Annotated in this window: 228 protein-coding genes, 6 tRNA genes and 13 pseudogenes (2 of these 247 cut by a window edge); 108 read left to right on the top strand and 139 right to left on the bottom strand. The window is 38.5% G+C overall.

Annotation, left to right across the window (positions count from 1 at the left end):
• The 15 genes and pseudogenes from LNM86_RS06060 to LNM86_RS05990 all read right to left on the bottom strand — a co-directional run.
• Positions 1-452, bottom strand: partial view of a hypothetical protein gene (locus LNM86_RS06060; protein ID WP_241438495.1) — the 5' portion only. The gene continues 817 nt to the left of window position 1, outside the view; 452 of the gene's 1269 nt are visible here — the first part of the coding sequence; it begins with the start codon at positions 450-452; its stop codon lies beyond the left edge, outside the window.
• A 192-nt stretch (positions 453-644) separates the two neighbouring features.
• On the bottom strand, positions 645-1568 hold the full coding sequence (gene bgtD, locus LNM86_RS06055) for a BaGTA-type gene transfer agent maturation protease BgtD (protein WP_241438494.1): 924 nt from the start codon (positions 1566-1568) through the stop codon (positions 645-647).
• Positions 1558-1995 (bottom strand): hypothetical protein, encoded by a 438-nt coding sequence (locus tag LNM86_RS06050; protein ID WP_241438493.1) that lies wholly within the window; start codon positions 1993-1995, stop codon positions 1558-1560. Before LNM86_RS06050 ends, bgtD begins: the two co-directional genes overlap by 11 nt.
• Positions 1995-3452, bottom strand: a complete 1458-nt coding sequence (gene bgtE / locus LNM86_RS06045) for a gene transfer agent protein BgtE (protein WP_241438492.1) — start codon at positions 3450-3452, stop codon at positions 1995-1997. Before bgtE ends, LNM86_RS06050 begins: the two co-directional genes overlap by 1 nt.
• 1 nt (position 3453) lies before the next feature.
• A pseudogene (locus LNM86_RS06040) lies at positions 3454-3999 on the bottom strand (phage adaptor protein); the annotation flags it as partial.
• An 882-nt stretch (positions 4000-4881) separates the two neighbouring features.
• Positions 4882-5622, bottom strand: coding sequence for a hypothetical protein (locus tag LNM86_RS06035; protein WP_241438906.1), 741 nt, complete (start codon positions 5620-5622; stop codon positions 4882-4884).
• A 114-nt stretch (positions 5623-5736) separates the two neighbouring features.
• Positions 5737-6234 (bottom strand): hypothetical protein, encoded by a 498-nt coding sequence (locus tag LNM86_RS06030; protein ID WP_241438491.1) that lies wholly within the window; start codon positions 6232-6234, stop codon positions 5737-5739.
• Between the two features lie 72 nt (positions 6235-6306).
• A complete protein-coding gene (locus tag LNM86_RS06025; protein ID WP_241438814.1) occupies positions 6307-6990 on the bottom strand; it encodes an LbetaH domain-containing protein in 684 nt (227 codons plus the stop codon).
• A gap of 84 nt (positions 6991-7074) precedes the next feature.
• Positions 7075-7791, bottom strand: coding sequence for a nucleotidyltransferase family protein (locus LNM86_RS06020; RefSeq protein ID WP_241438813.1), 717 nt, complete (start codon positions 7789-7791; stop codon positions 7075-7077).
• A gap of 1367 nt (positions 7792-9158) precedes the next feature.
• Complete coding sequence (locus tag LNM86_RS06015) at positions 9159-14144, bottom strand: DEAD/DEAH box helicase (protein ID WP_241438812.1); 4986 nt, start codon at positions 14142-14144, stop codon at positions 9159-9161.
• A 572-nt stretch (positions 14145-14716) separates the two neighbouring features.
• Complete coding sequence (locus LNM86_RS06010; RefSeq protein WP_241437662.1) at positions 14717-16333, bottom strand: YfjI family protein; 1617 nt, start codon at positions 16331-16333, stop codon at positions 14717-14719.
• A 67-nt stretch (positions 16334-16400) separates the two neighbouring features.
• Positions 16401-16743: pseudogene (locus LNM86_RS06005) on the bottom strand (DUF7146 domain-containing protein); the annotation flags it as partial.
• A 99-nt stretch (positions 16744-16842) separates the two neighbouring features.
• Positions 16843-17049 (bottom strand): helix-turn-helix transcriptional regulator, encoded by a 207-nt coding sequence (locus LNM86_RS06000; RefSeq protein WP_241437891.1) that lies wholly within the window; start codon positions 17047-17049, stop codon positions 16843-16845.
• Positions 17050-17267: 218 nt separating this feature from the next.
• A complete protein-coding gene (locus LNM86_RS05995; RefSeq protein ID WP_241437300.1) occupies positions 17268-18434 on the bottom strand; it encodes a tyrosine-type recombinase/integrase in 1167 nt (388 codons plus the stop codon).
• Between the two features lie 166 nt (positions 18435-18600).
• Positions 18601-18795 (bottom strand): annotated as a pseudogene (locus LNM86_RS05990) (hypothetical protein); the annotation flags it as partial.
• A gap of 63 nt (positions 18796-18858) precedes the next feature.
• Here LNM86_RS05990 and LNM86_RS05985 point away from each other — a divergent pair.
• On the top strand, positions 18859-19170 hold the full coding sequence (locus LNM86_RS05985) for a type II toxin-antitoxin system RelE/ParE family toxin (protein ID WP_241438487.1): 312 nt from the start codon (positions 18859-18861) through the stop codon (positions 19168-19170).
• Positions 19151-19432 (top strand): addiction module antidote protein, encoded by a 282-nt coding sequence (locus LNM86_RS05980; protein WP_241438486.1) that lies wholly within the window; start codon positions 19151-19153, stop codon positions 19430-19432. The genes LNM86_RS05985 and LNM86_RS05980 overlap by 20 nt, the downstream gene beginning before the upstream one ends.
• A gap of 35 nt (positions 19433-19467) precedes the next feature.
• Here LNM86_RS05980 and LNM86_RS05975 read toward each other — a convergent pair whose 3' ends face one another.
• The 7 genes from LNM86_RS05975 to LNM86_RS05945 form a co-directional block, all read right to left on the bottom strand.
• Positions 19468-19848: a hypothetical protein gene (locus tag LNM86_RS05975; protein ID WP_241438485.1), complete on the bottom strand. Its 381-nt coding sequence runs from the start codon at positions 19846-19848 to the stop codon at positions 19468-19470.
• 12 nt (positions 19849-19860) lie between these two features.
• Positions 19861-20241, bottom strand: coding sequence for a hypothetical protein (locus LNM86_RS05970; RefSeq protein ID WP_241438484.1), 381 nt, complete (start codon positions 20239-20241; stop codon positions 19861-19863).
• A 17-nt stretch (positions 20242-20258) separates the two neighbouring features.
• Positions 20259-21389, bottom strand: coding sequence for a BaGTA-type gene transfer agent major capsid protein (gene bgtG / locus LNM86_RS05965; protein WP_241438483.1), 1131 nt, complete (start codon positions 21387-21389; stop codon positions 20259-20261).
• A gap of 93 nt (positions 21390-21482) precedes the next feature.
• On the bottom strand, positions 21483-22382 hold the full coding sequence (locus LNM86_RS05960) for a hypothetical protein (RefSeq protein WP_241438482.1): 900 nt from the start codon (positions 22380-22382) through the stop codon (positions 21483-21485).
• Positions 22383-22394: 12 nt separating this feature from the next.
• Positions 22395-24419 (bottom strand): BaGTA-type gene transfer agent portal protein BgtI, encoded by a 2025-nt coding sequence (gene bgtI, locus LNM86_RS05955; protein WP_241438811.1) that lies wholly within the window; start codon positions 24417-24419, stop codon positions 22395-22397.
• Entirely contained in the window at positions 24404-25732 is a 1329-nt protein-coding gene (locus tag LNM86_RS05950; RefSeq protein ID WP_241438810.1) for a PBSX family phage terminase large subunit, read from the bottom strand. Before LNM86_RS05950 ends, bgtI begins: the two co-directional genes overlap by 16 nt.
• A complete protein-coding gene (locus tag LNM86_RS05945; protein ID WP_241438468.1) occupies positions 25713-26045 on the bottom strand; it encodes a hypothetical protein in 333 nt (110 codons plus the stop codon). Before LNM86_RS05945 ends, LNM86_RS05950 begins: the two co-directional genes overlap by 20 nt.
• A 214-nt stretch (positions 26046-26259) precedes the next feature.
• Here LNM86_RS05945 and LNM86_RS05940 point away from each other — a divergent pair.
• Positions 26260-26496, top strand: a pseudogene (locus tag LNM86_RS05940) (DnaJ domain-containing protein); the annotation flags it as partial.
• Between the two features lie 62 nt (positions 26497-26558).
• Here the strand turns inward: LNM86_RS05940 and LNM86_RS05935 are convergent.
• The 14 genes from LNM86_RS05935 to LNM86_RS05870 form a co-directional block, all read right to left on the bottom strand.
• The gene (locus LNM86_RS05935; RefSeq protein WP_241438809.1) at positions 26559-27131 is read right to left on the bottom strand and encodes a hypothetical protein; all 573 of its coding nucleotides are present in this window, start codon (positions 27129-27131) and stop codon (positions 26559-26561) included.
• A 15-nt stretch (positions 27132-27146) separates the two neighbouring features.
• A complete protein-coding gene (gene ssb / locus LNM86_RS05930; protein WP_241438808.1) occupies positions 27147-27590 on the bottom strand; it encodes a single-stranded DNA-binding protein in 444 nt (147 codons plus the stop codon).
• 971 nt (positions 27591-28561) lie between these two features.
• Positions 28562-29329 (bottom strand): hypothetical protein, encoded by a 768-nt coding sequence (locus tag LNM86_RS05925; RefSeq protein ID WP_241438807.1) that lies wholly within the window; start codon positions 29327-29329, stop codon positions 28562-28564.
• 80 nt (positions 29330-29409) lie between these two features.
• Complete coding sequence (locus tag LNM86_RS05920; protein ID WP_241438806.1) at positions 29410-29925, bottom strand: Rha family transcriptional regulator; 516 nt, start codon at positions 29923-29925, stop codon at positions 29410-29412.
• Positions 29926-30256: 331 nt separating this feature from the next.
• Positions 30257-30691 (bottom strand): hypothetical protein, encoded by a 435-nt coding sequence (locus LNM86_RS05915; protein WP_241438805.1) that lies wholly within the window; start codon positions 30689-30691, stop codon positions 30257-30259.
• Between the two features lie 169 nt (positions 30692-30860).
• Positions 30861-31364 (bottom strand): hypothetical protein, encoded by a 504-nt coding sequence (locus LNM86_RS05910; RefSeq protein ID WP_241438804.1) that lies wholly within the window; start codon positions 31362-31364, stop codon positions 30861-30863.
• Positions 31282-32400 (bottom strand): DUF1376 domain-containing protein, encoded by a 1119-nt coding sequence (locus LNM86_RS05905; RefSeq protein WP_241438456.1) that lies wholly within the window; start codon positions 32398-32400, stop codon positions 31282-31284. The genes LNM86_RS05910 and LNM86_RS05905 overlap by 83 nt, the downstream gene beginning before the upstream one ends.
• Positions 32390-32740: a DUF1376 domain-containing protein gene (locus LNM86_RS05900; RefSeq protein WP_241438455.1), complete on the bottom strand. Its 351-nt coding sequence runs from the start codon at positions 32738-32740 to the stop codon at positions 32390-32392. The genes LNM86_RS05905 and LNM86_RS05900 overlap by 11 nt, the downstream gene beginning before the upstream one ends.
• Positions 32730-33077, bottom strand: coding sequence for a DUF1376 domain-containing protein (locus LNM86_RS05895; RefSeq protein WP_241438454.1), 348 nt, complete (start codon positions 33075-33077; stop codon positions 32730-32732). The genes LNM86_RS05900 and LNM86_RS05895 overlap by 11 nt, the downstream gene beginning before the upstream one ends.
• Positions 33067-33432 carry a DUF1376 domain-containing protein gene (locus tag LNM86_RS05890; protein WP_241438453.1) on the bottom strand — a complete coding sequence of 122 codons (366 nt, stop codon included), beginning with the start codon at positions 33430-33432 and terminating at the stop codon, positions 33067-33069. Before LNM86_RS05890 ends, LNM86_RS05895 begins: the two co-directional genes overlap by 11 nt.
• Positions 33422-33895, bottom strand: a complete 474-nt coding sequence (locus tag LNM86_RS05885; protein WP_241438452.1) for a crossover junction endodeoxyribonuclease RuvC — start codon at positions 33893-33895, stop codon at positions 33422-33424. Before LNM86_RS05885 ends, LNM86_RS05890 begins: the two co-directional genes overlap by 11 nt.
• A gap of 110 nt (positions 33896-34005) precedes the next feature.
• Positions 34006-34275 carry a hypothetical protein gene (locus tag LNM86_RS05880; RefSeq protein WP_241438451.1) on the bottom strand — a complete coding sequence of 90 codons (270 nt, stop codon included), beginning with the start codon at positions 34273-34275 and terminating at the stop codon, positions 34006-34008.
• A gap of 10 nt (positions 34276-34285) precedes the next feature.
• Positions 34286-34690: a dATP/dGTP diphosphohydrolase domain-containing protein gene (locus tag LNM86_RS12855; RefSeq protein WP_308219238.1), complete on the bottom strand. Its 405-nt coding sequence runs from the start codon at positions 34688-34690 to the stop codon at positions 34286-34288.
• A gap of 334 nt (positions 34691-35024) precedes the next feature.
• On the bottom strand, positions 35025-35270 hold the full coding sequence (locus tag LNM86_RS05870; protein ID WP_241438801.1) for a helix-turn-helix domain-containing protein: 246 nt from the start codon (positions 35268-35270) through the stop codon (positions 35025-35027).
• Between the two features lie 88 nt (positions 35271-35358).
• On the opposite strand from LNM86_RS05870, the gene LNM86_RS05865 reads away from it, so the two are divergent.
• The 5 genes from LNM86_RS05865 (at position 35359) to LNM86_RS05845 (ending at position 38220) form a co-directional block, all read left to right on the top strand.
• A complete protein-coding gene (locus LNM86_RS05865; protein WP_241438800.1) occupies positions 35359-35712 on the top strand; it encodes an XRE family transcriptional regulator in 354 nt (117 codons plus the stop codon).
• 254 nt (positions 35713-35966) lie between these two features.
• A complete protein-coding gene (locus tag LNM86_RS05860) occupies positions 35967-36347 on the top strand; it encodes a hypothetical protein (protein WP_241438447.1) in 381 nt (126 codons plus the stop codon).
• Positions 36348-36428: 81 nt separating this feature from the next.
• Positions 36429-37244: a phage recombination protein Bet gene (gene bet, locus LNM86_RS05855; protein WP_241438446.1), complete on the top strand. Its 816-nt coding sequence runs from the start codon at positions 36429-36431 to the stop codon at positions 37242-37244.
• Position 37245: 1 nt separating this feature from the next.
• Positions 37246-37869, top strand: coding sequence for a lambda exonuclease family protein (locus tag LNM86_RS05850; protein WP_241438445.1), 624 nt, complete (start codon positions 37246-37248; stop codon positions 37867-37869).
• A 75-nt stretch (positions 37870-37944) separates the two neighbouring features.
• Entirely contained in the window at positions 37945-38220 is a 276-nt protein-coding gene (locus tag LNM86_RS05845) for a helix-turn-helix transcriptional regulator (protein WP_241438799.1), read from the top strand.
• 3 nt (positions 38221-38223) lie between these two features.
• On the opposite strand, the gene LNM86_RS05840 is transcribed toward LNM86_RS05845, so the two are convergent.
• The 3 genes from LNM86_RS05840 to folE form a co-directional block, all read right to left on the bottom strand.
• A complete protein-coding gene (locus LNM86_RS05840) occupies positions 38224-39396 on the bottom strand; it encodes a tyrosine-type recombinase/integrase (protein ID WP_241438798.1) in 1173 nt (390 codons plus the stop codon).
• A 150-nt stretch (positions 39397-39546) separates the two neighbouring features.
• Positions 39547-39631 (bottom strand) — tRNA-Leu (locus LNM86_RS05835).
• 127 nt (positions 39632-39758) lie between these two features.
• Complete coding sequence (gene folE, locus LNM86_RS05830; protein WP_241438797.1) at positions 39759-40376, bottom strand: GTP cyclohydrolase I FolE; 618 nt, start codon at positions 40374-40376, stop codon at positions 39759-39761.
• A gap of 128 nt (positions 40377-40504) precedes the next feature.
• On the opposite strand from folE, the gene LNM86_RS05825 reads away from it, so the two are divergent.
• From LNM86_RS05825 to thrS, 3 genes are all read left to right on the top strand, one after another.
• Positions 40505-40933 carry an iron-sulfur cluster assembly scaffold protein gene (locus LNM86_RS05825; RefSeq protein ID WP_241438796.1) on the top strand — a complete coding sequence of 143 codons (429 nt, stop codon included), beginning with the start codon at positions 40505-40507 and terminating at the stop codon, positions 40931-40933.
• The gene (gene yidD, locus LNM86_RS05820) at positions 40934-41287 is read left to right on the top strand and encodes a membrane protein insertion efficiency factor YidD (protein WP_241438795.1); all 354 of its coding nucleotides are present in this window, start codon (positions 40934-40936) and stop codon (positions 41285-41287) included. It begins immediately after the preceding gene.
• Between the two features lie 118 nt (positions 41288-41405).
• Positions 41406-43382, top strand: a complete 1977-nt coding sequence (gene thrS / locus LNM86_RS05815) for a threonine--tRNA ligase (RefSeq protein ID WP_241438794.1) — start codon at positions 41406-41408, stop codon at positions 43380-43382.
• Positions 43383-43413: 31 nt separating this feature from the next.
• On the opposite strand, the gene LNM86_RS05810 is transcribed toward thrS, so the two are convergent.
• From LNM86_RS05810 to LNM86_RS05790, 5 genes are all read right to left on the bottom strand, one after another.
• Positions 43414-43917 carry a MerR family transcriptional regulator gene (locus tag LNM86_RS05810; protein WP_241438793.1) on the bottom strand — a complete coding sequence of 168 codons (504 nt, stop codon included), beginning with the start codon at positions 43915-43917 and terminating at the stop codon, positions 43414-43416.
• Positions 43918-44109: 192 nt separating this feature from the next.
• Positions 44110-44424 carry an integration host factor subunit alpha gene (locus LNM86_RS05805; protein ID WP_241438792.1) on the bottom strand — a complete coding sequence of 105 codons (315 nt, stop codon included), beginning with the start codon at positions 44422-44424 and terminating at the stop codon, positions 44110-44112.
• 77 nt (positions 44425-44501) lie between these two features.
• Positions 44502-45476, bottom strand: coding sequence for a beta-ketoacyl-ACP synthase III (locus LNM86_RS05800; RefSeq protein ID WP_241438791.1), 975 nt, complete (start codon positions 45474-45476; stop codon positions 44502-44504).
• Positions 45477-45526: 50 nt separating this feature from the next.
• Complete coding sequence (plsX, locus tag LNM86_RS05795) at positions 45527-46597, bottom strand: phosphate acyltransferase PlsX (protein ID WP_241438790.1); 1071 nt, start codon at positions 46595-46597, stop codon at positions 45527-45529.
• A gap of 158 nt (positions 46598-46755) precedes the next feature.
• Positions 46756-47313: a DUF177 domain-containing protein gene (locus LNM86_RS05790; protein WP_241438789.1), complete on the bottom strand. Its 558-nt coding sequence runs from the start codon at positions 47311-47313 to the stop codon at positions 46756-46758.
• 215 nt (positions 47314-47528) lie between these two features.
• On the opposite strand from LNM86_RS05790, the gene LNM86_RS05785 reads away from it, so the two are divergent.
• On the top strand, positions 47529-48008 hold the full coding sequence (locus LNM86_RS05785) for an outer membrane protein assembly factor BamE (protein ID WP_241438935.1): 480 nt from the start codon (positions 47529-47531) through the stop codon (positions 48006-48008).
• 83 nt (positions 48009-48091) lie between these two features.
• Here LNM86_RS05785 and nusB read toward each other — a convergent pair whose 3' ends face one another.
• The 6 genes from nusB to glyA form a co-directional block, all read right to left on the bottom strand.
• Positions 48092-48562: a transcription antitermination factor NusB gene (gene nusB, locus LNM86_RS05780; protein ID WP_241438788.1), complete on the bottom strand. Its 471-nt coding sequence runs from the start codon at positions 48560-48562 to the stop codon at positions 48092-48094.
• Positions 48563-48564: 2 nt separating this feature from the next.
• Positions 48565-49023: a 6,7-dimethyl-8-ribityllumazine synthase gene (locus LNM86_RS05775; RefSeq protein WP_241438787.1), complete on the bottom strand. Its 459-nt coding sequence runs from the start codon at positions 49021-49023 to the stop codon at positions 48565-48567.
• A gap of 82 nt (positions 49024-49105) precedes the next feature.
• Positions 49106-49723, bottom strand: a complete 618-nt coding sequence (locus LNM86_RS05770; protein WP_241438786.1) for a riboflavin synthase — start codon at positions 49721-49723, stop codon at positions 49106-49108.
• Positions 49705-50832: a bifunctional diaminohydroxyphosphoribosylaminopyrimidine deaminase/5-amino-6-(5-phosphoribosylamino)uracil reductase RibD gene (gene ribD / locus LNM86_RS05765; protein WP_241438785.1), complete on the bottom strand. Its 1128-nt coding sequence runs from the start codon at positions 50830-50832 to the stop codon at positions 49705-49707. Before ribD ends, LNM86_RS05770 begins: the two co-directional genes overlap by 19 nt.
• Positions 50825-51307, bottom strand: a complete 483-nt coding sequence (gene nrdR / locus LNM86_RS05760) for a transcriptional regulator NrdR (protein WP_241438784.1) — start codon at positions 51305-51307, stop codon at positions 50825-50827. The genes ribD and nrdR overlap by 8 nt, the downstream gene beginning before the upstream one ends.
• Positions 51308-51320: 13 nt before the next feature.
• Positions 51321-52634 (bottom strand): serine hydroxymethyltransferase, encoded by a 1314-nt coding sequence (glyA, locus tag LNM86_RS05755; protein ID WP_241438783.1) that lies wholly within the window; start codon positions 52632-52634, stop codon positions 51321-51323.
• Positions 52635-52972: 338 nt separating this feature from the next.
• On the opposite strand from glyA, the gene argC reads away from it, so the two are divergent.
• A complete protein-coding gene (gene argC / locus LNM86_RS05750; RefSeq protein ID WP_241438782.1) occupies positions 52973-53908 on the top strand; it encodes an N-acetyl-gamma-glutamyl-phosphate reductase in 936 nt (311 codons plus the stop codon).
• Positions 53909-53928: 20 nt separating this feature from the next.
• Here the strand turns inward: argC and LNM86_RS05745 are convergent, their stop codons facing one another.
• The 4 genes from LNM86_RS05745 to hfq all read right to left on the bottom strand — a co-directional run bounded on the left by LNM86_RS05745 (position 53929) and on the right by hfq (position 58705).
• Positions 53929-55020, bottom strand: coding sequence for a COX15/CtaA family protein (locus tag LNM86_RS05745; RefSeq protein WP_241438781.1), 1092 nt, complete (start codon positions 55018-55020; stop codon positions 53929-53931).
• 128 nt (positions 55021-55148) lie between these two features.
• Positions 55149-56927, bottom strand: coding sequence for a hypothetical protein (locus LNM86_RS05740; protein WP_241438780.1), 1779 nt, complete (start codon positions 56925-56927; stop codon positions 55149-55151).
• 140 nt (positions 56928-57067) lie between these two features.
• Positions 57068-58408 (bottom strand): GTPase HflX, encoded by a 1341-nt coding sequence (gene hflX / locus LNM86_RS05735; RefSeq protein WP_241438779.1) that lies wholly within the window; start codon positions 58406-58408, stop codon positions 57068-57070.
• A gap of 57 nt (positions 58409-58465) precedes the next feature.
• A complete protein-coding gene (gene hfq / locus LNM86_RS05730) occupies positions 58466-58705 on the bottom strand; it encodes an RNA chaperone Hfq (RefSeq protein ID WP_010705211.1) in 240 nt (79 codons plus the stop codon).
• 689 nt (positions 58706-59394) lie between these two features.
• On the opposite strand from hfq, the gene LNM86_RS05725 reads away from it, so the two are divergent.
• The 8 genes from LNM86_RS05725 to mazG all read left to right on the top strand — a co-directional run bounded on the left by LNM86_RS05725 (position 59395) and on the right by mazG (position 72898).
• Positions 59395-63957, top strand: a complete 4563-nt coding sequence (locus LNM86_RS05725) for a hypothetical protein (protein WP_241438778.1) — start codon at positions 59395-59397, stop codon at positions 63955-63957.
• A gap of 780 nt (positions 63958-64737) precedes the next feature.
• Positions 64738-67056 (top strand): NADP-dependent malic enzyme, encoded by a 2319-nt coding sequence (locus tag LNM86_RS05720; RefSeq protein WP_241438777.1) that lies wholly within the window; start codon positions 64738-64740, stop codon positions 67054-67056.
• A 201-nt stretch (positions 67057-67257) separates the two neighbouring features.
• On the top strand, positions 67258-67542 hold the full coding sequence (locus LNM86_RS05715; protein ID WP_241438776.1) for an acyl carrier protein: 285 nt from the start codon (positions 67258-67260) through the stop codon (positions 67540-67542).
• Between the two features lie 10 nt (positions 67543-67552).
• Positions 67553-68728: a beta-ketoacyl-ACP synthase gene (locus LNM86_RS05710; RefSeq protein ID WP_241438775.1), complete on the top strand. Its 1176-nt coding sequence runs from the start codon at positions 67553-67555 to the stop codon at positions 68726-68728.
• Positions 68729-68742: 14 nt separating this feature from the next.
• The gene (locus LNM86_RS05705; RefSeq protein WP_241438774.1) at positions 68743-70017 is read left to right on the top strand and encodes a beta-ketoacyl-ACP synthase; all 1275 of its coding nucleotides are present in this window, start codon (positions 68743-68745) and stop codon (positions 70015-70017) included.
• A gap of 65 nt (positions 70018-70082) precedes the next feature.
• The gene (locus tag LNM86_RS05700; RefSeq protein ID WP_241438773.1) at positions 70083-71111 is read left to right on the top strand and encodes a zinc-binding dehydrogenase; all 1029 of its coding nucleotides are present in this window, start codon (positions 70083-70085) and stop codon (positions 71109-71111) included.
• Positions 71112-71117: 6 nt separating this feature from the next.
• Entirely contained in the window at positions 71118-72047 is a 930-nt protein-coding gene (locus LNM86_RS05695; protein ID WP_241438934.1) for a lipid A biosynthesis lauroyl acyltransferase, read from the top strand.
• A gap of 29 nt (positions 72048-72076) precedes the next feature.
• Positions 72077-72898, top strand: coding sequence for a nucleoside triphosphate pyrophosphohydrolase (gene mazG / locus LNM86_RS05690; RefSeq protein ID WP_241438772.1), 822 nt, complete (start codon positions 72077-72079; stop codon positions 72896-72898).
• Positions 72899-72991: 93 nt separating this feature from the next.
• Here mazG and LNM86_RS05685 read toward each other — a convergent pair whose 3' ends face one another.
• On the bottom strand, positions 72992-73345 hold the full coding sequence (locus tag LNM86_RS05685) for an iron-sulfur cluster assembly accessory protein (protein WP_241438933.1): 354 nt from the start codon (positions 73343-73345) through the stop codon (positions 72992-72994).
• 639 nt (positions 73346-73984) lie between these two features.
• Here LNM86_RS05685 and LNM86_RS05680 point away from each other — a divergent pair.
• Positions 73985-74061: transfer RNA gene (locus LNM86_RS05680), tRNA-Pro, on the top strand.
• A gap of 2205 nt (positions 74062-76266) precedes the next feature.
• Here the strand turns inward: LNM86_RS05680 and LNM86_RS12745 are convergent.
• From LNM86_RS12745 to LNM86_RS05670, 3 genes are all read right to left on the bottom strand, one after another.
• Entirely contained in the window at positions 76267-76623 is a 357-nt protein-coding gene (locus LNM86_RS12745; RefSeq protein WP_256460920.1) for an NADPH-dependent FMN reductase, read from the bottom strand.
• Positions 76623-76847, bottom strand: coding sequence for an NADPH-dependent FMN reductase (locus LNM86_RS12740; protein ID WP_256460919.1), 225 nt, complete (start codon positions 76845-76847; stop codon positions 76623-76625). The genes LNM86_RS12745 and LNM86_RS12740 overlap by 1 nt, the downstream gene beginning before the upstream one ends.
• 876 nt (positions 76848-77723) lie before the next feature.
• The gene (locus tag LNM86_RS05670; protein ID WP_241438932.1) at positions 77724-78218 is read right to left on the bottom strand and encodes an Hsp20 family protein; all 495 of its coding nucleotides are present in this window, start codon (positions 78216-78218) and stop codon (positions 77724-77726) included.
• Positions 78219-78490: 272 nt separating this feature from the next.
• On the opposite strand from LNM86_RS05670, the gene LNM86_RS05665 reads away from it, so the two are divergent.
• The 3 genes from LNM86_RS05665 to LNM86_RS05655 all read left to right on the top strand — a co-directional run bounded on the left by LNM86_RS05665 (position 78491) and on the right by LNM86_RS05655 (position 80623).
• A complete protein-coding gene (locus LNM86_RS05665; protein WP_241438771.1) occupies positions 78491-79402 on the top strand; it encodes a serine aminopeptidase domain-containing protein in 912 nt (303 codons plus the stop codon).
• 683 nt (positions 79403-80085) lie between these two features.
• Complete coding sequence (gene cpdR, locus LNM86_RS05660) at positions 80086-80448, top strand: cell cycle two-component system response regulator CpdR (RefSeq protein ID WP_004858948.1); 363 nt, start codon at positions 80086-80088, stop codon at positions 80446-80448.
• Between the two features lie 100 nt (positions 80449-80548).
• A tRNA-Val gene (locus LNM86_RS05655) sits at positions 80549-80623 on the top strand.
• Positions 80624-80874: 251 nt separating this feature from the next.
• Here the strand turns inward: LNM86_RS05655 and LNM86_RS12965 are convergent.
• Positions 80875-80956, bottom strand: a pseudogene (locus LNM86_RS12965) (DUF4102 domain-containing protein); the annotation flags it as partial.
• Between the two features lie 717 nt (positions 80957-81673).
• Positions 81674-82064, bottom strand: a pseudogene (locus tag LNM86_RS12960) (integrase); the annotation flags it as partial.
• A gap of 621 nt (positions 82065-82685) precedes the next feature.
• On the opposite strand from LNM86_RS12960, the pseudogene LNM86_RS05645 reads away from it, so the two are divergent.
• Positions 82686-82923 (top strand): annotated as a pseudogene (locus LNM86_RS05645) (tyrosine-type recombinase/integrase); the annotation flags it as partial.
• Between the two features lie 176 nt (positions 82924-83099).
• Here LNM86_RS05645 and LNM86_RS05640 read toward each other — a convergent pair.
• From LNM86_RS05640 to LNM86_RS05610, 7 genes and pseudogenes are all read right to left on the bottom strand, one after another.
• Positions 83100-84143, bottom strand: a complete 1044-nt coding sequence (locus LNM86_RS05640) for a tyrosine-type recombinase/integrase (RefSeq protein WP_241438769.1) — start codon at positions 84141-84143, stop codon at positions 83100-83102.
• Positions 84144-84145: 2 nt separating this feature from the next.
• A complete protein-coding gene (locus LNM86_RS05635; protein ID WP_241438768.1) occupies positions 84146-84388 on the bottom strand; it encodes a hypothetical protein in 243 nt (80 codons plus the stop codon).
• A 111-nt stretch (positions 84389-84499) separates the two neighbouring features.
• Positions 84500-85123, bottom strand: coding sequence for a lambda exonuclease family protein (locus LNM86_RS05630; RefSeq protein ID WP_241438399.1), 624 nt, complete (start codon positions 85121-85123; stop codon positions 84500-84502).
• A gap of 1 nt (position 85124) precedes the next feature.
• A complete protein-coding gene (locus tag LNM86_RS05625) occupies positions 85125-85880 on the bottom strand; it encodes an ERF family protein (protein ID WP_241438047.1) in 756 nt (251 codons plus the stop codon).
• Positions 85881-85952: 72 nt separating this feature from the next.
• Positions 85953-86432 carry a hypothetical protein gene (locus LNM86_RS05620; RefSeq protein ID WP_241438046.1) on the bottom strand — a complete coding sequence of 160 codons (480 nt, stop codon included), beginning with the start codon at positions 86430-86432 and terminating at the stop codon, positions 85953-85955.
• Positions 86429-87100, bottom strand: coding sequence for a hypothetical protein (locus tag LNM86_RS05615; RefSeq protein ID WP_241438767.1), 672 nt, complete (start codon positions 87098-87100; stop codon positions 86429-86431). Before LNM86_RS05615 ends, LNM86_RS05620 begins: the two co-directional genes overlap by 4 nt.
• 132 nt (positions 87101-87232) lie before the next feature.
• Positions 87233-87427 (bottom strand): annotated as a pseudogene (locus LNM86_RS05610) (phage antirepressor Ant); the annotation flags it as partial.
• A gap of 176 nt (positions 87428-87603) precedes the next feature.
• Here LNM86_RS05610 and LNM86_RS05605 point away from each other — a divergent pair.
• A pseudogene (locus LNM86_RS05605) lies at positions 87604-87849 on the top strand (Arm DNA-binding domain-containing protein); the annotation flags it as partial.
• On the opposite strand, the pseudogene LNM86_RS05600 reads toward LNM86_RS05605, so the two are convergent.
• The 4 genes and pseudogenes from LNM86_RS05600 to LNM86_RS05585 all read right to left on the bottom strand — a co-directional run.
• Positions 87847-88185: pseudogene (locus LNM86_RS05600) on the bottom strand (antA/AntB antirepressor family protein); the annotation flags it as partial. The pseudogenes LNM86_RS05605 and LNM86_RS05600 sit on opposite strands and share 3 nt — an antisense overlap.
• A 357-nt stretch (positions 88186-88542) precedes the next feature.
• The gene (locus LNM86_RS05595; protein ID WP_241438766.1) at positions 88543-89271 is read right to left on the bottom strand and encodes a Rha family transcriptional regulator; all 729 of its coding nucleotides are present in this window, start codon (positions 89269-89271) and stop codon (positions 88543-88545) included.
• 70 nt (positions 89272-89341) lie between these two features.
• Positions 89342-89713, bottom strand: coding sequence for a hypothetical protein (locus LNM86_RS05590; protein WP_241438765.1), 372 nt, complete (start codon positions 89711-89713; stop codon positions 89342-89344).
• A 215-nt stretch (positions 89714-89928) separates the two neighbouring features.
• The gene (locus tag LNM86_RS05585; RefSeq protein WP_241438931.1) at positions 89929-90546 is read right to left on the bottom strand and encodes a S24 family peptidase; all 618 of its coding nucleotides are present in this window, start codon (positions 90544-90546) and stop codon (positions 89929-89931) included.
• Between the two features lie 83 nt (positions 90547-90629).
• On the opposite strand from LNM86_RS05585, the gene LNM86_RS05580 reads away from it, so the two are divergent.
• Together LNM86_RS05580 and LNM86_RS05575 are read left to right on the top strand one after the other, a co-directional pair.
• Positions 90630-91004, top strand: coding sequence for a hypothetical protein (locus tag LNM86_RS05580; RefSeq protein WP_241438764.1), 375 nt, complete (start codon positions 90630-90632; stop codon positions 91002-91004).
• A gap of 17 nt (positions 91005-91021) precedes the next feature.
• Positions 91022-91438 (top strand): hypothetical protein, encoded by a 417-nt coding sequence (locus tag LNM86_RS05575; RefSeq protein WP_241438763.1) that lies wholly within the window; start codon positions 91022-91024, stop codon positions 91436-91438.
• 19 nt (positions 91439-91457) lie between these two features.
• Here LNM86_RS05575 and LNM86_RS05570 read toward each other — a convergent pair whose 3' ends face one another.
• Positions 91458-92234, bottom strand: a complete 777-nt coding sequence (locus LNM86_RS05570) for a hypothetical protein (RefSeq protein WP_241438762.1) — start codon at positions 92232-92234, stop codon at positions 91458-91460.
• Positions 92235-92363: 129 nt separating this feature from the next.
• Here LNM86_RS05570 and LNM86_RS05565 point away from each other — a divergent pair, with 129 nt between their 5' ends.
• The 8 genes from LNM86_RS05565 (at position 92364) to LNM86_RS05530 (ending at position 97089) form a co-directional block, all read left to right on the top strand.
• A complete protein-coding gene (locus tag LNM86_RS05565) occupies positions 92364-92840 on the top strand; it encodes a crossover junction endodeoxyribonuclease RuvC (protein WP_241438761.1) in 477 nt (158 codons plus the stop codon).
• Complete coding sequence (locus LNM86_RS05560) at positions 92833-94011, top strand: YdaU family protein (protein WP_241438760.1); 1179 nt, start codon at positions 92833-92835, stop codon at positions 94009-94011. The genes LNM86_RS05565 and LNM86_RS05560 overlap by 8 nt, the downstream gene beginning before the upstream one ends.
• Positions 93926-94432 carry a hypothetical protein gene (locus LNM86_RS05555; RefSeq protein WP_241438759.1) on the top strand — a complete coding sequence of 169 codons (507 nt, stop codon included), beginning with the start codon at positions 93926-93928 and terminating at the stop codon, positions 94430-94432. The genes LNM86_RS05560 and LNM86_RS05555 overlap by 86 nt, the downstream gene beginning before the upstream one ends.
• Positions 94433-94543: 111 nt before the next feature.
• Positions 94544-94888 (top strand): hypothetical protein, encoded by a 345-nt coding sequence (locus LNM86_RS05550; RefSeq protein ID WP_241438758.1) that lies wholly within the window; start codon positions 94544-94546, stop codon positions 94886-94888.
• Positions 94875-95390, top strand: a complete 516-nt coding sequence (locus LNM86_RS05545) for a hypothetical protein (protein WP_241438757.1) — start codon at positions 94875-94877, stop codon at positions 95388-95390. The genes LNM86_RS05550 and LNM86_RS05545 overlap by 14 nt, the downstream gene beginning before the upstream one ends.
• Before the next feature lie 204 nt (positions 95391-95594).
• Complete coding sequence (locus LNM86_RS05540; RefSeq protein WP_241438034.1) at positions 95595-95861, top strand: hypothetical protein; 267 nt, start codon at positions 95595-95597, stop codon at positions 95859-95861.
• Positions 95862-96084: 223 nt separating this feature from the next.
• The gene (gene ssb, locus LNM86_RS05535) at positions 96085-96537 is read left to right on the top strand and encodes a single-stranded DNA-binding protein (protein WP_241438033.1); all 453 of its coding nucleotides are present in this window, start codon (positions 96085-96087) and stop codon (positions 96535-96537) included.
• A gap of 9 nt (positions 96538-96546) precedes the next feature.
• Positions 96547-97089, top strand: coding sequence for a hypothetical protein (locus tag LNM86_RS05530; RefSeq protein WP_241438032.1), 543 nt, complete (start codon positions 96547-96549; stop codon positions 97087-97089).
• A 3-nt stretch (positions 97090-97092) separates the two neighbouring features.
• On the opposite strand, the gene LNM86_RS05525 is transcribed toward LNM86_RS05530, so the two are convergent.
• The gene (locus LNM86_RS05525; protein WP_241438031.1) at positions 97093-97515 is read right to left on the bottom strand and encodes a type II toxin-antitoxin system HicB family antitoxin; all 423 of its coding nucleotides are present in this window, start codon (positions 97513-97515) and stop codon (positions 97093-97095) included.
• Positions 97516-97535: 20 nt separating this feature from the next.
• A complete protein-coding gene (locus LNM86_RS05520; RefSeq protein ID WP_241438030.1) occupies positions 97536-97718 on the bottom strand; it encodes a type II toxin-antitoxin system HicA family toxin in 183 nt (60 codons plus the stop codon).
• Positions 97719-98067: 349 nt separating this feature from the next.
• Here LNM86_RS05520 and LNM86_RS05515 point away from each other — a divergent pair, with 349 nt between their 5' ends.
• The 6 genes from LNM86_RS05515 to LNM86_RS05490 all read left to right on the top strand — a co-directional run bounded on the left by LNM86_RS05515 (position 98068) and on the right by LNM86_RS05490 (position 101884).
• A complete protein-coding gene (locus LNM86_RS05515) occupies positions 98068-98388 on the top strand; it encodes a hypothetical protein (protein WP_241438930.1) in 321 nt (106 codons plus the stop codon).
• A 42-nt stretch (positions 98389-98430) separates the two neighbouring features.
• Complete coding sequence (locus tag LNM86_RS05510) at positions 98431-98973, top strand: hypothetical protein (protein ID WP_241438929.1); 543 nt, start codon at positions 98431-98433, stop codon at positions 98971-98973.
• Positions 98974-99295: 322 nt separating this feature from the next.
• Positions 99296-100039 carry an antA/AntB antirepressor family protein gene (locus LNM86_RS05505; protein ID WP_241438756.1) on the top strand — a complete coding sequence of 248 codons (744 nt, stop codon included), beginning with the start codon at positions 99296-99298 and terminating at the stop codon, positions 100037-100039.
• Positions 100036-100314: a hypothetical protein gene (locus LNM86_RS05500; RefSeq protein WP_241438755.1), complete on the top strand. Its 279-nt coding sequence runs from the start codon at positions 100036-100038 to the stop codon at positions 100312-100314. Before LNM86_RS05505 ends, LNM86_RS05500 begins: the two co-directional genes overlap by 4 nt.
• Before the next feature lie 563 nt (positions 100315-100877).
• Positions 100878-101609: an antA/AntB antirepressor family protein gene (locus tag LNM86_RS05495; protein ID WP_241438754.1), complete on the top strand. Its 732-nt coding sequence runs from the start codon at positions 100878-100880 to the stop codon at positions 101607-101609.
• Positions 101606-101884 carry a hypothetical protein gene (locus LNM86_RS05490; protein ID WP_241438753.1) on the top strand — a complete coding sequence of 93 codons (279 nt, stop codon included), beginning with the start codon at positions 101606-101608 and terminating at the stop codon, positions 101882-101884. The genes LNM86_RS05495 and LNM86_RS05490 overlap by 4 nt, the downstream gene beginning before the upstream one ends.
• 51 nt (positions 101885-101935) lie before the next feature.
• Here the strand turns inward: LNM86_RS05490 and LNM86_RS05485 are convergent, their stop codons facing one another.
• Both LNM86_RS05485 and LNM86_RS05480 read right to left on the bottom strand, forming a co-directional pair.
• Positions 101936-102217, bottom strand: a complete 282-nt coding sequence (locus LNM86_RS05485) for a type II toxin-antitoxin system YafQ family toxin (RefSeq protein ID WP_241438928.1) — start codon at positions 102215-102217, stop codon at positions 101936-101938.
• Positions 102204-102467 carry a type II toxin-antitoxin system RelB/DinJ family antitoxin gene (locus LNM86_RS05480; protein ID WP_241438752.1) on the bottom strand — a complete coding sequence of 88 codons (264 nt, stop codon included), beginning with the start codon at positions 102465-102467 and terminating at the stop codon, positions 102204-102206. The genes LNM86_RS05485 and LNM86_RS05480 overlap by 14 nt, the downstream gene beginning before the upstream one ends.
• 132 nt (positions 102468-102599) lie before the next feature.
• Here LNM86_RS05480 and LNM86_RS05475 point away from each other — a divergent pair, with 132 nt between their 5' ends.
• The 11 genes from LNM86_RS05475 to LNM86_RS05425 all read left to right on the top strand — a co-directional run bounded on the left by LNM86_RS05475 (position 102600) and on the right by LNM86_RS05425 (position 111327).
• Positions 102600-103160: a hypothetical protein gene (locus tag LNM86_RS05475; RefSeq protein ID WP_241438751.1), complete on the top strand. Its 561-nt coding sequence runs from the start codon at positions 102600-102602 to the stop codon at positions 103158-103160.
• Positions 103153-105081, top strand: a complete 1929-nt coding sequence (locus tag LNM86_RS05470) for a phage terminase large subunit family protein (RefSeq protein ID WP_241438186.1) — start codon at positions 103153-103155, stop codon at positions 105079-105081. The genes LNM86_RS05475 and LNM86_RS05470 overlap by 8 nt, the downstream gene beginning before the upstream one ends.
• Positions 105082-105084: 3 nt before the next feature.
• Entirely contained in the window at positions 105085-105333 is a 249-nt protein-coding gene (locus LNM86_RS05465; protein ID WP_241438023.1) for a phage head-tail joining protein, read from the top strand.
• Positions 105333-106874, top strand: a complete 1542-nt coding sequence (locus LNM86_RS05460; protein WP_241438185.1) for a phage portal protein — start codon at positions 105333-105335, stop codon at positions 106872-106874. Before LNM86_RS05465 ends, LNM86_RS05460 begins: the two co-directional genes overlap by 1 nt.
• Positions 106867-107934, top strand: coding sequence for a S49 family peptidase (locus tag LNM86_RS05455; protein ID WP_241438750.1), 1068 nt, complete (start codon positions 106867-106869; stop codon positions 107932-107934). The genes LNM86_RS05460 and LNM86_RS05455 overlap by 8 nt, the downstream gene beginning before the upstream one ends.
• Positions 107817-108197 (top strand): hypothetical protein, encoded by a 381-nt coding sequence (locus LNM86_RS05450; RefSeq protein WP_241438927.1) that lies wholly within the window; start codon positions 107817-107819, stop codon positions 108195-108197. Before LNM86_RS05455 ends, LNM86_RS05450 begins: the two co-directional genes overlap by 118 nt.
• Positions 108194-108562, top strand: coding sequence for a head decoration protein (locus LNM86_RS05445; protein WP_241438183.1), 369 nt, complete (start codon positions 108194-108196; stop codon positions 108560-108562). Before LNM86_RS05450 ends, LNM86_RS05445 begins: the two co-directional genes overlap by 4 nt.
• A 12-nt stretch (positions 108563-108574) precedes the next feature.
• Positions 108575-109651 carry a major capsid protein gene (locus tag LNM86_RS05440; RefSeq protein WP_241438020.1) on the top strand — a complete coding sequence of 359 codons (1077 nt, stop codon included), beginning with the start codon at positions 108575-108577 and terminating at the stop codon, positions 109649-109651.
• A gap of 1 nt (position 109652) precedes the next feature.
• Positions 109653-110003: a head-tail joining protein gene (locus LNM86_RS05435; RefSeq protein WP_241438749.1), complete on the top strand. Its 351-nt coding sequence runs from the start codon at positions 109653-109655 to the stop codon at positions 110001-110003.
• 317 nt (positions 110004-110320) lie between these two features.
• Positions 110321-111052: an antA/AntB antirepressor family protein gene (locus LNM86_RS05430; protein WP_241438748.1), complete on the top strand. Its 732-nt coding sequence runs from the start codon at positions 110321-110323 to the stop codon at positions 111050-111052.
• Positions 111049-111327 carry a hypothetical protein gene (locus LNM86_RS05425; RefSeq protein WP_241438747.1) on the top strand — a complete coding sequence of 93 codons (279 nt, stop codon included), beginning with the start codon at positions 111049-111051 and terminating at the stop codon, positions 111325-111327. Before LNM86_RS05430 ends, LNM86_RS05425 begins: the two co-directional genes overlap by 4 nt.
• A 40-nt stretch (positions 111328-111367) precedes the next feature.
• Here LNM86_RS05425 and LNM86_RS05420 read toward each other — a convergent pair whose 3' ends face one another.
• A complete protein-coding gene (locus LNM86_RS05420) occupies positions 111368-111664 on the bottom strand; it encodes a HigA family addiction module antitoxin (protein ID WP_241438746.1) in 297 nt (98 codons plus the stop codon).
• Positions 111665-111680: 16 nt separating this feature from the next.
• A complete protein-coding gene (locus LNM86_RS05415; RefSeq protein WP_241438745.1) occupies positions 111681-111995 on the bottom strand; it encodes a type II toxin-antitoxin system RelE/ParE family toxin in 315 nt (104 codons plus the stop codon).
• 52 nt (positions 111996-112047) lie between these two features.
• Here LNM86_RS05415 and LNM86_RS05410 point away from each other — a divergent pair, with 52 nt between their 5' ends.
• From LNM86_RS05410 to LNM86_RS05365, 10 genes are all read left to right on the top strand, one after another.
• Complete coding sequence (locus tag LNM86_RS05410) at positions 112048-112584, top strand: hypothetical protein (protein WP_241438743.1); 537 nt, start codon at positions 112048-112050, stop codon at positions 112582-112584.
• On the top strand, positions 112577-113266 hold the full coding sequence (locus LNM86_RS05405) for a phage baseplate assembly protein V (protein WP_241438926.1): 690 nt from the start codon (positions 112577-112579) through the stop codon (positions 113264-113266). The genes LNM86_RS05410 and LNM86_RS05405 overlap by 8 nt, the downstream gene beginning before the upstream one ends.
• Positions 113263-113604: a GPW/gp25 family protein gene (locus LNM86_RS05400; RefSeq protein ID WP_241438012.1), complete on the top strand. Its 342-nt coding sequence runs from the start codon at positions 113263-113265 to the stop codon at positions 113602-113604. Before LNM86_RS05405 ends, LNM86_RS05400 begins: the two co-directional genes overlap by 4 nt.
• Positions 113601-114428, top strand: a complete 828-nt coding sequence (locus LNM86_RS05395; RefSeq protein ID WP_241438011.1) for a baseplate J/gp47 family protein — start codon at positions 113601-113603, stop codon at positions 114426-114428. Before LNM86_RS05400 ends, LNM86_RS05395 begins: the two co-directional genes overlap by 4 nt.
• Entirely contained in the window at positions 114428-115534 is a 1107-nt protein-coding gene (locus LNM86_RS05390) for a phage tail protein (protein WP_241438741.1), read from the top strand. Before LNM86_RS05395 ends, LNM86_RS05390 begins: the two co-directional genes overlap by 1 nt.
• A 1-nt stretch (position 115535) precedes the next feature.
• Positions 115536-118679, top strand: a complete 3144-nt coding sequence (locus LNM86_RS05385) for a DUF4815 domain-containing protein (RefSeq protein ID WP_241438740.1) — start codon at positions 115536-115538, stop codon at positions 118677-118679.
• A 58-nt stretch (positions 118680-118737) separates the two neighbouring features.
• On the top strand, positions 118738-120126 hold the full coding sequence (locus LNM86_RS05380) for a Bgr_08870 family protein (protein ID WP_241438739.1): 1389 nt from the start codon (positions 118738-118740) through the stop codon (positions 120124-120126).
• An 8-nt stretch (positions 120127-120134) separates the two neighbouring features.
• Positions 120135-120377, top strand: a complete 243-nt coding sequence (locus LNM86_RS05375) for a hypothetical protein (protein WP_241438738.1) — start codon at positions 120135-120137, stop codon at positions 120375-120377.
• A 217-nt stretch (positions 120378-120594) separates the two neighbouring features.
• Positions 120595-120870, top strand: a complete 276-nt coding sequence (locus tag LNM86_RS05370; RefSeq protein ID WP_241438737.1) for a type II toxin-antitoxin system RelE/ParE family toxin — start codon at positions 120595-120597, stop codon at positions 120868-120870.
• A gap of 33 nt (positions 120871-120903) precedes the next feature.
• Positions 120904-121233 (top strand): HigA family addiction module antitoxin, encoded by a 330-nt coding sequence (locus tag LNM86_RS05365; RefSeq protein ID WP_241438736.1) that lies wholly within the window; start codon positions 120904-120906, stop codon positions 121231-121233.
• Positions 121234-121300: 67 nt separating this feature from the next.
• Here LNM86_RS05365 and LNM86_RS05360 read toward each other — a convergent pair whose 3' ends face one another.
• Both LNM86_RS05360 and LNM86_RS05355 read right to left on the bottom strand, forming a co-directional pair.
• Positions 121301-121579, bottom strand: a complete 279-nt coding sequence (locus tag LNM86_RS05360; RefSeq protein WP_241438735.1) for a hypothetical protein — start codon at positions 121577-121579, stop codon at positions 121301-121303.
• Positions 121576-122319, bottom strand: coding sequence for an antA/AntB antirepressor family protein (locus LNM86_RS05355; protein ID WP_241438733.1), 744 nt, complete (start codon positions 122317-122319; stop codon positions 121576-121578). The genes LNM86_RS05360 and LNM86_RS05355 overlap by 4 nt, the downstream gene beginning before the upstream one ends.
• Positions 122320-122672: 353 nt before the next feature.
• Between LNM86_RS05355 and LNM86_RS05350 the strand changes: the two genes are divergently transcribed.
• From LNM86_RS05350 to LNM86_RS05315, 8 genes are read left to right on the top strand one after another with little or no spacing between them, the layout of a single operon-like run.
• Positions 122673-124064 carry a phage tail sheath subtilisin-like domain-containing protein gene (locus tag LNM86_RS05350; RefSeq protein WP_241438731.1) on the top strand — a complete coding sequence of 464 codons (1392 nt, stop codon included), beginning with the start codon at positions 122673-122675 and terminating at the stop codon, positions 124062-124064.
• Entirely contained in the window at positions 124064-124570 is a 507-nt protein-coding gene (locus tag LNM86_RS05345) for a phage major tail tube protein (protein WP_241438730.1), read from the top strand. Before LNM86_RS05350 ends, LNM86_RS05345 begins: the two co-directional genes overlap by 1 nt.
• A 2-nt stretch (positions 124571-124572) precedes the next feature.
• A complete protein-coding gene (locus LNM86_RS05340) occupies positions 124573-124857 on the top strand; it encodes a phage tail assembly protein (protein WP_241438169.1) in 285 nt (94 codons plus the stop codon).
• A complete protein-coding gene (locus LNM86_RS12955; RefSeq protein WP_372712451.1) occupies positions 124782-124970 on the top strand; it encodes a GpE family phage tail protein in 189 nt (62 codons plus the stop codon). Before LNM86_RS05340 ends, LNM86_RS12955 begins: the two co-directional genes overlap by 76 nt.
• A complete protein-coding gene (locus LNM86_RS05330) occupies positions 124967-127102 on the top strand; it encodes a phage tail tape measure protein (RefSeq protein WP_241438729.1) in 2136 nt (711 codons plus the stop codon). The genes LNM86_RS12955 and LNM86_RS05330 overlap by 4 nt, the downstream gene beginning before the upstream one ends.
• A gap of 5 nt (positions 127103-127107) precedes the next feature.
• The gene (locus LNM86_RS05325) at positions 127108-127488 is read left to right on the top strand and encodes a phage tail protein (protein WP_241438167.1); all 381 of its coding nucleotides are present in this window, start codon (positions 127108-127110) and stop codon (positions 127486-127488) included.
• Positions 127485-127709 carry a tail protein X gene (locus tag LNM86_RS05320; protein WP_241438166.1) on the top strand — a complete coding sequence of 75 codons (225 nt, stop codon included), beginning with the start codon at positions 127485-127487 and terminating at the stop codon, positions 127707-127709. The genes LNM86_RS05325 and LNM86_RS05320 overlap by 4 nt, the downstream gene beginning before the upstream one ends.
• Complete coding sequence (locus LNM86_RS05315; protein WP_241438165.1) at positions 127706-129016, top strand: contractile injection system protein, VgrG/Pvc8 family; 1311 nt, start codon at positions 127706-127708, stop codon at positions 129014-129016. The genes LNM86_RS05320 and LNM86_RS05315 overlap by 4 nt, the downstream gene beginning before the upstream one ends.
• Before the next feature lie 68 nt (positions 129017-129084).
• Here LNM86_RS05315 and LNM86_RS05310 read toward each other — a convergent pair whose 3' ends face one another.
• Both LNM86_RS05310 and LNM86_RS05305 read right to left on the bottom strand, forming a co-directional pair.
• Complete coding sequence (locus tag LNM86_RS05310) at positions 129085-129396, bottom strand: helix-turn-helix domain-containing transcriptional regulator (protein ID WP_241437610.1); 312 nt, start codon at positions 129394-129396, stop codon at positions 129085-129087.
• 12 nt (positions 129397-129408) lie between these two features.
• Positions 129409-129731: pseudogene (locus LNM86_RS05305) on the bottom strand (type II toxin-antitoxin system RelE/ParE family toxin).
• A 180-nt stretch (positions 129732-129911) separates the two neighbouring features.
• Between LNM86_RS05305 and bgtA the strand changes: the two are divergent.
• The 5 genes from bgtA (at position 129912) to LNM86_RS05280 (ending at position 131666) form a co-directional block, all read left to right on the top strand.
• Positions 129912-130574 carry a gene transfer agent endolysin BgtA gene (gene bgtA, locus LNM86_RS05300; protein WP_241438583.1) on the top strand — a complete coding sequence of 221 codons (663 nt, stop codon included), beginning with the start codon at positions 129912-129914 and terminating at the stop codon, positions 130572-130574.
• Positions 130571-130798 carry a hypothetical protein gene (locus LNM86_RS05295; RefSeq protein ID WP_241438581.1) on the top strand — a complete coding sequence of 76 codons (228 nt, stop codon included), beginning with the start codon at positions 130571-130573 and terminating at the stop codon, positions 130796-130798. Before bgtA ends, LNM86_RS05295 begins: the two co-directional genes overlap by 4 nt.
• The gene (locus LNM86_RS05290; RefSeq protein ID WP_241438579.1) at positions 130731-130937 is read left to right on the top strand and encodes a hypothetical protein; all 207 of its coding nucleotides are present in this window, start codon (positions 130731-130733) and stop codon (positions 130935-130937) included. The genes LNM86_RS05295 and LNM86_RS05290 overlap by 68 nt, the downstream gene beginning before the upstream one ends.
• Complete coding sequence (locus tag LNM86_RS05285; protein WP_241438395.1) at positions 130930-131148, top strand: hypothetical protein; 219 nt, start codon at positions 130930-130932, stop codon at positions 131146-131148. The genes LNM86_RS05290 and LNM86_RS05285 overlap by 8 nt, the downstream gene beginning before the upstream one ends.
• A 125-nt stretch (positions 131149-131273) precedes the next feature.
• A complete protein-coding gene (locus LNM86_RS05280) occupies positions 131274-131666 on the top strand; it encodes a helix-turn-helix domain-containing protein (protein WP_241438577.1) in 393 nt (130 codons plus the stop codon).
• 90 nt (positions 131667-131756) lie between these two features.
• Here LNM86_RS05280 and LNM86_RS05275 read toward each other — a convergent pair.
• The 3 genes from LNM86_RS05275 to LNM86_RS05265 all read right to left on the bottom strand — a co-directional run bounded on the left by LNM86_RS05275 (position 131757) and on the right by LNM86_RS05265 (position 132340).
• Positions 131757-131833: transfer RNA gene (locus tag LNM86_RS05275), tRNA-Arg, on the bottom strand.
• Positions 131834-131866: 33 nt separating this feature from the next.
• A complete protein-coding gene (locus LNM86_RS05270; protein ID WP_241438728.1) occupies positions 131867-132172 on the bottom strand; it encodes an ETC complex I subunit in 306 nt (101 codons plus the stop codon).
• Positions 132173-132263: 91 nt separating this feature from the next.
• Positions 132264-132340 (bottom strand) — tRNA-Pro (locus LNM86_RS05265).
• Between the two features lie 418 nt (positions 132341-132758).
• On the opposite strand from LNM86_RS05265, the pseudogene LNM86_RS05260 reads away from it, so the two are divergent.
• Positions 132759-133034, top strand: a pseudogene (locus tag LNM86_RS05260) (Arm DNA-binding domain-containing protein); the annotation flags it as partial.
• 141 nt (positions 133035-133175) lie between these two features.
• Here the strand turns inward: LNM86_RS05260 and hdaA are convergent.
• Together hdaA and LNM86_RS05250 are read right to left on the bottom strand one after the other, a co-directional pair.
• Positions 133176-133865, bottom strand: a complete 690-nt coding sequence (gene hdaA / locus LNM86_RS05255) for a DnaA regulatory inactivator HdaA (RefSeq protein ID WP_241438727.1) — start codon at positions 133863-133865, stop codon at positions 133176-133178.
• Positions 133862-135073 carry an AI-2E family transporter gene (locus LNM86_RS05250; protein WP_241438726.1) on the bottom strand — a complete coding sequence of 404 codons (1212 nt, stop codon included), beginning with the start codon at positions 135071-135073 and terminating at the stop codon, positions 133862-133864. Before LNM86_RS05250 ends, hdaA begins: the two co-directional genes overlap by 4 nt.
• Positions 135074-135266: 193 nt before the next feature.
• On the opposite strand from LNM86_RS05250, the gene purM reads away from it, so the two are divergent.
• Both purM and purN read left to right on the top strand, forming a co-directional pair.
• Positions 135267-136370, top strand: coding sequence for a phosphoribosylformylglycinamidine cyclo-ligase (gene purM / locus LNM86_RS05245; protein ID WP_241438725.1), 1104 nt, complete (start codon positions 135267-135269; stop codon positions 136368-136370).
• Positions 136367-136978 carry a phosphoribosylglycinamide formyltransferase gene (gene purN, locus LNM86_RS05240; RefSeq protein WP_241438723.1) on the top strand — a complete coding sequence of 204 codons (612 nt, stop codon included), beginning with the start codon at positions 136367-136369 and terminating at the stop codon, positions 136976-136978. Before purM ends, purN begins: the two co-directional genes overlap by 4 nt.
• Before the next feature lie 271 nt (positions 136979-137249).
• Here purN and LNM86_RS05235 read toward each other — a convergent pair whose 3' ends face one another.
• Positions 137250-139796 carry an ATP-binding protein gene (locus LNM86_RS05235; RefSeq protein ID WP_241438925.1) on the bottom strand — a complete coding sequence of 849 codons (2547 nt, stop codon included), beginning with the start codon at positions 139794-139796 and terminating at the stop codon, positions 137250-137252.
• 208 nt (positions 139797-140004) lie between these two features.
• Between LNM86_RS05235 and LNM86_RS05230 the strand changes: the two genes are divergently transcribed.
• Entirely contained in the window at positions 140005-140523 is a 519-nt protein-coding gene (locus LNM86_RS05230; protein WP_241438722.1) for a flagellar biosynthetic protein FliO, read from the top strand.
• A 53-nt stretch (positions 140524-140576) separates the two neighbouring features.
• Here LNM86_RS05230 and dksA read toward each other — a convergent pair whose 3' ends face one another.
• A complete protein-coding gene (gene dksA, locus LNM86_RS05225; protein ID WP_241438721.1) occupies positions 140577-140993 on the bottom strand; it encodes an RNA polymerase-binding protein DksA in 417 nt (138 codons plus the stop codon).
• Positions 140994-141321: 328 nt separating this feature from the next.
• Entirely contained in the window at positions 141322-141855 is a 534-nt protein-coding gene (locus tag LNM86_RS05220; protein WP_241438720.1) for a flavin reductase, read from the bottom strand.
• A gap of 145 nt (positions 141856-142000) precedes the next feature.
• Between LNM86_RS05220 and rpe the strand changes: the two genes are divergently transcribed.
• The 10 genes from rpe to LNM86_RS05170 all read left to right on the top strand — a co-directional run bounded on the left by rpe (position 142001) and on the right by LNM86_RS05170 (position 151159).
• Positions 142001-142675, top strand: coding sequence for a ribulose-phosphate 3-epimerase (gene rpe / locus LNM86_RS05215; protein WP_241438719.1), 675 nt, complete (start codon positions 142001-142003; stop codon positions 142673-142675).
• 10 nt (positions 142676-142685) lie between these two features.
• Entirely contained in the window at positions 142686-143990 is a 1305-nt protein-coding gene (purB, locus tag LNM86_RS05210) for an adenylosuccinate lyase (RefSeq protein ID WP_241438718.1), read from the top strand.
• A 76-nt stretch (positions 143991-144066) separates the two neighbouring features.
• Positions 144067-144615: an RBBP9/YdeN family alpha/beta hydrolase gene (locus tag LNM86_RS05205; RefSeq protein ID WP_241438717.1), complete on the top strand. Its 549-nt coding sequence runs from the start codon at positions 144067-144069 to the stop codon at positions 144613-144615.
• A 182-nt stretch (positions 144616-144797) separates the two neighbouring features.
• On the top strand, positions 144798-145562 hold the full coding sequence (gene purC / locus LNM86_RS05200) for a phosphoribosylaminoimidazolesuccinocarboxamide synthase (protein ID WP_241438716.1): 765 nt from the start codon (positions 144798-144800) through the stop codon (positions 145560-145562).
• An 87-nt stretch (positions 145563-145649) separates the two neighbouring features.
• Positions 145650-145889, top strand: coding sequence for a phosphoribosylformylglycinamidine synthase subunit PurS (purS, locus tag LNM86_RS05195; protein ID WP_241438715.1), 240 nt, complete (start codon positions 145650-145652; stop codon positions 145887-145889).
• Positions 145890-145901: 12 nt separating this feature from the next.
• Positions 145902-146573: a phosphoribosylformylglycinamidine synthase subunit PurQ gene (purQ, locus tag LNM86_RS05190; RefSeq protein ID WP_241438714.1), complete on the top strand. Its 672-nt coding sequence runs from the start codon at positions 145902-145904 to the stop codon at positions 146571-146573.
• A gap of 300 nt (positions 146574-146873) precedes the next feature.
• On the top strand, positions 146874-149084 hold the full coding sequence (purL, locus tag LNM86_RS05185; RefSeq protein ID WP_241438713.1) for a phosphoribosylformylglycinamidine synthase subunit PurL: 2211 nt from the start codon (positions 146874-146876) through the stop codon (positions 149082-149084).
• Between the two features lie 61 nt (positions 149085-149145).
• Entirely contained in the window at positions 149146-149379 is a 234-nt protein-coding gene (locus tag LNM86_RS05180) for a BolA/IbaG family iron-sulfur metabolism protein (protein WP_241438712.1), read from the top strand.
• Between the two features lie 98 nt (positions 149380-149477).
• Positions 149478-149810, top strand: a complete 333-nt coding sequence (grxD, locus tag LNM86_RS05175) for a Grx4 family monothiol glutaredoxin (protein ID WP_241438711.1) — start codon at positions 149478-149480, stop codon at positions 149808-149810.
• 92 nt (positions 149811-149902) lie between these two features.
• Complete coding sequence (locus tag LNM86_RS05170; RefSeq protein WP_241438710.1) at positions 149903-151159, top strand: multidrug effflux MFS transporter; 1257 nt, start codon at positions 149903-149905, stop codon at positions 151157-151159.
• A gap of 73 nt (positions 151160-151232) precedes the next feature.
• Here the strand turns inward: LNM86_RS05170 and parC are convergent, their stop codons facing one another.
• Together parC and aspS are read right to left on the bottom strand one after the other, a co-directional pair.
• On the bottom strand, positions 151233-153482 hold the full coding sequence (gene parC, locus LNM86_RS05165; RefSeq protein WP_241438708.1) for a DNA topoisomerase IV subunit A: 2250 nt from the start codon (positions 153480-153482) through the stop codon (positions 151233-151235).
• A gap of 841 nt (positions 153483-154323) precedes the next feature.
• Complete coding sequence (aspS, locus tag LNM86_RS05160) at positions 154324-156117, bottom strand: aspartate--tRNA ligase (protein WP_241438707.1); 1794 nt, start codon at positions 156115-156117, stop codon at positions 154324-154326.
• Between the two features lie 134 nt (positions 156118-156251).
• On the opposite strand from aspS, the gene rnd reads away from it, so the two are divergent.
• Complete coding sequence (gene rnd, locus LNM86_RS05155) at positions 156252-157406, top strand: ribonuclease D (RefSeq protein ID WP_241438706.1); 1155 nt, start codon at positions 156252-156254, stop codon at positions 157404-157406.
• A gap of 494 nt (positions 157407-157900) precedes the next feature.
• Here the strand turns inward: rnd and ppx are convergent, their stop codons facing one another.
• Together ppx and LNM86_RS05145 are read right to left on the bottom strand one after the other, a co-directional pair.
• Complete coding sequence (gene ppx, locus LNM86_RS05150; RefSeq protein ID WP_241438705.1) at positions 157901-159412, bottom strand: exopolyphosphatase; 1512 nt, start codon at positions 159410-159412, stop codon at positions 157901-157903.
• A gap of 6 nt (positions 159413-159418) precedes the next feature.
• Entirely contained in the window at positions 159419-161599 is a 2181-nt protein-coding gene (locus LNM86_RS05145; protein WP_241438704.1) for an RNA degradosome polyphosphate kinase, read from the bottom strand.
• 327 nt (positions 161600-161926) lie between these two features.
• Between LNM86_RS05145 and LNM86_RS05140 the strand changes: the two genes are divergently transcribed.
• Together LNM86_RS05140 and LNM86_RS05135 are read left to right on the top strand one after the other, a co-directional pair.
• A complete protein-coding gene (locus LNM86_RS05140) occupies positions 161927-162175 on the top strand; it encodes a zinc-finger domain-containing protein (RefSeq protein ID WP_241438703.1) in 249 nt (82 codons plus the stop codon).
• Between the two features lie 35 nt (positions 162176-162210).
• On the top strand, positions 162211-163461 hold the full coding sequence (locus LNM86_RS05135) for an FAD-binding protein (RefSeq protein ID WP_241438702.1): 1251 nt from the start codon (positions 162211-162213) through the stop codon (positions 163459-163461).
• Between the two features lie 486 nt (positions 163462-163947).
• Here the strand turns inward: LNM86_RS05135 and dnaE are convergent, their stop codons facing one another.
• A complete protein-coding gene (gene dnaE, locus LNM86_RS05130; RefSeq protein ID WP_241438701.1) occupies positions 163948-167436 on the bottom strand; it encodes a DNA polymerase III subunit alpha in 3489 nt (1162 codons plus the stop codon).
• 394 nt (positions 167437-167830) lie between these two features.
• Between dnaE and recG the strand changes: the two genes are divergently transcribed.
• Positions 167831-169939: an ATP-dependent DNA helicase RecG gene (recG, locus tag LNM86_RS05125; RefSeq protein WP_241438700.1), complete on the top strand. Its 2109-nt coding sequence runs from the start codon at positions 167831-167833 to the stop codon at positions 169937-169939.
• 405 nt (positions 169940-170344) lie between these two features.
• Here the strand turns inward: recG and glmS are convergent, their stop codons facing one another.
• The 5 genes and pseudogenes from glmS to erpA form a co-directional block, all read right to left on the bottom strand.
• A complete protein-coding gene (gene glmS / locus LNM86_RS05120) occupies positions 170345-172168 on the bottom strand; it encodes a glutamine--fructose-6-phosphate transaminase (isomerizing) (RefSeq protein ID WP_241438699.1) in 1824 nt (607 codons plus the stop codon).
• Between the two features lie 157 nt (positions 172169-172325).
• On the bottom strand, positions 172326-173675 hold the full coding sequence (gene glmU, locus LNM86_RS05115; RefSeq protein WP_241438698.1) for a bifunctional UDP-N-acetylglucosamine diphosphorylase/glucosamine-1-phosphate N-acetyltransferase GlmU: 1350 nt from the start codon (positions 173673-173675) through the stop codon (positions 172326-172328).
• Between the two features lie 14 nt (positions 173676-173689).
• A pseudogene (locus LNM86_RS05110) lies at positions 173690-174477 on the bottom strand (cytochrome c biogenesis CcdA family protein).
• A gap of 45 nt (positions 174478-174522) precedes the next feature.
• Positions 174523-175491 carry an RgsD C-terminal domain-containing protein gene (locus LNM86_RS05105; protein ID WP_241438697.1) on the bottom strand — a complete coding sequence of 323 codons (969 nt, stop codon included), beginning with the start codon at positions 175489-175491 and terminating at the stop codon, positions 174523-174525.
• 61 nt (positions 175492-175552) lie between these two features.
• On the bottom strand, positions 175553-175876 hold the full coding sequence (gene erpA / locus LNM86_RS05100) for an iron-sulfur cluster insertion protein ErpA (protein WP_241438696.1): 324 nt from the start codon (positions 175874-175876) through the stop codon (positions 175553-175555).
• A gap of 107 nt (positions 175877-175983) precedes the next feature.
• Here erpA and LNM86_RS05095 point away from each other — a divergent pair, with 107 nt between their 5' ends.
• The 3 genes from LNM86_RS05095 to LNM86_RS05085 all read left to right on the top strand — a co-directional run bounded on the left by LNM86_RS05095 (position 175984) and on the right by LNM86_RS05085 (position 181659).
• Positions 175984-177186 (top strand): deoxyguanosinetriphosphate triphosphohydrolase, encoded by a 1203-nt coding sequence (locus LNM86_RS05095; protein WP_241438695.1) that lies wholly within the window; start codon positions 175984-175986, stop codon positions 177184-177186.
• 30 nt (positions 177187-177216) lie between these two features.
• Positions 177217-178974, top strand: a complete 1758-nt coding sequence (gene argS / locus LNM86_RS05090) for an arginine--tRNA ligase (RefSeq protein WP_241438694.1) — start codon at positions 177217-177219, stop codon at positions 178972-178974.
• A 153-nt stretch (positions 178975-179127) separates the two neighbouring features.
• Positions 179128-181659, top strand: coding sequence for an SPOR domain-containing protein (locus tag LNM86_RS05085; RefSeq protein ID WP_241438693.1), 2532 nt, complete (start codon positions 179128-179130; stop codon positions 181657-181659).
• 178 nt (positions 181660-181837) lie between these two features.
• On the opposite strand, the gene LNM86_RS05080 is transcribed toward LNM86_RS05085, so the two are convergent.
• Positions 181838-182131: a hypothetical protein gene (locus LNM86_RS05080; protein ID WP_241438692.1), complete on the bottom strand. Its 294-nt coding sequence runs from the start codon at positions 182129-182131 to the stop codon at positions 181838-181840.
• 303 nt (positions 182132-182434) lie between these two features.
• Here LNM86_RS05080 and LNM86_RS05075 point away from each other — a divergent pair, with 303 nt between their 5' ends.
• Positions 182435-183541, top strand: coding sequence for a branched-chain amino acid aminotransferase (locus tag LNM86_RS05075; RefSeq protein WP_241438691.1), 1107 nt, complete (start codon positions 182435-182437; stop codon positions 183539-183541).
• 114 nt (positions 183542-183655) lie between these two features.
• Here the strand turns inward: LNM86_RS05075 and glpX are convergent, their stop codons facing one another.
• Positions 183656-184645 carry a class II fructose-bisphosphatase gene (glpX, locus tag LNM86_RS05070; protein ID WP_241438690.1) on the bottom strand — a complete coding sequence of 330 codons (990 nt, stop codon included), beginning with the start codon at positions 184643-184645 and terminating at the stop codon, positions 183656-183658.
• Between the two features lie 148 nt (positions 184646-184793).
• Positions 184794-186104, bottom strand: coding sequence for a homoserine dehydrogenase (locus LNM86_RS05065; protein ID WP_241438689.1), 1311 nt, complete (start codon positions 186102-186104; stop codon positions 184794-184796).
• Between the two features lie 1546 nt (positions 186105-187650).
• Here LNM86_RS05065 and LNM86_RS05060 point away from each other — a divergent pair.
• The 4 genes from LNM86_RS05060 (at position 187651) to LNM86_RS05045 (ending at position 191628) form a co-directional block, all read left to right on the top strand.
• Positions 187651-187725: transfer RNA gene (locus LNM86_RS05060), tRNA-Glu, on the top strand.
• Positions 187726-188324: 599 nt separating this feature from the next.
• Entirely contained in the window at positions 188325-188510 is a 186-nt protein-coding gene (locus LNM86_RS05055) for a DUF4102 domain-containing protein (protein WP_372712450.1), read from the top strand.
• Positions 188511-188867: 357 nt separating this feature from the next.
• Positions 188868-190082, top strand: coding sequence for an NADP-dependent isocitrate dehydrogenase (locus LNM86_RS05050; protein ID WP_241438688.1), 1215 nt, complete (start codon positions 188868-188870; stop codon positions 190080-190082).
• A gap of 121 nt (positions 190083-190203) precedes the next feature.
• Positions 190204-191628 carry an MFS transporter gene (locus LNM86_RS05045; RefSeq protein ID WP_241438687.1) on the top strand — a complete coding sequence of 475 codons (1425 nt, stop codon included), beginning with the start codon at positions 190204-190206 and terminating at the stop codon, positions 191626-191628.
• A gap of 39 nt (positions 191629-191667) precedes the next feature.
• Here LNM86_RS05045 and LNM86_RS05040 read toward each other — a convergent pair whose 3' ends face one another.
• The 7 genes from LNM86_RS05040 to ssb (LNM86_RS05010) form a co-directional block, all read right to left on the bottom strand.
• Entirely contained in the window at positions 191668-192876 is a 1209-nt protein-coding gene (locus tag LNM86_RS05040; RefSeq protein ID WP_241438686.1) for an MFS transporter, read from the bottom strand.
• Positions 192877-193585: 709 nt separating this feature from the next.
• On the bottom strand, positions 193586-194704 hold the full coding sequence (tgt, locus tag LNM86_RS05035) for a tRNA guanosine(34) transglycosylase Tgt (protein ID WP_241438685.1): 1119 nt from the start codon (positions 194702-194704) through the stop codon (positions 193586-193588).
• A gap of 855 nt (positions 194705-195559) precedes the next feature.
• Positions 195560-196072 (bottom strand): peptidylprolyl isomerase, encoded by a 513-nt coding sequence (locus tag LNM86_RS05030; RefSeq protein WP_241438684.1) that lies wholly within the window; start codon positions 196070-196072, stop codon positions 195560-195562.
• 19 nt (positions 196073-196091) lie between these two features.
• On the bottom strand, positions 196092-196685 hold the full coding sequence (locus tag LNM86_RS05025) for a peptidylprolyl isomerase (RefSeq protein ID WP_241438924.1): 594 nt from the start codon (positions 196683-196685) through the stop codon (positions 196092-196094).
• A complete protein-coding gene (coaD, locus tag LNM86_RS05020; protein ID WP_241438683.1) occupies positions 196675-197193 on the bottom strand; it encodes a pantetheine-phosphate adenylyltransferase in 519 nt (172 codons plus the stop codon). Before coaD ends, LNM86_RS05025 begins: the two co-directional genes overlap by 11 nt.
• Positions 197194-197217: 24 nt before the next feature.
• Positions 197218-199998, bottom strand: a complete 2781-nt coding sequence (gene gyrA, locus LNM86_RS05015) for a DNA gyrase subunit A (protein ID WP_241438682.1) — start codon at positions 199996-199998, stop codon at positions 197218-197220.
• 216 nt (positions 199999-200214) lie between these two features.
• Positions 200215-200733 carry a single-stranded DNA-binding protein gene (gene ssb, locus LNM86_RS05010; RefSeq protein WP_241438681.1) on the bottom strand — a complete coding sequence of 173 codons (519 nt, stop codon included), beginning with the start codon at positions 200731-200733 and terminating at the stop codon, positions 200215-200217.
• Positions 200734-201062: 329 nt separating this feature from the next.
• Here ssb (LNM86_RS05010) and uvrA point away from each other — a divergent pair, with 329 nt between their 5' ends.
• From uvrA to LNM86_RS04990, 4 genes are all read left to right on the top strand, one after another.
• Complete coding sequence (gene uvrA / locus LNM86_RS05005; RefSeq protein ID WP_241438680.1) at positions 201063-203963, top strand: excinuclease ABC subunit UvrA; 2901 nt, start codon at positions 201063-201065, stop codon at positions 203961-203963.
• 285 nt (positions 203964-204248) lie between these two features.
• Complete coding sequence (locus LNM86_RS05000) at positions 204249-204587, top strand: P-II family nitrogen regulator (RefSeq protein WP_241438679.1); 339 nt, start codon at positions 204249-204251, stop codon at positions 204585-204587.
• Between the two features lie 58 nt (positions 204588-204645).
• A complete protein-coding gene (glnA, locus tag LNM86_RS04995) occupies positions 204646-206055 on the top strand; it encodes a type I glutamate--ammonia ligase (RefSeq protein WP_241438678.1) in 1410 nt (469 codons plus the stop codon).
• A gap of 155 nt (positions 206056-206210) precedes the next feature.
• Positions 206211-206759, top strand: coding sequence for a hypothetical protein (locus LNM86_RS04990; protein ID WP_241438677.1), 549 nt, complete (start codon positions 206211-206213; stop codon positions 206757-206759).
• Between the two features lie 35 nt (positions 206760-206794).
• On the opposite strand, the gene LNM86_RS04985 is transcribed toward LNM86_RS04990, so the two are convergent.
• Together LNM86_RS04985 and LNM86_RS04980 are read right to left on the bottom strand one after the other, a co-directional pair.
• Entirely contained in the window at positions 206795-207577 is a 783-nt protein-coding gene (locus LNM86_RS04985) for an ATP12 family chaperone protein (protein WP_241438676.1), read from the bottom strand.
• Positions 207578-208214: 637 nt separating this feature from the next.
• Entirely contained in the window at positions 208215-209204 is a 990-nt protein-coding gene (locus LNM86_RS04980; protein WP_241438675.1) for an RluA family pseudouridine synthase, read from the bottom strand.
• Between the two features lie 204 nt (positions 209205-209408).
• Between LNM86_RS04980 and LNM86_RS04975 the strand changes: the two genes are divergently transcribed.
• Positions 209409-211193, top strand: coding sequence for a glucan ABC transporter ATP-binding protein/ permease (locus LNM86_RS04975; protein WP_241438674.1), 1785 nt, complete (start codon positions 209409-209411; stop codon positions 211191-211193).
• 99 nt (positions 211194-211292) lie between these two features.
• On the opposite strand, the gene alaS is transcribed toward LNM86_RS04975, so the two are convergent.
• From alaS to rplB, 27 genes are all read right to left on the bottom strand, one after another.
• On the bottom strand, positions 211293-213956 hold the full coding sequence (gene alaS / locus LNM86_RS04970; protein WP_241438673.1) for an alanine--tRNA ligase: 2664 nt from the start codon (positions 213954-213956) through the stop codon (positions 211293-211295).
• A 207-nt stretch (positions 213957-214163) separates the two neighbouring features.
• Positions 214164-215207 (bottom strand): recombinase RecA, encoded by a 1044-nt coding sequence (recA, locus tag LNM86_RS04965; protein WP_241438672.1) that lies wholly within the window; start codon positions 215205-215207, stop codon positions 214164-214166.
• 609 nt (positions 215208-215816) lie between these two features.
• Positions 215817-217136, bottom strand: coding sequence for a replication-associated recombination protein A (locus tag LNM86_RS04960; RefSeq protein WP_241438671.1), 1320 nt, complete (start codon positions 217134-217136; stop codon positions 215817-215819).
• Between the two features lie 7 nt (positions 217137-217143).
• A complete protein-coding gene (locus tag LNM86_RS04955) occupies positions 217144-218538 on the bottom strand; it encodes a DegQ family serine endoprotease (protein WP_241438670.1) in 1395 nt (464 codons plus the stop codon).
• Positions 218539-218802: 264 nt separating this feature from the next.
• Positions 218803-219231, bottom strand: a complete 429-nt coding sequence (rplQ, locus tag LNM86_RS04950; protein WP_241438669.1) for a 50S ribosomal protein L17 — start codon at positions 219229-219231, stop codon at positions 218803-218805.
• 25 nt (positions 219232-219256) lie between these two features.
• The gene (locus LNM86_RS04945) at positions 219257-220270 is read right to left on the bottom strand and encodes a DNA-directed RNA polymerase subunit alpha (RefSeq protein WP_241438668.1); all 1014 of its coding nucleotides are present in this window, start codon (positions 220268-220270) and stop codon (positions 219257-219259) included.
• A 94-nt stretch (positions 220271-220364) separates the two neighbouring features.
• Complete coding sequence (gene rpsK / locus LNM86_RS04940) at positions 220365-220754, bottom strand: 30S ribosomal protein S11 (RefSeq protein WP_241438667.1); 390 nt, start codon at positions 220752-220754, stop codon at positions 220365-220367.
• Positions 220755-220880: 126 nt separating this feature from the next.
• Positions 220881-221249, bottom strand: a complete 369-nt coding sequence (gene rpsM, locus LNM86_RS04935) for a 30S ribosomal protein S13 (RefSeq protein WP_241438666.1) — start codon at positions 221247-221249, stop codon at positions 220881-220883.
• Between the two features lie 178 nt (positions 221250-221427).
• A complete protein-coding gene (locus LNM86_RS04930; RefSeq protein WP_241438665.1) occupies positions 221428-222006 on the bottom strand; it encodes an adenylate kinase in 579 nt (192 codons plus the stop codon).
• On the bottom strand, positions 222003-223349 hold the full coding sequence (gene secY / locus LNM86_RS04925; RefSeq protein WP_241438664.1) for a preprotein translocase subunit SecY: 1347 nt from the start codon (positions 223347-223349) through the stop codon (positions 222003-222005). Before secY ends, LNM86_RS04930 begins: the two co-directional genes overlap by 4 nt.
• A 153-nt stretch (positions 223350-223502) precedes the next feature.
• Positions 223503-223982 (bottom strand): 50S ribosomal protein L15, encoded by a 480-nt coding sequence (gene rplO, locus LNM86_RS04920; RefSeq protein ID WP_241438663.1) that lies wholly within the window; start codon positions 223980-223982, stop codon positions 223503-223505.
• Between the two features lie 20 nt (positions 223983-224002).
• Complete coding sequence (rpmD, locus tag LNM86_RS04915) at positions 224003-224209, bottom strand: 50S ribosomal protein L30 (protein WP_241438662.1); 207 nt, start codon at positions 224207-224209, stop codon at positions 224003-224005.
• Positions 224210-224240: 31 nt separating this feature from the next.
• The gene (gene rpsE / locus LNM86_RS04910; protein ID WP_241438661.1) at positions 224241-224780 is read right to left on the bottom strand and encodes a 30S ribosomal protein S5; all 540 of its coding nucleotides are present in this window, start codon (positions 224778-224780) and stop codon (positions 224241-224243) included.
• Positions 224781-224894: 114 nt separating this feature from the next.
• A complete protein-coding gene (gene rplR / locus LNM86_RS04905) occupies positions 224895-225257 on the bottom strand; it encodes a 50S ribosomal protein L18 (protein ID WP_241438660.1) in 363 nt (120 codons plus the stop codon).
• Between the two features lie 12 nt (positions 225258-225269).
• Positions 225270-225803: a 50S ribosomal protein L6 gene (gene rplF / locus LNM86_RS04900; RefSeq protein ID WP_241438659.1), complete on the bottom strand. Its 534-nt coding sequence runs from the start codon at positions 225801-225803 to the stop codon at positions 225270-225272.
• Between the two features lie 37 nt (positions 225804-225840).
• Positions 225841-226239 (bottom strand): 30S ribosomal protein S8, encoded by a 399-nt coding sequence (rpsH, locus tag LNM86_RS04895; protein ID WP_241438658.1) that lies wholly within the window; start codon positions 226237-226239, stop codon positions 225841-225843.
• Positions 226240-226253: 14 nt separating this feature from the next.
• Positions 226254-226559, bottom strand: a complete 306-nt coding sequence (gene rpsN / locus LNM86_RS04890) for a 30S ribosomal protein S14 (RefSeq protein WP_241438657.1) — start codon at positions 226557-226559, stop codon at positions 226254-226256.
• A 24-nt stretch (positions 226560-226583) separates the two neighbouring features.
• A complete protein-coding gene (gene rplE / locus LNM86_RS04885; RefSeq protein WP_241438656.1) occupies positions 226584-227141 on the bottom strand; it encodes a 50S ribosomal protein L5 in 558 nt (185 codons plus the stop codon).
• On the bottom strand, positions 227134-227448 hold the full coding sequence (gene rplX / locus LNM86_RS04880; protein WP_241438655.1) for a 50S ribosomal protein L24: 315 nt from the start codon (positions 227446-227448) through the stop codon (positions 227134-227136). Before rplX ends, rplE begins: the two co-directional genes overlap by 8 nt.
• Before the next feature lie 12 nt (positions 227449-227460).
• Positions 227461-227829, bottom strand: coding sequence for a 50S ribosomal protein L14 (rplN, locus tag LNM86_RS04875; RefSeq protein ID WP_241438654.1), 369 nt, complete (start codon positions 227827-227829; stop codon positions 227461-227463).
• 146 nt (positions 227830-227975) lie between these two features.
• Positions 227976-228215 carry a 30S ribosomal protein S17 gene (gene rpsQ / locus LNM86_RS04870; RefSeq protein ID WP_241438653.1) on the bottom strand — a complete coding sequence of 80 codons (240 nt, stop codon included), beginning with the start codon at positions 228213-228215 and terminating at the stop codon, positions 227976-227978.
• Between the two features lie 11 nt (positions 228216-228226).
• A complete protein-coding gene (rpmC, locus tag LNM86_RS04865) occupies positions 228227-228427 on the bottom strand; it encodes a 50S ribosomal protein L29 (RefSeq protein ID WP_241438650.1) in 201 nt (66 codons plus the stop codon).
• Between the two features lie 12 nt (positions 228428-228439).
• Positions 228440-228853: a 50S ribosomal protein L16 gene (gene rplP, locus LNM86_RS04860; RefSeq protein ID WP_004859191.1), complete on the bottom strand. Its 414-nt coding sequence runs from the start codon at positions 228851-228853 to the stop codon at positions 228440-228442.
• Between the two features lie 36 nt (positions 228854-228889).
• Positions 228890-229600, bottom strand: a complete 711-nt coding sequence (gene rpsC, locus LNM86_RS04855; RefSeq protein ID WP_241438649.1) for a 30S ribosomal protein S3 — start codon at positions 229598-229600, stop codon at positions 228890-228892.
• Positions 229600-229989: a 50S ribosomal protein L22 gene (gene rplV / locus LNM86_RS04850; protein ID WP_241438648.1), complete on the bottom strand. Its 390-nt coding sequence runs from the start codon at positions 229987-229989 to the stop codon at positions 229600-229602. Before rplV ends, rpsC begins: the two co-directional genes overlap by 1 nt.
• A 2-nt stretch (positions 229990-229991) precedes the next feature.
• Positions 229992-230270 (bottom strand): 30S ribosomal protein S19, encoded by a 279-nt coding sequence (rpsS, locus tag LNM86_RS04845; protein ID WP_004855734.1) that lies wholly within the window; start codon positions 230268-230270, stop codon positions 229992-229994.
• 15 nt (positions 230271-230285) lie between these two features.
• Positions 230286-230686, bottom strand: the final stretch of a protein-coding gene (rplB, locus tag LNM86_RS04840; RefSeq protein WP_241438647.1) for a 50S ribosomal protein L2. 433 nt of this gene lie beyond the right edge of the window; the window shows 401 of its 834 coding nt (coding positions 434-834); its start codon lies beyond the right edge, outside the window — the gene reads right to left on this strand; its stop codon occupies positions 230286-230288.

Below are 230686 nucleotides of genomic sequence, written 5' to 3'. Positions count from 1 at the left end.
TCAACCCCACTTGCAAGCGCATCCCATCCCGAACCACCTGATGGTGCCGCTGCCATACCAGCAAAAAGATCTTGAAGCTTCTGATAAGGATCTGACTGAAAAAACTTATAAGTATCGGACTGTAAAAATTTATCTAAATCTGTCGGTTCTGGAGGCGGTGTTGGAGATGTAATTTCTGATAATCCGTTTTGGCTTGCATCATCAACCTTAGGCGTGAGCATTTGTTGATCAAGCATTAACGCATTCGGTAAAGGAGGATGATTTCCATGTGGTATTCCTGTGTAAGGATCAATATAGGCTCTACCGTCTCCCGGTATCGGCATTAAATTTTTTGCATAAATTTCTCTCTCCTGCCAAGATGGAATGACCATCTTAGCTTCTGGTTTCATCTCTGGATCAACTTGACCATATTGATACAATCCAGCCCCTAATCCACTAGCCGTAGACCACATGGGATACTTTTTTATTAATCTTGGAGCACGATCTATTAATTGTCCCAATCTTTTCGCTCCTTTCAGCGTTCCTCTAGTTATTGGAGGGAAAATATATCTCATAAATAAATTATTTATGTGTGGCAAAGCGATTCTCCCCGCCGCTGCTGCCCCTGATATTAGTGGTCCATACATCACACTCTCCTTGAATTATTATCCTTTGTTCTTCATTGCATTTTGAAATGCAAATGATGCCGATCCAGCTGCTGCTGCTCCTGCTGGACCACCAGCCATATAACCAAAAACCATCGGCGCTGCCTGAAGTGCAAGAGAACCAACAGTCCCTGCATTTTTCCAAGGATTGTTACCTTCAAACTTAGAAACTGTGCTATTATTCGTCGTTGTGCCATAGTTTCTTGCAAAGCCATGCCCTGCATTCATCAACATGTTCAACCTACTCCAACCTCTATTGTCTTGCTCCATCCAGCGTTCTCGATTGGCATCAACAAGGCGTTGATTGTAATCATCAAGCACCCCTCCGCCTTGTAACGCATTGCTATACGCATTGCCGTAACCCTGTAAGAAATTACTTGATGCTCCCAACTGATTTTGATTGGCTTGATCAATCATCGCATTGGCTTGCATCATATGCTGTAAGTCTCTATCACGCCGATCATACACAATACGGGCAAGCGCATCATTGAGCCCTTTATTTAATTCATTCTTATGCGCACTAGAACCATAGAGACCACTACCTAAAAACTGTCTATTAATACTATTCCTTATCTCACTTAAACCCTCTTTAAGAACCTCACCAAAATACGGGTCTTGCCCCATCAGACCACCAGATGCAACAAATCCAAGGTTGCTTGCTGCCGACGTTGGATTGTAGATTGTATTCATCAAAGAGCGATTTTGATAATGATGAGGCATACTCCCAAGACCGCCAATTGCTTGGTTGGTTTGAGCACTCAAAGGCGCAACGCGTGGTCCCATATAAGTATTACCACCAGCACCTAAGTTATAAAGATTATATGCATCCGCACCTCCCCGTTTAAAAACATTCTCCATCCATGAAGGAGGCGCTGTGGTTTGTACCTGATTTGTTTTCGTTTCTTCCGGTCGTTTACTCCCCATCTTTCAAGTCCTTCCTAAAATATATCATATCTATTCCATAGCCTTTCTTGGTAAGTGCCGGTTTCCAACCTAAACGACCCAAAATTTCCATTTCAAAAGCACCATTCTCACGCGCCCAATCTTCTATAACGCCTAGGTGATCAACAAGCTCTAATGCGCCACGACCGCAACAATCACAAATCAGAGCGCGCTTCTTGCCCAAAACCGTGTGCTGTATTTGCGTCGTCCCTGCTAATAAAAACTGGTCGTCATCATCAAGCACCAACCATAATTGTTTCTTGCCGCTGCAAATCTCTTCGATAAGCTGTTGCAAAGTAATCTCGTCCTTAAAACGCTCTACATATTGACCAAAGGCTGCAATAATCTCCTCAAGATAAGGGGCTATCCGCTCCTGATCCCAACAAGAGGTAAGAAACACTTTTGCCATTAGCGTCTGCCTAAAGGTCGTAAATCCACGTTAAAACCCGTGATATGCTTCCAACGTACACCCTCTGGAATACGTAACTTAAAGCGGTGATAGCGATTGCGTGAACGCCCATGATAGGCACCAGTAACAAAAGAACATATTCTTTCCTTATGCCATGTAATCGGCGTGTGAGGGTTGCGAACGCTACGTTCCCCTACACTTAAAAGTCCCTCTAACGTATCAACCTCGGCAAACATCTTCGTGAAAAAGCTAAAGCTACCATCAGGCGCACCCATCTCTTGCGATACAACAACCGCCTCCATTGGAGACCCTGTAAACACGACAAGCCTGTTTTGCGCATCAAAACCACCAAGAACCGGTGCACCACTTTGCCAAATGGAACTATCAAGAGAAGCTGGTAAGCTTTCAAGACTTGTCGAAACCTCATCAAGCTGCTCCAAAGTGTAGCCTGTTGTAAAAACAGGAAACAAAGTTACAGGCTCTCCTTGAATTGTTGACCATTTCTGCAAACCCCAATCATAAACAAAGGTGGTTTGTTGGTTATTTCCACGTTTTAAAGACCAATAAACACGATTATAAATAGGGTCGACTACTCCTTGCATATCATCAAGAGCAAGCTTATCAAAAGTTGTAAACACCGTTCGGTCAACCTTTTCAAAGCCTATCGGTAAAAGCTGTCCATCGGCACTCACTTGATAAAAGCCACCATCACCAGCAAAAAAAGCATTATCACCACAACAAGCAATAGCTTGTGTACTTCTCGCTCCACGCTTGTCTTGTATCTTCTGAAAAGTAAAAGGACTCTTAGAACCTAAAGTAAGAGCCCCTGCATAAACAGCAGAACGCAAGAAAACCAAGGGACTGGTCGATTCTGTTGCCCCTTGAACATATTCTCCATCTAGAAAATCCATATAACCACTAACGTTATATTGGGTCTCCCAAATAGTTTCGTCACCTTCTCCTGACCAATGGACACGATTTGGATTATCGGTCAATTGCATTAAACAAACGAAGGGTCCCCAAACCTTGACCAAACCAGCTTTGGGGGGATTGCCTCCTAAATCTTCAAACCGTTGTGAACTCTTGGCTTTGAAAACCTGTGGTTTATCATTTTTGTTGACCGCAATAATCATATCTTTAAAAAGAGCAAAGGACCATTTGTTCTCTTCATGCGCTTGATAGGTTACACCAGTTTGACTGATATCTTTCCAACCGCGCGTTTGACTATCATAAGCATAGAGCTTTTTGGCTCCTCCTACGATTATCTTAACCCCATCACCTGATCTAAAGGCTATCGAACCTAACGGCTTTTCCTCCAAAGGAGCAGAAATAACCGTTGCACTGGGCATGGGAATGTAAGAACCGTCCGCCGGTAAAACATTCACAAGCATATCGGTAAAACTGCTGTTAACAACCGAAACATCCGGTCTGTAATCGGCAATGGGGAAATAAACCATGTTAGAAATCCGTTGGAATTATTCTTGTAACGTTATGACGTTTAGAGGTCTCAGCACGCAATTCCCGCAATTGTTCTTCGAAATCACTGTAAGCTGCTACCGCACAATCGGGTTCTTTGAGAATATTTTTATACAACTCATATTTCGCACGGGCTTTGAGAAGATCAAAACCATGCACAAACCACGGGTGTTCTTGATTAACTGTCTCAAGATCTGCTAAACGCATGGGTGAGAGAATGAGTTGAACCTGATAGGCTCTATCTGGTATGGGATAGAGATACAATTTCCTATCAAAATAACTGTAACAAACCGGCGTTCCTTGATGCCCTGAGGACAATGAAGTCTCTAAGGAAAGATGATCTCTCTTCTCCAATTCGGACTTATTATGCCCTACGTTAAGAAAAACATTTTTGATTTGCACTGCCGTTTCAATATGGGGACTATCAGACGCATCATAGCCCCCCTTACCTGCCTGTGTGGTGAAAGTAACATCACGGCTTTCATTAAAGTAAAATGTTTCCCGTTCACAGAAACGTGTTGTTAAGAAAAATACAATGAAATCAATATATTAAGTGCATTTATTTTATATGAATCCACTTATGAATCCATACTTTTATGCACGATTCAATTGATCATTTTTTACAAACAATAGCTATCTATAAACAGAGCATAAAAAGCAAATCATGATACCAATGTTATAACACATGAGAGCATTCAAATGAAATGCAAAGCAGCTATCATTCATAACAGGTCATAAATTGTACAAGACGTTTTTATCATAATAAATCGCATTGTTAAAACGCAATTGAATATGAGGGCTTGTTTAAATGCAAATATTTGAAACTTTTTTTTGAAAGGGGTTAATTCAAATTTGGATTGAGTGATTTTAGTTACCTCAAAAATGAGGGCACCTCTTTAAGATAGTTAGAGAGAAGTTAGAAAGATACTTCCCCCAAAATTGGGGTGAGTAATTTTAACCAGCCCAAACCAGCCCAAATTTGGACCGGTTGATTTTAAAAGAGCTGTTTTTTATTTTATTAAGAGATTGCTTTCAAAACCAACGCTTGCTTTTGATTGACTTGATATAGCTTTCAAAGCGTTTTGAGAACGTGCTTTCTTTCAATTAACCGCTTTAAAAATGAAGGCATTGTATAAATAGGTTTTAAATCATCATAGAGCTAATAGTTTTTTTCATTCAAACGTAATGATCTAAAAGAACGCTTTCATAACCATTCCTTTATATTATTTGGGATAAGTTTTTATAAAGCGAATACAAAGCTTGCAATATAATACATTTTGTATATATGTACTTATAACTCCATTGAGAGTTGAGACATGAAAGCCGCGTCACGTAAAAATGGCACGGCTTTCTTTTTTGCACTCTTGTCTTTTGAAATGGCATGAAACCAACGCCCCCCGCATTTATTGTTTATTCTTCAGTATCAATAATCTCTATAAGAATATCGCTCTTATTAACCTCCTTATTTTTGGGAACCTCTCTTATCTCACTTTTTCGATTCAGTTTTGCACGCCCACAAGCACGCCCAAAGACCTTGATCGTATGAGAAACCTGAGCTTTTCCATAAACAGAGCCATAAATTTGCGCACAGCCACTCACTTTTGCATAGTCATAAACCTTGCCATAAATCTTTGCACGGCTCTTAACAACAGCATAGCCATAAACATGCGCAGTGCTAAAAAGACAAGCAGAGCCTAACACTCTAGCGTTGCCATAAAGCCTTGCATATTCAAAAAGATAACTATTATGAAAAAGATGCGCATTGCCATAAACATGGGCTTCAATTGAAACGCGACTATTGCCATAGACACGAGCCTTGCCATAAACATAGCCAGCCACATGCGCACTATCATAAACAAATGCATTGTCATAAATTTTTGCATATTGAGAAATAAACACCTTATCATGCACCTGAGCATTGCCATAGACAAGACCACAAATTTGCGCATTGCCTCGTATTTTTGCATTCTCATAAACACGGGCATGTTTATAAACCAATGCATTATCATAAACCCAGCAAAGACCGTTATGAGAAAGATTTTCTTCCTTTTCAATAAAACCGCCCAGTTGACCAGCCTTGACATCAGAAAAGCTTTTTAAAGCCTGAATGCGATAAAGCGTTGTAATTTTTTGTGTAATTTTATCTTTCAGTTGTTTTGTTTCATTAGTTAGTTTGTATTTTTGGACATCATAAGACCCCTCACAATCTCTCTTGTGAAAAAAGTTGCATGGAAAATGTTGGAAAAAGGGAATGACCGCCGCGCTTTAAAGATTTAAAAAGGCTTTATTACGCAGCCAGATGATTTTTATTTCATTATTGGAAAGCAATTCGATATAAGACCTTGTTTCAATATCATCACGTGTCTTTTCTAAAATCATAACAATGCCGTGACTATGAGCATTTTCATAAATATGAACATAATTGACGACACGGGCGTGATCATAAATTTGTGCATTACCATAGACATGAGCATGGTCATAAATGATCGATTTACCAAGAACGATAGCATTTCCATAGACATAACCAGCGATAATAGCGTTATGATAGACCCTAGCATTTTCAGAAACCCGACCTGAGTTTAAAACCAGAGCATTACCATAAACCCAGCAATTGCCATCATGAGAGAGGTTATTTTCATTTTCGATAAAACCACCGAGTTGACCAGCCTTGACATCAGAAAAGCTTTTTAAAGCCTGAATGCGATACAATATGCGATTACCAAAGAGACGCGTTTCATTTGTAAGTGCAAATTTCTTTTGCATAGGAACAATCCTTATAGAACATGAGATTTTAAATGAAAGAATTTGGAAAGCAGGCGCCCCCCGCGCCGTTATTTATGCTGCTTTATTTATGATTTGATCACAAATTTTGATATTACCATTCAATTTTTTTGTATCTATATATGAATTACCAAAAACACTCACTTTATTGCAAATGTATGTACCACCTGTAATTTTAGCATTGTCATAAATACAAGCATCATCACAAACCACAGCAAAAAACCAAACTTGTGCGTTACCAAAAATCTTTGCATTCCCATAAGCTTGCGCATAGCCAGTTAGTAAAGCGTTCTCATAAATTTTTGCATTGCCTTTTATAACAGCCCTGTCAGAAACTTCAGAATTATTCAAAACACAGGCATGATTGTAAACAAAAGCCCTTCCCAAAACCCTAGCATTATCAGCAATTTTTGCATTGTCATAAATTTTTGCACAATCACAAACCTTTGCATCATCACAAACCGTTGCATTATCGAAAACGCTAGCATAATTGAAAATTTGCGCATTATCAGATACGACGCCATTGTCAGCAACCCACGCATCATCATAAACCCAGCAGTTACCATCATGAGAGAGATTATTTTCATTCTCAATAAAGCCCCCCAATTGACCAGCCTTGACATCAGCAAAATCTCTTAATGCACGAATGCGATAAAGGGTACGATTACCAACGACATGCGTTTCATTTGTTAATTCATATTTTTTGGATACAATTTTAGATACAGTTTTAGTGGTCATAGGGAGCTCCCAATCTAAATAATGGATAAAATTTGAATGAAATGTTCTTAAGAAGGGGCGCCCCCGCCGCGCCCACGGTGTTATTTACGCAGCTTGATTTGCATTTTCAAAATTGTAATCATAACTATAATCATCATAATATTCGTGACGATAATAATCTTCCTCACTACCAAACCTTGGAATTGCCTCATCATGAAGTTGATCATCAGGATTTAAAGAGGCGGCGCTATGAACACAAGAATCCCCTGAGACAAGAGAGCCACAAACCACGGCATCATCAACGACATAGGAATAATCACATATATAAGCACCATCACTTATTTTTGCATTGCCCCCGACATGGGCATTATCGCAAATGACGGTCATATCAGAAATATGGGCATGCCCAGTTACAGAGGCGTTATCATAAATTTTAACATTGCCTTCGATTACAGCAGCATTTTGCACATGGGCATTGCCATAGACCTCACAATAATCATTTATAGACATGCCTTCAAAAATCGCATTTCCATAAATTTTTGCATCCCCATAGACATCAACAAAATAACCTTTTATTTTAGCATTCTCAAAGACCCGAGCATTTTGGAAAACACGAGCATGATCATAAACCCAGCAATTGCCATCATGAGAGAGGTTATCTTCCTTTTCAATAAAGCCACCAAAGTCACCTTTTTTGACATCAGCAAAGTCTTTTAAAGCACGTATACGGTATAATAAGTGACCATCTATGCATTGCATATCATCAGTTAATTCATATTTTTTGGATGAGATAACGGGGGTGTTTTTAACTGTAGATTTCATTTTTAAATCCTTAACGTAAAATGTTTGTTATTGACGCTCCATAAGAGCGCCGGGCGCTAACAAACACGGCGTTAAGTCCGTTGCTTACACTTTTCCTTAGAAAGGTGTTGTATGGTGTAAGCACACCCGACAGAATCTTAATATACTAACAAGAGCATAAAAGACAGTCAGTATTTTAAAAGCATGGGAGAGGCTGTTTCGTAACCTACCCGCTTAACGAAAGTGTTTGTTAATCACTTGAGTATTTATATAACAAATTACGTATTTATTGTCAATCATATTTTATTCTTTTTTGTGTTTTTTTATAATTATTTTTTATACCATTGTGTATAAATACGCATCATATGCTTATGAATATTTTCTGTTTTATTGACTCTATTTGACTCTATATTACGCAATTGCGTTATTTTTCTCTTTTAAACATCATAATAACTAAAAACGCTCTCATAATGCCTATTTTTAACTTTATAACGCATCATTATTTTTATGAGATGCCTTGTGAATATTTTTGTGAATTTTTTATAAGAGGTTTGTAATTTAAGAAGCTTTATAGAGACCGCGTCTTTATAATCAGCGCTTTTGATTCAAATCTATTGTTTTGATTCATTCTCTATAGCCACCGCATCATTCTCATAAAAGGATAATATGATCATGCGGTTTTGATTTGCTATGAAAACATTTTGAATTCTTATATCCTTATCAAAATACCTTTTAAGGGGCTTTTGTCTCTTGTCAGTTATTAGCAGTCATTTACCCCCCTCATTTTAAAAAACATCTTTTAAATAAAAGTAAAAAATATTATATTTCAATATGTTATTGTGTTTTAAGAAATATTCAATGCTAATAAGATGATCTGTATAGAGAATTAATGATATCAATTGAATAAAACCTGTCAGTATCTGTCTAAAAATTTAACTGACACCATTTATGATTTTAATGAATGTTTAAATCATGTTTTATGAGAGGGCATATGGCTCTTTAAATGCCTTTCAAAAGATAAGAGATGGTTATGAGGCATGTTATAAATTATAAAGAGTAACTTATCAATTTGAAGGGGGTTTTGAGTTTTGAAACTTTGTGTTTTAAAGAAAAAAATACTAAAAAGACAAAAAACAATCTCTCTTGATAAATACAATCTATTAATACGCATAATTCTCTTTAAAGAGAGCTTATGAAAGATATGAAAGGCATCATTTGAGATTGCGATATAATCTTTTAAAAGCAATGTAAAAAATCTTATCATCTTTTTTTAGAATAGCGCATGGTAAATCATTCCTTTTAAGATTGTACATAAGCAACCTAATAAGAGAGTATAGATGATGGTTATAAGATCTATACCCCTTATGAGATTGGCATGATTCATAAATCTATTCAGTTTCTCTTAATTCTAGATTTGGTAAGTTCTTAACAATCTTCATTGTTTCTAAACTTACAGTAATAACCCTTTGGAACAATTCCAATGGATAAGCAGCGTTGCCAATGGTTTCAATAGCATAGCGATTGGCATCATTAACAATACCACTCTTTTTATCAGTCTTTACACATTGACGCCCCATAACCCATTCAAGAGCGGGTTTACCATTTACGATATACTCATAAGCTTCCTTGGGTATATCTGTTATTATGATATTGCTATTGTAAATAACAGTGCTTTTATCCTTTTCCTTACTATCTTTGATTTTTGCGAATTTCATTTCTGTAACGTAATAAAATTTCTCAGGATTAGGGATATCGGTAAGTTTTGGATTGCCTTTTTTAAAGGTCACGGGATAAGACTCTACCGTTTCATAATTAACGTGTAAATTGCCTAATTCACGACCCGCATTAACGAATGCCCAGAAATCTTCAGTGCTCTTTACGCAAGGGATGCGAGGGAGTTCTTTAGAGAGGTTATCAGCGTAGCGAGCACGGTAATCTTCTGAATGCAAGAGACCGTAAACATAATAGAAGATATCATCTTTGGTAATTTTCTCATTAGGATAAGCTGTTTTAAAATGTGCTAGTCCCTCATCAGTAATGGCATCATGGCGTTGTAAACCGGTGGTTTCGCTTTCTTCTGTAGAATTTGTAAATAAATGAGATTGTTTTTCGTTGTTATCTTTTGGAACCTCAATATCTTCGTAAATATAGCGTGGAAAGCATTGACCAGCACTCATTACACCTAAATCAGATAAATTATTAGTCATAAGTACAGAAAAATCAGTGATTGTTCCTATACCTGTAATTTGTATTACTCTATTATCAACTGCTTGCCCCATAGGGAATATACGCGGCATTTGATAAACTCTATCATTGAAAGTCCGATTGTAATAAAGCCATTCTTGTGTAAAGGGACGATATGCACTTTGCGTGAGACATGCCTCTTCAAATTCATAAACTTTTCCTTTTATCAATTCTTGCTTAACATTATGGCTCCAACTGATTTTTTTAGCATCTGAATTGACAAAATTATCTACAGCCTTTGTGCGTGTTTTACGGGCAGTATGTGGATGGGTGTTGTTAAAACGTTCTACTTCGCTATTATAGAACGCAATCATATTACGCATATTATTTTCTAAGACCTTCCGGCTAGAATTATATGCCCACGTATCACGATTGGTTTTTATACCACAGGAGAATGTTTCAAATAGCTTTTTACCATGACCTTTCTTATCCTTATCACCTATGGCTAAAAATGCTTTAAAACTGTCATCCCTTTGACCAAGCCAATCACCATGTTTGTCTGGTGTAATGATTTTCCAACTGTGTTCACTCTGTGTAATACCATCAATGCTACCAAATTCCTTAATTGTCTTAAGTTTTTTTTCTCTTGTGAGATAATCTCCAATATCATAGAAATATATTTTACCGCGCTGTTGTGCATTTGGATTTTTTACGAGAATAGAGATGGCAATAGGTGCTCGTGATCCAGAACCAAAAATCTTTCCACCTTCTTTTCGGGAAAGCTCCCCAGAGGTGCGTTGATTACCACGTAAATGGAAAATATAAAGACTGCTAAATTCTTCAACAAGGCATTTACGTAAACCTGTCATAGAATATCCATTAACAAAACCGGCATTTGTAACAAAACCAATAACACCACGGTCCTTTATACGGTCACTTGCCCAACGAATAGCACGGATATAGCTATCATATAATGCTTGCACACAAGTTGCTTTTGATTGAGTAGCATAGGTTTCACTGATACGTTTATCTAAGAGTGGATAAGGAGTGTTCTTGGCATTATCATTCTCATTCTTTTGCCCCACGGAATAAGGGGGATTGCCAAAGATAACCTCAATATTCAGCTTTTTCTGAAGTTCCAAATAGGCACTGTTTTCTTCTAATAAACCTTTCATCAGATCTTGCTTTTCAACCATCTGAAACGTATCGGTTAATCCGATATGTTTGAAGGGGATATAATTACTTTTCGTAAGACCATGATAGGTTGCTTCAATATTGATGGCAGCAATGTAATAAGCTAAAAGAACAATCTCATTGGCATGGATATCGTAACGGTATTTATATTCCATATCTTCCGGTTTTATCAGATTAGAATGTAAAAGCCGCGTGATAAAGGTACCTGTTCCTGTAAAGGGGTCAAGAATAGAAACACCACGGGAGCCTAAGCTCTTGCCAAATTCCTTGCGTAAAACATCATCAACAGAATGAATAATAAAATCCACAATTTCAATAGGGGTGTAAACAATGCCTAATTTTTCTACCGTACGTGGAAAAGCATAACGGAAAAATTCATTATAAAGCTCTACAATTAAGTTTTGTTGTGCTTCAAGACTCGTAATTCCTCGTGTGTAAACTTGTACACTCCTAGAGAGGGTTCTGTAATCTTGAGATTCTTCGTTAAGAGTAACTTTATCAAGGATATTGAGTACACGTTGTAAAGCGCAAGAAACGGGATTTTCTTGAACAAACTGATGCCCCTCAAACAAAGCATCAAAGACAGGACGCGTTGCAAGGTGTTGTGCAAGCATTTCAATCGCATTTTCTTCGGAGATGGTTGCGTTTAAATTGCTACGCAATTCTGTCATAAAATCATTAAACACCCGCCGCGTTTCCGTTTCTGATTGCGTCAAAACTTCAGTTAAGCGTGTGATATGATTTTGAGCAAGATCAGCAACATTCGTTGCCCATCTTTTCCAATAGCTAGGGTCGTAACCTCTCTTAACAATAGCCGCTCTAATGAGCTCCGCACATTGAGAGAATAAGTCAAGTTCTTCTTCTGGTTTATAGGCGTGAAAGGATTCATAAGTTGGTGACCCAATATCCAGTCCTGAATATTCTGCTTTTGAGTGTATCGGTAAGTCATCAATAACCACAGTTGTATCTTCTGAGGTAGCCTTTTGAGAAGGAACAACAATGTCAAGAGCATAGCTTACGTCCTGTTTTATGGACATATGATGAATGATTTTATTAAAACCATCATCATGGGCACGCAAAGCATTGATGACTTGCCAGATGACATCATATTTCGGATTATTTTCCAAGGCTTTTACTGGTGGAATGCCAGCCGGTATTCCAACGGGTAAAATGATGTAGCCTCTTTTTTTACCCTCTGCTCGACGCATAACGCGTCCTATTGCTTGAATGATCTCGATTTGACTTTTGCGCGGGTGTAAAAACAGTATCGCATCAAGAGCGGGAACATCCACACCTTCAGAAAGACAACGAACATTGCTTAACACACGGCAGGTATTTTCCCCAGTGTCTTCCTTTAACCAATCAAGCAATTTATTACGGTCCTTAGCACTAACAGTTCCGTCAATATGGGCAAATGTACAGTCAAGAGGAGGCGTTTCTTTATGGCTTTCATGAAGAGCAAGCAAATTTTCTTTCATTTTTTTAGAATTGAATCTTTTACAGATGCGTTTAGAGGTCTTGATATCTTTACAAAAAGCCAAAGCGCGACGCATAGGGTTGGGGTCATCGCCAAGATCAATTTTTAGATCCATTTTGGTCAGGGCTCGATAACAACCATGGATTTTGGTTCTATAATCAAGAATGAGTTCATAATTTTTATCTGTAATAAGACGTTGAATAGATTTGCTTACTTCTGTTTCGTTGACAACTAATATGATCACTTTACAAGGTGATAACAGTTTATGTTCTAGAGCTTCTGCAAATGTGTAATGATAGAGTTGTTTCCCATAAAGTGTTTCATCATCCATAGAGGCAAGAACAGTATCAGATAAGTCAGCTTTCCTTTTTAACCTATCCGTAAAGATTTTTGGGGTTGCGGTCATATAGAGACGTTTTTTACCCTGTATAATGCTGTTATCATGCACTTTGACAAACTCAGATTCACTTTTATCTGATCCCAACACAGCACCCGTTGTACGGTGAGCTTCATCACAAATGATCAGATCAAATTCGGGTAAACCATGATCTTTTTGTGCATCCGATATCACTTGTATCGAATGATAAGTCGAAAACACCACCGTCATTGCATCTGCTTGGTTTTCACGAGCTTCTTTGGCAAGTGCTTGTGCATCCGTTGTAGCAGGCAATGCAAGATCGGATGTTTCCATTCCAAGAATATCCTCTTGATTTTTACGACGCTTGCCAACTTTTGTATCCGAACAAACAGCAAAGGAATGCAATGGAATTTGTGCATCCGCTGTCCATTCCCTTATGGTTTGTGAGACTAATGCAAGAGAAGGCACTAAAAACAAAACACGCTTGCCTTGACCAGCAAGAGTTTCTGCTATCTTAAGACTTGTAAATGTTTTACCTGTTCCACAAGCCATAATCAGCTTGCCACGGTTAGCTTCTTTTAAACCATCACAGACTTTCTGAATTGCTTCTATCTGATGAGGGCGTGGTTCTTTTGTCGATTTAAGGACAACTTCTTCTTTTGTTGCAAAGATTTGCCAGTCTATACGACTGTTTTCCATATGACGAAGGTCAATGCGATAAACCGGTATCGCTTGTCCTTTAATCATTGCATTCACATTGTCACTTAAATTCACTTCAGTGCTATCAACCAGAAGGCGATATTTGAAGATATCTTTCCCAGAGGCAGCAATAAAGCTATCAATATCCTTTTTACTGATCTGATGGTCTGCTTCATAAAATTTGCATTGAATAGCAACATACCCATCTCGATTACGCAGTTTAGCAACCAAATCAATGCCGATATCATTTTTATTCCAACCTTCACGCTCTTTAGCCCACTCGTAATAGCTTTGAACCTTTTCATATCGCCCATAATGAAGAGGGTCATGCATAAGGTATTTAGTAACAAAACTTTCAAAGATTTTTCCTTTTTTTGCATTTGAGGTTGCCTGTTGGCGATAAGACTGTAAGAGAGCGCGTAAAGAGGATTGTTTGTTATCAGAATTGATGGTTTGAGACATTATTCAATAAACTCCATTGCCTTATGAGACTCAAAAAATCACAATGGCGTTTCATAAATACATTTAGAACAAATATCGAGTACCCAATAAACCAAAATGGCGCGAAAACCTATCAAATGCGTCAAAAAAATTTACAAGATGCAATTATAAACAGCCTATAAACAGCAAAGTAGTAAAATTTACTATTCGTTTTTGTGTTAATAAAAACAAATTCGAACCGTGTTTTAAGAGATCAAAATGATTGTTTTGAAGTGTTTTATGATCTCAAAATATCATCACTAAAATCATAAATGGTGTCAGTTCAATTTTTAGACAAATACAGACAAGTTTTGATCAATTGTTCCCATTAATTCTCTATACAGATCATCTTATTGGGATGGATTTTTTGTAAAAATACATTAACGCATTGAAATATAATGTTTTTTATTTTTATCGAAAAGTTTTTTTAAAAATGAGGGGGTAAATCAACCGACAACGACTGACAAGAATATGACCTGAGTTATGACTATCCATTCAGATCATATCTTTCTCTTTTGCCAGCACTCTTTAAAATCATCTTCTGTTCATTCGCTTTATTGCCTTGCATTCTCGTTTTTTACCAAAGGATGCCATTCATAATAGGTACTCGATTTACTTGTCTGATGGGTTATGAACTTTTTGCGAATGTGGTTTGTATGGCATAAAAGCTCTAAAGCTTGTTTGACCGCTTCCTTGTCCTTTAAATGCGTCCAGCAGCGTCTGTAGATATCACGAGCAGTAAAAACCTCAGGTAAGCATTCACAGCGCTCTATAATCAAATTTGCACGCTCTTTTATCAGTATATCCGCAGCAGCATAAAGCCTTTTTACATGACTTAACAGATAGTTTTCCCAACGCAAAGCCATGGAAAGAGAAGGGAGAGTGATTTCAAAACGACCCCCTTCAACAAGTTCAAAAATCAGGGCAAGGCTTGGTATGGTCTTGTCCATTTTTGCTAAATGCGCTTGTAAGGGTTCAGAGAGATCATCCCTTCTGATCTCTTTCTGATGATTTTCCCACCATTCACTAAACATCTCTTGTGCATCGGGAGAAAAACGCATCACAATCGGGTGTTCAGGTGATCCCAAGGGTTTATCGCGAAAAGAACGAAACACCTCTTCATAGTCTTTATAGGCATCTTTTAAGGGGTCTCTATCAATCCATGTACATTTTTTTATCTTATCGGGCCATACCATCATTTGAAACCGTTGCAATAAACCATCATCTGCTTTTCCAGAAAGCATTGCCTGAATGATAGGAATAATCCGAGAAGGTTGTATTCCCCCAATAATGGAAAGGGTTGCATTGGGAATATGAATCGTTCCACGCCCAATACGGTCATAGGTATAGAGTTGATCCCCATTAAAAACTTGTAAATAAAACCCACGGTCTGTTTGATATTCCTTAAGTTCCAAGTTTGCTAAAAAACCAGAAAGTTCATCACGAACCATCAATAATCCCCGCGGGTTTTCATTGAGTAATTCCCCAAGCTTTTCAACCGTTACATCATTGACAATAAAGCGAGAGAGGCAATCATCTTTTTCATTGTCTTTAGAAAGGGTTTCCGACAAAAGAGCATTGGCAGCCTCAGAATCTCCTTTTTTAAGAGCTTTAGAAGCTTGTTTTCTCTTTTCTTTCTGATTGAGCTCCTCAAGAATTTCTTTAATTTTTGCACGTTTTTTTTGTTTTTTCCATTCTTGATACCATTCTTTTTGCAGGTGAGCGATAGGTGTTAAAGCGGCTTGCATGGCAGGTGTTTTTCGTGCAGAAGGTTGACCAATAATCATCCCCCATAGATTAGGAACAATCTTCCAATTATTACTATGCTGTTTTGGAGCGATACGAACCCCATTGCCAATCACGGTTGCTAAAGCACAGATAGCAGAGACAGCCACAAAATCGACAGGGGATTGTTGATGGTTAGCAATATCATAAATATACCTTCCCAAGACCAATGGAACTTGTGTAGCATGAAAAGGCTCGACCGGTAAAAGAGCGGTGTTAATCGGTTTTAATTCACCCCAGCCCATTTGTTGCAAAGCCTGTTCATAAGGGATGGCTTGTAAACAGGGATGCTCCTTTAAAGAGACAGGGGTGTTATCGTTATCAGTATCATTTAAAGAAGTATTGCCATTGTTATTGGTTAAATCAGTTTTATTTTTGTGGTCCATAAGATATTCCTTTCAAAGGGTAAAAAATCATTAAAATCAGCTCCTTCGGGAGCTTGCATCATCAAGACATTGAAGCCTTGGCGATAAGCACGGGCAGCAAGCATCCATTGTCTTGTAAAAAGGTTCTATGGATTGCAAAGGAGCCACCACCCTCAACAAGAGCAACCAACGCGGGGATGGTTTTGCCAGAGGGATGGGGGCATTTGCTATGAAAGCGTAAACTAGGGGGGCAAGTTACAAGTGATACCACGCTTGCGTAAATGAAGCTCTGCTATGGTCTCTTTAAAAGAACATAGAGATAAACTAGGCACTTGATCATCATGGGCAGGGCAGCGGGCAAGTCCATAAGCACCATACCAGACACCCCGCAAGGCATTTGTAATGCCCCGAGCATTTATAAAATGATACATTTTTCGCATCCTTAGACGTTGCGTCACAGGACGGTTTTTGCTATTTTCTTATCGGTTCATAAGAGAAAGCCTTGTCCGTCCTTACGTGACAAGGTTTTTTTATGCCACATCACTGAGATGTTGACGTTGCGTTTTGGCTTTTTCAATCACATTCATCAGATCCGATTTTAACCAACGCGATAAAGAACCAAATTTTAAAGGTTTTGGTAAAGCTCCATTGGTCACATGGCGACGGAATGTTGAAACGCTTATATGCAATAATTTTGCACTTTCGCGGTCTGTAAGAAGAACATCATTTTCAGTCATAACTAAATCCTTTCAATCTAAAAATAGTAACAAATCATAAGTATTTATTAACCATATTTTATTGAGATTTGAAAGTAAGTTTAATCATAAAAAACAGTACTTTATGATGTATTTTCTCATTTGATAATTTATGAATCTTATTGAGCAAAAATGAGTAAACGAAGAGAGAAAGTTATCCACAGATAATGAAGTAAAAATGGGGTACAAGACCCCATATTTTAAGATTGCCCCGTAACATAGGCAGCCCATTTATCCATATAAACACGGCGCTGTTCTAAATAATCAGTACGACGGTAAGCACGCTCTACTTGTCCACCGACCACATGACCTAGAATGGTTTCTGCTACCTCAAAAGGGGCATCGGTTGTTTCTGCTAACCAATCGCGTAAACTAGACCGAAAACCATGCGGGCAGGCTTCAAGTCCAATTTTTTTCATATATTGTGACATACAAGTATCAGCAAGAGGACCACGACCAGTTGCAGAAAAAAAGAAATCATTACGAGAGAGAGGACGCGCTTGTTTCAAAATTTCTAATGCTTCATTTGATAAAGGCACACGAAACTCTGTTGTAGCATCACGTTTTCCTTTCATATTTTCAGCAGGGATGGTCCATATATCATCTTCAACTTGATCTTTATGGATATGACGCAAAGGATAGGTACGAACACCTGTCAAAATAAGCAAACGCAAAGCCAGTTGTGTTAGAGTTGGTGTTTTGCAAAGTATTTTATAAAAAGCCGGTATATCTTTCCAATCCATTGCTGGTCTATTTTTGATTTTATGACGTTGTTTGCCTAAAAGAGCCTTTGCTTTTTCTGTAGCCTGTAAATCAACATCCAATCCCATTGCAGCAGCATGTTTGAGACAAATATTAAGACGAATGAGAGCTTTCTCTGCTGTTCCAGCTTTTGTATGCCAGATGGGAGCGAGGACATTGCGTATATCGGTTTGAGTAATTTCTGAAACCGGCATACAACCTAACTTAGGGAGAATATGAAGTTGTAAAGGTGAAAACCAACGCCCATCTTTAGCATCATTTTTTAATTCTGCTTTACGAGTTTCAAAAGTATCTAAAGCGATATCTTTTAGATAATGCAGATTACGCATTGCCTCACGCTTTTGTTTGTCACGTTCTTTAATGGGGTCACGACCATCACGAAGAACAAAACGCCATTGGGTTGCCAATTCACGAGCTTGTTTTAAAGAAACATCTCTTAAGGCACCCAATCCCATTTCACGACGCCGCCCGTGAATGGTATAGCGTAAAAGCCATTGAGCACCCCCATCTTTACGCTTATGAAGTACCAAGCCGGCACCATCATTATATTTGCCAGCCCCCAATGTTGCGACAGCCCTTGCATTAAGACGATTCATTAAAGGCATTTTTGTTCCTTTCTAAACTGTTTTTTACCCACACACCAACCCCACTTATGACGTGCAAATAAGTGACTTTAATTGATTGAACATAAGATGATTTGAATTGAGAGAATCTTACAATATTCGGGGGTCTCATTCAATATGCAAAACAGTAAATTATCATTATAAATCAATACGTTGTACGTTCACAAAACCGAATGGCGGCAAAAATACTTTCTTGTATTTGAGGAATATACTCATCCGCGATATCATCAATCTCATCCTGAATGACCGACACCAGTCTTGCAAATGTTCCCCTATGGCGAACAATATTTTGCCGATCTTGTATCGGTCCACCCGTCCTTATCGTGATATAATGACGTGACATCATTAAACCTTTCAGTAGAAATTTATTCTTGACGTATTATCATCTGTGTACTATAGTAATCAAATGGTAGCGATAATAAAAACAACAGATGAATTTGATGAATGGTTAGAAAAGCTTAAAGACAGAAAAGCTGCCGATATAATTCTTGCAAGACTTCATAAAATTCGTTCAGGGCTTTTAGGTGATGTTAAATTTTTTCATGGTATAGGTGAATTACGTATCCACTATGGCGCGGGTTACAGGATTTATTTCACTCAAAAAGGTAATAAAATCATTATATTGCTTTGTGGTGGTGACAAATCCACACAATCCAAAGATATTCAAAAAGCCTTATCTCTCTTGGAGGACCTTAAAAATGAAATTGAAAACCTTTAACTTTGAAAAACACCTCACAACACCAGAATCTCAAGAAGTCTTTTTAAACGAAGCCTTCAAAACTGGTGATGCTGCGCATATCGCAGATGCTCTTGGTATCGTTGCCCGCGCTCAAAATATGAGTGCATTAGCAAAGGAAACAAACCGTGAACGCAGTGGTTTATATCGCTCCCTTAGCAAAACGGGTGACCCTAGACTTTCTACTTTAGTTGCTGTGCTCTCTGCCCTTAATTTGCAATTAAGCGTACAATCTACTCCATAAATCCGTGAGGGAAACGGACGTCTCCCATCACAACTTTAACGATTGGTCACGAATTCAACGACTATACTTGCTTGACCAGCTTGTACTGTCTTGTCGGCTTTAGCATAAAGCGTGACCTCTTCATCATAAGAGACAAACTCTTTTTGATTGGTAGGCTTAACTTCTTTAACTGCCTGTTGTTTGATTTCCGCTTCACCAAACTCATTGCCACCAGCAGTGCTCCCTATTTTTACCTTAGCATCCGAAAACGCTGTCTTGACGAATACTTTAATTGACGTAATTAAAGCGCCTCGAGGTAAAGTTCCTATTTTCAATGCGTTTTCTTTATCTTCATAGCTAAAATTAAGACGTAAAAAGCTTACTTGCTGGGTATGAAGATCTCTCCCTTGCAAAGGTTTTGATAAACAATCTACCATGTCCTGTCCCTCTCAACGATTAGTCACGAATTGTACAACCACAACACACTCACCAGCGGCTGTTGTTTTGTCTCGTGTTGCATAAAGGGTCATCTCATTATCATCTGCTACAAAAGATTTTTGATCTGTTGGTGTAAAATCTTGCGACCCTTGGGCTTTTATATCCTTTTCGCTAAACTCATTACCGCCATAGGTGCTGCCAATCTTTAATTTCGCATCCGAAAACGCTGTCTTCACAAATGCTTTAATCGAAAGTATCATCGCACCACGAGGCAAAGTTCCAATCTTACGCGTCAAATCCTTATCTTTATGCGTGATGTTTAAACGCAAAAAACTCACCTGATGCGTATGAAGATCTCTGCCGTGTAAATGACCTTTTACTCCATCGACCATATCTTATTCCTTTCTCATTAATTCGCGTCAACTTCACCGGTGTAGGTGGGAATGACAATCGTGCCAAAATCTTGTGCGCCTTGGGCTCTTCCGGGCATTTGGAAACAGGTTTTCTTCATGCCTATAATCGTATGAACACCAAAACCATATTCACGTTTGTAATCGAAAGTTTCTTCTTCAATCTTATAGCGTGTATCGCCATAACCCTTGCCGAAAGCCATAACAACGCTCTGGGCTCCAAGAAGAACAGCACGACGAACCCCTGCAACGCGAGTACTATCCGTTGATTTGACACCATTGGTCACATGTTCAGATTCCCGTAAAATCACACCGTTATACATGCCCAAAGAACCATCAAAAATTGGGTTTTTAGCACGTGAACCGGTATAAGCTGCTTTCTGAATATCAAGCCACTGACCCGTTTCTGTATTTGTACGCAATTGCGTTACTTGGATGGGATGCAAATATAAAACATAGACACTTTCGCCATTCACACGAACCGGTCTAATCTTAGGGTTTGCAAGTTTTGCACATTGAACCGCTTCATCGATCAATTTAAGATTAAAGCTATGTTTGGCTTTCTCTGTAAGGTCTTCATCCTTGGTTTTGCTATCTGGACGCACAATGCGCTTACTACTTGGGGCAATCGGCGTATTAAACCCATAGTAAAGTGGGTCAAGATCAATCAAATCCCCTTCAAAATGAAGCCTATTGGCTGTGTAGCCACAAGCATGAATGAAAAACATCAAACTCAAACGGTCAGCATACCAATCCGATAAACTGTTTTTGGCTTCTTCGCGCAAATTAAACAAAGTGCGTTGCGTATCAATCGTCCCTTCATTGGGAATGCGCGTGCCATGATAGAGTTCATTGATATACAATTTATCATGGAGGAATTGGAGCGCTTCTTCGTTTCCTTCAAGCGTTTCGCCCTCACTCACACCACGACCTGCTAATTGCGCACGAAGGCTAAAGGTTATACAATCTCCTTTGCCTTTCTGTGTCTCTGTTTTGACCTGAATAATGCTATTGGAGCCCTTGCCCATTAATGGAGCAATCGGGGTTGCCTTTGATACCTCCGCATCCAGCATTCTTGCCCATGTTTTTAATGCATGGGGTTCATTAATCCCTATATTGGTTGTTGCCATTTATTTCACCTTTCTTTGCTATAAAAAAACCGGCTTAAAAGCCGGAGGAAAACCCGCATCAAAAGCGGCTTCTTCTCTAAAAAAGTCGTTCACTTAATCCTCATCATCCGCACCACTCAATTTGCGAATAAGCGCTTGGTTCTTTGGATTGCTGTACCATGCTTGAAACTCTTTATCGGACATTGCACTAATCGTCTCAAATGAAAGAGGTCCTGTACTGCCTCCTCCTCCGGATGCTGTTAAAGTCCTCGCAGAATTCTGACGGCTTTGAAGCGCTGCAACCTGATTATTAGCTTGGATCGCTTGGTTCTGATAACCAAGGTTTTGCGCTATCCCATAAAGCTCGTCGGCTGGATTTGTACCCTTTTGTGCACACGTCGCTACTATAGTACGCAATTCATTGCCTATAATCGCATCAATCGTACTCTTTTGTGCGTACTCTGGATAAACTTTGGACCAAGCCGATAACTGCTTCGCACGTGTCTCATAAAGATAATCCGCTGCTGCATCAAAATCACTATACTTACTCTTGGTTGCTGCAACAGAATTTTCTAAAAACTGATTTAAATGCGCATCATGATATTGTTGTTCATAAGCCTGCCTTTGCGCATCCTGTTGCGCTTGAATAAACCTATCCTGCTCTTCAAGCCGTTTGCCCATCCATGCCATATAGCCGATAATATCCTGACTCATATCAGGGGGCATATTGTCTCCTTCAACAACTGGAGTTTCCTGTGGTTGAGGATTATAAAACTTCATCAACGCTTCACGGGCTTGACGCGCTTGCTCTTCTGCACGTTGCTGCTCTAAAGTAGAGATTTCAGAGGGTTCATGAACAGGCTGTGAAACCGTCTCTTGAGAACTCACATCATCACTGGTAACGGTTTCACTCTCATTGCTAACATTAAAATGCCCATCATCATCAAAAACTTGATTATCCAATGGGTAAGCTTCATTCATTCCATTACTCTCTTCAGTCATTTGTGCATTCATTCTTTCACCTTTCTAAATGCTGCGTGCTCTATATGCTTCTGTTCTGGACCGCATAATCTGATTGTGCATTTGCTCATTCAAAATGCGTTGCCGCTCCAATTCATGCTTCTCTTTCATTAATTCTGCTTCTAATTTCGCTCTTTCCTGACGCATATACAGATCTATCTGCTTGCCTTGTAAATCCATCTGTTGCATTTGCGCTTTTGTCGCAATGTCTTGCTGCTTTTCTTGCAAATTCATTTCCTGTTCTGGATTCATTTGCTGCTGCTGTTGTGCCATCTGTTGTTGCTGTTGGAATCTTTCACTCACGCGATTGAGTAACGACGCAGGTAGAGGCGAATAACGCAACAAATCAAGCATGATATCTGGTGTAATGGCATTTTGAAGCAACGGTAACAGCTGGGTGATAATACCGAAGGTACGTTCTTTCTCATTCGGGCTGGTCGGTGCATCATCAACAACAATATCATAATCTACACTCATCACTGCTTCACGGGTTAAGGGAATATATTGTGCATTCTCTTCCCCTGATATCCTCACCAAACGACCATCTGACAAATAATTCTGAATCAAATGGAGGATAATCTTTCCTTGCCGCTTACGATACAAACGTAAGCCATCAAACAAACAAGCAAGCAGATTGAGACTTGATTGACGCCTTTGTGCTTCAAGAATACCTGCTTGTGTCACTTCCCTTGTGCCAATAAATTCAGGTGATAAACCCGTAACCTGATTGATTGCCTCCTTTGCTTCATTAAACAGCTGGAAAAAACCTGCTGGAAACTGTGCTACAGGTTTGGGTTGGATTTTACCTTGTGCCAATGCGTTAGGTTTAGTCCATGTAAGACTGTCTGCTCTTGCAAGACTTCTTGCCGCCTCTGCCTCATTCTCAAAAGCCCCCCGCTCTGCCATGATACCACCCTTGGATTGGCTATTGAGAATATACATAATCTGACTAAAGTACTTATTTGCCCAACGTTGCGGGTCTTTTGTCGGTCGCACAACACCATAAAACTGCCGGTTGATCTTATCAAAATAACCGGTAATACACTCCCAACCCAATTGACCAGCAGGAACGAGCGGTTGATCAGGCTCTAACAAAAGCTTCCTGCCCAAAAAGGCGCGTTTCACAACCTTTTTATTGAACTGAACCCCTTGAATATCCGGCATCATACAACAAAGCTGTTCAAATTCCTCCTTGCTATAATCACGAAGTTCTCCTGTCTCTAAATCAGGTGCCTTGTAAGCGGTTTCGTGTTCAAACCAACGGCATTCAACAAGCGTGACCATTCGTCGACCGTTCTCAACATCAACGCTTTTCTCATCACTGTAATATTCAAGATCATTATGGTGCACCCCTTCATAACCAACACCATCTCGTGCCCAATCTGCATTCAGTTCTGTCCAATGGGATTTTGGAAACATTTGCCTTGCAACTTCCAAAGGCTTGCGGTCAACATACCACATCCGTTGCGCATCGGTTAAATTTGGTTGAACAGAGGCACTGTCCCAAACCATTTTCAACGGGTCTAAACGCGTGATAACCGGCTCCCCATCAGGATTATTCTCATAATCAAGCCGTGTATCGGTCCACCCCATTCCACAAATGACAGCATCCTGAAAAGCATCGGAATCGGCATATTCTGCGTGTGCCATATCACGAAACCATTCCGCTGCTCCGGTAAGCAGTTCACTTGGCAACGCCTTGCCTATTTGTCTCGGAATAAACTGCACTTCTCGTTTGTTATTGCGTTCAGAGCCTACAACTGCATTCACAAGCGGGGCAATCCGGTTAAAGGTCATAACAGGGCGGCGTTGCTCTTTTAAAACCGATAAGTCCTTCTCATTCCACTGATCACCATTGTAGAAAGCAAAATCTTCACGCGCATGTTCACGCCATTTATTCACATGCTCTAAATCTTCTTTGTACCAACTGACAAGCTTGCGAAACAAACAGTCACTGGACAGATCAGAAGCCTTGCCGTCTTCCTGCTTTAAACGCTCGTCATCTTGATCTTGCATCATTCTGCCATCCATGAGGTGCTCTCATATTCTCTTTTACTACTATAGGCTGCTCGTTTCTGCCTTTCTGGTGGTGGTTCATAAGCAACACACATTAAGCCAAAGGCATCTGCCCCATGACTTGCCCAATCATGCTCTGCGCCCAAACCAATATTGCGCTTCTCATCCCATTTCTCGTGATACCAATTCAGTGCTTTGCGCCCTGCTACGGTCGTCTCTTCGTTAAACCAAATTGACGGTAATATCCGTCGCACTGCCTCTATACGCATCTTTACAGCACCGGCTCCCTGATTGGGAATAACCTGCGTTTCAAAACCCGCATCATTCAAGGCGCTCTCAAAACTCACATTGTGCACACGGTCTCTGGTCGCACCATCATGGGGTAACACCATCAACGCCTTCTCATAGCCATTTTGACGCAACCAGCCTATGTGCTCCGATAACGGTTGCCCCTGTGCTTCGTAATAATCAAGGACCCTGATTTCGCGACCTACAAACTGTGCTATCCAGATTGCCGTCGCATCTGCCTTGGCGCCCGTGCCCCCAATATCCCAAAAGGCTCGTATCTGCATCAAAGGGTCACGAGAAACACGCCCTATCCGCCCCTCCTGCTCGGCTGCCAACATCTCTTGTTGATAATAAGCACCCTGAACAGCGGTTAAATACCCCCCTTCCCAAATATGCTTATAGCTCTCTGGACGGTTCCTCAGATCATCCAAACGTGCTTCATTTAAGATCTTTGGGAACTTCGGATTATCTGACCAGTTGATCTCAACACGCTTAATCGCCTCATTATCGGAAAAGCGAAACCGCTTCTCAACCGGCGCATTCTCACGCAATGGGTTCCACGTCACCCATAATTCTGCACGCCATCCCTCACCTTCCTCACGTAAAGTCGGTATTAGCGTTTGCCAAGCTGTCTCAGTGACCGGTTCCGCCTCATCAACCCAACAAAGCAAAATACGCCCCATCGACTTAATGCTTGCTATATTACGGTCTAGACCTGAAAACTGAAAGGCGATACGACCATCACGAGACTTAATTGAAGACTCCCCAACCTTATAATAGTCCTTTAAGAAATCATGGGCTTCAATAGCGCGTTTGATCTCCTCCAAAGAACTTTCTGCGAGCGAATTCTGAAATTGACGTGCACAAAGGATAGTCCCCGATATCCCTCCCATACCAAATTGATAGCCCTTTAAAGCCGCCATCAAGGCAAATGATCTTGTCTTGCCTGAACCCCGCCCTCCCCAAGCCGCACGCACTGCTGCCGTGCCTGAAAAGATTGGTATCAGTTTTGGTACTATCTTAATCTGTCTTATCGTCATCGATTAAAGGAGCGATTTCAACACGCCCTATGATCTTTACTGCTCCGCCGTCCTCACCAGTAACCTGTAAAGGCAACACCTTACCAAGCAGTGCTAAATAAGCAGCGGGGCAATCCATTGCTTGCTTTTCCAAATAAGAGATTAAACCCTCATTGCCTATTTTATTGCCGGCATTTTCAGCAGCCCTCACCACTGCCTCTTTTAAAATGCGGGTCATTTTATTGGGAACGCCTTTAACACGCCCTATCCCAGCTCTAGGTGGTATCCATTTTCTTTTGACTGCTGGAGTTGGCTCTGTATTTTCTGATGTCATAAAATACTCCCTCCCGATAATAAAAAACCCCGCATTTGAGGGGATTTCCTCATTGCACTGCCCCTCGTCTAGATACAATACGACCAAGTACAGTGCTGTCATTAAATACGATTTGCAACACATTGTCAACATCAAAATAACACATATTGATATATTCGAAGGGAATCAGTTAGACAATGGTATAGAGATAACAATAATACAGAAGTAATATGTAATGATAGTAAATGAAGATGATTACTATAGAATTCTTGGTGTAAGCTACGAATGCAATGATAAGCAGCTAAAATCTGCTTTTCGTAAGTTAGCTATGCAATATCATCCTGATCATAATCCTAATAATAAGGAAACTGAACAAAAGTTCAGAAAAATTTGCGAAGCCTATGAAACTCTTAAAGATCCTCAAAAAAGAGCTACTTATAATCAGTTTTATCATGGAACTCTTAAAAATGATCATACAACTTTTGAAAATAATAAAAGCGAAGAGAATGTAGATCTTATATTAAGAACGCCTTTTCAAAAAATAGCTTCCTTTGCTATACAGTTCGTGATTGGATTCATAATAGCGATTATAATATTCTGAAGTGCATTAAGAGCGACACGCAACGAACTCACAAGATGCGGTAGAGTTTGATCTTCTATAACAAGATACTGTATTGCTGCGTAGAGATTGTACTGTCTGTAGAGGCATTGTGCTTCTTTTAGTGCCTCTTGCATGTTTAAAAACTGCTCTGTAGCAAATTCTACCCATTTGTCTCTTGCCTTATCATCAGAAGAGGATGGCATTTCGTCGTAAATAGCGTTTGGCAAGCCTTTTGCACAAAGATAGTTGTTTCTTATCTGTAGATATTGTTGCGCAGCGTCATACTGATCTTGAGTAAGCACGCCTTGCAAACAAAGCCGCCCGATATAGCTACCAGCAAGTGGATTTTTTGCCTCTTGTAGCGTTAAACCAAATCGCTTAGCACGTGTTGTTAGTGCCAAGTGATCAACGGGTTCACGTGGTGTTTTTGCTCTTGAAATGCGTCCATTTGGCTCTCTTAACTGCCCTATAACCTTAGGGCGTCCCCTTTTTTTAGTTCTTTTCACAACACCGCCTTCTCACTAAAAAGGAACTTGATCATTTAAAGCATTTCTAGGCATATCAAGAGGGCGTTGATAGCTTCTATCGTACGGTGATGATACGCGCTCTTGATCATCATCATGTTTGCTGTCTAAAAGCTTTAAGTCACCTTTGTACTGAGGCAAGACAATTTCGGTTGTATAACGTTCAATACCATTTTTATCTTGCCATTTTCGGGTTTGTATCTGCCCTTCAATATAGACTTTACTGCCTTTATTGAGATACTGAAGCGCAATCTTTGCTAAGTGTTGATTAAAAACCACAACTGAATGCCATTCTGTTTTCTCTACTTTTTTGTTAGTGCTTTTGTCTGTATAGCTTTCGCATGTTGCGATACGAAAATTAACCACCTCAGTACCATTCTGCATTGTTTTGCTTTCGGGATCGGCACCAAGATAGCCAATTAAAATTGCCTTATTAAGCATTTGCTTGATATCCTTATATGAAAATAAAACCTTACACAACACAACGAACATTACGCTTGTGTTACAATAGCACATTATGGGTTGTATTTACAAATGAAATAACGATAACTCACTGAATCTAAAGAGTGAATCCCATTTTTTATTTTTTAAACGGCTTGCATTTTTATACAGAATGTGCCATATTATGGTCGATTATTTACGGATCAACAAAGATAGGATAGAACCGTGTCAAAATTAATTGGCACGGTTTTATTTTATGCAATTGCACAATAAAAAAGGCAACGTTATAAAAACGCCGCCTAAATAGAGCCTTGCCTTATCAAACAGACAAAATCATTTTGAGTTTCGCAATTTTTAAATAGCATCATTTTAATCAAAACACAACATCATAATGATGAGATACAAAAAAGCCCTGTCATGTAAAAACATAACAAGGCTAGTCAATTTCTTAATGTTTTTACGATATCATACTCTTTTTAAAAGTACAATATGATAAGAATAAACTTGTTTTTTATCCACAATTTAGTTATATAAGCAGGGAACCAACATGTATTGCAAAAGAAAGCCGTGTCAAAACTAATTGGCACGGCTTCATTCTTAAAGGGGATAGTATTTTAACCTAAAGAGCGGCTAAAAATGCAACGCTATAAACGTTGCGAATTAACAGTAGCATAATTCATTTTGAGATACAAATTGATAAAAACAATATTGCGTTTTTACACAAAATATGTAATTTGTTTGTGGTCATTGTTATTTTTCTTGTGTAAAATGGTTTTTGCAGAAATGCCGTATCAATTCATTTTGGTACGGTTTTTTTTGTTCTAGACTCTTGAATCTTTTATGCATTTTGTGTACAAACTGATTATAGTTTTTTCTCTTTTTTTATACCTCCTTTTTCTTAAACTTAAAGCCGCGTCGTTATATGACACGGCTTTTTTTTGCACTAAGAAAGGCGCCCCCCGCGCCGTGATTTATGCTGCTTTATCATTAACACAAATATCTTCACATATTATTTGATTGCCATTAACCACGGCATTGCCATAAACTTTAACATCCTTTTCAATAACCGCCTTTGCATAAACCCTTGCATTATCAAAAATATGAGCACCATCACATATAAAAGCAGACCCTGAGACTTTAGCATTGCCATAAACAGAGCCATAAACACGTGCACTATTCCAAACCTTGGCATTGTCATAAATTTTTGCATCTATAGTAATAAAGGCTTTTCCATAAACCACGGCATTATCACAAACTTGACCACAAATTTTTGCATCACCATAAACCTTTGCATTGCCATTAATTACGCATTTTCCATTAACCCAGCCTTTACCATGAATAAACATTATACCAGCAACGCTAGCATTTCCATAAACCTTTGCATTGCCATACACATGGGTATCATGATTAAAAACTTTAGCATCATCACTAATGACAGCATTTCCATAAGCTTTAGCATGTTTAGCAACAACGGCTTCATTACGAAGTTTTGCATTTTCAGACACGACGCCATTGTCAGCAACCCACGCATCATCATAAACCCAGCAATTACCATCATGCGAAAGGTTGCTTTCATCTTCAATAAAACCGCCTAAATCACCAGCCTTTACATCATCAAAATCTCTTAAAGCTTTAATGCGATAAAGTTTTCTAGGCACAACTTTACCATCCTTATTTTGGTAAACTTCTTTAATTTCATCAGTAAGTTCATATTTTTTAGACACATCTGTAGTGGTCATAGGGAGCTCCTAATCTAATAGTCGATAAAATTTTGAATGAAAATTTGAGAGAGGCGCCCCCGCCGCGCCCGCCGTTTTAATTAAGCAGATTGCGCAATATCATTTGTTAAAAGGCGCTTTGCTTCATTTGTAACAAATTTGTAATGATAAAGCTCTGTTTCCAATTCATTTGCATGCAATAAACGCCTCATTATCAATCCTAATATTTTACCAATTCCCTCAGATGTTCTTAAAGTTTCATAAGAGATAACCTTATCTCTAAAAAACAAATCATGTTCTATTGCTTGGTTTTTTAATTCATAAAAAGCTTTAACGAGTGCTTTTTTGAAAGCGCGCACCGTGTCATTATTGCGCATATATGTCATGAGAAGAGTTGCTTGTGATTCATTGAGAATAGCGATTTCTCTCTTTTGCCACCCACCGTTTGTTTTAAAGGGTAGGATTTCAAATCCAACCCTTCCAAACTCTTCAAAATCTTTACGATTATTGCGTACTAACTGTATAACTGTTTTATGCGTATTACCCACGCCCTCTGCAATTTTGAGAGAAGTTGTAACTGCAATACCATCATCGTTGATTGTAACTAGATTTTGCATGGTATAAAACCTTTCTTGTAAAATACGTTTCTTATTAAAACCCCTATAAAGGGCATCGGGTGCTAAGAAACACGGTCACAAGTCCGTCGTTACACCTTTCCTTAGAAAAGGTATTGTATAGTGTAACCACACCCGATGTAACCAATATATGCTAATAATAGCATAAAAGACAATCAGTATTTTAACGGCAGGGGAATAATCTTATCGTGATTAACCCGCTTGTGATTTTCGTGTTTCTTAGGCACTTGTGATTCGTTTAACATAAGGATTTATTAGTGTCAATATGAATTTTTAAAATTATTACATATTGTTGTTTTGAAAGGGTCGCATTTCAAATTCTATCCTCTGTTGATCTCAATGCTTTCACGGCTTTTTCTATTTCCCTGTCCATATCATCATCTTGTGAATAACTTACCTCACCATCATCTGTAATTTTACAAACCAATGGTTCATAACCTTGCTTCGGTATCGTTTTGTTTATTTCGTCTATCAATGCTTCGTAATTCAATACTGATGTTGGTATGTTACCACCGTATAGCCATGCTTTCACTTGCGCTTTGGTACTGTAATCTGCATTTTGAGGTATCTCGTGATATTGTCCACCTTGCAATTCCTCATATTCTCTAGAGCCATCCTCATACTCGTAAAGATTGTAAAAACATTCACTAACTCCTAATCCCCATGGGGCATGCCCTCTTGCCGTTGCAATAAACTTTTTCTGCGGTTTTTTACGTTTTGTTAAGAACAGATCTCTAAAAATTGCCATGCTTTTAGTCCATAATTTTACCTATTGGTCTATTTGCCTCAAAAATGACTGTACAAAGCGTTTTTAAATTTTTATGTGGTTTGTATCAAAAAATCTTTAAATCGCTTTGTACGGTCTCTTTTTGTCGATTTAAACACATATCAAATTGCAAAATGATCAGCATTTTTCACTATTTTGCTATCTCGTCTTCAAGACCCTTTAAAACTTCACTCAGCTCTTTTTGAAGCTTTTCTAAGCGCTCTGGTGCTAAAGGTGTCTCCTTTCCTTTGTCCTGTCTCTCAGGTTTTTCAAGGCTCCTAACGATGTAATCGATATTCTCGCGTATGTTGCTTTCAAGCTTTTCACAGTAACGATAAAAATCGGCTGTTGATGGCATAAAAGTTGCGTTTAAACCTTCTGCTTTGCCTCTCAAAGCGTCCTTTGTTGCCGTTTGCAATGCCCAGCTGCTTATACCGTCAAGGGTATAAAAATACGCAAGTGCTGTTGCTTTTTCATCATATTCTGATGGGCTTTTGAGACCATTTGATAACACAAGATACGTTGTTTGGATTTCCTCTTCAGTTGCTTTGTTCTCAAGTTCTTTCAACGCATCATTGGCTAGTGAGGTAATTCGCTCCGCTTCTGCAATCGAGGGTTTTTGTCCCTGTAACCAAAGGAATGGTGGTTCTTTCATCGTCCTCGAATAAAAACTTGTACGCACTGTCTGAATTTTTGATATCGGACATGTATTGTGCAACTCGATAAGATTTGCCACGCTGTTGTTCTGTTTGTGCAATATTGGGTTTTCCATAATTTCTTCCTTTCGTTAAATCATCAATAGCCCTTCGCACCCAATTGCGCCATGTTGCTTGCCAATTGGTTTTGGTTGCATTGGCTCCGGTTTTTGAACACCAGTAATCTCGGAATTTTGCGATTTCGACTTTCACACGTTCTGGAGGCAATCCCTCTGCAATTGCGAAATCGTAATCCGGTTCAAAATCGTCCGGTAATCGACAGCCGCGGTCAGTTCTAGACGGCTTGGCTTTTTTGGGAATGTTTTCTTGCTCGTGAATAGCAGGTTGATCCTCTGCTACCGTTTCGATTGCATCTGCTAGCTTTTCGCAATCATGATCTTCTGATGGTTCATAAGCCTCATCAACAAATTCGCTATTTTCAAAATCGCAATCGTTTTCTTTTTTTGATAACACGATAGTGTTATTTTTTTTATTATATATGTTAATGTTATTGTTATGTGCATCGCCAAGCATAAAATTTTCTGCACGAGCATCATTTTTTGATGCATATGCATCATTCGATTGTGCACATGCATTTTTTGATGTGTGATTTTTATGCTCATGCATTTTTTGTGTGTTATTTTTCTCCTCATCCCATCTTGCTTTTGCTGCTTTTGCTGCTTTTACTGAGGCCTTGCTTAAATTTTCATTGGAATTATTGAGTTCTTCTTCAACTTCTAAACTCCACAAACGTCCATCTTCTAAACGTATGATTTTTTTAGTACAGAGCAAAGCAGTAAGTGCTTTATTGAAAGCCTTTTCTGAACAGCCAACATAACGAGATAATAAGAAAGTATCCTCGTCAAGAGGTTCATGTGTTTTGCGCATAAATAAACTGAGAGTAAGATAAACAGCTTTTTCCATCGGTTTCATACAAGAAACATCGATTATCCATTGATCAGTATTAAGTCTTGTCCAAGCCAACTTAGTTGACATATTTCACCTCCATTTCTTCATTATTATTAAAGGCAAAACTGTCTAACTCTTCACTGAGGCTATTCAGTTCCTCTTCAACTTGTAAACTCCATAATCGACCATCTTCTAAACGTATTAGCCTCTCATCACTTAATAAAAAATCTAGCGCTTTATTAAAGGCTTTTACTGAGCAACCAGAAATACGTGCTAATACAGAGACATTCTCACGAATTGGCTCTTTCTTCTTATACATAAGTAACACCAACATCATATAAGTTGATATTTGATGTGACGTCATTCCACTAGCATCAGATATCCAATCTGAAGGAAAACAACGAACCCAAGCTAACTTAGTTGACATACTTTCCCCCCTTGGCTCCAATATTAAGGGAATACTTACCTAGCTCTTCACTAAGCGATTCAAGTTCCTCTCCAACTTTAAAACTCCACAAATGACCATCATCTTGAAGAATGAGGTGTCCAGTTTCCAATAAATACTCTAGCGCCTTTTCAAATCTTTTTACGGAACAACCAGTAAAATGAGACAATGCTCGTGTATCATTCAAAATAGGTTCACCAACATAAAGCATTTGCAACCGCAATTTGAGATAAATAGCGCATTCAATCGCTGGTAAACAAGCAATATCAAGAAGCCATTTATCTGCAAAAAGACGCGTCCATGGAAATTTAGTTAACATGCATTTCTCCTGTTTTATGCTTATGCCATCTCGCTATCGCTGCTTTCGAAGCGCGCTCGGTAAATCTATTATAACCATGTTCAAAAGAGGCGGACCCATGCCATAAATCGCCATTCTCTAAACAAGCGATATGATCCGTGCTTATTAAAACATCTAATGCCTTTTTAAACGTTCTTACTGAACACCCACACCAGCCTGCTAAATAAGACGCATTATTTACAAGAGGCGCTTGCTTTTCTGTCATAAGCAACACTAATGTTGTGTAAACGCCTTTCTCCGTTGCTTGTAAACCTGTAAGCTCTTTTAAAAACTGATTGGAATAAAATCTTACGCAAGGAACTCTACTAATAGACATTACCGTCCTCCTTTCCTTTCACTAAATATAAAATTGCTAAAGCATCCGCTTCATTATCATCCTTAGGCTCGTGTCCTTTGATACACATTGCCTTAATCATCTCTTCTTTTGAGGCATTCCCCTTTCCCGTCGTTGCCTTCTTTATCGTACTAACAGGGATGCCTTCATAAGCTATCTGATGATGCTCGCACCATGTTGCTAATGTTGCTAACAAACCACCGTAAACATGCGCCGCATCTGTACCAACATGACGCCTCACCTCTTCAAAATACACGGCATCAATATCACCAGCTGTTGATTTCATTTCTGTAAGCCATTGCTTAAAGCGCAAATAACGCATCCCACCGCCTTCAAAACGGCGTGATTGAAAATTGACCGTGCCACTAAAGATGTGACCATCCACACCACGTATTGCCCACCCCGTTTTGGTACCTAGATCAAGACAAAGAATTGTGTTATTCATCACCGATATTCAATCAAAATGTATTTTATGAAATTATTTTTCAAAAAACGAAGAAAGAGATAAAATTAACTTCAATGAGCTAAAGACATAGAAAAATCTTTTTGGAACTTCTAATTAAATAGTCTGTATTGCTGTTCAAGCCCTTCTAATTTTTTATGTAAAATTGTAAGCTGCTCTTCCATTAAAGTTTTCTGTTTATCTATTAATTTCTCTTGATCTTTAATTATTGTATCCTTGGCATTAATCATTTCATCATTGTGCTCTATCTGTTCTTGTAGATCAGAAGCTTTAAAACGATAGTATACAGCCAACATTGTAACCACAATAATTGGAATGTTTCTTATGATATGACCTATAATAAATGATGCTATATCTTCCATCTCTACCTCCTCACTTTTTCTTCTTATGGGATGGCGCTTTAATTGCTTTATCTTTTGAATTTCGTACTTCACTCTTAAGACGGTCATCATGCCCTATCTGTTTTGCTTCGCATTCCATTAAGAAAACAAGACAACACACCGCATGTGCCAAGTGTGATAAATCACTCTCGCCATCCTTCGTTTCTCCACCAAACCATGCGAATAAATGACGCAAAGCAGCGCCGTAAAACCGGCTCCAATCCATGCCATTACGCCAATTGTTTGCTCCGTATTTCTTTGCTCCGAATTCTAAAACTTTACCGATTTCAATCAGTGTTGACGGGGGGATAAGGTCTAAACGTGCCTTGCCATCATCTGCCTTATGCGCTTCGTTTGTGCTCTGTAAAACAAGATTACTTGCTGCATCATTATAAATCCGCGCTTTGTTAAAAATCCACGCATCATAAAGAACCGTATTGTTAAAAACCTTAGCGTTCTCCATAATCCAAGCATTACCGTAAACCTTAGCATTGCCATAAACCTTGGCATTATCTTTAACCACTGCATCGTCATAAACCTGAGCATCATCGTAAATCCAACAGTTGCCATAATGAGAGAGGTTTCCTTCATACTTTACAAAACCACCTAAGTCCCCGACTTTAACATCATCAAAATCTCTTAATGCTTTAATACGATGAAGGGTTTGACCAGAAACTTTGATTGTTTCATCAGTGAGTTCATATTTCTTTCTTACAGTCATCATTCTCTCCTTAAGACTGCAAAGCGTCGCCATGTTCACGAGTGCCATTAGCACTGGAACTTTTTACAAATTCAGTCATTGGGGGGGGTTGTTTATTCCATAAAGATTCCAAAAGGTAAGCAACCGTTCCTCTTGAAGGAACACCATACTTCTCCCAACGCCATACTGTTGATTTACTAACACTCAATAACGCTGCCATTTCATCCAACGTAAGATTAAGGTGTTTTCTTATTTTTTTTGCATCTATCTTATTCATAAAAAATAATATGCGTTATGAGTATATTATTGTCAAGTCGAAATGCATACCAATTTCATGCAATATGAGTACACATAGGAATTTTAAAATGCTTGATAAAATAACAGATCAATCATCTAGATTAATGAAAGCACGTTTAATACGTGGTTTTAGGAGTGCAAAAGCAGCAGCCGAGTATTTTGGATGGAACTATTCTAGTTATATACAGCATGAACAAGGACTCCGTGGTATATCACGCGCATCTAAAAAATATGCAACAGCATTTAGAGTTAGTGAAGGATGGTTATTAACTGGAGAAGGAGATGGCCCCTCCGTTCCAGCTCCTGATTTTGCACAAACTATTGATGCAAAAATCATTGATCTGCTACAAACAACAAGTCATCCAGATAAAGAAGCAATTCTTCACCTTTTAAACCGCTTAAATTCTGAAGAAAAAAAATAAAAGCTTTTTTCCTTTCATAACTAAAAGCAGAAACCAGCTGCATTATTTCATTATCTAATTCCATAATTCATTTCCTCTCTCCTTTATCAAAAGCATTTTTTTACACCGTTTAAAAAATATTCATAATGTATATTTTTTTGATTGACATATATGCATTATGCGTATAAAAAACACCATACCAGAAAAAAAAATGCCCTTGTCAACAGGCATTTTATCCAAAATGTTCTTTTCCAACTTTTTTCATGGAGGCTGTTGTGAACAAACCAGTTTTTATAAATCCAGACGAAATCCTCTTAGTGATGAGTTCTGATGATAGAGATAACATTGCGCAATCCGGTCCTTTTTACGAAGAAACCGATATCATAAAATTTATCGATAATTCTTATAATGCCGTGAAAATCTTGAGAGTAGAACCAGCAACTAATCGTTGCGAAGATATCTCTGAAGATATCGCAGAGTTCTACATTAAAGAACGTGAACAACAATGCTTTGATGGCGTCATAAATCACGACTTTATTAAAAACAGCGCTGCATACGGTTTTTTTTTAGACGATATCAAACAGCTTGAATATGAAGATAAAATGTACGGGTCTTATGAAAAACAGCACCGTTTGCGCTTTTGTGATGTTCTTTAAAACTATGAGGGGCGTTTTTAAGACGCCCCCTTTCATAAAAATCATAACAAAAGACAAAGCATGCATTAAAAGGATTTCAATATGAATAATTCCCCCTTAACAACAATGGCAAATAAATACGGTTTCTCTCATGATGAATTTCGAAAAACTATCGTCAAAACTTGTATCAGTTACAATTTCTCTGATGAAGAATTCGCTGCCTTTATTTCTGTTGCTAACACTTATGGTCTCAATCCTTTAACTAAGGAAATCTACGCTCTCCCTAAAAGAGGTGGTGGCATTATTCCCGTGGTTTCTATCGACGGGTGGATTAAGATCATTAAATCTAATCCAAAATTTGATGGTATGACCTTTCAAGATCAACTTGATAAAGATGGTAATCTCATTGCTATCAAATGTGCTATTCGTCTCAAAGGCATTAAAGACCCTATAGAGGTCACTGAATATCTAGCAGAATGCAAACAAAAATCAGACACTTGGCAAAAATATCCAGCTCGCATGTTGCGTCATAAAGCTACCATACAATGTGCTCGCTATGCTTTCGGATTTTCAGGCATTTATGAAGAAGATGAAGCTGCTCGTATGAATAACACCATACAAGCTCCTTTGGTATCTCACGAGATGCTTATGCAAATCAGACAATTAATGGAACAAACTCTAACAGAAGAAAAAAAAGTGCTCTCTTTTGTAAAAGCAAACAGCCTTGCCGATATGTCTGAAGAACAAGCGCAAACAGTTTTAAACGGTTTGAAGAAAAAACAGAACTTACAAATCATTGAAACGCAGAAATTACCATCTCAAGAACAAAACGACGTTCCTATTCAAGATGCAGAATATATTCATATCCAAGATATCGAATATGCACAAACCAACCAAGAACAGACAGCGGCGGTGTGAGATGGAACAAAGATCTGCACAATGGTTTCAAGCACGATTAGGAAAAGTTACCGCTTCTAATGTGTACAACATCCTCAGTAAAACAGCTAAAGGATTACCAACAAGCAAATATGAAGATTACAAAATCAAACTCATTACAGAGCGTTTAACAGGTGAAATAAGCCCCCATTATGAAACAGAAGATATGAGATGGGGCATTGAACATGAGGATGATGCCTTGCAAGAATATGGCTTCATTTATGATGCCAATATCATAAAATGCGGCTTTATACCTCATCCTAGCATAGAAATGGCGGGGGCTAGTCCTGATGGGCTTATTGGAGAAGATGGTCTAATCGAAATCAAATGCCCACGTTCCGCAACCCATATGCGCTTTTGTATTGATGAAGAAATCAAACCTGAATATCTCGCACAAATGCAATTCCAAATGGCTTGTACAGGGCGACAATGGTGTGATTTTGTAAGCTATGACCCACGCTTTACACATCAATCATCTCACCTGCGTATGAAAGTCAAACGTGTCCACCGTGATGATGAACAAATTAACAGCATTAACCAAGCTGTTGAAGCCTTTTTAACTCAGATAGAGCAAGAGATACAAAAGATCTCGACAAAAGCTGCTTAACCTTATGGGGGTGCTTCTCTACAGCCTCCAAGCACCCCCACCCTCTCATAATTATAATAAGAAGGATTGCTTTAAATGAATGAAGAAAAATTAAAAGCCTCAATAGAAAAAGTAAGTTTATTCGAACAAGCTTTACTATCAATGCGCTTGCAAAGGCTCGTCAATATACAAGACCTCTCAATTTATCTTGGAATGTCTATGACCTATATTAGAGAGCTTGTAAAAGCTGGTGCTTTCCCTAAACCAATACAAGAAGGGCGATACTTAAAATGGGATATCGTTGAAGTTGATCACTATATTGAAAGCAAAAAGGCAGAAAGAGACTCTATAGAATTACCATCACTATCGTAACAATCAACACCCAGTCACAAAAGACGCCCACTGTTCTAAAAGAACACGGCGCTGTTCTAAAAAATCAGTTCTCATATAGGCTTTTGTGACTGAATTTCCCACTGAATGAGACAAAGTAAATTCCGCAATTTCAAATGGTGTTGATGTTGTCTCTGCTATCCAATCACGAAGACTAGATCTGAAGCCGTGAGGGCGATAAGCAATCCCTCTATCTCTCATAAATTTAGAAAGCGTCATATCAGATATAGGCTTTCCAGAATTTCCAACAAACAAAAATCCATTTTTTTCGATTCTTTTTGCTTTTTCAATGATAGCAATCGCTTCATCTGTAAGCGGTACACGAAAATCAAAAACCTTTCCAACTATCCCCTTCATATTTTCTTTTGGAATTGTCCATATTGATTGGTTAATCTCCTCCAGCCGTATATGCCTAATTGGCATTGAACGAACCCCCGTTAAAATTAAAAGCTTTAAGGCTAAATTTGATACAATATTATCATCTAACGATTGATAAAAAGCCGGAACTTCTTTCCATGGCATAGCCGGAATATTTTGAACATTTTGAATAAATTTTCCCAATAAGGCTTTTGCTTTTGGTACCAATTGCATATCCACATCTATACCACGTGCTGCGGCATGTTTTATCGCAATATTCAAACGCGATAAAGCTTTGCTTGCTGTTTCGTTTTTGGTTTTCCAAATAGGGGATAAGCACTCTTTTATATCAATCTGCGTCAATTCAGTAATTGCTATATCTCCAAGCTTAGGAAAAACATGCAATGTAAGAGGTGTTAACCACCTTGCTGCTGTTCCTTCATTCTTCAATTCACTTTTCTTGGCTTCAAAAGCGCTTAAAACAATTTCTCTTAAAGAAATACTATCAATCGCCCGCCGTAATTGTTCATTTTTCCTTTTACGAATCGGGTCAATACCTTGGTTTAAAAGATCACGGCAAGCTGTAGCCTTAAGCCTTGCTTCTTTTAAAGATACAACGCTACAAGAGCCTAATCCCATTTCACGACGTTTTTTATTGAAATCGAATCGAAAAACCCAACGTCCTTGATTCTGCGTTGTTTTAATAAGCCATAGTCCAGCTCCATCCGCATATTTACCTTTAGGTAAATTTTTTACAGATAAGGCGGATAATCTATCACGTGTTCTTGTTCTCCTAATCACTTTTTAAACCACCTTTTGAACCACCTTTTGAATTGCGCTTTTGACAGATTCATCAGATATCAAGGTCGTATATAAAAGACAATTAAGTAAATAAAAACAATAAAATAAGATAAAAAACAACATCACGTGATATTGTAGAAAATCCATAACTGGTGCGGTCGAGAAGACTCGAACTTCCACGGGTTGCCCCACAGCGACCTCAACGCTGCGCGTCTACCAATTCCGCCACGACCGCACGGAGTAAAAAAGCATATTAATTTCTGGCTTTAACAAATCATAAAGCTAGGTACAAGCCTATTTTTTCTTTCCTATGATTTATTTTTCCTAAATGATAATAGCGCAATGAAACATACGCTGGTTAATTATAATCTTTGCACCATCTTCATAAAGTTATCCTGTACACCTTGGTCTTCCTCATAACAACCACGAAAGCTTGTTGTAATTGTTGTCGTACCTTGCTTTTGAATTCCTCTCATAGCCATGCACATGTGTTCAGCCTCAATCAACACCGCAACACCACGTGGCTGTAAATGCACTGTCAAAGCATCTGTTATTTGAGCGGTCATAGCCTCTTGTGTTTGTAAACGACGAGAAAAAATATCTACAACACGGGCAATTTTTGAAAGGCCAACAACTTTTGTATCAGGAAAATACCCAATATGAGCTCTTCCAACGATGGGGATCATATGGTGCTCACAATGTGAATAAAAAGGAATATTTTTCATGATTATTGCATCATTGTATCCTGAAACTTCTTCAAAAACTGTATCTAAGATTTCTTCAACTGATTTGCTATAACCAATAAAAAGCTCGCGATACGCTTTAGCTACACGTCTTGGAGTGTCGACAAGTCCTTCTCGATTTGGATTTTCTCCCATCCATAACAACAATGTACGAATCGCTTCTTCTACCTCTCCAAAACTAGGACGCTTTCCAGATAAAAATGGATCTACCGAACCTCCTTTAACAACATCTTGCATTTAAAAACTCCAATTTTACCCTCTAGCAAAGGATTTGCTTCATATCTATTATCAATTTTGTATAATCTCTATATAAGCGAATGAAAAGGTTAAGCAATAAAAACTCTTAAAATTTCAGGTAAGAGCTCATGATTGACAATCTCTATAGTAATAAAATACTTGAACATGCCGCCCATATAAGCAAAATTGGACGTCTTAATAATCCGGATGCAACATCAAAAAAACACGCACAGCTTTGCGGTTCAACAATTACTATAGATCTAAAAATAAAAAACAATATCGTTATAGATTTTGCACACGAAGGACATGTATGTGTACTAGGACAAGCTTCAACTTCCCTTTTAGCATCTCATATTATAGGACAAACAACACAAGATCTTAAAATGTTACGTAAAATTATTTATCATATGCTAACGAAAGATGGTCCACCTCCTCAAGCTCCTTTTGAAGCATTTTCTTGTTTGCAACCGATTAAAAATTATCAAGCACGTCATACATCAGTCATGCTTCCCTTTGATGCCGTCATAGATTGTATTGAACAAATTGAGGAAAAATAAATGCTCACATTACAGTCCCGACAAAAAAACAGAAAAACGCGAAATTATAAGGGGTCTTGGCGAAAAACACCTGGACGATTATTGGGTATTTTCTTGATCCGTTTTTATCAAATAACACTTTCCAGCCTTATAGGAAACCAATGTCGTCATGCACCGACCTGTTCAGAATATATTTATGAAGCAATCGCACGCCACGGACTATGGGCTGGTGCATGGATGGGATTTTTTCGTATCCTACGTTGTGGTCCATTTGGAACATATGGATTTGATCCAGTCCCGCCCTCTCTCGAAAAGAGTTGTTGTTTTTATAAACCTTGGCGTTACTGGAAAATTTCTACAAAACACGATAAATAATTCTTTTCTTTTTCCATGCCTATTGATAAAAAAAGTCTATAAGCTTTAAATTAAATATAATTTAGTTTTCAGGAAACCATCCGCAACCGTTAGCGGAATTGGAGTAAAAGGGTGTTTTATGTCTTGTTCTGTTTCTCTTTCTTTTCCTGATGGTTCAAAACGTGATTATCCTAGCAAAATGACTGGCTTAGAATTGGCTGAAACCATTTCTAAATCACTTGTAAAAAAAGCAGTCGCCTATAGCCTTAACGGAATCACTCGAGATCTATCAGATCCATTAGAACAATCTGGTCAAATAGAAATCATTACCCGAGAAGATCCACGTGCTCTTGAACTCATCCGTCATGATTGTGCACATGTGTTAGCTGAAGCAGTACAAGAACTCTTTCCTGACACACAAGTGACAATTGGTCCTGTTATTGAAAATGGTTTTTATTACGATTTTGCACGCCAACAACCTTTTACATTGGATGATCTCACGGTTATTGAAAAAAAAATGCGTGAAATTATTCAACGCAACAAACCTTTCAAAAAAGAAATCTGGTCTCGTAAAAAAGCAAGAGAGGTTTTTTCTGAAAAGGGCGAACTTTATAAGGTAGAGCTTATTGATAGCATTCCTGAAAACCAAGATTTAAAAATTTATTATCAAGGTGATTGGTTTGATCTTTGCCGTGGCCCACACATGCAATCTACTGGGCAAATAGGCAATGCTTTTAAACTGATGAAAGTCGCAGGAGCTTATTGGCGTGGTGATTCCAATAACCCAATGCTCACAAGAATTTATGGCACGGCATTTGCCAATGAAAATGACTTAAAAGCTTACCTACACATACTAGAAGAAGCTGAAAAACGTGATCATCGCCGCTTAGGACGTGAAATGGATTTATTTCATTTCCAAGAAGAGGGGCCAGGAATGATTTTCTGGCATAAAAAAGGCTGGAAAATGTTCCAAAATTTGCTCAACTATATGCGTAGGCGTCTAGATGATCATCAATATGCTGAAGTGAATGCACCACAAGTTCTCGATAGATCACTTTGGGAAATATCTGGGCATTGGGGATGGTATAAGGAGAATATGTTCAAAACAATTCCAGCTGCTGAGGATTGGGATAATGAAACTGTTTATGCTCTTAAGCCAATGAATTGCCCTGGTCACGTACAAATTTTTAAACATGGTTTAAAATCTTACCGTGATTTGCCTATGAGGCTTGCTGAATTTGGTCTTGTCCATCGTTATGAACCTTCGGGGGCTCTTCATGGTCTTATGCGCGCACGCGGCTTTACACAAGATGATGCACATATTTTCTGTACAGATGAACAGTTAGAAGATGAATGCCTCAATATTAATGATTTAATTTTATCAACTTATGCTGATTTTGGTTTTAAAGAAATCAGCCTTAAGCTTTCAACACGTCCAGAAAAGCGAGTCGGATCTGATGCGTTATGGGATCATGCAGAAAATATCATGAAATCCGTTCTCAAAACTATTGAAACAAAATTTGCCGGACAAATCAAAACCAGTATTCTCCCAGGTGAAGGTGCATTTTATGGTCCAAAATTTGAATATACATTAAAAGATGCTATCGGTCGCGAATGGCAATGTGGAACAACACAAATAGACTTTAATCTCCCTGAACGTTTTGGCGCATTTTATATTGATAAAGATTCAGAAAAACGCCAACCTGTTATGATCCATCGCGCTATTTTTGGATCAATGGAGCGTTTTCTTGGTATATTAATCGAAAATTTTTCTGGACATATGCCACTTTGGCTTGCCCCTGAACAAATCATCGTAGCAACAATTACATCCGAAGCAAATGAATATGCAAAAAAAATAACAGCAAAACTTAAAGCTGCTGGGCTTTCCGCAACATTAGATCTTCGTAATGAAAAAATTAACTATAAAATACGTGAACACTCTTTACAAAAAGTTCCGATAATTTTGGTATGCGGCAAACGTGAATCTGAGACGAATAGCGTAAATATGCGCCGCTTAGGAAGCACAGATCAAATTCCCTTGTCTACAGAAGAAGCAGTTAAGCAACTCACGAAGGAAGCGACACCGCCAGATTTGCAGCGATTAATAAATACCTAAAAAACACGCAAAAAAATAAAAAGGATTATTGTTATCGTACCCTGTCAAGGGTGCGTTTACATTCAATTAATTCAAACAGTGTTTCCTGCAACAATGCTTTATCGGTTTTGTCTTTATGTGTATTAACAGACCCAACAGATGATTCTTCCTCATTCCTCATAAAACTCAAAAGCCCAAAAGAAGATTTTTTAGGTTTATTATGAGAATTTTCAAAAGATTGTCCGACCTGTTTCTTCTCTATTACAACATTCATAGCATCAAGATCACCATTACCAAATGCAGTAACAAAAGCAATACCATTTTCCTTCAAAAGGCGCTGCACACCTTTTATGGTATACCCCTGATCGTATAACAACTGCTTAATACCATTGAGCAAATCAATATCCGTCGGACGATAATAGCGCCTGCCTCCACCACGTTTCATTGGTTTTATCTGCCGAAAACGCGTCTCCCAGAATCGCAAGACATGCTGCGGAATCTCCAACAACTCGGCGACTTCGCTAATTGTGCGAAAGGCATCAGAGCTCTTATCCATTTTGCAACACCTTATCTAAAACAATACGAATGTTTCCACAATGTCTCATCAATTTTTAATTTCTCAACAAGATGAGCCAAAAATAGGGCTATACTCTAAAAATAAAAAGCCTTTTGTATAAAACAGAATATAAAAGCCAATCTACTCAATTTTTTTTACAAATATCAAAGATTATAACAGCATTTATTGATGTTATGTTTTTTGTCTCACACGATGCGAATCCAAAACTCTTTGTTTAAGGACATTAGCAGCCTTAAATGTTACAACACGTCGTGGCGGGATAGGCGCTTCAATACCGGTTTTTGGATTGCGTCCAACACGTTCATTTTTACTACGAACTTGAAAGGTTGCAAAAGAAGAAAGTTTAACGGCCTCACCTCTCACAAGGGAATTGCAAATTTCATCCAAAACCAACTCTACCAAGGCTGCTGATTCAGTATGTGACAAGCCTACCCTTCTACAAACTACGCTCGCTAAATCTGCACGCGTTACTGTTTTACTTGTCATTATAACCACCTATTTAAAAATTAAAAATTACAAAATGACTTATACGTTTTATTCAAATATGGTCAAGCGACTACAATCTACCAACGAATAAGAGTTGCTCCCCATGTAAATCCACCACCCATAGCTTCTAACATAACGAGATCTCCTTTTTTAATTTTTTCATCATGAACAGCCATTGTTAGTGCCAAAGGCACTGATGCCGCAGATGTATTACCATGTTGATCAACAGTAATCACAACTTTATCGATAGCAATTCCTAATTTTTTAGCCGATGCTTCAATAATACGTTTATTGGCTTGGTGAGGCACAAACCAATTTAATTGTAAAGCATCTATACCAGCAGCAGCAAAACAATCATCAACAACATCGGTTATCATACCAACTGCGTATTTAAAAACTTCTCGTCCTTCCATACGTAAATAACCCGTTGTTTGTGTTGTCGAAGGCCCACCATCAACATAGAGCTTATCTCTATACGCACCATTAGAGCGCAATTTTGTAGCCAATATACCACGATCAAGCGCTATATCACTCTTATTTTCTCGTGCTTCTAAAATAGCAGCGCCTGCACCATCACCAAATAAAACACATGTGGTGCGATCTTTCCAATCTACAATTCGAGAAAAAGTATCAGATCCGATAACTAAAACTCTTTTAACTGCTCCGCAGCGTAAATAAGCATCTCCTGTTGCTAAAGCAAAAATAAAACCAGAGCAAACAGCCTGAATATCAAAAGCAAATCCATGACTCATTCCCAAAGCATGCTGAATTTCAACAGCAGAAGCAGGAAAAGTACGGTTTGGTGTTGAGGTTGCTAAAAGAATACAATCAATATCTTTTACTGTTAGACCGGCATTGATAAGTGCTGCTTGCGCAGCCTCAATTCCTAAAGAAACAGTTGTCTCATTTTCATTGGCAATATAGCGTTGATGTATACCTGTACGCTGCACAATCCATGAATGTGATGTTTCAACAAATTTCGCAATCTCATCATTAGATAAGCTTTTTTTTGGCAAGGCACTTCCTACACCACGCACAACCGATCGAATCATTTATCCCCACCTTTTTTTGTTACATTTTGTACTTATATTACAAAATCTTATCATAATCTCTTCTCATTTATTATTTCTTCACCTTCTTGATCAAAAAGTGTTTCTTTATTCTCGTGGAACCGTCGCAAATCAGCCGTTATTTTTTTTAAAAGTCCATTATGAACCATCTCATAACCAACGCGGATAGCAGAAGCAAAACCTTTAGAATTTGCACTCCCATGACTTTTGATCACAACACCATTTAATCCCAATAATACCCCACCATTTACCCTATCTGGATCCATTTTGTGTTTCAGCGTACGAAAAGCACTCCGCGATAAAAAATAACCGAGAGATGAAAAAAAAGAACTACGCATAGCGGAGTTTAAAATCTCCGCTATCTGTCGCGCAGTCCCTTCTGCGGTTTTTAAAGCAATATTACCAGAAAACCCTTCTGTTACAACAACATCTACCGTTCCCTTACCAATGTCGTTACCCTCAACAAATCCCTTATATTCTAGTCCTTCTAAATGCACTTCGCGTAATATCATTCCGGCCTTTTTAATTTCATAAAGACCTTTAACCTCTTCAACACCCACATTTAAGAGACCAACACTTGGCCTTTCAGTATGATAGAGAGCACGAAACATACCTGCCCCCATAACTGCCAAATCAACCAACTGATTAGCAGAGGCACCAATCGTTGCTCCAATATCTAAAACAATACTTTCACTGCGAAGTGTTGGCCAAATACCAGCAATTCCAGGACGTTCAGCCTCTGCCATCATTTTTAAACAAAAATAAGACATTGCCATAAGTGCACCTGTATTTCCCGCAGAAACACAAGCATCAGCATCGCCATTTTTCACAGCTTCAATTGCATACCACATTGATGATTTACCACGTCCATTTCTCAGTGCTTGGCTTGGCTTTTCATCCATACGCGTATAACTTTCTGTAGGATAAAAATGAGAAACAGAAGCTAAAGAAGGGTATTTTTTTAAAACCGGTATAACAACTTCCTCTACCCCATAAAACAGAAAATAAATATTTGGCAAATATTTTTGTACAATTGCTGCTCCTGCAATAGTCGCTTCCGGACCATAATCACCGCCCATTACATCCACAGAAATTCTAATCACGCTTGCATATCCTACATTTTTTTATTTGCGCTTTTAAACGCATATTATGATTTCTTGCTATTGAACAACCACAAAAAACATACCACGCAAAAAGAACTCTGCAGAAAATACTGTTTTTATAATGCTATACAATAGATAATTTTTTTATGTTTTTATAATCACTTCCAACTTTTTAAAACAGAAAATGGTGATAACTTTTGTTCAATTTTTTCTAAATTTGCAATCCTATGCATCTCTACCCCCTCTTTGCGTGGATAATGATTAATAGACAACTCAAAAAATTCTTCCATAACGGTACCAATATCAATCTTATCACCGTAAAAGACTTCTGGTGGATCTAGCCCCTCCGCATCTAAAAACAACTCTCCTGTATCCTCTGGTACTTTTGGCTTCATCAAATTTGAATTTTCAGGAAGCAAAACAATCTCAATATTTTCACGAAGAATATTTTCTAATGGCTCTAATGTGACAACACATAACTGTATTATACGAGCCCGCAATAGCCCCTTTATACGTACCCCGCGCTTTTTCCACGGAAAAATATGAAATTTTCCCTCACAAGATTTTACTTCAACCAAATCGTGATTCTTAGCCAAATGAGTGCACTCTTGCTGGTTTGCACAAATAGAAACCCTTATACCCTTAGCAGGCAAAGAACGGACTGATATTGGATATGCCAAAGCAAATGTCATTTGAGGAATATTTTGAACATTCATTAAGGTCTCCCGAATAGAGGGTGGCATGTACAGCAATTTTATTGAGCCAATGTACATTCCATTCATTTTTTTCTTTTCTAAAGCAGCTCTGTATGGCATAATTTACTTTATAACAGGGAAGCTCAATGTAAGCTAGGCAGATTAAGCTAAAATGAGGAAAAACTTGAGGTTGCCTTTTTTCGTAATCTAAGTGATAGGAGATATCATTGTTTCAAATGTCCCACATAGCGGTCTTGGTCAAGCGTAAATTATTAATGAGTCTGTCAATAGCAAGCATAATAGCAGTTTCGGGTTGTAGTATTCTTAACTCTTCAGGGACAAGCCAGACGTATCAAGAAGGTTACGTCCTTGATAAAGATGCTCTTAGTTCTGTTTCCGTTGGTTCAAGTCAAGAGCAAGTTATTTTAAGTTTAGGAACGCCTTCTCTAAAAACAAAATATGATAATGAGGTCTTCTATTATATCTCACAAACGCGCTATCGTGCGATGCAATTTATGAAAACAAAAATTATTGACCGTAAAGTTTTGGCTATTTATTTCAATAAGAATAACCAAGTTTCTAAAATAGCACATTATGGTCTACAAAATGGACAGGTGTTTGATTTTATCACACAAACAACCCCAACCGCCACAAAAGAGCAGCCTTTCTTGATACAAATTATTAAAGGTCCTGCAAATTTGCCAACGCATAATTAGGTTATAACGAGACTATATGCAATTCTATCACTCTCAGAGCTAATCGTTACCAGTTCTGAGAGTGCTGGGCTTGCGGAAATTTTTTAGCAGCGAATTTTTTTGGCCATGCTATCAAGAACCGCATTAACCAGTTTTGGCTCATCGCCTTCAAAAAACGCTTTTGCTATATCAACATATTCACTCATAACAACAGCAACAGGCACATCTTGACGGTTGATCAACTCCCATAAGCCTGCACGCAAAATTGCACGGAGTATAGAATCAAGACGTGAAAGTGACCATTCAGCAGAAAGCTGTTGATGAAGCATCGGATCAAGTTGTTTTTGATCTTTTACAACGCCCGTTATAATAGCCAAAAACCATTGAAAATCGGCATCAAGATACTGATCTCCATCAATATTTTTTCCTAAACGATAAGCCTTATATTCAGCTGCCGTTTCCATAACTCCAGAACCAACGATATCCATTTGATAAAGCGCTTGAACTGCAGCGAGTCTTGCTGCTCCACGTTTATTGGCTGCACGCGAAGAATATTGGTCTTTTGTCTCAGTCATATTTAATGACTCTCTCCAAATTTCTTTTTCAGAGCGATCATACATAAAGCAGCTTTAGCGGCAAAACCACCTTTATTTTTTTCATCCTGTTTGGCACGCACCCATGCTTGTTTTTCATCTTCAACAGTTAAGATGCCATTTCCAATAGCCAAGTGTTTATGAACAGTTAAATCCATTAATGCACGACAAGAATCATTCGCAACAATTTCAAAATGATACGTTTCACCGCGAATAACACAGCCAAGAGCGACATAACCATCATAAGATACCTTACTATTTTTTTCAGCAAAGACTATTGCTGCTGGTATTTCTAATGCTCCTGGAACTGTTACAATATCATAACTTGCTTCAGCTTTTTGCAAAGCATTTACTGCACCTGCAAGAAGCGCATCAGAAATCCCTTCATAAAAACGCGCCTCAACAATCAATAGATGCATTTTTTTACGTGCCTCTTTCATCATAACAAAATTCCATAAGAAAAATTAATCAAAAAATCTAGACTTCTACAGTGCAAAATTTTAAGAGCTGCAACAAACTTTTAACTTACACATCTATCCCTTTAAAACCAGAAAACTTTGCAATATAACGAGCCAATGGATCGATTTCTAAATTGACATGATCGCCAATTTTAGCTTGCCCCCAAGTTGTCATTTCAAATGTATGACGAATAATAAGGACATCAAAAATACAATCCTCAACACTATTAACAGTTAAAGAGACGCCATTGAGTGCAATAGAACCTTTAGTTACAATAAAAGGGACAAATTGTTTTTGAACTTGTAGAAAAAAACGAACGGCATCCCCTTCATTTTTTTGGTCAATGATTTCAGCCAAGCCGTCAACATGACCAGAAACCAAATGCCCCCCCATTTCATCGCCTAATCGAAGGGAACGCTCTAAGTTAATGTAAGTTCCTTTTGTCCACTGTGCAAGATTCGTCAAACGCAAAGCCTCTTCCCAGGCTTCCACAACAAACCAGCGCGTATTCGCGTCTTTTGATCCTCTCTCAACGAGAGTCAAACAAATTCCTGAACAAGCAATTGATGCACCAATTTTTAAACTCTTCAGTGCATAATGCGTAGAAATATTTAAACGGACCCCTTTTTTTAAAGAGTGGATATCTTCAACATAACCGATATCCGTTATAATCCCTGTGAACATAATGTCTTACGCCTCCATTTATAAAAACGGTCATTTCCAAACATTCTTGTTTCAACCTTATGGAATTGCGAGAGATAATTTCCAAAATGAGGAGCTTCAATACGATTTTTTCCCAAAATAACGGGAGCATAAAAGCATACCAAATGATCCACACAGCCAGAATTTAAAAATTTTTCCCCTGTCTTTACGCCTCCCTCAAGTAAAACACTATTGATTCCACGTTGATAAAGCATCTGTAAAAGAGCAACAGGTTGCATACAACCATCATCCATTGTTACCGAATACACAGAAACACCATACTGTTCCAATAATGTTTTTTTGCTTTTCTGTGCAAGGTTTTTATCACAAATAATCCATGTAGGAATTTTTGTTGCTGTTTGAACAACTTTTGCATCAAGAGGGATACATAAATCTGCATCCAAAATAATACGTATGGGCGAACGCATTTCCATCCCTGGCAAACGACAATTCAATTGAGGATCATCCGCTAGTATAGTACCAATACCAACGAGAATAGCATTATTCTGAGCACGTAAAATATGCGTATGGGTATGAGAAATCATTCCACTAATTTTGATTCCTCCCTGCCCCTTTTTTCCTACACCATTATCAGCAGAAATTGCCATTTTCAAAGTAACAGCACAGCGTTGTAACCTCCTTATACACCAATGTGTACATAACGCTTCAAAAGCTTCTTCAGCTAAAACGCCTTCAACCACTTCAATACCAGCCGCACGTAAAAGAGCAATCCCACGACCATCAACGCGCTTATCTAGATCAGTCAAAGCAATAACAACCCGTGAAATACCTGCATCAATAAGAGCATTTACACAGGGTGAAGTTTTACCATAATGCGAACAAGGCTCTAAAGTCACATAAGCAGTAGCACCGTAGGCTAAAGCCCCAGCCATGCGCAAAGCTTGCACCTCAGCATGAGGCCTTCCATCAATGGCTGTTACACCATAGCCCACAATGGACGCCCCTGCACCATCCTCGTTTCGCACAATTAACGTACCAACCGAAGGGTTCTCACCTGTAAGACCAACATGACGTTCTGCTAAACGGATAGCAGCGGCCATAAACCGCTCATCTTGTAATTTTTTATTCATCAAAACGAGATTCTGTATCCGTTACACCCTTTGACAACTCGTCTATAATATCGTGAAAATCGCTTGCATTACGAAAATCTCGATAGACAGAAGCAAAACGAATATAAGCAATATCATCAATGCTTTTTAATGCTTCCATCACAAGACAGCCAATTTTTTCTGAAGCAATCTCTGGTTCTCCTAAACTCTCGAGTTGACGGACAATACCAGAAACGGCTCGTTCAATATAGTCTGGATCAATGTTGCGTTTACGCACAGCTATCTCAACTGATCGCATTAATTTATCACGATCAAAGAGCTCACACCGCCCACTTTTTTTAGAAACCAAGAGCTCACGCAACTGAACACGTTCAAAAGTTGTAAAGCGACCACCACAAACAGAACAGACTCGGCGGCGGCGAATAACCGCCCCCTCTTCTGCAGGACGAGAATCCCTCACCTGTGTATCTTCACATTGGCAGTAAGGACAACGCATCCTTTTTGTATCCTTAACAAGCAGTAAGATAAGAATAAAGAGGAAATTTATTGGTTATGTCTCTTACCTTTTCCTTAACAGCCATTTCAACTGCATGATTTTCTTCATCACCTTTTGATCCTTTAAGACCATCAAGAACTTCTGAAATAAGTTCGCCAACTTGAATAAACTCTTTTTCTGAAAAACCACGTGTCGTCGCAGCAGGTGACCCCAAACGAATTCCTGATGTTATAGAGGGAGTTTCAGGATCAAAAGGAACACCATTTTTATTACAAGTAATATGCGCCCTTCCCAAAGCCAATTCAGCACGTTTTCCTGTCACATTCTTGGAGCGTAAATCAACCAACAGTAAATGGTTGTCTGTCCCACCAGAAACAATATCAAAACCATTGCTCTGTAATGTTTTTGCTAAAGCTTTTGCATTGGCAACAACATGAGCGCTGTAACTTTTAAAAGAAGGATGCAAAGCCTCTTCAAATGCAACCGCCTTAGCCGCAATCACATGCATTAAAGGACCACCTTGAAGACCTGGAAAAATCGCTGAATTCATTTTTTTGGCTAAAGACTCATCATTTGTTAATATCAATCCCCCACGCGGACCTCGTAGCGATTTATGTGTTGTCGTCGTTACAATATGCGCATGCGGAACAGGAGAAGGATGAACACCACCAGCAACCAAACCAGCAATATGAGACATATCAACGAGGAAATAAGCACCGATTTCATCTGCAATTTCACGGAATTTTTTCCAATCCCATAGACGAGGATAAGATGAACCACCTGCGATAATAAGCTTTGGTTTGCGTTCTTTTGCAAGTCGTTCAACTTCCTCCATATCAAGAATTTGATCTTCTGGACGCACGCCATAGGAAACAACATCAAACCATTTTCCTGACATATTGACCGGTGAACCATGTGTGAGGTGACCACCAGCATTTAAATCCAACCCCATAAATGTATCACCCGGCTGGAGTAAAGCTAAAAAGACGGCTTGATTCATCTGACTACCAGAATTAGGCTGAACATTCGCAAAAGCAGCACCGAAAAGCTGTTTTGCGCGTTCAATTGCTAAGTCTTCAACAACATCAACAAACTGACAACCACCGTAATAGCGCTTTCTTGGATAACCTTCCGCATATTTATTGGTTAAGACTGACCCTTGTGCTTCAAGAACCGCTCTTGAAACAATATTTTCTGAAGCAATCAACTCAATCTCATGTTGTTGACGCTCAAATTCTCCCCTAATTGCCTCAAAGATTGCACCATCAGCAATCTGTAATTTATCATTAAAAAAGCGCTTTTGTGTGTCGTTTTCTTGTTGAATCATAAAACACATTCCTAACATTAAAAAATAAAGTATTTAAACGATAACACAGCAAACCGTGCAAACCAAATATTTTCATCCACTTTCATCTAAAAATGATGCAAACATTTACTTTATTTCTTTGATCTATAAACAAAAAGACATCTTCCCCACAAAAAGAAGCAAAACAGAGACAAGTTTTTTCTTCCCTCTCATATTTTTATAAACAAAAAGATCTATAATCTTAGGAAATTCAATAATTTAATGACTATCATTTAAATTGGTAATAATTTAAAACAATTGATAATAGGAGAAGAAGAATACGACAAAAAAAATTAATTCAAGGAAAATAGGCAAAGAGAATGGTAACGAAAGTTTTTATTGATGGTGAACATGGAACCACCGGATTACAAATACAAAAACGATTAGCCGAGCGTGTAGATTTTCAGTTACTCTCTCTTGATCATACACAGCGACATAACATTAATATTCGGCGAGACTGTCTTGATCAAACTGACATTGCTATCTTATGTCTTCCAGATGATGCCGCACGCGAGACAGTTCATTGGCTTAAAAATAATAAAAAAATTAGAATTATTGATAGCTCAACAGCCCACCGTGTTGCACCAAATTGGGTCTACGGTTTCCCTGAAATGACTGCAGGACAAAAAGAACGTATCCAAGCCGCTCATTATGTAAGCAATCCTGGCTGTTATCCTACCGGCGCAATTAGCTTGATTCGGCCACTCCGTGAAGCAGGCCTGCTCGATGCTTATTATCCTATATCAATTAACGCAATATCCGGCTATACGGGTGGTGGAAAACAATTAATTGCACAAATGGAAAACCAATCTCATCAAAATGAAGTTTTGGACAATTATTTTATCTATGGTCTCAATCTTGAACACAAACATGTGCCAGAAATTAAAACCTATGGACAAATCAATCACACCCCCATTTTTTTACCAAGTGTTGGTCGTTTTCCTCAAGGAATGATTGTAAATATTCCACTTCATCGCCATCTATTGACAAAATCAGTAAATTGTTCTGATTTACGTGAGATTCTTGAAAACCATTACAGTGGACAAAACATTATATCTGTTGCCTCACAAGAGGAAACAGAGGCTCTTACTAAACTCAATCCTGAATGTTTAGCACATAAAGATGGAATGAAACTATTTGTGTTTGGCAATGAACATGAAGGAATTTTCAACCTCTGTGCTCTGTTAGATAATTTAGGAAAAGGTGCGGCTGCAGCTGCGGTTCAAAATCTCAACCTCATGCTTTCAGAGTATTAAAACTTCTCTGGAGACAAATTTCATTCAACAACAGGATATGCCCCTTTTGTTGCACGCCAATGTGCAACTGAAAAACACAATACACCTAAGGCAACACTTTGGTGAACAAGCCCTAAGCTTATGGGGACTTCATGTAATAATGTGAGAACACCCAACATTGCTTGAATGGTTATCATAATACATAGAACAAACGCACGACGAGAATGGGTTGAATGAGGAACATTCCTTTGCACATATAAAGTATGAATAACTGCTGTAATAAATAAAAAATAAGCAAAAAAACGGTGAATAAATTGAACAGTCAAAGGATTTTCAAAGAAATTGATCCAAACAGGATTATGCTGCAATAATCCATCAGGAACGATCTGACCATCCATAAGGGGCCATGTGTTATAAACTTTTCCAGCATGGAGCCCTGCTACCAAAGCACCCAGATAAATCTCAATTAAAATGAGGATAACAAGCCAACCAGCAAAAGACTGAACCTTTTGATTTGCTGGTTTTTCTGAATAATGCGCGAGTCCTCGTGCTAAATAAGTAACAAAAATAATAACAAAACACGCTGTTATAAGATGAAATGCCAAACGATATTGGCTGACACTTGTCAAATTACTCTGACCAATGCCTGAAGCCACCATCCACCAACCAATAAAGCCTTGAAGAGCAATAAGAATTGGTACAACGGCAAGCTGAAACAAAATATTTTTTTCAATACGTTTTGTCACCCAAAACCAAATAAGACCGAATAAAGCCACAAGACCAACTAGACGCCCAAGAACACGATGAGCCCATTCCCACCAGAAAATGGTCTTAAAAGCACTCAATGTCATATCGCGATTAAGGAGCTTATATTGCGCTATCTGTTGATATTTTAAAAATTCCTCCTGCCATTGTTCTACACCAATCGGTGGAATGACACCATGAATTGGCTTCCACTCTGTTATAGATAGCCCTGATCCTGTCAAACGGGTAGCCCCGCCCACTAAAACAATAGCCAAACACAACAACAAAATAGAATAAAGCCACACCTGAATTTGTTTTCGATTTTTCTTTTGCAATGATGTTAAAATACTATCGTTCAATTTTTTTACTGTCATCTCTAATTGCCCCACGTTTCTCTCCAACCACACAATTCATTTCAAAATCTAAACATTATCAATCTTAGTATTTTTAATATGTACTACAACTTTATGAGAAGACAAGCACAGCATTAAAACGTGTCATTCGTAGCTTACGACATTTACGACGCAACCACACGATAAACAGTTTTTGGAAACTTATCCACCATTTGCATCATCCAATCCTGTTCGTTAAGAGCAAGACTACAAATATAATAGTCTGTGAGCTCCGCAAATTGATCAAATCCATATTTGGGTTCACTCGCCATTTCTAAAATAATAAAATCATACTCTTTTTTAAATTCTTGTAAGAGATGAGGAATCTCATTTGAAAAATTTTGTGCACAAACAGCACTTGTTAACCCTTGAGGAAGAATATCAACGCCGGTATCATAATCGCGATAAATAACATCATGCAACTGGGCATTTTTCGTTAAAATATCACTCATTCCGCGATGGGGACCAATAACTTTCTCTATTTGTTGACCAGAAATATCTACCAATAAAATTGTTTTGCGTTCTTTTATAAGATGTAAAGACAGTTTTGCTGCCGTTCTTGCCGCTTCTGTTCCAATTATGGAAATAACTGTTGAAGTACGACGTTGCAAAAAATCGGACAATCCTTCTATTGTAATAAAAGATTCAAAATTTTTTATTTTCTTAGAGATTAAAGCGCCTTCATTATTTTTAAGATGATCTTCTTCTGGTTGATCTTTTTTTATTTCAGATTTTATTTCAGAGCGTCGATAAAAAAACAACATTCCGCCTAACAAAGTAATTAAGCTCGCAAAGAGGCTAATAATAACACTTTTTCCATAAAGCTCCATAAAAGAAAGAGGAACAACTGTTGTTGGTGCAACGACGTGAATCTTTATATTCTGCAACAAAGAAGAGGTTTTGTTCATCCCTTTATTTTGCGCATCCATAACTGTTGTTATTTTATTTTCAAGCTCATCAAACATTTGTTTCAAAGATTGAGACTGATCTTTTACAAAAAAGCTCATTCTTTTTTTGAGCTGTTTTTCAAATTCCGTTGCAATAACCTCATCTGAATGAACTTGATGAATAATCTGTAAAATTTTATTCTCTAACTGATGAGAAATCACCTCTAATTCTGCCGTCATTGCCTTAATTTGAGGATGTGTCCACCCTAATTGCGCAACCATATGCGCTCTTTGTGTTTCCAAAAGGTCACGCTTAGATTCTAGTGCAGAAACCATCGCATTATCTGTAATAAAGGATAAAGACAATAAAGACTGTCCATTTTCGCGCATCATATTAATAGTTGAATTTAAACTTGTTAAATGAATACGTTTTAAAGCGGCTTGTGTTAATTGTATAGAAAGATCATGAAGCTCTTTTTTCCTTACATTGTCATAAATAAAAGAATCAACAGATGCGTAAAATTCCTGCACGATATGAGATATCTCAGTCTTACCATATTGTTGACCAACCTGCTGTTGCATGAGCAATGATTTTTTTTTCTGTTCTATAATTGCTTGTGAAAATGCAGAAAACCAAGTTTCCAATCCATGCTGGGCAGCTTGAGAAGTTTCCGCTTCAAAAGCAAGATTGATAAAATCGCCATTACGAGATAAACGAATATTGTCATGAAAACCTTGCTGCTGAGCAGAATCTGAAGAAAAACTCTGTAAGCTTGAATTCCTTAGAAACATAGGCTGTGAAAAGAGCAAGGCAAGGATATTGTTTTGTTTATCCGTTGGTAATGGCTTTCCTACAGAATCAGAGAATGAAAAAGTCAAGCTTGCTCGATATATCCGTGGCTGAATGAAGTAATACATCCAAATGGAAAATGTACACAACGCCGCTAACAGCAAAACGACAAAAATATTGCGTATGACCGTGTGTACAAACAGTCTTTTCTTACCTTTAAGACTCATTTTTATTTCAACCAGTAAAATACTTCATATTTTTTTATTAAGAGAAAGTAGTAACTATCCTCTTAATTTTACGTCATATTATTCTGCGATAAGAAAAACGTAACAATTAATAAAAAAGAGAGAAAAATATCTCAAAAAATTTAATTCATACTTTGCTTGATAGAATCTAGCTGTTTTTTTGCTTCAGAGGTAATAACTGCTCTAATGGTCACTGACCCATCCTCATGCCCTTCTTGCCTTATTTCACCAGAATTTGCATAAAACCAATCAATCAGTGACATTTCGTGAGGTCGTAAAAGACATTCAACATTTTGCAGTTTTCCAAAAATTCGCTTTTCAATTGCCGTTAATAATTGATCAAGTCCATCACTCATGAGCGCCGATACCATGACTGCAGGATTTAATCGCGTTTTCATGCTTGTTTGCAAAACCCTCAATGCATGTTCATCCAATAAATCAATTTTATTCCAAACTTCTAGGATATGCTCTGTATCATCAATATCGATACCAAGACTTGAAAGCACGTCTAAAACATCTTGAGCGTGCGCACGATGATCAAGATCTGACATATCTCTCACATGAAGAATGAGATCAGCTTCAACCACTTCTTCAAGGGTTGCTCTAAAAGCTGCAATCAAGTGCGTTGGTAAGTTAGAGATAAAACCTACAGTATCAGATAAAAGGATAGCTTTTCCATGAGGAAGAATAACCTTACGCAAAGTGGGATCAAGCGTTGCAAACAACATATCCTTTGCTAGGACATTTGCACCGCTTAAATGATTAAAAAGAGTTGATTTTCCTGCATTGGTATACCCTACTAATGCAACAACAGGATGAGATGTTTTTTTTCTCTTTTCTCTATGAAGAGCCCGTGTTTTTATCACTGTTTCTAATTCGCGTTTGATACGAATAATCTTTTCTTGCAAAACACGCCTATCCGCTTCAATTTGCGTTTCACCAGGACCACCTAAAAAACCACCTCCACCACGTTGTCTTTCCAAGTGTGTCCAACTACGCACGAGCCTGCTTTTCTGATAAGACAAATGCGCCAATTCGACTTGCAAAACCCCTTCTTTTGTCCGTGCACGATCTCCAAAAATTTCAAGAATCAAAGCCGTCCTATCAATAACTTTACAATTCCATAATTTTTCTAAATTACGTTGCTGCACTGGTGTTAAAAAATAATCTACAACTGTAAGCGCAATATCCTCTTCACTTATATAATGGGTAAGTTCATCTACTTTACCCTTTCCAAATAATGTTGCCGGACGGAGCGTAAAGATATGCACGACTTCATAATGAACAACTTTCAACCTTATAGCACACGCTAACCCCAATGCCTCTTCGACTCGAGAAGAGACTGATCGAATCCTTGCATCATTCTCACTGTTTTTTCGAAAAACTGGCACCAGAACAAGCGCGCGCACTTGTTTTTCAATCTGTGAAGAAAACCCTCCTAATCTCTCATTTTCATTTATCATGATGATCTCAGCACTTTATAAAATGGGATCAGAGGTCTAAAATTTAAAGTGATTTGTTTATTCCGAACTTTCACCTTCAAACATTTGTACAGGCTGTCCGGGCATAATTGTAGAAATAGCATGCTTATAAACCAATTGTGCATGTCCATCACGACGCAAAAGAACACAAAAACTATCAAACGAGGTTACAATACCCGTTAATTTAACGCCATTTACAAGAAAAATTGTAAGAGAAATTTTTTGCTTGCGCACTGTATTTAAAAATACATCTTGCAGGTGTTGTGATCGTTCTGCCATTTTTCTTACACCTTTATCTTGAATTGCATAAAATACTCGTGCACGCATATCGACTGAAAAATATCCAATTGTCAACGTAGGAGCTTCAAAATTTAGCAAAAGATAACTTAATATTCAACAAACATGATTCAAGACAACTGAAATATAATAGTTTACGAATACCTCTCAGTACATACGAAATTATTGCACTCTTTCCCTTATAAAAAAGGACATTTTTTGCATACTAAGATTTTGCCAATATCTTTTAAATGCACAACGTACAGTGTTGAAATAATAGAGGCTTATTCCTCTTCATTGAGACTCAATAGAAATGGTCAGGGGAGCAGACTCAATGCAATGATCACTTTATAAAATATGATAAGAGACCTCTACACACCGCAGATTTCTTTCCATATTGTGCATAACTCTCATTAAATTGCCCTTACTCCAATACAAAATCCCCATGATGCTTCCAATAAACGAAAGTTGTAAACAGCATTTTTATTTTTATTATGATAATAATAATATGTTGTTTTTATTATGTTTTATATCATATTAGAATGGGTTAAAGAAACCGCATTAACTTTATCTTGATAAGTTTTTAAAATTTTGCCTAAGGCATATTCCTTTCTAAATAATTAATGGTTAGTATGTAGGCATTTCTGGAGGAGAATGTATCCCTTTTCCATCTGTAAGAGTACGAGGCGAGTATGGCACGCAGAACCAAGTTACAAACATTTGACATTGAAGTTGAAGAAGCTCTCTCAAAAGCTATGAACTTTGATTTTGATGACTCTGCAATTGAAGGAATATCATCTGACAATTCTGAAAATGTCGTTAATGTAGATGAATTAATTCAAAAAATCGCAATGGCAGAAGAAGAAATTTTTGCTGAAAATGGTACTTCAACTCTTGTCTCCAATATTCATGATAACGCTGTGATTGATGAATCCGTCGTTGAACAGCTTTTTGCCTCGCAACCTAAACCTGATATTTTAGGTGGAACTGATCATAAGACATTACTGTCCACAAAACTTTTTCCTGCTAACGATGATATAACAGCCCCTGCAAATTTTAACTTATTAAAACAGCGCTCTACCTCCAGAATTTATTGGTGTACAACAGCGCTCAGTGCTCTATGGGCAACAGGAGGTGCTTTTGTTGCTCATAAACTAGCCCCTGCTGGGCTCAATTCCTTATCGAATATCACTACCTTTATAACATCTCCAGTAGGACTAGCAGTCGCAGCCGGAACAGCGATCCCTATTCTTATCTCTTGGGGGATTGCTCAATTAACAAAACGCTCAAATGAATTGCATAATATCGCTCTTCTTATGACAAACGCAGCACAGCGCCTTAGTGAGCCACAACATATCTCTGAAAAACAAGCTCTTGCTATAGGGCAAACCATCCGTGAAGAAGTAGCTGCCATGAATGAGGGAATCGAACGAACCCTTGGGCGTGCTGTTGAACTTGAAGCAATTATACAAGGAGAAGTCCATAATCTAGAACAAGCCTATGCTGAGAATGAATCACGCATTCACACATTGATTAAAGAATTGAGCAATGAACGTATAGCCATTTTGAATCATGCTGACCGCGTACAATCAACAATTAAAGGAACACAAGAACAACTGAGTGATGAATTTGGCTTAGTGACCTCTAAAATTGTCACCAATGTTGAAAAACTTGCGCAAACTCTTTCCCAGACTTTACAAAAACAGGGAGAAGATCTTGTTGCAAAACTCTCCTATGCAGGTGATGGCGTAACACATCAACTCGTTGAAAAATTTAACGAAACCACAACGCAAATCCAGCAAAAAAACACGGCGCTCTTTCACGAATTAGAAAAGAACTTTGATGGTTTTTCAGAACGTTTTGATAACAATGAAAAACAAATAGAAAAAACTTTTAATGAAACAGCAGTTAAAGCTGAAAGGCATATCGCTAACATTGCAGCGCATATACAAACTGCAACAGAGCAGACTTTCCAAAATGTTGGTGAAAAATTTAAAACGCTCGATGAATCCATTATTAATCGTAATAATCAATTTTTGCAAAATTTTGATGAAAAAATCATACAACTCGATGAGAAGGCATACAATCTCTCTTCTAAATTTGATAACATCACTTCAGAAGCAATTCGAGCTTTTGAAAACCGTTTAGCAACTGTTGATCTTTCTCTTAAAGAACACAGTGATTCTATCATCGAATCCTTTATTTCTCGTAGTCAAATACTCGAAGATAATGCTGAAAAACTTGGTCATTTCTTAGAGTCCCATGTCTTGCAAATTAATGAAAATCTTCAAGAAAAAACCACTGATATTACCGAAGCATTTACAAACGGACATGAAATTATTCTTTCTGCAATCGACAAAAGCAAAGAAAGACTAAGAGAGGAAATTCAACATGTCGATAGTGCTATTGTTGGTATCATACAAGAGCGCTCAAAAGACTTCAAATTACAGCTTTCTGATCAAAGAGAGCTGATGGCAGACATGCTTGATAAAGAAAAAAATAAAATTGCTGATACACTAAAAAATCAAATTGATATCTTAACTCAAAACACTTCAAGCCTTGGACAAGTTTTGGTTGACAATATGCAAATCGTTGATCAGCATGCTGAAAATCATGTTGCGAATATAGTTCAAAGCACAGAAAAACTACAAGAAGTCATTGTACAAAGCTGTAATACAACAAAAGAAGCTTTAGAAGCACAAGCGCGGAATATAGATATACGAGCTGATGCTCTACGTGATTCTTTAGCTATTAATAGTTTTTCTCTCAACGAAGTTCTTGCGGATCAAGCGCGTACACTAGAACAACGGATGGAAACGATCCATAATCTCATCGAAAAAAGTGATATACGTGTTGATGTTGCATTAAAGAAACAGATAGATTTGGTTGAAAATGCAATTACTACCAACAACAAGACTATTACTGAAACTGTTCAAAGCCATATTAAAAACTTAGAAAACCATGGCGAAATTTTAAGAAATACGCTCTCTCAATCGAGTGGTACATTCTTTGAAACCCTTGATACACGCATAGAATCATTTGATACTAATCTAGAAATTCGTGCACATAAGATTTTTGAACATGCAACCACGCTAGAAGAAACCTTATCGGAAAAACTTGGCCAAGTTTGTGAAACAATCGCAATGCAAACATCGGCTCTTGAAGAACGTTCTGACACATTAAAAACATCTATCATGCTCAATAATGAACACAGTCAGATAATTCAACAAGCGTTAGAAACAAACATTGATAAGATGCGGCTCACGTTAGAGGATTCTGTTAATAACATCACAGATAATTTACATAATAAAATTACAAAAGCCTCTGATATTCTTTCTTCTACAGGTGAACAAATCATTTCGTCTGTTACCGATGTCGCTTTAAAAGCAGAAAATGTTTTCTTAGAGTCTGGTAATCGCATTGTATCAAATGTTAAACAAACAGTTTATGATACCAGTGAAAAAGTTCTGTCTGTTTTATCTGAGCAAACAGCGCATACCGTCGAAGCGTTTACAACTGCTAGTCAGAACGCACAAGCATTGTTAAATGAAACAATTCATACTTCAACAACCGCAATTGAGCAAGTTCTCAGTGAACGCTGCAATGTTCTTCATCATTCTATGCAGAATCTTAAAAACAATTTAGGATACCAACTTTCTGATGTAAGCAATCGTTTAGAAGAAGTAGAAAATCAAACAGCTACTCAGATTTCAGGACATGTGGAAAAAATCACTGAATTGACAAATCATTTAAATCAAGCAGCACAAAGTACAACGGAGTCAATTGGCTACTTAACAGAGCATATTGGTGAAAAACTTTCCCTCTCAACACAAGATGTTGAACAAAGAATTTATGCACACAGCGAATCTTTAGTGAATAGCTTAACACAAACCAATTCTGAAACACTTCAAGCAGTAACTGCTGTAAAGGAGGATCTCGTCAATAATGTTTCATCTCTCCTAAAACAATTGAATCAATCCGTTTACAGCTTTCACGAAAATAGCAATGTTTTATTATCGGCCGTTCAAAATATTGATGGTCAATTTAACGAGACTGCAAATAATTTCTTCCACAACACTCAACAAGTAACAGAGCATTTATCCGCATCAAATCAAGCACTCAATAATAATGTTGAGATTCTACAAGGACTTTCGCAAAATACATTTGAACAAATTGGTCATATAACAAGCAGTTTTGGTGAACATGCTAAAACACTCTCTGAAACTGTTCACGTTCTTGAACAATCCGAAAAATCATTAAACATAACACTTGAAGAAAAACATAATACACTCTCTGCATTAAGCGATGCGCTTGTTGCAAAGTCTAATGAAATCAATCAACTCATTGCACATTATGAAGATGTTCTAAGCTTAGCCCTTGAACGTACTGACAAAAATGCACGTAATTCCACACATTCACTCCAACAGTCCCTTAATCAAATGATTAATGAAGCTTCAACACGCTTTTCAGGAGCAGCAGAGGATATACGTCGTTCAGCTGATGAGATTCGTTTAGAGCTTTCACAAATTAATAATGACATTCATGAAAGTGTCCAAAAAATACCGGCAACAACAAAAGAAACAACGCAAACAATCCGTGCTGCTCTCAATGAACAAATTATAGTATTAAAGGACTTAGCAAATATTGTACAAAAAGCTGATCTAAAGAATACCAATGAGCGACTCATATCAGCACTCCCTACATCATCAACACTGCAGAGAAATGGCAGTATTACTCCTGATGCCATCAAAAAGATTGTGCCCCCTAAACCTATTTTACAACAAGAGCAAAGCAAGAAAAAGCAAAATAAATGGGTATCAAATCTTCTAGAAAGAGCTTCGCGTGAAGAAACTTGGCATGATGAATACCCTGATGATGCTGTTTTTACAGCCGTACAAACAAAACCACGCCCTGCAAATGTGTCTCTTAATTCATTGGCAACAGGGATATTACAAGCGATTAACCACGATGCTGTCGTTGATCTATGGAATCATTATCAGCGTGGACAAAAAAATATCATCACAGAACGTCTTTATACTGTTAACGGAAGAAACATGTTTGAAATGATTAAGAAAAAATATATGAATGATGTTGATTTTAAACGTTCAGTTAATCAGTATATTGCGGATTTTGAGAAACTCTTACGTGAGGTCTCCCACGGTTCTGGTTTTTCTCACTCCGTTCGAAAATATCTGATATCGGATACTGGAAAAGTCTATACTATGCTTGCTCATGCCAGTGGTCGCATCCAATAGAAACCAACAGAGGTGGAAAAAATATTTTTCCACCTCTTTTTAGTTATATAAGTTTATCATCATATAATGCGCGTTTTTTATGTAGTCTTGTGTATATTAAAATTTAAGAGGATGATTTATATGCAGTTTTCTGTAATATTTTAAACAACACGCCTATCAAACGAGCATAATCAATGACCAAACCAACAAATACAAGAGGAAGAATGGTGCCTCTTTTTGTTTTTTGTTAGTTCTCACCCATGTCTTTTATACAGAATCCTTATAGAAAAAAACATTTATAAAACGCTCAATAAAAGATTTTCCGAATAAATCTTTATGCATTGAGGCATAGATTCTTTCTACAATAAAAAACTTTTTAAAATAATATAAAAGATTAGGATTTATAAATTACACACTTACTTGTAGAATATATAAATAAAGCAAGTATTTATAACAATCCGTTTACATGAGTAACAATACTCTTCTATTTTTTGCATATCTTACCAGCATTGCAAAAAAAACAACTGCTTGGTAATGTAACCATCAGTAATATTTACTTATTAAAAAACGAACCAATTTCCATGAATTTCGGTTAAGGAGAAAAAATTATTGTGCTGATATCAAATAAATTGTTCATGAATGCGAACAAAAAAATATCAAACTGACGTAATAATATAGGAAAATTTATTCACACACATTGCATTTGTGTAGTCAGAGAAATTAAGCTCTAGCAGTGGATTAAGGCTTTGTCGTAAATGGAACACTCATATAAAGATACGCTATAACTTGGATATCATAAAAATGTCTACAAAACAAAATAGTAATTTCAGTTTAGAAAAATCTGAACTTGATAGTGCCGCACTTTTTTATCACCAGTATCCAAAACCTGGAAAGTTAGAAATACAAGCAACAACACCTCTCGATAACCAACGTGATTTAGCGCTTGCTTATTCTCCAGGTGTCGCTGCACCGTGTCTTGCAATTCACAAAGATCCAAATCTTGCTGCCCAATATACTTCCCGTTCTAATTTAGTCGCTGTTATATCAAACGGAAGTGCTGTTCTTGGCTTAGGAAATATTGGTCCCCTTGCCTCAAAGCCGGTTATGGAAGGAAAAGCTGTTCTCTTTAAAAAATTTGCTAATATTGATGTCTTTGATATTGAAATTGATGCACCTCATATTGAGCAAATGATAGAAACGGTATCTGCTTTAGAACCTACATTTGGTGGTATTAACCTCGAAGATATCAAAGCTCCTGAATGTTTTGAAATAGAAGAGAAGCTTCGCTCTCGAATGAATATTCCAGTTTTCCATGATGATCAACATGGAACTGCTATTATTGTTTCAGCAGCGGTATTAAATGCCTTAAATCTAGCTGGTAAAAAAATTGAAGATGTCAAAATAGTTGGTTCTGGTGCAGGTGCTGCAGCTTTGGCTTGTATTAATCTTTTGGTTCGCCTTGGAGCAAAAGTTGAAAATATTTGGCTAAGCGACTTAGAGGGCGTTGTTTATAAAGGTCGCAAAACTCTTATGGATCGTTGGAAAATGCGTTATGCACAAGACACTGATGCCCGAACTTTATCTGAAATTATTGACAATGCAGATATTTTTCTAGGCGTATCAGCAGGTGGTGTTTTAAAACCTGAACACCTGAAAAAAATGGCTCCAAACCCATTAATATTAGCACTTGCTAATCCAACACCAGAAATTATGCCAGAAGAAGCATGCTCCATACGTCCAGATGCAATGATCTGTACAGGACGCTCTGATTACCCCAATCAGGTTAATAATGTTCTTTGTTTCCCCTATATTTTCCGTGGTGCATTAGATGTTGGTGCCACTGCAATCAATGAAGAAATGAAAATGGCCGCAGTTCATGCAATTGCGGCTCTCGCTCGTGAAGAAACTTCAGATATTGCAGCGCGTGCCTATTCAAAAAAACCACCCAGTTTTGGTCCAAAGTATCTGATCCCCTCCCCCTTTGATCCACGATTAATACTGCGCATAGCCCCTACTGTTGCAAAAGCAGCAATGGAAACTGGTGTTGCACTGCGGCCGATCGAAGACATGGAAGCCTATCATGATATCCTTAATCGATTTGTCTTCCGTTCTGGTTTAACGATGAAACCTGTTTTTGCTGCGGCAAAAACAGCAAAACGTAAACGCGTCATTTACGCCAATGGTGAAGATGAACGTGTCCTTCGAGCGGCACAAATTGTCCTTGAAGAACAAACAGCAATACCTCTCCTCATTGGCCGTCCACATGTCGTGGAAGCAAGACTAAAACGCTTCGGTTTAAGAATTCGCCCCGGTATAGATTTTGAACTGACAAACCCTGAAAATGATCCGCGTTTTCGTGATTATGTTAATTTATTTCTTCGCTACACAGGAAGACGCGGTGTTTCACCCGACGTTGCAAAAACAATTGTTAGAACATCAACAACAGCGATTGCAGCACTTGCCGTGATGCGCGAAGAAGCTGATGCAATGATTTGCGGTTTAGAAGGGCGTTTCGAACGTCATCTAGAATTAATTGAACAAGTTATTGGTCTTGATGCAAATGTTCGTCATTTTTCTGCCGTAAGTTTGCTGATTTCTTCACGTCGCACTCTTTTTCTAACGGATACTTACGTCAATGAGAACCCTTCAGCAGAAGAAATAGCAGAAATGACCGTATTGGCAGCGCAAGAAATTGAAGCATTTGGTATAACACCAAAAGCAGCATTATTATCACACTCGAACTTTGGCTCAAAAAATACAGAAAGTGCAAGAAAAATGCGCCGTGCAACAGAAATTCTTGCCCAATTATATCCAAATTTAGAAGCCGATGGTGAAATGCACGGTGATGCTGCACTTTCCAAAGTTTTTCGTGATCGTGTTTTCCCTGATTCTCGCCTCAAAGGTGAAGCAAATTTGCTTGTCTTTCCAACACTTGATGCAGCGAATATAACACTCAATCTGGTAAAGAATTTAACCAATGCACTTCACGTAGGACCTATTTTAATCGGAGCCTCACGCCCTGTACATATCCTAACACCTTCAGTCACTTCACGAGGGGTTGTCAATATGACAGCTCTTGCTGTCCTTGCTGCCAATAGAAAAAATTCTATAATAAAATAAAGAAAAGTAAGGAAACACAAAGAAAGTTTTAAACCTTTTAATAACCTTGAAGTGTGGTATTTCAAACACTAAAAACGCGTTTTCTTATTAGAAAAGGCAATGATATTCTGCTTTGAGTCTTTTTTTTTTAAGGAAAAAAAGGCTAAAAGAAGGCAAGCGCGTATATTTTAAATTTATAACTCTATAATAAGGAACCGTACATTGCCCTCTACGTTTGATAAAGTTGCTGATATTATTGCAGAAATTAGTGAAATTGATCGCAGCACAATCACACCTGAAAGCCATACCATTGACGATTTGGGAATCGATAGCCTTGATTTTCTTGATATTGTTTTCGCCATTGATAAAGCTTTTGGGATTAAAATTCCACTAGAACAGTGGACACAAGAAGTTAACGAAGGTTCCATTACAACTGAAGAATACTTTGTTCTTAAAAACCTTTGTACAAAAATTGATGAACTCGTTGCCTTAAAGCAGGCAGAATAATTTTTCCATCATGCATGATCAAGATGTATTCATTACTGGTATAGGACTTATCACCTCTCTGGGTGAAGGAGTTGAACATCATTGGAATCTCTTAAATGATCCTACAGTGACACCAAATCTTGATTGTACAACTTTTCCACCCTACACTGTCCATCAATTATCTGAAATTGATTGGAGTTTACAAATTCCCAAAAAAAGTGATCAACGGCAAATGGGCACATGGCAACGCCTTGGTACTTATGCAGCAGGCCTTGCTCTTGATGATGCAGGTATGAAAAATAATGAACAATTAACATCAACAATGGATATGATTGTTGCCGCAAGTGGGGGAGAACGTGATATTGACGTTGATACACAAATTCTCTCACAAGCACGCACAACAGCTGATCCTGCTTCCATGTTAAATTCAATCCTTTCGACGGAACTTCGTCCCACCTTGTTTTTAGCACAATTATCAAATCTTTTAGCTGGAAATATTTCTATCGTTCACAAAGTCACCGGATCTTCTCGTACATTTATGGGAGAAGAAGGATGTGGACTTTCTGCACTTCAAATTGCCGTAGCTCGTATTCGATCAGGACAGAGTACACATGCACTGGTTGGAAGCTCCTATAATACACAAGGTTATGATATACTGTTAGCGCATGAACTTGGAAATCTTTTAACGTGGGGGGGGTGGACACCAGTTTGGGAACGTCAAAAATACCCTGGCGGCGGCGTTATAACTGGTTCTGGCGCTGTCTTTTTAGTTCTTGAAAGCAAAGCACACGCAGAAAAACGAAATGCACGTGCTTATGCTAAAATTGATCAGATACTGACAGATCAAACAGATAGAACAAAAATCCCACTTGAAGAATCAATTGGGGCAATGTTGAAAACAATGGCAGTGCAATCTACTTTGACCATTTCAGCTGCTTCAGGATTTCATGAAGTAACACAAGCAGAAAAAAGAGCTCTTGAGGCTGCGGATATTTCTTACCGCGGTGTTACAACATTGTTTGGCTATCTGCGGGAAGTGCAACTTCCTTTAGCGCTTGCTCTTGCTGCCATTTCTGTTGAAAAAAAACGTAGCTTTCCAGCGTTAAGTGAACACGAAAAGCCTTTTTCTGAAGAAGTACGAGAAGCATTTATTACGACCATTGGCATAAAGAGAGCTGAAGGTTTAGTTCGCCTAACGGCTGTTTGAGGGAGATTGCTATAGTGAAATATGATGATCATCTCGGACGTCCACTTGTCGCAATAACTGGAGCAGGAATTGTAACATCACTGGGACAAGGCAAACAAGAAAATTGGCAAAAATTAACAAGTGGTATTAGCGGCATTCATAAAATAACACGTTTTCCCGTTGAGGGATTAAAGACATGTATCGCTGGAACCATTGATTTTCTTAAAGAAAGTGCGCTTGGCGCTTCAGCCCTCTCTGAAAAACTCGCTCATATTGTAGCAGAAGAAGCTTTAACGCAAGCTGTTCTTGATAAAACAAATTTTGATGGACCACTCTTTTTAGCAGCTCCTCCTGTTGAGCTCGAATGGACAGCGCGTTTTGCCCTTGATCAAGAGAAAACATTCAATAGAGAACCTTCTTATGCACGTCTTCTTGAAATCTGCCGTAATAACTCTCATGAAAAACTCTTTGAAACCACACAATTTGGTGCCATTGCAGAAAATCTTCAAAAACAATTTGGCACAAAGGGGCTTCCTGTTACACTTTCTACCGCTTGTGCATCTGGTGCAACAGCTATTCAATTAGGTGTTGAAGCTATTCGACGTGGAGAAACAAATCGTGCGCTTACGATTGCTACGGATGGTTCCGTTTCAGCAGAATCTCTTATTCGTTTTTCATTATTATCTGCTCTTTCAACCCAAAATGAACCTGCAGAAAAAGCGGCAAAACCCTTTAGCCGTGATAGAGATGGTTTTGTTATGGCAGAGGGAGCAGGCGCTCTTGTTCTTGAATCTCTGAAAAGCGCATTAGAGCGTAATGCCACAATTTTAGGAATTTTAGCAGGTTGCGGAGAGACAGCAGATGATTTTCACCGTACACGCTCAAAGCCTGACGCATCTCCAGCAATTGAAGCCGTTCGCAAAGCCTTAAATGATGCTCAAATAACCATCAATGAAATTGACTATATCAATGCACACGGAACCTCAACACCTGAAAATGAAAAGATGGAATATCTCGCATTATCAACAGTCTTCGGTGATATTTTACAACATATTCCGGTTTCTTCTAACAAATCAATGATTGGCCATACACTCACTGCCGCCGGCGCCATAGAGGCTGTTTTTTCACTTTTAACGATTCAATCGGGAATACTTCCCCCGACAATCAATTATGATAACCCTGATCCAGCCATCCCTTTAGATGTCGTTCCTAATCATAGCCGTAAAGCTGCTGTCAATGCAGTTTTATCAAACTCATTTGGATTTGGTGGTCAAAATATGAGTCTTGTTATCACAGCATATAAAAGCTAAATTTTCATACTAAGCAAAGTTAGTATATTTAACCTAAAAACAATATATATTTAAGGGGGAAAATAATGCGTGCACTACAATTATTAAATGAACGCCAGCTTGAAATCACCAATATTGCCCCTCCTCCACCCCCTAATCCTGATGAAGTAACAGTAAAGATAAAAGCTGTCGCTCTTAATCACATTGATGTATGGGGCTGGCGTGGGATGGCGTTTGCTAAAAGAAAAATGCCCCTCATAATTGGTGCTGAATCTTCCGGTGAGGTTATACAACTCGGGAGTAACGTTAAAAATTTACAACTCGGACAAATCGTCTCAATTTATGGAGCACAGACCTGTGGAATATGCCAAGCTTGTCGTGAAGGACGTGACAATCTTTGTAGTAATGTAAAAGGCGTCTATGGTTTCCATCTTGATGGCTTTGCCTGTGAACTTGTTAATCTGCCAGCACGCCTCTTGGTCCCCGCTCCTCCAAAATGTAATGAACTGCAAGCAGCAGTCGCTCCAATTACTTTTGGTACTGTCGAACATATGCTTTTCGATAATGCAAAACTCCAAACGGGAGAAACAATTCTGATACAGGCGGGAGGCTCTGGTATTGGCTCAGCGGCCATTCAACTTGCAAAACATATCGGATGCACAGTTATCACGACCGTAGGTTCCGATGAAAAAATTGCAAAAGCACAATCTCTTGGAGCAGATCACGTTATTAATTACCGTAAAGATCGTTTTGAAGGTGTGGTCCGCAAATTAACGCAAAAAAAAGGTGTAGATGTTGTTTTTGAACATGTAGGAGCTGATACATGGAGTGGTTCTCTTTTGTGTATGAAACGAGGAGCACGATTAGTCACTTGTGGTTCTACTTCTGGAGTTACAGCACCACTAAACCTCATGCATCTTTTTCAGCAACAACTGAAGATATTTGGTTCATTTGGCTGTCGCATGGAAAATATGCAAAACGCCATGCAAAAAATGGCACAAGGTGTTGTACATCCTATCATTGATACAATTGTTAGATTTGATGAAATTGATACAGCTTTAAAGCGTATGGAAAGTCGTGATGTTTTTGGTAAAATTATTCTTAAAATCGATTAAATTATGATAAAATCTTATATTAAATTTTTTATGTATCACATTAAAATTATAACAAAAAAATCATTCTATTTTTTATGGGCATGCTTGCTTATTGGTTCTTTAAATATTTTAAAATTTTTTCCTACGAACATTGGAACTTCTTTCTTTTCTTGGTTGGCAAAAAAAATTGGTCCTCGTATCCATCGTCATCAAATCGCGCTTGCAAACCTGAGAGCTGCATATCCAGAAAAAACAGAGAAAGAACTCCACACAATTGCAATAGAAATGTGGGAAAATATAGGACAATTTCTCGCTGAATATATTTTTCTTGATAAAATCTTTGATTTTGATCCTCATGCAGAACAACCAGGCCTCATTGAGGTTAAGGGTACCGAAATATTTCAACGATTAAAAAATGAAGAAAAACCGCATATTTTTTTTACAGCGCATACTGGTAATTTTGAACTTCTCCCTATATGTGCTCAAAGTTTCGGTCTTAATATCACAGTACTCTTTAGACCCCCTAATAATCCCTATATTGCAAAACGAGTCCTGAAAGCTCGACAAACTTCTATGGGACATCTTGTTCCCTCCAAAGCAGGTGCTGCTTGGGCATTAGCAGCCAAATTAGCAGAGGGAAAAAATGTCGGCATGCTTGTTGACCAAAAGTTTCGTCGCGGTATTTTAGGAACATTTTTTAATAGACCGCTGAAAACAAACCCCTTAATTATAAAACTTGCACGACAATATGATTGTGATATTTACCCAGCGCGTTGTATCCGTTTAGCTGGAGGGCGTCATCGTTTAGAGTTGTATGAACGTATAAAACTCCCACTTGATGAAAACAATGAAATCGATATAGCTGCTTCTACACAAAAATTAAATGATATTGTTGAAAGCTGGATACGTGAATATCCCGGACAATGGACCTGGTTACACAGACGTTGGGACAACTGATATATAAAAGATTTATAGGAAAGACATAAATGATCGCGTCAAAAGATATCAATGATCTGATCGCAATTGTTAAAGCATTACGCAATCCTCATAACGGATGTGTCTGGAATATAAAACAAACATTTGAATCCCTTATTCCCTATATGCTCGAAGAAGTTTATGAGGTTATCGATGCTATTGAACGAAAAAACCGAACAGATCTTTGCGATGAATTGGGTGATCTTCTTTTACAAGTCGTCTATCATGCTACAATTGCGCAAGAAGAACAGAGCTTTACTTTTGAGGATGTTGTTTACGCAATCACTGCAAAAATGATTCGTCGTCATCCCCATGTTTTTGGAAATGCAGAACAAAAAAAACGTGGTTTTGTAGCAGAAGAATGGGAACAGATAAAAAAAGCAGAACAGATTAAACAGAAAAAATGGTGCAAAGAAGCAAGTTCCTCAAACAATTTTACAACAAGCATTCTTACAAAAGTAAACAAAATTCAGCCCACAGAACAAGAAGCGCTCGCTTTACAAAAAGCAGCTGCCAAAGTGGGATTTGATTGGCATGAAAATCATCATTTTTTTGCAAAAATCGAAGAAGAACTCACTGAACTCAAAGAAGCAATCAAAGAGAACAAAACATTAAATATAGAAGAAGAATTTGGTGATCTTTATTTTACCCTGCTTAATCTTGCACGCCACTTGAATATTAATCCACAAAAAGCATTAAAAGAAACCAACAAAAAATTTCGAAATCGTTTCAACTATATTGAAGAAAACCTATCCACGCAATCTAAAACACTCACTGATGCCTCTTTGAGTGAAATGGAAGATCTTTGGAATAAAGCTAAAACTGAGAAATAAGAAATTTAGATTCCAGCAACCTAAAAAATTATTAGACTACCGAATCGCTTAAAAAGCTTATCATAGCACTCAATTGGCTTTATACTTTTTATTTCACTGACTTTTTATGGCAGGACGGAGCTCTACTGATTCACCGCATCCACATGCTGAAACTTGATTAGGATTTTTAAATACAAAACCAGAACGAAGTGCTGTCACTTCGTAATCAACTTGTGTTCCTAATAAAAACAAGACCGCATCATGTGCTATAAAAACACGAGCGCCATTCACTTCAACAACATCAGCCTCTACCCCCTCTTCTTTTACAAGGGTAACGGTATATTCCATCCCCGCACAACCGCCTTTTTTTATACCAATAAGAATACCCTGCGCCCCTTTTGCATCCATAATCGCTTTAACACGACTCACAGCAGCTTCCGTCAAATTTATTACCGAAAAACGGCTCATCATTTACTCTTTTCTGCTCAATAAAACTTTTGACAATGTTCCATCTACTATACACATTTATCTGGTATATTAAAAACCAAACCACAAGATATAAATTGAAATATTTTGATCTTTTTTATCATGATAAAAGTTTCATATTGGATGATTTGGATTTATTGATTATATAATTTTCAATATTTCTTTTTTATTCTTCTCAAGGGCTATGAAAATACCCTCTAAAAATTATCCCCCCCCTAACAAAGTTCTTCTGTATTATAAATCTACCATTACATTTATAAAATGTGCTTACTGTTTTGAAAAAATTTCAATGAACAAACAGAAATCTTAAAAGCATCGTTTTTCTTTCAAAGCAATCAATTTCCCCAAAAAAGAATGCATCAGCAGCATATAGACCTTACCTTATATCTTCACAATCATCAAAAATAACTAAACAAACACCTGCATAAAACGCGCAATAAAATCAATAAATCCGAGAGCGAAGTAAACTTAATTATATTTTTCAACAAATAAAGAACTGAAGTAAAAAAAATATTTTACGATTGTAAGCTTTTTTAAAAATACAAAAATATTTTAGATTTCATTTTGTTTATTTTTCTCTTGCCTTTAAAGAAACAGTCGTTTAGTCGTTTTATGCAGGCTCGGAGCGTAGCGCAGCTTGGTAGCGCACTTGACTGGGGGTCAAGGGGTCGTGGGTTCAAATCCCGCCGCTCCGACCATTTTTCTGAGAAAATACATTAATATAAGATGTGTACCTATTTTCGAATAAAATGACCGTAGCTTGTCGCCAAGATTCATACATTTTAAGATGAGATTTTGTACCAATTTATTTTAAAGGATTTAAACGTGTTTTTCAAAGAGACTTTAAAAACATGATTATTGAAAACCCTCTTGAAAATTAAGCACGCAGTTTTAATTGTAAAATAAAGATTTCAGATCTCATCCTTTTTATACAAATAGAGCGCCATTGTTTTGCACATTTACGGGCTTTTTTAAGAAACATTTCTTAAAGCACCCAATCTCTTATCTTACGACGGCATCCCTAGATGGTATAGCAAAAAGCCATTCTGTACCACCATCTTTACACTTATGAAAGAGCATCCTGCACTATCATTCTTTTTACCCCGCCCCCAATGTTGCGATAACCGATAACCATTGCATTAAAACGATTCATGAGAGGCATTTTTACGCCTTTTTAAAGTTTTTTCCCTACACGCCCTCTGCTTGTGACATGCAAATACGCGAGATGAAATGAGATGAGATGAGATGAGATGAGATGAGATGAGATGAGATGAGATGACAATATTCGGGGTGCTAATTCAATACGTAAAACGATGAATTATCATTATAAATCAATATTCTGCTTGCAAAATACTCGATTTATTTTCTAAAATGAACAGATGCAAAAAATTAAGAAGAAAACATAATAGTAAAGACCAGCATTTTTAATGCTAAATCTCTAGCAAGGAGAGATCAACTTTTAAAACAACGACCGTTTTTTCATATGGTTTTTCCCTTAAAATAAAACCGATTCTTGAAGTAAGATTTTCTTGAAGGAGGACTTATCCAAAAGCGCCAATAATTTACCCAATCATAATTTTACCCTCCCCTTACATGCCCACAATAATTTTTCTCCTACGCTGGATTTCCACCAATTGATCACAGTTTTTTTAGTAATTTTATCCCCATTCCTAGGATTTCAAAATATGCCTTGCCATATTTTAATTTTCAATATTCTTTGACAAAAAAATCCAATTCACTCTTAGAATCCTTAGCTTATAATACAAAACAAATCTTCTCTTCCCAAAACGATCTAAAAACATCGACCCGTCAAGACTATAATATTATTAGCGCTGTGTAATTTTAACTTTAAAGATTTATAGTAATTAAAAAAACAACGTATGATCCAGATCATAATTTACATTTTGGGCAAATCTTTTTCAACATAGCTCTCATAAATTACATGATCATAATTATTTTATCGCGTTCAATCGCTCTTTATCCCAGATTAACCAATGAATCCTTCATTACAAATAACACTTGCACACAAGATCCTTGACCATCTAATTTTAAATATATAATGCCATCGAAACAAGTTGAACATATGAATCAGAAAAATACACATTTAAACCAAGCATATATAACACCCCTTATATTTTCAGTTTATCGATAATTCTTCTTTAATTTCTGCTTCCTCATTTTATAAGGTTATTTTTTCTTACCGATTATATCAAAGTAAACATATCTTACACGGTTTTTACTCAGATAATTATACTTCTTTTTGATTAATTCCTGCTACTTATATGCCCTCCTACAACTGAGTAAAAATCTTAAATGATTTTGATGTTACCTTTTTTAGAACAGTACTTACCTTTCAAAAAAATAAAAAATTCTTTCTGAAGTTTACCGTCTCAAATAATTGCAATTTTCTTTATTTGCACAACATTTTATTGCATCCCATACTTGTTGGCTTATCTCCTGATGGGTAAACCACTACCAACCATTTGATGTTGTTTTTCATACTCACTTCACTGCTATGAAATCAACCTTGTTGTTGCACGCGCAATCAACAATCATTTTATCAAAAGCATTGAAACAAAAAATATGCAAAACACACGATTCTTTAGCAAAAAAGCCAATTGCTCTCTCACTTAACACACAAGAAAATGTATGGACAGGTGAATGAATCGACAAACAAATATGCATATGTTAGCCCCTATCATTGCCTTACTAGCTTCTAAAAACTGAACCCATGAAACCCGCACAATAATAATCCAACAATATACATATATAATTTTGTAATACCGTAATCTATCCCAGATAAAAAAGAAAGCGCTCTGCAATAATCACTTATTGCAGTGCTAGCAATTGATACAAGGGGATAAGTAGCCTAGGCTTCCTACCCTAAAGCATAATATTGCTCATCATTTTTTATCATATCCTCCACCATTTTTGCTTAAAAATGCGCACATTTCATTAGCAAGCCGTTCACAACATGTCCGGATTTCTTCACTTATGACTTTCCATGTACGACCTTCATCATCTGATGCAAAATCCTCTTTGGCCGAAGCAATTTGACATTGTAGCGCATAACCATAAAGTGTACGTACCACCGACAATAAATGCTCACACGGTTGTGCGCATTTTTTGGCTGCACTACCATGGGAGATAAGCCCAACAGGTTTATTTAAAAAAGCATCATAAGCCAAATTATCAAGAGCATTTTTTAAAACACCCGAATAAGACCCTTGATAAAGAGGACTTGCAAGGATGAACATCATCAATCACCGCTGCGGTTTTCTTTAACAAACTGACGAACCACAGCACTTGGATTATCCTCTACACACTGATGATAATCTGGATCAGCAATCGGCAAAGGCTGTTCACGCAAATCAATCCAATGAAGTGATGTTCCCCGCAATAATAGACAATCAGCCAAATAATTTGCTAAGGTTCGTGTTAACGATGGTTGGCGTATAGACCCCAAAATAATTGCAATATTCAATAAAATTCTCCTTTATATTTTCCCCACCATATCTAACTAAATGCTTATAAAGGATCGTAAATAAAATGATTGATATAAATACGCCATTTATAATAACATAAATCGTGATTGTATCACGTAAGATAAAATAAATAATATTATTTATAAAAAATAAAAATTTATTTTAAAGTAAAATAACATAAGTAAATATAGGAAATTATAAAAACTTAAATGAATAAATATATAATATATTTATATTAATTGTTAATACAAAAATTATATTTTTTCTATAAAAACAGGAATCATTTTCAATTGAATAAAAATAATAAATCTATAAGAAATTCCTTATGAAAATAAATACATAAAAATATTATTAATCCTTATAATATGTACTCTATAAGAAATAAATAACTACCTTTATATATCGGATATTTTTTAGGCTCATTTCGGTATAATTTTGATTCTTTATTTGAATTTTTTAAAGCTCTTACAAAGCCTTCTACTTTTTTTTACTTTTCACCCAAAAATTCTCTCTTTTACAATTTTTTATGTTTTTTAAATTTTTAGATATCAAAATACACTTTTATAAATAATAAATTTCATGGCAAAAAACATGCATAAAACAAAGAACTATCGCATATTTCTACCTAAATCTTTCTGTATCTATTTCACACAAATTTAGTAAAAATCTCATGCCAAATTATAATTATTGTTTTATTATGCAAATATGAGTTTTTTAAACCTACTCCGTTTCTTCAGTTTACGAAGTATTATAAAATAACGATTATAAATTAAAGATAAAGAATTTTTATTCGAAAAAATCTTCTTTTTAATAAAAAATATAAAAAACGCGAGACTCTTGTCTCGCGTCACATAACTCTCTTAAGATATTGATAATTATTCCGTTTTCTCGGTTTCTAAACTTGCTTTACGCATACCATGATTGTTATCATTTTTTACAGAAAATGATGTTTGCACAGTTATCTTTTTTGGTTTTAGTTCGGCCGGCATTTCTCTTTTAAGCTGGATATGAAGAAGTCCGTCACCAAGTTCTGCTCCAATCACCTTAACATGATCAGCCAAATGAAAACGCCGCTCAAAAGAACGCGAAGCGATACCTCGATAAAGAAATTCCCGTTCTTTATCATCATTGTCAGGCTTTCTCTCGCCCTTAATGATCAGCTGATTACAATGCGTTTCGATATCAATTTCATCTTGAGAAAAACCAGCAACAGCCATAGAAATTCTATAAGAATCTTCAGTTAAACGCTCAATATTATAGGGTGGGTAAGAAGAAATATCATCTGGTTGTGTTCTGGAATCAAACCAGTTTAAAAGATGATCAAAGCCCACTGTTGAACGATAAAATGGTGAAAAGTCTACTTGACGCATAACATTGCCCTCCTTTAGAGCGACTACAATAAAATGATTCACGAAGCTCCCAAATGGCAAACTTAACCTGTGAACCAGCGGTCCCAAAATGGCGACCACATAGTTTATCTGGTAATCGTTTTATCCTATTTCAACCCTTTCGTGTTTGAATTTATAACAAAACAGAAAAGCAACATAACCGTTTTTTAATCATTTTCACCATTACATAAATGTCTATCCTCTCGTTATTTCACTTTGCAATAAGTTGCAAAATACACTGTAAAGGATGCCAATTGGAAACACCTCTTTATTCCACGAACTGTCCTCTCTCTTCTTCTAATATCCATAACAACTATCTTAAAATAGCCATGGATCGTGAAATTCGTTTTGTAGTAACATATCCTGAAAGAAAAAAAACCAAAGGAACAATTGTTATTCTCGAAAGCTATGCAAATGCTATAGAAAAATATTTATTACCAATAAATGAAATTTCTAAACGCGGTTTTTCTACAGCAATATTTGATTGGTTTGGTCGAGAAAAATTACAATTCAATAAGAAACAAAAAAACCGACACTATTATTTTGATATTAACAGTGATATCAATGACTTATATGTATTTCTTAAAGAGATTGTTTACCGTGATTGTCCACCACCTTACTATATGCTCACCTATGGTATAGGAGGATTAATAGCTTTTGGCGGATTGGATTTCATTAATCATCAATTTAATAGAATGCTCTGTGTTTCTCCTCTCTTTGCTCCATTGGGCAATAAGACAAATGGCTTTCAGCATAAATTAACACAACTTCTTACTGATATAGGCCTTGGTTTTTTACCCGCTAAAGGTGGAAAAAAACTTGAACACACAACAAAACAAGCAAATATGCAATTGCCCCCCCTTCAAAAAAACAATGTCCCTTTTATCAAAGCCCCAACATCCCAATGGATGGCTTCAGTCCTTAATGCAATTGATTCTATAAAAAAAAATATACTTCATGGGCATTTACAAATTCCCACACTGTTTATTCTTGCGAATCAAAATAATATTGCCAATAACATTGAAACACGACGGTTATGCCAACATACACGCTTGACAGAGAGCATAACCATCACAGGTGCTGATCTCGATACAATCATGCATGAAGAAAGTCACAAAAAACAATTTTGGGCTGCATTTGATGCATTTATTCTCAATGAAAGATGAGTAAAATAATATTTCTTAATAAAATCATAATTCAATTTTACAGAAAGAAATATATAATTATAAGAGATCTTTTTTATATGAAAAGCCTTTTCATAGTCCTTTATTCTCATTGTAAAAAAGGAGATTTTAATACGAAAAACAAAATAGTTACTGGCAACATAAGTTACCTATTATAGAGGATTAATATTATTTTAAATAAAAATGGTTTTTGGTCTATTTAGGATGGGTGTTTTATAAATACACTCTGTGCATCTGTAACGCATATCCGGAAGTATACAAAATACAAACAGCAATAAAAAGCTCTACCTTATCCTATAATCTTCTCAAAAGTAGTAGTTAATATGATATCACTCTGATTTTCCAATAGAGATATTTTTTAAAGTGCATATTTCATGATTCTTATAAAGGAGCTCGAGCTAGAATAAAAAAACAAACAAACATAAGAAGCTGAAATGAATCACATTTGAAATATCTCAATACTTCTTTTCTTTTTCAAAGTCACCTACATTTCGAATTTAACCAACTAACAACTAATATGCTGTATTTTGGATAAGAATGTAAGAATTAACCATTTTGCCATTCATTCCAATTATAAGCATTTTATCATCTTTTTTATAAATACTCGTTATTGTATAATTGATGTGGCAAAAAACTATGACGAATGGAGCCATTGGAACATACTCATGAAAAGAATCCTGCTTGCAGAAGATGATAATGATATGCGTCGCTTTCTGGCAAAGGCCCTAGAACGTGCAGGCTATGAAGTTGCCGATTTTGATAATGGTGCTAGCGCATATGAACGTTTACAAGAAGAGCCATTTTCTCTTCTCCTTACTGATATTGTAATGCCAGAAATGGATGGAATTGAACTGGCACGACGCGCTACTGAAATTGATCCTGATTTACGAGTGATGTTTATTACAGGTTTTGCTGCCGTTGCACTCAATTCAAATAGTGATGCCCCTCCTGATGCAAAGGTACTTTCTAAACCGTTTCATTTACGTGAGCTTGTAAATGAGGTTGAAAAAATACTTATAGCAGCTTAAAAAAGCATTTTTCTAAATTATTTTTATGCTTAATTCAATCAGAAATTAAATTAGGCATTGACGTTTGTATTTCTATGTGGTGTATGCAACATCATTGAATGGGCGTGTAGCTCAGCGGGAGAGCACTACGTTGACATCGTAGGGGTCACAGGTTCAATCCCTGTCACGCCCACCATAGGCTTTTAAACTTCATATAGATTACTGATTCTCCATATGTTTTTTTAAGGTGCGGGGTACGTGAATAAAGGTTAGGGAATAGGATTTTTTAACATTTCTTACGAAACATGATTCCTTTTAGGAAGGTTTTTAGAAAAACGAATTATCCTATAGTGTTTTACTTTTTAAAAATTGATTTAAAGCTATAATATGGCTTTTTTAGAGTACAAAATTAATGCATAAAAAATCACAATAAAAGGTGCGTTTCTATAACAAACCGGCACCATCATTATATTTACTAGCCCCCAATGTTGTGACAGCCTTTGATATTTAAACGATTCATAAGAGGCATTTTTACGCCTTTCTTTAGAGTTTTTACCCACACGATAACCCTGCTTATGATGTGCAAATAAATGATTATGATTGATTAAACATAAGAGGATTTGAGATGAGAGCATCTTACAATATTCGGGGGTCTCATTCAACATGCAAAACAATAAATTATCGTTATAAATCAATGTATTGTATTATATAACATAGTACTCCTATAAAAATTTTAAAATAGCCCTAGCAGACATTTTATTGTACGTAGATTTAAAGACATAAATCTCATTTCACAATATTTAAATGCAAAACTAAGGAAGGTTATGAGCTTTTCAATATAGAAGTACCAAATAACATCACTTGAAAAACTATAAAAAACAAAAAACATTTAAAAATAACAATACACTCTCTGAAAAATTAAGCATCTGATCAACAACATCTGGTATCGAAGAAGGATATTGTTTCTTAAAAACGCGATTTGTTGTGTTAAAAACATATTGTAAAATTTATAAATTGTTATGGATGATAATTGCTTTACATTTCATTTGCATGCTTAATATTCGCATCATGATTTGCTTTTTATGCTCTGTTTGTAGATGGCAATCGTTTATAAAAAATTGTCAATTAAATCATGTATAAAATCATGGTTTCTAAAGAGAATTCATATAAAATAATATAATATAATATAATATAATATAATATAATATATTGAATTTATTGTGTTTTTTGTAAAAAAAATCTTAAATTTAGAGAAAACGTAAGTTTTTAAGGAAAAAAACCAATCTCCATCCTTACCATCATTTTTTAATTCAGCTTTACGACTTTCAAAAGTATCTAAAGCAATATCTTTTAAATAATGGAGAATACGCATTGCCTCACGCTTTTATTTGTCACGTTCTTTAGGGAACACGACCTTCACGAAGAATAAAATACCATTAGTTGCATATCCATAGTTTTTTGTAAAAGATATATCTTAGCCCATTTCACGACGACGTTCGTGAATGGTATACCGGACAAAGCCACATTGTAGCACCACCATCTTTAAGCTTATGACAGAGAAAGCCAACACCATCATTCTCTTTGCCCGCCCCCAATGTTGCAGCAACCATTGCATTAAAACGATTTATAAGAGGCATTTTACGCCTTTCTAAAGTTTTTTCCCCTATACGCCCTCTGCTTGTGACGTGCAAGTACGTGAGATGAAATGACAACATTCGGGGTGCTAATTTAATACGTAAAACAATAAATTATCATTATAAATCAACATATTATTTTGTAAAAATGCAAAAACCAGTATCTTTCTATTCTAATAACAACAAAGCTTCTAAAGCGAGAATACTTCTTTGCTTCAATTCAAATTTGCAATACGCAAAATAAATATAAATAATTTTGATGTTAGTAGCTTTATATGGAATATCATAAGCAGTGTATTCCCTACATACGATATTTGATAATATTTGAGTAATTCATAATACTCTCTTAAAGAAAAAGTCTGCTTTGAATAATAAAATCATTAAAATCCTTTAACGCAGAAAAGTTCAACCATAACTAAAGAAAAGGTTGATAATTAGAGAAGCATTTTTAACCGCATGAAACGCGTGAAGATATTGAGAGTAGAAATCCTTCTATGGATGTACTTACATTGTAAGAATAAGATATAGTTAATCTAAAACGGCATAATTAATACTATTTTCACTGAAAATAAAATAGGTACTTTTAATTTTTTCTAAATGAGAATCATCCTTTAAATCGTTTCTATTAAAGTGAGTTTTGGTAACCCACTTTGAAAAATATGCAATGTAGTGAAATTAAAGACAGTGCATGAATTGAGAAAGTTAGCAGCAACACGCGCAGCTAATGTTGGTGCTACAGTTTCATCAATGAAAGCATTTTTAGAATGCATGGAAGATAAAACAGCATCGCTCTATTAAAACGGCGAGTAGAAAACGATTAACCATAGAAGCAATCAAAAAGCTTCAAAAAGGTTCGGGATAGACAGGAAAATAAGTTAAACGAACAAAAGATTTACAACTACCTAACTTCTCTATAACCTACTCATTCTACTTAGATATGGCGATCCCGACAGTTGCGCTATATATTAATAAAATCAAGGTATTATAGAGACGTTAGGGAATTTTGAATCCTCTGATTCTTTTAACTTATTTTCCTGTCTATCCCGAACCTTTTTGAAGCTTTTTGATGGCTTCTATAGCTAATCGTTTTCTATCCGCCGTTTTAGTATAGAGCGATGCCATTTTATCTTCTGTCCAGCCAAAAAGCGCTTTCATTTGTGAAACTGTAGCACCAGCATTAGCAGCGCGTGTTGCTGCTAACTTTCTTAAGCCATGGGCTGATTTTTTTATTCCTGCAGCGTTACATGCCTCACGAAACAGGTTACCAAAACTTTCTTTGACAAGCTTATTTCCGCTTTTTCTACAAATGAACGTTTCATTTCCAATAGGACCAATTTTAAGAGTTTCTGCTAATTCAGGCAAAATGGGTAGAAAAACATCTGTTTTAAATTGGCTCTTTTCTGTTTTTAAGTGAATGATATTCTCTTTAACATCTTTCCAACCAATGCGAACAGCATCACCACGACGCAAGCCGGTGTACAGAAGAACGTCAATCCAAACACGTTCATGCGTTCCTAATTTCCAGCGATGATAGTATTTCTCAATATCGTCTTCTAACCATGGCGCTAATCCCTCTGTATTAAAAGCTTTTGGTGCTTTAACACTCAAGGCAGGATTTATATTTAAAAGAGCATTATCAACTGCCCAATTAAAAAGACCATTTAGAGCCGTTAAAAAATGCTTAGCCGCGGCTGGGGTCTCTCGTCTTCTGTCTACGGCATCAAGGATATGTTGTTTTTTTATACTTTTATAAGCACGGTCGCCAATATGTTTAGAAACATTGTTCAGGATTCGATATTTAACTTTTTTGGTTGATTCTGATTGATTATGCCATTGCATGCTTTGTAAATATTGATGCAACAGCCAATCAAAAGAGCCTTCTGTAAGTGTGGTGCGTTTCGTATTTTTTGATGAGCCACTTTGCGCTTGTTTAATAGCAACTGTATAATTGTCAACAAACTCTTGTGTTCCGTAGGTTCCTTCAATGCGAAATCGTGGTCCGTGACCAATACGAACATACCATATGATTTTCCCATGGCGCGTTCGTTCACGAACAAGATGTGGTGGACGACGTTTTGGCATGGCTAAAACTTTATATCGTCGACAGGACGACAAATTTTCTTAGTACTAGATTCTTCATTTTCAAGCGGAGGAAAATCATCAATGCTATAAGCATTATCCATGTTTGTTGGAGGTGTGATTTTATTGATATGAATAAGTACTTCACCGGTAGGTTTGATTTCTACGACCTCTGCTCCTTGTTTTTTGGCTTCTCTTAAAGCACGTGCAATAGCAGGTTGTGTTATAGTAGGTGGACGGTGTCCCATGTTTATTCCCCTTAATTTAGGTACAATTTGCCCTGTAGCGTGAATCACGCATTTCTTGAAAGTTGTTGTGAGAGGGCGGGGGTGCTGGGAGGAGAGAGCACCCCCATAGGGTTAAGCAGCTTTTGTCAAGATCTGCTCCATGTCTTGCTCTATTTCTGCTAAAAAGACTTCGACTGCTTTAGTAAGCTGTTCAATTTGTTCATCATCACGGTGGATGCGTTTGACTTTCATTCTCAAACCAGTAGATCTGCCTACAAATTGTGGATTATAGCTAATGAAATGACACCATTTGCGCCCTGTACAAGCCATTTGGAATTGCATCTGCGCTATGTATTCAGGTTTAATCTCGTCATACATAAAAAAACGAAGATGCGTTGTTGACTGTGGACATTTGACTTCAACTAAACCGTCTTCTCCAATCAAGCCATCAGGACTAGCCCCTGCCATCTCTATGGTAGGATGTGGTATAAAACCGCATTTTATGACATCGGCATCATAAATGAATTCATATTCTTTCAGGGCGTCCTCTTCATGTTCAATCCCCCATTGCATAGATGGTGTTATATAAGATTGGCTTATTTCCCCTGTTAAGCGTTCTGTCATGAGTTTGATTTTGTAGTCTTCATATTTGCTTGTCGGCAATCCTTTGGCTGTTCTACTGAGGATATTGTAAACATTAGAGGCTGTGACTTTTCCTAATCTTGCTTGAAACCATTCTGCTGTTCTTTGGTCCATATCACACCGCCGTTTGTTGTTGTGTTGATGCCATTTGCTTATTTTGTTTATCTTTTAAAAGGTGCAAAATGGTTTGCGCGCTCTGATCAGAGATATCGTCAAGCTTTTCGACATTTGCATAAGAAAGTATCTTTTTTTCTTCTGCTTTTGTTTGTATCATCAGTCTTCTGATTTCATTGATCTGCTCCGGAAAAGCCGGTTTTTCAGGCATATTCCCATCTTTATCGTCTTCTTTGCTTGCGACATTAAGAAGCATGCCTAACAGATATCTGCGTGCATAGGTAATCGTAGAACCAAGAGATTGAATATTATTTTTGCTTCCTTGTCCATCAATTGGAAATGTTCCTTCTGTTGAGATTTGATTTCCTGAAGGATGAGACAGAGTTATTTCTATGGTAATGTTTTTTTCTGTTTGATTTTTAATATGAGAAAACAAAGCGAAGCGGTGTTTTGCAAGAGTGTCCTTTACAGCGTCAATATACTGATCAAGGGTTGCATATGCACTCTTAGTATGGTTGTTTTTAGCATTTTTGGTGATTGTTTGATATTCGATTTGCATAGCCGAAAGATCATGAATAAAGCTCTGATGGTTCTGTCTTTTTATTTCTTTTTCTCTTAAATCAAGAAGACGTTCTAAGCGGTCCATGTCGACGTCACTTTCTAATGCTTTATTTAAAATGCGTTCCATAGCAGTTTGTTCGACGTCTAAATGTTGCGTTTTTTCAACTTCTGTTAAGCTCGTATTTTGTTCATTCATCTTGTTTTCCTCCATTAGCGTGCAACTCACCCGTTGCGTGAATCACGCTTGTGTTAAAAGGGTTGTTTGTTGCTAAATTTTTATGTCTTGAGGAATTCTCGTGTTTCCGCAAATGAGAGCCAATCCACAAACCTTAGCATTTCTAAAAATCTTGACTTCGTCATAAATGCAAGCACTATCATAAACTTGTGCATCTCCAAAAATCTCAACACTTTTCAAAAAAGCGCCTGCTACAGTAGCATGATCATAAACTTGTGCATTTTGATAAATGTGCGCACTCCCTGTAACTTTTGCACTACCATAAACCTTGGCATTGCCATAAACATAGGTATCGCCGCTAACATCGGCATCACCATAAATCTGAGCATCACCATAAACCTTAGCATCGCCTCCAACCCAACAATTACCTTCGTGACTGAGGTTCTTTTCCTTTTCTATCCAACCGCCTAAATCTCCTTTTTTTACATCACCAAAGTCTTGCAATGCACGGACACGGCGAAGAGTTCTACTAGAAACCTCTATTGTTTCACCAGTAAATTCGTATTTTTTCATATGGTTTTTTCTCCAGTTGAGATGGACTGATTGCCGCCAATACATGCGTTCCAACAAACACATGCATCTCCATAAATCTTTCCAAGAGCGTAAACCTCTGCCCTACCCTTAACTTTTGCATTTTCATAAACTTCTGCATTATTATAGACACGTGCTTTCTCATAAACCTTGGCTTGACCGTAAACACGTGCTTTGCCATAAATCTTAGCTTGGTCGTGAACGCGTGCTTTGTTGTAAACTTGTGCATAACCATAAATATGAGACTTGCCACAAACTACCGCATTACCGAAAACTTGTGCATTATCGCAAACCATAGCATTATCAAAGACTTCTGCTTTTCCGTAAACTTTTGCTTTATTTAAAATACACGCTTCAGATTCAATACAAGCATTTCCAAAAACATTTGCATTGTCACTAATATATGCTCTGTCTGCAATGCGTGCTTTTTCAAATACTCTTGCATTACCGCAAACTTTAGCACTATGAGAAACACAAGCATTGTCCCCAACCCAACAATCCCCCTCATGGCTTAAATTGCCTTCATGCTCTATAAAACCGCCTAAATCACCAGCTTTAATATCACCAAAGTTTTTCAATGCACGAATACGGCGAACCTTACGCCTATAAACTATATCGATTTCATCAGTAAATTCGTATTTCTTTTCCATGGTTTATTTCCTTCATTAGCGTGCAACTCACCTGTTGCGTGAATCACGCTTGTGTTAAAAGGGTTGTTGTTAGAAGGCTGTGTGATATTGACCACCTCCCCGCCTTTAAAAACGAGGAGATGACATTATAAACTAAGCAGCTTTCACGATAGATCTTGCTAACACCTGTTTAGCTTCTTTAATTAAAGCTTTGTATTGCCTGTTTTCTTCGTCTACTCTAAAAGCATCAATAAGGCGCATATGAATTGGGCCTAAAAAATACAAAACTTTTTCACCAGCATTCATACCCTCCCAATGGCTTGGTAAATCAAAGCGTGTATCATTATTAGATAACACGTTGATTTATAAAGATAATTTATCGTTTTGCATGTTGAATGAGACTCCCGAATATTGTAAGATTCTCTCATTTCAAACCTGCTTATCTTGAATCAATAAAAACCATCCCTTTGCACATCAAAAGTGGGATTAACGTGTGGATAGAAAACATTTAGAAAGGAGTAAAAATGCCTTTAATGAATCGTCTTAATGCAAGGGCTGTCGCAACATTGGGGGCTGGCAAATATAATGATGGTGCCGGCTTGGTACTTCATAAGCGTAAAGATGGGGGTGCTCAATGGATTTATCGATATACCATTCACGGGCGGCGTCGTGAGATGGGCTTGGGTGCTTTAAGAGATGTCTCTTTAAAACAAGCCCGTGAATTGGCAACCCAATGGCGTTTTGTTATTCGTGATGGTCGTGACCCCATTATAATCAACAGCTTGGTTTCTTAGTTTCTTTTCACACTCAATAAAGTAACGACGAGCTTGCCTGCCTTTCTCATTTCTCTCAACCATAGAAAGTTCTTTCGCCATGTCTAAGGTAAGGTGGTATTCTTTACTTATAACATTTTTACGTTTCTCATTTTTGAGAAACGTAAAACCAAAATCTTGATTTTCCAAAAATCCATATTCATTAATACGACGTACAATCCAGTCTGCAAATTTAGAGTTGACTTCTAAAAACGTGTACAATTCACGTGCATCAACCGTTTGAACTGTTTCCTGATCAATAACTTTTTCTGATATTTTAATTAAAGTGTTCATGTGAACTCCTGTTTGTTAGACGTTTTTGATTGACACTCTAAAAGAGTGCCGGGTGCTCAAAAACACGGCAAACAGTCCGTCGTTATGCTTTCCCCATAAAGGGTATTGTATAGCATAACCACACCCGACGGGATCATTATATGCGTGTAGCATAGAATGAGTCAAAGTCTTTAATGTGCGGAAGAAAGATTGTTTCGGCAATCTATCCGCTGTTTGCTTAAGGTGTTTTTGAGGCACCTGATTCGACAATAGACATAATGACATTATCTTGTCAAATAAAAAATTAGCAAACCCACGTAAATAAATTAGGTTTATTTTATCAAACCGCTTATATTTCTTTTCCATGATGGTCACCCCTTAATGCATGCTTTGTCTTTTAAGTTCTTGAGAAAGCACACCAATGCCTTTTGTTGTGATTTTTGCTGAAGGAATGACTTTATTTATTCCGCCAGACGTTTGAATAGTGATGGTAGGACAATCCATCAGACCTTTTTGGATTTTGTCTTGATAAGGCAACAGATGCCCATTTGCCATGCGTCGATAGACCCAACCCTTTTGCTGTAAGAAGAGAATGAACTGTTTTGGTTGCATTTCGAGTATTTTAGCAACTTCAGTAAGACCGAAAAGACCCTCATGGCGCTGTAAACTTTCAAGAGCCATTGCCTTTGGTTTTAATTCTGCAATCATATTGTCTTTTTGTTCATTCTCATTTTTGAGATAATTTAAAACCCCTAACATGACTTGTGGACTAGAGTAATCGATTTGCGGTGCCATTACTTGCTGTTCTAATTGTTGCCAACGATCTATGATCTTTGCTCGTAATGCTGTGCTGTAACCTGAGACGAGGATTAAACATTCGCGCTTGGGAAGATTATAACAATTTTGAGGTCTACCTTGTGTGTCTAAATAGGTCGATCCAAATTTGGATTGACCCCCTTCAGGGTACAATTCTCCTAACATTTGTCGAATATCACGCATAATATGTGCATGCTGTTTACTACACAATTCTGCAATTTCACGACTCGACATGGTTTGAATAGCTTCGTTCTTAAAAGTACTTTCTGCTGTTGTGACAAGATTATGCATGCCTGTATTCCATTTGTGATAATATTTGAAAGAAAGAAAAGGAGGCGTTTTTAAAAACGCCCTTAGAAATTTAAATCACGTCACAAAGACGCAAACGGTGTTGCTCTTCATAAGTACCGTACATTTTATCTTCATATTCACGCTGTTCGATATCGTCTAAAAACACCCCGTATGCTGTGCTATGTAGAATAAAGTCATGAGGTATTATTCCGTAAAAGCACTGTTCTTCACGTTCTATAAGATAGGATTCTGCGATATCTTCAGAAATATCTTCACAACTGTTTTCAGAAGGATTTATGCGAAAGATTTTTATGGCATCATCTGCCTCGTCAATCATTTCTAAAACTTGGCTTTCATCAAGTGGACCCGAATGCCCAATGTGTTCATCATCACAGATAACTAATAAAATTTCATTGGAATTAATAAGAATTGGCTTATCCATAATTTCCCCTCCCTGATGCCTCTTGGCAATCTCTTGTGTTTGGTTTATGGATATATTAGTACAATATGCACTAAACATTGTCAAGTACATAATGTACTATTTTTTTCAAAAAAATAAAAAATTACGAATCACTACATAATTTAGGGAATCAAAAATCTGAAGTTTATTATTAGAAATCAATCAAACTCATCAGAACTTGCTGACGGTATCTGCGTTTACATATCAAGAATAGTGCGTCGTACACGACCTATTATAGAGATAGCACCTTCAAGTTTTGGGGCTTTTATAGTCTTATCGTATGAAGCGGGCTGAAAAGGAGGATTATCATTAGGCCTGTATCTTTTATATGTCGCTTGACCAGATTCATCTGCTATTACATAACAGGCGTTAGGAACAAGTTTTTTATCTCGCATATTTACAAATATTATAGAATCTGGAGGGCTAATTTTATTCATAGATGCGCCATCTACACGTAAAGCAATCCATTCACCGGCGGGAAGATTAACAGCCTCTGTCATAGGATAATCTGAAAAATCCATTATTCCATCCTGCTCGCTTAACTCTCCGGCACTAATCCATGAAATGAGAGGAATACTTATATTGAGGCTAGGATTTTCTTGAGGAGACTCGCCATACAAAATCCATCCCGGATCTACATTAAATACTTGTCCATATAGCTCTGCTATTTGGCGTGAGATGCCACGATTTCCATTTTCGTGACTAATTAGGGTATTTTGATTCAAAGCTGGTATAGCACGTGCAGCTTCACTTGGTGTTGCATACCCAGCATTCTTGCGTGCTATTTTAAGTCTATCTTTTGGCAAATAAGTCATCTGTACATTATCCACTATTTTTTTAATTCATTGTGTACGATTTTATCTTGATTTTAAATTGTACGTAATGTACTGTTATTGTCATGGTTAATAATTTTTGTGTCAAAAGTTTGATTGAATCTTGGGGGTCTATACGCCAATTTGCAAAGGAAATTGGTTGTAGCTATGAGGCTGCACGTAAAATGCGTGACCGCAATAGTATTTCTCCAAAATATTGGAACATAATTATTCAGTTGTCCAAAACTAAAGGTTTATCTTGGGTTACACTAGAGTGGTTCCTTCACAATTATGGAAGTAAATCTCATATGGTTATTCGTCCAATGACAAAACAAAAAAAAGATACGCTTCATTTAGTGGAGAAAGTTAGTGCACAAAACAAATCACAAACAGGAACATCTTCTTATATTGTTTCTTCCATAGATAATAACAAACACCAACAGCACCATTCACACTCTTAAAGAAGAAAGATTAAGAGATGATAGATGAACCACATATCACTATAAGCAAAGTCCAGTTGATTGATCTTGTTAATAAGATTGGACAGAAAGACATATATTGTAGTGTCCGCTCGCCTCATAGTACACATGAAACAAGCATAGATCCCTCATCAAAAAGTTCTCTTGTTTGTACGCTGTGTAGTATTTTTGTGCGTGATGATAGAAATTATTTTCCGTTATTGCCGTACGATGACTTTGATCAATGGTTTTCATCTGTGTTTACGCAAGCTTTTACGGATTGGTTTGATAATTATTTTTCTCAAGAGTTGTCATCTTTTTATCGCTTAAATGGGCTGATCTTGTTTATGGTCTCAGTCAAAAATAAGCTTGATATCTTAAGGGATGACCTCATCGAAAAAAGAAAAGAAGAAATCGAATTAATAGATGATGCATAAAAATGTTTGCCTAAGTGAATTAATCCAATTTTTTAAAGTCTATGAGGTTGGTTTGTGTAGTTACAGTCATTGTTGTTTCTGGTTGCAGTGGGGATGTGTGGGTAATGATTAAAGTAACTTGGTCTTTTATATTTTCTTCACGCGCTGCCACAACAATCCCTATTGTTGTGTACTTATCTTCTGAGGGATCTATAGGAATATTAACATCGACTTCTTGTCCCGTTCGAAAATTCTTTGCTTTATCACAGTATCCGGATGATATTGTGTGTGACTTTGGTTTGGCATTAGAATTAACATATGGTGATTGCATTTGCCGCCATTTTTCTCCACGTTTATATCTGATGCCATATCCAAGAATAAAGCGAGAACCATCTTTTAGCTTTATATTTAAAACGTGGATGGTAGTTTGTGCACTGTTTTTTATCTTTAAACAAAGAAGCGTCCACTTGCCCATTGTTGGCAAATGGGGTCCAGTTATATATATGGAAGGTGGCGTTCCTAAATCCTCTACTCTTTTATTATCTAACAAAATTTTAATATGTTCTTCTGACCATTTGGCAAGATCTTTTGTCGATTTTGCTTGCTCTTTAAGGGCTATCGTCTGTTCTTGGCTTTCTGCAAATTGCTTGGTTATCCATTCTCTATCTTCTTCTCGTTTTTTTGCAGCTTTTTCTAAATCATCTTTGCGGATCTTAGCCGCTTCTTTACGGTCTTTATTTCTTAAAATAAGCGCTACTAAAAGTGATCCGGCAAATGACAGAAAACCTGTAAGAAATATCTTTATCCATTCTTGCATCTTTCCCCTCCCCACTTTTTTCGAATCGTTGAGAGGTTACTTTTTTACAAACATTTTTTCAAGACAGCCAATCGCAACGCACTCTGTCATAGCGCACGTATAAATACACAACAGCCTTAAGGGGGGATTATGATCACTAACGCACCAACCATTCTTTGCCTTGATCTAGGTACCAAAACAGGCTGGGCGATACGTGGTGTGGATGGTCACATCTTTAGTGGAACGGTCAATTTTCAATCACGCCGTTTTGAAGGCGGTGGGATGCGTTATTTGCGCTTTAAGCAATGGCTTACAGAAATGAAAGTAACAGCGGGTAGTATTGATGCCGTGTATTTTGAAGAGGTGCGCCGTCATGTTGGTACTGATGCGGCGCATGTCTACGGTGGTTTGTTAGCAACCTTAGCAAAATGGTGTGAACATCATCAGATACCTTATGAAGGCATCCCTGTTGGCACCATAAAGAAGGAAACGACGGGGAAGGGGAATGCCTCAAAAGAAGAGATAATTAAGGCGATGTGTGCAAAGGGACACGAGCCTAAGGATGATAATGAAGCGGATGCTTTAGCAATTTTATATTTAATGAAAGAAGGGGATGCGCATGTCTAGTAAATTACCGTGGACGAGGCTGTTTGCAGACAAGTGGGTAATTAATCTCGCTTGTTTACCTTCAATTGAAGGTAATGTTTATATGCGCCTGCGGTTGCAAATGTTGCACACTGGAGAGCCCCTTGTAAACAATCTTAAAGTTTTAGCCCATTACACTGGTTATTCAGTAAAAACATTTGTGAAAGCTTTAGACGTTTTATTAAGTATGGGGCATATCATACGTCTGGAAGATGGTCGCTTATGGAATTTAGATGTTGAAGAAGAATTCAACAATTCTAATGGGAATTTAGATAAGGTATCAAAAACATCTCGATCAAAGAGATTATCAGAGAGAGCACAAAAAGCAGCAATAGCAAGATGGGAAAAACATAAAAATGATGCTTGTGATCATGCTAAAGCCCCTGAAAATACTGAAAATTATGCTAAAAATGATGCTAAAGTTGTTAAGCATGATGCTAAAAGTATACTTAAGGATGCTAAGCATGATGCTTATGATATGCTTGATGATGCCTATATATATAACATAAACAATAACACTAACATTAACAGTTATAATAAAAAAACTAACACTATCGTGTTAGCAAAAAAAGAAATTGATTTTGAAGATTTAGAAACAAACGAACAGGTTGACGAGCCTTCAGAAGATCATGATTGCGAAAAGCGAGCAGATGCAATCGAAACGGTGGCAGAGGATAAACCTCCCATTCACGAGCAAGAAAACATTCCAAAAAAAGCCAAGCGCTCTCAAACCAATCGTGGTTGTCGATTACCAGACGATTTTGAACCGGATTACGATTTCGCAATTGCAGAGGGCTTGCCTCCAGAGCGCGTGAAAATCGAAATCGCAAAGTTTAGAGATTATTGGAAAGCCAAGACAGGCAAGGATGCAACCAAGGTTGATTGGCAAGCAACATGGCGCAATTGGATTAGAAACTCAAAAGATCATAAAATTAATCAAATAGGTGGTAATTATGGAAAACCAATCCTTGAAAACACAAGACAACAACGCAGCCAAACTTATCGAATTGCACGCTACATGTCCGATATCAAAAATTCAGACAGTGCGTACAAGTTTTTATTCGAGAATGACGAAAGAACTACCATTCCTTTGGTTACAGGGACAAAAACCCTCGATTGCAGAAGCGGAGATAATTACTTCATTAGCCAATGATGCGTTAAAAAAGCTTGAGAGAAAAGCAACGGAAGAGGAAATCCAAACAACGTATCTTGTGTTGTCGAATGGCCTCAAAAGATCATTGGAATGCGATGAAAAGGCAACAGCACTTGCGTATTTTTATACCCTTGACGGAATAAGCAGCTGGGCATTGCAAACGGCAACAAAGAACGCTTTGAAAGGCAAAGCAGAAGGTTTAAACGCAACTTTTATGCCATCAACAGCAGATTTTTATCGTTACTGTGAAGAGGTTGAAAACGGTATACGCATAAATATTGATCAAATACTTAGGTACCTTCAAAGACCTGAGATAGAGGACAAAAGAAAAGAGCCGCCTTTAACACCAGAGTGTGTAGAAAAGCTTGAAGCAGAGCTGAGTGAAGCTTTAAAGGGCACTAAAGATAAGACAGCAAAATAGTGAAAAATGCTGATCATTTTGCAATTTGATATGCGTTTAAATCAACAAAAAGAGACCCTACAGTCAATTTTGGGGCAAATAGACCAATTGGTAAAATTATGGACTAAAAACATGAAAATTTTCAAAGATTTGTTTTTAACAAAGCGTAAACAACCGCAAAAAAAATTTGTTGCAACAGCAAGAGGGCATGCCCCATGGGGATTAGGGGTTACAGAGTATTTTTATAACCTTTATGAATATGAAGATGGTGCAAGAGAATATGAGGAATTTGATGGTGGTCAATATCATGAAATACCAGAAAACGCAGATTACAGTACCAAAGCGCAAGTGAAAGCATGGCTATATGGTGGTGCTGTGCCTAAAAGCGTTCTCAACCTTGAACCCCTCATAGATGAAATTAACAGAGAGATCAAAAAATTATCAAAAAACACAGGAAATGAATATGTTTACAGATAAGCAGCTAAGAGCCTTGTTGGGCGTTATAAGTTTTATATTTTTATGTTTTTTAGGAATAAGAAAAAATATTGACTTTATTCAGACTATTTTGACATTCGCGTCTGTTTCTTTGGTAATAGTAACAATTGTTTTTGCAATTTTATGCAATTCTCATATTCCTTATGAATTGCAAAATAATCCAAAATATAGATGCGGCAATACAACAGGTTGGCAGAGATTAACACGTGATTTACAACAATATATGCATAGGCTCTTAAAGCTCATAACTTTAGCACTTGTCGTTTTACTTTTTCCAAATAGTTATAAAGAAACGGTTTCTTTGCCCGTCATTTCTCAGTACGTGGAACATAATTTTTCTTTTTCATTGGATAGTGTACTTTGGTACTCAGATATTGCTCTTTGGTATTCTCTTTTAGTTTGTGTATTCTTTCTTATTTTGCGTACACGCAGTTTGATAAATATATCTATTTACACACTACAGTGCTCCATTAAAAAGCCATAGTAAAATTTCCGATTTTGATAGAGTTTTCGTTATCTATACAGGAGACTTCAGTGAACAAATTAACACCTCAATCTGATGGAGATACTAAGTTTCTCCTTGATATGCTTGAGGTCCATCTGAAAAAAAATAATGGTTTTATAAAAACTGATTGAATCCATTATAATCGTAAATATCGAACAACCAACAGAAAATGAAATAGACCCAATGGATAAAAGCCCAGTTACGCATGTTTTTGATTATTTAGAAAAAGTTCGTAAAGGTGAGGCTTTCACAGTGGATGGATGTCCAATACCACCATCTCAAAATGTTCCTGGATTTTGCTATATTGTCTGCGATTTAACTGAAAGTATGAGAAGATCTTGCAGGTTTTTGGATTTAACTAAAACAAACGATGGTATGCGATATTTTGGTTACCATAAGAACTACAAAACCTATATAGAAGTTTTGTCTTTTGAAAAGCTTAAAAACTAGAGAAGCTAAGTGGGGTTTAGGACAGAGTAGATATTAACTCTTAGAACTTGATACTATACACCATGCACCTGTATCAATCGATCTTTATTTTAAAGAGTGCTATAAAACATAATTTAATATGTTAAAAAACAATAATATCCTTTTGAATTGATTGAAAAAAAATATACAAATCATGTTAAAATTTTATATGTATAAAAAAGGTGCAAATTTAAGGTAAAAAAACATGCTGAATAAAGTGATCTTAATTGGGCATTTGGGGGCTGATCCCGAAAGCAAAACAATGAATAATGGTACTGAGGTGGTCAATTTTCGTATGGCTACTTCTGAGAGCTATACTGATAAGGCAACCAATAAAAGAGTCGACAAAACGGAATGGCATTCTGTTGTGGTTTTTAATCCACATCTGGCAAAAATTGCTCTTCAATATCTCAATAAAGGTTCAAAGGTCTATGTAGAAGGTAAATTACAAACCCGCAAATGGAAAGATAGAAATGGTGGTGAACATCTTGCAACAGAGATTGTCTTGCCACAATTCAAAGGTGAATTGTATTTACTTGATGCAAAGAAAGACCAACCTGCATCCCCTACCCCTTTACCGGTCACTGCTCAAAGTTATGCTGCTACTTCAGGAGCTGCTGATTATGGAAAACCTGTCAATGATGCTATTCCATTCTGATTGAAAAATATGACAAAGAAAAAGAAACGAGCAAAACGTGGGCGTCCCCGAATTAAGGGATGTGTAAGAGAACCAAATGGACGCATCTCAAGAGCAAAAACACCGCGTGAACCTGTTGATCAATTGGCAATAGAAATGCGTGCTAAACGCTTTGGTTTGTCCATAGAAGATGCCAAAAATCCACTTGCTGGTACCTATATCGGGCGGCTTTATTTACAAGGTCAACTTACTCAAGATCAGTATGAGGCTGCACAAAAATATCTTGAAGTGAAAAACAATTACCTCTGTGCAAAAGCGTTACCTAATGCTGTTTATGATGAAATGCCTACAACTTCTGATGATGGTGCAAGAGAAAAATGGGTAAAACTTACTACAGAGCGGTTTTTAAATATGCAAGAGGCAATAAAAGAAGCACAATATCTATATCGCCAACACAATTTTTATGCCGCATTACAATATCTTGTTATAGAAGATCAAATGCTACCGCATCTTGTTAATTCACTCTGTATTGTACTTGATGCACTTCACAAACATTTTGTGCAAAACCGGTAGTTGTCAAGCGGCATCTTGAATATGAATGGTAACTTCTTTTCCAAGAGTAAGAAGAGTGGATTCTAAAGCGTCTAACTTTGTTGCGTGATTTAAATCCAACAATCGATCAATTTGTATTGGGTGAAGTTCTAAAAGACGTACAAGATCAGCTTTACGTAAGTTTTTTTCAATCATAGCGTTATGTATTGCAATTTTTAAAGTCACTAATGAAGAGACTTCAACAAAAGGATAGATAGCATCATACGCTCCCAAAGGAACAACTTCACGATCTTGGAAACGCCCCATAATAACTGTTAAAAGGGCATTTTTAGCCTGTTCTAAAGCTTCTTTTTCGTCGTTACCGTAGGTAATAAATTCCTGAAAATCTTTAGAGATGACAAGAAGAGTATCATTGTCATCTTTGATAAATTTTATTGCATATTTCATTTGCACCTCCATATTCAAGCTTATTTTAGACCAAGATCTTTAAGAATCTTCTGAACTAATCCTGTTCCTAATTCTTTACGTGTACCATGCATAGGTAAAACAGACTTTTTAGAACCGCGCTTTACAAGCAAATGTCCACCCTTCCCTGCAGTAAAACTACAACCATGCTTTGTAAGATATCTTTTCAATTCTTGACTGTTCATTATAATAATATAACATCTAAAATGTTTTAACACAACACAAATGTTGTATTTAAGGAAAATAAATAACGCTTTCTAAAAACACCAGATTTTGATCAAAAAAATAAAAAAATACTAGATGATGATTTTTTCTGTTGACATCGTGTAAAAAATCCTATTTAATGACAATACTGCACTAGTCGTATTGCGTCTAAAATTCAAAAATGTTCCCTAAAAATTTAGTAAAATATAGACCTGAAACAGGGCTAAAGAGCTCGGTTTTCTTGGTAATTCTGGCTTGTCCATTTTTCACAGTGTAAACATCAATATTTGACGCATGATGTCATTAAATCATTCCTCAAAAGGAGCAATAATGAAAGCTGTCATCACTAAACCAATCTGTGTCGTTGGCGACAATAAAAGCACCGTTCGTTTTGAACCTTCTACACAAAATACCCCTTTTGTTGAGGTTTCAAATCAACTCTATGCTCGTCTCAAGCGTGCCAATGCTGCAAAACCTTTTGTTGAAAGCAAAACAAATGCAAAGCCTGATAAGACAAGTGAAAAGGTTGAGAAAGAAAAAAATGAAAATGTCCAAACATCAACTGAAGCAGTGGTAGAGGAAACCACACCCAAACAAACCAAAACATCTAAAGTTTCTAAGACAGCAACATCTACTCCAAAAAAGGCTTAGAAGTTGAAATTAATTATCCACCAAAAATGGTATCTTCAACAAATGAAAGATACCTTTACAAATCTTCAAGCACCACGCCTGAATTGGGCTTTGCGTAACGCTGTAAATACCGCAGCAAAACAAGTGGAGCGTTTTGCCGAAAAGAAAGTTTCTGAACTTACATCAGCAAAATCAAAGCGTATCAAGAAAGGTGTTTATATTAAAGGCAAGGCTACAGCACAGCTTCTCGAGACAGATATCATTGGCTCTGGAACACCGATACCTCTTAAATTTTTTAAAGCAAGAGAAACAAAACATGGTGTGACCTACACAATATTTGGCAAAAAAGAAATCTTACCTCATGCTTTTATTCGAGGTGGGAGTTTTCCAAAGCGTGTTGAATTAAAAATGGGCAATAATGTTTTTCAAAGAGCCGATGGTGATCAATTCCCCATTGCAAAACAAGAAGGACCCTCAATTGCTGGGGTAATGTCCAAGCCAGAAATTGCAAATACTATTACACAATATGCCAATGAGAGATTAATTGCCAATATACAGAGACAACTTGACCGTCAAAAATATGCTGCTAACAAGAAAAAGAAATAATGTTCTTAAGCTACGCCTATGCATGCCATACTATATTTTTCTTTCTTGACAAGATGGCACCAATATGTCTATTGTCGAATCAGGTGCCTCAGAAACGCCTTAAATACACAGCGGGTAGATTGCCGAAACAATCTTTTTCCGCCAATTAAAAGCTTTGACTCATTATATGTTACACGCATATAATGCATTGTCGGGTGTGGTTATGCTATACAATACCCTTTATGGGAAAAGCATAACGACGGACTGTGTACCGTGTTTTTGAGCACCCGGCACTCTTACGAGATGTTGAATCAAAAACTTTTAATTACACAGGAGCCAAATCATGGCACAATATTTAATTAATATAAATCAAACCACTATTGATGGAGATACCGTTCAGACGGTGAATGCTCGTGAGTTACATGTTTTTTTGGAAATAGGAAAAGATTTCTCTACTTGGATTACTGACCGTATCAACAAATATAATTTATTAGAAAATCAAGACTTTGTTTGCTCCCCGATTTTGGGGAGCAAAGGCAGAGGTGGTCATAATCGTAAAGACTATTATCTCACCTTAAGTGTAGCAAAAGAACTTTCTATGCTTGAGAACAATAAGAAAGGTAGAGAAGCTCGTTTGTACTTTATCGAATGTGAAAAACTTGCAAAGCAGGTAGTCACACCACAGGTTGATTATTCAAGTCCACAAGTGATGCTAGGTGTCTTAACACATCTAAAAAACGAAAATGAACGTAAAGACATCATAATTGCAGAGTTAGAACCCAAGGCAAAGGCACTTGATGGTTTAAAACGCTCTGATGGTCTGTTTGGTTTGATTGAATCTGCAAAAATGTTAGAAATACGACCAAAGGACTTAACCGATTACTTACGTAAACATGATTGGGTCTATCGAAGGGCTCCGGGTGCTCCTTTGTTACCCTATCAGGACAAGATCAAGAAAGGTCTTATGGATTGCCCTGCTATCACTATTCAAAGACCGGATGGTACAGAAAAGGTGCTCCCTTCAACAAAAATCACATCCAGAGGATTGGCTTGCTTGAGAGAACAAATCCATGGAGGTGTGCAATGAATACCAGTATCGATTTTTTATGCGATTTGTGGATGGCGTTGTTTCAGTTTTCTGATCGTGATGATGTTGAAGATAAGGCTTTTAATGCTCTCATTGAAACCATGGATGCAATAGAAAAAGCTTTGATTTTAAAACTTCAAGATGAATCACCAAATGCACTCAGGATTTTGGCAATGATTACAAATTTTGGGACTTTAAAACCTCCTCCAATTATGGAGCCTTTATTGAAAGCTTACGAACCAGATTTGGACAACCCCATTAAAAAAGTTGCTTAAGTGAAAACAAGACTCCCCTCCCCGTTCTCAAAAGTGGGGAGGATGTTGATTAAAAGAAAACTACCAATCATGTCTCTTCTATTCCAGAAAAAATACAATAAAATCAATGCAAAAGGTACTTTCCAGCGGGTTGGGAGTGTTGCGGGGCAGGACAGCGCGAACTATCGCTAGCGTTAGAACTTTTCAAATTGACTGTACATTGTACACATAACGCATTGATAAATAACGATTTCAATATGTGTACTGTACAATATATGATTATTTAAAGACAAAAATTATTGAAAGATACTTGACATTATTTCTGTAATATATATTTTCGAATCAGGTGCCTGAAAAACACCGAACGATAAGCGGATAGATTACCGAAATAATCTCTTCCCGCCGAAATTTAAAAACTTTGACTCATCACATGCTTTGTAGCATATAGTGATTTTGTCGGGTGTGGTTACACTATACAATACCTTTTTGGGAAAAGTGTAACGACGGACTTATCGCCGTGTTTTTCAGCGCCCGGCACTCTCTTTAGAGTGTCAATGAAAAACATCTAACGATAAGGAGTTCACATGAACACTCTTATAGAAATTAAAGAACGGGTTATTGATCAGGAAACTGTTCAAACAGTCAACGCACGTGAGCTACATGCATTTTTGGAAGTGAAAACCAGTTTTAAAGATTGGATTATCAGACGCATTCAAGATTGTAAATTTAAGGAAGGATATGACTTTTGCTCTTTTTTGAGCGAAAGTTCAGGTGGACGTCCTTCTAAAGATTATGCTCTCACGTTAGATATGGCTAAACACCTTGCCATGATTGAGCGTAATGAAAAAGGGCACCAAGCAAGAGAGTACTTTATTGAGTGTGAAAAACTTGCAAAGCAGGTAACAACACCACAGATTGACTACTCAAGTCCTCAAGTGATGTTAGGTGTCTTAACACATCTAAAAAACGAAAATGAACGTAAAGACATCATAATTGCAGAGTTAGAACCCAAAGCCAAAGCACTTGATGGTTTAAAACGCTCTGATGGTCTGTTTGGTTTGATTGAATCTGCAAAAATGTTAGAAATACGACCAAAAGATCTAACCGATTACTTGCGTAAACATGATTGGGTCTATCGACGGGCTCCGAGTGCTCCTTTGTTACCCTATCAGGATAAAATCAAAAAAGGTCTCATGGATTGCCCTGCTATCACAATTCAAAGACCGGATGGTACAGAAAAGGTGCTCCCTTCAACAAAAATCACATCCAGAGGATTGGCTTGCTTGAGAGAACAAATCTTTGGAGGTGTGCAATGAAGGTAGATACCAATTTTTTATGCGATTTGTGGATGGTACTATCTCAATTTTCTAACCATCAAGGCATTGGAGATAAGGACTGTAAAGCACTTGTTGAGGTTATGGGCATAGTAGAAAACGCTTTGATTTTGAAACTTCAAGATGAAGTGCCCAATATTACAAAGATTTTAGCAGTTCTTACAGACTTTGGAGCTTCAGAGTTTCCCGCAGCGATAGATCCTTTTTTAAAAGCTTACCAGCCGAATTGGGAAAAACCTATTAAAAAGGTTGCTTAAGTAAAAACATATCCCTTCCCACTTCAAAAGTGGGGAGGATGTTAATTACACCTACAGATTAAGCTGTGAATGAGAACCAAGACGCACCAAAATAAGTCTATCTTGACCAATTAATCGATAAATCAAAACCAAATCAGGTCGAATATGGCAATCTCGATAATCTTTCCAATTTCCAGTTAATGCATGATCATGATGTCGAGGTTCTAAAGGTTGATCATTTGCTAATGCTGCAATAATTTGGCGCAAGTCAGTCTCTAAAAGATGCCGATATCGCCCTCTCATTTCACGCTTAAAATCACGTTTAAAGATAGTGGTACGTTCAATCGTCCGCATATAAATCATCAAATAATTCGTCTACAGAATTAAACTTTTTTAAGTTGCCTTCGTCTAATTCAGTAAAAGCCGCTATGGTCTCTGCATTGGGTTGAAATAAAAAGGACGGAATAGCTTTATCTTGCGCAATACGCGTCATCAACACTCTCACAACATCACTCACCGATAAACCAGAGGCTTGAATAACTTGATTAGCGACATTTTGGATCTCTTCTGGTACACGCGCTTGCACCATGCGACTGGTAGCCATGATGATTTCTCCTCTCTTAACTGTATTGCAATGTAATACAATTGAAGTTTAATTTCAACCACAAAATATTTGGTTTTCCTGATACGCCGTCTTACTTCTTAGAGCATAGAAGAAGGCAAGGAGAAATTTTGAATGAACAAAAAGCATCGTGAGGGTCTCTCGGTTCGCGCTTTTGCCAAGAAGATGGGCGTGTCGCATAATGCGGTGGTTTCTCGAATAAAAACAGGCAAATTTGATGCTGCTCTTTTTGAAGATGGTTCTGTCAATGAAGCTCTTGCAACAGCGATATGGAATGAGAATCCTACTAAGAAAACTCATCAGAAATCTACACGAATTAAACAGGATTCCGCAAAAGCAGCCAATGAATTTGAGATCAAATTGGAGCGAATGCAAGTTGCGCTTGAAAGAGAGAAGATTGCTCTAGAAAAGTTACGCGAAACAACGGTTGACCGTGAAGAAATGAAAAAGGCGGCGCGTGAATTTGGAAGAGCACACCGTGATGCCATGTTGAAGTTTCCTCACCGTTTCGGTGCAAGCATTGCAGCACAAGTGGGATGTGATGCTGCGAGCCTTATTGGTGCCATTGATTATTATATGAGAACAGCTTTGCTTGAGGCGGTTAACATTCCAGTGCCTTTTCATGATCCTCATTCTCCGGAGTTAGAAATCTTGCAAGAAACGAATAATGGATGAAAATGCAATCGAAGAATTTTTCGCCAATGCCAATGACGCACGACAACCAGATCCACCGTACACGGTTTCGCAATGGGCGGATAAGAATAGATACCTTAGCACCGTAGCAAGTGCAGAGCCTAGATTGTGGAGAACAAAGCGTACCCCTTATTTGCGCGAAATCATGGATAACCTTTCTTCTTATGTGCCAATTGAAACAACAATTGTCATGAAAGGAGCGCAAATTGGAATGTCTGAAGCAGGATTGAACTTCTGCGGTTATGCTATTCACTATAGTCCGGGACCCGCTCTTTATGTAATGCCTACTGTCGAGACCGCGAAGAAACTGTCAAAAACGCGTCTTGATCCAATGATTATGGCAAGCCCTGTTTTAAGTGAACGCATTGCCCCTGCCCGTGCACGTGACAGCGGAAATACAATGTTTTCGAAAGAATTTGATGGGGGAGCATTGATGCTTACAGGAGCAAACAGTGCTGCTGGTTTGCGTTCCATGCCTATTCGTTATCTGATTTTGGATGAAGTTGATGCCTATCCTCTCAGTGTGGATAACGAAGGTGATCCTGTGATGATTGCCGAAAAGCGTACCTCAACCTTTGTGCAGAGAAAGATTTTTAAATTGTCCACGCCAACACACCGTGACACAAGCCGTATTGCCAAAGATTTCGTGCTTGGTGATCAAAGATATTACAATGTCCCTTGTGATAAGTGTGGGGTTCTACAGCCCATTGTTTGGTCGCAAATCAAGTGGCCGAAAGGAGCCCCCGAAAAAGCTGTTTTTGTTTGTGCCCATTGTGGTCATGAACATGCCGAGCACAGAAAAACCGATCTTATGAGTGAGGAAAGAGGCGCGTGCTGGGTTCCTACGAGTGAATCAACGAGACCGAATTTACGCTCTTATCATATTTCGGCACTCTATTCACCTTGGCTAACGTGGGGAGAATGCGCAAGAGAGTTTTTAGAAGCGAAAGATGATCCAGCGCTTTTGCAACCTTTTGTTAATACAGTGCTTGGAGAGCCATGGGAGGACAGAACAGGTGAAGTTGTTGATCCTGATAGCCTCTATGCAAAACGCGAAGATTATCCCATTGCACCGCCGCAAGCCGTGTTATTGACCGCCGGCATCGATGTGCAAAACGACCGCTTAGAGCTTGAAGTGGTTGGATGGGGGCGTGGTGAAGAAAGCTGGCACATTGATTATCACATCATTCCTGGTGATCCGTCTTCTTTTGAAGTCTGGGACCAACTGGATGAATATCTGGCAAGACGTTGGTCACACCCTGGTTACAAAGATGGCATCAGAATAACAGCGGCTTGTATTGATACCGGTGGTGGACATACACAAGCCGTTTACAATTATGTACGCCCCCGTGAAGGACGACGCATCTGGGGGATTAAGGGACAGGCGGGATGGCGTGCGGTATGGCCACGCCGTCCAAGCAGAAACAATAAAGGACAGATTAATCTCTATATTGTTGGTGTTGATGCGGCAAAAGATATTATCACGGCACGATTAAAAAAATCCGGTCCTGAAGCATCGGGGGCTGGTGCAACACACTTTCATAAAAGCCTTGATCGAGAATATTTTGACCAGCTCACGGCTGAAAGAAAAGTCATCAAATATTTTAAAGGCTTCAAGCGCATTGAATGGCAAAAAAGTGAGAAAGCAAGAAACGAGGCTTTGGATTGTAGGGTTTATGCTTATGCCGCTTTACAGGGGCTAATTTCGGCAGGAATAAACCTTAACCTGGAAGTCGATATCTTAGAAGAGCGTTTGGAAAAACTTAAAGTTGACGCTTCTTTAGAGCAGCCAACATCAGGGATTTCTTCATCCACTTCTCCCAAAAGAACGCAGACAGCACAACCTCAAAGGAAGCAATTCAGAACGATAATAAATCCTTATATGCGAGGAGATTGGAGGTAATTTGTGGATGAAGAATTGAAGCAAATAAACAGCAAAACTGAGAGACTTGAAAGTTTAAAAAGGCGACGCGAACAAATTGAAGAGGCTCTTTATTCGGGAGCGCAATCCGTGCGCCATGGCGATAAGCAAGTAAGCAACCGTTCTGTTGAGGAACTTCGCAGAGCACTTGAGATGCTGAACACACAAATAGAGAACCTTGAAGGACGCAAGCGTTCACGTGTTTTCTATTTTAATATATCACGAGGCTATTAATGGCTGGCTTTATCAATAAACTCACGGGCTTTTTTACAATTTCTCGTCAACACAATCCGCCTCTTGAAGCTGCAAGCAAAAGCCGTCGCATGGGTGGGTTTGATCCCGCAAAAAAACACATCAATAAAGCAATTGAAGAATGCGGCGAAACCATTACTGCTCGTTCAAGATGGCTTTATGACAATGAATCTCTTTATGGCTCGGCAACAGAAGAATGGGTTTCCGCAGCTGTGAGTGATGGGATTAAACCTTATCCTCGTATTGAAGGATTTCAAGAAGAAAAGAAAAAGCTTTTAGACTTATGGTGGCAATGGGTTGATGAGGCGGATTATGATGAAGATGCGAGCTTTTATGGTTTGCAAGCAACAATTGCACGAGAAGTCTTTTTAACCGGCGAATGTTTTGTAAGACTGCATTATGTTGACCTTTATGGACGCTCTGGGGTGCCTCTTCAATTACAAATCTATCCAACCGAAATGCTGGACCTCACTTACAATGGACCTGCGGAAATTGAAGGCAATTACATTCGTATGGGTATTGAATTTGATGCCAGTGGCAAGCGTGTTGCTTATCATTTCTGGGAACACCACCCCTATGATGATTGCCCTGCAAACAGTGCATTTAAGAGCCAAGAACGCGTGCGTATCCCCGCAAGAATGGTCCTTCATATCAAAGAGCGCCGTATTGCCGGACAATTGCGCGGTTCTCCAAAAATAACGCGCAGTATGACAAAGATCTTTCAATTGGAATCCTATGATGATGCGAAACTTGATCGAAAAAGAACAGCAGCTCTTTTCGCGGTGTTTATCTCAGGAAATTCCCCAAACGACGCCAAATTACTTGATAATCGTAACGAAAAAGACGAAGAAGAAGAATCCGAATTACCTGTCATTGAACCAGGTGGATCATTTTATTTAGGAGAAAATAAAGAGATAAAATTCTCAAATCCTGTTGAGGTTGGTGGTTCTTATGAAGCCTTTCAATTTCGCAATATTTTAAAAATTTGCTCGGCTCTCAATATGCCTTATGCCGTTGTCACTGAAGACGTTACGCGGGGTAATTTTTCCAATGTACGCACCTCCATTATTCAGTTTAGACGTCACGTCAAACAATGGCGCGAACATATCATTGCCTTTCAATTCAACCGCATTGTCTGGGAGCGCTTTGTGGAAATGTCCGTGCTTGCTGGATGCGTAGAATTACCAGGATGGGAAGAAAATCCCTTGCCATGGCTTCAATGTGAAAGCTTTGCGCCCCCGCTTGAAATGATTGATCCAAACAAAGATATCTCGGCAGAAAAAGAAGAAATTCGCGCCGGTTTAAAAACACGAAGAATGGCACTTGCCGAACGGGGTTTTGATATCGACAGCATCCATGCCGAACTCGAAGAAGAACACACCGATGCTCGTGCCCGTGGTTTATCTTTTGATACCGATATGGCGGCACCCTCTGGTGAAAATCAAACGACGAATTTCACAGATTCAGATCCTTCTGAGACTTATGAAAGCAACCAAGGCAGTGAGGCGCATAAAAATGACTAATAATCTTGACATGCCGTTTTTAGTATCACGGCTTTTTGGTGTTCCACATATGCTTGCCTCGACAAAGCTTGATGTCATTCTTAACGCTCTTGCACCGCGTCTTTTTGCAGGAGAAAAGTTTGCCCCTCAGGCTTTTTTGCAAGGGGATAGCGCATCTTTCAAACCACCTGAGAGTTACGTGGTGCGCAATAATGTTGCCATCCTACCGGTTCATGGCACACTGGTGCGCCGCGGTGCATGGCTTGGTGCCCTTTCAGGATTAACCTCTTATGAAGGCTTAAGCGCCTCTTTTCGTGAAGCCATTAAACAGCCTGATGTCCGAGCTGTTTTGCTCGATATTGACAGTGGTGGTGGAGAAGCCGGCGGAGTGTTTGATTTGGTTGAAGAATTCCAAGCACTCTCAAAACAGCATCAAAAACCAATTTGGGCGCATGCCAATGAGTTTGCCTGTTCTGCTGCTTATGCCATTGCCTGTTCTGCTTCGCAAATCTGGGTAGCTCGCACAGGCGTTGTCGGCTCAATTGGGGTGGTTTGTGCGCATCTTGACCAATCAAGCGCAGATGAAAAACAGGGGTTTAAATGGACCTTTGTCTTTGAAGGTGACCACAAGGTTCATGGTAATCCTCACGAGCCATTGGCTGATACTGCGCTTAACAAAATGCAAGCAGATTGCGCCCTGCTCTACGAGATGTTTGTCGATTGGGTAGCACAAAACAGACCCCTGAATACTGATGCAATCCGTGACACAAAGGCAGAAACTTTTATAGGCACCCAAGCTATCACGCTTGGATTAGCAGATGCGCAAGGCACGCTTGCGCAAGCTTTGGAATCCTTAACGGATTTCATCTCACAAACCCCAACTGTAACAGCAAAAGAAGGACAAAACACATGGCACGCACACAATACCGCGCCCAACAAGAAGAAGATGAAGAGATTGTCGACATCCGCGATGAAGAAGAGGATGAAAATGATCACGACATCGATAAAAACGCCGAAATCTTTGACGACAACGAAGACGAAGAGGAGGATGAAGACAATGAGGACAAACGCGAAAACCTAAAAGCCATCCTTGAACAAGAAAGAAAGCGCGCTCAAGCACTGACAACCCTTGAAAGGCAAGCAAAGCGCTTAGGGGTTTCTTTTGATGCCGCAAAGGCTATTCAAAACGGTATGAGTATCGAGAAAGCACGCCAGTGCGTCTTGACGGAGGCTAGCTCGCAAAGCGCCTCTTTAAAACTATCGCCTTATGTTCCTCATACTGATGGAGAAAGCAAGGCAAAAATTCATGCAAAATGGCAATCAATTTGGAAGGCAATGAAATGAGTCATATTATTTATGAAGATGTTCGCAATGGCGCTTATCTTGGGCGCTACGACCCTGACATGTCAAATGAACAAGTGGTGTTTGCATCAGGAGCCTTCATTGAGGCTGGGACTGTCATGGGAAAGATAACAAAAACGGGAAAATATGTCCCTCTTAATCCGGCAGCATCTGATGGCAGTGCGGTGCCCGCAGGGATTTCTTATGCCACTGTTGATGCAACAGGTGAAGAACAACGTGCCGTCATTACAGCGCGTTTGAGTACTGTAAAAGCTTCGGAACTGATATGGCCCGATGCAATACTGGAGCAAGAAAAAATGGCAGCTATCCAGTCTTTAGAAGACAACAATAAAATTCTGTTGCGATAGGAGAATACGCACATGGATATGAATTTTTTTAAACATGATGCTTTCTCAAGCATTACAATGATGAAAGCCATTGAAAACTATGAGTTTCAACCGGGTCTTGTAAGCTCTCTCAATCTTTTTGAAGAAGTTGAAACCAGCACCACAGTGGTTGGTATTGAACGGCGTGATAATACATTTTCGCTTATTCAAACCAGCGAACGCGGAGCCCCTTTAGCAGAAGGTGACAGAGACAGTCGTAATCTTCGGTTTTTCAAAACAACCCGTATTGCCAAAAGTGATACTGTGAAATCAGAAGAAATCCAAAACCGGCGTGAATTTGGCACAGAAGATCAGTTAGAGACGGCAATGAAATATATTGCCAGAAAACAAAAGAAACTGATTTCTGAAATCGAATTGACATGGGAAAACATGCAGCTTGGTGCTGTTCAAGGTGTTGTCCTTGATGCTGATGGTTCGGTGATTGTCGATTGGTATAAGGAATGGGAAATTACCCCACCAAAGCCAATTGACTTTAAACTGGAGAATGAAACAACCAATGTTGCTGATAATGTTGATCAGGTCATTATGCGAATGATTGAAGCTTCAAAAGGAGCATTCTCTGACCGTTCACGGATTATTGGACTTTGTGGGAATGAATTCTTTTCCAAACTAAAAAACCATAAAACCATTCGTGAAACCTATTTAAACACAGCCTTAGCTCAGACACTCAATAGCGCAGGAGGCGTTGCAACACCAAGTGCTCTTGGCTCAGGGAGCTTTGGTAGTTTTGACTTTGCGGGTGTGACCTTTATCAATTATCGCAGTATTCATAACTATAATGTGAGTGCAAAGGCTGGAACAAAGCGTGCGATAGGAATTAAGCCTGATGAATGTCAATTCTTTCCTGTTAATGCGCCTGGTGTATTCCAGAAAACCTTTGCACCTGGTGAAAGCTTAGATTTTGCCAACACGGTGGGAAAACCTCTCTACACGATGCTAATCGTCGATCATGACCGTAATGCATGGGTGAAGCCTGAAGTCTACAGCTATCCGCTTTACATTTGCACACGTCCTGAAATGCTGTTCAAAGCCGTCATTGGAGGGAAATAACATGCTATGGCACGGGCTGCTTAACAAAATGGTAAAAGAGGTACGCAACACCTTTGGGCAGCCCGTCATCTATACGCGAAAGGATAACCAGCAATCTTTTCGGATTACAGCAATTTACGGCATCAAACATTCTGAATCGGATGCTGGTGGCAGAATACCAACAACAATTCCAAGAAAAGAACTTGATCTTTGTATCAATGATATTGGGGGGATACCACCAAAGGCTGAGGATAGTATCGTGGTGCTCTCCCCTGAAAACACTGAAGATCCCTCTCAAGAGCGCTTCGTTGTCACCGATGTACAAGCCTCTGAATCCGGTATGTATAAACTTATTTTACGGGAGGTAAAATAAAGGACCCTCTTATCATTTTTAAAAAATCTTATATTACTGCTTGACAAGATTATGGGAATATGAATAATCGAATCAAGTGCTTGAAAAACACTTTTAGCAACTAGCGGATAGATTGCCGAAACAGTCTCTTCTCCGCCGATTAAAAGTTTTGACTCGTCGTATGCATATAGCATATAAGCGAATTTGTCGGGTGTGGTTACATCATACAATACCCTTGCGGGGAAAGTGTAACGACGGGCTAGTTGCCGTGTTTTTCAGCACCCGGCACTTTCTAATTAAAGTGTCAATGAAAAACGTCTAACAACTAGGAGTTCATCATGAATACTCTTCTTCCGATATCGGAACAAACAATTGATCAGGAAACTGTTCAAACGGTCAATGCACGTGAATTACATGCGTTTTTAGAAATAAAAGCTCGCTTTAATGATTGGATTAAAAATCGCATTAAAGAATGCAAATTTCAGGAAAATATAAACTTTATAACGCTTACTAAAAATTTAGTAAGCGGTGGAAAGGTAAAAGAATACCACATTACATTAGACATGGCTAAACACCTTTCAATGATCGAGCGTAATGATAAAGGACATGAAGCACGTCAATACTTTATCAAATGTGAACGGCTTTTGAAGCAAGTAACAATACCAAAGATAGATTATTCCAAGCCCGAAGCGTTACTTGGTGTTTTGAATCACTTACAAAGCCAAATCGAGCAGAAAGATCATGTAATTGCTGAGTTAGAACCCAAAGCAAAGGCGCTTGATGGTTTAAAACGCTCTGATGGTCTGTTTGGTTTGATTGAATCTGCAAAGATGTTAGAGGTACGACCAAAAGACTTAACTGATTACTTGCGTAAACATGATTGGGTCTATCGAAGGGCTCCGGGTGCTCCTTTGTTACCCTATCAGGATAAGATCAAGAAAGGTCTCATGGATTGCCCTGCTATCACAATTCAAAGACCGGATGGTACAGAAAAGGTGCTCCCTTCAACAAAAATCACATCCAGAGGATTGGCTTGCTTGAGAGAACAAATCTTTGGAGGTGTACAATGAAGGTAGATACCAATTTTTTATGTGATTTGTGGATGGCACTATCTCAATTTTCTAACCATCAAGGCATTGGAGATAAGGACTGTAAAGCACTTGTTGAGGTTATGGGCATAGTAGAAAAAGCTTTGATTTTAAAACTTCAAGATGAATTGCCGAGTATTACAAAGATTTTAGCAGTTCTTACAGATTTTGGAGCTTCAGAGTTTCCCGCAGCGATAGATCCTTTTTTAAAAGCTTACCAGCCGAATTGGGAAAACCCTATTAAAAAGGTTGCCTAAGTAAAGCATATTCCTTCCCACTTCAAAAGTGGGGAGGATGTTAAACTCTACATTCAAATTTATTGATTTTGGAAAATTCATCTGCTTTTTCAGTTTGTAATATACTAACGTCGTAAGCAGCTTGCATGTTAAGCCAAAATTCAGCTGTTGTATCAAAAAAATAGGCTAATCTTAGTGCTGTATCAGGAGTCACTGGACTTTTTTCAGCAATAATACGTTCTATCCTTGTACGTGGAACATTCAAAGCTTTTGCAAGGGCATAAGCAGAAAGAGCATATTCTTTTAAATATTCCTCCCGTAAAATTTCTCCGGGATGTATAGCACTATAATTTCTCATCTCGACCTCCTGCAAATCAATGATAATCTACGATTTCAACTTCATAGGCGCCATTGGAACGCCATTCAAAACAAATACGAAACTGGTCATTAATACGAATAGAATATTGACCTTTACGTTCTCCTTTCAATAATTCTAGGCGATTTCCCGGAGGACTACGTAAATCTTTGAGATCAACTGCTTTATCGAGCATAAACAATTTTCTTTGGGCGATACGCACTAGAGTTGTAGGAAAACCTCTGGGCGGGTTACCTTCTAAAAGATCTTTACATCGCTTATCCGCAAAAGATTCAATCACCAAATCACCTTTATTCATTCTTTTATGTATCATAACATGATACCATCCTCAAAGAAAGAATAAATTTTGAAGAACAGGAACTTTTATGCATCCGAGAGAGACGATAAGAGAGAGTTTTGTTGCACTGATCAAAGCAGCAAAGACGACGGCTGGTGACAATGTGTTTAATATGCGTGATTTCAACTTTTCTGTTGAGAACACACCGACAATTAATATCTCAACACAAAGCGAAACAATTGAAGATGGCTATGATAATGCAGTAAGGCGCCGTGTCTTAACCGTGGATGTTGAATGTTATGCGACACAAGAAGATGGTGCGCGTTTTGTCGACCAATTAGCATGGGAAGTTGAAGAGATCTTCTACACCAATCCCAATCTCAATAACACCGTGGAAACATGCTCCCTGCAAAATATTGCTTTTGCCTTTGGCGATAATGGTGCTCTAGCACTCCATGGGGCAATTTTAACCTTTGAGGTCACTTATGTGACCCATATCCCCTCCCCTGAGACACAAGAAGATGGTGCAAACGCAAAACTTGTTGAACCTTTCTTGAGGATTACACCACAAACAGGCGTGGGCAATGAAGACAAATATCATAAAATCGAGGTCCCCCATGCTTGAGCGGCGCGATAAAGACATCACCGATTTAAAAAGACGTCTCGCAAATATGGTTATGGTGGGCACAATTAGCCATGTCGACCATAAAAATGCACGCTATCGGGTAAAAAGCGGCAATCTTATCAGTGACTGGATTCCAGATACCCAAGCCCGCGCCGGTAAAACATGCTCTTATGAAGGACGGGATGTTGGAGAACAAGTGGTGGTGGTTGCATCATCAGGGGATTTAGCGCAAGGGGTGATTGTTGGTTCCATCCATACCGATGCTAATCAAGCAGCCGATAAAGGCAGTATTCACAGAACAATTTATCCCGATGGCACCATCCTTGAATATGATGATGAACAAAACAGCTATAGCATTCAGATCACATCAGGCGGAAAGTTCATTCTCACAATTGCGGATGGCGTGTCTCTTAAAGGTGATGGTGGCAAGCTAGAACTTACCGCACCAGAAGGCATAAAAATTGTTTCACAAAGCGATATCACTTTCAATGCAAAGGGCAATATTTCTTTACAGGCTGGTGGTGGTGTTTCACTTCATTCCAATGAGAGTCTCTCTCTTCATTCTGCTAACAATGTTGCCGTGAATTCAAGTGGTTTGACCCATAACGGCACCAATGTAGGAGCAACCCATGTTCACGGGGGTGTTGTTCCTGGTGGCTCCATGACAGGAGGTCCCAATTGAACACAGGAATGGACCGTAGCACAGGAAAGCCCTTGACCGGCATTGAACATTTGCGCCAATCAATCCTTGATATTTTATCAACACGCATTGGTACGCGTGTAATGCGTCGTGATTATGGTTCACACGTTGCGGATATTATTGATGTACCGGTCAATGACGCCTTCGCTGTTCGTATTTATGCCGCTATTGCCGAGGCTTTAGACAAGTGGGAACCACGTTTTAAACTGAACAAGATTGATTGTAAATGGAATGAGAATGGGCAAGTTTCCTTGTCCTTTGAAGGTCTTTATTTGCCCTCAGGCAAGCCCATCACCATGGAAGGATTGCTGATAAAATGAATGGAGCACTTGCAAAACCAGAAATCATTACAGAAATTTCCTTTGAAGAAATACGAGCAGCAGCTCTTGACCGTTTAAAAGAACTGTTGCCTGGATATAGTGTTCTTGAAAGTGATCCAGCCGTCAAAGTCATTGAAGCCTTTAGCTATCGAGAACTGCTTTTAAGGCAACGTATTAACGAAGCCGCTCGCAACAATATTCTTGATTTTGCAACCGGTGAATCTCTTGACGCTTTGGGTAACTGGCATGGAATTGCCCGCATGGAGGGTGAAAGTGATGAGAGATATCGCGAACGCATAAGACTTCATGCCCGTGGTGGCAAGGGCAGCGGAACAGAACCCTATTACAAACTTATAGCCATGTCCGCAGATAGCCGTGTTAAGGATGCCATTATTTACCGTAAAGGCAAAAATCCAACCATCTATGTTGCGCTTTTTGGCAATAATGAAGAAGGCACAGCATCTGAAGATCTCATACAAACAGTCTCACAAGCCCTTCACAGAAAGAATATCATCATGACCAATGATACAATCATTGTGCACGCTGCTGTTAAAAAAGTGGTGGATTTACAAGCCGATGTTTGGCTGTTACCCGAGACATCCTTGAAAATTCTCACGACAATGGAAACCAATTTAAGAGCAGCATGGCGAAAAGAACAAGCCATTGGTCGTGAATTAAGCCTCTCATGGTGGGTTTCTAAACTGATGATTGCGGGTGTCCAGAAAGTAATTGCCATTACACCAACACAAGACAGAGCCGTTGGTGATGAAGAAGTTTTAGCGATTGGTAAGGTCACCTTAAACTTCAAAGGACGGGCACGCTAATGGTTGGCGCGCTTCTCCCAAACAATGCAACAGAATTTGAAAGGCGCCTTGCCGATGCTTGCGACTTTCATCAAGATGTTGATGGCGCTGTTTTGGGGATTTCACGCTCTAAGCTTATCACCCGCCCTCCTCGCTTCTTACCATGGTTGATTGAAGAATATGGGCTTGGAGAGCTTACACCTTATGTTCCAAACCTCTATGATTTGATTGATCAAGGGCTCCAATGGCAGCGTTTGCGTGGTTCTTTAGCGGCCATTGATAGAGGGCTTGCATGGCTTCAGATTACAGCACGATTTACACCAGCATGGTCAGGGCGTGCGTGGTGGAATTCCTTTCAACTTTACTTTGATCAATTGCCTGAACAAAGTGCTCTTGAAGCCATTGAAGCCATTACAGAACTTTCCAAAAGTTTGCGCTCTGATTTTCGCCGCGGTGTCAATGGTTATGACGTGCAAGCTATGGAAGGCAATATGTCACGGCTTGATGACAGTCTGCTGGACTATGAGAGCGGTGTGCGCTTAACAGCGAGGGACACACTGTTTTCCTTTGGTCGCACAACAGAAATCAAGCACAGGCTGACAAAAGAAGAAGGCACACTAATTGGCAATTGGATGGATGACGGGGATGGGGAATTAAGTTGGGAGCAGATTGATTATCCATGGGATATGGCAAATTTCCCTTGGTGTTCTGTTAAAAAACATGAACGCGATATTTTGATGGCAGAGTGGTTTTGCAACCGTACCCTTTATCTCGTGTTAAAAAACAGTGAGGATGATGTCATTGGATATCGCAGATGCAACATTGTCCAGCCGGTAGAACAGAATTTGGCGGGTGTGTATCACCATTTGGGCGATTGTTATCAACCCTCCTTTATGGGCACAGCCGTTCTTATTGCAGCACGCACGGATTTTCAAGATGTTGACGGTAGAAAAGCCGCCTCTGTTGCTGTTTTGGTGCATGGGACTCCCAAACAACATGTTCCTTTGGGTAAGCTTTGGTGTGAGTGCAATGAACTAATTGGCGGGGTGGAGATCATCAAAACGCCCGTTACTATTCCTTTGCGCGGTGATGTTCGCGAGCAATTCAAGATTTTATTGAGGTTTTAACATGAAGCATGAAAGCGGTTTACCCTTTGCAATTGACAGATCTTGCGGCAAAGACGAACAACAAAGCGTTGTCTTTTATGGGCAACGTCCCTTTATCCAAAGTGGTGAACTCAATGAGATGCAAACCATCATCAGGGGGCGCCATGACCGTTTGGGGCGTCTGGTTGCCAAAGAAGGAGACCGTGTTGAACGAGCCGATGCCTTTGTCAATAAAGACGCGAAGACCGTTACTTTAACAGAGGGTAAGATCTATATCGCAGGGGATATCTTTCCGGTCTCAGAAGCGGTTCTCCATGCTGTTTCGATGGTTGGTCGTCTTGAAATCGGTGTGAAATTACAAAAAACATGGATTACCCATGAGGATGACCCAGAGCTGTTGGGGCAAGTCCCCGGCACCTTGGCAGAAGGAGAACCCGGTGCGGCACGCGAAACAGCAAAGCTTGTTTGGGCACTCAAAGAGGATGGGCAGCAAGGCACGTTCTTTCCCGTTTATATCTTACAAGATGGCATTTTGATTGATCAAAAGTCCCCCTCACTGCTTGAACCCGCCATGCAAGCCATTGCTACTTATGACCGTGCCCATGGTCATTATATCGTCAAGGGATGCCGGGTGACGGCTCTGGGACCAAACAATGGTTGCCAAGTGTTTAGCATTCAAGAAGGAGAAGCCAATATCAATGGCTTTAAGCGCAAGCGCCTTGCTGCTTTGCGTCATGAAGAGAGAGAAGAGTTTTCGACAAGCGTTGTGCCTAGTGAAACCCATATTTTTGCGCCTCAAGATAAAAAGACAAGCTTTACCTTTAAAAGCTATTATGCCCCCATTGCCGATATTCACTCTCTTTTGTTGACAAAAGAAAAAACCGTTACAGTTACACGCGGTGCAGTCGTTGCTGGGCGTGATGGTGTTCCCGATAAAAGCATCACTTCTTTTCTCAAAGTTGTGCAAGGCAACAAGGAATTCAAAGAAGGAACGGATTTTAAGAAGACTGGTGATACTATTGACTGGGCACCGGTGGGGGATGAACCGCGTCCTGGCAGCAGTTACACGGTCACCTATCGCTATCGTGCACAAGTAACCGCCGATAAGGTAACGGCTCAGGAAATCACTGTCTCAGGGGGTGCGCAAGGGGGGGATATCATTGTCAGTTACACCTACAAATTGCCGCGTATTGACCGTATAGGTCTTAATACACAAGGCAGTGTGGTTTATATCAAAGGAATCTCCGCTGATCATCCCATGGCACCTAGTGTTCCTGAGGATGTGTTATCCCTTGCCACCATCACCAACAGTTGGTTGAATACCCCGCTTGTGGTCAATGATGGCACGCGTGTTGCCCCCTATGATGAGATGTGGCGGTATTTTCAACGGGTGCTGTCCCTTGATCGCTTGATGCAATTAGAGCGCATTAAAAGCAATGTTGACTCTAAAGAGCCCGTTGCCAAAAAAGGCATGTTTGCTGACCCGTTTCTTGATGACAGTTATCGCGATGAAGGGTTCACGCAAACAGGAGCTGTTGGCAATGGCATTTTACAGCTGGCTATTGATCCAACCTTTTACACCGCCCCTTTAAAGGCTCCTGTCACCCTTGACTGGACCAATGAAGTGATCATTGCCCAAGAATTGACAACAGCTTGCGAAAAAATCAACCCTTATCAAAATTTTGCTCCCCTCCCTGGTACAGTAACCCTCACACCCGCAACAGACTTTTGGCACGAACAGCGCACCGATTGGCTCTCAAGTGTCACTAATCAATTGTTTATGGGAACGCACCGTGGTAGCAGCATTCGCAAGCAAGAGGCAAAGGATGAACTGATCAATGTTGCACATGAACAAATCGATTTCTTAAGACAAATTACCCTTGGCTTTAAAATTGAAGGTTTTGGAAAGGGAGAAATTTTAGATACTCTCACCTTTGATGGTGTGAATGTCTTGCCAAAAAGCCGCCTTGTTGCCAATAGTAATGGTATCTTGGAAGGTAGTTTCAAAATCCCTGAAAATATTCCTGCCGGCACCAAAAATGTTGTAGCACGAGGCAAAGGGGGAACCCTTGCAACCGGTCTCTTTACCGGGCAAGGTGTTATTGATGTGAAAGTGATGCGGCATACCACAACAGTCAAGATCTGGACGAAAGTGGACCCGCAAGCGCAAGTCTTTACACCGGAAGAAACACGGCAAATCACCGGTATTGACTTTCATCTTTGCAAAATCGGCAATCCTAATCATGATCTGGTGATTGATTTGGTGACAACCGAAAACGGCTATCCCACCGCCAATATTCAAGCCCAAAGCTTTTATTCCATGAAGGGGGCAAAAACCGGATGGGCACAGGCACGCTATGATGTCCCACTCCTCGTCCCCAATGATCGCTTAACGGCTTTTGTCATTAAAACCGATGATAGTGATCATTCTCTCTCTTTGGCAAAGCTTGGGGGTTTTGATGAAGAACAACAAAGATTTGTCTCAAGCCACCCCTATGTGACCGGTCCTCGTTTTTCCTCTGTCAATGCGCAAACATGGAGTGCCCATCAAGATGAAGCATTGGCTTTTCGTGTCTTGGCAGCACGCTACAGACAAACAACAAAAACCATAGATCTTGGCACATTTGACCTTGTTGACTGTTCTGATTTGCAAATCCGTGCCGCGGTTGAATTGCCTTCTAGTGATTGTTCGGTGATCTTTGAAATTGAAAGAAACAATGGCACAATTTATCAACTCTTACCCTTTCAATTGTTAAGCCTTACCGAATATATCAGTGAGACAGTTCAATTACGTGCCATTCTCAAAGGCACGGAGAAACTCTCCCCCATTCTGTTTGCTCCTGTTCAGTTGATTGCGGGAAAAATCCATAACACAGCAACCTATGTTACCCGTGCTTTTGCCTTTGGTGAGAAGGCAAGATTGACCAGTTATATCAAGACCTTTTTACCAGGCGGCTCCACATTCACCCTCGAGATGCAACTGGATGATGGTGCTTTTACCCCCCTCACCTTAGAGGAAACAGAACAACTTACAGAACCCCTTTGGGTGGAGCGAAAATTTGTCAGTCACGACCAAACAGCAAAGCAAGCGCGCTTGAAACTGACACTAACCGGTGGACCTTCTGCACGGTCAATGCTGCGTGATTTTGGTGCTGGCATCTTGTGATACCCCCTCGCTTTGAACGATGGGATTTTAGACTGCTTGAGAGATTTGGAGAATGGAAATGACAAAAACCAAAAAGCTTGCAATGGAATTGCCTAAAGAAGGGCGTTTTATTAGTTCTGAATTTCCTATTTTGCGTGAGAACTTGACAAAACTTGATCAAGCCATAATGGAAGTTGAGGAAAAGCTAGACGACAAAGCCCCTGCAAAACACACACATAGTATAGGGGATGTTACAAATCTTGAGGCAGCCCTCAAAGGCAAGATGGCAGCAGACAAAACCTTCACTTTAACCGATTTGGGCGATATCGAGGGCGCTAAGGATGCTGCTAACAATTATGTTCTCTATAAAGCTAGCAACAATCATTTTACCTTTGGCAGTGCCGTCTCGTTGCTTGGAGCGCACCAACATAAAATTGAAGATATTGTCGGTCTTGATGCGTTTAGAGCTAAGATTAATCAAGATCTGACAAACTATGGGCGCTTAGTACAAAGCAATGAATGGCAAAATTACAATAAGTTTACCAGCAAAGTCACCATTGCTGGTGGTTTAGAATTGTTAGGCAATTCGTCATTGGCTCTCATGCATAATGGTGAAGTGGTAACAAATTTAACTGCAACAGGAAGCACACTCAAAGGACCGCTGAAAGTTGATGGTGCGGAAGTTTATAGCAAAGATGAAGCTGTTGTTGCTCTTCAAAAAATACGTGATGAAATCACAAAACTGAGGAAAGCAACCTCTCCCCTTGAAGTTCTTGTAACAGAAAGTGGTCCCATTCCATGGCCTGAAGGTGTTAGCGATAACACCGATATCGAAATATGGGCATGGGGTGGCGGTGGAGGTGGCGGATATGGAGGCTGGCTAAGAAATAATACCCCCCTTAACAGTCGTATAATCTACTATGGTGGTGGTGGCGGCGGTGGGAGTCAATATGTGTGTGTTAAAGTGAAAGCTTCACAGCTAAAATCCGCAAAAGCCATTGAAATTGGTCGAGGAGGACGAGGTGCTTCTCCGGGAGGCACTGCATATGCTGGTGGTTATACACGTATTGAAGGGATTATTTTTGCGCTTGCAGGTGCTGGTGGTGGTGGGAGCACTGGTGGCTCAGGAGGTGCGTCATCCATCAATGGTAACCGTGGCGGCGATGCTAGTTTTAATGGTTATACAGGGAGCTCTTTTATTTACGCCGGTGGGAATGGCGGTGATGGGGGGAGTGGGAATGGCGGGAACTCTTTTTTTGGTGGCGGTGGAGGTGGAGGTGCTGGTGCTCAGAATGGTAACGGTGGTTATGGCGGAGAGAGCCAGAAAGGTGGCCATGGTGGTAAAGGCTGCAATGGCAGTGGACAAGGAGGAGGTGGTGGGGGTGGCTACTTCCCAGGAGAAGATGGTGAATCTGGTAAAGGTGGCAATGGTGGCAACGGAGCAATCTTATTTAGATTTTTTATATAGGAGTTTTTATGGAATATGCAGTTGTTGAAAAGGGTGTGGTAACAAACATTATCGTTGCTTCAGAAAATTATGTTCACACCTTTGATGGAGAGGCAATCGCCTCAAGTGAAGCACAAATCGGTTGGATTTATAAAGATGGGGTGTTCTCTCCTCCCATTATTGATGAAGAAAACAATTCTTTGTCTTCTGAAAAGGCTGAGACAGACGCAGCGGTAGAATCTATGAAAGAACCACAAGAGAAAGACGACTAAGTCTAATCTATAGCAAGCAAAGTCATTCTTTGTCTTTAAAGGGGTGCCTCGAAATTATAGTGGGTCACCCCATTTTTTACTCCAAAGATTTCGTGCAGAGATGAACAGCTTATAGGCAAGCAGTATTGGCATCAATAATATTAAATTGTAACTTTTTTGTTGACAATTGTAACTTATTACATTACATATTATTTAAAATAAAGCTGTTGAGTTTGCTATGATCAAGACATTTAAAAATAAAGACCTACAATCTCTCTGGGAAACAGGGAAAAGTAAGATTGATAGCAGACTTCAACAGCGTATTATTCGCCGTCTTGATACTCTTGACGCAGCTTCTCAAGTGAGTGACATCAATGTACCGGGTTATAACTTTCATATGCTTAAAGGCTTTACTCCAACTCGCTACACAGTCCATATCAATGGTCCTTGGTGTATCACTTTTGAATTCCAAGATGGGCATGTTTACCATGTTGATCTGGAACAATATCATTGAAGGTTTTAAGATTAATTGTAAAGGAGACACTTCATGACCACACGTGATCCTAATCGTTGCCCTACTCATCCAGGAGAAATTTTAGCCGAATCTTTGGAGCATTTAGATACAAGCAAAACTGAAATTGCTCGAATTCTTCAAATATCACGCCAACATCTACACAGTATCCTTAAAGGACAACGCCCTGTTACAGCTGTTACAGCAGCCCGTATTGGCAAACTATTAGGCAACGGACCCGCCTTGTGGTTACAACTTCAAGCCAATTATGATACATGGCATGCTTTGCGTGATATTGATGTTTCTTCTATTCCAACACTAGAAGCTAGTAAAAAAGTCAATGTACAAATGGACCATAATTGTTAATAAAATAGCTAGAGCTTTTATCATCTCCCCGCCTAAAAGACGAGGTGATAGAATTATGTTTTTTAACTTAAGCAGCTTTCTTAACAGAATTTTTCAAACTCGGCGCATAAGCTTTCAACAAAGGCTCCATAATAGAAGGAGGTTTTAAAGATCCAAAATTTGTAATCATTGCCAAAATCCTGAGTGCATTTGGTGATTCATCTTGAAGTTTTAAAATCAAAGCTTTTTCTACAATGTCCATGGCTTCAACCAATGCCTTACAGTCTTTATCTCCAATGCCTTGATGGTTAGAAAATTGAGATAGTGCCATCCACAAATCGCATAAAAAATCGATACTGGTATTCATTGCACACCCCCAAAGATTTGTTCTCTCAAGCAAGCCAATCCTCTAGATGTGATTTTTGTTGAAGGGAGCACCTTTTCTGTACCATCCGGTCTTTGAATAGTGATAGCAGGGCAATCCATGAGACCTTTCTTGATCTTATCCTGATAGGGTAACAAAGGAGCACCCGGAGCCCGTCGATAGACCCAATCATGTTTACGCAAGTAATCAGTTAAGTCCTTTGGTCGGACTTCAAGCATCTTTGCAGATTCAATCAAACCAAACAGACCATCAGAGCGTTTTAAACCATCAAGTGCTTTTGCCTTGGGTTCTAACTCGGCAATCACATGGTCTTTCTGCTCGATTTGGCTTTGTAAGTGATTCAAAACACCTAATACAGCTTCAGGGCTCGAGTAATCAATCTGTGGTGTGACTGCCTGCTTTGCAAGTTTTTCACACTCAATGAAATACAAACGAGCTTCTCTGCCTTTCTGATTATTCTCAAGCATAGAAAGTTCTTTTGCTATGCTTAGAGTCAAATGATAATCTTTACGATTATGTCCACCCCTACCTTTGCTCGCCAGATTTGGCGAGCAAACAAAGTCTTGATTTTCTACTAAATTATATTTTTTGATACGGTCAGTAACCCAATTGGAAAAATCTTTACCTACTTCCAAAAACGCATGTAACTCACGTGCATTGACTGTCTGAACAATATCACCATCAATAGTGGTTTGATGTATGTCGATTAAGTATTGTGCCATGATTTGGCTCCTGTGTGCTTAAAGGTTTCTTAATAGACACCTAAAAAGGTGCCGGGTGCTAAGAAACACGGCACACAGCCCGTCGTTATGCTTTCCCCGTGAGGGTATTGTATAGCATAACCACACCCGACAATGCATTATATGCGTGTAACATATAATGAGTCAAAGCTTTTAATTGGCGGAAAAAGATTGTTGCGGCAATCCACCCGCTGTGTGTTTTAGATGTTTCTTAGGCACCTTTCTACGAATCTAACGGTTTTAAATATTTTGTCAAGTCGTTCTCAAGAACGTCTGTTTGTTTCTTATTTTTTCCCATTCATTTTCATTCATCAACCATGCAAAGGAGCATCATAATGACAACAGGTTTTTTACACGGTGTTGAAGTTGTCGAGGTGGACGATGGAAGGCGTCCCCTTCGTGCAGTTCAATCGGCAGTTATCGGCATTGTCGGCACAGCACCCGATGCCGATGAACAGGCTTTTCCCCTCAATACGCCGGTGTTGGTTACCGGTTCACTTTCACAAGCAGCAAAACTGGATAAAACAGGAAAACGTCAAGGTACCCTACCCAGTGCTCTTGATCTTATTTTTAAGCAAGTGGGTGCTATTGTTGTTGTCGTGCGTGTGCAAGAAGGTGATAACGAAAACACAACATTTACCAATGTTTTAAGCGGTGTAAACGCCAATAGTGCTTATGAAGGTGTGCATGCTTTGATTGGAGCGCAATCCCTTCTTGGACAAACATCACGCATTCTGATTGCTCCAGGCTTTACCCATAAACGCCCTATTAGCCTTAGCAAGATTGAGGTTACCAACAAAGGCAGTGGTTATACTCAAGCAACTGTTAAAATTGCCGGCGGCGCAAAAGCAGAAGCAATCCTTGCCAATGGACAAGTAACCTCAATTGTTCTCAAGGACAATGGTTTTGATTATCAAACCGCCCCCAATGTAGTGATTGAAGGTGATGGCACTGGTGCAACAGCAAAAGCCGAAATCAGTGCAACCTCTAATCCTGTAGCAGCAGAGTTGATTGGCATTGCCGAGCGTCTGCGCGCTATTGTGGTCATTGACGCACCAAACACAACCGATGAAGCAGCTCTTGATGCTGCAAAGGATTTTGATTCAAAACGCGCGCTTATTGTTGATCCTTTTGTAAAGGTAAATCGTAATGGAGAAATCCTAGAACAGCCGGTAAGTGCAGCGGTTGCTGGTGTCATTGCCAAAACAGATTTTACACATGGTTTTTGGCATTCCCCTTCAAACAAAGTGATCAATGGCATTGTAGGAATTGCCCGCCCGATTGATTTTTCCATTGGTGATAGATCAAGCCGTGCTAACCTTCTCAATGAACAAAACATCACAACAATTATTCGCGAAAATGGTTATCGTCTTTGGGGCAATCGTACCCTTTCAAGCGATACAAAATTCGCTTTCTTATCCGTTGTGAGAACCGCGGATATGATCAATGACGCCATCTTGCATGGGCATATGTGGGCGGTCGACCGCAATATCAAAAAAACCTACATGAGTGATGTGAGTGAAAGCGTCAATGCCTATTTGCGTGATTTAAAAGCACAAGGTGCCATTCTCGGTGGGCAATGCACGCCTGATCCAGAGTTGAATACAGCAAGCGCTATTGAGAGCGGCAGAGTCTATTTCAATGTTGAATTTACACCAACAACACCAGCAGAACATATCACATTCCGTTCACGCATCATCAATGATTACCTAGAGGAGATCTTTTAATGACTGTACCCGTTTTACCGAGAGTTCTAAAATATTTTAACATTTTTGTTGATGGCATTCCCTATCAGGCAAAATGCGAAAACGTGACACTGCCAAATTTAAGTTTGGTTGTTGAAAGTTATCGCGGTGGTGGCATGGATAGCTCTCTTGAGATTGATCTTGGGCTTGAAACACTCATCCTCACTATGACCATTTCTGATTGCTCTCCAGAACTGATGGCACTGTTAGGGCGCTCTGATGTGAACATTTCATTGCGAAGTTCAATGCAAGCACAAGGCACACCAGCAGAAGGTGTTGTCATCACTATGAGGGGGCTTTGCAAAGGCTTTGAAATGGCAGAATGGCAACCGGGAAGCAAAGCAACATCTACTGCGACATTTACATTACAGTATTTCAAATATGTTCAGAAGGATGTTGAAATTGTTGAGATAGATGTCCTCAACTTAATCAGAAAATTCAATGGTGTTAATCAATTAGCAGAACATAAAAACTTTTTAGGAATATAAAAATGACCGTACAATCAAGCATAACGCATCAATTGCTTATCCCTGTTACCTTTGAAGGAAAAGAGCATACTACAATTACCTTACAGCGCCCCAAAACGAAAGATGTGCAAGCAATCGACAAAAAGGAAGGTGTTGAACAAACAATTGCTATGGTTGCCCGCCTTTCTGGATGGCCCCATGAAGCTGTTGGAGAACTCGATATTAGTGACTTATCGAGCATTGGAGAAATTTTAGAGTCTTTTATCAAGCGGCGGGATACCTCGACTGGGAAACCGCCGCTAAACTGATAGCGGATATTGCCATTGTTTTTCATTGGTCCCTTGCAGACATGATGGAAATGGAACCGCAAGAATTAATCTTCTGGCGAAAACAAGCAGCAGAAAGGTATAAATCAAAATGAGTGAAAAAGTTGCTGATGCAAAGGTAAAATTGTCTCTTGAAGACAAACTTACCGCGCCTCTTAAACATCTTCAAAAAAGATTTGATACATTGTCAAAGACACTCTCCCATAGATTGAGTATCCCTCGCTTTTCTGCTGCGGTAAAAAATATGACATCACGTTTGCAAGGCGTTCAAAGTGCCCTTGGCACAGCGGCAAGCCGTGCTTCGCTCTTTACCGGTGCTTTAGGACTTGCCGGTGGAGGTCTTATCGCAAGTGTCACCGCCGTCACCATGAAAACTATGCATCTTGGGGATAGTCTTCATCACGCATCACGGCATTTGGGGATGAGTGTCACAGCGCTTCAGTTATGGGGTGATGCGGCAGACAATTCAGGATACTCTTCTGAACTTTTTCAACAATCCTTAGCAACTTTAAATAGGCGTTCGGCACAAGCATATGCCGGACAAAAAAGAGGCATTATGGGTTTTGAGGCGCTTGGCATTTCTGTCAAAGATGCCTCTGGAAAACTCAAATCAAACTCTACCTTGTTAGAAGAAATTACCGACAAGATGAGTAAGATGAACAATCAAGCGCAAAGACAGCATATTGCTGCTTTGCTGTTTGGTGGCGATGGCAAGGAAATGGCAGCCATGCTTGCGCAAGGGATGGCTCCCATCAAAGAGCTGTTTGCAAAAGCACGGAAAGGAAAATGGTTAATTGGTGCCGATGTCGCACGATATGCCGCAGATTTAAGTGATAAGCTTGGTGCTTTTAAGAAAAAAATAGGCGGTATAGCGAGCTTTATTGGCGCACGCTTTATGCCTATTCTCAACGATATGATTGACGCTTTTGAAAAATTAATTGACGAAAACCGTGATCTCATAAAAACAACCGTTGCTGGATGGGCAAAAACCTTAAAAAAAGTCTTTCATGATTTGCTTGATCCTACCTCTGATTTAAGAAAAGGCATCAGTGATCTTACCGAGAGAATTAAAGGCTGGTTTTTCTGGATGAAACCGCTTGTTGGTGAAATAACCCTGTTAAAAGTAGGTCTTATAGCGCTTGGTTCCTTTATTTTTGGTCCACTCATTGCTGCATTAGCCGCAGTGAGTGCAGCTTTTGTCACGCTTGGCTATACAATCATGACAACACCTATTGGTTGGCTCATTGGTGGTATTGCGGCACTTGTTGCACTCTATAAATATTGGGACAAACTCAATGGTTGGGTCGCAGCATCTTTAGCCGCAGTTGGTGCAGTTCTTACCGGAGCATTCATTGCGGCAATGGCACCAGCGGCTTCAACCGTTGCCGGTCTTGCTGTAACTCTTGTCACTTCACTTATTCCAGCAATAACTGCCGTTGGTTCTGCTTTTATATCACTTGGTGTCGCAATCATGACCACTCCTATCGGTTGGATAATCGGAGGCATTGCGGCGCTTGTCACAGCTGGATATCTGCTCTACAAAAACTGGAATACAGTCGTAAATTTCATAAGCAAGTTATGGGATTCTTTTGCCAGTTTGTTCAGTAACACTTTCAGTAAACTCTTTACTCTCTTTAAAAAGTTTTCACCACTCTACTGGATAGCAAAAAAAATCAACGCATTGATTGATTGGTTGTTTGGCGTCAATTTAATGGATGCAGGGGCTAATCTCATTGGCAGCTTGTGGGACGGCATCAAAAGCCAATGGACCGCTCTATGCAATTGGTTTAGCGGCATGATAAGCAAATTAACCAGTTGGATGCCTAACTGGATGAAAGAAAAACTTGGTTTCAATGTTTCAATCAACAAAACTTCAACAGAAACGATTAAAACCTTTGCCGATGAAACCAATGCACGTGCGAAAAGAATGATGGATACAGCGGTCGTACCCAAAAGCCCATCTGGAAAAAGCAACAGTGGTTTTAATACAGGGGCAATTGCAACAAAGCATATGGAAACTCCCAATGCAAAAGCAGATGCCTTCAAAGCTCCCAAACCAATTGCAATTCATAAACCTGTTGAAGTAGATGCCCGTATAACCATTACAAATCTAAATATTTCAGTGCCAAATGGTCTCAAAGATGAAATCAGAGATGCTGTCAATCAAGCCCTTGAACGCTATGCAAAACAGCAACGTTTGGCGATAGCCTCTAGCCTTTCGGATTAAAGACCATGATGCTTGCTTTGGGTGGTTTTATTTTTTCGATTGAAACGGCAGCCTATCAAACTCTTGATCTGTCTTATGGTATACCATGGGTCGAGCAAGGACGATTGGGACGAAAAGCTGCTCTTCAATTGCCTGCTGTTGCAAATGCAGAATTTTCCTTAACGGGTGTGATTTATCCAGATTTCAAAGGTGGGCATGGACAACTCGAATATTTGCGGCAAATCGCCCATCAGGGACCTCACATTCTTGTAACAGGGCAAGGCAAAATTTTAGGCAAATTTGTCATCCTTTCCGTGGAGGAAAAGCAAAGTGTTTTTCATTATAATGGTGCCCCCAAAAAACAAGAATTTACAGTAAAACTGAGAGAATATGGTGAAGACCTATGAGTGATCTTTATAGGACAAAACAAGGCGATATGGTTGATGCCATTTGCTGGAAATATTATGCCAAAGGTCAACAATCGCTTGCTGTCGAACGTGTCTATGCGGCAAATTTAGGGCTTGCAGACTATGGACCTATTTTGACAGCAGGCATAACAATCATTTTGCCATCCCTCCCCTATCCCAAAGCCACACCCGTGATTAGAATTTGGGGCAGCAAATCATGAAACCTTTTTGCATGGTTATGGCAAATGGACAAGACATTACCAAAACGCTCATGGATTATGTTTTATCAATTGAAATAACCGATGAGGCAGAAGACAAAAGCGACCGTATCACCATAGAGCTTGATGACCGTGCACGCAACAGTGATAATGGCTTTCTTGATATACCCCTTATCGGAACAGTTCTTTCCGTAACACTTGGCTATGAGGGCGACAAAATACGCGATATGGGAGCCTATCTGATAGACGAGATCTCTGTAAGCAGTCCACCACAAAGCTTAACCGTTACAGGGCGTGCTGCGGCGATGAACACGTCTTATAGAACACCCAAAAGCCAATCTTATCACCAGCAAACACTTGGCCATATTGTTCAAGAAATCGCACAGCGTAATGGTTATACCGCAAAGGTTGACCCTTCTCTTGCAAAAATTGTTGTGCGTCATATTGATCAAACATCTGAAAGTGATATGGCTTTTGCCGCTCGCCTTGCAGAGGAATATGATGCGGTAGCAAAGCCTGTTGATGGTAAGCTAGTCCTTGCCAAACGGGGAGAAGGCAAAGCTATCACCGGTGAGACACTTCCCATAGTGGTTCTTCATGAGGAACAGTGCACATGTTGGGATTTTAAATACAGTGCACGGGATGAAGCAGGTGCAGCCAATGGTCTAGAAACCGATGGTGGTGAGGACCAAAAAGCCGCAGCAGATGCACGTGCACCAGAAGAGATAGAGGAGGATGAAAACACCATCCATATGGATGAAAATGATCTACCAGAACCATCTGAATCAGAGAGAGGAGAAAAAACAGAAAAAGAAGCGGAGAAGCAAGAACAAGAGAAAAAAGGCGGCGTTATCGCAACCTATTATGATCTGCGCAGTGGTGAAAAGAAAGAAGTCAAATCCGGTCATTCACCGTTTCATGAACTCAAATATACCTATCATAATCAATCAGAAGCTGTTGCGGCTATTGCTGCTTATCGTAACAAATCATCACGGGGTAAATCTTCTTTCTCCTGTGATATTGGTGGTGATCCCTTTGTGCAAGCAGAAGCAAAGCTTGTTCAAGAGCCCCCTTTCCGTCCTTATATACCAGCAGAATGGCGCATCAAAAGCGTCAAGCACAAGCTTGATAAAACGGGTGGTTACACCACAAAAATAGAGTGCGAACTTTTTGATGAAGGACAAGAAGACGCCGCTGGAAATGTTGCAAACACAACACCAGATAAGGATGACACTCTTGATTCAAATGCTCCACAAAATGCATATGATGAAGGTGAAGGCGTCATCCATATGGATGAGGAGGATACATAATAAGCTACCATGTTTTGCTATAAAACACTGTTGTTTAAGAAGACAATTAATACACTCAATACAACAGATTAAACGTGTGGAACTGGTCGTTCAAGAGGCTGTACAGCTAAGCGAAATCCCATGGTACGCAGTAAAGCATTCAGGCTGCGAAACTCTGGATTGCCTTTTTCTGAAAGTGTACGGTAAAGCTGTGTGGGATTCAAGTTGGCTGCTTTAGCTACAGCTTGAACACCACCATAAGCTTTAGCCATTTGGCGAAGTGTTACAAGCAATTCACCTTGATCACCATCTGCTAGGATTGCATCAAGGGTAGCTGCTGCTATCTTAGGGTCATCATAGAAAATTTCCGCCATTGCATCATCATGGTTACAGTCTTTCATTTTTGCACTCCTTTAATCTTCACGGTTTTGCCAATCACGCCAACAAGCACATGCGCGAGTGATATCAGTATCTTGTGTTTTTTTGCTACCGCCGCATAATAGCAACAATACGGTCTTTCCAGACTGTGCATAATAAACTCGGTAGCCAGGACCAATATTAATACGCAGTTCATGAACACCATCACGAAGCGGCTAAAATCACCAAAGTTTCCTTGCTCTAAGCGATTAAGGCGGCGAATAATAGCAGTTTTAGCCTGTACATCACGGAGCTTTCGCAGCCAATCAGTTATCAAGTTTTTGCCATCAGAGGTAAGGTAGTGACGTATTTCAAACATGATATATATTCGTTTATAAACGAATATTTGTCAAGAGGAAAATGAAAAGTTGAGAAAAATATTCTTATGTTTCAGTGAAAAAACTACATAAGTTTTAATAAGCCATCTTTTCGAAGAGACAAGAGATTCACTTTTAAATCCAGCTCTGCCTTGTGCGGAGCTTTTTTTATGGAGAAACCTATGAGAAAAATATCATCAGAAGGATTAGCACTTATTAAACAATGGGAAGGCTTGCGTCTCAACGCCTATAAAGATGCCATTGGTATATGGACCATTGGTTATGGACATACAAATTCTGCTGGAAAACCCTTTGTTCATAAGGGCATGATAATCACTGAAGAACAAGCAGAAGAGTTTCTTTGCCATGATTTGCAACAATTTGAGAATGCTGTTGAACACGCTGTTCAAGTTTCCTTAACAGACGAACAATTCGCAGCACTCGTGTCCTTTTGTTATAATGTAGGAACAGCAGCCTTTTGCAATTCGACACTGTTAAAAAAACTCAATCAAGGTGAATATGAAGCAATCCCCTCTGAATTACAAAAATGGACCAAAGCGGGTGGAAAGCGCCTTCAAGGTCTCGTACACCGGCGTACAGCAGAAGCAGGCTTATGGGCAAAAGGCGCTTATGTTTCCTCCAATTATCAACCAGTAGAAACCAAACAGCCAATGGGGATTTTCAAAGCGGAAGCGCTTGCCCCCATCATTGGTTCTTTCTCTGGTCTTGGCGGCTTGTTAGCGGGCAATGGTCCCATCCAATGGGCATTGGCAACCATTATGGTTTTAGCCGCCTGTGCCGGTCTTTTCTGTGTCGCAAGACGCTTTCAGGAACACAAATTATGATTTTATGGATGAAAAAAAATCTGATGCTAACAGGTGCGGCTTTAGCCGCTTTTTTTATGATTGTAGCAAAAGCTTTTGTTCTTGGCAAAAGAACTGAACAGCAAAAGCAAACAGAGAAGATTTTAAAGACTGCAACAACACGGCTTGAGGTAGAAAATGAAATTAATAAAAAAAGTGATGCTGATGTGCGTACTGATCTCTCTCACTGGTTGCGCGACAAATAAAGTTGCTTCTTCTTGTGTGGGTTGGTTGCCGATATATTTGCAGCGACAAGATTTGAACATCATCAGTTCAAACTTAGCAAGAGAGATCTTAAAGCATAACAAGCAGGGTGAATATTTATGTGGGTGGAAACATGGCTAGAAAAAACACTAAAAAAACCACCGCGCTTACAGAAGCAGAAAAAGAAATGCTTCAAGAAATAATCATCACTTATCAAAATGTAAAAATGATGTCTCGCTTGATGAAGTGGATAGCCTTTTTTCTCTTTTTACTCATCCTTGACTTTGCTCGGATTATGGATGCAATAGACAATGTTTTTGCCCATTTAAAACAGTGGTTTTCAAAGAGTTAGTTCCTCCATATCTCTCTTAAAATAGTTTCCCTTTGAAAAGAAATCTTTCCTAAGAATTGAGAGAAATAATTTTCAAATATGCTAGAATCAAGGTGAATGTTCATTTGTTTCATAGGATTTTTTAGATGATTACACCCTTTGGTAAAACCTTACGCAAACTTCGCATAGATCACTCTGAACGTCTTTTAGATATGGCTAAGAAATTAGACATCTCTGTCCCATTTTTATCATCTGTAGAAATTGGCAAAAAATCTGTACCCGTTGGCATGGAAGAAAAGATCATAGAGGTTTACGCTTTAAATCAAGAGGCAGCCGCCCGTCTAAGGAGAGAATCGGATGCTTGTCGCAGCAGTTTTACCATCAAGTCGTCTGATCCCTTGTGTCGTGAAACCGTTGGCATGTTTACAAGACTTTTAAAGGTTTTTTCACAACAGGATTTAGAATCATTCAAAGGAATACTAGAAACGATTAGAGAAGAGAAAAGCCAAAAAAATGTTCGTGTTGCGGAGGAATGTTAGAAAACCCTATTCCCTAACCTTTATTCATGTATCCCGCACCTTAAAAAAACATATGGAAAATCAGTAAGTTATTTATGGTTAAAGATTGAATGGCGATCCCGACAGGATTCGAACCTGTGACCCACGGCTTAGAAGGCCGTTGCTCTATCCAGCTGAGCTACGGGACCAACTGATCATTTCCCAATAATAGCACCTTTCACTCAATGCGTCCAAGATTGCTGCCTATCACTGCGAAAATTATCAGAATAAGAAACAGCACGCCGAATCGATCTATGTGCTTTTTCTACACGATAGGGAATAGCATTCTTGCGTGCGAAAGCAATGGCCTCTTCTTTGTTATTAAATTGGACTCTTATCTGATTATTCATATCAGATGTTGCCGTATATCCCATAAGAGGATCACGCATTTTCGCCTGTAGCGGCTCATATTGTAAAATCCAAAAACCAGTATTTCTCCTACCAGACTGCATCGCTGTCTTCGCAGGGCTATAAATACGTGCGATCATGATCACTTTCCTTCAGAATACACAGGGCTTGAACGATAATCCTTCCATCACACGCACCCAATTGGGCCATTCTCTTGTATAAAATCAAACATGGTCGGAGCGATAGGATTCGAACCTACGACCCCCTGATCCCAAATCAGGTGCGCTACCAAGCTGCGCTACGCTCCGCCATTCATATTGATCCAATGGATATTTCCTAAAATTTTCATAACAGAAGTGCAAGAGAAAAACACATCTTTCTTTAATTTTATTGCTTTTCTTTACAGGAAAAAAGGATTTTAGAACTTTTTTCTGCGAAAAAACATTGATTACAGAAAAAAGAAAAGGGGTTTCACAAGAGAAAGAATTGACTCCATGTCAACAAACAATGCACTTACCCATATTCTTCAAATAATGCATATGAAACACATTGTACAAGATGTTGATTTATAATGATAATTTGCTATTTTGCCTGTTGAATGAGCCCCCTGAATATTAAGATTCTCTCAATTCAAATCCCCTTATGTTGAATCAAGTGAAACGATGTTTCTGCACACCATAAGCGGGGTTGTTGTGTGGGTAAAAAACCGTTTAAAAAGAAGCAAAAATGCCTGTTATGAATCGTCTAAATACCAAGGGCTGTCGCAAAACATTGGGGAGCGGTAAAGAGTATGATGGTGCCGGCTTGCACCTTCATAAGCGTAAAGATGGTGGTGCTCAATGGCTTTACCGCTATACCATCCACGGACGGCGTCGTGAAATGGGCTTGGGTACTTTAAAAAATGTCTCTTAAAAAAAAGCCCGTGAATTGGCAACCCAATGGCGTTCTGTTTTACGCGAAGGTCGTGACCCCATTAAAAAATATACCATGAAAAAAAACAAATGAAAATATGCGGTTATTTACCATCGATAAATGTTTAAAAGGCTGAGAACTGAAACCATGTACTGCCTGCCTTCACACTATAATAACAAAGAGAATAAAAGTACTCTTTCTTGAATAATCTGAACCATGATAAAAGGTATTTTACTGTATTTGCATATTAAGAACTTCACCAATAACAGCACGCGTTATTTTACTTTTTCTCTGTAATGCTAACCGATCAACAGAATCAATCACACGTTTCAATGCAAATAAAGAACGTTCACAACGCCTTACAAGATAATAAACAGCATCTGGATGAACGATAATCTGTTTATCAGAAAAAAGTTTAAAAGCAACAGCTGTTAACAATGCATCATCAGGCTGATTAATAGTCACTAACATAACCGAATTAAGGCGACTTTTTAGATCATTTAACTTTAAATCCCACACAGAAGGAACTGTGCGTGCAGTTATCAACAAAGTAGCGCGACACGCATCAAGATTTGCTTGCTTAATGCTATTAATTAAGTGAAAAAGTCCTCTCTCACTGATTTCACCGGCATCAATATCCTCAATTAACAAGGGACTTCCTGAAGAAGCCACTGCAACAGCCTGATCAATTTTATTACGAGAAACAACGAAGGCTTCAGCTTTTTGTGCCCATACACTAGAAAAATGGGTTTTTCCAGATCCTTCCTTTCCAACCAACACTGCGATAGGTAAGATCCAGTTTGGCCAATGATCAATAAGTTGAAAAGCCATACGATTGCTTTCCGTCACCACTAAGTCATCAAATTGGAAAGCTGAATTATAAGAAAAGTTTAAGGGTAATTGCGTTTCACTCCCATTCATTCTAATGACTCCGAATTTCCATTTCGCGAATATAACTGAGAATTAAGATAAGTATGAAGAGCAAAACGAACCAAAACACCAACAGCCGCTGCTGCAGGAACAGCAACAAGCATCCCCGTGAATCCAAAGAGTGAAGAAAAAGCAAAAAGTGCAAACATCAACCACACTGGATGCAGTCCTACGGATGACCCCACAAGTTTTGGTTGAAGAATGTAGCCTTCAATAAATTGCCCAATTAAAAAGAGCACGACAACAACGATAAGCCATCCCCAACTGTCTGGATAAAACTGAACCCATGCAACACCAACGGAGAGTAAAAAACCACTCATTGTACCAATATAAGGGACAAAGCTGATAAGGCCAATAAACATACCAATTAAAAGACCAAAATTAAGCCCTGTAATCGTCAGACCAATCGCGTAATATCCTCCTAATATTAAACAAACTGTTCCCTGTCCACGAACAAACCCAGCAATAGCTCGATCTATTTCATGAAAAATACTACGAACGGTTTCAAGATGATCTCGCGGTATCAACGAATCAACAGTTGCAACCATACGCGGCCAATCTAATAACATGTAAAATGCCACCACAGGAGCGACCACAAAGAGACTCACGAGATTAACGATAGATTTTCCTGACTTCAAAAGTGAATTTAAAAGAGAGGTAATAAAATCAGAACTTTTTCCCAACAGCCCTTTAATATTACTCTGTAATTCATTTGGATCACTGCCAAAATAACGTCTAACCCAATCGAAATCATGTTCAACGAAAAAAGTTTGAATACGATTCATATAAACAGGCAAACCGTCACTCATAAATTGCTGTATTTGCCAAGTAATAATAGGAATTAAAATGATTAAAGCAGCAACAAAAACAACAATGATAAACAAGGTAATAAGAATAGTACCAAAAGCGCGGCGAATACCAATTTTTTCAAGAAATTGAACAATAGGATTAAGAAAATAAGCCAACACGATGCCTGCTACGAAAGGAAGCAAAACAGATCCAAAAACAAACATAAAAAGAATGAAAAAGATCAACGTACCAAGCCAGAAAAAAACTTGTTTTTTTACATTAGTCGGTAATGGCATTCGAGTATAAGCTGGCACATAAGTCTTATAACGATCATGGGATCCATTCTTACTAACTTTCTTTTTCATTAGCTGCCAAGAAGAATGTCCATGATTATCTGATATCTTGCTCATAAAATATCCTAAAAAAACTCTTCACAAAGATTATAAACTTCTTCAACATAGGTCTCAAGTAGAGTTGCTTATTTTCTCTTAAATGGTAAATAATCAATATCTCTTGCAGAGATAACTCTATATCTCTTGCAGAGATAACTCTATCATGGCATTGCATAACGTCAAAATCTGATTTTTCATAAGGAAGGCTCCAATGAGCAATCAAGAAATCACAAATAATCAAGAAATCACAAATGATGAATCCAAATATGGACTTACCTACGCAAAGGCCGGTGTAAACATCGATATGGGTAATGCCATGGTAGAAAAAATTAAACCCTTTATACGCTCAACAAAGCGACCAGGAGCTGATGCTGAAATTGGCGGCTTTGGGGGCCTCTTTGATTTAAAAGCAGCAGGCTTCACAGATCCTATTCTCGTAGCAGCCAATGATGGTGTCGGAACAAAGTTAAAAATTGCCATTGAAATAGGTGTTGATGATACCGTAGGAATTGATCTTGTCGCTATGTGTGTCAATGATCTCCTCGTGCAAGGCGCTGAACCGCTCTTTTTTCTCGATTATTTTGCAACGGGTAAGCTTAATCCTGAACAGGGAGCAGCAATTGTTTCCGGTATTGCGGAAGGATGTAAACAAGCAGGTGCGGCTCTCATTGGTGGAGAAACTGCGGAAATGCCGGGAATGTATGCAGAAGGAGACTATGATTTAGCGGGTTTTGCTGTAGGGGCATGCGAACGGAACGCATTACTTCCTGCAAAAGACCTTACAGAAGGCGATATTATCTTAGGTCTTAGCGCATCGGGGGTTCATTCCAACGGCTTTTCTCTTATAAGACGAATCATTCAGCAAAGTAATCTAAAATGGGAATCCCCAGCCCCCTTTAATCCTCAAATCAGCCTTGGTACAGCATTCCTCACACCAACACGCATTTATGTAAAATCGCTTCTCCCAATCATAAAAAATTATACAGGAATAAAAGCACTTGCTCATATTACAGGGGGGGGATTTCCTGAAAATATTCCACGAATACTTCCTTCTTCTCTATGCGCTGAAATTAATCTTTCTGCCATTAATGTTCCACCTGTCTTTTCATGGATTGCCAAACAAGGCAAAATAGAGAAAATAGAGATGCTACGTACATTTAATTGCGGCATTGGCATGATTGTTATCGTAGCACAACACGAAGTTGAAAAAGTGACACAAGCACTTGAAATGCAAGGAGAAACCATTACTCCTCTCGGCATTGTGAAAAAACGTCAAGATAAAGGAATACTCTACCAAGGTGTACTTCAATTATGAAAAAACAAATTGTAGTTTTTATTTCTGGCAATGGGTCCAATATGATTGCCCTTGCCAAAGCCTGCAAACAACAGGAATATCCCGCTGAAATTGTAGCAGTTATTTGTGATAATCCTCACGCTGCTGGTATTGAAAAGGCGCATCATAATGGTTTGTCTGTTCATGTTGTTGATCGCAAAAATTATCCGACCAAGGAAGCACATGAAGAATCTATCTTGACGGTTTTAGCCCAATATCAACCGGATTTGCTCTGCCTTGCTGGTTATATGCGTCTTATCTCACAGCGTTTCGTAAAACTTTATGAGGAACGAATTTTAAATATCCACCCTTCTCTTTTACCTTCATTTAAGGGTTTAAATACGCATGAAAGGGTTTTACAAGCAGGCGTTAAAATCACTGGTTGCACTGTTCACCTTGTTACAGAAGACATGGATGCCGGAAAGATTCTCGCTCAAGCAGCCGTTCCAGTCTGTCCAAATGATACTGCTGATAGTTTAGCCCAAAGAGTTCTTAAAGTGGAACATAAACTCTATCCTGCGGCTTTGAAAGCTTTCATTGAAGGAAACAACAAAATACTAGATCCTCACCAACAACTCTTGTCCTTTTGATTATATCAAACAGCACTTTTTAGCATTGCATTTAGCACTTTCCTCAATCTCCCCTATTATGAGGTTTTTACATAACAGAATTTACTGTCTAACAAATATTTTTTACAAAAACCTATACCCTCTTTTTAAATTTCTTATATTTAATTTTCTCAAATACTCTCACTCATTCACTTCACCCACTTTATGCATTGTTTTGTTTATCCTTTTAAGACAGTCTGACTTTTTGTCTCAAAAATCTTAAAATAAAGCACTTCTCTATTAAATAATTTTTTTATTGTTCAAGTGTTTCTTTCACTGTTATCGCTAACTGTTTGAGTGTAAAGGGTTTAGATAAGAAGCCAAAAACAGCATCTTGTGGAAGATTTTTAGTAAAAGCGTCTCTCGCATACCCAGAAACGAAAATAAATTTAATATCAGGATATTTATTACGTGACTCTTTGAGCAAAGTAGGACCATCCATTTCTGGCATGACAACATCGGAAACAATAATATCAACAGCACCTTTATTTTCTTCAAGAACAGCAAGTGCTTCCACCCCGCTTGCGGCTTCCAAAACAGTATATCCTCTCATTTGAAGGGCTCTTACACCACCCATTCTGACAGAATCCTCATCTTCAACCAATAAAACAGTCGCAGATCCTGTTAAATCTGTATTTTTCTCTTGCTCTTCCACTTTTTCATTCTGCGAGGGGATTTCACCACGGATATCAGGAATATAGCGAGGAAGAAAGATATGAAATGTTGCCCCTTCACCTTCTCGGCTCTCACAGTAAATAGAACCACCTGTCTGTTTGATAATTCCATAAACCATCGATAAACCAAGTCCTGTTCCTTTTCCAACTTCTTTTGTTGTAAAAAATGGTTCAAACATTTTTTCTTGTGCAGCAGCTGAAATACCAGTTCCTGTATCTGAAATAGTTAATTGCACATACTCACCAATTCCAAAACCAACATGATCAAATTCCGCACTCTGTTGCTTTGTGATATTTTTTGTTGCAATTGTAACAACACCTCCATCTGGCATCGCATCACGCGCATTAATGACTAAATTCATAATAACACGCTGGAAAGACCCTTGATCGATTTCAACGCTCCACAAATCTCTGCCATGAACAATTTTCAATTGAATATTATTGCCTAAAAGAGGCAAAATGAGATTGCGCATATCTGATAAAAAGTCTGTAAAATCAACCTTTTCAGGGCGAAGCGTTTGCTTTCTAGAAAAAGCCAATAATTGCTGTACAAGCGCAGCAGCGCGATTAGCATTATTTTTGATATTGATAAGATCAGCATGAGCTGGATCAGAACTACGATGTGTATTTAAAAGCAGATCGCATGACATCAAAATTGCTGTTAACACATTATTAAAATCATGTGCAATGCCGCCAGCCAATTGCCCAACAGCTTGCATTTTCTGACTCTGCACCATTTTGTCTTCAAGTGTTTTTTGTTCTGTTGTTTCTATGACAGAAAGAATAGCGAAATCTCTTAAGACATCATCATCATCATATAACTTTACAGACATAACATGGAGACGCACATGACGTTCTTCATTGTTTTTTAAAACGGTTTCTATCGAAGTTGTATAATTTTTATTTGTTGTAATTTTTTGCAATATGCGTTCTAACTGTGCATGATCACGATAAGAGATGACATCATAAAGATTAAGTGTTGTGCCCATACATCCCATAAGGGATGAAAAGGCGTTATTCATATGAAGGGATTGTCCTTTCTGATCCACCACAGCGATCGCAAAGGGACTCGCATCAAAATACTCTAACAATGCACTCGGTAAATTTATTTGATCTTCGTTTTCTCTCTTTTTTATTTGTTGTGGGATTATTACAATACGATAAATAGCTTCATTCTCTGAGAGAGAAGAAGCACAGATAAAACAATTTAATGTTTTCTTCTCAGCAGCCTCTGCATCTAAACATAACGAAAACGTATAAGGCAAAGAGTAACCTGAACTTTGATATTTGTTGCTTTGCAAACAAATATCACTCCATGTGCTACTAGCTCCAACGCTCTTTAAAAATTGATCAAAACGATATTGACCAACAGTAAAATTTGCCAAATCAATGGAAAACCATTCAGCAAAAACTGCATTTGCATAAAGAATCACCCCTTGTGTATTAACGGATAAAAAACCGACAGGAGCTTGATCTAAGTGATTGATAGCTTCTTGAAGATTCGAGAAAAAAACTTCACGATATTTCTGTAGATGCGAAATATCAGCAATACGCCAGAATAACAGCTTTTTCCCACGTTTTGTGATTGGTTGAACAGAGATATTATACCAAAATATTTTTTTATCTGTAGAATGGGTAAAAATCGACTGCTCTATTCTTAATTCTTCTTGTGCGGCAAGATGACGACATGCTGCAACTTTTAAGCGATAGGAAAGTGCACCAGCTCCTGGAAGATCAGCAATAACAACATAACAAGAGGTTTGAGGCTTATAAGTAAGAATTTCTCGATAACGTTGATTAGAATAATGAATAAAACCTGACAAATCAGAGACAATGATTGCATCATCAGTGTTATTAAAGATACTCAGGTCAAGTTCATCGTGCCACTGCGTTGCATTGTATCTTAAAACCCCTATCCCACACAAAACAAGCGCAACAACCCCTATAACGGCTAAAGCCAAAAAAGAGACCAATCCAACCTTTTGCAAATAGCTGTGCGGATAAAAAAAATTCAAAATCCCTATGATAAAGAGAATAGCTATTATAAAAACAACAAAGAGAACCATGCCTCTTCGATATAGAGAAAAAGACGATGATCTCTCGCTCTTTTCAAAACCTTTATCCATCTTCACTTTGCCTTGATTATAGCCGTTTTTTATGCCACAAACTCCCTCCATAAGCATTTTTATGAAGTTTATATCAATATATCTTTCTAAAAAAAATCACTCAATGTTAAAAATCTCTGTTTTTATATCAAAACTGAACCTTTTAAAGGTATATTTACAAACATCTCAATAGAAAATACTATTTTCATTCTAAAATAGGAGAAGTTTTATGTATGTCTGGTTATCAAGCCAAATAGGCACATCCGCCGCTAACATAACCATAAGCTTTATATTTTTCATAATAACAATCACAGCCATTGCTGCAATCATCCTCTTTTTACGCCGTTTTAAAAGAGGGAAATCTATATTCAACAGAAAAAAATCTCTATCGCGATTAACGCTTTGCGAAACAATTGCTATAGACCGCACACGTCGCCTTGTTTTGATCCGTTGTGATGATAAAGAGCATTTACTTCTTATTGGGGGAGTAACAGATATTGTCGTAGAATCCAATATCACCAACACGTCTCTCATACAAAAAAGCGAAACACCATCAACCTTAATAACGACACGAACCAATTCTCCTCTCGATCTTAGCGAAGAAAAATCTGTCTCCGTAAAAAGAGAACAGATAAAGGAAAAAGCTTCCAATCCTTTTACGAATCAAAACGTGGAAGACTCAGCGATTACCGCTGAAATCGAAGGACGACAAGAACCTTCTTTATTTATTCCCCCCCTTAAAAAATAAAACACATAAGTTTTACTACCATGTATTTCATTTTCTTACCATCCTCATCGACGTTAATCGTCACGATAAACCTTCTCCCGCCGCTCATGACGTTCTTGTGCTTCTAACGATAAAAATGCAATTGGTCGCGCCTCAAGACGCTTTATACTGATAGGCTCGCCCGTTTCCTCACAAAAACCGTAAGTCCCATTATCTATACGCTCCAAAGCAGCATCTATTTTTGAAATGAGCTTTCTCTGACGATCACGAGCACGTAATTCGATTGTGCGATCCGTTTCGCAAGATGCTCTATCAGTCAAATCCGGCTGACCAACATTCTCCTCTTGCAAATTTTCTAAAGTTTCGCGCGCCTCTCTTAATATATCGTTCTTCCAAGAAACCAATTTAGCACGAAAATATGCCTTTTGCCGTTCATTCATAAAAGGCTCATCTTCACTAGGGCGATATTGATCATCAACCTCTTCGCTCATGCCATAAAAACCTCCGTATATGGTATGTGCGGTCTATATATTGCGCAACAACGATCAACACAAGAGTAAAATACCGTTTTATAACAACCGATCAATATGTTTAAAGCCATCATAATGAAAATCTGTAACCACTTTTTGTATAACACACACACTTTTGTCATAATTCCAGGTCAGGATATTTTCCCCTTTTCTTTCACAAACACCTATAAGCCTATAAATAAAAGAAAATGCGGACTTTCAACATCATGTAAAATAATCCTCCCATTGATGAAGCCAAACTTCAAATGTACCAACAACAAATCATCTCAATATGCAAAAAATAAAGTCCCTATAAAAGGAGCGTATGATATTCACGATTTAAATACATCAAAGCGTCTTTTTCTTGACTGCGATTGATGGCAACGACTTCACCAATTAAAACACTATGGGTTGCATGTTCATGCCAACAAATCAAACGACAATCAAAAGATGCTAAAGCGTCTAAAAGACTAGGAGCACCAGTCTGCAAAGTTCCCCATTGTGCTATATTAAAATGTTCATTTCGTGTAGAATTACAACGCCTAGAAAAGACATCTGCTAGTAAACGATGTTTTCCTGACAAACTATTAACACAAAAAATTCCATTCTCTACAAACAACTGATTCTTAGGATTATGCCGCCTAAGGCAAACCAAAAGCGTTGGGGGATCATCAGATAAAGAACAACATGCTGAAACGGTTACCCCTCGCCTTCCCTTAAGACCATCGGTTGTCACAATATGCACAGCACCAGCGAAATGGCTCATAGCATCGCGATATTCTTGCGAAGAAACAGTAATATTATGTTGAATTTCAGGCATTAAATGTATTGTATGATTTGACATATCCTTCACTTATACAGCTTTAAAATTTCAAATGCTCTTTGCTATAAAAAGATCTATTACACATATTTTTCTTTCATGTCATAACATAAAAATTATTTTAGTATACGAAACTACATGATAAAGAGAGCCAATCGAGGAGACATTAATGCCCCATTCTCATCTCATTTCACCTTCACTCTTAGCTTCTGATTTTTCCAAACTTGGACAGGAAATAGTGGATGTTGTTGAAGCCGGTGCAGATTGGCTTCATCTTGATATCATGGATGGCCACTTTGTTCCTAATATCACTTTTGGTCCTGATGTCGTCAAGGCACTCCGTCCATTAACCAAAGCAATCTTTGATGTTCATTTGATGATTGAACCCATAGATCTTTATCTTGAGGCTTTTGCAAAAGCGGGAGCAGATATTATAACCATTCACGCTGAAGCAAGTCCCCATCTTCATCGCTTACTACAAATAATCAAAAAAAGTGGAAAAAAAGCAGGCATTGCAATCAACCCAAGCACACCAGAATATGTCCTTGAATATTTGCTTGATCATTTAGATCTTATTCTCATCATGACCGTCAATCCTGGTTTTGGCGGGCAAAGTTTTATTCCAGCAATGCAAGATAAAATCAAACGTGTCAAAAACATGATTGCTAACAGACCTATTGATCTTGAGGTTGATGGTGGTATCACCGTTGATACAATCGGGATTGCTGCAAAAGCTGGTGCAAATGTCTTTGTTGCCGGCTCTGCAATTTATAAAAATGGCAATAAAGAACTTTACAAAACACGTATTAATGCATTGCGCCAAGCAGCAACTCTCTCACAATAAGGAAAAAATTATGATAACGCGTTACTCTCGTCCTGAAATGGTCGCAATTTGGTCACCTCAAACAAAATATCGTATTTGGTTTGAAATTGAAGCCCATGCCTGTGATGCCTTAGCTGAACTAGGAATTATTCCCAAAGAAGCAGCAAAGATCATTTGGCAAAAAGGAACAGCAGCAGAATTTGATGTCAATCGCATTAATGAAATTGAGGCGATTACAAAGCATGATGTGATAGCATTTTTAACACATCTTGCTGAATTTATTGGACCAGAAGCACGTTTTATTCATCAGGGTATGACCTCATCGGATGTTCTAGATACAACGCTTAATATTCAATTGATGCGCGCTAGTGATCTTTTGCTAAAAGATATAGATCTACTTCTTGAAGCGCTAAAAAAACGTGCTCTTGAACATAAAGAGACAATTACCATTGGGCGGAGTCATGGTATTCATGCTGAACCGACCACATTTGGAGTAAAATTCGCCCTCGCCTACGCTGAATTTTCCCGGTGTCGCAAACGTCTTCTTGCCGCACGAGAAGAAATTTCTACCTGTGCTATTTCAGGAGCTGTAGGAACGTTTGCTAATATTGACCCACGCGTTGAAGAACATGTCGCAAAAGCACTGGGAATGCGTGCTGAACCTGTTTCCACCCAAGTGATACCACGCGATCGTCATGCCATGTTTTTTGTCACACTTGGTGTTATAGCTTCCTCTATTGAAAGATTAGCGATAGAAATACGCCATTTACAACGAACAGAAGTTCTTGAAGCAGAAGAACACTTCTCGCCTGGACAAAAAGGCTCATCCGCTATGCCGCATAAGCGTAATCCAGTCTTAACAGAAAATTTAACGGGATTAGCACGTATGGTACGTGCCTTTGCACTCCCGGCAATGGAAAATGTCGCACTTTGGCATGAACGTGATATTTCTCATTCATCTGTCGAACGTTATATCGGCCCTGACGCAACTATTACACTTGATTTTGCTCTTGCCAGACTCACATCTGTCATTGAAAATTTAATTATCTATCCAGAAAATATGCAGAAAAACCTTAATAAGTTTCGCGGACTTGTTCATTCGCAACGCGTACTTTTAGCACTCACACAAGCTGGCATAAGTCGTGAAGATTCTTATCGAATTGTCCAACGAAATGCGATGAAGGTTTGGGAACAAGGAAAAGATTTTTTAGAAGAATTGCTCAACGATAAAGAGGTAACAAATGCTTTAAGCGAAGCAGAAATTCGCGAAAAATTTGACCTTTCCTACCACACCAAACATATTAACACAATTTTTAAACGCGTTTTTGGAAAGTAACAAAATTTTTCTATAAGAAACCAACATCTTATTTTCATCTATGATACAAAACCTATTGTAACGAAAGAAACAATTTATGAAAGCAAATCAACTCGATATTCTTATTGTTCCTGGTTACAAAGGATCTTGTCCTGATCATTGGCAAACACGATGGGAAAGAAAATTGTCTACAGCTCGTCGTGTTCAACAAAAACATTGGTCAAAACCTGTTTATGAAGAATGGGTCAATGAAGTTAAAAGTGCCATTGCACAAGCTCAAAAACCCATTGTAATTATTGCTCACTCCTTAGGCGTTCCTACAGCTCTTCATGCAATACAACAAAACGCAGAAAAAATTTGTGGTGCCTTTTTGGTTGCGCCTCCAGATGTAACGAATGAAAAAATACGCCCCAAACATTTAATGACATTTGGTCCCTACCATTGCAAAAAGTTATCTTTCCCTTCTGTCGTTATAGCCAGCCGAAATGATGAGTTTTGTCACTTCTCAGTAGCAGAAAAACTTGCCAATAATTGGGGTTCACTGTTTGTTGATGCGGGACACTCAGGCCATATTAATGCAGAATCTGGACATGGACCTTGGCCTGAAGGACTTATGGTTCTTTCCCATTTTCTCGCAAAAATCTGATTCAAGAAAAACAAGGAAAACTAAGTATCTTCAATGTATCTATGCAGTTGCATTTGCTTTTGCTAAAGTCTCAATGACAAAAGCAACAAGAAATGTTATAGCAATCATTGAGAATTTCTACCAATTAGGATAATCTTACTTATCAATGCTATTAAAACCTCTCAAATAAATAGAGAATCATAATGAATCGTCGCCACCGTATTTATGAAGGCAAGGCCAAAATTTTATATGAAGGACCTGAACCAGGGACCTATATTCAATTTTTTAAAGATGACGCAACAGCCTTTAATGCAAAAAAACATGAAATTATCGATGGCAAAGGGGTTTTAAATAACCGTATTTCAGAACATATCTTTAGCCATCTTAGCCGTTTGGGTATTCCAACACATTTTATCAAGCGTATAAATATGCGCGAACAACTCATTAAAGCCGTTGAAATTATCCCTTTAGAGGTTGTTGTCCGTAATGTTGCCGCTGGCTCCCTTGCTAAACGTTTGGGACTAGAAGAAGGAACGGCTCTGTCGCAATCCATTATTGAATTTTATTATAAAAATGATTCTCTTGACGATCCAATGGTAACGGAGGAACATATCACTGCCTTTGGTTGGGCTGTTCCACAGGAAATAGAAGACATTATGCAACTTTCAATTCGTATTAATGATTTTCTTTCTGGACTTTTTGCCGGCGTTAATATTCAACTTATTGATTTTAAAATGGAATTCGGTCGTTTATGGGAAGATGAAGCAATGCGCATTGTTCTTGCTGATGAAATCTCACCTGATTCTGCCAGGTTATGGGATATGCAAACACAAGAAAAAATGGATAAAGATCGTTTTCGGCGTGATATGGGGGGGCTTATTAATGCTTATCAAGAGGTTGCAAAACGCCTTGGTATCATCAATGAAAATGAACCCCCACGACCAAGTGGTCCAGTTTTGGTAAAATAAACAACAAGGTGACGTTATGTTACCTTTCCTTATTAGTTAGTAAATACACCTCTTGAAAGAGAGAAATGCTGTGAACAGGAAATAAAAATGAAAGCACGTGTTACAGTTACTTTAAAAAACAGTGTCCTTGATCCACAAGGAGAAGCAATTGTCGGTGCTTTAAAAAGCTTAGATTTCAAAGGCATTCATTCCATTCGCCAAGGGAAAGTTTTTGATATCGTGCTCGATGATCAACTTCCTGAAACCGCACAGCAAAAAATTGAAAAAATGTGTGAAGAGTTACTAGCAAATACTGTCATTGAAAATTATACTATAGAACTTCTTTAGGTGGAGCTCTTCATGAAAACTGCCATCATTCAGTTACCTGGACTCAATCGTGATCGAGATATGGTTGCTGCATTACATCATATAACAGGAACTGAGCCATTTAAAGTTTGGCAAACGGATACGACAATTCCAGATGTCGATGTCATCGTTATCCCTGGCGGTTTTTCTTACGGAGACTATTTAAGGTGTGGAGCTATTGGCGCACGAACACCAGTTTTACAAGCTGTTCGTGAGAAAGCAGAAAAAGGTGTTACCGTAATCGGTATATGTAATGGATTTCAAATTTTGTTGGAAGCTGGATTGTTACCTGGTACTTTAATGCGTAATGCTTCATTAAAATTTGTTTGTCGTGAAATAAAGCTTGAAGTCGCAAATGCCAATACAAGATTTTCTCGACTCTATTCGACAGGACAGATCATTCGCTGTCCTGTTGCACATCACGATGGAAATTATTTTGTTGACAATGAAACCTTAAAAAAAATCGAAGACAATGGACAAGTTGTCTTCCGCTATGCAGAAAAAACAAACCCTAATGGTTCAGTTCACGATATTGCTGGTATCATCAATAAAGCTGGTAATATTCTTGGTATGATGCCTCATCCTGAAAACTTCATTGAACCTGCACATGGTGGTATGGATGGCCGTTTACTTTTCCAAAGTGCTTTAGAATTGGCAAATGGATGATAATAAAAAGTGGGCTGTATTTTTCACTGTTTTAAAGTCAAAAAATTTAAACATCTCCTAAGCCGAGTAAATGTCCCAACAAAACGTTTATGGATAAAATAGATGATATTTCTTTTAACACACAAAAAATATTCAAAAACTATTTCTTATTTTTAAATTCACGCTGCAAATAACCAATATTTCAGTTGATGTTTTAGGAACTTCTGCCTTATCAAACCACCAAAATACTTAAAACTTAAGCTGCTGGATTTAAAATAATAACAATGCTAACTTTCGATTAATTAAACGGGTAAAGTCCTCATGAATCCTTGCAATAACATCGCCATTACACCAGAATTAATTGCCCAACACGGCTTAAAAGATGATGAATATCAACGTATTCTCACTTTAATTGGAAGAGAACCGACATTTACTGAACTTGGAATTTTTTCTGCCATGTGGAACGAACATTGTTCCTATAAATCATCTAAAAAGTGGCTTAAAACCCTTCCAACAGAGGGAAAATGTGTCATTCAAGGACCAGGTGAAAATGCTGGCGTTGTTGATATTGGTGAAGGTCAATGTGTCGTTTTCAAAATGGAAAGCCATAACCATCCCTCCTACATTGAACCTTATCAAGGTGCGGCAACAGGTGTCGGAGGTATTTTACGTGATGTCTTTACCATGGGAGCCCGCCCTGTTGCAGCTATGAATGCCTTGCGTTTTGGATCTCCTAACCACCCTCGAACACGCCATCTTGTTTCTGGTGTTGTTTCTGGAATTGGTGGCTATAGTAATTCTTTTGGTGTTCCAACGGTTGGTGGAGAAATAAATTTTGACGAGCGTTATAATGGCAATATCCTTGTTAACGCTTTTGTCGCTGGTGTTGCAAAGACAGATTCTCTTTTTTATTCTAAAGCGCAAGGCGTAGGACTTCCTGTTGTTTATCTTGGAGCCAAAACAGGACGTGATGGCGTTGGTGGAGCAACAATGGCTTCCACCGAATTTGATGATTCCATCGATGAAAAACGCCCAACCGTTCAAGTCGGTGATCCTTTTACAGAAAAGTGCCTTCTTGAAGCTTGCTTAGAACTCATGGAACTTAGAGCTGTTGTTGCTATTCAAGATATGGGAGCCGCAGGACTGACATCCTCTGCCGTGGAAATGGGAGCAAAAGGAAATTTAGGAATAGAGCTTAATCTTGATAAAGTGCCTGTTCGTGAAGAACATATGACCGCCTATGAAATGATGCTTTCGGAAAGCCAAGAACGCATGCTTATGGTGCTAAAACCAGAATTAGAAAAACAAGCAGCGGCAATTTTTCATAAGTGGGGTCTTCACTTTTCTATTATTGGAAAAACAACAGATGATTTGCGTTTCCGTGTATCGCATCAAGGAGAAGAGGTCGTCAATCTTCCCATTAAAGAGCTCGGCAATGAAGCACCTGTTTATGATCGCCCTTGGAGTGAACCCAAAAAACAACCAACGCTTAAAATAGAAGACGTTGAGAGAGTTGAAAATCTTGGTGATGCACTCATTAGCTTATTAAATTCTGCTGATCAAAGTTCACGGCGATGGGTTTATGAACAATATGATACGCTGATTCAAGGAAATACTCTTGTTCGTCCAGGAGGTGATGCAGGAATCATTCGTATAAGCAACAGTGACAAACGCGCTCTTGCCTTTTCTTCTGATGTTACACCGCGCTATTGTGAAGCCGATCCTTACGAAGGAGGAAAACAAGCCGTTGCAGAATGTTGGCGAAATATCAGTACAACAGGCGCAATGCCACTCGCAGCGACAGACAATCTTAATTTTGGTAATCCTGAAAAACCAGAAATTATGGGACAATTGGTATTCGCCATTAAAGGCATAGGTGAAGCTTGTAAAATTCTCGACTTCCCTATCGTTTCAGGGAATGTTTCCCTTTATAATGAAACCAATGGAGAAGCAATCCTTCCCACACCAACCATTGCTGGTGTCGGTCTTCTTGACGATTGGTCTAAAATGGTAACAATCAATGGTATGCAAAATGGAGATAGTATTGTTTTAATTGGAGAATGTGGCTCTCATTTAGGACAATCAATCTACGCACGTCACATTTTGAATATTGATAAAGGTGCTCCCCCCCATGTAGATTTACAGCTTGAAAAAAAGCATGGTCAATTTGTTCGAGATGTTATTCATCGCGGTTTTATCCATGCTGCTCATGATCTTTCTGATGGAGGATTAGCTATTGCACTTGCAGAAATGGCAATTAAAGCAGGGAAAGGAATTAAAGCCAAATTAAGCAACAAAGTACCACATCATGCAGAGCTTTTTGGAGAAGATCAAGGCCGTTATCTCTTAGCTGTTAAACCTCATGCTCTCGATCAACTTAAAGAACTTGCACAAATAAACGCTATTCCTTTCACTGAACTTGGTACAGTTGAAGGAAGTTCTCTCAATATAGATGGGATATTAACACTTTCAGTAGAAAAGCTCACAAAAGCCTATGAAAGTTGGTTTCCACAATTTATGGGTGAAGAATAAAGAGTTATTTATCCTCCCTTCATATGCTATCTTTCTTAAAAGTAAATAAAGGAGAATAATCATGGCAATGAGTGCTCATACGATTGAAACGCTTATTCGCGAAGGTATTCCCGACGCAACTGTAACAATTCGAGATCTCGCTGGTGATGGCGAACACTACGCCGCAGAAGTTATTTCCGAAAGTTTTCGCGGTAAAAGCCGTGTTCAGCAACATAAAATGGTCTATGATGCTCTTAAAGGCAATATGGGAAATGACCTTCATGCTTTAATGCTACAAACAAATATTCCCAAATAATCTAAAATTTCTGCTTGCATTCAAACACTGAATACGATTACAAAATAACCTGAACGTAAATACACGCTTAAAAAAGTCCGCAATATCGAGGAAGAGAGATGAACGCTGTTCATGATTTTATTGACAATGAAATTAAAAAAAATGACGTCATTTTATTCATGAAAGGAACACCTGATGCTCCACAATGCGGATTTTCGGGACAAGTTGTTCAAATTCTTGACTATCTAGGAGTGGAATATAAAGGGATTAATATCTTAGCTTCTAACGAACTGCGTCAAGGAATCAAAGATTATTCAAATTGGCCAACAATTCCACAGCTCTATATCAAAGGTGAATTTGTTGGAGGCTGTGATATTGTTAAAGAAATGTTCCAAAATAATGAATTGCAAGAACTGCTAAAAGAGAAAGGCGTTTCTTGCAGTAAATTATAGAGACCTCTTAAAGTAGATTTTTTATTCTTTTATAGAGCTGTGTTCAGTTGTAGCGCTGTGTTCAGTCGAAGTTTTTATTTCAAGGATGCCATATGTCATACTCAATCGACGAGCAAGAGCATAGTAATACAATTAGAGAAAGAATTGGCTATAAAGAATTTGTTATTCTCATTGGTGCACTCATGGCTATCAATTCTATAGCCGTTGATATCATGCTTCCAGCCATGCCAGATATTTTGAACAGTTTAAATGTTATCAATGAAAATGATCAACATTATATCATCTCTGGTTATCTGATAAGTTATGGTATCTCACAAATATTTTTTGGTCCCATAAGTGATCGGTATGGACGTCGTAAACTTATTCTCATTGGCCTTGCATTTTATTCCTTTACGGCCATTGGTTGTGCTTTTGTCTCTCATTTCTCTCTATTGCTTATGTTGCGTATTTTACAAGGTATAGGAGGAGCGGCTATGCGTGTGCTTACCGTTTCTGTTGTACGCGATCTTTATAGTGGTCGAAAAATGGCAGAAGTTATGTCTATCGCTATGATGGTTTTTCTTATTGCCCCCATGATTGGACCGGCAACAGGACAATTCATTTTATTATTTGGAAACTGGCAAATTATTTTTATCGTCATGGCGATTATTGGTTTTGCACTGATGATTTGGATTCAACTGCGCTTGCCTGAAACTCTTTACAGACAACGTTCTCTTTCCTTTTCTTCAATCAGGCATAACTTGTGGGTTGTTATCACCAATCGGACAACACTTTGCTACACACTAGCAACTTCTATTATTTTAGGCTGTATTTTTACTTCTGTTAATACATCGCAGCAAACATATGAAGGGATTTATAATCTAGGGCTCTATTTTCCAATTGCCTTTGCTGTCGGTGCTGCTTTTCAAGCTCTATCATCATTCTTTAATTCTCAATTTGTTGGACGTCTTGGCATGCGGCGTATCGCCCATACGATGCTTTTACTCTTTTGCATCACTTCATGTATTTGGTTTATTGGTTCCCTCGTAACAAATGGCGTTATGCCTTTTCCCCTTTACATGCTGCTATTTTGTATATTGATGTTTGCCTGCGGCGGCATTATGGCCAATTGTAATACACTTGCTCTCGAATCTGTCGGTGAAATTGCTGGAACAGCATCTTCTGTCTCTGGTTTTCTTCAAACGTCCATTGCTACCAGTCTTGGCTTTTTTATTGCACAACAATTTGATGAAACAACGATACCCAATTCAGCAGCGTTTTTCTTTCTCAGCCTCATAGCCATCCTGCTCGTTTTATATGCCGAACGTGGACATCTTTTTAGACCTCATCATCACAATCCTAACGAATAGATGCTGTTATGAAAAATGAATAATACTGTTGTGATAAGAAACATGTAATTAAAAAAATTAAGTTTCTATAAATTCAGTTGTTAAACTTTCCTGATTTTGGAAAACCCTTTGGTACCAAACGTCCACTTCCAGCACGCATTCCCATCCACTCAATGAGATCATCAGCTTGACGATTAAAGCAGCGTTCAGCCGTATCTTGCCAACTTAAACCTTCTGATAAATTAAAGGTTTTTGCATCGACAATGCCCCCCTCTTTGTAACGTTGTAAACGAACACCTTTACCGCGAATCATTTCTGGTATTTGTTCAATAGCAAAAACAAGCATTTTGCGATTTTCACCAACCACTGCAATATGATCGCCTTTTACTGGAACACAAAGCTTGACTTTATCAGGAGACTTCACATTCATAACTTGCTTACCTTTTCGTGTATTGGCAATAACTTCAGCTGCTGATACAATAAAGCCATTTCCATGAGAGGAAACTAACAGAAGTTTTTCTTGTGCGTTATAGACAAAAGCGGTCAAGAGATCGTGATCATCATCCATATCCACTAAAATACGAATTGGTTCACCATGACCTCGCCCCCCAGGCAAATTATTTGCAGAAATAGCAAAAAACTTTCCACCAGTACTTATCACCATAATTTTGTCTGTAGTAAATGCTGGAAATGCTATCTTTAAGCCATCTCCTTCTTTAAAGGAGAGTGCTTTGTAATCACTTAAATGCCCCTTTAAAGCACGCATCCAACCTTTTTCAGAAATAACAATCGTTACCGGCTCTTTTTCGATCATCGCTTGGTGAATATCTTCAATATCATGCCTTGGAGCTTCCTCAAATGTTGTGCGCCTTTTTCCTAAGACCGTATCAGGACCAAAAGTTTTGCGAATTTTTGTAATTTCTTCTGAAATTATTTTCCATTGCTTTACATGAGAGGACAATAAATTTTGCAATTGTTCTTTTTCAGTCCTCAAACTTTCAAATTCTTTACGAATTTCAAACTCCTCGAGCTTACGTAAAGAACGCAAGCGCATATTAAGAACAGCTTCAGCTTGATTTTCTGTTAATTCAAAACGACTGATAAGTTCTTTTTTTGGTTCATCCTCTTCACGAATAATGTGAATGACCTCATCAAGATTTAAATAGGCGATAAGATAACCATGGAGAATTTCTAATCGGCGATCAATTTCTTCAAGTCGATAAGTAGAACGACGAATCAAGACTTCTTGACGATGTTCAAGCCATTGCTGCAAACTTTCCCGCAGAGAGAGAACATTTGGTATTCTTCCCAAAGACAAAACATTAAGATTAAGAGGAAATTTTATTTCAAAATCAGTCAATTTAAAGAGAGATTCCATAAGGAGCTCAGGATCAACCGTACGATTTTTGGGAATAAGCACGATGCGAATATCTTCTGCCGATTCATCTTGAATATCCTCAAGCATTGGTAACCGCCGTGCAAGCAATAATTCCGCTGTTTTTTCAATCAGGCGTGATTTTTGAACTTGATAGGGAATCTCAGTAACAACAATGACATAAGAACCACGGTTGCCGGTCTCCTGATGCCAACGTGAACGCAATCGAAAAAAACCACGCCCAACACGATAGGATTCCTCAATACTTTTTTTAGGCTCAACTAAAACACCCCCTGTTGGAAAATCAGGACCAAGCACAAACTGATTTAATTCCTCATCATTAGCATCAGGATGTGCAATCAAATGGAGCGCTGCATCACAAAGTTCAGAAACATTATGGGGGGGAATAGATGTTGCCATACCAACAGCAATACCAGAGGAACCATTTGCTAAAAGATTAGGAAAAGCTCCCGGTAAAACAGCGGGTTCTTCATCTTCCTCATTATAGGTTAAACGAAAATCAATAGCATTTTCATTAATCCCTTCAAGCAACAATGCAGCCACTTCAGTCATACGTGCTTCCGTATACCGCATAGCAGCAGCATTATCACCATCAATATTCCCAAAATTGCCTTGCCCATCAATCAAGGGATAACGAACAGCAAAACTCTGAGCCAAGCGCACTAATGCATCATAAATAGATGCATCACCATGCGGATGAAATTTCCCCATGACATCACCAACAATCCGTGCACATTTTGCATAGGACTGCCCTGGATTAAGTTTGAGCAAACGCATAGCATGGACAATTCGCCTATGCACTGGTTTCAAACCATCACGCACATCAGGCAATGCACGGTGCGTAATAGTAGAAAGTGCATAAGCTAAATAACGCTCCTGTAAAGCAGAGCGTAATTCTATTGGTTCAATATGTTCTTTATCAAAAGGTAAATTCATTTCATCAGACATAGCATGAGAACAACAATTCACAAAATAATGAGCAATTATTCTATAAGATTTTTTCAGTGAATTTTCTATAAGTCGACTATTTTTATTAAAAAACGACTATATAAAAACAAACATTGCGATTAAAACATGAACAGAAAATTATATCAATTTGAAAAATTCATCCATGTGCTTTATAATTCAACCAAGCAATAGATGAAAACATTTGATATGTTGATGCAAAATTTTTTTGAAAAAAGAATGAAATATCGTCTTTAAGAACGACCAACAGCGACAAATAAATCAAAACAGTAATCCATAGATTCATCAATTTATAACGATTGACACTTTCACAAGATATAGAAAATCTAAAAAACAATATTACTGCTCATTTAAGTCTGGTATATATTTAGACTGAACATGCTAAAAATATGAGAGAATTTTCTCTTAAAAACAAAGAGAACAGCTTTTAAAACAATTTCTTAGCAATAATAATTCTACCAGTATCTTAAGTACGAATTAAAAAAAACTAAAGCATTTTTTTCTAAGAATCTGCTCACAAATGCGTTTTTGACCTTATATTTTAAAAACACGCATATTGTACAAACATGGACTTCAATTGTTATATGATAAAATTCACGAAGCATTTAATTAAAAAAAGCTCCTAGAAGAATATCATCTTTAACTACAGTGCGTTATTTTTCAAATATTTTAAGATACCAGACTATTTCTGCTATTTCTTCCAAATTAAAAAACGAAGATAAAGCATATCTCTTAAACTTGTTATAAGCAACATATACACCGACGCAATTTAAAGACATTAAAATCTTACTGTAGATAAGAATGCTAACAACACACCATCAATTTATGAACCATTTTTAGCAGCAGGAGCAATTCGTATCCCTAAATCACGTAATTGTTGAAGAGAAACATCAGATGGAGCACTCATTAAAAGATCAATCGCTTGTTGATTCATAGGAAATAAAGCAACCTCACGTAAATTTTTAACACCTTGCAAAAGCATAATAATACGATCAACGCCCGCGGCCATACCGCCATGCGGTGGCGCCCCATAGTGAAATGCACGATAAAGAGCACCAAAACGATCTTCCACGACCTCTTTAGAAAGACCAGCAAGATTAAAAACTTTCAACATCATCTCTGGTGAATGATTACGGATTCCACCTGATGCAATCTCATAACCATTACAAACAAGATCATACTGAAAAGCCTTAAGAGTAAGAGGATCTTGGCACGCAAGAGCATTTTCTCCACCTTGAGGCATAGAAAAAGGATTATGTGCAAAATCAAGCTTTTTCTCATCTTCATTCCATTCAAAAAATGGAAAATCAACAATCCACGCTAAAGAAAAACATTGCGAATCGATAAGGCCTAATTCTTCCCCTACCCGTGTCCGTGCTGCTCCTGCAAAAGAAGCAAATTTCTTTGGATCTCCTGCCACAAAAAAGCAGGCATCACCATTTTCAAGGCCAAGTTGCATACGGAGTGCTTCAGTTCTTTGCTCACCAATATTTTTGGCAATAGGACCAGCACCTTCAAACTTTCCTTCTTCTTCACGCCAAAAGATATAACCGAGTCCCGGTTGCCCCTCACCTTGTGCCCACCCATTCATACGATCACAAAAAGCGCGGCTTCCTCCTGTCTTAGCGGGAATAGCCCACACCTGTGCATTTTCATCATTTGCCAAAATTTGCGCAAACACTTTAAAACCAGAATCATAAAAATGCTGTGAAACATCTTCCATAATAATTGGATTGCGTAAATCAGGCTTATCCGTACCATATTTCCGTATGGCTTCATCATAAGAAATACGAGGAAAGCTTTGTGTTACAGATTTTCCATTTGCAAACTCTTCAAAAAGAGAACGCATAATGGGTTCCATTGTTACAAAAACATCTTCCTGTTCAACAAAACTCATTTCAACATCCAATTGATAAAATTCTCCAGGAAGACGATCAGCCCTTGGGTCTTCGTCTCTAAAACATGGTGCAATCTGAAAATAACGATCAAAACCCGACATCATCAATAACTGTTTGTACTGCTGAGGCGCTTGTGGCAATGCGTAAAATTTCCCCTGATGAATACGGCTTGGAACTAAAAAATCGCGCGCACCTTCCGGCGAAGAAGCTGTCAAAAGTGGTGTCGTAAATTCCGTAAAACCATTATCCTGCATAGAGCGCCTGATAGCAGCAATCACTTCAGTACGGCGCATGATGTTTTTGTGCATAGTTTCGCGACGTAAATCAAGAAAACGATATTTTAACCGAATATCTTCTGGATAATCAGGCTCACCAAAAACAGGGAGAGGAAGTTCATCAGATTTTGAAAGAATTTCCACCTCTTGCGCAAAAATTTCAATCTCCCCTGTTGGAAGGGATGCGTTAATCACTTCATCAGAACGCGCAGACACTTCCCCATCAACACGGATAACCCATTCAGAACGCACTGTTTCAATAATTTTAAAAGCTGGTGAAGCAGGATCAGCAACAATTTGTGTGATTCCAAAATGATCACGTAAATCTACAAAAAGGATTCCGCCATGATCTCGAACACGATGTACCCATCCCGAAAGCCGAACCTTTGTTCCTACATCACATTTACGAAGGGCAGCGCAATGATGACTGCGATAACGATGCATAGTTTTTGCCTTTGATTATAATTTCATATGCGTTACAAACGCTTTTTAATAACCATTTGTCAAGATATGAGGATAAAGACTCAAAAAAAAAGTCAATAAAAGACAAATTTAATTTATCTAGCTATAATAAAATAATGATGAATCTTATTACACAAACAACAGATCTTGAAATTGCCATTGCTGCTCTACGTACCTCAGATTTTGTAACCGTAGACACTGAATTTATGCGCGAAACGACATTTTGGCCTCAACTGTGTTTAATTCAGCTTGCATCACCAGATGTCACGTTACTGATTGATCCAAAAGCACCAGATATTAATCTACAAGCATTTTTTGATCTCATGGTTGATAAAAAAGTCACCAAAGTTTTTCATGCTGCACGTCAAGACATCGAAGCTATTTACCATCTTGAGGGTATCATTCCCTATCCTCTCTTCGATACACAAATCGCAGGGTCAATTTGCGGATTTGGTGATTCTATCTCCTATGATCAAATTGTACAACGCTGCACGGGGCATCAAATTGATAAATCATCCCGTTTTACAGATTGGAGTTACCGCCCTCTCTCCGAAAAACAACTCCTCTATGCACTTGCCGATGTAACCTATCTAAGAGACGTTTACCTCTTCTTAAAAAAGCAATTAGAAAAAAACCAACGCACACACTGGATGGATGATGAAATAGCAATTCTCCTAAATCCAAAAACTTATGATATGCCCGAAGATGAAGCATGGAAAAAAGTAAAAGGTAAAGTAAAAAAACTGCGTGAACTTGCTGTATTACAAAAAATAGCTGCTTGGCGTGAACGCAAAGCACGAAAATATAATATCCCACGTCGTCATATCATGAAAGATGAATGCCTTATCGAAATTGCAGTCCAACAACCACAAGATGAATCTGCTTTAAAACGTTTGCGCAGCCTCAATAAAAATTGGGATAAATTTTCCAACACACAAACATTAATCAAAGCTATCCATGAAGGACTAGAGGTCGATCTTGCTACCTTACCTCCCCTTCCTAAATATAATCCACTGGGTGAAACATCGACGGCCGTTCTTGAGCTTCTCAAAGTGTTATTAAAGCTCGTTGCGAACGAAAACGGTATTGCACCTAAAATTATTGCAACTTCCAATGATTTAGAAAAAATTGCCAATGGGTGTATAAAGAAAAAGATCCCTGCTATGAACGGTTGGCGCTACGAAATATTTGGTAAAAAAGCTGAACAAATGCTCAACGGTCAAATAGGATTTTATTTTCATGATGGAAAGATAATGACCAAACAGTTTTAATTTATAAAAACAACCATTTGCATATTGCAGTTATCATCATACGAGTCTTCTAACAAAGCCTATATGTCTCATTTAATATAAAGGTTAATAGAAAATCAAAAAGAGAAAAATGAGCGATCAACTTGCTAAGTTAGTTTTATTTAAAAAAAGAGAGAAGAGCTCTCATTAAATTTTAAGCACTCCCATTCTGAAAAAATCCGTTATATTATCATGCCATCCATATTTTCAGATGAACTGAAATAGACTCCTCAAATAATGATGAAATCCCAATAACAGCAAACTTCCAACTTTAAAAAGCAATAGGATTTTCTACAACAACATCGCTTGATGTATTTTAAAATTGCAGCTTAGCGCAAAAAGAAAAGTAAGGAGATATAATATTCTACACACAGTACCATAAAAATTAAATGCTTTATGAAAAGAACAACTCCATGACTCAAAAATAGAACTGTAGAGCGATCAAAACACATAAGCACAATATAGTAGAAAAAGAATCAGAAGGTTTCAAAAGAAAGAGGCCATTTTATTATTTTTGATAATTTTTTAAGCCGTGTAAGAGGACGTTCTCCTAATAAATCAGCATAACACCTCGGAACATACAAAACAATATGATCTGTCTTTTTATACCATGAAAAATGGGGTAAAATTCCAGCGGTAGAAGCGCTAAAAAGATGGGCTATACGCATGGTCTCACCAAGAATGTGTGCTCTCTCAATGATATTTCTGCTTGCTAATTGAAAAAGAGGAAGGGATTCTGCATCCATCAACAACCCTTTATTGCGAAAAAAAACTGCAAGCGCAGCATAAAGGCGCCCCTCATGTGAAATTCCCGGATAAGATCCCAATGCGATTCGATGAGCCGCTTCATTGCCTCGATAATCTGGATGTATACGCCAACCAATATCGGCAAGAAGACAAGCTGCTTTACGGTAACGACATTCATTTTCAGTCTCTGAAATTCCAAAAGCATCAAAGGCATTGGTCGTAAAATCAATAAGTTCTGCTGCCTGCTTTGGTGAACGCGCTCGTAAAATAGCCATTTCAGTGCAAGCCGCGATGAGAGGATCTGAAACACGAATCTCTTGTGGTAATTTTGAATAAAGAAAACCTTCGCGAACTCCAGCTCCAGAAAAGACTATTTTTTCAAATCCCATAGACTGAATGAGTTCAATAAGAACAATTGCTCCATAAGATAAGAGCTGACGACGATTTTTTGAAACAGCTGAAATTCCTTTCATATTACCGATATTGCCATTCACGACAAAACGTAAGAAATCTTCCATTTCAACGGCATCAACTTCATAACCGTGCATAACAGGCAACGGATAATGTTTGGTTGCCATATGGAGTTTTGCTAAATTACGCCAAGTTCCTCCTACTGCGTAAAAACGACGCGCCATACCTTTACGAATAACAGCAGCTTTAGCAAAATGCTCATGGACAATTTTTGTAGCAACCGCAATATCATTATTGGACATATATTGTAGTTGTAAACCACCCAACGGCAGAGTTATCCCCTCACTTACATTAGCGTTATCAATATTAATAAGTTCAAGACTTCCGCCACCAAGATCTCCACAAATACCCTTTGGTTGATAAAAAGTAGAAATAACCCCATATGCTGAATAAAGAGCTTCTTCATTTCCTGAAAGAAGGTATATTTTACTTTGCAAAATATTTTCCGCATTTTGAATAAATGCTGATCCGTTTTCGGCCTCTCTCGCTGCTGCTGTTGCTAATGTATAGATATCCTCCGCTCCAATCTGTAGACAAAGTGCACGAAACCGTTTTAATGCTTGTAGCGCCATTTTCATGGATTTTTCTTCTAAAAATCCAGTTTCTGCCACACCCTGACCAAGACCACAGAGAACTTTTTCATTAAATAAAACTGTAGGTGAACGCACAAGACCTTCATAAATAACAAGTCGAACAGAGTTTGAACCAATATCGATAACAGCGACAGGTTTACACCCTTTCAGTCGACCCTGAGCATTTACATATGTCATTGGATTTCAGTCTTTACGCAATTTGGCATACTGCCGACGCAACGCAACCAAACGCGAAGCGGAAGACTCAAACGCTTCCTTCCCCCCCAAAAGACCTGCTTTGGCCATAAAATACTCCTGCGCATTAAACGGACTTTCACCTCTTTGTGGTGTTATACGTCTTGATGTTCCGCTGTTTAGTATATCAAAGCTTTGTTGATTATCAATAATATTAGCGAGCATAATTTGTAAAAGAATCTGCTTACGAACCATTTTATTAACAACTGGTACCAATATTTCAACACGATGATCGAGATTACGAGGCATCATATCAGCCGATCCCAAATAAACAATGGCACTTTCGTTGGGCAAATCTTGGCCATTGCCAAAACAAAAAATGCGACTATGCTCTAAAAACCGCCCTACAATTGATTTTACACGAATATTATCTGAAATTCCTGGAATGTTAGGACGCAAACAGCATATGCCTCGCACCACCAGATCAACCTGCACACCCGCTTGACTAGCACGATATAAAGCATCAATAATTTCAGGATCAACCAATGCATTAACCTTCATCCAGATAGCAGCAATCCGTCCCTGTTGTGCATTGGTAATTTCTTCTTCAATATGCTTAAGAATACGACTCCGCAATGTTAAAGGAGAAAAAGCAATCTTCATTGCTTCATTTGGACGTTTATATTGAGCAATATAATCGAACAATAATGCAACATCATGAGCAATATCATCATCAGTAGTAAAAAAAGAAAGATCAGTATAAACCTTAGCGTTCACTGGATGATAATTTCCAGTGCCAAGATGAACGTAAGAACAAAGGCGTTTTCCTTCACGCCTCATAATCAGTGACATCTTAGCATGTGTTTTCAATGCAATAAAACCAAAAAAAACACGCACGCCTGCATGCTCAAGATCACGTGCCCAACGAATGTTCGCTTCCTCATCAAAACGAGCTTTAAGTTCTACTAAAGCCGTCACAGATTTCCCCTTTTTAGCAGCTTCAATTAAAGCGCTAACAATAGGACTATCATTTGATGTACGATAAAGGGTTTGTTTGATTTCTACAACATCAGGATCACTAGCTGCCTGACGTAAAAATTGCACAACAACATCAAAGGATTCATAAGGATGATGAATGACCATATCATTTTCACGAATAGCCGCAAAGCAATCACCATTATGTTTACGAAGATATTCAGGAAAACGAGGATTATAAGGTAAAAATTTTAAGTCATCACGTGGAATAGATACAATCTCTGATAGCATATTAAGCGCCAATAATCCATCAAGAACACTCATACAATTATCAGGAACAGAAAGAGCATCGGTTATAAATCGGCATAAATTCTTTGGCATTTTTGCATCAAATTCAACGCGAATAACCTGCCCACGGCGGCGTCTTTTCAGAGCAGTTTCAAAAAAATGAACAAGATCTTCAGCCTTTTCTTCCACTTCAATATCACTATCACGAATCACTCTAAATGTCCCCATTCCATCAACTTTATAATCAGGAAATAGACGGTTGATAAAAAGGCTCATAACATCTTCACAGGCAATAAAACGAAAGTGATTGCCTTCTTGAGGAAGAAGAATAAAACGCTTCAAGTTCACTGGAACAGGTAACAAGACTCTATGGGTATGTTGATCAACACACCGCGACAATTGGAGAGCAAGTGAAAGCCCTAAATTAGGGATAAAGGGAAAAGAGTGAGAGGAATCAAGAGGGAAAGGTTTTAAAACAGGATAAATTTTCTCAAGAAAATATTGTTCAAGCCATGATTTTTCACTTTCTGAAAGTCTTTCAGAACCAACAATTTCAATATCATTCTGTCTTAATTCGTGATCTAAAATACGCAGTTCTTGTAATTGATGAAGCTGTAAACGTGAAATTTCACCTAACACAAAATCAAGTTGCTGCTGTGGTGTGCGCCCATCTGCGCTACATGATGTCCCCCCATCACGAATTTGAGCAACAAGACCTGCAACACGAACCATAAAAAATTCATCAAGATTTGCTGCTGAAATCGAAAGAAATTGGAGACGTTCTAGTAAAGGATGCTTCGTATTTGCAGCTTCCATCAATACACGAGTATTAAATTGTAACCATGAAAATTCTCTATTAATAAACCGCATCGGACTTTTCATTGTTATACCCGATAGAGTAATCTGATCTTCCACCCTCTGTTCCATATATTCTAGCTAATCTTCCTTTATACTTTCTAAGCTCATGATTGATCACTTTCTCATAGAACACTTTATGATATGTTACTGTAATAATAACATATTCGATTGATCAATTTTTCCTACATTATTTGCATATAAACTTGCAAAATACTTGGAAATATTCCCATGCACAAAATACTAAAAACACGCTAACGGATATGAGTCATAAAAAGATCTTTGGTTTGTCTTAAAAAGAACCTTGCATTGTTATAAGCTTTATTACAAACTCATACATGTAAAATAAACAACCCAAGTCATATCTGATTTAAGCAATTTATTCGGAGCTTGTCTATCATGGCCGATCACAACATTCCCCACTTCCAAAATGATCTCGGATATAAAACAATCGAAATTGGTGTAAAAGAATTCATGTGCGCAGGCGCAACACAACCATTTGATCATCCTCATATTTTTATTGATATGGGATCAATGGATGAAAAAATCTGCCCTTATTGTTCAACACTTTATCGCTATAATTCCTCACTATTGTACGATCAAACAAATCCACCCGGATGTTTATACCATCCAAACAATGCATTATAGCGCATTTTCTGCTCTTTCAATATAAAGGAAAATGCATGGACCACGCCCCAATAATCATTGGAGGAGGTATTGCTGGTTTAAGCACTGCTTTGGCACTTGCCCATAAAGGAATTGCAAGTACACTTATAGAAAAGTGCAAACGGCTTGACGCTGTAGGAGCGGGTATTCAGCTTACCCCAAATGCAACCCGTATTTTAGCGCATTGGGGAATTCTTGATACACTTATTGAAGAAGGAACAATACCACATTTTTTTGAGTTACGAGAAGGGGTGTCTCTAAAAACGCGACTGCACATTGATCTTATCAATTTAACAGAAAAAAATTGGAAAGCGCCTTATATTACCATTCATCGTGCCGCCTTACAAAAAGTTTTATACAGTACTGTTATGGAGAATCCTTTTATCAAATACAAAACAGGCGAAACACTTATATCATCTACCCAAACAACTCCTAACAACAGCATTCATATAAAAACAATAAAGACAGATGCATCAACTAAACAACAACCGCAGTTGTATTCAACATCGCTTCTGATCGGATGTGATGGAGTTTGGTCAACACTCCGAAAACTTGCTCCTTTTCATGAAAGAGCAGATTTTAGTGGCTTTATTGCTTGGCGTGCTACAGCAGAATTTGATAATCTTCCTCAAAACTTTCGTTCTTTATTACAAAATACGCAGACAATTACCGCCTGGATGGGACCCCAAAACCATCTTGTTGTCTATCCCATTCAATCATCCGCAAAGGTTTTTAATTTTGTAGCCATTACGCGTGGAGAAAATGCAAAAGAAGGATGGGCTCATAAAGGAAATAAAGAAAATTTGAAATCTCTTTTTAAAGGTTGGAATCAGCAAATTTTGCAAATCTTTGATCACATTGATGAGTGGAGCTATTGGCCTCTCTTTCATATGAAACAGGATCGCTTTTTAGGTTTAGAAAGACAAGTCTTTGTTGGGGACAGTGCACACGCAGCCTTACCCTTTGCAGCGCAAGGTGCTGCTATGGCAATCGAAGATGCTGCTACATTAGCACAAGCACTTTCTTGTAAAGATCTCTCCTTAACCAAGTCCCTTTTACTCTACGAAAAAATACGGTCTCCCCGAGTTAAAGCCGTAAAAAAACGTGGAGATTTTAATAGAATAGCTTACCATGCAACTGGACCTCTAGCAATTGCCCGTAATTTCATCATGAAAATTCGCACACCAGAAAGTATCATGTCTAGCCTTAATTGGCTTTATATGTACGACGCTATGGATCGCACAAAGAGATATCATAAAAACTTATAAAGTTCCCTCACATTTTCCATAAATCAAAAATATTTTCTTAAATTTATAACGCTAAGATGCGTCTCATTTCACAGCGCCACCGGTGGATAAATATAGCGTAAAAATCATTGTGCACCACCATCTCTACACTTATGAAAGAGCAAGCCGATACTATCATACTCTTTACCGCTCCCCAATGTTGCGGCAGTTCTTGCTATTTAGACGATTCATAACAAGCACTTTTACCTCTTTCTAAAGGCTTTTTGCTCACAGATCAGCCTCGCTTATAACATGGAGGAACATCATTTTACTTGATTCAAAATAAAAGGATTTAAAATGAGGAAATCCTACAATATTCGGGGGGCTAAATTAATATCCAAAATGATAAATTATTATTATAAATCAATGATCTGTTTCGTTTATTCAATAAAGTAAGGACTGTTAAAAGCTAGAATCTGATTCAAAAAAATATGATCCCAAATAAGCAATCACCTTACAACCCTTGATTTAAACCAATTCCACATCAACAATACCCTGAATTGCTTTCATAACATTTGCCACCCGTGAATTAACCTTATATCGCTTTGGAAGTGCAATTTCGACCTCCCTCACTCCATCCTCTTGAATAAGGATAAGGCCTACTTCTCCATTTCCACCAGGATGCAAATTTTGCTCAATTTGCGCAAGCATATCGACTTTTTTTATAAAGAGACGCATCATTTTATGATGCTGTGAGACCTCTTGTTCCAAAGATTGAACTGTCTCAAGTCGCAAACTCACACCTTCAGAGCGATTTTCAGCACTCACTGTAATGATAAAAGACTTGCCAAGCTCTAACATCTCTTCATAATCCGAAAGCGTCTCAGAAAAGAGAACTGTCTCATATTGTCCACTCGTATCAGAAAAATGGATAACCCCCATTTTCTTACCGGATTTTGTTTTTCGCACTTGTTTTGCCACAACAGTTCCAGCAAGCCTAGCAGCAACAGCTCCTCCTCTAACGGCATTGGCAAAATGAGCCCACGTCTGTACACGTTTTTTAGCAAGAATCGCTTGATATTCATCCAAAGGATGCGCAGAAAAATAAAAACCTATTGCCTGAAACTCTCGATGAAGTTTTTCATCCAGTAACCAAGGAGATGTCTGCGATAAAACCAAAGGCTCTTTTAATCCACCTGTCATCCCAAATATATCAATCTGTCCACTAGCATTGTCTTCGAGAATACGAAGTGCACGTGCGTGGAGCGTTTCAAGACTTGCCAATAAAACCTCACGCGCAATATGAAAGCAATCAAAGGCGCCAGCACAAACCAAACTTTCCATCGCACGCTTATTAACAATACGCGGATCAATACGCTCACAAAAATCTTCTAAATCTCTAAAAGGTTTATTTCCACGGCAAGCGACAAGATGATCAACAACGGCTTCTCCTACCCCTTTAATAGCAGCAAGAGAATAATAAATACAGTTATCACCAACTTCAAACACACGATGTGATGTTTGCACACAAGGTGCAATCACCTTAATACCTAGCCTTAATGCTTCACGTCGAAAATCATTTAACTTATCTGTATTTGTCATATCATATGTCATTGAAGCGGCTAAAAATTCAACGGGATGATGTGCTTTCATATAAGCTGTTTGGTAGGAAACAATCGCATAAGCAGCGGCATGTGACTTATTAAAACCATAATCTGCAAATTTTGCTAAAAGATCAAAAATAATATCTGCCTGCTCTTTATCAACACCGCCATCAACAGCACCCTTTACAAAGCGCGTACGCTGTTTTTGCATCTCCTCGTGAATCTTTTTCCCCATAGCACGACGCAACAAATCCGCTTCTCCAAGCGAATAACCAGCAAGCACCTGCGCAATCTGCATCACTTGTTCCTGATAGACAATAACACCTTGTGTTTCTTGAATCAGATGATCTATTTTAGGATGAATAGAAGCAATTTCCTCTTCCCCGTGTTTGCGTGCGTTATAGGTCGGAATATTCTCCATTGGACCAGGACGATAAAGTGCAACAAGAGCAATAATATCTTCAATACGATCTGGTTTCATCCCAATCAGCGCCTTGCGCATACCAGAGCTTTCAACCTGAAACACACCAACTGTTTCACCACGTGCCATCATAGCATAGGTCGCTTCATCATTGAGAGGGATATTCGACAAATTTATTTTAATCCCCTTTCTTGCGACAAAATCTACCGCCATTTTCAAAATAGTAAGTGTTTTTAATCCCAGAAAATCAAATTTTACGAGCCCTGCTTGTTCAACATATTTCATATTGAATTGTGTCACAGGCATATCAGAACGAGGATCACGATACATAGGAACAAGCTCTGCAAGCGGACGATCACCGATAACAATTCCTGCCGCATGAGTCGATGCATGGCGATAAAGCCCCTCGAGCTGAAGCGCTATATCCAATGTTCGCCCGATAACAGGATCTTTTTTCTTTTCCTCCGCAAATTTAGGTTCATCCTTGATAGCATCAGCCAATTCAACTTGGCTTCCAGGTGTAGCAGGAACTAATTTTGTAAGATAATCCACCTGTCGATAAGGTACTTCTAAGACACGCCCAACATCACGCAACACCGCACGCGCTTGTAATTTACCAAAAGTAATAATTTGGGCAACTTGATCACGCCCATATTTTTTTTGAACATAATGAATAACTTCTTCGCGTCGTTCTTGACAAAAGTCAATATCAAAATCCGGCATAGAAACACGATCTGGATTAAGAAAGCGTTCAAAAAGAAGAGAAAAACGTAATGGATCAACATCGGTAATAGTCAACGCATAAGCAACAAGTGACCCCGCACCAGAACCACGCCCTGGACCAACAGGAATATCATGAGACTTCGCCCATTTTATGAAATCTGAAACGATAAGGAAATAGCCAGAAAACTGCATACGTGTAATAATGGAAACTTCATAATCAAGCCGCTGCTCGTAATCTGCAATTGTATATCCTTCGGCCAATCCAACAGTCTCAAGTCGCATTTTTAAACCAGCCTTAGCCTGATCTAATAATTCCCTATCTTCCAGTTCTAAAGCACGGTTCGAATCAATAGACTGTTCTACAAAACGTGGCAAAATTGGTTTTCTAATAGGCGTAGCAGTATGACAACGCAAGGCAATTTCAACGCTGTTCTCCAAAGCTTCTGGAAGATCAGAAAACAATGCAACCATTTCATCTTGTGACTTCAAATAATGATCTGGTGTGACACGTTTACGCTCTGGATTCGAAACAATTTGCCCCTCTGCAACTGCCATCAGTGCATCATGTGCTTCAAACCCTTCTCTATTTAGAAAAAAAGCTTCATTGGTTGCAACAAGAGGAATTTCATATTTATACGCCAATTCAATAAGCGCAGCCTCTATTTGTTTATCAAAAGAGCTATGCCGCTGTAATTCCACATAAAGACGATCAGCAAAAATTTTCTTCAAAGAAATTAAACGTTCAACAGCGCATTCTTTTCTACCTTCCGCCAAAGAAAAATTAAGTGGACCTCCCCTACCACCTGTTAAAGCGATTATTCCTTCACTGTGTAACGACAACCAATTTACTTTAATATGAGGGGGATCAATATCACACTTATCAAGATAGGCACGACTAACAAGACGAACCAAATGCGCATAACCAATCTCGCTAGAAGCTAACAAAACAAGAGAGCAGAGATCAGAAGAATGGCGCCCTTTAGCAAAATGTGGATTATTATTTTCATCACCAAAATCAACTGCGAGCTGACAGCCAATAATAGGCTGAATTCCATGAGAAAAACAATATTGCGAAAACTCTAAAGCACCAAATAAATTATTCGTATCGGTAATAGCAACCGCTGGAGTATGATCTGAAATTGCATGTTGAATGATTTGTGGTATTTTTAAAGCCCCTTCGAGCAATGAGTAGGCAGAATGCACTCTCAAATGAATAAAGCGAGGAAGAGATTTTTTTTTATCTCGCATTTTACTTTTATCTTCTACCACTCTCAAATTTCCCACAATAAAATAAATACCAAATCGCAACCTTTATTTGTATAATAGGATACACTCTAACTTAATTATTATAAACACATCACCATATAGGACCCTAACACCTTAATAAGACATTCTAATTTTATTGCGATTTAGAGAAGACTTCCATTAAGAAAATACCTCTATACACAGCAAATAAATAGATAAAAAGAAAAAGGGAAGTATTGTAGAGAATATTACGAATATTGATATTTTTTCCTACTTCTTTTTATTTTACACATTTTAAAATTTTCATTTTTCTGCTTAAAACTTGAAATATAAATAAAAAAGTTCCCTTATAGAAATTATCCCCAAAAAGCGCTTTTAAAGGACTAGAAAAAAGAATAAGAGCAAGCTAAATTTCCTTATGCTTCCAAGTCTTATTACCCCTCTTTTCAATTCTATCCGCACCCTCTCTGGGGTTACGCCTAAAGTATATATTTTACTGGCTAAAGTCTTAAATATTAATCCTATACAACGTGAACCTACCCTTATTGATCTTCTGCAATTAATGCCCCATTCTGTTATAGACCGTAGAATGCGTCCCAGTATTGCCTGTGCACAAGAGGGCTCCACCATCACTCTCGAAATTGTTATTGACCAGCATCAACCACCACCCATTGGTCGTAATCGTTTACCCTATCGTGTCATTGCCCATGATCCAACAGGAAAAATAAATTTAGTTTTTTTTCATGCGCAACATTCTTGGTTAAAAAAGCAACTACCGGAAGGAAAAAAGGTTATTGTATCAGGTAAAGTTGAACAGTTTAATGGACAACTTTCAATGGTACATCCCGATCACATCGTATCAAGCGAGCAATCAAATCAAATTCCCTTCATTGAACCTATTTACCCCTCTACTGCTGGATTATCAGTAAAAACACTAAGACGTGCAATACAAAATGCTTTAGATTATATTCCTCTCTTACCAGAATGGATAGAAGAAAGTGTCAAAAAGCAGCACAATTTTTCCTCTTTTCCGGTTGCTTTACGCCGCATCCATACCCCCATCAATCCTGATGATTTAAGCTTAGAAAGCACAGCACGCAAACGACTTGCCTATGATGAATTACTCGCTTGTCAACTGGCTCTCGGATTGATGCGCTTAAAAACAAAATCTCTTGCCGGCGTATCTCGGCCGCCAACAGGAATTTACACGCAAAAATTGTTAAAATCCCTTCCCTTCCAACTAACAAATGGACAAACAAAAGCAATACAAGATATTACAAACGATCTTGCTTCACCAGAACCGATGTTAAGGCTGCTCCAAGGTGATGTAGGAGCAGGAAAAACCGTTGTTGCACTCATGGCAATGACGCAAATTGCTGAAAATTCAGGACAATCAGCCTTAATGGCTCCTACAGAAGTTCTTGCTAGACAACATTTTGCAACAATTGCGCCTCTTGCTGAAAAGATTGGGCTACAAACAGTTCTTCTAACGGGACGAGAAAAAGGAAAATTGCGCACAAATATTTTAAACGATATTTTATCAGGTCAAGCTTCTATTATCATCGGAACCCATGCCCTCATACAAAACAGTGTTTCTTACAACAACCTTGCCTTAGCCATTATCGATGAACAACACCGTTTTGGTGTACATCAACGTCTTGCCCTTACAGCAAAAGGTCATCAACCTGATATGCTGGTCATGACAGCCACCCCTATTCCACGCACACTCGTCTTAACAGCTTTTGGTGATATGGATGTCTCCCAAATTACTGAAAAACCAATTGGACGACAACCAATTACGACGGCGACACTTCCTTTAAAACGCATTCATGAACTCATAGAACGAATTACCATTGCATTAAAAACAGGTGAAAAACTTTACTGGATTTGTCCTTTAGTAGAAGAATCTACCACTCTTGATCTCACCTCAATTGAAAGTCGTTTTGCTCTTCTCCAAGAACGATTTGGCACCCTTGTTGGTATGATACATGGAAAAATGTCTACAGATGAAAAAGAAGCAGCTATGGCATCTTTTAAATGTGGAGATATTCGTATTTTAGTTGCCACCACGGTTATTGAGGTAGGCGTAGATATTCCTGATGCTTCAATCATTATTATAGAACACGCAGAACATTTTGGCCTTTCACAATTGCACCAATTGCGTGGACGTGTTGGACGGGGAGAAAAAAAGTCCTCCTGTATTTTACTCTATAAAGATCCTCTAACAAAAATGGCCGCAGAGCGCCTTAATATTATACGCAATACAGAAGACGGTTTTAAAATTGCTGAAGAAGACTGGCGCCTGCGAGGAGAAGGAGAGCTTTTAGGGATAAAACAGTCCGGTATGCCTGAGTTTCACATGGCAAACCTTGCAGTCCATAGTGATCTTTTATCAATAGCAAGAAGAGATGCACGTTTATTTTTACAACATGACCCTCATCTTTCTTCCGAACGAGGACAAACTTTACGTTTGCTCCTTTACCTTTTCGGACGAGACGACGCCACACGTCTCTTACGAGCAGGATAACAATAAAACAGGTGAAGTTTTACCATCTGTTTAAGGCTCCCTTACATTTTCTCCACCCCCCGTAAATAATATAATGCAAGATCCCTAGTCCATAATCGCCTTATAACTTATAGGGTAATATAAGCCACCAGCACCATTCTCTATCCCCTTATCCCCTTGGAATAGTATTTTTGCATATAAAGACAAGTACAAAAGACAATATTGAGCCGTTCTAACACTGTTTTTTCTCTACGCTCCCGCTCTCTTTTATGAGATATAAGCAAATAACTTTTGCTTCTGAAATGGAAAAGATATCCCTCTCTTCAGTACCCTCATTCAATAGAGAAAATGACAAATTATTATTATAAATTAATTTTTGTTCTCTTCATTATTCTTCAAAAAATTTCAAAGATATCAAATCTATTTTTACTCAACAGTGACTGATTTTGCCAAATTACGAGGTTGATCAACATCTGTTCCCAATAAAACAGCGGTATGGTATGCAATTAGCTGAATGGGTAACGCATAAACAATAGGTGCAACAAATTCTGGAATATTTGGCAAAATAATAGTCGATAACATATCCAGATGCACAGCTTCTGCCCCTCTTTCATCTGTTATCAAAATAATACGACCATTGCGCGCAGCGACTTCTTGCATATTAGAAAAAGTCTTTTCGAACCACCGATCATAAGGTGCAACAACAATCACTGGAATCGTCTCATCCACCAGTGCAATAGGTCCATGTTTTAACTCACCTGCTGCATAACCTTCGGCATGGATATAAGAAAGTTCCTTCAGCTTAAGGGCTCCCTCCAAAGCAATTGGGTAAGAAGTACCACGGCCAAGATAAAGAACACTTTTTACATTTACTAAATGACGACAAATCCGTTCAATCTTATCATCTAACTTTAAAACCTCATTTAAAATTCGCGGCACCTCTGCTAATTGTTGAACAAACTGATGTTCTTCTTCCTCTGAAAGAGATCCGCGTTGTTTAGCAGCACTAAGCGCCATAGCAGAAAGGGTTGCTAACTGACAAGTAAAGGCTTTTGTTGAGGCAACACCAATTTCTGGTCCTGCTAATGTTGGTAGAATAAAATCAGCTTCTCTCGCCATGGTCGATTGCTCAACATTTACAATTGTTGCTGTTTTCACACCACGTTCGCGACAATAACGCAAAGAAGCCAATGTATCTGCTGTTTCACCAGATTGGGAAACAAATACCGGTAATATATCAGGTGTCATGGGCGGTTCACGATAACGAAACTCCGAAGCAACATCATTATCAACACTTAAACCAGCAAACTTTTCAAACCAATAGCGTGCAACTAAAGTCGAATAATAAGCTGTTCCACAGCTTGCAAATAATAAACGGTTAATCTTTTTCCAATCCATCAAATTATCAAACAAACGAACTGTATAATTTCCAAGATTAAGATAACGCGCCAAATTATGAGAAATCACTTCAGGTTGTTCAAACATTTCCTTGTGCATAAAATGACGATGATTACCCTTAGAAACAAATAAGGATTCTTCCAATAATGCACTAATAGGACGTTCTACCTGTTGATTTTCTACATTATAAATTGTTACTCCCTCACGCGTGAAAACAGCTAAATCACCATCTTCCATATAACTAATATGATTTACGAATGGTGCCAAAGCAATTGCATCAGACCCGATAAAAAATTCATCTTCTCCATAGCCAATCGCTAGCGGTGGACCAGAGCGAGCAGCAATCATAAGATTATTTTCACCCGCAAAAATAACAGCAATAGCAAAAGCACCCTGCAACCTTTTCCAACTTGTGCGCATCGCCTCTTGTGGTGAAAGACCACTTTCTAAAGCACGTGTAATTAAATGCGCAATAACTTCGGTATCGGTTTCTGTTGCAAAGAGATAACCATCCTCAATGAGCTCTTTTTGCAATTCTACAAAATTTTCAATAATACCATTATGAACAATGGCAAGACGTTCAGTGATATGAGGATGAGCATTTCGTTCTACAGCAACGCCGTGCGTGGCCCAACGTGTATGACCAATTCCTAAATTTCCTTCCAAAGGGTTCTTTTTTAATTTTTCTTCTAAATGAATAAGCTTCCCTTCAGCACGCATACGATAAAGGCGTCCATTATGGACTGTTGCTATACCAGAGGAATCATAGCCTCTATACTCAAGACGTTTCAAACCTTCAATCAAAGAGGATGTAACACTCTTATTTCCAAGAATTCCAATAATTCCGCACATTAAAAAACTCCAACACACATCCCAGATTTATGTTCAACATCCTTTATTCAAAACCTTAAGATATCAATAAATAAAATATAGTATACAGCAATGTTTAAGAATAAGCCCCTCCCCAATTATGAAATCATCATAAAGTAAAGAAATACACTAAAAATGATTACTTTTTCTGTTTTTTGGCAGACAAACGTGCGCGTAATCTTGCTGCATAATCTTCTTTTATCACCTGTCGGGCACGCCCAAAAGCTATACTGTTTACCGGCACATTTCCGGTAATAACACTTCCTGAAGCGATATAAGAACTTTCTCCAATAATGAGTGGAGCAATAAGGGCTGAATTGGAACCAATAAAAGCATTATCACCAATTTCAGTTTTATATTTGTGAAATCCATCATAATTACAAGTAATGGTACCAGCTCCAATATTGCTATATGCCCCAATTTCTGCATCGCCAATATAACTTAAATGATTAATCTTAGTCGCCTCCCCCACTTTTGCTTGTTTAATTTCACAAAAATTGCCAATCTTCACAGAGCGGGCTAATTCCGTTCCAGGACGCAAACGTGCATAAGGACCAATTCGTGCATCCCCACCAACCACACTACCTTCTAGATAACTAAATGCATGGATAACGGCACCAGAATGTACTTTTACCCCCAACCCAAAATAAACATTTGGTTCAATGATCACATCTGGTTCAATTTCTGTATCATGAGAAAAATAAACCGTTTCTGGTTTAAGAATCGTAACACCAGAGAGCATTAAATCACGTGCTTTACGCTTTTGCCACAAAGCATCGGCTTCAGAAAGCTCTACACAATTATTAATCCCTATCACATTATCAAAAGGCACTTCAACAACGCGGATATCCAATCCTTCACGCGATGCAATGGAGACAATATCTGTTAGGTAATATTCTTTTTTCAAATTATTATTATTAACCTTTTCTAAAAGAGAAAGGGCATATTTTCCGTTAATGGCTATTACTCCACCATTACAAAAAGAAATTCCTTTTTCTTCATCACTTGCATCTTTTTCTTCTATAATCGCAATAAGTTTGCCATTTCTCTCTAACAGACGCCCATAACCTGTTGGATCTAAAGCATAAAAACCAGCAACAACAATATCTGCTCCCTCAGCAAGTTGCATACGGACTTTAAGCAATGAATCTTGTTCAATCAAAGGGGTATCACCAAAAACAATAAGAACATCGTCCACCCCTTTTTGCAAAGCTGATCGAGCACAAAGAGCAGCATGAGCAGTTCCTAAACGCTCTTTTTGTTCAAAAATCATCGCATTTTTTACAAATGATTGAACAACTTGAGTGACATCTTCTGCTCCTCTTCCCACAACAACAGCTAATTGTGCAACACCTGCCAATTCTATTTGTTTTATGACATGGCATATAAGGGGTAATCCAGCAATTTTATGAAGCACTTTGGGAAGAGACGATTTCATCCGCGTCCCCTCACCTGCTGCAAGGACAATAGAAAGGCAATTTCTAACCATAAAAACACACAATGCTAACGAGAAAATTCAAAAAAACTTTTAATATCATGCCAACGAATAGCTTCAACATTGCTTAACAAAGGAAACTTTTCCAGAAGCCAAAAGGAAAGATCCTGCATAGAACCTGTTAAAAACAAAATACCTGTTACAACTAAAAAAAACCAATAATTTTTTCAATTTTTCCTAAATGAACACGAAAAACTCCTAGAAATCTCATAAAACTACTAGAAAATAAAGCCGCTAAGAAAAAAGGCACGCCAAGACCTAACGCATAAACAGCTAGCAGGAGAGCTCCTTCACCTACAGTGTCTTTTGTTCCAGCAAGGGTTATAACAGGTCCCAAAATTGGACCAATACAGGGTGTCCAGCCAAATGCAAAAGCTAAACCAATAACATAAGCTCCTAAAGGCCCAGCTGACATTTTGTGTGTTTGAAAACGTAACTCACGAAATAAAAAAGCAATCTTGAAAAGTCCTAAAAAATTTAAACCAAAAATGATAATGATCACTCCAGCAACAAGCGCAAACCAGTCACGATAATACCCTAAAAACTTGCCAATTGTGCTTGCACTAGCACCCAAAGCAACAAAAACCGTTGTAAAACCAAGAACAAAAGTAAAAACAGAAGAGAACAGCCCCCACCGTATAAACGATTTTCCCTCACGCTTTTCTGAACGAAAGTCATCAATACCAATCCCTGCCATATAGCACAAATAAGGAGGAACGAGTGGCAAAACACACGGTGATAAAAAAGATAATGCCCCAGCAAAAAACACACCAACTGTTGAAATTTCTATAGCCAAAACCTTCTACCTGTCTCTCATCACAATCTATGTCATAAATTACGCTTAATCTATTTCTTCGTCGATTTGTTGCATATTTTGTGTATTTGCTATCACACTTATATCTTCATCATGCCCAGAAACAACAGAAAAAACTTTTTGATAAATTTTATCTTGATTTTTAGCAATCGCAATATATTCACCCTCAGCTAACACGAGCGAAACATAAGCACCAACGGTTTCATAAATAATATCACCAGAATCATTGGTAATAGACCAACTTGTATCTGCAAGCGCTTCGCCTCCTTCTTGCCGTACCAACTTTAAAACGATTTGAGCAGCCTGATGTTCAAGAGTGACTTCTGTAATTTTTCCTGCATCGACTTGGATATCAGAACGAACAACAGCATTAATGGTGCCATAATGAGAAGCAACATGATAGTGACCAGCTTTCAAACGTACAATTGACTGGGCTTTAATATTTGACAAAATCACACCAGTATCATCATTTTCTTTTTCATCTTCATAAAGAATAAAACGCAATTCTTTTTCATTGATTGCACCATTGAGCAGTGTAGCATTTAGAATAACACCACCAGCATCAAGATTAAAATTCTTAACAAGATTTTGTCCACTGTCTAAACTTACACGAGACATGCCACTCGCATGACCAAAGGAGACATGAACAAGATAACGCCCTGGCTCTAAGTTAAAATGTGCACTGCCACCTTCATAAGTCGCAACAAGTGGTAATTTATCATCAATGCCTAAAACGGGAGCATAAACTCGCCAAACGAGCCCTTCTGCAATATTTTCACTGCTGTTTTTCAAACGGGCATGTAAGATAAGTTGGGACTGAGGAACAGAATTTTCTTTTTCATGATCTTGAGATTGCAAAGAAAAGTTTGTTGATTGTTTTTGTTGATCATCCTGCTCTTTTCCTTCTTCAGAAAAGACACAATGACTCCACATCACAAAGCTAAGCGCTACACACAAACACAACCATCGGCGCAATATTTTTGTAAGAATGCTCATTCTTGCATTGTTGACCAAAGTGATCCTTTTTTCAAGAAACAATATTACAAAGTTACCTGCGTTATATTGAAAAACTCACCCCACACCCACATGATGAAACGGCATTGGGGTTACGAATTTGAAAAGACTGTCCCATAAGATCATCAACAAAATCAATTTCAGCTCCTTCCATAAAGGAAAGCGATAAGGAATCAATAAAGACAACCGCCCCATCTTTTTTAAGGATAAAATCATCTTCATGTGTTTCCGAAACCAAATTATATTTATAAGAAAAACCCGAACATCCACCACCTTCAACAGAAATACGTAATCCTATTTTATCGGGTTCATTCAAAAGGATTTGTGCAACCCTCTGAGCAGCAACATCTGAAATATTCACACACATTCTACATATCCTTGTATTAAACTATCAAGAAAGGGTATCCCCAACAAAAGAAGAAGTTTATAAAGAGAGACAAACCTTAATTTTAAGATGAGAATAGACAGTTTACAATGGATATAAGCAATATTAATATCAATTACCAATCTCGAGCGGTGTATAGCGCCAACCCGCAAACAAGTCGTGGGAGATTATTCAATGAAACGACCAGTGCTCTCCGATCACCTTTTCAACGCGATAGAGATCGTATTATCCATTCTAACGCATTTCGACGGCTTAAACATAAAACACAAGTCTTTATTGCCGATGAAAGCGACCATTACCGTACCCGACTAACACATTCAATAGAAGTTTCTCAAATTGCACGAACATTAGCCCGTGCGCTCTGTCTTGATGAAGACCTTGCCGAAGCTATTGCCCTTGTTCATGACTTTGGCCATCCCCCTTTCGGCCATGCGGGCGAAGATGCCCTTAATGAAGCAATGATCCCGTATGGAGGGTTTGACCATAATGCACAAGCCTTACGCATTGTCACAAAATTAGAACAGCGCTATGCAAATTTTGATGGGCTTAACCTTACTTGGGAAACCTTAGAAGGCCTTGTCAAACACAACGGTCCCCTTTTAGGTCCTTATGCGAACAAAAAAGAGGTTCCTCTCGATATTCTACAGTACAACGCGAAGCAAGACCTTGAGCTCGATTGCTTTGCTGGTCTAGAAGCACAATGCGCTGCTATTGCTGATGATATTGCATACAATGCCCATGATATTGATGACGGTTTACGTTCACAATTTTTAACACTCGATCAATTCGAGCAAATTTCGTTAACCGCAGCATTATTAGAAGCTATACAAGCAGAATATCCACAGCTTGATCAAACTCGGCGCGGTTACGAACTGGTGCGCAAACAGATAACAACTATGGTTGAGGATGTTATTAAACAATCACAAAAGAATTTAGCCAATATCAAACCCAAAAGCATAAACGACATTCACCAAGCAAAACAAACCATTGTTACTTTTTCCCCTAAAATGGCAGTATATGAAAAAGAACTAAAGGACTTTCTCTTTAAAAATCTCTATTACCATGAACAAGTTCTCAACCGTCGCAATACAGCAAAATGCATTGTACAAAAATTATTCGACTGTTATTATCACAATCCAAATGTAATGCCTGAAAGTTGGCACAGCAAAACAGCTCACCTAACAAATCAAGAGTTAGCACGTCTCATTGCTGATTTTCTGTCAGGTATGACCGATCATTATGCTCTACGCGAATATCACCGTTTATTTGACCGTACAGATGATTTTGTTTAATTGCTTTTGAATATATGATGGAAGCGCGATATGAATGTTTTTAAAAACTTCGAGAATAAAATTAAAAAATCACTCGAATTATCTGCTATAAAAGGAAAAAATGGAGAAGTCTTAGATTTATCAAAAATCACTGTTGACCCTCCACGTGATTCCTCTCATGGTCATTTATCAACCAATGCTGCGATGGTGCTTGCAAAACCTATCGGGCTTAATCCACGTGTGCTTGCAGAAAAAATCATAGAACTTCTGCAAAATGATCCCTCTATCGACTCTATTGATGTTGCCGGTCCTGGATTTATCAATATCACGCTTACAAAACCATTTTGGCAAGATGCAATAAAATCCATGCTTGAATTAGGCACTTCTTATGGTCGTGTTCCAATCGGACAAGGAAAGCGCATCAATGTTGAGTATGTATCAGCAAATCCAACAGGGCCAATGCATGTCGGACATTGCCGTGGAGCGGTCGTTGGAGACGTTCTCTCTAATTTGTTGCAATTTGTTGGCTACGACATTACAAAAGAATATTATATCAATGATGCTGGTCAACAAATTGAAGTACTGGCTCACTCTGTATTATTACGCTATCGCGAAGCTCTTGGACAAAAAATCAATGCAATTCCAGAAGGGCTCTATCCTGGTGAATATTTAATACCGTTGGGGCGAGCTCTTGCCCAAGAATTTGATGATCAATTACTCACTATGGATAAAAATGAAGCGCTCTCTATCGTAAAAGAACGTGCAGTTTATGCCATGATGTCAATGATTCGCGAAGATTTAGCTGCCCTTAATATTTATCATGATATCTTTTTCTCTGAGCGAATGCTTTATGCAGATAATGCGCGTGCTATTCGTAACACGATTAATGCACTCACCTTGAATGGTTATATTTACAAAGGCCAGCTTCCTCCACCAAAAGGACAAAATAGAGAAGACTGGGAACCAAGTGAACAAACTTTATTCCGTTCAACGGATGTAGGAGACGACCAAGACCGTGTTTTAGTAAAGTCTGACGGTTCTTATACTTATTTTGCTGCAGATGTTGCTTATTTTCATGATAAATTCAATCGTCATTTTGATGAAATGATTTATATTCTCGGTGCGGACCATGCTGGTTATGTAAAGCGACTAGAAGCAATGGCAAAAGCAATTTCTGGTGATAAAGCCAAATTAAGCGTCTTTTTATGTCAACTGGTAAAGCTTTTTCGCAATGGTCAACCTGTACGTATGTCGAAAAGAGCAGGATCATTTGTTACACTGCGTGATGTTGTAGAAGAAGTTGGCCGTGATCCAGTGCGTTTTATGATGCTCTACCGTAAATGTGAAGCACCTCTTGATTTTGACTTTGCCAAAGTAACAGAACAATCAAAAGATAACCCCATTTTTTACGTACAATATGCACATGCGCGTTGCCACTCTGTCATTCGTCAAGCACAAGAGATTCTTCATATTGAGAATCTCTCACATGATACCATGATTGCGCATCTTAACCGATTAACCGATGATAATGAAATATCCTTAATACGCAAACTTTCTGAATATCCTCGTATCATTACACAAGCTGTAATTCATAAAGAACCCCATCGATTGGCCTTTTATCTCTATGACCTTGCTTCTAGCTTTCATACTCATTGGAATAAAGGAAGCGATAATCTCAATTTACGTTTCATTCAACCTAACGATAAAGAACTATCCCTCGCTAGACTAGGATTGATACAAGCTGTCATAAACATTTTATCATCAGGACTTACAATTGTAGGAGTCGAAGCACCAATAGAAATGCGTTGAAAAAGTTCTATAAATACATAAAATAGATACCTTATTGCTAAACTTTTTCATATATTCTTATTGTAGGAGGGGGAAATTTACAATTTTAAAAGATAATAAATCAAAATTAACCATTTATTGCACGCAAATGCAGATCATTATGTGAGAAAAGCTATGAGCGATAACAATCGCAAAAATCCGCACGAAACAAAACAAGATCATGAACATCATGATCCTTTAGACAGACTTACGCGAATTTTTAATCCGAATAAACAAAACGGAAATCAAAACGATTATTCTTCCTTACAGACTGATCGAGCAGCATCTCATCGCCCTGAACCCGCATCCTCCCCTAAACCGTCATCTGATAATGATTTTGATTTGTCCTTTTTAGAAGCAGAGCTTGAAAACAATCTAACAAATAACTTGCCTCTTGATGATCAAAAGAGGCAATGGGGAAACCGCGAAGCAACCTCTGATACTTTGTCAAAAGCTTCCTTAAATCGCTTAGAACAAAATAAATCTTTGTCTGGAAAGCAATACTCTTCGGCTGTTAATCATGATGAAGAGCAAATTTTAGACGCACTTTCTCCCTTACCCATCCAAAAGAATCAAACACCTCCAAACAGAGCAATACCAACCCGTAGTGATCCTTTTTTTGGGAAAAGTGGTTTTAATGAACGATCAGAAAATTTCTTTTTTAATGAAGCAGGTAAACACGATAATATCAGAGAAGATACCACACAACCAACTGAACAAACGCACCATTTCTCACAAACAATCTCGCAACAAAAAGAGACTTCAAAGGTACAACAAAATCATGAGAGTAATCAAGACTTCTACAGTACTCCTGTGAATCATCCCTATAAAGTTTCCGCTGATCAAGAGATTTTGGCTACAGAATATTACTCTGATCTCTCCCACTCCTCCAAAGAGAGCAATACATTTTCTTCATCTTCTGACCTTGTTTCAGAAAGACAAGATACCGCAAGAAATGAAAGAGCAACTGATTTTCTATCACCTTTGGATTCAACACGAATCAACAAACCTTCTCATTTAGAAGGCTTTCCACAAGAGTCCCAAACTACTGATTATCCTCAGTTTTATGAAGAAGAAGCGATAAAGCAAGGATCTTATGCTGAAACAGCTCAAGAATACCATAATACTCAAGTACCATACACCACCAGCGCTGAAAATATTTTTGAGAAAAGCAATGAAAAAGGAAGATATCATCAAAATAATTTAAATCATATAGACCCCCCATCAGAGTGCCCTAATACAGAACAAAAAGGGCGTTTTTTTGCTCATAACTATACAGACAGAGGCTCTCCCCCTCCCAATGTCGATACTTATAAATTTGCAGAGGAAATTGTAGAAAAAACGGGACCCATTATGGTTCCTGAAGTTCCATATGAAGCTCCAGAATATGATGTGCCAACGGATGATTTGAAAGAAGAATTTGCTGATGTCCTCAATGTAGGAAATGTTTCAGCAGACGATTTTTCACGCCATCAACAACAAAATGATGTTTTCAATGAAATTTTTCATCAAACTATGGAAAATTCAAAAGAAAATATACACATAAATTCCCAGAATCAGAATATCAACTATTCCTCTACAGACAATGTAGAATATCATTCTTCCTCTTTTACAGAAAATCCGTTATACAGAGGAACAGATGAAATCACCACGCATGCATCAAACACTTCTCCCTTAAAAAATTTTATTGTTGGTAAGACTCTTACCAAAAGTGTTGTTCTTCTTACTTTAATAGCCGTTGGTTTTTTTAGTTACTTTCATTTTTTTATGCCATCACAAAAAAATGAAACGACCCCCATCATCCGTGCTGATGATACGCCCTTTAAATTCAAGCAAGAAACAACGGAAACAAAGAATGATGTTGCACATAATTTAGATATTTATAAACAAACAACTGGACAAAGTGAAAAACAAGAAAATACACAACAATCCCTTATTGATAGTTCTGAACAGCCTGAAGATTTAACGGAATTAGACCAACAAGAATCGACAAATCTTTCCTCCTCTTCTCCTAATCAATCTGATGTTGAAGATGCAGTGACTGAAGCGATGAATCACACCATTCCAACGCGAGAAGTACAAACTGTTATTGTAAATCAAGATGGTACAGTTGTATTAGCGCCGAAGCATTACACAGAAGAAAAACCGACAGATGAACCAGAAGAAACGATTGATCAAACCGCTGATGGTCAACCTCAAGATTCTTCTGCTATTATCTCTGCGGACGAATCCAATACAAACAACGAAGAAACGGAACACACTTTTACAAATGATATTGATAAAATAATAGCTGAAAACACTTCTGTTTCTCATCTTGAAGGAAAAGTTATACCACTTCCTTCACGTCCAGAAAGAAATGCAGAACAACAAAAATATGTTGATTCTCGTCCATTATCATCGAGCCACGTAACCACACAAAATTCAGAAAGTTATTACGTACAACTTGCATCCCAACCGACCCATGCATTGGCAACTGTTTCTTTGAAAAACATAAAATCCAAATTTGGCTTCCTCATTGGTGATCGGCCTTTAAATATTCAATCTGCTCTCATACCAGAAAAAGGAACCTACTATCGTGTTCGCATACAAACCTACAATCGGAATGATGCTATAAATCTTTGTGAAGAAATAAAAAATTCTGGAGGAAATTGCTTCATCACACGCTAACAAATCATGCAGCAGCTTTTCAAAACCACTGCATGATTTGTTTTAATGTCAATTTACTGATTTATTTCAGTTGCTTAAATCATCTCAATTATTTAGCTTATATATTTATGTTTAAGCTTATATATTGAAAAAATTTTATACTTTAATCTCTGCCTCATCCGATTTTTCATCTGAAGGATTATTCATGAGACAAAGATGGTGTCGTTTCTTTATAAGTATCAGGTATTTGTGATGTCGAATTTAAATCTTTTTTCGGACCTGTTATCGTTTGATCTGATTGTATAGCATTATGATGAGAGATATGTTCAGGAGACTTTTCAAAAAAAGATCCTAAAAAGCCAAACACAAACCAAATAATAAAAACTCCAAGAAGAATAGCAAGGATGCCTCTACCAATTGAATTAAGCTGTTCACGCTCTTGTTTTTCATCAGCGATACGTTTCTCATATGTGTGGTAATTTCTATCAATCATAGTGAATTCCTTTTTTTAATTCCCCTATCTAAGTTACAAAATATACATGGGCATAGATGAAATTATTCAGATATTTGTTTTGAAAAACGCTCAATATCACTAAAAGTTCCAGATTACTTAATCAAAAAGAAGGAATATGAAAACAAAAAGGATTTCTCAAGAGTCTCTAGGCTTTAAAATTAATTCTATAATAAAGCATTGACACAAATGTTTTGCTAAGAATAAAGTTATAATGAAAGTATCTTATTATTTTTTATAATAAAAAACACGTCGCAACAAAGCATATCCTAAAAGGTTTTAATTATGAAAACTTCCACATCACTGCTTCCGTTTAAAATAGAAAAACATCCCTCTCCTTTATCAGACGAGAATCGTGAAGAAATTCTAAAAAATCCTGGTTTTGGTCGATTTTTTACAGATCATATGTGTACCATCCAATGGACTAAAGACAAAGGTTGGCATAACGCTGTTATTTCTCAATACAAAGCTTTAGAGATTAATCCAGCAAGCACCGTCTTGCATTATGGGCAAGAAATTTTTGAAGGTTTAAAAGCCTATCGTGCAAAAGATGGACGCATCTTGTTATTCCGCCCTAAAGCCAATGCACAACGTTTAATAGAATCAGCAAAGCGTTTGGCTATGCCAGAATTGCCAAAAGATATTTTCTTAGATGCCGTTAATCAATTGGTAAAAATTGATCAAAAATGGGTTCCAGATCTTCCAAATTCAAGCCTCTACATACGTCCATTCATGTTTGGCAATGAAGCCTTTTTAGGCGTTCGCCCTTCTCAAGAATATCTTTTTTGTATCATAGCATCTCCCGTTGCATCCTATTTTAAAGGAGAAGAAAAGCCCATTAGCGTATGGATCGAAACAGATTATAGCCGTGCTGGTCCAGGAGGCACAGGCGCTGCAAAATGTGGTGGCAACTACGCAGCAAGCTTACTAGCACAAAGCAACGCAGAACAAAATAATTGTAACCAAGTGCTTTTTCTTGATATGGTTGAACATAAATGGATTGAAGAACTTGGTGGCATGAACGTTTACTTTATTATGGCAAATAATACACTTGTAACACCTGCACTCAATGGCACTATCCTTCCAGGGATAACGCGTCACTCAATTTTACAATTGGCACAACAAATGGGACTAACAATAGAAGAACGCCCTTATTCTTTTGCAGCACTCAAAGAAGATGCACGAAATGGTCACCTTAAAGAGGTCTTTGCTTGTGGTACAGCAGCTGTTATTACATCAATTGGACGTTTTAAATACAAAGATGGCGAGTTTGTTATCGGAAATGAAACGATTGGTGATATGACAAAGCAATTTCTAACACAGCTCGTTGACCTTCAAAAAGGCAACATAGAAGATAAAAATGGCTGGGTACATTCTGTTCCGCTCTCATAAAGATTAAATAATTTTTCAACGCTTCCATAAAGACATATCTTAGAGTTTTTATGGAAGCGCACTTTTTAAAAAAACAATCTGCTTTCATTTGTTGACAGGTTACGCAAAAAAACATTAATCAAATTTTGTATAATCCCTATGCTGTGCTTTAATATGACGAATTGTGCCGGTATGTGAACGCATGACAAGCGTTTCCGTTTGAATATAATGAGGGGTAAATTTAACACCAGAAAGCATATTGCCATCTGTCACACCTGTTGCAGAAAACAACACATCCCCCTTTGCCATCTCTTCCATTGTATAAACTTTATGAGGGTTCTCAATCCCCATTTTGGCTGCACGTGCGATTTTTTCTTCTGTATCAAGCTGCAAACGTCCTTGCATCTGCCCACCAATACAACGCAAGGCTGCTGCCGCTAATACCCCCTCTGGTGCTCCACCAATCCCCATATAGATATCAACACCCGTTTCATCTGGGTCAGTTGTATCGATAACAGCCGCAACATCCCCATCACCAATTAAACGAATTGATGCCCCTGTTGCTCGCACCTCCTCAATTAATTTCTTATGGCGTGGTCGATCCATAATACAAACAGTCACCTGATTAACAGCCACACCCTTAGCTTTTGCTAGGGCGTGAATATTATCAGCAGGCAAAGCATCTATATCGACAACCCCTTTAGGATAACCGGGACCAACAGCAATTTTTTGCATATAAACATCAGGAGCATAAAGCAAATTACCCCTTTCAGCAATTGCAATTACAGCGAGGGAATTAGCAAGATTTTTGGCACAAATTGTTGTTCCTTCAAGTGGATCAAGTGCAATATCAATCGCTATCCCATTTTTTTGAAGTCCTACTTTCTCTCCAATATAAAGCATTGGAGCTTCATCACGTTCACCTTCACCAATCACGACTGTACCATCAATGGGCAACCGATTCAGTTCTTGGCGCATTGCATCTACCGCAGCTTGATCAGCGGCTTTTTCATCACCACGACCGCGCCACCGTGCAGCTGCAACAGCCGCACGTTCAGTGACACGGGCCAATTCAAGTGTTAGAATACGATCAAGTCCATTTAAATTCTTCTGAATTGTGGGCATATAAAAATCCTACTAAATGAGTACTAACAAAAGCATTAGCATTTATTGTGAAGCATTAAGAAGTAAGCTTTTAGCAAAGACAAGAACTTTTCACAAAAGAAAAATATTCAAGCTTCTCGCTTTGTCATTATAAAACAAACTATCAATTCTATGCCATCGGTTCGATACGAATGAATTGAGATTTTGCAACAAGATGACCATCTTTTTCAATTGCTGCAAGTGCTTGCCGTACATTCACTTCTGTTGTTTCATGGGTTATTAAAATAATTGTTTTTACAATCTGGCTGTCTACAAAAGATCTTTGAACAATGGACTCTAATGAAATATGATTGTCTGCCATATGCTGTGCAACTGCGGCAAAAACACCAGCACGATCATGAACATTCAAACGAATAAAATAACCACCAGCATGATGAGAAATACGCGCTCTTTTATGAGGAGAAAGTTCCAATGCTGGACTTCTAAAAACAGGTGCATACTGAAAACCGTGATGCGCTTTTGCTATGTCAACTACATCACCAATAACCGCTGATGCTGTTGCCACCCCTCCAGCTCCAGGACCGGAAAACAGCAACTCCCCCAATAAATCACTTTGAATAGAAAGAGCGTTCGTTACACCATGAATCTGTGCAATCATTGATGACGTCGGTACCATTGTTGGATGAACACGTTGCTCGATTCCAGAATCGGTTTTCAATGCAACCCCTAAAAGTTTAATCCGATACCCCAATTCATCAGCCGCACGGATATCAATCTGCGAGATATTGCTAATTCCTTCAACATAAACATCATCTAACGAAACTGCCGTTCCAAATGCTAAACTCGTCAATAAAGCTAATTTATGAGCGGTATCATTTCCCCCAATATCAAAAGTTGGATCAGCTTCAGCATAACCAAGTCTTTGTGCATCTGCCAAACAATCTTCAAATGAAAGGCCTTCTGTAAACATGCGTGTTAATATATAGTTGCAAGTTCCATTGAGAATACCATAAATCCGCGATATATGGCTTCCAGCGAGTGATTCTCTCATCGCTTTTATAACAGGAATTCCCCCAGCAATAGCCGCTTCAAAATGAAGAAAAACACCTTTTTTTTCTGCAATGGCAGCAAGTGTTACTCCATGTCGAGCGAGAAGCGCTTTATTAGCAGTAACAACATGATGTCCCCTCTCAAGCGCTTTTTTCACAGCTTCATACACAACATCTAATTCACCACCAATTAATTCAACAAAAACATCAATCTCATCGGATAAAGCCATATCTACAGGTGAATCGAACCACCTCACATCACTCAAATCAATTCCACGATTACGGCTCTTATCACGTGCGCTAACCGCAACAATTTTAATTGGTCGTCCACATTGGCAAGCTAAACTACTCGCCTTTTCATGTAGAATTCTCACTACTGAGCTACCAACCGTACCCAGCCCCGCAATACCAACCTTTAAAGCTTCTGCCATTACCTAACTGCTTACCCTATCTTCTTTTGCAAAATATCTAGATGATGCAAAAATCAATCAAAACGATGCTTACAACCAAAAATCATTTAAAGAACTCCCCCATTCTATTCAACTCATTTTCCCTCTAATACAATAACATTACGCGTTTAATCAAATTTATAAAAACAAAATATTTATTTTTAAAGAGTAATAACCTTAATAAAAACAACTGCTTTAGGTACTGGAAATTGAAATATGTTCATTAAAAAATTTCAATCATAAATTCTGTATTGTTTTGTATCCATCTTTTAAACGATAACAACATAAAGGAACATTGTTTTTAAAAGAAGGCATCACAATCCCTTTTATAATCCCTATAACCTCAACAAAATTTTATCTTCATAGACTTATAAGTCTCTTATTTCTCATAAAAAACTTATCTTCTATATTAAAGAACATTTTATACATAAGCAAAAATATTACAGGTATTTTCACTAGAAATCTTTCAAATTTACAGAGGCAAACGATCATTAAAAAAACGATTCAAGACTTAAAATCATATATAAAGCTTCTCTTCCAATCCAACAAATATTGAACAAACAACATTTTTTCAGATCAATTTAAGGAAACGAAAAAAACAAATTCATGAGATAATAGTGATACATCTCTTACTGGTTAAGCTATAATAGAAAGATCTTCTCCTTAAAGAGGACAGCTGTCATACCTTCTAATACCTCACATCAGAAATCATAAGATTTAATTTATAACAACATCATCATGAAATATTGCGCGATACAGTTTCACGATAACCTTTATAAAGCTAAACTATTTTACATCAATGTATCATCAACAGTTCATAAACTTAATACATTACGATTAAACGTACCCAACCGCCTACATGTACAACAGCTTTCAAATAAAAGATTTTTTCAGCGATAGTAAAAAGCAAAGAACAAAATTTCACTTATTGCAAAGTTTTTTATTCAACCACATAAAAATAAAAAGTGGTAATTAACCTCCCTTCTTCTTGAAAGAGGATTCAACACTTTTTACCTATGGTATGCGTATTCTTTTATTTAAGGAAACAAAACGAATCTACAATCCACTGTAAAGATAATTTTTACATGATTCGTATCATTTTTAAGCTTACAATCACTCTTTTCAACAAACAACGCAGTGTATTAAATTTTGCAGTGGTTTGTAATTTTCTCAAAAATCTCAATGACAGCTCTTCTTCATAGAACGTTTTTGAACAAATAAAGCGCTAAAGAGTATACGCTCAAAAACACCAGTATATTCAGAATATTGATTATTATTTTGATTTCTTCCTCAAAATGAATCAGTACAAAGGATATCATTCTATGAATGTAGTGCCAAAAAACTTTCTATCAACCATAACAATTATTTTTCCTATTTTTTTACGAACAGCTCCAGAAAATAAAAAAATCTAACTAAAAGTGAGAGGAACATAGTCAAAATAACTCAATAAAACGTGTTTTTTTCAAAAAAATCACTCAGAGGGCTTGCGAAGTAAAAAGATCCTCTCTATAAGCCTCATCATTGGTCTGCGCCCATCGTCTAGCGGTTAGGACGCCGCCCTTTCACGGCGGAAACAGGGGTTCGATTCCCCTTGGGCGTACCATATTCTTTTTTATTACAGATAATTTATTGATTCTCCATATGTTTTTTTAAGTGAGGGACTTGTAAATAAAGGTTAGGGAATAGGATTTTCGAAATCTTCTCTGTAGGAATTGGTATTGCTGTGTGATTATCTTCCTTCTCCTAAGGCGCTTTAATGTACATATTGGTGATAAAATAAGAAATTTATAAAAAAATCTTTGTTAAAGAGTTTTATTTTTTAATAAATTAGAGTTTATAAGCTGTATTAATGCATATCCTCTTAATTTCTTGTGCAAGCGTGCCTGATACTCTCTTTTCTATCTCTAAAACTTTAAGGATCTCTTAGATATTTTGAAAAACAAATCTAATATGTGTTTTTGCAAACTCTTTTTGATTATAGCGCTCTGCTTCTAACATACTCGACCTTTCTTTAGAAATGTAACTTTTTGGTTTATAATGATAATTTATCATTTTGCATATTGAATTCCCCCTCCCGAGTATTATAGGATTTTCTTATTTCAAACCATTTCATATTGGATTAAGTAAAGTCTCTTGTTTGCACCTCACAAGCGAAGTTGATATATGGAGAAAAGTGTTTAGAAAGGAATAAAAGTCCCTTTAATGAATCATTTAAATGCAAGGGCTGTTGCAACATTGGAGGCTAGCAAAGAGTATGATGAAGCCGACTTGTTCCTTCAGAAACGTACAGATGATGGTAATACTCTATGGCTTTATCGTTATACCATCCACAAACGTCGTCGCGAAATAGGCTTAGTTACCTTAAGAGATCTTTCTCTAAGCAAATAAGGCATGACGATAAATTCTTAGACAAGACAAAGATTTACAGCCTCACTCATCCGCTTATTCATAGAATGTAATATCAATTTATAAAAACAATTAAATGCAATATAATAAAAAAGAAATATTTCCTATACATGCGATAAGTTACACTTCCCATTATTATTCCATAAATTTTTCATTCAACTCTGTAATGATCATATTCGTTTTTTAAGAAGTTAACGCATCAATAAAATTTTTATTCTATTAATGGTATATTCTAACAATATTATACTCGAATGCTCTTCTATCATCCCTGTTTTTACTTTTCATTATAAGCCTGAAAGTGCTATAAACTAATATCACTCAAACAAAAAAGGACTTCTAATGGCAAAGATAAAAGTAGAAAATCCCGTTGTTGAAATCGATGGGGACGAAATGACCCGTATCATCTGGAAATATATTAAAGATAAATTGATCCACCCCTATCTCGATATTGAACTTAAATATTACGACCTTTCCGTTACAAATCGAGATGCAACCAATGATCAGGTAACTATCGATTCTGCCAACGCTATAAAAAAATATGGAGTTGGCATAAAATGTGCAACCATCACGCCGGATGAAGCACGTGTTAAAGAATTTAGCCTAAAAAAAATGTGGAAATCACCCAATGGCACAATTCGTAATATTTTAGGGGGTGTCATTTTTCGCGAACCTATTATCTGTAAAAATGTGCCACGTCTTGTCCCTAATTGGACAAAACCAATCATTATTGGGCGCCATGCGTTTGGGGATCAATATAAAGCCACAGATTTTACCTTTCCTAGTGAAGGCAAGCTAAGTATTAAATTTGTCGGAGTTGATAATCAAATCATCGAACACGATATTTTTGATGCGCCAAGCGCAGGAGTTGCCATGGCTATGTATAATCTTGATGAATCAATCCGTGACTTTGCCCGCGCATCTTTTAATTACGGACTTCAACGGAATGTTCCAGTCTATCTTTCAACAAAAAATACTATTTTGAAAGCTTACGATGGCCGTTTTAAAGATATTTTTCAAGAAATATTTGATGCAGAGTTTAAAGATGAATTTGAAAATCGTAAATTATATTACGAACACCGCCTTATTGATGATATGGTTGCTTCCGCACTTAAATGGTCGGGTGGCTATGTATGGGCATGTAAAAATTATGATGGTGATGTTCAATCTGATATTGTTGCCCAAGGCTTTGGTTCCCTCGGTCTTATGACCTCTGTTCTTATGACACCAGACGGCAAAATTGTTGAAGCAGAAGCGGCACATGGCACAGTAACACGCCATTACCGTCAACACCAAAGAGGTGAAGAAACATCAACAAATTCTATTGCATCTATTTTTGCATGGACACGTGGATTAGCGCACCGAGCTAAACTCGATAACAATGAGAAATTAAAAAACTTTGCCAAAATATTAGAAGAAGTTTGTATTAAAACCGTTGAAGAAGGTTTTATGACAAAAGATCTGGCACTTTTGATTGGACCCAAACAAAAATGGCTTTCTACAACAGGTTTTCTTGATAAAATTGATGAAAATCTTAAAAAAGCTGTGGGCAATTAATTGATAACTTTACTAAAATTTCAAAGCTCTACAAAAGGAGAGCTTTGAATCTTTTCTTGGCAAATTCAAATAACTACCTTATAAAGAGAAGAAGTCAACTCTTTACTAAATAGCAAAAACAGTGGAACAAAAAAGCTGGTCTGCACTTTTATTGGGTAAAAATGGTATTCGCTTTTTAACGTTTACAGGCGGTGTTATATTACATGCTACGAACGTTTATATTGTTATTACTATTTTACCCTCTCTTATGAGCGAAATGGGAGAGCTGTATTATTCTTGGGTGGCAACTGTTTTTATTACAGCGTCACTCCTTGGAACTTCACTTGCAACAAAAATATTAGAAAAAATAGGTCCTCGTAAAGCTTATTTAATCTCTGGTTTCATTTTTACTGTTGGTACCTTCATATGCAGTATGGCTTCAACTATGCCATTATTTTTACTAGGGCGTTTTATTCAAGGATTTGGAAGCGGTTCTTTACTATCCCTATCCTATTCTATGGTGCGTCTTGCCTTTAGTCCATCTCTATGGTCTCATGCGTTGAGTATTATCTCTGGGATGTGGGGAATATCAACCTTGCTAGGACCAGCTATTGGTGGCATTTCTGTATATTATGGCGCATGGAGAGCATCCTTTTGGATCATTGGCACATTAGCAATAATTTTCTCTCTCATAGCTCTTAAAGTTTTACCAAAAGAAAATAAAAGAAAGATTCCAACATCCCCTCTTCCTCTCTTACAACTTTTCATACTTATTTTGTTAATTTTTATTATTTCTGCTTGTGGTGCTATAAATACCAAAATTGTGCAAATCTGTGGATTAATTATCGGATTGATCCTTTTCCTTGTTCTAGCAAAAGTTGAAAAATCCACACTTCACCCCATGTTGCCGCATAAATCCTTTTCAGTCTCCTCTGAGTTTTTTCCTATTTATGTCTTGATACTCGTTATGACGACAGTGGTGTATAGCATGGAGCTTTACTTTCCACTTTTTCTTCAAGAGCTTCATGGACAAACCCCGCTTATTGCCGGTTATATAGCATCACTCACAAGCTTGGGTTGGACATGTGGTTCCTTATCAAGCGCTGGAGTATCCTCCCAAAAAGTTCGCAGCATCATCGTCTATTCACCAATATTAAGTCTTTTAGGTATAAGCAGTCTTTTATGGCTTATTCCAATGAAAGATTCTACATCTGAACATATTTTTATCATTTGCTTAGCATTATTTGCTATCGGGATTAGCGCAGGCATAGCTTGGCCGCATTTGTTAACACGGATCTTACAATCTGCAAACAATGAGGATGCTCTACGTGCTAGCGAATCACTTACCTCTGTACAGCTCTTTTCCGCTGCGTTAAGTGCAACACTTGCAGGAACAATCACAAATTTCGCTGGTCTCTTTAATCCGGGAGGAATAATAGGAATGATTTCAGCTGCTAAAACTCTTCTTGCCGTACTGATCAGTTTTTTATTTTGCCTTGGTATTCCATTTGCTCTACGCGTTTCCTATCGCATATTAAAAAATCCCATAGGACAATCAAAGCACTGAATTAAATGAAACAATATTTTCTCTCAAAAGCAAAAAATGTCAATCATACTTTTCCATATAGCATGAGAAGCAAAAAATCAGTAAACCCCATAAAGTTAAAATCCCCCCCGCAATAGCGGTATATTCATAACTATAGCCCAATCTCAAAACCCATGCTCCAGATTCTGCGCCAAGAGCGTTGGCAATATTAAAAGCAGACTGCATTAATGCTCCTGCCAAAATCTGCCCATGAAGAGTGATATCCATAATTTTTGTTTGTATAGAAGGCATAGCTGCAAAAGAAGTACCAACAAAAAAACATCCTAATGCAGCTGTTAATGGAGTATGGGATAAAAAGAAAAAAAGAAAAAAAACAAATGTACTCCAAAGCATCGAAAAAAATATTAATGGTGAAATGCCAATTTTCACTGCTAATTTAGGTCCTAAAAGATTCCCTATCACCATACCAAATCCAACTAGCGGCATAATAAATGGCACAAAATCAAGCGAAACACCAGAAATATGCATTAATGTTGACTTAATATAAGTGAAAACAGAAAATAATCCTGAAGCTCCAACAGAAACCATCATCAAGAGAAACCACACTTGCTTTTGCTTTAAGGCACCAAGTTCACGTAGAGGACTTGTTTTTGCAATCTTCAAACCCGAAGGTAAAAATTTCCAAACAAGCAAACAACATAATAAAGAAATAGCACCAACAAGGACAAAAGCAATCTGCCAACCAACAAGTTGACCAATCCAAGTTGCACTCGGCGCTCCCAAAACGGTCGCAATTGTTAAACCAAGCATAACATTCCCAACAGCTTTGGAACGTTCTTTCATTTCTACCATCGAAGCGGCAACCAAAGTTGCAAGACCGAAATAGATACCATGAGGAAAACCACTGATAAACCGCAACGCTACTAATACGCTAAAATCAGAACAAAAAGCACTGGCAATATTTGCCAGCGCATAAAAAAACATTAGTCCTATCAGCACAATTTTACGTGATAACTGAGCTGTCACAACAGCTAAAAGAGGCGCTCCAATCACAATACCCAATGCATAAGCAGAAATATATTGACCAGCGGTAGGAATATCAACAGATGAACTTCGTGCCATTTCTGGCTGTAACCCCATCGCAACAAATTCCGCAGTACCGATAGCAAAGCTCCCGACGGCAAGAGCGAAATTTGCCAAATAGCGTGTTCTCAAATCAATGCCTAAAGCAAGAATGTCTTTTCTATCAGAATCCCTCATCTTTTTCATTTCTATAGAGTGATACTTTAATCATAAATATCTGTAATATGGTAGAAATAAACGCAGAGTCTTCTTATATTGCTTTCTAAAAATTTCCAATAAAACCCAATAAAATATTAAAACATCTTCTACAATAAAAACGCTTTTCGTTTTCTTTTGTCGTGAGATATCAAAATATCCACTTTAACAAATAAAATTTGTTCTTTAGATGCATGAAATCGACAATATTCTATAGCTTAAATAAAACATCCGTTATGAAAATATCATGATCAGAAAAGATAAGCTTAGCACTGTATCAAATGTTTGCATTTTTAAACCTTCAATTCAAAAAAAACACCTTCATACCTACTGCTAAAGAAGACAGCCTTTGTTATAACTTGATTGTTTAAGGATAAAAAATAGAAATCACCCTATAAAAATGCAATTTTCATACTTCCTTAAGGATTTGCTAACCCCTCATTAACATTGTTGATCTAAACAACCATCAGGAACAAACTGTTTCTCTCCGGATCAGGTAGCGCGTACCGGAGTAACAGTTTCTGTTGATTATTACAGTCAAAAAAAGAACATATACCAACAAACGAGACGCTTATTTTAGATCAATTACAATTGTATATGTCTAAAAGACATTTCTGGCTTCATTTTTAGCAAAAGCTCTTAAGATAAAATGAATTAAGTAACATGAAAAAAGCAAATGTTGTTCATTACAATCAACGCTTTAACGTCCTTTCTTCCATAAAGCACGTGTTTCAGCGCAAAAGTCACTATAGCACCCTTCTTCAATAGCATCACGAATTCCTTGCATAAGCTGCTGATAATAAAAGAGATTGTTCCAAGTCAACAACATACCACCAAGAGACTCACCAGATTTGATCAAATGATGTAAATAAGCACAACTATAATCATATGCAGCGGGACAAAGAGACTGTGGATCAAGGGGATGGGGATCCTCTGCATAACGCGCATTTCGCAAATTAATTCTACCAAAACGCGTAAAAGCTAAACCATGGCGTCCCGCACGGGTCGGTAGAACACAATCAAACATGTCAATACCACGAGCAACACTGTGTAAAATATCATCAGGTGTTCCTACCCCCATGAGATAGCGTGGTTTATCCTCTGGTAAAATTGGACAAGTAACATCCAACACGGCTGTCATCACACTCTGTGGTTCGCCAACGGCAAGCCCCCCAATAGCATAACCTTTCAAATCCATCTCTTTCAACGCTTGTGCAGAACGTTCACGCAGTTTCATATTATCCCCCCCCTGAACAATACCAAACAATGCTTTTTCTGGTTGATTCCCAAAAACTGTTTTACAACGCTGTGCCCACCGCAATGAAAGTTCCATAGCAGCTTCTATTTCTTTTTCACGAGCAGGTAGTGCAATACATTGATCCAACTGCATCTGAATATCAGAATTAAGAAGCCCTTGGATTTCAATAGAACGCTCCGGACTCATTTCATAATATGCGCCATTAATGTAAGAACGAAAAATAACATTTTGTTCGGTAATTTTACGAATTCCCGCCAATGACATAACTTGAAATCCGCCAGAGTCGGTTAAAATGGGTCCAGACCAACGTGAAAATTCATGCAATCCTCCCAAACGAGCAACACGCTCTGCTCCAGGACGCAACATTAAATGATAAGTATTGCCCAAAATAATGTCTGCACCAAGAGCACGTATCTGATCCATATACATGGCTTTAACAGTTCCTGCCGTACCAACAGGCATAAATGCGGGTGTACGAACACTCCCACGACTCGTTATAATTTCACCACGACGCGCACATCCATCTTGAGCAATTTTTCTATAATGAAATGTCTTTATCATCACTCTTATCTTTTTGATTCTACAAATTCATATCGCCATAAAAAGAAAAGTTACACCTTTTCTTATGGCACCTTCATAAGTTTTATGGATTGACCTTCGATTCGCTCAATACTGTAATCAGTATAAAAGAATTGAATAGAGTAAATAAAATTTTGTTACCAAACAATCATCATAAGTAAAGCAATAATCTTATTTCCCCAAAACATCTGATAGACCAACAACATATCCTTTATATTTCTATACACCACTGTTCTAAAATCGTTGTTCAAACAACAACGATCTTACTTCGTATAACCAATATAATTTAAGCAAAAAATCGAAAGCTATAATAGCATAAGCAACAACAAAACATCTTGTTCTTACGTACAACGAACAACCATAACACTCAAACCTAGAACGACCCTTATTCAATGAAGTCAGAAGAGGTAAATGCAGAAGCATTCTCATCTGCTTTTAAAGGTTTCTCAAGACAAAGAATTATCCTAGCTCTTTGCCTCTTCAAACCCATTTATACAAAAATATAAAATTCAAAACACATACATAAAACGGAGAACAACTGTAAGAAGCTATAGATCCTATAGTTAAGAGAATGCAATCGGCCATTCATGTTTTAGTTATATAGCAATACAACTATTAAAATGGCAAACAAATGCAAAGATCACATCCGTATACCGAATAGCACTGATAAATAAGAAAACCTCATACAAATAAAACATAGAGAATCACACACATCTTTTAGTCTCCAAACCTCTAGATTCCAAGACATAACAACTGATCTCTACTACACTGAAGACAACAATCAGACCAGAATATCTTCACTCAACGTGCTTAAAATTAAAACACGTATAATTTATACTATTTTGCATCGGCAGCGATTGTCGCTTTAATGATTGTATCAGGTTCTATAACAGGTTCACCACGCTTAATTTTATCGATATTTTCCATACCTTCAATAACTTGTCCCCATATGGAATATTGACGATCAAGCCAAGGAGCATCTGCAAAACAAATAAAAAACTGTGAATTAGCAGAGTTTGGATTCTGGCTACGCGCCATCGAAACTGTACCACGCTTATGAGAAAGATTTGAAAACTCTGCTGTCAAATTAGGCTTCTTTGAGCCCCCCATACCGACACGTGATAAATTAAATTCGGTGCCATCCTTTTTTCCAAATTGCACATCTCCCGTTTGAGCCATAAAACCATCAATAACACGATGAAAAACAACATTATCATAAGCACCTTCACGCACAAGCTCTTTAATACGTGCAACGTGACTAGGCGCTAAATCAGCAAAAAGCCCAATAACAACTCTCCCCTTTGTTGTTTCAAGAATTAAGGTATTTTCTAAATCTTTAATCTCAGTCATACGGCTAAACTCCTTTGACTCATCTATCAGCTTGTAAAGTGGCAGCATTAATAACATCGGGATCTTTTACAGATCCATTATTACTTGTGGTGCCTTTTTTAATTGTATCAACAACGTCCATTCCCTTTATAACCTCTCCAACGACAGTATACTGACCGTTTAAAAAAGGAGCATCATCAAAACAAATAAAGAATTGAGAATTTGCGGAATTTTTATCTTGTGCTCGTGCCATCCCAACGGTACCACGCTTAAAGGGCTGCTTTGAAAATTCTGCTGGTATATTGGGATAATTGGAAGCACCACTCCCAACACGTTTAGCATCAAAATCTGCACTGCCTTTTTTTCCAAATTGAACATCACCAGTCTGTGCCATAAAACCTGGAATAACACGGTGAAAGACAACATTATTGTATGCACCTTCCTTTGTTAATCTCTTGATTTGCAAAACATGTTTTGGTGCCAAATCAGGACGAAGACGAATAAACACGTCACCCTTTTTAAGAGATAAAATGAGGACATTTGCATCATCGGTTATGTTAGAATCATCTGCACCAGCACTCAAGGAAAAAAAACAAAAAAGACACGTCAAAAGAGCAAAAATTCTAAGAGACATCATCATCTTCCTTTACAGATAAAAATTTTAAACGTAAAGCTTTCGCAACATTTGCAGGCACAAAGGACGCGACATCCCCCCCCATAGAAGCGACCTGACGAACCAATGTAGAGGTAATGACGCGTCCAGAAACGCTTGCCGGCAAAAAGACAGTTTGTAATTGAGGAGCCATGATAGCATTCATCCCCGCCATTTGCATTTCATAATCAAGGTCAGTACCATCACGTAATCCACGAATAAGAAATGAAGCACCAATCTCTTGAGCCTTATCAATCAAAAGAGAATCAAATGAAAGCACCTGCAACCGATCAGTCCCCACATTTAACAAATCTTTTCCTACTTCAGTAATTAAATCAACACGCTCTTCAAAAGTAAAAAGTGGTTTTTTTTTAGCCTGTACACCTATAGCGACAATAAGCTTATCAGCCAAAACCAGACTGCCCCGCAAAACATCAAGATGACCATTTGTAAGAGGGTCAAAAGAACCAGCATAAAGAGCAATTTTCATCGTTTCACTTCGCCCCCTTGAAAATTATTTCTCTGTGCTTTCATCAACCGTATCAGGATATTTTTCAGAGACATCATCTAATTGATGATCATCATCTTCAGATTCAGAAATACGTTCAACCGATACGACTTTTTCACCCTCAGCTGTATTAAAAATTGTGACCCCTTTTGTTGAACGACCTGCTATACGAATACCCTCCACAGGGACACGAATGAGTTGTCCACCGTCTGAGACCAACATAATTTGATCTTGTGCTTTCACTGGGAAAGCCGCTACCAATTTACCAATTCCAGCTGTCTTAGATGGATCTGTTGCACGAATTCCTTTTCCACCACGTCCAGAAATGCGAAATTCATAGGAGGAAGACCGTTTTCCATAACCAAATTCACTCACTGTTAAAAGCATCTGCTCACGCGCCTGAAGCTCTGCATAGCGCTCATCTGTTAACTCTGTTTCGCTTCCCTCATCTTCTTCCTCAAGAGTTACAATATCTTCAGCATCGGCACCAGCAGCACGCCGTTCATTCATCACACGTTTGATATAAGCGGAACGTTCAACCGAAGTCGCCTCAACATGCTCTAAGAGTGTCATCGAAATAACCTTATCACCGTCTGCCAAATTAATGCCACGGACCCCCACCGAATTACGCCCGACAAAAACACGAACATCAACAACTGGAAAACGAATACATTGTCCATTAGCCGTTGTTAAAACAACATCATCATGTTCTGTACAAGTTTCAACAGAAAGAATTTCATCTCCCTCTTCATCAAGTTTCATGGCAATTTTGCCATTACGATTCACCTGAACAAAATCTGATAATTTATTACGACGTACAGTTCCACGCGTTGTTGCAAACATAATGTCCAATGTACCCCAATGCGCTTCATCTTCTGGTAAAGGCATAATAGTTGTTATGCGTTCACCTTGCTGTAAAGGAAGTAAATTAATCAGAGCTCGCCCGCGTGATTGGGGCGTACCAAGTGGTAAACGCCAAACTTTTTCCTTGTAAACAATTCCACGTGATGAAAAGAAAAGAACCGGAGTATGGGTATTAGCCACAAACAGTCGCGTTACAAAATCCTCATCCTTGGTAGACATACCAGAACGCCCCTTACCCCCGCGACGCTGCGCTCGGTATGTATTGAGAGGCACACGCTTAATATAGCCACTATGACTAACCGTCACCACCATATCTTCTGGAGCAATCAGATCTTCGCTATCCATCTCAGCACTACCAAAACCAAAGACAGTGCGTCGCGGTGTTGCAAACTCCTCACGAAGGGCACTCAGCTCATCCTTCACAATCCCCATAATACGTGATCGAGACGCAAGAATATCAAGATAATCGGTAATATCCACGCCAATTTTATTCAATTCATCGGCAATTTCATCACGCCCAAGTGCCGTTAACCTTTGCAGACGCAATTCCAAAATAGCACGCGCCTGTTCTTCAGATAAATTATAAGTCCCATCATCATGGATAATATGACGAGGATCATCAATCAGTTTAATTAAAGGGGCGACATCAAAAGCTGGCCAGCACCGCTCCATTAATTGTGTACGCGCTGTTTGTGGATCAGGAGCCTTGCGAATGAGTGCTATAATTTCATCGATATTAGCAACAGCAAGTGCAAGACCGACCAAAACATGGGCACGTTCACGCGCTTTACGCAAAAGATATTTCGTTCGCCGACTAACAACGTCTTCTCGGAAAGAAACAAAGGCACGAAGCATATCAAGCAACGCCATCTGTTCCGGTTTTCCCCCATTTAACGCAACCATATTGCAACCAAAAGAAGTTTGCAGGGGCGTATAACGATATAATTGATTTAAAACGATCTCGGCAACAACATCCTTCTTGAGTTCAATAACAACGCGGTAGCCATCACGATCAGACTCATCACGCAAATCAGAAATTCCTTCGATACGTTTATCACGCACCAATTCGGCCATTTTTTCAATCATTGTTGCTTTATTAACCTGATAAGGTATTTCACTGACAATAATTGCTTGTCGACCATTGCGAATTTCTTCAATATCAACCTTAGCACGCATAATCACTGAACCACGTCCAGTTTCATAGGCGGAACGAATACCAGAATGGCCCAAAATAATCCCCCCCGTAGGAAAATCAGGACCGGGGATAATTTTAATGATTTCATCAAGCGTTATGTTAGGATTATCAATCAAGGCGATACAACCATCAACAACCTCACCAAGATTATGAGGAGGAATATTGGTTGCCATTCCTACAGCAATACCGCCTGATCCGTTAACCAAAAGATTAGGGAAACGTGCCGGTAGGACAACAGGTTCACGCTCACGTCCATCATAATTATCCTGAAAATCAACGGTATCTTTATCAATATCCGCTAAAAGTTCTTCCGAAACTTTTTCCAAACGACATTCTGTATAGCGCATTGCCGCAGGCGGATCACCATCAACAGAACCAAAATTCCCCTGTCCATCAATCAACGGGTTTCGCAAAGAAAAGTCCTGTGCCATACGCACCAACGCATCATAAATCGAAGCATCCCCATGAGGATGGAATTTCCCCATAACCTCACCAACGACACCAGCAGATTTACGATAAGGTTTGTTGAAAGAAAGCCCCATCTCATTCATGGCGTGAAGAATACGCCGATGAACCGGCTTCAGTCCATCACGGACATCAGGAAGTGCACGGGAAACAATTACGCTCATTGCATAATCGAGATAAGAGCGTTGCATTTCATCAATAATACTGATTGGTTTAATACCGGTCAGCACATCACGTTCTTGTAGTGGAGTAAGATCGGTCACAGCTTCAAGACTTTCAAATAAAGAATCACTTTACTCTTTATAGCGAAAAAAATGCCAAAATGCTAATTTCTCATCCGCAACGAAGGCAAAAGTTTAACAATAATTTTCAACATGTTATTTACGTATATTAAAAATCATGGATAAAATAAACGAGGACTCTTTTCCTAAACTTTAAAAAACTGAAACAAACAACGAAGAAAAACACTGTTCGCAATCTCAAAAAGGAACGTCATCATCTAATTTATGTGAAAAGTCTTCTCTTGCTTGATGATTGTTTTGACCAAAATCATCTCTGTGACCAGAATAACTGTCACCAAAACCACCACCGCCATAACTTCCGCTTGACTGATTTGCCCCTTGCATTTGCTCTCCACCAGCACCACCCCGTCCATCAAGCATTTGCAATTCACCACGGTATTTTTGCAAAACAACCTCTGTTGTATAACGATCATTCCCATTTTGATCTTGCCACTTGCGTGTTTGCAGCTGACCTTCAATATAGATTTTGCTTCCTTTTTTTAAATATTGTTCCACAACTCTGATAAGGTTTTCGTTAAAAATAACGATACTATGCCACTCTGTGCGCTCTTTACGTTCATTTGTATTACGATCGCGCCAGCTTTCTGAAGTAGCAATACGCAAATTTGCCACTTGATCACCAGAATTCAAGCGGCGAATTTCAGGATCAGCACCAAGATTACCAATTAAAATCACTTTATTAAGGCTACCAGCCATCGCATAAACTCCAAAATCTTAATTCGCAAAACAATTTTTGTTGTACAGCAGTTATTACCACCTAGACCTTCTCATTTGCACCTCTGCAATTGACCTTCAATGTAGACTTTGCTATTTCATTTAGGAGGTCACTTCGTGTGATTATAACAAAAGATGATAATCGCGCATAGTTTATTCTAGCATTTAGAGAAAAAAGCTGCTCTTTGTGTTTTTCTTTTCATAGGACGTGCCTTCTTTATCCCTGTTAAAGCAATTAAATATATTGTAATTTCATAAGGCGGTTATACCCTATTTTAGATGCGCAGTTTTGTATATGCCAAGGATAAAATATGACTCAACAAAAATACATATCCATTCGCGGTGCGCGTGAACATAATCTTAAAAATATTGATCTTGATCTTCCACGGGACCAACTGATTGTTATCACGGGCCTTTCTGGATCAGGCAAATCCTCTTTAGCTTTTGATACAATTTATGCCGAAGGCCAACGCCGCTATGTTGAAAGCCTTTCCGCTTACGCACGTCAATTTTTGGAAGTCATGCAAAAACCCGATGTCGATCGCATAGATGGTCTTTCTCCAGCAATATCCATTGAACAAAAAACAACCAGCCGTAATCCTCGTTCAACGGTAGGAACCGTCACTGAAATTTATGATTACATGCGCCTTCTCTTTGCACGTATTGGCACCCCTCACTCCCCTGCTACGGGACTTCCTATTGAAAGCCAAACGGTAAGCCAAATGGTTGATCAAATTATGTCTTTACCAGAAGGGACGCGAATTTTTATTATGGCACCTCTCGTACGAGGGCGAAAAGGAGAATATAAAAAAGAACTGACAGAGCTTTTAAAAAAAGGATTTCAACGCGCTAAAGTTGATGGTCAATTTTATGAAATTCCTGATATTCCCTCTCTTGATAAAAAATATAAACATGACATAGATGTCGTCGTAGACCGCATTGTTGTGTACGCTGACATGACCTCTCGCCTAGCTGACAGTATAGAAACCTGTTTACGGCTCGCCAATGGAATCGCAGTTGCTGAAATGGCTGACCATCCCTTAGCAGAAAACGAAACCACAAAAAAATCTGCTCATAAATCGAAAAATGAAACACACAAACGGCTTGTTTTTTCAGAAAAATTTTCCTGTCCCATCTCTGGATTTTCTATCCCTGAAATTGAGCCCCGTCTTTTTTCATTTAATAATCCTTTTGGCGCTTGTCCTCTTTGCGACGGGCTTGGCATCAAAAAAGCTGTAGACCCAGCAAAAATCATACCAAATAAAAATCTCACTTTAAAAAATGGTGCAATAGCGCCTTGGTCTAAGCTATCTTCACCATACTATAGCCAAACCTTAGAAGCATTGGGTAAAGTTTACGGATTTAAACTTACAGATCAATGGTGTGTCCTCTCGAATGAAGCACAACAGGCTATTCTCTATGGTACAAAAAGCAAAGAAATCACCTTTATTTATAAAAATGATTCAAGCGCCTATAAAAGGATTCACTCCTTTGAAGGAATCATCCCTAATATGGAGAGGCGATGGAAGGATACCGATTCTACATGGTCCCGTGAAGAAATCGAACATTATATGTCTTCTTCACCTTGTCCAGCATGCCATGGCTATCGTCTAAAACCAGAAGCATTAGCCGTTAAAATCCATGGGATGCATATTGGGCAAATATCAGAACTTTCCATCTCAAAAGCAGATGATTGGTTTGCCAATATTCATCAATATCTCACGGAAAAACAACGCAACATCGCAGTACGTATTTTAAAAGAAATTCGTGAACGCTTAGCTTTTTTAAACCATGTGGGACTCGAATATCTTACCTTATCACGAAACTCAGGCACCCTTTCAGGGGGAGAAAGTCAACGTATTCGGTTAGCATCTCAAATTGGTTCTGGTCTTACAGGCGTCCTTTATATTTTAGATGAACCATCTATTGGCTTACACCAACGCGATAATGAACGCCTTTTGAAAATGCTGCATCATCTGCGTGATCTTGGCAACACAGTTATCGTTGTTGAGCATGATGAAGATGCCATTCTTACAGCAGACTATGTGGTTGATATGGGTCCTGCTGCAGGCGTTCATGGAGGCGAAATCATAGCGCAAGGTACACCGCAGGAAATTATAGAAAATGCATCTTCTCTCACGGGACAATATCTTTCGGGAAAAATGGCTGTTCCACTCCCTGCTCAACGACGCAAAATATCAAAGTCGAAAAAGCTTAAAGTTATTGGAGCCCGAGGAAATAACCTCAAAAACATCAATGCGGATATTCCTCTTGGAACCTTCACATGCATAACGGGTGTTTCGGGCGGAGGAAAATCAACATTTCTCATTGAAACTCTTTTTAAAGCTGCATCACACCATATCATGGGAAGTTATCATAGCCCCGCAAGCTATGACAAAATTGAAGGATTAGAGTTTCTTGACAAGGTCATTGATATCAACCAAGCACCTATTGGACGTACTCCACGCTCTAATCCAGCAACCTATACAGGTGCATTTACTCCGATCCGTGAATGGTTTGCTGAGCTTCCAGAATCAAAAGCCCGCGGTTATCAAGCAGGACGTTTTTCATTTAATGTTAAGGGAGGACGCTGCGAAGCGTGTCAAGGTGATGGAGTTATCAAAATTGAAATGCACTTTCTCCCTGATGTTTATGTTACTTGCGATGTCTGCCAAGGGAAACGCTATAACAGAGAAACACTTGAAGTAAAGTTTAAAGGACAATCTATCGCTGATATTTTAGATATGACAATCGAAAAAGCGGAAGAATTTTTCCAAGCTGTTCCTACCATTCACAACAAAATAAAGACTCTCAGTAAAGTTGGTCTTGGCTATATCAAATTAGGACAACAAGCCACAACACTTTCTGGTGGTGAAGCCCAACGTGTAAAACTTGCTAAAGAGCTTTCACGCAAAACAACGGGACGTACACTCTATATTTTGGATGAACCAACAACGGGTTTACATTTCCATGATATTTCGAAACTCCTCGAAGTTCTGCACGAACTTGTCGAGCAAGGCAACACTGTTGTCGTCATTGAACATAATCTTGAAGTTATTAAGACAGCCGACTGGATTATTGATTTAGGTCCAGAAGGTGGGGACCGTGGTGGTGAAATCGTTGCGGTTGGACGTCCTGAAGATATTATTCAAATCCCCTCTTCCTATACGGGAAAATTTTTAAAAGAAGTTTTGCTGCGCCGACCTTTATAGAATCCCTTCTACAACAGCTCTTTTTATAAAACGCGCAGCACAGTAAAAAAAGAACAAAACATCTCTTAACCATTGCTATATCATTGCTATCATTTTTATGCTTTATAGACTTTTTTCAAAAAACGATATCATTTCATTCCAAACTATAAAAAACTTTTGCCAAAAACCGTAAAATGAAATAGTTTTTGACTTTTTGTGCACAAAGTATCTGTTGGACATCTTATAGTTGCCAATATAATGTGATGCGGTCTAAAAAGACAAAATAACGTTGGAGATGATTTCAGCATGAAAAAGATTGAAGCCATTATCAAACCTTTCAAACTTGATGAAGTGAAAGAAGCGCTTCAAAAAATTGGACTACATGGTATTACAGTAACAGAAGCCAAAGGTTTTGGCCGTCAAAAAGAACATACAGAACTTTATCGCGGCGCTCAATATGTTGTTGATTTTCTACCTAAAGTAAAAATTGAAATTGTTGTTGCCGATGAAAAGTTAGAACAAACCGTTGACACTATACGTAAAGCAGCTCAAACAAAACATATAGGAGATGGAAAAATTTTTGTTTTTTCCATTGATGATGCCATTCGTATCGGGACTGACGAATCTGGAATCGATGCCCTTTAAGAAATAATAACAAATGCACCTTTTTTACTCCCTCAATCCCACATAAGGAAATTGAAATATGACAACCGCATCAGACATTATCAAACAGATTGCAGATAACGAAATCCGTTTTGTTGATCTACGTTTCACCGATCCGCGAGGAAAGTTGCATCACATCACAATGGATATCGCAGAAATCAATGAAGATACATTTAGCGATGGTGTTATGTTTGATGGTTCTTCCATTTCCGGATGGAAAACAATTAATGAATCTGACATGGTCTTAATGCCAGATCCAGAAACAGCACATATTGATCCCTTTTTTGCACAATCCACTTTAGTCCTCTTTTGTGACGTGCTTGATCCTGTTTCTGGAGAATTTTATCGCAGAGATCCTCGTTCTATCGCCAAAAGAGCTGAAGTCTATATGAAATCTTTAGGAATCGGTGATACAATTAATATCGGTCCAGAAGCGGAATTTTTTATCTTTGATGATGTACGCTATAAAACAGATCCTTATAATACGGGGTTTAAACTTGATTCCAGTGAACTTCCATCCAATGATGATACAGAATATGAAACGGGCAATCTTGGTCATCGCCCAAGAATGAAAGGCGGTTATCTTCCTGTTCCCCCACTCGATTCTTGCCAAGATATACGCTCTGAAATGCTCACAGCACTCAAAGATATGGGAGTCCGCGTAGAAAAGCATCATCACGAAGTGGCAGCAGGACAACATGAATTGGGTATTCGCTTTGACACGCTCGTTCGTGAAGCTGACAAGATGCAGATTTTTAAATATGTTGTCCATCAAATAGCAAATAGCTATGGAAAAACAGCAACTTTCATGCCAAAACCGGTTTTTGGTGATAATGGTTCAGGCATGCATGTTCACATGTCTATTTGGAAAGATGGCAAACCAATTTTTGCGGGCAATGAATATGCTGGACTATCAGAAACTTGCTTATTTTTTATAGGTGGCGTCATTAAGCATGCCAAAGCAATTAATGCTTTTACCAATCCATCGACAAACTCCTATAAGCGTTTAGTTCCGGGTTATGAAGCGCCTGTCCTTCTTGCTTATTCCGCACGCAATCGTTCCGCATCTTGTCGAATTCCAATGAGTTCTTCGCCAAATTCAAAACGCGTAGAAGTGCGTTTTCCAGATCCAACAGCAAATCCCTATTTAGCATTTGCAGCACTCTTAATGGCTGGTCTTGATGGAATCAAAAATAAAATTCACCCTGGACAGGCTATGGATAAAGATCTTTACGACCTTCCCTTAAAAGAGCTTAAAGAAATTCCTACAGTTTCAGGAAGTCTGCGCGAAGCACTTGAAGCACTTGATAAAGATCGTAGCTTTTTGAAAGCGGGTGATGTCTTTGACGATGATCAAATTAATTCTTTCATTCAAATAAAAATGCAAGAAGTTTTACGTTATGAAACAACGCCTCATCCTGTCGAATTTGATATGTATTATTCTGTTTAAAGAATAATCGATTATCCTTTTGATTTAAAATGGAGGTTTCATCTTCCATTTTTGTGGATATTCTCCTCGTCAAAGAGCACAACGAGCTTTTTGCTTATGTGCTTTTGTTGTATAAGTCTAACTGAATTCATCCAAATCAATGAATAAGGTTTCTAATGCTGCGAATCTGTTCTCTATTTCCCATTTTTTTATGCATTGCCTTTATGATATCAACAACTCAAGCCTCTACAATTACCAATCAAAGACTTATAGACCTGGAAAAAGCAGCATCTGCTTACAGCAAAGCAATTCAAAATGCTGATGCAAATGCCATCTTAAGCGCTATTCCTCCCCAAATTATCAATGATTTAACGGCTAAGAAAAATTTTAGTAAATCACAATTCCAACAGATCATGAAAAGCCAAATAGAGCGATTAGCGAAAAATTATAAAATTGAGAGTATTCACATTGACCAAAAACGAAAGCGTGAAGGCAAACTTGATAACGGTATTCCGTATTTTGTTATACCTGTAGAGTTTATTACCACAACAAATTCTGGAAAAAAGTGCTCTATTCAAACGGAAGTTATTGCACTTCTTGATAACAACAATTGGTATTTTATTCGTGGAAATGATGAAGCAATCTTAAACATCACCAGTGAATCACTTCCTGGATTGGAAAAAATAAAAGTTAATCCGCAAAAAATCACAAAATACACTGAGTAAGAAAAATAGCGTGCATAAATAAAAGAAACTTTTTCTTACAAACAAGTTGTCATGACTTTCACAGCAGCATCAAATTCAGCTTTCTTGCCAGTACGGCGTACCATTGCTTCTTCATCAACGCCCCATTGTTCTATCATCCAATCTTCATCTAAATGAGCAATATTCCAAGCATGATCTGCATCAATTTTTTTTTCCACAACTGCAAAAGCAATAAGAGCTGATCCTGTTAAAGTTGTCACCATATGAAGTGCTGCAAGCATATAAGGAGAAGCAAATTTACGAAGGTAATTGCTAACCGCTTGAATAGCTTCTCGTGATTGTTCAACATGCATAATCCCTTCTGTCAAATGAAACCGAGCACCAAGTTTTTCTTCTGCCCAATCCAATAAAGGATCCCACTGTTCACATTGCCGCTGTGCTAGCTCTTTTGGTGTTTGTGCACGATAAAAGATCATATCGCAGGCAACAAAACGTAATAAATCTTCAAAAACAACCTGCATATCACCAGCTATGCCATCAATAACAGTATTAACAAGACGTGTGATTGGCATTTTTGCTGGATTAATAACTTGTCTTTGGTTCTCAAATTCCTCTGCCACTAATAGAGCAAAAGCTTCTGTTGGTACGAGAAAAGGACACTTTGCCGGTGTTTTCACTGGACTTCCATCCAACAAGATAGCAAAGCCTCCTTCTTCACATGAAGTTTTTACTTGCCTATAAAATCGTTTTGCAAGTGGTGAGCATGAAATTTTTTGACTCTTCTGAACAGAATGATTTTTATTCAATGGCATATCAAAATGGTTCAAAATTTCACGCATATTGTTTACCTCTGATCTTTTTAATAGCTTTACTGTTCTTTCTAGGTTTATATATCACAATGAGGTTTAATTAAACCTGCCTACCCCAAAGAGAAAAAATCTTACCAGCATCACTCTAATTTATATTTCATATCTATTTTACAAACAAAGCAAGAGTGAATGCTCTTTTATATTCGGCAACAACAGTTAGAACCCTTTTTAAAAGTATTTGTCTTGATTGAAAACTTGAATGTGTTGAACATGATGGCGAAGAGGTTCGTTAGCTTGCAATGATCCATCTACAAATGGTGCTATATACACCCATTAACAACTCTAAAAACATTTCTAACAGAATTGTTAAAGAAGAAAAAAACGCATTATCAAAAAAAACCTAGAGCAGTGCAATTTACTTACCGCCTCACCTTGCTTAAACAATGGTAAAGGTATTCCACACATTCGTCTCATATCATCAATCGCCCTTTGCATAAAAATTTCCCCGCCTGATATCACCACCCTAAACAACAATGTTTTACGACATAATAGAATAATTCTTTAATGGCGGGAAGCTTACCCACAATTCTATTGATAACAACTATACTTTACGAAATCACCTGAATTTTTCATAAATCAAAAAGAACAAACCGTAAAAATTTTTCTCTTATTCTGTTTCTGTATCTCCATCACTTTCATTAAAAGCCAAAAGATTAAAGCTTTGCACCATATGAGGAGGTAAAGGCGCGATAACATCCAATAGCCCTCCTGAAGGATGAGGGATACGAATACGGCGCGCATGAAGATGCAGGCGATTTTGAATTCCCCCCGGTAGCGTCCAATTACTATCAGAAAAAAAATATTTTGAATCACCAATGATCGGGTGATCTATATGAGCAGCGTGCACACGTAACTGATGTGTTCTTCCCGTATAGGGTTCCATTTCAAGCCACGAAAGAGCCCGCCCCCTCGTATCTAAAACGCGGTAGTAAGAAACTGCGTGGTCAGCATCAGGCTCCCCATGTTCACAAACACGCATTTTATCACCTTGTGTTGTGATATCTTTAACCATCCATGTTGAAATTTTATCCTGTTTTTTTTTCGGCACTCCCCGAACCAATGCCCAGTAAGTCTTTTTTGTTTCTCGTGTTCTAAAAGCAGCTGTTAAAGCCTGTGCAGCCCCTCTTGATCGAGCAACAACAAGCACACCAGATGTTTCACGATCAAGCCGATGAACCAAACGCGGTTTTTCACCTTTTTTATTGCGCCATACCTCAAGCATATTGTCAACATGGCGTGTCAAGCCAGAACCACCTTGTACAGCTAGCCCAGCCGGTTTATTAAAAACAAAAACTTTTGGATCCTCATAGAGCAGCATTTTTTTCAAAATAATTTCATCATTCTCTTCACGAAGTGTTTTATTCGTTACAGAAAAACTCTTCTTGTCATCAATAGGGAGAGGCGGTACACGAACAGATTGCCTCATCACAAGACGCGTATCGGCTTTTACACGTCCACCATCAACTCGTACTTGACCAGAACGCAGCAATTTTTGTAAATATCCAAATCCAAGGCCTGGATAATGCACTTTAAACCAGCGATCTACGCGCATTCCGTTTTCATCTATTTCAACCTTTTTTATTTCTACGCCTGCCATAAAAGCTTCCTCACCGATATAATTTTATTGATTATTTTTCGCTTATCTCTTTAAAAAATACAAAGTCTCCATCCTATAGAATTGGCTTTATCACATCATATTACAATCCGTATTTAAAATTGCATTTTCTTACTGTTTAAATTTTATTAGCTCAAAATTTAGCAATTACAAGAATCGATAACGAGTGCGTGGAGATAATTACCTGTGTCCTTATTTAAAACATATGCACGTGTTCTTAATTATCTAAACAGAGAAAAAAAGACTTCTGTTTTAATCTGTACCGCTAATGTTATATTGGCTATTATTACTATTGCAGAGCCCATTTTATTTGGACGTGTCATTGACTCTATTGCAGAAAAATTAGCCGTTATCCCTACTCTTACAATTTGGGTATGTTTTGGTCTTTCTCATATTATTGCTTATGTTCTTATTGCACGCAGTGCTGATCGTTTAGCACATAGACGCCGTTTAGCTATTTTAACTGAATCTTTTGAGCGTATCATCGCCATGCCTTTAATTTGGCATCAACAGCGTGGAACTTCTAACACCCTTCATATACTTTTACGCGCCGTAGACTCCATGTCAACCATATGGCTTGATTTTATGCGTCAACATCTTTCAACTTTTGTCGCATTCTTCGTTCTCATTCCCATAGCTTTTAATATGAATTGGCGCCTCTCAACAGTTCTCGTTGTACTTGCCATTATCTATATATTAATTGCACGTTTAGTGACGCACAAAACAAAAAACGGACAAACTGCTGTAGAAAGCTATCATCACAATGTTTTTCAACATATTAGTGATTCAATCTCCAACGTTTCCATTGTACAAAGCTATCATCGGATCAAAGAAGAAAGCTTAGTACTGAATCAGCATACAAATGATCTTCTTAAAGCACAAAACCCTGTTCTCAATTGGTGGGCTGTTGCCAGTGGTTTAAACCGAATGACTTCAACAATTTCAATAGTTTGTATCCTTCTTCTTGGCGCTTTTTTTGTAGCAAAAAACCAATTACGTGTAGGAGAAATTGTTGCCTTTGTTGGATTTGCACAACTCATGATTAGCCGCCTGGATCAAATAAGCGATTTTATTCATTTAATCGTATCCTCACAAGCGAAACTACAAGAATTCTTTGTCATGGAGGACTCAACCTTTCATATCAACGAACCTGAAAACTTACCTTCCCTCCAAAATGTTAAAGGTGCAATACAATTCCATCATGTTACTTACAAATTTCCTAATTCTTCTCAAGGTGTCTTTAACATTTCCTTTGAAGTAAAAACAGGTCAAACTGTTGCAATTGTAGGACCAACGGGCGCTGGAAAAACAACATTAATCAATTTGTTACAGCGTGTATACGACCCCACATTTGGACATATCACCATTGACGGCATCAATATACGCTCCGTTAACCGTGAATCCTTACGCAAATCTCTAGCAACAGTGTTTCAAGACGCAAGCCTTTTCAACCGCAGTATTTATGACAATATCTCAATAGGAAGAGCAACCGCAACAGATGAGGAACTTTATGAAGCAGCAAAAATAGCAGCTGCCCATGATTTTATTTTGAAAAAAACCGATCGTTACGACACAATGGTTGGTGAGCGAGGTTCTCAATTATCGGGTGGAGAAAAACAACGATTAGCAATTGCACGCGCTGTTTTAAAAAATGCCCCCATTCTTATTTTAGATGAAGCAACAAGTGCTCTTGATATTGAAACAGAAGCATATGTAAAAGAAGCTCTTGATTGCATAAGCCAGAACCGGACCACTTTTATTATAGCACATCGCCTTTCAACAATACGCGATGCTGACATTGTGCTATTTTTAGAACAAGGTCACTTAATTGAAAAAGGAAGCTTTCAAGAATTAATCGATAAAGGTGGTCGCTTCTATAAACTCTTAAAAACTGGGGGCTTAGCATTTGATCAATCAATCATAGAAGATGACAAGAATATAGCCTCCTTACATAAAGCAATAGCTTCATAGAGAAAACTCTTTCACCTTTAAGAAAGAAATAGACCGAAACGAAAAAATTCCTTTTTTAAAGAGATCTCGAAGCTCAGCAACACCAATAATCAATCGGCATTATCCTCCAAGAGCAGCTTTCAATGCCGCAAGTGCATCACCAACCTTATCCCCTTCAGGACCACCAGCCTGTGCCATATCGGGACGACCACCCCCACCTTTCCCACCAAGAACACCTGAAACAATACGCACCAAATCAACAGCATTCAGCTTGTCTGTCAAATCATCAGTAACGCCAATAGCAGCACTCCCCTTACCATCCTCTGAAACACCAATAAAAGCAACAACTCCAGATCCAATTTTCTTCTTTCCAGAATCCACTAACGCTTTAAGATCCCGCGGTAAAATATTTTTCACAACCTGTCCCATAAAGGAAACGCCATTGATGATGATAACATCTTCTTGACCACCTTGTATCATCTCACCGCTGAGCAGCATCTTCTTGCGTACATCATTCAACTCTTTTTCAAGCTTACGACGATCATCAAGTAAAACCTGTATCCGTTCTTCTATATCAGGAGGGGAAGTTTTTAAAAGACGAGCAATCTCATGCATACGCTCATCTTGGTGCCTAAGATAAAGGCGCGCAGCTGTACCTGTTAAAGCTTCGATACGACGAACTCCAGCTGCCACAGAACTTTCAGAAACAATATGAATTAAACCAATATCCCCTGTTCTCTTCACATGTGTCCCCCCACAAAGCTCAATTGACCAGTCTTTTTTAAATCCTTCCTGTTCAAGCTTGGTTCCCATAGAAACAACACGGACTTCATCACCATATTTTTCACCAAATAATGCCATTGCTCCTTCAGAAATGGCATCATCCACAAGCATAAGGCGTGTTGTTACCTCACTATTTTGCAAAACAATATCATTTGCTAAATCTTCTATTTTCTTCAATTCTTCTGAAGAAACAGATTTTGGATGAGAAAAATCAAAACGTAATCGGTCGGGTAAGACAAAAGAACCTCTTTGTGTCACATGCGATCCCAATGTTTGACGCAAAGCTTCGTGTAATAAATGGGTAGCGGAATGGTTTGCACGAATTTTCTTACGACGAATAGCATCAACGGCTAATTCTACACAATCAGATACCTTTGCTTGACCAGACTTCACCTCTCCAATATGAATAAAAATACCATCAGCTTTTTTCTGAGTATCATGCACCTCAAAAACAAAATTTTCACCGGAAATAATACCGCTATCACCGATCTGTCCACCAGATTCACCATAAAAAGGTGTTTGATTGGTGATAAGAATGGCTTTCTGCCCTACAGAAACATGATCAACAATTTCACCATCACAAATAAGAGCGGTAAGAATCCCTTCGGCTTTCTCTGTTTCATAACCTAAAAATTCCGTAGCACCTATTTTATCACAAATAGAAAACCAGATCTTTTCTGTTACAGTTTCCCCAGAACCAGACCAATGGGCACGCGCTTCTGCTTTCTGACGTTCCATCGCTTTATCAAAAGTCTCAACATCAACAGATATTCCACGACGTCGCAAAACATCCTGTGTTAAATCAAGCGGAAAACCATAAGTATCATAAAGCTTGAAGGCAACCTCACCATTAAAATGATCCCCTTCTTTGAGATCGCTACTTGCTTCATTCAACAAACCGAGTCCTCGTTCAAGAGTTTTACGAAACCGCGTTTCTTCTAACTTTAAAGTTTCTGAAATCAAAGATTCAGCCTGAACCAATTCAGGATAGGCTTGTCCCATTTCGCGAATTAAAGCAGGTAAAAGACGATATATCAATGGTTTTTGAGCACCAAGAAGATGTGCATGACGCATAGCACGGCGCATAATACGACGTAAAACATAGCCTCGCCCTTCATTAGAAGGAAGAACACCATCAGCAATCAAAAATGCTGACGAGCGAAGATGATCAGCGATCACACGATGGCTCGCCACAAAATCACCCGTTGCCTCAATCCCTGTTATTTCTTGGGATGCATTGATTAATGCACGAAAGAGATCAATATCATAATTATCATGAACACCCTGTAAAACAGCAGCAATACGCTCTAATCCCATGCCCGTATCAATAGAAGGATGAGGCAATTCAACACGTTCATCCTTGCTCACCTGCTCATACTGCATAAAGACGAGATTCCAAATCTCAATAAAGCGATCACCATTTTCTTCCAGACTTCCAGGAGGTCCGCCCCAGATTTTATCACCATGATCATAAAAAATCTCTGAACAAGGACCGCAAGGACCAACATCCCCCATTGCCCAAAAATTATCAGCTGTTGCAATACGAATAATTTTTTCATTTGGAAGTCCTGAAATTTTACGCCATAATTCAGCAGCAACATCATCACTCTGATAAACTGTTACCAATAATTTCTCTTTTGGAAGACAAAATTCCTTTGTTAAAAGCTTCCATGATAAAAAAATGGCTTCTTCTTTAAAATAATCACCAAAAGAAAAATTCCCTAACATTTCAAAAAAAGTATGATGGCGCGCCGTATAGCCAACATTATCGAGGTCATTATGTTTTCCACCCGCTCGGACACATTTTTGTGCCGTTGCGGCTTGTTTATAAGAACGCTGTTCAAGCCCAGTAAAAACATTTTTAAACTGCACCATCCCTGCATTTGTAAACATAAGTGTCGGATCATTACGTGGAACAAGTGGGCTAGAAGGAAGAATTGTATGTCCATTAATCCGAAAATAATCGAGAAAAGTTGAACGAATATTATTGACACTATTCATATTGATACCTGTAGAATACAGCGCAAAATCATAAAAACAAAATCCTTCTCGTTAAACATCCTCTTTGCTACACATGCAGAGTCAATTTAATCAAAAAGCAGAATTTTTTCAAAAAAAATCGAAAAATAAATGATTTTAATACTTCAAATTTTTAAATAAAAACAGAAAGATTTCATATGAATGAATTGCTATGGCAAAAGCACTCTCTCATATTGTTTCGTCGCCTTCTGTATTTTCTGACCCTGCATTTTCTAGCAGCTCAATCGCAATCAAACCAGCGTTTTGCCGCAAAGCGGCTTCAATTTCTGTAGCTACTTCGGCATGTTCACGCAAAAACTGCTTTGCATTCTCACGCCCCTGTCCTAAACGCTGAGAATTATAAGAAAACCATGCTCCAGATTTTTCCACAATGCCAACTTTAACACCCAAATCGATCAATTCACCTACTTTGGAAATGCCTTCACCATAAATGATGTCAAATTCAACCTGTTTAAATGGAGGTGCGAGTTTATTCTTCACCACTTTAACACGCGTCTGATTACCAACGATTGCATCTCTATCTTTAATGGATCCAATGCGACGAATATCTAAACGAACAGAAGCATAAAACTTTAAAGCATTTCCGCCTGTTGTCGTTTCAGGAGAACCAAACATCACACCAATTTTCATGCGAATTTGATTAATAAAGACAACCATACAGTTAGAGCGAAAAATTGCTGCTGTTAATTTTCGCAATGCTTTACTCATCAACCGTGCCTGCAATCCAGGTAAAGCATCACCCATTTCACCATCAATTTCCGCACGTGGTGTCAAAGCAGCGACGGAATCAACAACAAGCACATCAACAGCACCAGAACGAACCAATGTCTCTGTAATTTCCAATGCCTGCTCACCAGTATCTGGCTGAGAAATAAACAAATTTTCTAAATCAACACCAAGCTTACGCGCATAAATAGGATCAAGAGCATGCTCTGCGTCAATAAAAGCACAAACCCCACCAATTTTTTGTGCTTCAGCAATAGCATGAAGAGCTAATGTTGTTTTCCCAGAACTTTCTGGTCCATAAATCTCAACAATACGCCCCTTAGGCAACCCACCAACACCCAAAGCAATATCTAAGGAGAGTGAACCCGTTGGAATTGTCTCAATTTCAACGACCTGCTCTTTTTGCCCAAGACGCATAATAGAGCCTTTACCGAAAGAACGTTCAATTTGAGAGAGAGCTGCATCGAGAGCCTTTGCTTTATCCACGATAATATCCTTGATCGATTCACAATAACCTAATATTGAGTGTACACTGTTATTTTAGTTTAACTAAAGTCTTGAGTTTAGATTTTCACAGACTATTTCTATTTTTTTCCTCTCATTGCATCTTAAATACACCATTACTCTAAAATAAATAAGCAATACGCCTTCTCCTATAGCACTAATGTACTCCCCAAAACATCCCTCTAGAAAGGAAAAAACTAGTACAGTTATAGCGCTCCTCTAGAAAAGAAACAATGTAAATTTCAACACAAACTTCAAGATATCCCCCCTCATACTTCTTAAGACACACTTAAGAAACTCTCACTTTTAACCAGTTTCTCACGATTGATAAAAAAATTCATCACCAATCAAAATGAAACGACACCCCATACAACTGAAACCATAAAGATAAAACAATCAGACAATTAAAGTGAAATAAATATTTTTAATTTGCTTTTTAAGCGTATCTAAACTTAAAAAACAAAAGAGCCTCTTATTTCGCAATAATAACAATTGTTTACCACATGATTGAGACCATTAACGGAGGATGATAAATTACAATTGATGTAAAATAAGCTTAAAGCCAAGAAAAATGCTGTTTTAATAAAAGTTTCATTTTTGATTGGCTCGTTTTTTACGCAATTGCTTCCACCACGCAAGACGCTTGATAATCTCACGCTCGAAACCACGTTCTCGTGGTTGATAATAGATCTGACGCCCAAGTTTTTCAGGAAAATATTTCTGTCCTGAAAAAGCATCTGGCTCATCATGGTCATAACGATAACCATCTCCATACCCCTCTTCCTTCATAAATTTTGTAGGCGCATTAAGGATATGCTGTGGGGGAGGCAAAGAACCATTTTTACGTGCACAAGACATAGCAGCTTTATAGGCGAGATATGTTGCATTTGATTTTGGTGCAGTTGCAACATAAAGACACGCCTGAGCCAAAGCCAATTCTCCCTCAGGTGATCCTAAAAAATCATAAGCATCCTTTGCCGCATTACAAATAACAAGAGCTTGCGGATCTGCCAAACCAACATCTTCAACAGCCATACGAACCAATCTTCGTCCAATATAAAGAGGATCTTCTCCGGCATCAAACATACGTGCTAAATAATAAAGCGCAGCATCAGGATCAGATCCACGAACTGATTTATGCAATGCTGAAATAAGATTATAATGCCCCTCTCTTCCTTTATCATAAATGGGAGCACGACGTTGAATTATTTTTTGCAAAGAAACAGCATCAAAGATCTCTCCCAGTTGGGCAAGCCCCCAAACATCCTCTGCTAATGTTAATGCTGTCCGCGCATCACCATCAGACATCCCAATTAAAACATCTCTCGCATCATCATCTAAAGGAAGTAATTTTCCTTGCATTTCTTCAGCACGCTTCAAAAGCATGCGCAAGCTTTCATCATTATGTGGAAGAAATGTTAAAACACGGGCACGAGAAAGAAGGGCCGCATTAAGTTCAAAGGAAGGATTTTCCGTTGTTGCCCCGATAAGAATAAGAGTTCCATCCTCCATGACAGGAAGAAAACTATCCTGTTGCGCACGATTAAATCGATGAATTTCATCAACAAATAAAAGTGTTCGGTGCCCAGATATAAAACGTTTCTGAGCACTTTCAAAAATTTTTTTGAGTTCAGAAACGCCGGTAAAAATAGCAGAAACTTGCTCAAAGGCAAAGTCTGTTTCAGCGGCTATCAAGCGCGCAACCGTTGTTTTTCCTGTCCCTGGAGGCCCCCAGAAAATCATTGAACCAATGGAGCCTGTAGCTATCATACGTGAAAGTACACCCTCCTCTCCAACTAAATGATTTTGTCCCATCACATCATTGAGAGAGCGAGGACGCATTTTCTCTGCAAGCGGCCGATTTTTATTACTATGAAGATCAAAAGACGAAGTAAAAAAATCTTTATTCAAAAAAACCTCAACGAATAAATTGGCGAATATACATGCCATCACGTTCATATTCTAATTGCCAAACACGCGGGCGACCTTGCAATAGAATCTTTTTTAACTGACTCACTGTTTGAATTTTGTGGCCATTAACGACACGCAAAATATCTCCGGGGCGAAAAATCCCAGCAGCATTACTCATTTCATCAAGCTTGCTAATCACAACACCCCTTGCAGATATTGGAAGATGAAAACGTCGACTATTTTGCGGTGTTAAATCCAAAACCTCAGCACCAGAAAGAGGCCCCTCACCAATAATTTTTTCAGATTTTAAAAATGCCGATTCCGGCACTGAAGAAACGGTTATTTGCGTCTTTAACAACTTTCCATTTCGTAAATATTCTAAAACAAGGCTATGCCCAATACCAGCTGTCATCAAACGATATCCAAGACCATCTGGACTATCAATGCGCATCCCTTGTACACGCAAAACGACATCGCCTACTTTTAAACCAGCTTTAGCAGCAGGACTATCTTCGATAACCTCAGTAACAAGAGCACCATAAGGGCTTTCTAAACCTAAGCCACCCGCAATATCAGGTGTAACATTTTGAAAAGATGCACCAATATAGGGGGGCACAAAATATTTTCCACCACGTTTAACAGTATCAAGCATTACCTTTACAAGATTTGATGGAATAGCAAAACCAATCCCTACGGAACCACCTGAGCGCGAATAAATAGCCGTATTAATCCCAATGAGTTGCCCCTTCATATCAATTAAAGCGCCACCAGAATTTCCTGGATTAATGGCAGCATCTGTTTGAATAAAAAAGTCAAAATCAGAAATACCAACACGTGTACGTGCCTGCGCTGAAACAATACCACTTGTGACTGTTTGACCAACCCCAAAAGGATTACCAATCGCTAAAACAAGATCACCAACCTCAACTGCATCTGAATCTCCTAAAGGAAGAATAGGAAACTGAGCACCCTTTGCATCAATTTCAAGAACAGCAATATCTGTCTCCTCATCTCTTAACTTCACTTTACTTTCAAATTCACGTCCATCAGAAAGAGCAACTTTAATTTCATCTGCATCCTTAATAACGTGATAATTGGTAACAATCAAACCACGTGGATCAACAATCACACCCGACCCAAGAGATGATTGTCTCCGCAAGGGGCGGCTATTTTGGAAACGACCAAAAAATTGCTCAAAAAATGGATCACCTTCAAAAGGAGAACGCGCTCTGATTTGCCGCGCCGCATAAATATTCACAACAGACGGAGTCGTCCTTTTAACGAGAGGCGCAAATGAAAGAGTCATTTCTTTTTGTGTTTGCGGAATGTGAGCATACGCGCAATCAAAGGACATCAGTGTCATAATAACAAAAAAAAGCCCCACCAAAAGAGAATACCTCATAACCTACTCCTAAAAAAACACATCCACTTTTTAATATTAATAAGATAAGAAATCCTCTCATCCTCCATAAACAAACAGTTTTTATTAATATTTATAATGAAGGAAAAAACAACCATTTGAACGAAAATATTATAAAAATAAAGTAATTCAACATCTTATAATATTCTTATCATGTTTTAAGTAAAACTTCTTGAAAAATACGAATAAAAAACCGCCCTGAAAAGGCGGCTCTTTAAAACGCAGTCAAAAGGAATTACTTTAACTTCATGAAGAAGCTTCTTTTCCATTCGTAATATCTTCCGTACGGATACGATCTACCGCCCCCTTCGCATCAACATCACGATCAACAAACTCTATAACAGCCATGGGAGCATTATCACCGGTACGAAATCCCGCTTTCATAATCCGTAAATATCCACCATTGCGTGATGCATAACGCGGTGCAAGCGTATCAAACAGCTTTGCAACTTTCGCCGTATCACGAAGCGTTGCAATTGCTTGCCGACGCGCATGCAATCCCCCACGCTTACCGAGTGTAACGAGTTTTTCAACAATAGGGCGGATTTCCTTAGCTTTTGGTAGAGTCGTCACAATCTGCTCATGCTCAATCAATGAAACCGCCATATTAGCAAACATCGCTTTACGGTGACTGGCAGTCCGGTTCAACTTGCGACCTGACTTACTATGGCGCATGAATTATCTCCTTAAATTCTAAATTTTAATACTGATCTTCATAACGTTTAGCAAGATCATCAATGTTTTCAGGTGGCCACGCAGAAATTTCCATACCAAGATGCAATCCCATACATGCCAAAACTTCTTTAATTTCATTTAACGATTTTCGTCCAAAATTCGGCGTCCGAAGCATTTCGGCCTCTGTTTTTTGGATAAGATCACCAATATAGACAATATTATCATTCTTAAGACAGTTTGCCGACCGAACTGAAAGTTCTAATTCATCCACCTTTTTAAGAAGGGCAGGATTAAAGGAAAGCTCTGGATCAGGCTCTTCAACCTCTTGCTTTTGAGGCTCCTCAAAATTGACGAACAATGATAACTGATCCTGAAGAATACGTGCAGCAAAAGCAACAGCATCCTCACCATTTACAGCACCGTTTGTTTCAATCGTAAGCGTTAATTTATCATAATCCAAAACTTGACCTTCACGCGTATTTTCTACTTTATAGGATACTTTACGAATTGGTGAATAAAGACTGTCAACAGGAATAAGACCTATTCGCGCATCATCAGCACAATTACGATCAGATGGAACATACCCTTTTCCTGTATTAACAATAAACTCCATTCGAATCTCAGCATCTTCATCGAGCGTACAAATAACATGCTCTGGATTCAGAATTTCCATATCTCCAATAGTATTGATATCCCCAGCTTTTACAACACCAGGACCTTCCTTACAAATAACGACACGCTTAGGCCCTTCTTCTTCCATACGAAGTGCAATCTCTTTGATATTAAGAATAATATCTGTAACATCCTCACGAACGCCCGGAATGGACGAAAACTCGTGTAGCACACCATCAATCTGTACAGCAGTAATTGCGGCACCGCGCAGTGATGACAACAACACACGCCGAAGCGCATTTCCCAACGTTAAACCAAAACCACGTTCAAGAGGCTCTGCAATCACGCTCAAAACATTTGGATTATCATGTGCAGCAAACTCAACCTTATTGGGTTTAATCAGTTCCTGCCAGTTTTTCTGGATCATATTTTCATTCCCGTTCTTTAGTTCCGCTACCATTCAATCGTAACGACCAATGTGAACATCAGAGGATTCCCTGACAACAAAAAACAATACCCAATTAAACACGCCGTCTTTTTCGTGGACGACATCCATTATGAGGGATTGGTGTTACATCACGAATAGAAGTAATGATAAAACCAACAGATTGCAATGCACGCAAAGCAGACTCACGACCTGCCCCAGGACCACAAACTTCAACCTCTAACGAACGCATACCATGCTCCTGTGCTTTTCTAGCACAATCTTCCGCAGCGACTTGAGCAGCAAAGGGTGTTGATTTACGTGACCCCTTAAATCCCTGGGCACCAGCAGATGACCATGCAATTGTATTCCCCTGTGCATCCGTAATTGTAATCATTGTATTGTTAAATGTTGAATTGATATGAACAACACCCGATGAAATATTTTTACGTTCGCGACGACGAACACGCGTGGCTTCCTTGGCCATAATCTTCCTTTCAACGATCTCTCCACTGCCGTAACACCAGCAGCTCCACCTTCCTTGTTCTCATTAAAAATGAATAAACAAGAAACAAAACACTTTAAAAAACAAACCTTCTTTTCTAAAAAACTGTTATTTTTTCTTACCTGCGATTGCCTTAGCTGGTCCCTTACGCGTACGCGCATTTGTATGCGTACGTTGCCCCCGAACAGGTAAAGAACGACGATGGCGCAAACCACGATAACAACCAAGATCCATCAAACGTTTAACATTCATAGCAACTTCACGCCGAAGATCACCCTCAACTTGATAACCCTGATCTATCGCTTCACGGATTTGCAATACCTCTGCATCAGAAAGCTCATGAACACGACGCCCTATAGGAATACCAACTTTTTTAGTAATTTCTTGAGCAAATTTTGGTCCAATCCCATGAATATACTGAAGCGCAACAATGACACGCTTATTTGTCGGGATATTGACGCCAGCAATACGAGCCACGCCTACTCTCCTTGATTTATATTGACATTAGCTGTAAAATACCTGATGCACCTTACAGAAAAAGATGATCCGATACAAACACACACCGAATCTTAATATCTCACTGAAATAAATTAGACTTCTTTTGATAGATATTACAAAAAAAGTCAACACTTTTCATTTATTTCTAAAAAAAATGTTATTGAAGAAACTCCCTAATCACGCGTGAAACTTCATCAATACCGATCATCCCATCAATGACCTTCAACAATCCTCTTCCTGAATAAAATTTTGAGAGAGGAGCTGTTTTTTCACGATATTCGACCAATCGCTTCGCAAATGCGACAGAATTATCATCTAAACGGACCTGCTCACCAGCAGCTATAGTTTCCTCAACGCGCTTCTTCATTCTCTCAATCAGCGCATTCTCATCAACCTTCAATTCGATAACAGCATCAAGTCGCATATTTTTTGACTGTAAAATCCTTTGCAATGCTTCTGCCTGTCCTACAGTCCGAGGATATCCATCCAAAACAAAACCGTTTACACAATCACTTTCATCAATGCGATCTGATACAATTTGATTAACAATATCATCCGAAACCAAAGCACCAGAACGCATAATCGCTTTGGCCTTTTTTCCAACTTCTGTCTCCTTGGCAATTGCTTCACGCAACATATCACCTGTTGACAACTGAGGAATGTGATACTTCTCAGTCAATATTTTAGCCTGTGTGCCTTTTCCAGCCCCTGGAGGTCCTAAAAGAATAACTCTCATCGATTCCTTCTACCTCCACGAAGTTTTGATTTTTTAATCAAACCTTCATATTGATGGGCAACAAGATGCCCCTGAATTTGAGCAACTGTATCAAGCGTAACAGTAACAACAATCAACAAAGATGTTCCTCCAAGATAAAAAGGAACCTGTAACGCAGATATCATAAATTCAGGCAATAAACAGACCAAAATAATGTACACCGCTCCGACAACCGTAATACGTGTCAAAACATAATCAATATATTCAGCCGTACGCTCACCAGGACGAATTCCAGGAATAAAACCAGAATGTTTTTTTAACTGGTCTGCTGTATCACTTGGATTAAACACAATCGCCGTATAAAAAAAGCAAAAGAACCCCATCAAAAGTGCATAAACAACCATATAAAGCGGTTGTCCGTGACTAAGAGAATAAGAAATAGCCTGCATCCATTGAGGCATTTTATCAGAAAAATTATTAATAGTTGCAGGCAACAATAATAAAGATGAAGCAAAAATGGGGGGAATAACACCAGCAATATTCAATTTTAAAGGCAGATGTGACATATCGCCTTGAAAAATTTGATTACCAACCTGACGTTTTGGATATTGAATAAGAATTCGCCGTTGTGCACGTTCTACAAAAACAATAACTCCAATAACAGAAACCGCGATAAGAACAATTCCTATCAGCAAAAAAGTTGACAAATCAGCCTGACTATGAGCAGTCAACAATTGGGCAAAAGTAGAAGGGAGATTAGCAACAATACCTGTGAAAATAATAAGGGATACCCCATTACCAACACCACGTGAAGTAATCTGTTCACCAAGCCACATGAGAAACATCGTTCCACCAACAAGGGTAATAACAGAAGAAATACGAAACATAAGACCGGGTTCAACAACAATTTGGAGTCCTGTTCCTATGCCAGTTTCAAGCGCAACGGCAATACCAAATGCCTGCAAAATTGCCAAAACCACTGTTACATAACGCGTATACTGATTAATAATTTTACGGCCAAGTTCACCCTCTTTTTTGAGAGTTTCTAAGGAAGGAATCACTGAAGTTAATAACTGCACGATAATGGAAGCTGATATATATGGCATAATACCCAATGCGAAAATTGCCATACGCCCAACAGCACCTCCGGCAAACATATTAAACAATCCTAAGACACCAGATGCATGATGTTCAAATGTCTGTCGTAAAGAATCAATATTGATACCAGGAAGAGAGATATAAGTACCAAAGCGATAGACAAGAAGCGCTGCTAAAGTAAACCAAATGCGCTTTTTCAATTCGATTGCACGCGCAAAAGTACCAAAGCTCACATTGGAAGCAAACTGCTCTGCCGCTGATGCCATAAAACGTCTCCCATTTACACTCCAGTTCTCTAAATCACAGAAGTATAACCCTTAAAATTTACATTGTCATACATAAAAAATGCAAAACTTAAAAACTCTCCCTAAAAGGCCCCTTCAATAAAGCACCTAAATTTCCCTAGAGCATCTTTCACATCAAAACGAGCTTACTGGAACAACCTCAGGAAAAACAACTTGCCCACCAGCTTTTTCAACCTTAACACAAGCGGCCTTAGAAGCACCGGAAACATGAACTATAATTTTTGCTTTCAATTCACCATCAGAAAGAAGGCGTACCCCATCCTTGACCCGACGGATAATACCAGCTTCTTTCAAAGAAACAATATCAATAGGCTTCTCAACATTCAGCTTACCTGCATCAACTGCCAACTGAATACGTGCTAGAGAAACCTCATTATACGTTTTAGCAAAGAAATTTCTGAAACCACGCTTTGGCAAACGCCGATAAATAGGCATTTGCCCACCTTCAAAACCATTAAGCGAAACACCAGAACGTGATTTTTGCCCTTTTACACCACGACCGCCTGTTTTGCCGGTACCAGAACCAATACCACGTCCAACACGTTTACGATCTCTTGTTGCGCCTTCACGATCACGCAGCTCATTGAGTCTCATATCTTTTACTCCCGCAACCTTTAACCTTCATCTATAACACGAACAAGATGGCTAACCTTAGCAATCATCCCCCGCACACAAAGGGTATCTTCTAAAACACGCCGACGGTGCATTTTATTTAATCCTAGTCCCTTCAAGGTTGCACGCTGAATCTGTGAATTCCGAATTGGACTTCCAATTTGTTCTATCGTCACAGTTTTACCACTCTGAGATTTTTTCTGAACCATTTCCACATTCCTTTTCTGATAATCTCAGAAACTACCCTTCCGCATCAACTAAATGACGACGCCGTGCCTGTAAAGTCGAATATTTGATACCACGTTGCGCCGCAATATCTCTAGGATGCATTTGATTTTTCAACGCATCAAATGTTGCACGTACCATATTATATGGATTCGACGAACCGAGTGATTTTGCAACAACATCCTGCATACCAAGCGTTTCAAAAATAGCGCGTATTGGTCCACCAGCGATAATACCAGTACCAGCAGAAGCCGAACGTAACAAAACACGACCTGCCCCATGACGTCCCTCAAGATCATGATGCAATGTACGTCCAGACCGTAATGGAACATAAATCATTCCACGCTTTGCTGCTTCTGTAGCTTTACGAACAGCCTCTGGCACTTCACGTGCTTTACCATGACCAAAACCAACACGACCTTTTTGATCTCCAACAACAACAAGAGCAGCAAAACCAAAACGGCGTCCACCCTTCACAACTTTAGCAACACGATTGATATGAACAAGTCTATCGACAAATTCACTTTCACGCTCATCACGCTCTTTCTGTGCCATTCCTCATTCCTTTTTCTTTTCCGGAAGCACTATAACAAAGTTCTCCTTTAATACTAGAAGAACCCATATGAAATACCTTAAAATCTTCTTACTTCAGTTTTTAAATAAAACACTTTAGAAGTTCAACCCACACTCACGAGCAGCTTCAGCCAAAGCTTTCACTCTACCATGATACACATACGCTCCACGGTCAAAAACCACTTCATTAACACCGGCTTCTTTTGCACGCTCCGCAATTAATTTACCAACAGCAAAAGCTGCCTCTTTATCACCACCACTTTTTAATGACTTTTTTAATTCACCTTCAAGGGTAGATGCCGAAACAAGGGTATGCCCACGAGAATCATCAATAATTTGAGCATAAATGTTCTGATTCGAACGATAAACACTAAGGCGTGGACGACCACTAGAAACCATTTTGACTTTACGACGAACACGTCGTGCACGACGCTGGATAATGTCCTTAGAAGAAACCATAATACAAAATCCTTATTTCTTTTTACCTTCTTTACGAAAGATACGCTCATCAGCATGCTTGACGCCTTTACCTTTGTAAGGCTCAGGTCTACGATATTCGCGAATTTCTGCTGCAACTTGCCCAACCTGCTGTTTATCAATCCCAGAAATAACAATTTCTGTAGGTTTAGGAACCGTCACAGTAATCCCTGATGGCACTTTATAAATCACATCGTGGGAAAAACCTAACGACAGCTGAATATCTTTTCCCTGTAAAGCCGCACGATAACCAACCCCATTGATTTCCAACCTCTTTTCAAAACCATCTTTCACACCACAAAAAATATTTTCAATCATTGAGCGTGACATTCCCCATTTAGAGCGTGCATCTTTTGATTGATCCCGCGGTGAAACCATTATAAAGTTTTCCTCAAATTTCACGAGAACTTCATCATTAACAACATAACTCAGCTCACCTTTTGGACCCTTTGCCTTAACCAACTGTCCTTCAACAGTTGCGGTAACTCCAGAAGGAATTGAAATGGGTTTTTTTCCAATACGAGACATTATTCTCACCTACTTTTTTCTGTTTTCTTAACATTACTTAGAAAACACGACAAAGGAGTTCTCCACCAACATTCTGTTCACGTGCTTCATGATCTGCCATAACGCCTTTAGGAGTGGATAAAATTGAAATACCAAGACCATTTGCCACTTGAGGAATGGATTTAGCAGAAACATAGACACGACGACCCGGCTTTGAAACACGTGAAACCTCACGAATAGCAGCCAATCCTTCAAAATATTTCAACTCGATTTCAATTTCAGCTTTTCCACCACCTAAATCGACTTGCTTATAACCACGAATATAACCTTCAGACTGAAGAACATCAAGAACGTGTGCACGAAGCTTAGAAGCAGGTGTAACCACTTTGTTTTTTTTACGACCAAGCGCATTACGAATACGCGTTAACATATCACCAAGAGGATCTGACATAGACATTGAGTAATCTCCTCTTACCAACTAGATTTAACAATGCCTGGAATATGGCCTATAGAGCCAAGTTCACGCAATGCAATTCGCGACATTTTTAGTTTACGATAATAAGCCCGTGGACGTCCCGAAACCTCACAACGATTACGAACACGAACCTTTGCAGAATTACGTGGCAACCCTGCTAATTGAACAGAAGCTTTGAAACGCTCTTCAAGAGAAACCTTCTGATCCATAACGATTGCTTTCAAACGCGCACGACGTGCAGCATAACGTTTCACCATTGCTTCACGACGCTTATTTTTTTCAACAGCACTTACTTTGGCCATAATCCTACCTCGCTACATTTGCCGTTACGAACGAAAAGGAAAATTAAAAGCACGCAACAATTCACGTGCCTCATCATCCGTTTTTGCTGTCGTACAAACGATAATATCCATGCCCCAAATTTGATCAACTTTATCATAATTGATCTCTGGAAACACAATGTGTTCTTTAATACCCATAGCAAAATTACCACGACCATCAAAGCTTTTTGGGTTCAAACCACGAAAGTCACGAACCCGTGGAAGTGCAATCGTAACAAGACGATCTAAAAATTCAAACATGCGATCTTTACGCAATGTAACTTTAGCCCCAAGTGGCATCCCTTCACGAACCTTAAAGGTCGCAATGGAATTACGTGCGCGGGTAACAACAGCCTTCTGACCTGTTATCAACCCCAAATCCCCTGCAGCAATAGACGGTTTTTTAGAATCGGCAGTTGCTTCACCAATTCCCATATTAACCACAATTTTATCAACCCGCGGAATTTGCATCGCATTCTTATAATTAAACTTTTCTTGCAACGCTTTACGAACCACTTCAAAATAATGCGTTTTCATGCGTGGTGTTTGTTTTTCTTCAGCCATTAATCAACTCTCCCGAACGCTTGGCAAAACGAACCTTATTACCATCTGCATTCATACGAAAACCTACACGTGTAGGCCTACCATCTTTAGGATCAGCAATCGCCAAATTAGATAGATGAATTGGAGCTTCCTTAGAAATAATTCCAGCCTCTTGTTTTTGTGTCTGACGTTGATGACGTTTAACCATATTAACGCCACGAACAACAGCCTTATTTTCTTTTGGATTCACCTTAATTACTTCACCACTACATCCTTTATCCTTACCGGATAAAACAACGACTTTATCACCTTTTCGAATCTTTTGCATAACAACCACTCCTTAGAGCACTTCAGGAGCGAGGGAAATGATCTTCATATGATTCCTACCACGAAGTTCGCGAGGAACGGGTCCAAAGATACGTGTACCGATCGGCTCTTTCTTATTATCAACCAAAACAGCAGCATTACTATCAAAACGAATAACACTACCGTCTACGCGACGAATATCTTTAGCAGTGCGAACCACTACAGCTTTCATCACATCACCTTTTTTAACACGGCCACGAGGAATAGCATCCTTAACCGAAACAACAATAATGTCACCGACCGAAGCATATTTACGCTTTGAACCGCCTAACACTTTGATGCACATGACACGACGAGCACCTGAATTATCGGCAACGTCGAGGTTTGTTTGCATCTGAATCATGACTGGCCACCTTCTCTTAACACTGATATCCGGTTATGCCTCTAACACACCCGGATTTACCTGCCAAATAACCATAAAGCTATTACTCAAAAACCATCAATAGAAAGAAATCTACCGTTAACTTTTATAACAATAAACCTCATTAACTACGCTACACTGCTTTTAAGAACAACCCAACACTTATCTTTCGAAATTGGTTTAGACTCTTGGATAAAAATCTGATCTCCAATTTTAAATTGGTTATCCTCATCATGTGCCTTATATTTCTTAGACTTTCTAACAGTCTTCTTAAGAAGCGGATGAGAATAGCGCCGCTCTACTTTAACAACCACAGTTTTATCACTCTTGTCGCTTACGACAACACCCTGCAAAATGCGTTTAGGCATCTCTTATTTCCTCAAACCTTACTTTCGTTTATCTTCTGACGAAGAAAAGTTTTAACACGCGCGATATCACGACGAACCTGCCTAACACGTGCAGTCTTTTCCAATTGACCCGTTGCTTTCTGAAAGCGCAAATTAAACTGCTCTTTCTTCAACTTAACCAATTCATCTTTCATTTGGTCGAGCGTTTGCGCCCGTAACTCTGTGGCTCTCATCGCTTTACCTCTTTATTCAGCAATACGCTGTATGAAACGCGTTTTAATAGGTAACTTTGCAGCACCCAATCTTAATGCTTCACGCGCCACATCCTCAGGAACCCCATCAAGTTCAAACATGATACGCCCAGGTGCAACACGAGTCGCCCAATAATCAACACTTCCCTTACCTTTACCCATACGGACCTCAGTCGGTTTAGATGTCACGGGAAGATCTGGAAAAATACGAATCCACACACGACCAGAACGCTTCATATAACGTGTAATGGCACGACGCGCCGCTTCAATTTGGCGGGCAGTAATCCTCTCAGGCTCTACAGCCTTCAGTCCGTAAGCACCGAAATTCAAATCCGTACCACCTTTTGAAACACCGTGAATACGGCCCTTAAATTGTTTACGGAACTTTGTGCGCTTTGGCTGCAACATTGCTCTCTACTCCAAATTTTAGTTTAATCACAAAAACTAAGCATTTTCGCGACGACGATTCGATGAAGAACCAGAATGATCTGCTTCTGTAGCACGACGTTCTGAAGCCATCGGGTCATGTTCAAGGATCTCACCTTTAAAGACCCAAACTTTAACACCACAAATACCATAAGCGGTCTTAGCTTCTGCTGTACCGTAATCAACATCAGAACGCAAGGTATGAAGCGGAACACGACCTTCACGATACCACTCCATACGAGCAATTTCAGCACCACCAAGACGACCAGAACAGTTGATACGAATTCCTTCTGCTCCAAGACGCATAGCGGATTGAACAGCACGCTTCATCGCACGCCGAAAAGCAACACGACGTTCTAACTGCTGAGCAATTGATTGTGCAATAATCGTAGCATCAATTTCCGGCTTACGAATTTCCACGATATTCAATGAAGTCTCAGCATTTGTCATTTCCGAAAGCTTACGACGAAGCTTCTCGATATCAGCACCTTTTTTACCAATAATCAGACCAGGACGCGCTGAATGAATCGTTACACGACATTTTTTATGGGGACGTTCAATAACAACCTTAGAAATAGCCGCCTGCTTTAACTCTTCAAGCACATATGAACGAATCGCCAAATCCTCATGAAGAAGACGTCCATATTCACCACTATCAGCATACCAACGGGAATCCCAAGTCCGATTAACTCCAAGACGAAGTCCGATTGGATTGATCTTCTGACCCATTATGCGGCCTCCACTTTTTCGGTAACTTCACGAACAATAATAGTAAGATGCGAAAATGGACGTTCAATTCGACTAGCACGTCCACGACCACGAACATGAAAACGTTTCATCACTATCGACTTACCAACATAAGCTTCCGCAACAATAAGCGAATCAATATCAAGATCGTGGTTATTTTCTGCATTTGCAATCGCTGATTCAAGAGTTTTTTTCACAGTTTCAGCAATACGTTTACGTGAAAACGTCAAATCAGCAAGCGCTACACTAACTTTTTTACCACGAATCATTGCAGCGACCAAATTAAGTTTCTGCGGACTAACACGAATTGTTCGAGTAACCGCTTTTGCTTCGTTATCCTTAAGCTGGCGCGGAACTTTAGCTTTTCCCATCCCTATTTCCTCTTCGCTTTCTTATCTGCACCATGCCCATAATAAGTCCTAGTGGGAGCAAACTCACCAAACTTATGCCCTACCATCTCTTCAGAAACAGAAACAGGGATATGCTTATTACCGTTGTAAACACCAAAAGTTAAACCAACAAATTGCGGTAAAATAGTAGAGCGACGACTCCATATTTTAATAACTTCATTGCGGCCACTTGCACGAACCTTTTCTGCTTTTCCAAGAAGATAGCCGTCAACAAACGGACCTTTCCAAACTGAACGAACCACTTCAGACTACCTTTCTCATTTCTTGCGCTGATGACGCGTGCGCATAATAAACTTATCAGTGGCTTTATTGGAGCGCGTACGCTTACCTTTTGTAGGTTTACCCCAAGGAGACACTGGATGACGCCCCCCTGATGTACGACCCTCACCACCACCATGTGGATGATCAACTGGATTCATAGCAACACCACGAACATGTGGACGCTTACCACGCCAACGTGACCGTCCTGCCTTACCATCATTAATATTGCCATGATCAGGGTTTGAAACTGCACCAACAGTTGCAAAGCAACGACCAGATACCAAACGCTGTTCTCCAGAATTAAGACGAAGAATAGCCATCCCTTGATCACGTCCAACCAACTGCGCATAAGTGCCAGCTGAACGGGCAATTTGACCACCTTTCCCCGGTTTCATTT

Origin of the sequence: Bartonella machadoae, assembly GCF_022559585.1 — a bacterium.
In the GTDB taxonomy this organism is placed as follows: Bacteria; Pseudomonadota; Alphaproteobacteria; order Rhizobiales; family Rhizobiaceae; genus Bartonella; species Bartonella machadoae.
This window is presented reverse-complemented; position numbering and strand designations above follow the sequence as displayed.

What these genes read in the sequence shown, in the direction of transcription:
- thrS (WP_241438794.1), top strand. Translation starts at nt 41,406, where the DNA reads ATGTCTTGTTCTGTTTCTCTTTCTTTTCCTGATGGTTCAAAACGTGAT.
- hdaA (WP_241438727.1), bottom strand. Translation starts at nt 133,865, where the DNA reads ATGAATGGGAGTGAAACGCAATTACCCTTAAACTTTTCTTATAATTCA.
- LNM86_RS05285 (WP_241438395.1), top strand. Translation starts at nt 130,930, where the DNA reads ATGGCTAGAAAAAACACTAAAAAAACCACCGCGCTTACAGAAGCAGAA.
- purS (WP_241438715.1), top strand. Translation starts at nt 145,650, where the DNA reads ATGAAAGCACGTGTTACAGTTACTTTAAAAAACAGTGTCCTTGATCCA.
- LNM86_RS05135 (WP_241438702.1), top strand. Translation starts at nt 162,211, where the DNA reads ATGGACCACGCCCCAATAATCATTGGAGGAGGTATTGCTGGTTTAAGC.
- LNM86_RS05235 (WP_241438925.1), bottom strand. Translation starts at nt 139,796, where the DNA reads ATGGATAAAGGTTTTGAAAAGAGCGAGAGATCATCGTCTTTTTCTCTA.
- LNM86_RS05510 (WP_241438929.1), top strand. Translation starts at nt 98,431, where the DNA reads ATGAAAGATACCTTTACAAATCTTCAAGCACCACGCCTGAATTGGGCT.
- LNM86_RS05720 (WP_241438777.1), top strand. Translation starts at nt 64,738, where the DNA reads ATGTCTACAAAACAAAATAGTAATTTCAGTTTAGAAAAATCTGAACTT.
- LNM86_RS05395 (WP_241438011.1), top strand. Translation starts at nt 113,601, where the DNA reads ATGAATGGAGCACTTGCAAAACCAGAAATCATTACAGAAATTTCCTTT.
- rplV (WP_241438648.1), bottom strand. Translation starts at nt 229,989, where the DNA reads ATGGGAAAAGCTAAAGTTCCGCGCCAGCTTAAGGATAACGAAGCAAAA.
- LNM86_RS05425 (WP_241438747.1), top strand. Translation starts at nt 111,049, where the DNA reads ATGAAGGTAGATACCAATTTTTTATGTGATTTGTGGATGGCACTATCT.
- LNM86_RS05095 (WP_241438695.1), top strand. Translation starts at nt 175,984, where the DNA reads ATGGATATAAGCAATATTAATATCAATTACCAATCTCGAGCGGTGTAT.
- rplQ (WP_241438669.1), bottom strand. Translation starts at nt 219,231, where the DNA reads ATGCGCCATAGTAAGTCAGGTCGCAAGTTGAACCGGACTGCCAGTCAC.
- LNM86_RS05230 (WP_241438722.1), top strand. Translation starts at nt 140,005, where the DNA reads ATGTATGTCTGGTTATCAAGCCAAATAGGCACATCCGCCGCTAACATA.
- ssb (WP_241438033.1), top strand. Translation starts at nt 96,085, where the DNA reads ATGCTGAATAAAGTGATCTTAATTGGGCATTTGGGGGCTGATCCCGAA.
- LNM86_RS05025 (WP_241438924.1), bottom strand. Translation starts at nt 196,685, where the DNA reads ATGTCTCTTAGAATTTTTGCTCTTTTGACGTGTCTTTTTTGTTTTTTT.
- LNM86_RS05850 (WP_241438445.1), top strand. Translation starts at nt 37,246, where the DNA reads ATGGAACAAAGATCTGCACAATGGTTTCAAGCACGATTAGGAAAAGTT.
- LNM86_RS05390 (WP_241438741.1), top strand. Translation starts at nt 114,428, where the DNA reads ATGGTTGGCGCGCTTCTCCCAAACAATGCAACAGAATTTGAAAGGCGC.
- ppx (WP_241438705.1), bottom strand. Translation starts at nt 159,412, where the DNA reads ATGACATATGTAAATGCTCAGGGTCGACTGAAAGGGTGTAAACCTGTC.
- LNM86_RS05140 (WP_241438703.1), top strand. Translation starts at nt 161,927, where the DNA reads ATGGCCGATCACAACATTCCCCACTTCCAAAATGATCTCGGATATAAA.
- glyA (WP_241438783.1), bottom strand. Translation starts at nt 52,634, where the DNA reads ATGATTCAACAAGAAAACGACACACAAAAGCGCTTTTTTAATGATAAA.
- LNM86_RS05360 (WP_241438735.1), bottom strand. Translation starts at nt 121,579, where the DNA reads ATGAATACCAGTATCGATTTTTTATGCGATTTGTGGATGGCACTATCT.
- LNM86_RS06015 (WP_241438812.1), bottom strand. Translation starts at nt 14,144, where the DNA reads ATGTCTCAAACCATCAATTCTGATAACAAACAATCCTCTTTACGCGCT.
- LNM86_RS05470 (WP_241438186.1), top strand. Translation starts at nt 103,153, where the DNA reads ATGGATGAAAATGCAATCGAAGAATTTTTCGCCAATGCCAATGACGCA.
- LNM86_RS05485 (WP_241438928.1), bottom strand. Translation starts at nt 102,217, where the DNA reads ATGCGGACGATTGAACGTACCACTATCTTTAAACGTGATTTTAAGCGT.
- dksA (WP_241438721.1), bottom strand. Translation starts at nt 140,993, where the DNA reads ATGAGCGAAGAGGTTGATGATCAATATCGCCCTAGTGAAGATGAGCCT.
- LNM86_RS05985 (WP_241438487.1), top strand. Translation starts at nt 18,859, where the DNA reads ATGGTAGCGATAATAAAAACAACAGATGAATTTGATGAATGGTTAGAA.
- LNM86_RS05345 (WP_241438730.1), top strand. Translation starts at nt 124,064, where the DNA reads ATGACTGTACCCGTTTTACCGAGAGTTCTAAAATATTTTAACATTTTT.
- LNM86_RS05950 (WP_241438810.1), bottom strand. Translation starts at nt 25,732, where the DNA reads ATGACGATAAGACAGATTAAGATAGTACCAAAACTGATACCAATCTTT.
- LNM86_RS05545 (WP_241438757.1), top strand. Translation starts at nt 94,875, where the DNA reads ATGTTTACAGATAAGCAGCTAAGAGCCTTGTTGGGCGTTATAAGTTTT.
- folE (WP_241438797.1), bottom strand. Translation starts at nt 40,376, where the DNA reads ATGCAAGATGTTGTTAAAGGAGGTTCGGTAGATCCATTTTTATCTGGA.
- rplN (WP_241438654.1), bottom strand. Translation starts at nt 227,829, where the DNA reads ATGATTCAGATGCAAACAAACCTCGACGTTGCCGATAATTCAGGTGCT.
- LNM86_RS05475 (WP_241438751.1), top strand. Translation starts at nt 102,600, where the DNA reads ATGAACAAAAAGCATCGTGAGGGTCTCTCGGTTCGCGCTTTTGCCAAG.
- LNM86_RS05590 (WP_241438765.1), bottom strand. Translation starts at nt 89,713, where the DNA reads ATGGATAAGCCAATTCTTATTAATTCCAATGAAATTTTATTAGTTATC.
- LNM86_RS05870 (WP_241438801.1), bottom strand. Translation starts at nt 35,270, where the DNA reads ATGAATAAGATAGATGCAAAAAAAATAAGAAAACACCTTAATCTTACG.
- LNM86_RS05625 (WP_241438047.1), bottom strand. Translation starts at nt 85,880, where the DNA reads ATGAATGAACAAAATACGAGCTTAACAGAAGTTGAAAAAACGCAACAT.
- LNM86_RS05320 (WP_241438166.1), top strand. Translation starts at nt 127,485, where the DNA reads ATGAGTGATCTTTATAGGACAAAACAAGGCGATATGGTTGATGCCATT.
- bgtA (WP_241438583.1), top strand. Translation starts at nt 129,912, where the DNA reads ATGAGAAAAATATCATCAGAAGGATTAGCACTTATTAAACAATGGGAA.
- rplF (WP_241438659.1), bottom strand. Translation starts at nt 225,803, where the DNA reads ATGTCTCGTATTGGAAAAAAACCCATTTCAATTCCTTCTGGAGTTACC.
- LNM86_RS05380 (WP_241438739.1), top strand. Translation starts at nt 118,738, where the DNA reads ATGACAAAAACCAAAAAGCTTGCAATGGAATTGCCTAAAGAAGGGCGT.
- LNM86_RS05790 (WP_241438789.1), bottom strand. Translation starts at nt 47,313, where the DNA reads ATGAATGTTCAAAATATTCCTCAAATGACATTTGCTTTGGCATATCCA.
- LNM86_RS05560 (WP_241438760.1), top strand. Translation starts at nt 92,833, where the DNA reads ATGTCTAGTAAATTACCGTGGACGAGGCTGTTTGCAGACAAGTGGGTA.
- LNM86_RS05920 (WP_241438806.1), bottom strand. Translation starts at nt 29,925, where the DNA reads ATGCAAAATCTAGTTACAATCAACGATGATGGTATTGCAGTTACAACT.
- purN (WP_241438723.1), top strand. Translation starts at nt 136,367, where the DNA reads ATGAAAAAACAAATTGTAGTTTTTATTTCTGGCAATGGGTCCAATATG.
- LNM86_RS05800 (WP_241438791.1), bottom strand. Translation starts at nt 45,476, where the DNA reads ATGATTCGATCGGTTGTGCGTGGTGTAGGAAGTGCCTTGCCAAAAAAA.
- glmS (WP_241438699.1), bottom strand. Translation starts at nt 172,168, where the DNA reads ATGTGCGGAATTATTGGAATTCTTGGAAATAAGAGTGTTACATCCTCT.
- rpmD (WP_241438662.1), bottom strand. Translation starts at nt 224,209, where the DNA reads ATGGTTCAGAAAAAATCTCAGAGTGGTAAAACTGTGACGATAGAACAA.
- LNM86_RS05895 (WP_241438454.1), bottom strand. Translation starts at nt 33,077, where the DNA reads ATGTTAACTAAATTTCCATGGACGCGTCTTTTTGCAGATAAATGGCTT.
- rplE (WP_241438656.1), bottom strand. Translation starts at nt 227,141, where the DNA reads ATGGCTGAAGAAAAACAAACACCACGCATGAAAACGCATTATTTTGAA.
- LNM86_RS05430 (WP_241438748.1), top strand. Translation starts at nt 110,321, where the DNA reads ATGAATACTCTTCTTCCGATATCGGAACAAACAATTGATCAGGAAACT.
- uvrA (WP_241438680.1), top strand. Translation starts at nt 201,063, where the DNA reads ATGACTCAACAAAAATACATATCCATTCGCGGTGCGCGTGAACATAAT.
- purC (WP_241438716.1), top strand. Translation starts at nt 144,798, where the DNA reads ATGAATCGTCGCCACCGTATTTATGAAGGCAAGGCCAAAATTTTATAT.
- LNM86_RS05995 (WP_241437300.1), bottom strand. Translation starts at nt 18,434, where the DNA reads ATGCCTTTAATGAATCGTCTTAATGCAAGGGCTGTCGCAACATTGGGG.
- LNM86_RS05775 (WP_241438787.1), bottom strand. Translation starts at nt 49,023, where the DNA reads ATGATGAAAGAGGCACGTAAAAAAATGCATCTATTGATTGTTGAGGCG.
- LNM86_RS05700 (WP_241438773.1), top strand. Translation starts at nt 70,083, where the DNA reads ATGCGTGCACTACAATTATTAAATGAACGCCAGCTTGAAATCACCAAT.
- LNM86_RS05415 (WP_241438745.1), bottom strand. Translation starts at nt 111,995, where the DNA reads ATGATACATAAAAGAATGAATAAAGGTGATTTGGTGATTGAATCTTTT.
- LNM86_RS05455 (WP_241438750.1), top strand. Translation starts at nt 106,867, where the DNA reads ATGACTAATAATCTTGACATGCCGTTTTTAGTATCACGGCTTTTTGGT.
- secY (WP_241438664.1), bottom strand. Translation starts at nt 223,349, where the DNA reads ATGGCATCAGCGGCAGAGCAGTTTGCTTCCAATGTGAGCTTTGGTACT.
- LNM86_RS05575 (WP_241438763.1), top strand. Translation starts at nt 91,022, where the DNA reads ATGATAGATGAACCACATATCACTATAAGCAAAGTCCAGTTGATTGAT.
- argC (WP_241438782.1), top strand. Translation starts at nt 52,973, where the DNA reads ATGGTAACGAAAGTTTTTATTGATGGTGAACATGGAACCACCGGATTA.
- rplO (WP_241438663.1), bottom strand. Translation starts at nt 223,982, where the DNA reads ATGAGACTCAATGAGCTGCGTGATCGTGAAGGCGCAACAAGAGATCGT.
- LNM86_RS05555 (WP_241438759.1), top strand. Translation starts at nt 93,926, where the DNA reads ATGACGAAAGAACTACCATTCCTTTGGTTACAGGGACAAAAACCCTCG.
- LNM86_RS05525 (WP_241438031.1), bottom strand. Translation starts at nt 97,515, where the DNA reads ATGAAATATGCAATAAAATTTATCAAAGATGACAATGATACTCTTCTT.
- LNM86_RS05880 (WP_241438451.1), bottom strand. Translation starts at nt 34,275, where the DNA reads ATGGAAGATATAGCATCATTTATTATAGGTCATATCATAAGAAACATT.
- LNM86_RS05505 (WP_241438756.1), top strand. Translation starts at nt 99,296, where the DNA reads ATGGCACAATATTTAATTAATATAAATCAAACCACTATTGATGGAGAT.
- LNM86_RS05620 (WP_241438046.1), bottom strand. Translation starts at nt 86,432, where the DNA reads ATGAAAAAATACGAATTTACTGGTGAAACAATAGAGGTTTCTAGTAGA.
- LNM86_RS05000 (WP_241438679.1), top strand. Translation starts at nt 204,249, where the DNA reads ATGAAAAAGATTGAAGCCATTATCAAACCTTTCAAACTTGATGAAGTG.
- LNM86_RS06010 (WP_241437662.1), bottom strand. Translation starts at nt 16,333, where the DNA reads ATGGACCACAAAAATAAAACTGATTTAACCAATAACAATGGCAATACT.
- rplR (WP_241438660.1), bottom strand. Translation starts at nt 225,257, where the DNA reads ATGGTTTCTTCTAAGGACATTATCCAGCGTCGTGCACGACGTGTTCGT.
- LNM86_RS05490 (WP_241438753.1), top strand. Translation starts at nt 101,606, where the DNA reads ATGAAGGTAGATACCAATTTTTTATGCGATTTGTGGATGGTACTATCT.
- LNM86_RS05220 (WP_241438720.1), bottom strand. Translation starts at nt 141,855, where the DNA reads ATGTCAAATCATACAATACATTTAATGCCTGAAATTCAACATAATATT.
- LNM86_RS05725 (WP_241438778.1), top strand. Translation starts at nt 59,395, where the DNA reads ATGGCACGCAGAACCAAGTTACAAACATTTGACATTGAAGTTGAAGAA.
- LNM86_RS05865 (WP_241438800.1), top strand. Translation starts at nt 35,359, where the DNA reads ATGCTTGATAAAATAACAGATCAATCATCTAGATTAATGAAAGCACGT.
- LNM86_RS05250 (WP_241438726.1), bottom strand. Translation starts at nt 135,073, where the DNA reads ATGAGCAAGATATCAGATAATCATGGACATTCTTCTTGGCAGCTAATG.
- LNM86_RS05810 (WP_241438793.1), bottom strand. Translation starts at nt 43,917, where the DNA reads ATGGATAAGAGCTCTGATGCCTTTCGCACAATTAGCGAAGTCGCCGAG.
- LNM86_RS06020 (WP_241438813.1), bottom strand. Translation starts at nt 7,791, where the DNA reads ATGAAATCTACAGTTAAAAACACCCCCGTTATCTCATCCAAAAAATAT.
- LNM86_RS05340 (WP_241438169.1), top strand. Translation starts at nt 124,573, where the DNA reads ATGACCGTACAATCAAGCATAACGCATCAATTGCTTATCCCTGTTACC.
- LNM86_RS05075 (WP_241438691.1), top strand. Translation starts at nt 182,435, where the DNA reads ATGAAAACTTCCACATCACTGCTTCCGTTTAAAATAGAAAAACATCCC.
- nrdR (WP_241438784.1), bottom strand. Translation starts at nt 51,307, where the DNA reads ATGCGTTGTCCTTACTGCCAATGTGAAGATACACAGGTGAGGGATTCT.
- LNM86_RS06030 (WP_241438491.1), bottom strand. Translation starts at nt 6,234, where the DNA reads ATGCAAAAGAAATTTGCACTTACAAATGAAACGCGTCTCTTTGGTAAT.
- rplP (WP_004859191.1), bottom strand. Translation starts at nt 228,853, where the DNA reads ATGTTGCAGCCAAAGCGCACAAAGTTCCGTAAACAATTTAAGGGCCGT.
- LNM86_RS05065 (WP_241438689.1), bottom strand. Translation starts at nt 186,104, where the DNA reads ATGGCAGAAGCTTTAAAGGTTGGTATTGCGGGGCTGGGTACGGTTGGT.
- LNM86_RS05585 (WP_241438931.1), bottom strand. Translation starts at nt 90,546, where the DNA reads ATGACTTATTTGCCAAAAGATAGACTTAAAATAGCACGCAAGAATGCT.
- LNM86_RS05925 (WP_241438807.1), bottom strand. Translation starts at nt 29,329, where the DNA reads ATGACCACTACAGATGTGTCTAAAAAATATGAACTTACTGATGAAATT.
- LNM86_RS05480 (WP_241438752.1), bottom strand. Translation starts at nt 102,467, where the DNA reads ATGGCTACCAGTCGCATGGTGCAAGCGCGTGTACCAGAAGAGATCCAA.
- LNM86_RS05640 (WP_241438769.1), bottom strand. Translation starts at nt 84,143, where the DNA reads ATGCCAAAACGTCGTCCACCACATCTTGTTCGTGAACGAACGCGCCAT.
- LNM86_RS05915 (WP_241438805.1), bottom strand. Translation starts at nt 30,691, where the DNA reads ATGGCAATTTTTAGAGATCTGTTCTTAACAAAACGTAAAAAACCGCAG.
- LNM86_RS05280 (WP_241438577.1), top strand. Translation starts at nt 131,274, where the DNA reads ATGATTACACCCTTTGGTAAAACCTTACGCAAACTTCGCATAGATCAC.
- LNM86_RS05365 (WP_241438736.1), top strand. Translation starts at nt 120,904, where the DNA reads ATGACCACACGTGATCCTAATCGTTGCCCTACTCATCCAGGAGAAATT.
- LNM86_RS04930 (WP_241438665.1), bottom strand. Translation starts at nt 222,006, where the DNA reads ATGAGAGTTATTCTTTTAGGACCTCCAGGGGCTGGAAAAGGCACACAG.
- LNM86_RS05515 (WP_241438930.1), top strand. Translation starts at nt 98,068, where the DNA reads ATGAAAGCTGTCATCACTAAACCAATCTGTGTCGTTGGCGACAATAAA.
- LNM86_RS05885 (WP_241438452.1), bottom strand. Translation starts at nt 33,895, where the DNA reads ATGAATAACACAATTCTTTGTCTTGATCTAGGTACCAAAACGGGGTGG.
- LNM86_RS05205 (WP_241438717.1), top strand. Translation starts at nt 144,067, where the DNA reads ATGAAAGCAAATCAACTCGATATTCTTATTGTTCCTGGTTACAAAGGA.
- grxD (WP_241438711.1), top strand. Translation starts at nt 149,478, where the DNA reads ATGAACGCTGTTCATGATTTTATTGACAATGAAATTAAAAAAAATGAC.
- glmU (WP_241438698.1), bottom strand. Translation starts at nt 173,675, where the DNA reads ATGGTTAGAAATTGCCTTTCTATTGTCCTTGCAGCAGGTGAGGGGACG.
- LNM86_RS05040 (WP_241438686.1), bottom strand. Translation starts at nt 192,876, where the DNA reads ATGAAAAAGATGAGGGATTCTGATAGAAAAGACATTCTTGCTTTAGGC.
- LNM86_RS05085 (WP_241438693.1), top strand. Translation starts at nt 179,128, where the DNA reads ATGAGCGATAACAATCGCAAAAATCCGCACGAAACAAAACAAGATCAT.
- LNM86_RS05845 (WP_241438799.1), top strand. Translation starts at nt 37,945, where the DNA reads ATGAATGAAGAAAAATTAAAAGCCTCAATAGAAAAAGTAAGTTTATTC.
- LNM86_RS05440 (WP_241438020.1), top strand. Translation starts at nt 108,575, where the DNA reads ATGGATATGAATTTTTTTAAACATGATGCTTTCTCAAGCATTACAATG.
- LNM86_RS06050 (WP_241438493.1), bottom strand. Translation starts at nt 1,995, where the DNA reads ATGGCAAAAGTGTTTCTTACCTCTTGTTGGGATCAGGAGCGGATAGCC.
- bet (WP_241438446.1), top strand. Translation starts at nt 36,429, where the DNA reads ATGAATAATTCCCCCTTAACAACAATGGCAAATAAATACGGTTTCTCT.
- LNM86_RS05595 (WP_241438766.1), bottom strand. Translation starts at nt 89,271, where the DNA reads ATGCATAATCTTGTCACAACAGCAGAAAGTACTTTTAAGAACGAAGCT.
- LNM86_RS05570 (WP_241438762.1), bottom strand. Translation starts at nt 92,234, where the DNA reads ATGCAAGAATGGATAAAGATATTTCTTACAGGTTTTCTGTCATTTGCC.
- erpA (WP_241438696.1), bottom strand. Translation starts at nt 175,876, where the DNA reads ATGTGTGTGAATATTTCAGATGTTGCTGCTCAGAGGGTTGCACAAATC.
- LNM86_RS05770 (WP_241438786.1), bottom strand. Translation starts at nt 49,723, where the DNA reads ATGTTCACAGGGATTATAACGGATATCGGTTATGTTGAAGATATCCAC.
- LNM86_RS04945 (WP_241438668.1), bottom strand. Translation starts at nt 220,270, where the DNA reads ATGATCCAGAAAAACTGGCAGGAACTGATTAAACCCAATAAGGTTGAG.
- rpmC (WP_241438650.1), bottom strand. Translation starts at nt 228,427, where the DNA reads ATGAGAGCCACAGAGTTACGGGCGCAAACGCTCGACCAAATGAAAGAT.
- LNM86_RS05785 (WP_241438935.1), top strand. Translation starts at nt 47,529, where the DNA reads ATGTCCCACATAGCGGTCTTGGTCAAGCGTAAATTATTAATGAGTCTG.
- LNM86_RS05975 (WP_241438485.1), bottom strand. Translation starts at nt 19,848, where the DNA reads ATGGTAGATTGTTTATCAAAACCTTTGCAAGGGAGAGATCTTCATACC.
- LNM86_RS05435 (WP_241438749.1), top strand. Translation starts at nt 109,653, where the DNA reads ATGCTATGGCACGGGCTGCTTAACAAAATGGTAAAAGAGGTACGCAAC.
- LNM86_RS05105 (WP_241438697.1), bottom strand. Translation starts at nt 175,491, where the DNA reads ATGAGCATTCTTACAAAAATATTGCGCCGATGGTTGTGTTTGTGTGTA.
- LNM86_RS05055 (WP_372712450.1), top strand. Translation starts at nt 188,325, where the DNA reads ATGAATCATTTAAATGCAAGGGCTGTTGCAACATTGGAGGCTAGCAAA.
- ribD (WP_241438785.1), bottom strand. Translation starts at nt 50,832, where the DNA reads ATGAATAAAAAATTACAAGATGAGCGGTTTATGGCCGCTGCTATCCGT.
- LNM86_RS05635 (WP_241438768.1), bottom strand. Translation starts at nt 84,388, where the DNA reads ATGGGACACCGTCCACCTACTATAACACAACCTGCTATTGCACGTGCT.
- rpsC (WP_241438649.1), bottom strand. Translation starts at nt 229,600, where the DNA reads ATGGGTCAGAAGATCAATCCAATCGGACTTCGTCTTGGAGTTAATCGG.
- LNM86_RS05615 (WP_241438767.1), bottom strand. Translation starts at nt 87,100, where the DNA reads ATGGAAAAGAAATACGAATTTACTGATGAAATCGATATAGTTTATAGG.
- mazG (WP_241438772.1), top strand. Translation starts at nt 72,077, where the DNA reads ATGATCGCGTCAAAAGATATCAATGATCTGATCGCAATTGTTAAAGCA.
- bgtI (WP_241438811.1), bottom strand. Translation starts at nt 24,419, where the DNA reads ATGGATGGCAGAATGATGCAAGATCAAGATGACGAGCGTTTAAAGCAG.
- rpsN (WP_241438657.1), bottom strand. Translation starts at nt 226,559, where the DNA reads ATGGCCAAAGTAAGTGCTGTTGAAAAAAATAAGCGTCGTGAAGCAATG.
- LNM86_RS05980 (WP_241438486.1), top strand. Translation starts at nt 19,151, where the DNA reads ATGAAATTGAAAACCTTTAACTTTGAAAAACACCTCACAACACCAGAA.
- hfq (WP_010705211.1), bottom strand. Translation starts at nt 58,705, where the DNA reads ATGGCAGAACGATCACAACACCTGCAAGATGTATTTTTAAATACAGTG.
- LNM86_RS05370 (WP_241438737.1), top strand. Translation starts at nt 120,595, where the DNA reads ATGATCAAGACATTTAAAAATAAAGACCTACAATCTCTCTGGGAAACA.
- LNM86_RS05080 (WP_241438692.1), bottom strand. Translation starts at nt 182,131, where the DNA reads ATGATTGATAGAAATTACCACACATATGAGAAACGTATCGCTGATGAA.
- rplX (WP_241438655.1), bottom strand. Translation starts at nt 227,448, where the DNA reads ATGCAAAAGATTCGAAAAGGTGATAAAGTCGTTGTTTTATCCGGTAAG.
- LNM86_RS05945 (WP_241438468.1), bottom strand. Translation starts at nt 26,045, where the DNA reads ATGACATCAGAAAATACAGAGCCAACTCCAGCAGTCAAAAGAAAATGG.
- cpdR (WP_004858948.1), top strand. Translation starts at nt 80,086, where the DNA reads ATGAAAAGAATCCTGCTTGCAGAAGATGATAATGATATGCGTCGCTTT.
- LNM86_RS05460 (WP_241438185.1), top strand. Translation starts at nt 105,333, where the DNA reads ATGGCTGGCTTTATCAATAAACTCACGGGCTTTTTTACAATTTCTCGT.
- LNM86_RS05385 (WP_241438740.1), top strand. Translation starts at nt 115,536, where the DNA reads ATGAAGCATGAAAGCGGTTTACCCTTTGCAATTGACAGATCTTGCGGC.
- rpsE (WP_241438661.1), bottom strand. Translation starts at nt 224,780, where the DNA reads ATGGCACAGAAAGAGCGTGATGAGCGTGAAAGTGAATTTGTCGATAGA.
- rpsH (WP_241438658.1), bottom strand. Translation starts at nt 226,239, where the DNA reads ATGTCTATGTCAGATCCTCTTGGTGATATGTTAACGCGTATTCGTAAT.
- coaD (WP_241438683.1), bottom strand. Translation starts at nt 197,193, where the DNA reads ATGAAAATTGCTCTTTATGCTGGTTCTTTTGACCCTCTTACAAATGGT.
- hflX (WP_241438779.1), bottom strand. Translation starts at nt 58,408, where the DNA reads ATGATAAATGAAAATGAGAGATTAGGAGGGTTTTCTTCACAGATTGAA.
- LNM86_RS05350 (WP_241438731.1), top strand. Translation starts at nt 122,673, where the DNA reads ATGACAACAGGTTTTTTACACGGTGTTGAAGTTGTCGAGGTGGACGAT.
- LNM86_RS05495 (WP_241438754.1), top strand. Translation starts at nt 100,878, where the DNA reads ATGAACACTCTTATAGAAATTAAAGAACGGGTTATTGATCAGGAAACT.
- LNM86_RS05180 (WP_241438712.1), top strand. Translation starts at nt 149,146, where the DNA reads ATGGCAATGAGTGCTCATACGATTGAAACGCTTATTCGCGAAGGTATT.
- LNM86_RS05805 (WP_241438792.1), bottom strand. Translation starts at nt 44,424, where the DNA reads ATGACAAGTAAAACAGTAACGCGTGCAGATTTAGCGAGCGTAGTTTGT.
- LNM86_RS05670 (WP_241438932.1), bottom strand. Translation starts at nt 78,218, where the DNA reads ATGCGTCAAGTAGACTTTTCACCATTTTATCGTTCAACAGTGGGCTTT.
- LNM86_RS05630 (WP_241438399.1), bottom strand. Translation starts at nt 85,123, where the DNA reads ATGGACCAAAGAACAGCAGAATGGTTTCAAGCAAGATTAGGAAAAGTC.
- LNM86_RS05030 (WP_241438684.1), bottom strand. Translation starts at nt 196,072, where the DNA reads ATGACTGAGATTAAAGATTTAGAAAATACCTTAATTCTTGAAACAACA.
- LNM86_RS04955 (WP_241438670.1), bottom strand. Translation starts at nt 218,538, where the DNA reads ATGAGGTATTCTCTTTTGGTGGGGCTTTTTTTTGTTATTATGACACTG.
- LNM86_RS05420 (WP_241438746.1), bottom strand. Translation starts at nt 111,664, where the DNA reads ATGAGAAATTATAGTGCTATACATCCCGGAGAAATTTTACGGGAGGAA.
- LNM86_RS05890 (WP_241438453.1), bottom strand. Translation starts at nt 33,432, where the DNA reads ATGTCTATTAGTAGAGTTCCTTGCGTAAGATTTTATTCCAATCAGTTT.
- LNM86_RS05540 (WP_241438034.1), top strand. Translation starts at nt 95,595, where the DNA reads ATGGATAAAAGCCCAGTTACGCATGTTTTTGATTATTTAGAAAAAGTT.
- purQ (WP_241438714.1), top strand. Translation starts at nt 145,902, where the DNA reads ATGAAAACTGCCATCATTCAGTTACCTGGACTCAATCGTGATCGAGAT.
- yidD (WP_241438795.1), top strand. Translation starts at nt 40,934, where the DNA reads ATGCTCACATTACAGTCCCGACAAAAAAACAGAAAAACGCGAAATTAT.
- ssb (WP_241438681.1), bottom strand. Translation starts at nt 200,733, where the DNA reads ATGGCTGGTAGCCTTAATAAAGTGATTTTAATTGGTAATCTTGGTGCT.
- LNM86_RS05825 (WP_241438796.1), top strand. Translation starts at nt 40,505, where the DNA reads ATGATTGACAATCTCTATAGTAATAAAATACTTGAACATGCCGCCCAT.
- LNM86_RS05315 (WP_241438165.1), top strand. Translation starts at nt 127,706, where the DNA reads ATGAAACCTTTTTGCATGGTTATGGCAAATGGACAAGACATTACCAAA.
- LNM86_RS05445 (WP_241438183.1), top strand. Translation starts at nt 108,194, where the DNA reads ATGAGTCATATTATTTATGAAGATGTTCGCAATGGCGCTTATCTTGGG.
- LNM86_RS05740 (WP_241438780.1), bottom strand. Translation starts at nt 56,927, where the DNA reads ATGAGTCTTAAAGGTAAGAAAAGACTGTTTGTACACACGGTCATACGC.
- LNM86_RS05530 (WP_241438032.1), top strand. Translation starts at nt 96,547, where the DNA reads ATGACAAAGAAAAAGAAACGAGCAAAACGTGGGCGTCCCCGAATTAAG.
- LNM86_RS04980 (WP_241438675.1), bottom strand. Translation starts at nt 209,204, where the DNA reads ATGGCAGGCGTAGAAATAAAAAAGGTTGAAATAGATGAAAACGGAATG.
- LNM86_RS06000 (WP_241437891.1), bottom strand. Translation starts at nt 17,049, where the DNA reads ATGACTGAAAATGATGTTCTTCTTACAGACCGCGAAAGTGCAAAATTA.
- parC (WP_241438708.1), bottom strand. Translation starts at nt 153,482, where the DNA reads ATGTCTGATGAAATGAATTTACCTTTTGATAAAGAACATATTGAACCA.
- bgtE (WP_241438492.1), bottom strand. Translation starts at nt 3,452, where the DNA reads ATGGTTTATTTCCCCATTGCCGATTACAGACCGGATGTTTCGGTTGTT.
- LNM86_RS05900 (WP_241438455.1), bottom strand. Translation starts at nt 32,740, where the DNA reads ATGTCAACTAAGTTAGCTTGGGTTCGTTGTTTTCCTTCAGATTGGATA.
- LNM86_RS04990 (WP_241438677.1), top strand. Translation starts at nt 206,211, where the DNA reads ATGCTGCGAATCTGTTCTCTATTTCCCATTTTTTTATGCATTGCCTTT.
- LNM86_RS05145 (WP_241438704.1), bottom strand. Translation starts at nt 161,599, where the DNA reads ATGGAACAGAGGGTGGAAGATCAGATTACTCTATCGGGTATAACAATG.
- tgt (WP_241438685.1), bottom strand. Translation starts at nt 194,704, where the DNA reads ATGATAAAGACATTTCATTATAGAAAAATTGCTCAAGATGGATGTGCG.
- LNM86_RS05310 (WP_241437610.1), bottom strand. Translation starts at nt 129,396, where the DNA reads ATGAAAGACTGTAACCATGATGATGCAATGGCGGAAATTTTCTATGAT.
- LNM86_RS05550 (WP_241438758.1), top strand. Translation starts at nt 94,544, where the DNA reads ATGAAAATTTTCAAAGATTTGTTTTTAACAAAGCGTAAACAACCGCAA.
- LNM86_RS05580 (WP_241438764.1), top strand. Translation starts at nt 90,630, where the DNA reads ATGGTTAATAATTTTTGTGTCAAAAGTTTGATTGAATCTTGGGGGTCT.
- rpe (WP_241438719.1), top strand. Translation starts at nt 142,001, where the DNA reads ATGCCCCATTCTCATCTCATTTCACCTTCACTCTTAGCTTCTGATTTT.
- LNM86_RS05970 (WP_241438484.1), bottom strand. Translation starts at nt 20,241, where the DNA reads ATGGTCGATGGAGTAAAAGGTCATTTACACGGCAGAGATCTTCATACG.
- LNM86_RS05685 (WP_241438933.1), bottom strand. Translation starts at nt 73,345, where the DNA reads ATGAGCCGTTTTTCGGTAATAAATTTGACGGAAGCTGCTGTGAGTCGT.
- LNM86_RS05410 (WP_241438743.1), top strand. Translation starts at nt 112,048, where the DNA reads ATGCATCCGAGAGAGACGATAAGAGAGAGTTTTGTTGCACTGATCAAA.
- aspS (WP_241438707.1), bottom strand. Translation starts at nt 156,117, where the DNA reads ATGCATCGTTATCGCAGTCATCATTGCGCTGCCCTTCGTAAATGTGAT.
- LNM86_RS05960 (WP_241438482.1), bottom strand. Translation starts at nt 22,382, where the DNA reads ATGAATGCACAAATGACTGAAGAGAGTAATGGAATGAATGAAGCTTAC.
- bgtG (WP_241438483.1), bottom strand. Translation starts at nt 21,389, where the DNA reads ATGGCAACAACCAATATAGGGATTAATGAACCCCATGCATTAAAAACA.
- LNM86_RS05295 (WP_241438581.1), top strand. Translation starts at nt 130,571, where the DNA reads ATGATTTTATGGATGAAAAAAAATCTGATGCTAACAGGTGCGGCTTTA.
- LNM86_RS05905 (WP_241438456.1), bottom strand. Translation starts at nt 32,400, where the DNA reads ATGTCAACTAAGTTGGCTTGGACAAGACTTAATACTGATCAATGGATA.
- LNM86_RS05375 (WP_241438738.1), top strand. Translation starts at nt 120,135, where the DNA reads ATGGAATATGCAGTTGTTGAAAAGGGTGTGGTAACAAACATTATCGTT.
- LNM86_RS05500 (WP_241438755.1), top strand. Translation starts at nt 100,036, where the DNA reads ATGAATACCAGTATCGATTTTTTATGCGATTTGTGGATGGCGTTGTTT.
- LNM86_RS05405 (WP_241438926.1), top strand. Translation starts at nt 112,577, where the DNA reads ATGCTTGAGCGGCGCGATAAAGACATCACCGATTTAAAAAGACGTCTC.
- LNM86_RS05710 (WP_241438775.1), top strand. Translation starts at nt 67,553, where the DNA reads ATGCATGATCAAGATGTATTCATTACTGGTATAGGACTTATCACCTCT.
- LNM86_RS05355 (WP_241438733.1), bottom strand. Translation starts at nt 122,319, where the DNA reads ATGGCACAATACTTAATCGACATACATCAAACCACTATTGATGGTGAT.
- alaS (WP_241438673.1), bottom strand. Translation starts at nt 213,956, where the DNA reads ATGAATAGTGTCAATAATATTCGTTCAACTTTTCTCGATTATTTTCGG.
- LNM86_RS06025 (WP_241438814.1), bottom strand. Translation starts at nt 6,990, where the DNA reads ATGACCACTAAAACTGTATCTAAAATTGTATCCAAAAAATATGAATTA.
- LNM86_RS05290 (WP_241438579.1), top strand. Translation starts at nt 130,731, where the DNA reads ATGAAATTAATAAAAAAAGTGATGCTGATGTGCGTACTGATCTCTCTC.
- LNM86_RS05910 (WP_241438804.1), bottom strand. Translation starts at nt 31,364, where the DNA reads ATGAAAGAACCACCATTCCTTTGGTTACAGGGACAAAAACCCTCGATT.
- glpX (WP_241438690.1), bottom strand. Translation starts at nt 184,645, where the DNA reads ATGCCCACAATTCAGAAGAATTTAAATGGACTTGATCGTATTCTAACA.
- ssb (WP_241438808.1), bottom strand. Translation starts at nt 27,590, where the DNA reads ATGCTTAATAAGGCAATTTTAATTGGCTATCTTGGTGCCGATCCCGAA.
- argS (WP_241438694.1), top strand. Translation starts at nt 177,217, where the DNA reads ATGAATGTTTTTAAAAACTTCGAGAATAAAATTAAAAAATCACTCGAA.
- LNM86_RS05050 (WP_241438688.1), top strand. Translation starts at nt 188,868, where the DNA reads ATGGCAAAGATAAAAGTAGAAAATCCCGTTGTTGAAATCGATGGGGAC.
- LNM86_RS05325 (WP_241438167.1), top strand. Translation starts at nt 127,108, where the DNA reads ATGATGCTTGCTTTGGGTGGTTTTATTTTTTCGATTGAAACGGCAGCC.
- rpsQ (WP_241438653.1), bottom strand. Translation starts at nt 228,215, where the DNA reads ATGCCTAAACGCATTTTGCAGGGTGTTGTCGTAAGCGACAAGAGTGAT.
- LNM86_RS12745 (WP_256460920.1), bottom strand. Translation starts at nt 76,623, where the DNA reads ATGATGTTCATCCTTGCAAGTCCTCTTTATCAAGGGTCTTATTCGGGT.
- LNM86_RS05330 (WP_241438729.1), top strand. Translation starts at nt 124,967, where the DNA reads ATGAGTGAAAAAGTTGCTGATGCAAAGGTAAAATTGTCTCTTGAAGAC.
- purM (WP_241438725.1), top strand. Translation starts at nt 135,267, where the DNA reads ATGAGCAATCAAGAAATCACAAATAATCAAGAAATCACAAATGATGAA.
- LNM86_RS04985 (WP_241438676.1), bottom strand. Translation starts at nt 207,577, where the DNA reads ATGCGTGAAATTTTGAACCATTTTGATATGCCATTGAATAAAAATCAT.
- purB (WP_241438718.1), top strand. Translation starts at nt 142,686, where the DNA reads ATGATAACGCGTTACTCTCGTCCTGAAATGGTCGCAATTTGGTCACCT.
- LNM86_RS05270 (WP_241438728.1), bottom strand. Translation starts at nt 132,172, where the DNA reads ATGATCGCACGTATTTATAGCCCTGCGAAGACAGCGATGCAGTCTGGT.
- bgtD (WP_241438494.1), bottom strand. Translation starts at nt 1,568, where the DNA reads ATGGGGAGTAAACGACCGGAAGAAACGAAAACAAATCAGGTACAAACC.
- nusB (WP_241438788.1), bottom strand. Translation starts at nt 48,562, where the DNA reads ATGACTGAGACAAAAGACCAATATTCTTCGCGTGCAGCCAATAAACGT.
- rpsK (WP_241438667.1), bottom strand. Translation starts at nt 220,754, where the DNA reads ATGGCCAAGGAAGCCACGCGTGTTCGTCGTCGCGAACGTAAAAATATT.
- LNM86_RS05170 (WP_241438710.1), top strand. Translation starts at nt 149,903, where the DNA reads ATGTCATACTCAATCGACGAGCAAGAGCATAGTAATACAATTAGAGAA.
- LNM86_RS05565 (WP_241438761.1), top strand. Translation starts at nt 92,364, where the DNA reads ATGATCACTAACGCACCAACCATTCTTTGCCTTGATCTAGGTACCAAA.
- purL (WP_241438713.1), top strand. Translation starts at nt 146,874, where the DNA reads ATGAATCCTTGCAATAACATCGCCATTACACCAGAATTAATTGCCCAA.
- LNM86_RS05520 (WP_241438030.1), bottom strand. Translation starts at nt 97,718, where the DNA reads ATGAACAGTCAAGAATTGAAAAGATATCTTACAAAGCATGGTTGTAGT.
- rnd (WP_241438706.1), top strand. Translation starts at nt 156,252, where the DNA reads ATGATGAATCTTATTACACAAACAACAGATCTTGAAATTGCCATTGCT.
- recG (WP_241438700.1), top strand. Translation starts at nt 167,831, where the DNA reads ATGCTTCCAAGTCTTATTACCCCTCTTTTCAATTCTATCCGCACCCTC.
- glnA (WP_241438678.1), top strand. Translation starts at nt 204,646, where the DNA reads ATGACAACCGCATCAGACATTATCAAACAGATTGCAGATAACGAAATC.